This window comes from Brevibacterium sp. NPDC049920 (assembly GCF_040656435.1).
Lineage (GTDB): Bacteria > Actinomycetota > Actinomycetes > Actinomycetales > Brevibacteriaceae > Brevibacterium > Brevibacterium pityocampae.
In genome coordinates this window covers 1-230686 of sequence record NZ_JBFAMF010000002.1, presented here as the reverse complement: position 1 = coordinate 230686, position 230686 = coordinate 1, and the positions used below count along the sequence as shown (strand labels likewise).

The 230686-nt window shown below is 71.6% G+C and carries 202 protein-coding genes, 5 tRNA genes and 2 pseudogenes; 147 read left to right on the top strand and 62 right to left on the bottom strand.

All coding sequences use genetic code 11. From position 1 onward, the window contains the following. Positions 1 to 109 precede the first annotated feature (109 nt). From AB0I45_RS02870 to hemQ, 4 genes are all read left to right on the top strand, one after another. Positions 110 to 607 carry a flavin reductase family protein gene (locus tag AB0I45_RS02870; RefSeq protein ID WP_137319915.1) on the top strand — a complete coding sequence of 166 codons (498 nt, stop codon included), beginning with the start codon at positions 110 to 112 and terminating at the stop codon, positions 605 to 607. A gap of 117 nt (positions 608 to 724) precedes the next feature. Next, positions 725 to 1834 carry a uroporphyrinogen decarboxylase gene (gene hemE, locus AB0I45_RS02865; protein WP_295687341.1) on the top strand — a complete coding sequence of 370 codons (1110 nt, stop codon included), beginning with the start codon at positions 725 to 727 and terminating at the stop codon, positions 1832 to 1834. After that, a complete protein-coding gene (gene hemG, locus AB0I45_RS02860) occupies positions 1831 to 3267 on the top strand; it encodes a protoporphyrinogen oxidase (RefSeq protein ID WP_360316601.1) in 1437 nt (478 codons plus the stop codon). Before hemE ends, hemG begins: the two co-directional genes overlap by 4 nt. A gap of 178 nt (positions 3268 to 3445) precedes the next feature. Next, the gene (gene hemQ, locus AB0I45_RS02855; protein ID WP_295687335.1) at positions 3446 to 4156 is read left to right on the top strand and encodes a hydrogen peroxide-dependent heme synthase; all 711 of its coding nucleotides are present in this window, start codon (positions 3446 to 3448) and stop codon (positions 4154 to 4156) included. A gap of 133 nt (positions 4157 to 4289) precedes the next feature. Here hemQ and AB0I45_RS02850 read toward each other — a convergent pair whose 3' ends face one another. From AB0I45_RS02850 to msrB, 5 genes are all read right to left on the bottom strand, one after another. Next, positions 4290 to 4880 carry a PKD domain-containing protein gene (locus tag AB0I45_RS02850; protein WP_137319911.1) on the bottom strand — a complete coding sequence of 197 codons (591 nt, stop codon included), beginning with the start codon at positions 4878 to 4880 and terminating at the stop codon, positions 4290 to 4292. Positions 4881 to 5155: 275 nt separating this feature from the next. Further along, a complete protein-coding gene (locus AB0I45_RS02845; RefSeq protein ID WP_137319910.1) occupies positions 5156 to 5842 on the bottom strand; it encodes a hypothetical protein in 687 nt (228 codons plus the stop codon). Between the two features lie 185 nt (positions 5843 to 6027). Further along, on the bottom strand, positions 6028 to 7227 hold the full coding sequence (locus AB0I45_RS02840; protein WP_295690531.1) for an FAD-binding oxidoreductase: 1200 nt from the start codon (positions 7225 to 7227) through the stop codon (positions 6028 to 6030). Positions 7228 to 7306: 79 nt separating this feature from the next. Next, positions 7307 to 7873: a GNAT family N-acetyltransferase gene (locus AB0I45_RS02835; RefSeq protein WP_137319908.1), complete on the bottom strand. Its 567-nt coding sequence runs from the start codon at positions 7871 to 7873 to the stop codon at positions 7307 to 7309. Then, positions 7866 to 8345 (bottom strand): peptide-methionine (R)-S-oxide reductase MsrB, encoded by a 480-nt coding sequence (msrB, locus tag AB0I45_RS02830; RefSeq protein WP_137319907.1) that lies wholly within the window; start codon positions 8343 to 8345, stop codon positions 7866 to 7868. Before msrB ends, AB0I45_RS02835 begins: the two co-directional genes overlap by 8 nt. A gap of 100 nt (positions 8346 to 8445) precedes the next feature. Between msrB and AB0I45_RS02825 the strand changes: the two genes are divergently transcribed. Next, a complete protein-coding gene (locus tag AB0I45_RS02825; RefSeq protein ID WP_360316594.1) occupies positions 8446 to 9678 on the top strand; it encodes an alpha/beta fold hydrolase in 1233 nt (410 codons plus the stop codon). Positions 9679 to 9728: 50 nt separating this feature from the next. Here AB0I45_RS02825 and AB0I45_RS02820 read toward each other — a convergent pair whose 3' ends face one another. From AB0I45_RS02820 to AB0I45_RS02810, 3 genes are read right to left on the bottom strand one after another with little or no spacing between them, the layout of a single operon-like run. Beyond that, entirely contained in the window at positions 9729 to 10703 is a 975-nt protein-coding gene (locus AB0I45_RS02820; protein ID WP_137319905.1) for a malate dehydrogenase, read from the bottom strand. After that, a complete protein-coding gene (locus AB0I45_RS02815) occupies positions 10700 to 11590 on the bottom strand; it encodes a dihydrofolate reductase family protein (protein ID WP_295690538.1) in 891 nt (296 codons plus the stop codon). Before AB0I45_RS02815 ends, AB0I45_RS02820 begins: the two co-directional genes overlap by 4 nt. Further along, the gene (locus tag AB0I45_RS02810) at positions 11574 to 12362 is read right to left on the bottom strand and encodes a hypothetical protein (RefSeq protein WP_295690540.1); all 789 of its coding nucleotides are present in this window, start codon (positions 12360 to 12362) and stop codon (positions 11574 to 11576) included. The genes AB0I45_RS02815 and AB0I45_RS02810 overlap by 17 nt, the downstream gene beginning before the upstream one ends. Positions 12363 to 12504: 142 nt before the next feature. Between AB0I45_RS02810 and AB0I45_RS02805 the strand changes: the two genes are divergently transcribed. From AB0I45_RS02805 to AB0I45_RS02790, 4 genes are all read left to right on the top strand, one after another. Beyond that, the gene (locus tag AB0I45_RS02805; protein WP_360316588.1) at positions 12505 to 13563 is read left to right on the top strand and encodes a DUF6636 domain-containing protein; all 1059 of its coding nucleotides are present in this window, start codon (positions 12505 to 12507) and stop codon (positions 13561 to 13563) included. Positions 13564 to 13756: 193 nt separating this feature from the next. Beyond that, positions 13757 to 15523, top strand: coding sequence for a 2-isopropylmalate synthase (leuA, locus tag AB0I45_RS02800; RefSeq protein ID WP_295687693.1), 1767 nt, complete (start codon positions 13757 to 13759; stop codon positions 15521 to 15523). Between the two features lie 156 nt (positions 15524 to 15679). After that, positions 15680 to 16408 carry a DNA repair protein RecO gene (gene recO, locus AB0I45_RS02795; RefSeq protein WP_137319901.1) on the top strand — a complete coding sequence of 243 codons (729 nt, stop codon included), beginning with the start codon at positions 15680 to 15682 and terminating at the stop codon, positions 16406 to 16408. Further along, positions 16405 to 17223 (top strand): isoprenyl transferase, encoded by an 819-nt coding sequence (locus AB0I45_RS02790; RefSeq protein ID WP_247618740.1) that lies wholly within the window; start codon positions 16405 to 16407, stop codon positions 17221 to 17223. The genes recO and AB0I45_RS02790 overlap by 4 nt, the downstream gene beginning before the upstream one ends. Before the next feature lie 63 nt (positions 17224 to 17286). Here the strand turns inward: AB0I45_RS02790 and AB0I45_RS02785 are convergent, their stop codons facing one another. Both AB0I45_RS02785 and AB0I45_RS02780 read right to left on the bottom strand, forming a co-directional pair. Then, positions 17287 to 19269 (bottom strand): 2Fe-2S iron-sulfur cluster-binding protein, encoded by a 1983-nt coding sequence (locus tag AB0I45_RS02785; RefSeq protein ID WP_295687698.1) that lies wholly within the window; start codon positions 19267 to 19269, stop codon positions 17287 to 17289. 109 nt (positions 19270 to 19378) lie between these two features. Then, entirely contained in the window at positions 19379 to 21238 is a 1860-nt protein-coding gene (locus AB0I45_RS02780; protein WP_295687699.1) for a DEAD/DEAH box helicase, read from the bottom strand. Positions 21239 to 21680: 442 nt separating this feature from the next. On the opposite strand from AB0I45_RS02780, the gene AB0I45_RS02775 reads away from it, so the two are divergent. Both AB0I45_RS02775 and AB0I45_RS02770 read left to right on the top strand, forming a co-directional pair. Then, a complete protein-coding gene (locus tag AB0I45_RS02775; protein WP_137319897.1) occupies positions 21681 to 23057 on the top strand; it encodes a glycine--tRNA ligase in 1377 nt (458 codons plus the stop codon). A gap of 67 nt (positions 23058 to 23124) precedes the next feature. Next, on the top strand, positions 23125 to 24348 hold the full coding sequence (locus AB0I45_RS02770; RefSeq protein WP_247618743.1) for a YibE/F family protein: 1224 nt from the start codon (positions 23125 to 23127) through the stop codon (positions 24346 to 24348). Here AB0I45_RS02770 and AB0I45_RS02765 read toward each other — a convergent pair. Continuing rightward, on the bottom strand, positions 24345 to 25808 hold the full coding sequence (locus AB0I45_RS02765) for an L-lactate permease (RefSeq protein WP_295687704.1): 1464 nt from the start codon (positions 25806 to 25808) through the stop codon (positions 24345 to 24347). The two genes, AB0I45_RS02770 and AB0I45_RS02765, sit on opposite strands and share 4 nt — an antisense overlap. A gap of 145 nt (positions 25809 to 25953) precedes the next feature. Here AB0I45_RS02765 and AB0I45_RS02760 point away from each other — a divergent pair, with 145 nt between their 5' ends. The 4 genes from AB0I45_RS02760 (at position 25954) to dnaG (ending at position 31754) form a co-directional block, all read left to right on the top strand. Then, complete coding sequence (locus AB0I45_RS02760; RefSeq protein ID WP_265808781.1) at positions 25954 to 27189, top strand: acyl-CoA dehydrogenase family protein; 1236 nt, start codon at positions 25954 to 25956, stop codon at positions 27187 to 27189. 151 nt (positions 27190 to 27340) lie between these two features. Further along, the gene (gene dusB, locus AB0I45_RS02755; protein ID WP_265808836.1) at positions 27341 to 28474 is read left to right on the top strand and encodes a tRNA dihydrouridine synthase DusB; all 1134 of its coding nucleotides are present in this window, start codon (positions 27341 to 27343) and stop codon (positions 28472 to 28474) included. Between the two features lie 2 nt (positions 28475 to 28476). Beyond that, a complete protein-coding gene (locus tag AB0I45_RS02750) occupies positions 28477 to 29763 on the top strand; it encodes a deoxyguanosinetriphosphate triphosphohydrolase (protein WP_295687707.1) in 1287 nt (428 codons plus the stop codon). Then, positions 29763 to 31754, top strand: a complete 1992-nt coding sequence (gene dnaG / locus AB0I45_RS02745) for a DNA primase (protein ID WP_295687709.1) — start codon at positions 29763 to 29765, stop codon at positions 31752 to 31754. Before AB0I45_RS02750 ends, dnaG begins: the two co-directional genes overlap by 1 nt. Positions 31755 to 31828: 74 nt before the next feature. Here dnaG and AB0I45_RS02740 read toward each other — a convergent pair whose 3' ends face one another. Then, complete coding sequence (locus AB0I45_RS02740) at positions 31829 to 32785, bottom strand: 2-hydroxyacid dehydrogenase (protein WP_295687712.1); 957 nt, start codon at positions 32783 to 32785, stop codon at positions 31829 to 31831. A 176-nt stretch (positions 32786 to 32961) separates the two neighbouring features. Here AB0I45_RS02740 and AB0I45_RS02735 point away from each other — a divergent pair, with 176 nt between their 5' ends. From AB0I45_RS02735 to AB0I45_RS02725, 3 genes are read left to right on the top strand one after another with little or no spacing between them, the layout of a single operon-like run. Then, positions 32962 to 33639 (top strand): TetR/AcrR family transcriptional regulator, encoded by a 678-nt coding sequence (locus AB0I45_RS02735; protein WP_247618749.1) that lies wholly within the window; start codon positions 32962 to 32964, stop codon positions 33637 to 33639. Then, a complete protein-coding gene (locus tag AB0I45_RS02730) occupies positions 33636 to 35423 on the top strand; it encodes an MDR family MFS transporter (protein ID WP_295687717.1) in 1788 nt (595 codons plus the stop codon). The genes AB0I45_RS02735 and AB0I45_RS02730 overlap by 4 nt, the downstream gene beginning before the upstream one ends. After that, positions 35356 to 36318 (top strand): D-2-hydroxyacid dehydrogenase, encoded by a 963-nt coding sequence (locus AB0I45_RS02725; protein WP_295687720.1) that lies wholly within the window; start codon positions 35356 to 35358, stop codon positions 36316 to 36318. Before AB0I45_RS02730 ends, AB0I45_RS02725 begins: the two co-directional genes overlap by 68 nt. A 4-nt stretch (positions 36319 to 36322) precedes the next feature. On the opposite strand, the gene glpK is transcribed toward AB0I45_RS02725, so the two are convergent. The 6 genes from glpK to AB0I45_RS02695 all read right to left on the bottom strand — a co-directional run bounded on the left by glpK (position 36323) and on the right by AB0I45_RS02695 (position 42117). Next, entirely contained in the window at positions 36323 to 37816 is a 1494-nt protein-coding gene (glpK, locus tag AB0I45_RS02720; RefSeq protein ID WP_295687723.1) for a glycerol kinase GlpK, read from the bottom strand. A gap of 3 nt (positions 37817 to 37819) precedes the next feature. Beyond that, positions 37820 to 39262 (bottom strand): glyceraldehyde-3-phosphate dehydrogenase, encoded by a 1443-nt coding sequence (locus AB0I45_RS02715; RefSeq protein ID WP_247618753.1) that lies wholly within the window; start codon positions 39260 to 39262, stop codon positions 37820 to 37822. A 121-nt stretch (positions 39263 to 39383) separates the two neighbouring features. Then, entirely contained in the window at positions 39384 to 39695 is a 312-nt protein-coding gene (locus AB0I45_RS02710; RefSeq protein WP_295687727.1) for an antibiotic biosynthesis monooxygenase, read from the bottom strand. 18 nt (positions 39696 to 39713) lie between these two features. Further along, positions 39714 to 40457, bottom strand: coding sequence for a fructosamine kinase family protein (locus AB0I45_RS02705; RefSeq protein ID WP_295687730.1), 744 nt, complete (start codon positions 40455 to 40457; stop codon positions 39714 to 39716). Then, a complete protein-coding gene (locus AB0I45_RS02700; protein ID WP_295687734.1) occupies positions 40454 to 41077 on the bottom strand; it encodes a DNA-3-methyladenine glycosylase in 624 nt (207 codons plus the stop codon). Before AB0I45_RS02700 ends, AB0I45_RS02705 begins: the two co-directional genes overlap by 4 nt. Beyond that, positions 41074 to 42117: a YhjD/YihY/BrkB family envelope integrity protein gene (locus AB0I45_RS02695; RefSeq protein WP_295687737.1), complete on the bottom strand. Its 1044-nt coding sequence runs from the start codon at positions 42115 to 42117 to the stop codon at positions 41074 to 41076. Before AB0I45_RS02695 ends, AB0I45_RS02700 begins: the two co-directional genes overlap by 4 nt. 149 nt (positions 42118 to 42266) lie before the next feature. Here AB0I45_RS02695 and AB0I45_RS02690 point away from each other — a divergent pair, with 149 nt between their 5' ends. Together AB0I45_RS02690 and AB0I45_RS02685 are read left to right on the top strand one after the other, a co-directional pair. After that, positions 42267 to 42968: a DedA family protein gene (locus AB0I45_RS02690; protein WP_254668796.1), complete on the top strand. Its 702-nt coding sequence runs from the start codon at positions 42267 to 42269 to the stop codon at positions 42966 to 42968. 40 nt (positions 42969 to 43008) lie between these two features. After that, the gene (locus AB0I45_RS02685) at positions 43009 to 43458 is read left to right on the top strand and encodes a hypothetical protein (protein WP_295687740.1); all 450 of its coding nucleotides are present in this window, start codon (positions 43009 to 43011) and stop codon (positions 43456 to 43458) included. Between the two features lie 86 nt (positions 43459 to 43544). Here AB0I45_RS02685 and AB0I45_RS02680 read toward each other — a convergent pair whose 3' ends face one another. Beyond that, positions 43545 to 44675 carry a glutathione S-transferase C-terminal domain-containing protein gene (locus AB0I45_RS02680; protein ID WP_295687742.1) on the bottom strand — a complete coding sequence of 377 codons (1131 nt, stop codon included), beginning with the start codon at positions 44673 to 44675 and terminating at the stop codon, positions 43545 to 43547. A 160-nt stretch (positions 44676 to 44835) separates the two neighbouring features. On the opposite strand from AB0I45_RS02680, the gene AB0I45_RS02675 reads away from it, so the two are divergent. Then, a complete protein-coding gene (locus AB0I45_RS02675; RefSeq protein WP_295687745.1) occupies positions 44836 to 45894 on the top strand; it encodes an FUSC family protein in 1059 nt (352 codons plus the stop codon). Between the two features lie 42 nt (positions 45895 to 45936). On the opposite strand, the gene AB0I45_RS02670 is transcribed toward AB0I45_RS02675, so the two are convergent. Next, the gene (locus AB0I45_RS02670; RefSeq protein WP_295687747.1) at positions 45937 to 47772 is read right to left on the bottom strand and encodes an AMP-dependent synthetase/ligase; all 1836 of its coding nucleotides are present in this window, start codon (positions 47770 to 47772) and stop codon (positions 45937 to 45939) included. A gap of 290 nt (positions 47773 to 48062) precedes the next feature. On the opposite strand from AB0I45_RS02670, the gene leuS reads away from it, so the two are divergent. Both leuS and nadE read left to right on the top strand, forming a co-directional pair. Next, entirely contained in the window at positions 48063 to 50936 is a 2874-nt protein-coding gene (gene leuS / locus AB0I45_RS02665; protein ID WP_295687750.1) for a leucine--tRNA ligase, read from the top strand. Between the two features lie 42 nt (positions 50937 to 50978). Continuing rightward, positions 50979 to 51806 carry an ammonia-dependent NAD(+) synthetase gene (gene nadE, locus AB0I45_RS02660; protein WP_137319875.1) on the top strand — a complete coding sequence of 276 codons (828 nt, stop codon included), beginning with the start codon at positions 50979 to 50981 and terminating at the stop codon, positions 51804 to 51806. A 102-nt stretch (positions 51807 to 51908) separates the two neighbouring features. Here the strand turns inward: nadE and AB0I45_RS02655 are convergent, their stop codons facing one another. From AB0I45_RS02655 to AB0I45_RS02645, 3 genes are read right to left on the bottom strand one after another with little or no spacing between them, the layout of a single operon-like run. Further along, on the bottom strand, positions 51909 to 52256 hold the full coding sequence (locus tag AB0I45_RS02655; protein ID WP_137319874.1) for a CrcB family protein: 348 nt from the start codon (positions 52254 to 52256) through the stop codon (positions 51909 to 51911). After that, the gene (locus AB0I45_RS02650; RefSeq protein ID WP_295687758.1) at positions 52253 to 52636 is read right to left on the bottom strand and encodes a CrcB family protein; all 384 of its coding nucleotides are present in this window, start codon (positions 52634 to 52636) and stop codon (positions 52253 to 52255) included. Before AB0I45_RS02650 ends, AB0I45_RS02655 begins: the two co-directional genes overlap by 4 nt. Next, positions 52633 to 53316: a hypothetical protein gene (locus AB0I45_RS02645; protein ID WP_295687761.1), complete on the bottom strand. Its 684-nt coding sequence runs from the start codon at positions 53314 to 53316 to the stop codon at positions 52633 to 52635. Before AB0I45_RS02645 ends, AB0I45_RS02650 begins: the two co-directional genes overlap by 4 nt. 138 nt (positions 53317 to 53454) lie before the next feature. Between AB0I45_RS02645 and AB0I45_RS02640 the strand changes: the two genes are divergently transcribed. The 5 genes from AB0I45_RS02640 (at position 53455) to holA (ending at position 60008) form a co-directional block, all read left to right on the top strand. Beyond that, positions 53455 to 54780: a UDP-glucose/GDP-mannose dehydrogenase family protein gene (locus tag AB0I45_RS02640; protein ID WP_295687764.1), complete on the top strand. Its 1326-nt coding sequence runs from the start codon at positions 53455 to 53457 to the stop codon at positions 54778 to 54780. Then, positions 54777 to 55679, top strand: a complete 903-nt coding sequence (locus AB0I45_RS02635) for a DegV family protein (RefSeq protein WP_137319870.1) — start codon at positions 54777 to 54779, stop codon at positions 55677 to 55679. The genes AB0I45_RS02640 and AB0I45_RS02635 overlap by 4 nt, the downstream gene beginning before the upstream one ends. Before the next feature lie 139 nt (positions 55680 to 55818). After that, complete coding sequence (locus tag AB0I45_RS02630; protein ID WP_295687768.1) at positions 55819 to 56583, top strand: ComEA family DNA-binding protein; 765 nt, start codon at positions 55819 to 55821, stop codon at positions 56581 to 56583. After that, on the top strand, positions 56580 to 58982 hold the full coding sequence (locus AB0I45_RS02625; RefSeq protein ID WP_295687771.1) for a ComEC/Rec2 family competence protein: 2403 nt from the start codon (positions 56580 to 56582) through the stop codon (positions 58980 to 58982). Before AB0I45_RS02630 ends, AB0I45_RS02625 begins: the two co-directional genes overlap by 4 nt. Positions 58983 to 59021: 39 nt before the next feature. Further along, on the top strand, positions 59022 to 60008 hold the full coding sequence (gene holA, locus AB0I45_RS02620) for a DNA polymerase III subunit delta (RefSeq protein ID WP_137319867.1): 987 nt from the start codon (positions 59022 to 59024) through the stop codon (positions 60006 to 60008). 78 nt (positions 60009 to 60086) lie between these two features. Here the strand turns inward: holA and rpsT are convergent, their stop codons facing one another. From rpsT to AB0I45_RS02605, 3 genes are all read right to left on the bottom strand, one after another. After that, complete coding sequence (gene rpsT, locus AB0I45_RS02615) at positions 60087 to 60347, bottom strand: 30S ribosomal protein S20 (protein ID WP_247618769.1); 261 nt, start codon at positions 60345 to 60347, stop codon at positions 60087 to 60089. A gap of 173 nt (positions 60348 to 60520) precedes the next feature. Then, entirely contained in the window at positions 60521 to 61252 is a 732-nt protein-coding gene (locus AB0I45_RS02610; protein WP_137319865.1) for a type II toxin-antitoxin system PemK/MazF family toxin, read from the bottom strand. Between the two features lie 39 nt (positions 61253 to 61291). Next, positions 61292 to 62086, bottom strand: coding sequence for an endonuclease/exonuclease/phosphatase family protein (locus AB0I45_RS02605; protein WP_295687779.1), 795 nt, complete (start codon positions 62084 to 62086; stop codon positions 61292 to 61294). A 115-nt stretch (positions 62087 to 62201) separates the two neighbouring features. On the opposite strand from AB0I45_RS02605, the gene lepA reads away from it, so the two are divergent. After that, positions 62202 to 64064 (top strand): translation elongation factor 4, encoded by a 1863-nt coding sequence (gene lepA / locus AB0I45_RS02600; protein WP_137319863.1) that lies wholly within the window; start codon positions 62202 to 62204, stop codon positions 64062 to 64064. Positions 64065 to 64085: 21 nt separating this feature from the next. On the opposite strand, the gene AB0I45_RS02595 is transcribed toward lepA, so the two are convergent. Beyond that, a complete protein-coding gene (locus AB0I45_RS02595; RefSeq protein WP_295687783.1) occupies positions 64086 to 64613 on the bottom strand; it encodes a hypothetical protein in 528 nt (175 codons plus the stop codon). A gap of 76 nt (positions 64614 to 64689) precedes the next feature. Between AB0I45_RS02595 and hemW the strand changes: the two genes are divergently transcribed. Next, complete coding sequence (gene hemW, locus AB0I45_RS02590) at positions 64690 to 65922, top strand: radical SAM family heme chaperone HemW (RefSeq protein WP_265808798.1); 1233 nt, start codon at positions 64690 to 64692, stop codon at positions 65920 to 65922. Between the two features lie 13 nt (positions 65923 to 65935). Here the strand turns inward: hemW and AB0I45_RS02585 are convergent, their stop codons facing one another. The 3 genes from AB0I45_RS02585 to AB0I45_RS02575 form a co-directional block, all read right to left on the bottom strand. Then, on the bottom strand, positions 65936 to 66508 hold the full coding sequence (locus AB0I45_RS02585) for a DUF4870 domain-containing protein (RefSeq protein WP_137319860.1): 573 nt from the start codon (positions 66506 to 66508) through the stop codon (positions 65936 to 65938). Between the two features lie 166 nt (positions 66509 to 66674). Beyond that, positions 66675 to 67445 (bottom strand): DUF4870 domain-containing protein, encoded by a 771-nt coding sequence (locus tag AB0I45_RS02580; protein WP_247618773.1) that lies wholly within the window; start codon positions 67443 to 67445, stop codon positions 66675 to 66677. A gap of 148 nt (positions 67446 to 67593) precedes the next feature. Beyond that, entirely contained in the window at positions 67594 to 68463 is an 870-nt protein-coding gene (locus AB0I45_RS02575) for a DUF3097 family protein (RefSeq protein WP_295689988.1), read from the bottom strand. A gap of 144 nt (positions 68464 to 68607) precedes the next feature. Here AB0I45_RS02575 and hrcA point away from each other — a divergent pair, with 144 nt between their 5' ends. Genes hrcA through era form a run of 7 tightly spaced genes read left to right on the top strand, consistent with a single transcriptional unit; the run spans position 68608 to position 75312 of the window. After that, on the top strand, positions 68608 to 69618 hold the full coding sequence (hrcA, locus tag AB0I45_RS02570; protein ID WP_137319858.1) for a heat-inducible transcriptional repressor HrcA: 1011 nt from the start codon (positions 68608 to 68610) through the stop codon (positions 69616 to 69618). Positions 69619 to 69632: 14 nt separating this feature from the next. After that, on the top strand, positions 69633 to 70751 hold the full coding sequence (dnaJ, locus tag AB0I45_RS02565; protein WP_295689991.1) for a molecular chaperone DnaJ: 1119 nt from the start codon (positions 69633 to 69635) through the stop codon (positions 70749 to 70751). Further along, positions 70748 to 71581, top strand: coding sequence for a 16S rRNA (uracil(1498)-N(3))-methyltransferase (locus tag AB0I45_RS02560; protein ID WP_295689993.1), 834 nt, complete (start codon positions 70748 to 70750; stop codon positions 71579 to 71581). Before dnaJ ends, AB0I45_RS02560 begins: the two co-directional genes overlap by 4 nt. 10 nt (positions 71582 to 71591) lie before the next feature. Further along, the gene (locus AB0I45_RS02555; RefSeq protein ID WP_247618777.1) at positions 71592 to 72629 is read left to right on the top strand and encodes a PhoH family protein; all 1038 of its coding nucleotides are present in this window, start codon (positions 71592 to 71594) and stop codon (positions 72627 to 72629) included. Beyond that, positions 72626 to 73108, top strand: coding sequence for an rRNA maturation RNase YbeY (gene ybeY / locus AB0I45_RS02550; protein WP_137319854.1), 483 nt, complete (start codon positions 72626 to 72628; stop codon positions 73106 to 73108). The genes AB0I45_RS02555 and ybeY overlap by 4 nt, the downstream gene beginning before the upstream one ends. A gap of 6 nt (positions 73109 to 73114) precedes the next feature. Continuing rightward, positions 73115 to 74374, top strand: a complete 1260-nt coding sequence (locus AB0I45_RS02545; RefSeq protein WP_345032237.1) for a hemolysin family protein — start codon at positions 73115 to 73117, stop codon at positions 74372 to 74374. Further along, positions 74371 to 75312: a GTPase Era gene (gene era / locus AB0I45_RS02540; protein WP_265808805.1), complete on the top strand. Its 942-nt coding sequence runs from the start codon at positions 74371 to 74373 to the stop codon at positions 75310 to 75312. Before AB0I45_RS02545 ends, era begins: the two co-directional genes overlap by 4 nt. A 34-nt stretch (positions 75313 to 75346) precedes the next feature. Here era and AB0I45_RS02535 read toward each other — a convergent pair whose 3' ends face one another. The 3 genes from AB0I45_RS02535 to AB0I45_RS02525 form a co-directional block, all read right to left on the bottom strand. Then, positions 75347 to 76117: a hypothetical protein gene (locus AB0I45_RS02535; RefSeq protein ID WP_295689997.1), complete on the bottom strand. Its 771-nt coding sequence runs from the start codon at positions 76115 to 76117 to the stop codon at positions 75347 to 75349. Between the two features lie 110 nt (positions 76118 to 76227). Beyond that, positions 76228 to 76998 (bottom strand): glycoside hydrolase family 16 protein, encoded by a 771-nt coding sequence (locus tag AB0I45_RS02530; RefSeq protein WP_360316550.1) that lies wholly within the window; start codon positions 76996 to 76998, stop codon positions 76228 to 76230. Positions 76999 to 77124: 126 nt separating this feature from the next. Next, positions 77125 to 77556: a hypothetical protein gene (locus AB0I45_RS02525; protein ID WP_295690000.1), complete on the bottom strand. Its 432-nt coding sequence runs from the start codon at positions 77554 to 77556 to the stop codon at positions 77125 to 77127. A 248-nt stretch (positions 77557 to 77804) separates the two neighbouring features. Between AB0I45_RS02525 and zapE the strand changes: the two genes are divergently transcribed. Together zapE and AB0I45_RS02515 are read left to right on the top strand one after the other, a co-directional pair. Further along, a complete protein-coding gene (gene zapE / locus AB0I45_RS02520) occupies positions 77805 to 78827 on the top strand; it encodes a cell division protein ZapE (protein ID WP_295690001.1) in 1023 nt (340 codons plus the stop codon). After that, positions 78824 to 79738 carry a PPK2 family polyphosphate kinase gene (locus AB0I45_RS02515; RefSeq protein ID WP_265808807.1) on the top strand — a complete coding sequence of 305 codons (915 nt, stop codon included), beginning with the start codon at positions 78824 to 78826 and terminating at the stop codon, positions 79736 to 79738. Before zapE ends, AB0I45_RS02515 begins: the two co-directional genes overlap by 4 nt. A gap of 36 nt (positions 79739 to 79774) precedes the next feature. On the opposite strand, the gene AB0I45_RS02510 is transcribed toward AB0I45_RS02515, so the two are convergent. Further along, positions 79775 to 80245, bottom strand: a complete 471-nt coding sequence (locus AB0I45_RS02510; RefSeq protein WP_295690003.1) for a TIGR02611 family protein — start codon at positions 80243 to 80245, stop codon at positions 79775 to 79777. Between the two features lie 193 nt (positions 80246 to 80438). Here AB0I45_RS02510 and AB0I45_RS02505 point away from each other — a divergent pair. The 19 genes from AB0I45_RS02505 (at position 80439) to AB0I45_RS02415 (ending at position 99681) form a co-directional block, all read left to right on the top strand. Further along, positions 80439 to 80511: transfer RNA gene (locus AB0I45_RS02505), tRNA-Gly, on the top strand. Positions 80512 to 80535: 24 nt separating this feature from the next. Next, a tRNA-Cys gene (locus AB0I45_RS02500) sits at positions 80536 to 80606 on the top strand. Positions 80607 to 80633: 27 nt separating this feature from the next. Then, positions 80634 to 80705 (top strand) — tRNA-Val (locus AB0I45_RS02495). 59 nt (positions 80706 to 80764) lie between these two features. Beyond that, positions 80765 to 80836: transfer RNA gene (locus tag AB0I45_RS02490), tRNA-Val, on the top strand. 330 nt (positions 80837 to 81166) lie between these two features. Beyond that, positions 81167 to 82642 (top strand): DUF222 domain-containing protein, encoded by a 1476-nt coding sequence (locus AB0I45_RS02485; RefSeq protein WP_360316545.1) that lies wholly within the window; start codon positions 81167 to 81169, stop codon positions 82640 to 82642. Between the two features lie 188 nt (positions 82643 to 82830). Beyond that, complete coding sequence (locus tag AB0I45_RS02480; protein WP_295688945.1) at positions 82831 to 84006, top strand: hypothetical protein; 1176 nt, start codon at positions 82831 to 82833, stop codon at positions 84004 to 84006. 216 nt (positions 84007 to 84222) lie between these two features. Continuing rightward, entirely contained in the window at positions 84223 to 86223 is a 2001-nt protein-coding gene (gene thrS, locus AB0I45_RS02475; protein WP_360316542.1) for a threonine--tRNA ligase, read from the top strand. A gap of 1 nt (position 86224) precedes the next feature. Next, entirely contained in the window at positions 86225 to 86842 is a 618-nt protein-coding gene (locus AB0I45_RS02470) for an HIT domain-containing protein (protein ID WP_360316539.1), read from the top strand. Next, positions 86839 to 88887, top strand: coding sequence for a prolyl oligopeptidase family serine peptidase (locus AB0I45_RS02465; protein WP_295688952.1), 2049 nt, complete (start codon positions 86839 to 86841; stop codon positions 88885 to 88887). Before AB0I45_RS02470 ends, AB0I45_RS02465 begins: the two co-directional genes overlap by 4 nt. A 4-nt stretch (positions 88888 to 88891) precedes the next feature. Further along, complete coding sequence (gene pgsA, locus AB0I45_RS02460; protein ID WP_137319845.1) at positions 88892 to 89512, top strand: phosphatidylinositol phosphate synthase; 621 nt, start codon at positions 88892 to 88894, stop codon at positions 89510 to 89512. Further along, complete coding sequence (locus AB0I45_RS02455) at positions 89509 to 89988, top strand: NUDIX domain-containing protein (protein WP_295688955.1); 480 nt, start codon at positions 89509 to 89511, stop codon at positions 89986 to 89988. The genes pgsA and AB0I45_RS02455 overlap by 4 nt, the downstream gene beginning before the upstream one ends. Positions 89989 to 90164: 176 nt before the next feature. Continuing rightward, positions 90165 to 90920, top strand: coding sequence for a YebC/PmpR family DNA-binding transcriptional regulator (locus tag AB0I45_RS02450; protein ID WP_137319843.1), 756 nt, complete (start codon positions 90165 to 90167; stop codon positions 90918 to 90920). Next, positions 90920 to 91519: a crossover junction endodeoxyribonuclease RuvC gene (gene ruvC, locus AB0I45_RS02445; protein ID WP_265808813.1), complete on the top strand. Its 600-nt coding sequence runs from the start codon at positions 90920 to 90922 to the stop codon at positions 91517 to 91519. Before AB0I45_RS02450 ends, ruvC begins: the two co-directional genes overlap by 1 nt. 124 nt (positions 91520 to 91643) lie before the next feature. Continuing rightward, complete coding sequence (ruvA, locus tag AB0I45_RS02440) at positions 91644 to 92243, top strand: Holliday junction branch migration protein RuvA (protein ID WP_295688958.1); 600 nt, start codon at positions 91644 to 91646, stop codon at positions 92241 to 92243. Then, the gene (gene ruvB, locus AB0I45_RS02435) at positions 92240 to 93307 is read left to right on the top strand and encodes a Holliday junction branch migration DNA helicase RuvB (protein WP_247424962.1); all 1068 of its coding nucleotides are present in this window, start codon (positions 92240 to 92242) and stop codon (positions 93305 to 93307) included. Before ruvA ends, ruvB begins: the two co-directional genes overlap by 4 nt. 156 nt (positions 93308 to 93463) lie before the next feature. After that, a complete protein-coding gene (locus tag AB0I45_RS02430) occupies positions 93464 to 94048 on the top strand; it encodes a preprotein translocase subunit YajC (RefSeq protein ID WP_360316532.1) in 585 nt (194 codons plus the stop codon). Between the two features lie 54 nt (positions 94049 to 94102). Continuing rightward, complete coding sequence (secD, locus tag AB0I45_RS02425) at positions 94103 to 96271, top strand: protein translocase subunit SecD (protein ID WP_247424959.1); 2169 nt, start codon at positions 94103 to 94105, stop codon at positions 96269 to 96271. Then, the gene (gene secF, locus AB0I45_RS02420; RefSeq protein WP_360316528.1) at positions 96268 to 97323 is read left to right on the top strand and encodes a protein translocase subunit SecF; all 1056 of its coding nucleotides are present in this window, start codon (positions 96268 to 96270) and stop codon (positions 97321 to 97323) included. The genes secD and secF overlap by 4 nt, the downstream gene beginning before the upstream one ends. Positions 97324 to 97371: 48 nt before the next feature. Further along, on the top strand, positions 97372 to 99681 hold the full coding sequence (locus AB0I45_RS02415) for a bifunctional (p)ppGpp synthetase/guanosine-3',5'-bis(diphosphate) 3'-pyrophosphohydrolase (RefSeq protein ID WP_360316525.1): 2310 nt from the start codon (positions 97372 to 97374) through the stop codon (positions 99679 to 99681). 4 nt (positions 99682 to 99685) lie between these two features. On the opposite strand, the gene AB0I45_RS02410 is transcribed toward AB0I45_RS02415, so the two are convergent. Then, positions 99686 to 100258 carry a hypothetical protein gene (locus tag AB0I45_RS02410; protein ID WP_137319836.1) on the bottom strand — a complete coding sequence of 191 codons (573 nt, stop codon included), beginning with the start codon at positions 100256 to 100258 and terminating at the stop codon, positions 99686 to 99688. Between the two features lie 133 nt (positions 100259 to 100391). Then, entirely contained in the window at positions 100392 to 101798 is a 1407-nt protein-coding gene (locus tag AB0I45_RS02405; protein ID WP_360316522.1) for a DUF349 domain-containing protein, read from the bottom strand. A gap of 116 nt (positions 101799 to 101914) precedes the next feature. Between AB0I45_RS02405 and AB0I45_RS02400 the strand changes: the two genes are divergently transcribed. Continuing rightward, positions 101915 to 102610 carry an MBL fold metallo-hydrolase gene (locus AB0I45_RS02400; protein WP_360316519.1) on the top strand — a complete coding sequence of 232 codons (696 nt, stop codon included), beginning with the start codon at positions 101915 to 101917 and terminating at the stop codon, positions 102608 to 102610. An 18-nt stretch (positions 102611 to 102628) separates the two neighbouring features. After that, positions 102629 to 103975 (top strand): histidine--tRNA ligase, encoded by a 1347-nt coding sequence (gene hisS / locus AB0I45_RS02395; RefSeq protein ID WP_137319833.1) that lies wholly within the window; start codon positions 102629 to 102631, stop codon positions 103973 to 103975. A 27-nt stretch (positions 103976 to 104002) separates the two neighbouring features. Here the strand turns inward: hisS and AB0I45_RS02390 are convergent, their stop codons facing one another. Continuing rightward, positions 104003 to 104398, bottom strand: a complete 396-nt coding sequence (locus tag AB0I45_RS02390) for a metalloregulator ArsR/SmtB family transcription factor (protein ID WP_137319832.1) — start codon at positions 104396 to 104398, stop codon at positions 104003 to 104005. Between the two features lie 62 nt (positions 104399 to 104460). Between AB0I45_RS02390 and aspS the strand changes: the two genes are divergently transcribed. The 15 genes and pseudogenes from aspS (at position 104461) to nusB (ending at position 120295) form a co-directional block, all read left to right on the top strand. Next, positions 104461 to 106239, top strand: coding sequence for an aspartate--tRNA ligase (gene aspS, locus AB0I45_RS02385; protein WP_247424947.1), 1779 nt, complete (start codon positions 104461 to 104463; stop codon positions 106237 to 106239). Continuing rightward, a complete protein-coding gene (locus AB0I45_RS02380; RefSeq protein ID WP_360316514.1) occupies positions 106236 to 107714 on the top strand; it encodes a replication-associated recombination protein A in 1479 nt (492 codons plus the stop codon). Before aspS ends, AB0I45_RS02380 begins: the two co-directional genes overlap by 4 nt. 69 nt (positions 107715 to 107783) lie before the next feature. After that, positions 107784 to 108107: pseudogene (locus AB0I45_RS02375) on the top strand (FAD-dependent oxidoreductase); the annotation flags it as partial. A 122-nt stretch (positions 108108 to 108229) separates the two neighbouring features. Continuing rightward, a complete protein-coding gene (locus tag AB0I45_RS02370; RefSeq protein ID WP_360316511.1) occupies positions 108230 to 109189 on the top strand; it encodes an NAD(P)/FAD-dependent oxidoreductase in 960 nt (319 codons plus the stop codon). A 232-nt stretch (positions 109190 to 109421) separates the two neighbouring features. Then, a complete protein-coding gene (gene rpsD / locus AB0I45_RS02365; RefSeq protein WP_137319828.1) occupies positions 109422 to 110048 on the top strand; it encodes a 30S ribosomal protein S4 in 627 nt (208 codons plus the stop codon). Between the two features lie 191 nt (positions 110049 to 110239). After that, positions 110240 to 112897: an alanine--tRNA ligase gene (gene alaS, locus AB0I45_RS02360; protein ID WP_137319827.1), complete on the top strand. Its 2658-nt coding sequence runs from the start codon at positions 110240 to 110242 to the stop codon at positions 112895 to 112897. Further along, positions 112897 to 113379 (top strand): Holliday junction resolvase RuvX, encoded by a 483-nt coding sequence (ruvX, locus tag AB0I45_RS02355; protein WP_175406964.1) that lies wholly within the window; start codon positions 112897 to 112899, stop codon positions 113377 to 113379. Before alaS ends, ruvX begins: the two co-directional genes overlap by 1 nt. Next, positions 113376 to 114503 carry an endolytic transglycosylase MltG gene (gene mltG, locus AB0I45_RS02350; protein ID WP_137319826.1) on the top strand — a complete coding sequence of 376 codons (1128 nt, stop codon included), beginning with the start codon at positions 113376 to 113378 and terminating at the stop codon, positions 114501 to 114503. Before ruvX ends, mltG begins: the two co-directional genes overlap by 4 nt. Further along, positions 114493 to 115404 carry a shikimate dehydrogenase gene (locus tag AB0I45_RS02345; RefSeq protein WP_360316506.1) on the top strand — a complete coding sequence of 304 codons (912 nt, stop codon included), beginning with the start codon at positions 114493 to 114495 and terminating at the stop codon, positions 115402 to 115404. The genes mltG and AB0I45_RS02345 overlap by 11 nt, the downstream gene beginning before the upstream one ends. 42 nt (positions 115405 to 115446) lie before the next feature. Further along, positions 115447 to 116217 carry a prepilin peptidase gene (locus tag AB0I45_RS02340; protein WP_360316504.1) on the top strand — a complete coding sequence of 257 codons (771 nt, stop codon included), beginning with the start codon at positions 115447 to 115449 and terminating at the stop codon, positions 116215 to 116217. Between the two features lie 10 nt (positions 116218 to 116227). Continuing rightward, positions 116228 to 117421 (top strand): chorismate synthase, encoded by a 1194-nt coding sequence (aroC, locus tag AB0I45_RS02335; protein WP_345032179.1) that lies wholly within the window; start codon positions 116228 to 116230, stop codon positions 117419 to 117421. Further along, positions 117418 to 118107, top strand: coding sequence for a shikimate kinase (locus AB0I45_RS02330; protein WP_247424924.1), 690 nt, complete (start codon positions 117418 to 117420; stop codon positions 118105 to 118107). The genes aroC and AB0I45_RS02330 overlap by 4 nt, the downstream gene beginning before the upstream one ends. Beyond that, positions 118104 to 119210 (top strand): 3-dehydroquinate synthase, encoded by a 1107-nt coding sequence (aroB, locus tag AB0I45_RS02325; protein ID WP_360316499.1) that lies wholly within the window; start codon positions 118104 to 118106, stop codon positions 119208 to 119210. The genes AB0I45_RS02330 and aroB overlap by 4 nt, the downstream gene beginning before the upstream one ends. Before the next feature lie 117 nt (positions 119211 to 119327). Further along, entirely contained in the window at positions 119328 to 119891 is a 564-nt protein-coding gene (gene efp, locus AB0I45_RS02320; protein ID WP_137319822.1) for an elongation factor P, read from the top strand. Further along, entirely contained in the window at positions 119888 to 120295 is a 408-nt protein-coding gene (nusB, locus tag AB0I45_RS02315) for a transcription antitermination factor NusB (RefSeq protein WP_137319821.1), read from the top strand. The genes efp and nusB overlap by 4 nt, the downstream gene beginning before the upstream one ends. On the opposite strand, the gene AB0I45_RS02310 is transcribed toward nusB, so the two are convergent. Then, the gene (locus tag AB0I45_RS02310) at positions 120276 to 121283 is read right to left on the bottom strand and encodes an alpha/beta hydrolase (protein WP_137319820.1); all 1008 of its coding nucleotides are present in this window, start codon (positions 121281 to 121283) and stop codon (positions 120276 to 120278) included. The two genes, nusB and AB0I45_RS02310, sit on opposite strands and share 20 nt — an antisense overlap. A 155-nt stretch (positions 121284 to 121438) precedes the next feature. On the opposite strand from AB0I45_RS02310, the gene pyrR reads away from it, so the two are divergent. The 36 genes from pyrR (at position 121439) to pyk (ending at position 163965) form a co-directional block, all read left to right on the top strand. Further along, a complete protein-coding gene (gene pyrR / locus AB0I45_RS02305; RefSeq protein WP_137319819.1) occupies positions 121439 to 121990 on the top strand; it encodes a bifunctional pyr operon transcriptional regulator/uracil phosphoribosyltransferase PyrR in 552 nt (183 codons plus the stop codon). Beyond that, positions 121990 to 122970 carry an aspartate carbamoyltransferase catalytic subunit gene (locus AB0I45_RS02300; RefSeq protein ID WP_247424916.1) on the top strand — a complete coding sequence of 327 codons (981 nt, stop codon included), beginning with the start codon at positions 121990 to 121992 and terminating at the stop codon, positions 122968 to 122970. The genes pyrR and AB0I45_RS02300 overlap by 1 nt, the downstream gene beginning before the upstream one ends. Further along, entirely contained in the window at positions 122967 to 124274 is a 1308-nt protein-coding gene (locus tag AB0I45_RS02295; protein WP_360316493.1) for a dihydroorotase, read from the top strand. The genes AB0I45_RS02300 and AB0I45_RS02295 overlap by 4 nt, the downstream gene beginning before the upstream one ends. Then, positions 124262 to 124759, top strand: a complete 498-nt coding sequence (locus tag AB0I45_RS02290) for a hypothetical protein (protein ID WP_137319816.1) — start codon at positions 124262 to 124264, stop codon at positions 124757 to 124759. Before AB0I45_RS02295 ends, AB0I45_RS02290 begins: the two co-directional genes overlap by 13 nt. Further along, positions 124756 to 125910, top strand: coding sequence for a glutamine-hydrolyzing carbamoyl-phosphate synthase small subunit (carA, locus tag AB0I45_RS02285; protein WP_137319815.1), 1155 nt, complete (start codon positions 124756 to 124758; stop codon positions 125908 to 125910). Before AB0I45_RS02290 ends, carA begins: the two co-directional genes overlap by 4 nt. A gap of 12 nt (positions 125911 to 125922) precedes the next feature. After that, positions 125923 to 129195 (top strand): carbamoyl-phosphate synthase large subunit, encoded by a 3273-nt coding sequence (carB, locus tag AB0I45_RS02280; RefSeq protein ID WP_360316489.1) that lies wholly within the window; start codon positions 125923 to 125925, stop codon positions 129193 to 129195. Further along, the gene (gene pyrF / locus AB0I45_RS02275; RefSeq protein ID WP_360316486.1) at positions 129192 to 130085 is read left to right on the top strand and encodes an orotidine-5'-phosphate decarboxylase; all 894 of its coding nucleotides are present in this window, start codon (positions 129192 to 129194) and stop codon (positions 130083 to 130085) included. The genes carB and pyrF overlap by 4 nt, the downstream gene beginning before the upstream one ends. 45 nt (positions 130086 to 130130) lie before the next feature. Continuing rightward, on the top strand, positions 130131 to 130448 hold the full coding sequence (gene mihF / locus AB0I45_RS02270) for an integration host factor, actinobacterial type (RefSeq protein ID WP_137319812.1): 318 nt from the start codon (positions 130131 to 130133) through the stop codon (positions 130446 to 130448). Beyond that, positions 130445 to 131056, top strand: coding sequence for a guanylate kinase (gmk, locus tag AB0I45_RS02265; RefSeq protein WP_295689684.1), 612 nt, complete (start codon positions 130445 to 130447; stop codon positions 131054 to 131056). Before mihF ends, gmk begins: the two co-directional genes overlap by 4 nt. Continuing rightward, positions 131057 to 131374: a DNA-directed RNA polymerase subunit omega gene (gene rpoZ / locus AB0I45_RS02260; protein ID WP_247424901.1), complete on the top strand. Its 318-nt coding sequence runs from the start codon at positions 131057 to 131059 to the stop codon at positions 131372 to 131374. Further along, complete coding sequence (gene coaBC / locus AB0I45_RS02255) at positions 131371 to 132639, top strand: bifunctional phosphopantothenoylcysteine decarboxylase/phosphopantothenate--cysteine ligase CoaBC (protein WP_247424898.1); 1269 nt, start codon at positions 131371 to 131373, stop codon at positions 132637 to 132639. Before rpoZ ends, coaBC begins: the two co-directional genes overlap by 4 nt. Before the next feature lie 9 nt (positions 132640 to 132648). After that, entirely contained in the window at positions 132649 to 133851 is a 1203-nt protein-coding gene (metK, locus tag AB0I45_RS02250) for a methionine adenosyltransferase (RefSeq protein WP_137319808.1), read from the top strand. Between the two features lie 7 nt (positions 133852 to 133858). Next, positions 133859 to 135991 carry a primosomal protein N' gene (locus AB0I45_RS02245; protein WP_295689688.1) on the top strand — a complete coding sequence of 711 codons (2133 nt, stop codon included), beginning with the start codon at positions 133859 to 133861 and terminating at the stop codon, positions 135989 to 135991. An 815-nt stretch (positions 135992 to 136806) separates the two neighbouring features. Next, positions 136807 to 139062, top strand: coding sequence for an HNH endonuclease signature motif containing protein (locus AB0I45_RS02240; protein WP_360316479.1), 2256 nt, complete (start codon positions 136807 to 136809; stop codon positions 139060 to 139062). A 262-nt stretch (positions 139063 to 139324) separates the two neighbouring features. Beyond that, positions 139325 to 140074, top strand: a complete 750-nt coding sequence (locus AB0I45_RS02235; RefSeq protein WP_360316476.1) for a M23 family metallopeptidase — start codon at positions 139325 to 139327, stop codon at positions 140072 to 140074. A gap of 89 nt (positions 140075 to 140163) precedes the next feature. Then, complete coding sequence (locus tag AB0I45_RS02230; RefSeq protein ID WP_137319805.1) at positions 140164 to 141228, top strand: methionyl-tRNA formyltransferase; 1065 nt, start codon at positions 140164 to 140166, stop codon at positions 141226 to 141228. Continuing rightward, entirely contained in the window at positions 141225 to 142826 is a 1602-nt protein-coding gene (locus AB0I45_RS02225) for a transcription antitermination factor NusB (protein ID WP_137319804.1), read from the top strand. Before AB0I45_RS02230 ends, AB0I45_RS02225 begins: the two co-directional genes overlap by 4 nt. A gap of 9 nt (positions 142827 to 142835) precedes the next feature. Next, positions 142836 to 143498 carry a ribulose-phosphate 3-epimerase gene (gene rpe / locus AB0I45_RS02220; protein WP_137319803.1) on the top strand — a complete coding sequence of 221 codons (663 nt, stop codon included), beginning with the start codon at positions 142836 to 142838 and terminating at the stop codon, positions 143496 to 143498. A 16-nt stretch (positions 143499 to 143514) separates the two neighbouring features. Then, entirely contained in the window at positions 143515 to 144177 is a 663-nt protein-coding gene (locus AB0I45_RS02215) for a nicotinamide mononucleotide transporter family protein (RefSeq protein WP_137319802.1), read from the top strand. 73 nt (positions 144178 to 144250) lie between these two features. After that, entirely contained in the window at positions 144251 to 144514 is a 264-nt protein-coding gene (locus tag AB0I45_RS02210) for a phosphoribosyl-ATP diphosphatase (RefSeq protein ID WP_137319801.1), read from the top strand. 24 nt (positions 144515 to 144538) lie between these two features. Beyond that, positions 144539 to 145381, top strand: a complete 843-nt coding sequence (gene hisG, locus AB0I45_RS02205; protein ID WP_137319800.1) for an ATP phosphoribosyltransferase — start codon at positions 144539 to 144541, stop codon at positions 145379 to 145381. After that, a complete protein-coding gene (locus AB0I45_RS02200; RefSeq protein WP_247424874.1) occupies positions 145365 to 145823 on the top strand; it encodes a PH domain-containing protein in 459 nt (152 codons plus the stop codon). Before hisG ends, AB0I45_RS02200 begins: the two co-directional genes overlap by 17 nt. A gap of 34 nt (positions 145824 to 145857) precedes the next feature. Continuing rightward, positions 145858 to 147060 (top strand): CoA transferase, encoded by a 1203-nt coding sequence (locus tag AB0I45_RS02195; RefSeq protein WP_137319798.1) that lies wholly within the window; start codon positions 145858 to 145860, stop codon positions 147058 to 147060. A gap of 5 nt (positions 147061 to 147065) precedes the next feature. Beyond that, the gene (locus AB0I45_RS02190) at positions 147066 to 148571 is read left to right on the top strand and encodes an acetyl-CoA carboxylase carboxyltransferase subunit alpha/beta (protein WP_247424869.1); all 1506 of its coding nucleotides are present in this window, start codon (positions 147066 to 147068) and stop codon (positions 148569 to 148571) included. Positions 148572 to 148579: 8 nt separating this feature from the next. Then, positions 148580 to 149353 carry an imidazole glycerol phosphate synthase subunit HisF gene (hisF, locus tag AB0I45_RS02185; RefSeq protein WP_295688902.1) on the top strand — a complete coding sequence of 258 codons (774 nt, stop codon included), beginning with the start codon at positions 148580 to 148582 and terminating at the stop codon, positions 149351 to 149353. Next, a complete protein-coding gene (gene hisI / locus AB0I45_RS02180) occupies positions 149350 to 149709 on the top strand; it encodes a phosphoribosyl-AMP cyclohydrolase (protein WP_137319795.1) in 360 nt (119 codons plus the stop codon). The genes hisF and hisI overlap by 4 nt, the downstream gene beginning before the upstream one ends. Then, the gene (locus tag AB0I45_RS02175; protein WP_137319794.1) at positions 149687 to 151228 is read left to right on the top strand and encodes an anthranilate synthase component I; all 1542 of its coding nucleotides are present in this window, start codon (positions 149687 to 149689) and stop codon (positions 151226 to 151228) included. Before hisI ends, AB0I45_RS02175 begins: the two co-directional genes overlap by 23 nt. Then, complete coding sequence (locus tag AB0I45_RS02170; protein WP_137319793.1) at positions 151225 to 151722, top strand: Trp biosynthesis-associated membrane protein; 498 nt, start codon at positions 151225 to 151227, stop codon at positions 151720 to 151722. Before AB0I45_RS02175 ends, AB0I45_RS02170 begins: the two co-directional genes overlap by 4 nt. A gap of 84 nt (positions 151723 to 151806) precedes the next feature. Beyond that, complete coding sequence (locus tag AB0I45_RS02165) at positions 151807 to 152085, top strand: HGxxPAAW family protein (protein WP_137319792.1); 279 nt, start codon at positions 151807 to 151809, stop codon at positions 152083 to 152085. Beyond that, complete coding sequence (gene trpC, locus AB0I45_RS02160; protein WP_137319791.1) at positions 152082 to 152882, top strand: indole-3-glycerol phosphate synthase TrpC; 801 nt, start codon at positions 152082 to 152084, stop codon at positions 152880 to 152882. The genes AB0I45_RS02165 and trpC overlap by 4 nt, the downstream gene beginning before the upstream one ends. Positions 152883 to 152950: 68 nt before the next feature. After that, positions 152951 to 154180: a tryptophan synthase subunit beta gene (gene trpB / locus AB0I45_RS02155; protein ID WP_295688898.1), complete on the top strand. Its 1230-nt coding sequence runs from the start codon at positions 152951 to 152953 to the stop codon at positions 154178 to 154180. Next, entirely contained in the window at positions 154180 to 154962 is a 783-nt protein-coding gene (trpA, locus tag AB0I45_RS02150) for a tryptophan synthase subunit alpha (RefSeq protein ID WP_247424860.1), read from the top strand. Before trpB ends, trpA begins: the two co-directional genes overlap by 1 nt. Then, complete coding sequence (lgt, locus tag AB0I45_RS02145) at positions 154955 to 156121, top strand: prolipoprotein diacylglyceryl transferase (protein WP_295688896.1); 1167 nt, start codon at positions 154955 to 154957, stop codon at positions 156119 to 156121. The genes trpA and lgt overlap by 8 nt, the downstream gene beginning before the upstream one ends. Before the next feature lie 135 nt (positions 156122 to 156256). Further along, on the top strand, positions 156257 to 160903 hold the full coding sequence (gltB, locus tag AB0I45_RS02140) for a glutamate synthase large subunit (protein WP_295688894.1): 4647 nt from the start codon (positions 156257 to 156259) through the stop codon (positions 160901 to 160903). Beyond that, a complete protein-coding gene (locus AB0I45_RS02135; RefSeq protein ID WP_295688892.1) occupies positions 160896 to 162344 on the top strand; it encodes a glutamate synthase subunit beta in 1449 nt (482 codons plus the stop codon). Before gltB ends, AB0I45_RS02135 begins: the two co-directional genes overlap by 8 nt. 91 nt (positions 162345 to 162435) lie before the next feature. Then, the gene (gene pyk, locus AB0I45_RS02130) at positions 162436 to 163965 is read left to right on the top strand and encodes a pyruvate kinase (protein WP_265809600.1); all 1530 of its coding nucleotides are present in this window, start codon (positions 162436 to 162438) and stop codon (positions 163963 to 163965) included. A 54-nt stretch (positions 163966 to 164019) separates the two neighbouring features. Here pyk and AB0I45_RS02125 read toward each other — a convergent pair. Further along, positions 164020 to 164101 (bottom strand) — tRNA-Leu (locus AB0I45_RS02125). Positions 164102 to 164195: 94 nt separating this feature from the next. On the opposite strand from AB0I45_RS02125, the gene AB0I45_RS02120 reads away from it, so the two are divergent. After that, the gene (locus AB0I45_RS02120; RefSeq protein ID WP_137319785.1) at positions 164196 to 164813 is read left to right on the top strand and encodes a response regulator; all 618 of its coding nucleotides are present in this window, start codon (positions 164196 to 164198) and stop codon (positions 164811 to 164813) included. A gap of 39 nt (positions 164814 to 164852) precedes the next feature. Here the strand turns inward: AB0I45_RS02120 and AB0I45_RS02115 are convergent, their stop codons facing one another. Further along, complete coding sequence (locus tag AB0I45_RS02115; protein WP_295688889.1) at positions 164853 to 165314, bottom strand: hotdog fold thioesterase; 462 nt, start codon at positions 165312 to 165314, stop codon at positions 164853 to 164855. A gap of 84 nt (positions 165315 to 165398) precedes the next feature. On the opposite strand from AB0I45_RS02115, the gene polA reads away from it, so the two are divergent. Next, entirely contained in the window at positions 165399 to 168080 is a 2682-nt protein-coding gene (gene polA / locus AB0I45_RS02110; RefSeq protein ID WP_295688888.1) for a DNA polymerase I, read from the top strand. A 44-nt stretch (positions 168081 to 168124) separates the two neighbouring features. Here polA and AB0I45_RS02105 read toward each other — a convergent pair whose 3' ends face one another. Then, complete coding sequence (locus tag AB0I45_RS02105) at positions 168125 to 168961, bottom strand: class I SAM-dependent methyltransferase (RefSeq protein WP_295688885.1); 837 nt, start codon at positions 168959 to 168961, stop codon at positions 168125 to 168127. A 351-nt stretch (positions 168962 to 169312) separates the two neighbouring features. On the opposite strand from AB0I45_RS02105, the gene rpsA reads away from it, so the two are divergent. The 3 genes from rpsA to coaE all read left to right on the top strand — a co-directional run bounded on the left by rpsA (position 169313) and on the right by coaE (position 173617). Then, positions 169313 to 170791, top strand: a complete 1479-nt coding sequence (gene rpsA, locus AB0I45_RS02100) for a 30S ribosomal protein S1 (RefSeq protein ID WP_137319782.1) — start codon at positions 169313 to 169315, stop codon at positions 170789 to 170791. A gap of 80 nt (positions 170792 to 170871) precedes the next feature. Next, the gene (locus AB0I45_RS02095) at positions 170872 to 172620 is read left to right on the top strand and encodes a YfhO family protein (RefSeq protein ID WP_295688881.1); all 1749 of its coding nucleotides are present in this window, start codon (positions 170872 to 170874) and stop codon (positions 172618 to 172620) included. 28 nt (positions 172621 to 172648) lie between these two features. Further along, positions 172649 to 173617 (top strand): dephospho-CoA kinase, encoded by a 969-nt coding sequence (gene coaE / locus AB0I45_RS02090; protein WP_295688879.1) that lies wholly within the window; start codon positions 172649 to 172651, stop codon positions 173615 to 173617. Here coaE and AB0I45_RS02085 read toward each other — a convergent pair. Then, positions 173598 to 174041, bottom strand: a complete 444-nt coding sequence (locus AB0I45_RS02085) for an OsmC family peroxiredoxin (protein WP_137319779.1) — start codon at positions 174039 to 174041, stop codon at positions 173598 to 173600. The two genes, coaE and AB0I45_RS02085, sit on opposite strands and share 20 nt — an antisense overlap. Before the next feature lie 220 nt (positions 174042 to 174261). On the opposite strand from AB0I45_RS02085, the gene AB0I45_RS02080 reads away from it, so the two are divergent. Next, the gene (locus AB0I45_RS02080) at positions 174262 to 175533 is read left to right on the top strand and encodes an ABC transporter substrate-binding protein (RefSeq protein ID WP_247424830.1); all 1272 of its coding nucleotides are present in this window, start codon (positions 174262 to 174264) and stop codon (positions 175531 to 175533) included. Between the two features lie 111 nt (positions 175534 to 175644). On the opposite strand, the gene AB0I45_RS02075 is transcribed toward AB0I45_RS02080, so the two are convergent. The 4 genes from AB0I45_RS02075 to AB0I45_RS02060 all read right to left on the bottom strand — a co-directional run bounded on the left by AB0I45_RS02075 (position 175645) and on the right by AB0I45_RS02060 (position 180013). Next, complete coding sequence (locus tag AB0I45_RS02075) at positions 175645 to 176490, bottom strand: ABC transporter ATP-binding protein (RefSeq protein WP_295688877.1); 846 nt, start codon at positions 176488 to 176490, stop codon at positions 175645 to 175647. Continuing rightward, positions 176487 to 177491: an ABC transporter ATP-binding protein gene (locus tag AB0I45_RS02070; protein ID WP_345031174.1), complete on the bottom strand. Its 1005-nt coding sequence runs from the start codon at positions 177489 to 177491 to the stop codon at positions 176487 to 176489. Before AB0I45_RS02070 ends, AB0I45_RS02075 begins: the two co-directional genes overlap by 4 nt. Before the next feature lie 89 nt (positions 177492 to 177580). Further along, complete coding sequence (locus AB0I45_RS02065) at positions 177581 to 178561, bottom strand: branched-chain amino acid ABC transporter permease (RefSeq protein WP_295688698.1); 981 nt, start codon at positions 178559 to 178561, stop codon at positions 177581 to 177583. 21 nt (positions 178562 to 178582) lie between these two features. Beyond that, positions 178583 to 180013, bottom strand: coding sequence for a branched-chain amino acid ABC transporter permease (locus AB0I45_RS02060; RefSeq protein WP_345031128.1), 1431 nt, complete (start codon positions 180011 to 180013; stop codon positions 178583 to 178585). A 243-nt stretch (positions 180014 to 180256) separates the two neighbouring features. On the opposite strand from AB0I45_RS02060, the gene uvrB reads away from it, so the two are divergent. Both uvrB and AB0I45_RS02050 read left to right on the top strand, forming a co-directional pair. Continuing rightward, a complete protein-coding gene (gene uvrB / locus AB0I45_RS02055) occupies positions 180257 to 182434 on the top strand; it encodes an excinuclease ABC subunit UvrB (protein WP_137319774.1) in 2178 nt (725 codons plus the stop codon). A gap of 265 nt (positions 182435 to 182699) precedes the next feature. Then, positions 182700 to 183956, top strand: coding sequence for a TerC family protein (locus AB0I45_RS02050; protein ID WP_137319773.1), 1257 nt, complete (start codon positions 182700 to 182702; stop codon positions 183954 to 183956). Here the strand turns inward: AB0I45_RS02050 and AB0I45_RS02045 are convergent, their stop codons facing one another. Beyond that, entirely contained in the window at positions 183957 to 184250 is a 294-nt protein-coding gene (locus AB0I45_RS02045) for a YciI family protein (RefSeq protein WP_295688704.1), read from the bottom strand. Positions 184251 to 184355: 105 nt separating this feature from the next. Here AB0I45_RS02045 and AB0I45_RS02040 point away from each other — a divergent pair, with 105 nt between their 5' ends. The 10 genes from AB0I45_RS02040 (at position 184356) to secG (ending at position 198270) form a co-directional block, all read left to right on the top strand. Beyond that, positions 184356 to 186872, top strand: coding sequence for a DUF3516 domain-containing protein (locus AB0I45_RS02040; RefSeq protein WP_345031124.1), 2517 nt, complete (start codon positions 184356 to 184358; stop codon positions 186870 to 186872). Positions 186873 to 186970: 98 nt separating this feature from the next. Continuing rightward, complete coding sequence (gene uvrA / locus AB0I45_RS02035; RefSeq protein WP_345031121.1) at positions 186971 to 189874, top strand: excinuclease ABC subunit UvrA; 2904 nt, start codon at positions 186971 to 186973, stop codon at positions 189872 to 189874. Further along, complete coding sequence (gene uvrC, locus AB0I45_RS02030; protein WP_295688711.1) at positions 189861 to 191807, top strand: excinuclease ABC subunit UvrC; 1947 nt, start codon at positions 189861 to 189863, stop codon at positions 191805 to 191807. The genes uvrA and uvrC overlap by 14 nt, the downstream gene beginning before the upstream one ends. Continuing rightward, positions 191800 to 192705: an RNase adapter RapZ gene (gene rapZ / locus AB0I45_RS02025; protein ID WP_265809595.1), complete on the top strand. Its 906-nt coding sequence runs from the start codon at positions 191800 to 191802 to the stop codon at positions 192703 to 192705. The genes uvrC and rapZ overlap by 8 nt, the downstream gene beginning before the upstream one ends. Positions 192706 to 192707: 2 nt before the next feature. Continuing rightward, entirely contained in the window at positions 192708 to 193739 is a 1032-nt protein-coding gene (yvcK, locus tag AB0I45_RS02020) for a uridine diphosphate-N-acetylglucosamine-binding protein YvcK (RefSeq protein ID WP_265809594.1), read from the top strand. Positions 193740 to 193752: 13 nt separating this feature from the next. Beyond that, positions 193753 to 194736, top strand: a complete 984-nt coding sequence (whiA, locus tag AB0I45_RS02015) for a DNA-binding protein WhiA (protein WP_295688715.1) — start codon at positions 193753 to 193755, stop codon at positions 194734 to 194736. 139 nt (positions 194737 to 194875) lie between these two features. Next, positions 194876 to 195883, top strand: coding sequence for a type I glyceraldehyde-3-phosphate dehydrogenase (gap, locus tag AB0I45_RS02010; RefSeq protein ID WP_247424799.1), 1008 nt, complete (start codon positions 194876 to 194878; stop codon positions 195881 to 195883). Between the two features lie 43 nt (positions 195884 to 195926). After that, positions 195927 to 197159, top strand: a complete 1233-nt coding sequence (locus AB0I45_RS02005; RefSeq protein WP_295688720.1) for a phosphoglycerate kinase — start codon at positions 195927 to 195929, stop codon at positions 197157 to 197159. A gap of 1 nt (position 197160) precedes the next feature. After that, the gene (tpiA, locus tag AB0I45_RS02000; protein ID WP_345031114.1) at positions 197161 to 197949 is read left to right on the top strand and encodes a triose-phosphate isomerase; all 789 of its coding nucleotides are present in this window, start codon (positions 197161 to 197163) and stop codon (positions 197947 to 197949) included. Between the two features lie 78 nt (positions 197950 to 198027). After that, on the top strand, positions 198028 to 198270 hold the full coding sequence (gene secG / locus AB0I45_RS01995; RefSeq protein ID WP_137319763.1) for a preprotein translocase subunit SecG: 243 nt from the start codon (positions 198028 to 198030) through the stop codon (positions 198268 to 198270). 93 nt (positions 198271 to 198363) lie between these two features. On the opposite strand, the gene AB0I45_RS01990 is transcribed toward secG, so the two are convergent. The 3 genes from AB0I45_RS01990 to tkt are packed head-to-tail and all read right to left on the bottom strand — an operon-like array spanning position 198364 to position 203170. After that, a complete protein-coding gene (locus tag AB0I45_RS01990) occupies positions 198364 to 199983 on the bottom strand; it encodes a glucose-6-phosphate isomerase (RefSeq protein ID WP_137319762.1) in 1620 nt (539 codons plus the stop codon). Beyond that, the gene (gene tal, locus AB0I45_RS01985) at positions 199980 to 201095 is read right to left on the bottom strand and encodes a transaldolase (protein WP_295688726.1); all 1116 of its coding nucleotides are present in this window, start codon (positions 201093 to 201095) and stop codon (positions 199980 to 199982) included. The genes AB0I45_RS01990 and tal overlap by 4 nt, the downstream gene beginning before the upstream one ends. After that, positions 201092 to 203170, bottom strand: a complete 2079-nt coding sequence (gene tkt, locus AB0I45_RS01980; RefSeq protein WP_247424786.1) for a transketolase — start codon at positions 203168 to 203170, stop codon at positions 201092 to 201094. The genes tal and tkt overlap by 4 nt, the downstream gene beginning before the upstream one ends. Positions 203171 to 203393: 223 nt before the next feature. Between tkt and AB0I45_RS01975 the strand changes: the two genes are divergently transcribed. Together AB0I45_RS01975 and AB0I45_RS01970 are read left to right on the top strand one after the other, a co-directional pair. Then, positions 203394 to 204317: a heme o synthase gene (locus tag AB0I45_RS01975; protein ID WP_295688743.1), complete on the top strand. Its 924-nt coding sequence runs from the start codon at positions 203394 to 203396 to the stop codon at positions 204315 to 204317. A 21-nt stretch (positions 204318 to 204338) separates the two neighbouring features. Continuing rightward, a complete protein-coding gene (locus tag AB0I45_RS01970; RefSeq protein ID WP_295688727.1) occupies positions 204339 to 205130 on the top strand; it encodes a class I SAM-dependent methyltransferase in 792 nt (263 codons plus the stop codon). 1 nt (position 205131) lies between these two features. Here AB0I45_RS01970 and AB0I45_RS01965 read toward each other — a convergent pair whose 3' ends face one another. The 5 genes from AB0I45_RS01965 to AB0I45_RS01945 all read right to left on the bottom strand — a co-directional run bounded on the left by AB0I45_RS01965 (position 205132) and on the right by AB0I45_RS01945 (position 211549). After that, positions 205132 to 207045, bottom strand: a complete 1914-nt coding sequence (locus AB0I45_RS01965; RefSeq protein ID WP_295688728.1) for an ABC transporter ATP-binding protein — start codon at positions 207043 to 207045, stop codon at positions 205132 to 205134. A gap of 1 nt (position 207046) precedes the next feature. Then, positions 207047 to 208780 (bottom strand): ABC transporter ATP-binding protein, encoded by a 1734-nt coding sequence (locus tag AB0I45_RS01960; RefSeq protein ID WP_345031108.1) that lies wholly within the window; start codon positions 208778 to 208780, stop codon positions 207047 to 207049. Positions 208781 to 208876: 96 nt separating this feature from the next. Then, on the bottom strand, positions 208877 to 209848 hold the full coding sequence (locus AB0I45_RS01955; protein ID WP_295688732.1) for a COX15/CtaA family protein: 972 nt from the start codon (positions 209846 to 209848) through the stop codon (positions 208877 to 208879). 10 nt (positions 209849 to 209858) lie between these two features. Then, on the bottom strand, positions 209859 to 210635 hold the full coding sequence (locus AB0I45_RS01950) for an ABC transporter permease (protein ID WP_247424773.1): 777 nt from the start codon (positions 210633 to 210635) through the stop codon (positions 209859 to 209861). After that, positions 210632 to 211549: an ABC transporter ATP-binding protein gene (locus tag AB0I45_RS01945; protein WP_137319753.1), complete on the bottom strand. Its 918-nt coding sequence runs from the start codon at positions 211547 to 211549 to the stop codon at positions 210632 to 210634. The genes AB0I45_RS01950 and AB0I45_RS01945 overlap by 4 nt, the downstream gene beginning before the upstream one ends. Positions 211550 to 211708: 159 nt before the next feature. Here AB0I45_RS01945 and AB0I45_RS01940 point away from each other — a divergent pair, with 159 nt between their 5' ends. From AB0I45_RS01940 to AB0I45_RS01905, 8 genes are read left to right on the top strand one after another with little or no spacing between them, the layout of a single operon-like run. Beyond that, on the top strand, positions 211709 to 212434 hold the full coding sequence (locus AB0I45_RS01940; protein ID WP_265809382.1) for a helix-turn-helix domain-containing protein: 726 nt from the start codon (positions 211709 to 211711) through the stop codon (positions 212432 to 212434). Beyond that, positions 212431 to 213867, top strand: coding sequence for a Fe-S cluster assembly protein SufB (gene sufB, locus AB0I45_RS01935; RefSeq protein WP_295688735.1), 1437 nt, complete (start codon positions 212431 to 212433; stop codon positions 213865 to 213867). Before AB0I45_RS01940 ends, sufB begins: the two co-directional genes overlap by 4 nt. 52 nt (positions 213868 to 213919) lie before the next feature. Further along, a complete protein-coding gene (sufD, locus tag AB0I45_RS01930; protein WP_137319751.1) occupies positions 213920 to 215071 on the top strand; it encodes a Fe-S cluster assembly protein SufD in 1152 nt (383 codons plus the stop codon). Continuing rightward, on the top strand, positions 215068 to 215391 hold the full coding sequence (locus AB0I45_RS01925; protein WP_137319750.1) for a non-heme iron oxygenase ferredoxin subunit: 324 nt from the start codon (positions 215068 to 215070) through the stop codon (positions 215389 to 215391). Before sufD ends, AB0I45_RS01925 begins: the two co-directional genes overlap by 4 nt. An 8-nt stretch (positions 215392 to 215399) precedes the next feature. After that, complete coding sequence (sufC, locus tag AB0I45_RS01920; RefSeq protein WP_247424767.1) at positions 215400 to 216158, top strand: Fe-S cluster assembly ATPase SufC; 759 nt, start codon at positions 215400 to 215402, stop codon at positions 216156 to 216158. Beyond that, entirely contained in the window at positions 216158 to 217429 is a 1272-nt protein-coding gene (locus AB0I45_RS01915; protein ID WP_345031101.1) for a SufS family cysteine desulfurase, read from the top strand. Before sufC ends, AB0I45_RS01915 begins: the two co-directional genes overlap by 1 nt. Beyond that, positions 217426 to 217908: a Fe-S cluster assembly sulfur transfer protein SufU gene (gene sufU, locus AB0I45_RS01910; protein ID WP_137319747.1), complete on the top strand. Its 483-nt coding sequence runs from the start codon at positions 217426 to 217428 to the stop codon at positions 217906 to 217908. Before AB0I45_RS01915 ends, sufU begins: the two co-directional genes overlap by 4 nt. After that, positions 217901 to 218236, top strand: coding sequence for a metal-sulfur cluster assembly factor (locus AB0I45_RS01905; RefSeq protein ID WP_137319746.1), 336 nt, complete (start codon positions 217901 to 217903; stop codon positions 218234 to 218236). Before sufU ends, AB0I45_RS01905 begins: the two co-directional genes overlap by 8 nt. A gap of 28 nt (positions 218237 to 218264) precedes the next feature. On the opposite strand, the gene AB0I45_RS01900 is transcribed toward AB0I45_RS01905, so the two are convergent. Next, a complete protein-coding gene (locus AB0I45_RS01900) occupies positions 218265 to 219269 on the bottom strand; it encodes a DUF1731 domain-containing protein (protein WP_345031095.1) in 1005 nt (334 codons plus the stop codon). Positions 219270 to 219297: 28 nt separating this feature from the next. Then, positions 219298 to 220215, bottom strand: coding sequence for a neutral zinc metallopeptidase (locus tag AB0I45_RS01895; RefSeq protein WP_137319745.1), 918 nt, complete (start codon positions 220213 to 220215; stop codon positions 219298 to 219300). A 58-nt stretch (positions 220216 to 220273) separates the two neighbouring features. Between AB0I45_RS01895 and AB0I45_RS01890 the strand changes: the two genes are divergently transcribed. Continuing rightward, positions 220274 to 220966 (top strand): ribonuclease H, encoded by a 693-nt coding sequence (locus tag AB0I45_RS01890; RefSeq protein ID WP_345031091.1) that lies wholly within the window; start codon positions 220274 to 220276, stop codon positions 220964 to 220966. Then, positions 220963 to 222561 carry an ABC-F family ATP-binding cassette domain-containing protein gene (locus AB0I45_RS01885; protein ID WP_345031088.1) on the top strand — a complete coding sequence of 533 codons (1599 nt, stop codon included), beginning with the start codon at positions 220963 to 220965 and terminating at the stop codon, positions 222559 to 222561. Before AB0I45_RS01890 ends, AB0I45_RS01885 begins: the two co-directional genes overlap by 4 nt. Before the next feature lies 1 nt (position 222562). Here the strand turns inward: AB0I45_RS01885 and AB0I45_RS01880 are convergent, their stop codons facing one another. Genes AB0I45_RS01880 through AB0I45_RS01870 form a run of 3 tightly spaced genes read right to left on the bottom strand, consistent with a single transcriptional unit; the run spans position 222563 to position 224315 of the window. Beyond that, positions 222563 to 223603: an SURF1 family protein gene (locus AB0I45_RS01880; protein ID WP_247424754.1), complete on the bottom strand. Its 1041-nt coding sequence runs from the start codon at positions 223601 to 223603 to the stop codon at positions 222563 to 222565. Further along, positions 223603 to 223803 (bottom strand): hypothetical protein, encoded by a 201-nt coding sequence (locus AB0I45_RS01875; RefSeq protein ID WP_247424751.1) that lies wholly within the window; start codon positions 223801 to 223803, stop codon positions 223603 to 223605. Before AB0I45_RS01875 ends, AB0I45_RS01880 begins: the two co-directional genes overlap by 1 nt. Continuing rightward, a complete protein-coding gene (locus AB0I45_RS01870) occupies positions 223800 to 224315 on the bottom strand; it encodes a DUF3099 domain-containing protein (RefSeq protein ID WP_247424748.1) in 516 nt (171 codons plus the stop codon). Before AB0I45_RS01870 ends, AB0I45_RS01875 begins: the two co-directional genes overlap by 4 nt. A gap of 161 nt (positions 224316 to 224476) precedes the next feature. Here AB0I45_RS01870 and fabG point away from each other — a divergent pair, with 161 nt between their 5' ends. The 3 genes from fabG to AB0I45_RS01855 are packed head-to-tail and all read left to right on the top strand — an operon-like array spanning position 224477 to position 226480. Continuing rightward, complete coding sequence (fabG, locus tag AB0I45_RS01865) at positions 224477 to 225187, top strand: 3-oxoacyl-ACP reductase FabG (protein WP_265809374.1); 711 nt, start codon at positions 224477 to 224479, stop codon at positions 225185 to 225187. A gap of 58 nt (positions 225188 to 225245) precedes the next feature. Continuing rightward, positions 225246 to 226004: an enoyl-ACP reductase FabI gene (gene fabI / locus AB0I45_RS01860; RefSeq protein WP_276087701.1), complete on the top strand. Its 759-nt coding sequence runs from the start codon at positions 225246 to 225248 to the stop codon at positions 226002 to 226004. A 5-nt stretch (positions 226005 to 226009) separates the two neighbouring features. Further along, positions 226010 to 226480, top strand: a complete 471-nt coding sequence (locus AB0I45_RS01855) for a histidine phosphatase family protein (RefSeq protein ID WP_295690711.1) — start codon at positions 226010 to 226012, stop codon at positions 226478 to 226480. 21 nt (positions 226481 to 226501) lie between these two features. On the opposite strand, the gene serB is transcribed toward AB0I45_RS01855, so the two are convergent. Together serB and AB0I45_RS01845 are read right to left on the bottom strand one after the other, a co-directional pair. Next, positions 226502 to 227299: a phosphoserine phosphatase SerB gene (gene serB / locus AB0I45_RS01850; RefSeq protein WP_295690709.1), complete on the bottom strand. Its 798-nt coding sequence runs from the start codon at positions 227297 to 227299 to the stop codon at positions 226502 to 226504. Positions 227300 to 227350: 51 nt separating this feature from the next. Beyond that, positions 227351 to 228106: a hypothetical protein gene (locus AB0I45_RS01845; RefSeq protein ID WP_295690707.1), complete on the bottom strand. Its 756-nt coding sequence runs from the start codon at positions 228104 to 228106 to the stop codon at positions 227351 to 227353. Positions 228107 to 228147: 41 nt separating this feature from the next. Here AB0I45_RS01845 and AB0I45_RS01840 point away from each other — a divergent pair, with 41 nt between their 5' ends. The 3 genes and pseudogenes from AB0I45_RS01840 to AB0I45_RS01830 form a co-directional block, all read left to right on the top strand. Further along, positions 228148 to 228933, top strand: coding sequence for an ABC transporter ATP-binding protein (locus AB0I45_RS01840; RefSeq protein WP_295690704.1), 786 nt, complete (start codon positions 228148 to 228150; stop codon positions 228931 to 228933). A gap of 11 nt (positions 228934 to 228944) precedes the next feature. Continuing rightward, complete coding sequence (locus AB0I45_RS01835) at positions 228945 to 229838, top strand: sulfite exporter TauE/SafE family protein (protein WP_345031085.1); 894 nt, start codon at positions 228945 to 228947, stop codon at positions 229836 to 229838. 7 nt (positions 229839 to 229845) lie between these two features. Next, a pseudogene (locus AB0I45_RS01830) lies at positions 229846 to 230592 on the top strand (TrmH family RNA methyltransferase); the annotation flags it as partial. Positions 230593 to 230686: the final 94 nt, after the last annotated feature.

Below are 230686 nucleotides of genomic sequence, written 5' to 3'. Positions count from 1 at the left end.
CGGCGGGAATTCCGGACCCGGTGCGCGGCGTTGGGGGAGCGAGGGCACCCCTCGAACCGAGGGCACCCCTCGAACCATCCGTCCAGCCGCTGCGAAGGAGACCGCACCCGTGAACCAGCTCGACCCCGAGGCGTTCAAGCACGCGTTCCGTCATCACCCCGCCGGGGTGGCGGTGATCAGCGCGGCCTCACCGGACGGGCCGGTCGGTCTCACGGTGTCGAGCGTGGCCAGCGTGTCCGCGGCGCCGCCGGCGCTGCTGTTCTCCGTGACCTCGCGGCGCGGCTCGGCCTCCCGCGTGCTCGCGGCTCCGTCCTTCGTCGTCAACCTGCTCAGCGCCGACCAGGTCGAGATCGCCCGGTCCTTCGCCGTGCCCGGTGCTCCGCGCTTCACCCCCGAGCAGGGCTGGCGCACCCTGCCGGGCGGCGAGCCGGTGCTGCCCGGGGTGCACGCCGCCCTCCTGTGCGAGCACCTCGAGCACGTCGAGGTGGGGGAGTCGATCGTGGTCGTCGCCGCGGTCCGCGAGATCCTCGCCGACGCGCCGCGTCCTCCGCTCGTCTATGTCGACCGCACCTTCCACGCCCTCACCGCCGACACCCCGTTGCCCTGAGCGGCGCCTCGGCGCCCGATCCCGGAACCGGCGGTGCGGGCGGCCCCGCTCTGAGACGGGCGGTCCTGCGGTACGACACGGTTTCTTCCGGCCGCGCGCAGATGAGACCATGGAGCAATGGCTTCGACTCTCGTACGCGCTGCCCTCTCGCAGCCGGTTGATCACACCCCCGTCTGGTTCATGCGGCAGGCCGGTCGCTCCCTCCCCGAGTACCGGGAGCTCCGGAAGGGCAACGCGATGCTCGAGGCGTGCCGCACCCCGGACCTCGTCACCGAGATCACCCTGCAGCCGGTCCGTCGGCACGGCGTGGACGCCGCGATCTTCTTCTCCGACATCGTCGTCCCGCTCCAGGCCGCCGGTGTCGACGTCGTCATCGAGCCCGGGGTCGGACCCGTCATCAGCACCCCCGTGCGCACCCGCGCCGACCTCGACCGGCTGCCCGAGCTCGACGCCGAGGCGCTGTCCGACATCACCGAATCCGTCACCCGGATCGTCGCGGAGCTCGGCGACACCCCGCTCATCGGGTTCGCCGGCGCGCCGTTCACGGTGGCGAGCTACCTCATCGAGGGCGGGCCGAGCCGCAACCACGAGAAGACCAAGGCGATGATGCTCGGGGATCCGGAGCTGTTCTCCGCGATCCTCGCCAAGCTCGGCCGGATGTCGGCGACCTTCATCGACGTGCAGCTGTCCGCCGGCGCCCGCGCCTTCCAGCTCTTCGATTCCTGGGCCGGTTACCTCGGCCCGCAGGACTACCGCGCCGCTGTGCTCCCGCACTCGCAGGAGGTGTTCGCAGCGCTGAGCCGCCACGACGTCCCGAGCTTCCACTTCGGTGTGCAGACCGGGGAGCTGCTGGCCCCGATGTCCGAGGCCGGCTCCACCGTCATGGGGGTGGACTTCCGCGTCGACCTCGCCGCTGCCTCGGCCCGGGTGCAGCCCGGTCAGGCGCTCCAGGGCAACCTCGACCCGGCGATGCTGTTCGCCCCGTGGGAGGTGCTGCGGCCGCGCGTGGAGCAGATCGTGCGCGCCGGTCTCGACCATCCGGGCGGCCACGTCTTCAACCTCGGCCACGGGGTGCTGCCGGCCACCGACCCCGCCGTCCCCGGCCTCGTCGTCGAGGAGGTCCACCGGGTGTCCCGTGAGGTCCTCGCCGAGCGCCGGGACGCCTCGGGGGCCGGGGACAGCACGGCCCGGGTCGATCCGGCCGCGGAGGCGGGCGACCGCCGGTGAGCACCGCCGCTGTCGTCGGGGGCGGGATCTCCGGCCTCGTCGCCGCCCACCGGCTCATCAGCACCCGGCCCGGCACCGCGGTCACCGTGTACGAGGCCTCGGACCGGCTGGGCGGGTGCCTGCGCGGCTCCGACCTGAACGGCCATGCGCCCGCCGGTGCCGACGTCGGTGCCGAGGCGAGCCTGTACGTCCGCCCGGAGACCGTGGGCCTGTGCCGCGAGCTCGGCCTCGAACTCGAGTTCCCGTCCCGCGCGCACTCCTCCCGCATCCACGCCCACGGCGCCATGCACGCGATCCCGGCCGGCACCCTCATGGGCGTGCCCGCCGACCCGCAGGCACTCGCAGGCCTGCTCACCGAGTCCGAGATCGTCCGGGTGAGCGAGGAGCAGCTCACCGCGCCGGCCGCCGGCGACGTGTCGGTGGGCGGTTTCCTCGCAGCCCGGCTCGGCGACGCGCTCGTCGACACCGTGGTCGACCCGCTGCTCGGCGGCGTGTACGCCGGACGCTGCCGCGACCTCTCCCTCGCCGCGACGATCCCCGCGCTCCTGCCCGCGGCCCGGGCCGGCACCCCGGTCCTCGACGCCGTCGCCGAGGTGCTCCGCGCGCGGGCCGCCGGGCGCGCGGCGACGCCGGGGGCGAACGTCCCCGGCTCCCAGCCCGCCGAGGCGCCGCCCGTGTTCATGTCGCTGCGCGGTGGGATGAACCGCCTCGTCACCGCGCTCGCCGAGCACCTCGCGCAGTCCGGGGTCGAGTTCCGGCTCGGGGCTCCGGTGCGCGCCGTGCGACAGGCCGGCGGCGGCACCTGGGCCGTCGAGAGCGTGAGCGGCGGAGTCGAGGAGTTCGACGCTCTCGTCCTCGCCGTGCCCGCGCACGCCGCGACCGGTCTGCTCGCCGGGGTCGACGCGGAGATCGCGGGGATCATCGGGGGAGTGGACCATGCGAGCTCCGCCGTGGTCACCGTCGTCATCGACGTCGCCGAGGCCCCGCTCGAGGGCTCCGGCTTCCTCGTCCCTCCCACGGAGACCGCGTTCATCAAGGCCTCGACCTACGCCTCGAACAAGTGGCCGTGGCTCGCGGCGCTGCTGCCCGCGGACACCGCCGTGGTGCGGATGAGCGTCGGCCGGTTCGGCGACGACCCGGACGCGTGGGAGCCGCTGCCCGACGAGGAGCTCGCCGCCCGGGCGATCGCGGACTGGCGGCGCATCACCGGCCGGGCCGCGCCCGTCCTCCACTCCGAGGTGCAGCGGTGGACCGCGGCGCTGCCCCAGTACACGCCCGGCCACCTCGAGCGCACCGCACGCATCGACGCGGTGCTCGCCGGCATCCCGGGCCTCGCGCTCGTCGGTTCCGCCTACGACGGGGTCGGGATCCCCGCCTGCATCGCGCGGGCGGAGAAGGAGATCGCCCGGCTCACCGGCGGCCCGCCGCCGTGATCGTGCCGAGCCGGCTGCGCCCGCCGGCACTGCGCTCACCCGCACTGCGCTCACCCGCACGGAGCTCACCGGCACTGAGCGTGTGCACACTGCGCACGTGCCGGCTGAGCACGGAGACACCGCCCCCGCACCATCAGCAGACCTGAGCGACGGACACCACCACGAGGAAGAAGGAACCATGTCGAACTACCGCCAGCCCACCCCGGAAGAGATCGAGAAGTTCAACCAGGAGATCCGCTACGCCGGTTACAGCGTGTTCTCCGTCGCCGGGGAGATCGGTGAGGAGGACCGCGCCGCGCTCGCCGAGGAGGTCAACTCCCGGCTCGCCGCGCTCAGCGACCAGGGCCTCGTGGTGCGCGGCGTCTACGACGTGTCCGCGTTCCGTCCCGATGCCGACGTCATGTTCTGGTGGCACGCCCCCACCACCGAGGCGATCCAGGCCGCCTACGCCGCCGTGCGCCACTCGGTCCTCGGCTCGATCCTCGAGCCCGTGTGGTCGGTCATCGGCATGCACCGCCCGGCTGAGTTCAACACGTCCCACCTGCCGGCGTTCCTCACCGACAGCACGCCCGGCGACTACATCTGCGTGTACCCGTTCGTGCGGTCCTACGAATGGTACGTGCTGCCGGCAGAGGAGCGCTCGCAGATGCTGCGCGAGCACGGCATGGCGGCTGCGGACTACAAGGACATCAAGGCGAACACGATCTCCGCGTTCGCGCTCGGCGACTACGAGTGGTTGCTGTCCTTCGAGGCCTCGCGGGTCGACCGGATCGTCGACCTCATGCGCGAGCTGCGCGCCACCCAGGCGCGCCTCCACGTGCGTGAGGAGCTCCCGTTCTTCACCGGCCCGCGCCGCGAGCTCGCCGACATCATCGCCGCCTGGCGCTGAACCGTCGCCTGGTGCCGAGGCGCGCGCCACCGGGCGGTCGAACCGCCGCCGGACGTCGAACCGGCACCGCGCGGCTCCGGGGGGCACCCCGGAGCCGCGCGGCGTCGGATCGGTGCTGCAGCGACTGCTCCCGTCAGTTCTCCGGAGCCTCGCAGTCGGGGCTCGAAGGGTCGTCGAGGCAGTCCTCGTCGACGAGGAACCGGTGGTAGCGGTACACCTCGAGCTCGAGCGGGTCGCTCGGCACCGCTGCCTGGCCCGGGATCGTCAGCCAGGGGCCGCCGGCCACGGAGTACATTCCCGCGTAGTACGTGGTCAGGGTGACCGAGACGGTGCCGGGCGCCGAGTACGTGTGGTGGATCTGCGCGTTCTGGACGGACCGCGGGCGGCTGCCCGGGGAGGTCGTGCGGTCCGTGGTGCCGTCGCCAAAGTCCCAGACATAGGCCACGGGCGTGGCCCGCACCTGCACCGGGATGTCGAAGAGGACGAGGTCGATATAGCGGACCGCGGAGTCTGCCCAGAACGCCGTCCGCCGATTCGTCACCGCCCAGGCATCGGGCCAGGAGTGGAGCGTCGAGGGCGGGATCTCGAAGGACTGGAAGTCCTCCTCCGTGACCACCGGGGTCGGTGCGGCCTCCCCGCCGCCACCCCCGGCGCCGCCGCCCCCGCCCCCGGGATCGAGCTCCGCACAGACCTCGACGGTCTCACCCGCGGACGGGAGGTTCACCCGCTCGCAGCCGCCGGGCGGACCGGCCGGACCGCCTCCGCCGCCACCGCCGGAACCGCCCGATCCACCTCCGCGCCCACCGCGGTCGGAGCCGCCGCCGCCCGGGTTCGATCCACCGCGATCCGAGCCTCCACCGCCTGGGCGATCGGGGCCCGGTTGTGTCACACGACAATCATTGTTCTTTGCGGATCGAATCTTGCAGTTTGGGTTGAATGCAACTGCGGGATCTGCAGCAGTGAAAGTTATCGCAAATAACGCGATCAAGATTCCGATTGTTATATGTCGCATTCTTCTGCCCAAAGGTATTGTTCTGAGACGAACCATTCCCCATCGTAATCAGCGACTATCACTTCAAAGGTATTGAGTTCGGGGTTGCCTGTTTCAGTTGACATGGGTGATTGGTCGGTATACGAGTACCGATCTACCGGAACGCATGCGTGGAAATTGACCAGCGGGATAGCGGTTGAGTCTGACTTATCTAAATCGACTTCGAAAACTTGGACCTGGTCGAATCCGAATTCGCCGACCATTTGCACTTTGTCGTCTCGCAGGCCTTTTGCTTCTTCTTTTAAGCTAAGTAAGATGCTATCTTTAGCTACTTCGTCAAACTTCTCTGCGCCTGCGCCCCCTGCGGTGAATACCTCGGTAGAAACTTCTGCGTAGCGATTGAGAACTTTCAGTGCTTCCTCAACCGCCTTCTTCTCCTCTTCGCTGAGCTGCAGATCGGTGGTGTATTCCGGGCCGGCACCTTCGGTCTCCGTGGGCGTCGCCGCTGTCGGTGTGGCGAGCGTGTGCTCCTCGGGTTCGGAGGTGCAGCCGGAGAGGACGAGCGCCGCGACTCCCGCGAGGGCGCCGATCCGTGCGGCCGGGCGCACGGAGTGCGGCAGGCGGGAGGAACTCGAGGCCGGGCGGCCGTCGCGCGCTCGGGAACGGTGGGGCGGGGGAGAGAACACGAGGGGCATCGGGTGTCCTTGGGGGAGGAGTGCTGCGGGTGCTGTCTACGGTAATGCAGCCCACCCCGGAGCGCACGGAATTGTTCGAACCTGTGGATAAGTGCTCGGAGCCGCACTGTTCCCGCGCACGGCTGTTCGGCTGCGCAGCTCCCCGGCCGCTCTGGTCTCGGACTGCTCGATCGCCCGGGCCGTGTTCACTGCCGACCGATGAACTCCTCGCGCGTCCCGGCGGTCGCCTCCCCGTCACCGGCCCCATCCGCCTGCGCACGGCGCCGCGCGAACCGGCCGGGCCGGAACAGCTCGAGACCCGGATCCGGGGTGCCGGTGACCTCGGCGGCGGCGACCTCCCCGAGGTGCGGGGCCAGGGTCATTCCGCTGTGCGTGACGAGGGCGTAGACGCGCTGCTGCTCGTCGAGGAAGCCGGCGATGGTGAGCTCGTCGTCGGGCAGGCTGCGCCCGCTCAGCGTCACCGATTCGAGCCGCGCGCGGTCTCCGAAGAACTCCGCGAGCACCGCGTCCATCTCCGCGCGCACCTCGGCGAGCTGCTCTGCGGTGGACTCCTCGGCGGCCCGGTGCTCGACCGAGGGCACCTGCACGAGCAGCCGCCCGTCGTGCTGCGGGCGCACATTCATCCGGTCGGACACGATGACCCGGTGCAGCTCGATGTCGAGTGGGAGAGTGCCGACCGGTTCGGTGATGCCGAGGAAGCTGTGCGTCCGTGCGCTGCGTTCCCGCAGGTCCGCCACGGACACCAGCGCGCCGGACCGTGCGGCGATCTCCCTTGATGCGGCCCCGGCGGCGAGCACCGCACGATCGACCGAGAGCACCTCGCCCCCGGCCAGGTGGAGGTCGACGCCGTCGCCTGCGGCCTGCCAGGACTCGACGGTGATGATGCGCGGTGCGATCCCGCGGTCCGCCAGTGCGGAGAGCAGCGCGTCCCTGAAGAGCTCGGCATCCGCGTAGCCCTCTGCTTCGAAGAGCAGACCGCCGTCCGCGCTGTCCGGCCAGTCGACCGCCGGCTCGAGCGCTTCGAGCTCCGCCCGGTCGACCTGCCGGCACGGGTAGCCGTAGGCCCGCGCCTCGGTGCTGCGCTCCTCATAGGTGCGGATCCGGTCCGGCCCCGTGTCGACGAGGATCCCGCCGCTCGGATGGAACCAGCGGCCGTGCACGGCCAGCCGCTCCTGCAAACGGTGGTGGGCCGCGATACCCGCGGCATTGAGGTCGTAGTAGGCGCGCGGCTCCTTGTGATTCGCATTGATCCACGCGAACGACCGCCCGCTGGCCCCTGCGAAGGGGTGCGCCGCCTCGAGGAGCACGACGTCCTCCCCGCGCTCGGCGAGGTGGAGGGCGGTGCACAGACCGAGCACCCCGGCGCCGATGACTGCGATGTGCACGGGACTCTCCTCCGGGTCGGTCGTCGGAACGGTGCGGGCCGGGATGCGGGACTCGGGAGCGGCCCCGCCGGGGAACGGCTCAGCCGCGGGCCGGGCGGGCCGCCCGGCGCATCGGGATGTGGACGATCCCGTCCTCGAGAAAGTCCTCCCCGCTGCGCTCGAAGCCGAACCCCGCGTAGAAGCGCTCGAGGTAGGACTGGGCGTTGAGGGTGAGCAGGCTACCTGCGAAGTCCTCGACGAGCCGGCCGACGACCGCACGCCCGGCGCCGGTGGAGCGCGCCGCGGGATCGGTGACGACCCGGCCGATGCTCCGGCCGTCCGGGTGCCCGGCCGGTCCGTCGACGAGACCGTGGGGGAGCAGCCGGGCGTAGGCGGCGGGCATGACGGACAGGCCGGTCTGCTCGCCGTGGGAGTCGCGGAACGGGGTGGGTGCACCGGCATGCGGGATGAATGCGTGGAGCGTGTCCGGGTAGAGGTCGACCCCGTCGAGGTCGAGGAACACGCAGTCCTGCTCGACGACGAACACCTCGCTGCGCAGCTGCAGGATCCCGTAGAGCTCCTCGCTCGTCAGCTCGGAGAAGTGCTTGACCACCGCGTCCGCCGGAGCGGCCCGCCGGACCGCGGATTCGGCGACCGGCTCAGGCATCGGTCGACTCCCGGGCGGCTCCGTCCCCGGCGTCGTTCCCCGCGGTGTCCGCACCGTCCTCGGCGAGGACGAGGCTGATCGAGTTGATGCAGTAGCGCTGATCGGTGGGGGTGTCGTAGCCCTCGCCCTCGAACACGTGCCCCAGGTGGGAGTCGCAGGCCGCGCAGCGCACCTCGATGCGCTGCATGCCGAGCGAGTCGTCGCGGATGTAGCGCACCCGGTCCTCGGCGAGCGGGGCGTAGAAGCTCGGCCAGCCGCAGTGGGAGCCGAACTTCGTCTCGCTGCGGAACAGCTCGGCGCCGCAGGCCCGGCACCGGTAGGAGCCGGCGGTCGTGGTGTCGGTGTACTCCCCGGTGAACGGGCGCTCGGTGCCGGCCTGCCGGAGCACCGCGTACTCCTCCGGGCTGAGGATCTCACGCCATTCGGCGTCGGTCCGCTGCACGGTGGGTGCTGCGTTCTGTTCGCTGCTCATGAGCCTTCTCCTCCGCTGTCGGTTCGCTGCGCCCCATGCTACTCCGGTGACCCGGACAGTAGACTGTCCGCATGACACCCCTGGTGATGAGGAGGTTCCCGTGACGTCGTCCCCTGATCCTGTCGCGCACCCCAAGCGGCGCGCCGTGCGCATCGCCGCCGCCGGCCTCGGCGTCGGGGCCGGGATCGGCCTGCTCGCCTCCGTCGCGACCTCCGGTCTCGCGGCCTATTTCGCCCGCCGGGTCGTGATCCCCGAGCAGGCGCCGGAGGAGCTCGAGATCCTCCACGTCGACGGCTTCGACGACGACATGCACGTCCACCTCGCCGCCGACGACGAGACGCTCGTCAACGGCCGGTACGGCCTGCACTTCGATTCGGGGGCCGGGCACGCGCAGATCGGCGACATCGTCGAGTACGACCCGGTGTCGCGCACCGTGTCGCGCGAGGTGCTCGCCGTGACCGCGGGAGACCTCCGCACCGCCCGCCGCGGCCGCTGGACGGGCGTGTTCTACCCCCACCCGGACGCCACCGGCCTGCCGTACGAGGACGTCACCCTCGAATCCGACGTCGGCGACCTGCCGGCCTGGTTCTTCCCGACCACCGCCGACACCCCGCTCGACACCTGGGCGATCCTCGTCCACGGTCGCGGCGGCTCCCGGGCCGAGGGCCTCAAGGCGGCCCCGGTGCTCAACGACCTGCGGATCCCCGCGCTCGCGATCTCCTACCGCAACGACCCCGAGGTGCCGGTCGGCTCGACGGCCCGCTACGGTCTCGGCGACACCGAGTGGATCGACGTCGACGTCGCGATCGACCACGCGCTCGCCCAGGGGGCGAAGAAGGTCGTAGTGTTCGGCTGGTCGATGGGTGCCGCGATCGCCTTCCAGGCCGCCTCCCGCGGCCGCAACCGGGAGCACATCGCCGCTCTCGTCCTCGACGGCCCGGTCGTCGACTGGTACGACGTGCTCGACCATCAGGCGCGCATCAACTTCCTGCCCACCCCGGTCGCCCGGCTCGCGCTCGACATGCTCACCCGCCCGTGGGCGCGGCGCATCACCGGCCTGGAGACCCCGCTCGACCTCAACCGGATGGACTGGGTGCGCCGGGCCGCCGAGCTCGACACGCGCGTCCTCCTCATCCATTCCGACGACGACGACTTCGTGCCCTCGGGTCCCTCGCACGCGCTCGCCAGCGTCCGGCGCGACCTCGTGACGATGCCGCACTACGAGAAGGCGCGCCACACCAAGGAGTGGAACGTCGACCCGGACCGGTGGAACGACGACGTCGCGAACTTCATCGAGATGCACGTCCTCGACCTCGCCGAGATCACCCGCTGAGACCGATCACCCGCTGATCGGAGCGGGCCGGCGCCCGGTGTCAGGCCGGTTCAGAGCAGTCCGAGCGCGCGGGTGGCCTCGCGCTCCTCGGCGAGCTCCCGGACCGAGGCGTCGATCCGCGCACGGGAGAACGCGTCGATCTCGAGTCCCTCGACGATCCGGTGCTCCCCGCCGTCCACCGTGCACGGGAACGAGCTGATGAGGCCCTCGGGCACGCCGTACTCGCCGTTCGAGGGCACCGCCATCGACACCCACTGCCCGCTGGTGCCGTGCACCCAGTCGCGCAGGTGCTCGATCGTCGCGTTCGCCGCCGAGGCCGCCGAGGACGATCCGCGGGCGGCGATGATCGCCGCCCCGCGCTGCGCGACCGTCGGGATGAAGTCCTCGCGCACCCACGCCTCGTCGTCGATGATGTCGAGGACGCGGCGGCCGTCCGCAGTGGCGCGGGTGGCATCCGGGTACTGGCTGGCGGAGTGGTTGCCCCAGATCGCCAGGTGCTCGATGGTGCTCACCGGCACCTGCGCGCGGGCCGCGAGCTGCGCGAGCGCCCGGTTGTGGTCGAGCCGGGTGAGCGCGGTGAACCGCGCGGCGGGGATGTCCGGGGCGTGCGTGGAGGCGATGAGGGCGTTCGTGTTCGCCGGGTTGCCGGTGACGACGACCCGGATGTCGGAGCCTGCGACCTCGCCCAGCGCCTTCCCCTGGGCGGAGAAGATCGCGCCGTTGGCCTCGAGGAGGTCCGCACGCTCCATGCCCTTCGCCCGCGGGCGGGCGCCGACGAGCAGCGCCGCGTCCGCACCGTCGAAGGCGGTACGCGGGTCGTCGGTGATGTCGACTGCGGCGAGCGTGTTGAAGGCGCAGTCGTCGAGCTCCATGACCACACCCTCGAGCGCCGGCAGCGCCGGCGGGATCTCGAGCAGGCGCAGCCGCACGGGCTCGTCACCGTACACCGCGCCGGCGGCGAGCCGGAACAGCAGCGCATAGCCGATCTGTCCGGCGGCTCCGGTGACTGCGATCGTCTTCGTCATGGGGATTCTCCTTCTGCGGCCGCAGCGGCCGCGGGTCCGGCCGGCAGGGCCAGGCGGTGGATGTACGTCGATGAATCGGTGAGCAGGCTGAGCGGGGTCGCGGGCACCGGCGCGGGCAGGCGCACCGTCCCGAGCAGACCGGGATGATCCTCGGTACCGCTGCCGGCGAGCAGCGGGGAGACGGTGAGGCACAGCTCGTCGACGAGCCCGGCCGACACCCAGCTGCCGAGCAGCGTCGGCCCGCCCTCGCACAGCACCCGGCGCACGCCCCGGACGGCGAGGTCGGCGAGCACCGCCTGCGGGGTGATGTCCCCGTGGACGACGACGTTTCCGGCGCCGCAGAACCCACGGAGCCCGGCGAGCGTCTCCGGGTCGTCCGTCGCGGTGTGCACCACGATCGGGGAGGTGCCCTGCTCGGCGAGTCGGGCGGTGTCGATGCTGCCCGTCCCGGACACGATGACGAGGAGCGGGACGGGCTCCTGGCCGCGGGCCGCCCGCTGCGCCCGGTAGGCGGTCTTCTCCGTGAGCCGGGTGTAGCGCTCGATGCGGGTGGTCTGCGCCCCGACGACGACGGCGTCGGCGAGCGAGCGGAGCACGGAGAACACCCGCATGTCCGCAGGGGTCGAGATCGTCGACGAGCGGCCGTCGGCACCGGCGATCGCCCCGTCCACGGTGGTCACCATGTTCGCCTGCACGCGCATCCCGGGGGTGTGCCCGGACAGCGGGCCGGAGTCGTAGAGCTCGACGAGCCGCGGTTCGGGCCCGGCGGGGTCGGCGCTCGATTCCGCGGTGGCCCGCCGCGGCGGCAGCACCTCGGGGGAGGGGAGGAGGACGCGGAGCTCAGCGGGCCCGGCCGCCGCCGCGGACGCGTCAGCGGGCGAGGTCATCGGCGGGTCCCATGATGATGTGCGGATGCGCGGCGGGGTCGAGGGTCCGCAGCAGGTGCACCATGTCCTCGGCGTCGACGGTGATGCAGCCCCGGGTGGGGGAGTCGTGGTCGACGTGGAGCCAGATCTTGCCGCCGGCGTCCCAGCCGAGCGGGCGGGTGTCGTCGTTCGGCGGGGTGCCCGGCTGCCGGTTGTAGTCGATGGCGATGACGCGGTCGAACACCGCCGCGTAGTCCTCGCCGTAGGCGGCCGCCGCACCGGTGCGCAGCGCCGGCTCGTGCGTGTAGGGCAGGAGCGAGCCCGGGTCCGGGAGGGATCCGCCGGCATCGCTGAGCGAGAACACCCCGATCGGCGAGGTGCGGTCGCCCTCGCGCCGGTCGCGCTTCCAGCCCGCGCCCCCGTTGTGGCCGGCGTACTCGCCGGTGCGCTCCCAGCCGTCGCCGGCGCGCTCGAACAGCACCGTCGTCGCGGTCGTGTCCGCGGGCCCCGGGGTCGAGGAGATGAGCACCTGGCGGGTGTCGGCCGGGACCTCGGCGAGCGTCTCCGGCCCGATGCCGGGCAGCGGGGGCAGCGAGGGACCGGCGGGCGCCTCGGCCCCGGCGGGTGTGCGCAGGGCGGGGGCGGGGAGGTCGCGCGGTGCGCTCTGGGCCGGTGCACGGAGACCCGATGCGGCGGCGGCCACGGCGTCGCCACCGGCAGGACGCGCACAGCCGGTGGCGAGCAGCGCCACGAGCAGGAGCGGTGCGGCGGACCGGACGGCGGGATGGACCATGCGTCCATCGTGCCATGGGCGCTCCCCGCCGGGCCCGACGACACGGCCCGGGTCCGGCCGACGCCACGGCCCAGGACCGGCCGGGGCCGCCTGACCGACGGCTGACCGCGCGCTCCGGGGCGGGTGTCTACACTGGATTCCCATGAGCATTCCTCCTCCGCCCGACCGTCGTCCGCCGCGCCGGCGGCCGACCCCCGGGACGCCGCCGGAAGACTCCCTGACCACGCAGCTGTTCGTGGGCCAGGCGAAGCCCGCCGCCCCGACGGACGACACCCAGGCACTCAGCGCCGAGGAGGTCGCGCAGCTCCGTGCCGCGGATGCCGCGCCGGAGGGCGAATCGACCCGCGTGCTCAGTCTCGAGGAGCTCCAGCAGATCGCGGCGGAGACCCATGACGACCGCCTCGACGGCCCGCGTGAACGGCCCGAGGCGCACGACGGCCCCAGGGCGACCGCCGCCCACTCCGCATGGGCCGAGCGCCAGGCCCCGCCGAGCCGCTGGCCCGGCCGCGATCCGGCCCCCGTCGCCGCCCCGACCGTGGGCGGTGCCCCGGTCCCGCCCCCGCCTCCCGTGCCCCCGATGGTCGGAGGCGGCGCGGGTGCGTCGCAGCCGCCGCACGGTGCCCAGCACTACGGTGCCGGGCGGCCGGCGCAGCGGAAGCGGGGCATGCCGGGAGCGGCGATCGCCGTCATCGTCATCGCCGTGCTGCTCGTCCTCGGCATCATCGGCTACATCCTGTTCGACATGTTCAGCGGGCAGGACCGGGGCGACGACGCCGCGATGCCCGCCCCGCCGCCGCCCGCTGGGGCACCGGAATCGCCCGGGGAGGAGGACTCGGAGGCACCGAGCACCCCGGCCTCCGAGGTCCGCTCCTTCGCTGCCCCCTCGGGCAACATCAGCTGCACGATCGACGCCGAGCGCGCCCGCTGCACGATCGCGAGCTTCGACTACGAGCCGCCGGAGAAGCCGGCCGACTGCGAGATCGACAACTGGGGCGGGATCGTCGTCGCCAACGACGACGGCGCCGGGTTCTCCTGCGCCCCGGCCCCGGAGGCCCCGGAGGCCGAGCCGCTCGACTACGGCGAGTCGATCGAGGCGCACGGGATGACGTGCACCTCCGCCCGCGACGGCATGTCGTGCACCTCGGACGCCACCGGCAAGGGCTTCACCGTCGCCCGCGCCGGCGCGGACTTCGTCAACTGAGACCACGGCATCGTCGTCCCACATGGTGGGCGCGCCGGGTGACCTCGACGGCGGTTGCGCATACAGTGAGGAGCATGAATAGGCAGGCGCTCCTTCTTCTTCTTCAGTGCCGCGGCGAGGCCTGACTCAGGCCGCATCCTCGCTGCGGAGTCGATGCTGTCGGTCGAAACCCGTCGAGATCAAGGACCCTGAAGTGACCCACCTGCAGAAGCCCAGCCCCATGCCGTTCGCCAAGTACAAGTCGTTCTTCGACCGCATCCGGATCGACATGCGCGACCGGACCTGGCCCGACCAACGCATCACCCGCGCTCCCCGCTGGCTCAGCACCGACCTGCGCGACGGCAACCAGGCGCTCATCGACCCGATGACCCCGGGTCGCAAGCGCCGCATGTTCGATCTCCTCGTCAAGCTCGGCTTCAAGGAGATCGAGGTCGGCTTCCCGGCGGCCAGCCAGCCCGACTTCGACTTCGTCCGGCAGATCATCGAAGAGGACGCGATCCCCGACGACGTGCGGATCTCCGTCCTCACCCAGGCCCGCGAGGACCTCATCGAGCGCACCGTGGAGAGTCTCGTCGGCGCGAAGATGCCGACCGTCCACCTCTACAACGCGACCGCACCGGTGTTCCGCAAGGTCGTGTTCGGCTTCGACGGCGACGGCTTCGACGAGACCCGCGACATCGCGATGCGCGGCACCCAGGCCGTGATGAAGCACGCCGAGAGCCTGCTCGGCGACGCCGACTTCGGCTACGAGTACTCCCCGGAGATCTTCGTCGACACCGAACCGGAGTTCGCGCTCGACGTCGTCGGCAACGTCCTCGACATGTGGCAGCCGGCCGCCGGCCGGGAGACCGTCGTCAACCTGCCGGCCACGGTGGAGCGCGGCACCCCGAACACCTATGCCGACCAGATCGAGTGGTTCTGCCGCCACATGCCCTACCGCGAGGACGTCGCCGTCTCCCTCCACCCGCACAACGACCGCGGCACCGGCGTGGCCGCCGCGGAGCTGGGCATCATGGCCGGCGCGGACCGCATCGAGGGCTGCCTGTTCGGCAACGGCGAGCGGACCGGCAACCTCGACCTCGTCACCGTCGCCCTCAACCTGTACTCGCAGGGCATCGACCCGGAGCTCGACTTCTCCGACATCGACGAGGTCATCCGCACCGTCACCCACTGCAACCAGATCGGCGTGCACGAGCGCCATCCCTACGGCGGCGACCTCGTCTTCACCTCCTTCTCCGGCTCCCACCAGGACGCGATCAACAAGGCGTTCGTCGACCGGGAGAAGCGGGCGCAGGCCGCCGGCGTACCCATCGAGCAGATGGAATGGGACATGCCCTACCTGCCGGTCGACCCCAAGGACCTGGGCCGCTCCTACGAGGCGGTCATCCGCGTGAACTCGCAGTCCGGCAAGGGCGGAGTGTCCTACCTGCTCAAGACCGAGCACGGACTCGACCTGCCGCGCCGCCTCCAGGTCGAGTTCTCGCAGGTCGTGCAGGGCCGCTCGGAGTCCGGCGGCGAGGTCTCCGCACCGGAGATCTGGCGGATCTTCAACGACGAGTACCTGCCGTCGGACGGCGACGCCGAGGCCTGGGGCCGGTTCAAGATCATGGGCCTGCGCACCGCGTCGGCGAACATCGCCGACGAGCCGACGACGAAGAACTCCGAGACCATCGAGGTCGACCTCCTCGTCGACGGCCAGGAGCGCACCTACGAGAGCCGCGGCAACGGCCCGATCAACGCCCTCGTCAACCTCCTCACCGAGCAGTTCGACCTCGACATCCGGCTGCAGGACTACACCGAGCACGCAGTGGGCACCGGTGCGGACACCGTCGCGGCGTCCTACGTCGAGCTCGCCGTCGGCGACCGGGTGCTGTGGGGTGCGGGTCTCCACCCGAACATCACCAAGTCCTCGCTCAAGGCCGTGATCAGCGCCGTCAACCGCGCCGTGCGCCAGGGCTGAGCCGCCGGCCCGAGCTCCCGCCCCGCCGTCAGGTGGTCGCAGATCCACGATTCCCCCGCCGGGATCATGGTTCTGCGACCACCTGCGGTGCTTCCGGCGGTGCGTCCCCGGCGTGTGCGTCAGCCGCCTCCCAGGCCGGGCGACGATAATGGAGGGATGAAGCAGTACCGGGACGAGGGGATCGTGGTCGGCGGCCACAAGCTCGGCGAGGCCGACCGCATCGTCCTCATCCTCACCCGCAACCACGGGCTCGTCCGGGCGGTGGCCAAGGGGATCCGACGCACGAAGTCCCGGTTCGGCTCCCGGCTCGAGCCGTTCATGCTCGTCGACGTCCAGTGTCACGTGGGACGCAGCCTCGACGTCGTCACCCAGGTCGAGCTCATCGAGCCCTTCGCCCGCGCGATCGGCGCCGACTACAGCACGTACTCCGCGGCGAACGTCATGGCCGAGACCTGCACCCGGCTCACCGAGGCCGAACCCCGCTCCCGCGCCCAGTACCTCCTCCTCGTGTCCGCGATCCGCTCCCTGTGCAGGGGCGAGCACCCACCCAGGCTCGCACTCGATGCCTACCTGCTGCGCGCGATGGCCGTCGCCGGCTGGGCGCCGAGCCTGTGGAACTGCGCCCAGTGCGGCGAACCCGGCCCGCACCGGGCGTTCTCCCCGGCGCTCGGCGGGGCCGTGTGCTCGGCCTGCCGCCAGCACGGCACCGCGCTGCCGACCACGGAGACCGTCCTCCACCTCGCCGCCCTGCTGTCCGGGGACTGGGCCCGGGCCGAGGCGACCGCACCCCACCATGCCGCCGAGGCCTCCCGCCTCGTCACGCTGTACGTCCAGTGGCACCTCGAGCGCCACGTCAAGTCCTTCACGGTCCTGGAGAACGCATGAGCCCCCGTCGCCCCGATCCCGCTCCGACCGCCGGCGGGCACCCCGCAGTGCCGCCGCCGCACCCGTCCGGAGCGCGCCCGCCGGAGATCCCGCGGAAGTTCGTGCCCAGGCACGTCGCGGTCGTCATGGACGGCAACGGGCGCTGGGCGAACGACCGGGGCCTGCCGCGCACCGAGGGGCACAAGGCCGGGGAGTTCGCGCTCCTCGAGGTCATCCACGGGGCGATCGAGGCCGGCGTCGACCACCTCTCCGCCTACGCCTTCTCCACCGAGAACTGGAAGCGCTCCCCGGAGGAGGTCCGGTTCCTCATGGGCTTCAACCGCGATGTCATCCGCCGCCGCCGCGACGAGCTCCACGCCCTCGGGGTGCGGATCGTGTGGGCCGGCCGGCGCGGTAGGCTGTGGCGCTCGGTCATCGCCGAGCTCGAGGCGGCCGAGGAGATGACGCGGCACAACACCGGGCTCGTCCTCCAGTTCTGCGTGAACTACGGGGGGCGCGCGGAGATCCTCGATGCGGTCAACGCGATCACCGAAGCGGTCGCCGCCGGCCGGCTGACCCCGGGGAAGGTGACGGAGAAGGCGCTCGCCTCCCGCTTCTACGCTCCCGGGGTGCCCGATGTCGACCTGTTCCTCCGGTCCTCGGGTGAGCAGCGCACCTCGAACTTCCTCCTCTGGCAGTCGGCCTACGCCGAGCTCGTGTTCCAGGACGTGCTGTGGCCCGACGTCGACCGCCGCACCCTGTGGGCCGCGATCGAGGAGTACGCGCGCCGCGACCGGCGCTTCGGCGGAGCGGTCGACACCGCAGCCGGGCGCTGAGGCGGTCCGGCCCGGCACCGCACCGCGGAACGGAGCCCTCGCCGTGCCCGAGGTGGGCGCGGCTCACTCGTCGAGGGTGAGCTCGACATCCCCGACGGGGACCGCCGAGCACGTGATGACCTCGTCGTCGTCGAAGGCCGCCGCCGGCTCCACCGGATAGGCGACCTGGCCGGACACGAGGCGCAGCGCGCAGGTGCCGCACGAGCCGCCCCGGCACGAGCTCGCCACGTCGAACCCGCGGGCCTCGAGCGCATCGAGGAGGAATCCCGCGGCCGGGGTCCAGGCCGCCTCGGGACCCTCCGAGCCGTCGGCCGCCACCGTGCGCACCCGCGCCGGCTCCCACGCGGTGAGGTCGACCGTGCCGCCGGCGTCGATCGGTGCGGGGGAGGAGAAGATCTCGCGGTGGACCCGCGCGGCCCGGATCCCGGCGCGACGCGCGGCAGCGGCGGCCGCGGCGAGGAAGCCGGGCGGGCCGCAGAGCACGACATCGACCGCAGCACCGGCAGGGTCCGCTGTCCCCGGGACGGCCGGCTCCCCGGGACCCGTGCGCACTGCGTCCGCACACGCATCCTGGTCCCGGCCGAGCATCTCGGTGAGCACTGCGCTGAGCGCATCAGCATCCGGCCGGCCGCGCTCCTGCGTCGACCAGCGCCGCACGCACGCCGCGGGGAGTGCGCCGGCGGTGTCGACGAGTGCGTGGAAGAAGCCGCTCGGGGCCCGCCCGCGTTCGACGTGGAGGACATCGACCGACCGATCGCCCAGGCCGGGCAGCAGCCCGAGCGCCGGGGTGATGCCGATCCCGGCGGTGAGCACGAGGGTGCGCGGGGCACGCAGGGTGCCAGCGGTGACCCGGCCGAACGGGCCGGAGACGAGCACCTGCGCCCCCGGCGGCAGTGCGGTGAGGGTGCGGGAGCCGACGCCGTCGACCCCGACGCCGAGCTCGAACATGCTCCCGGTGGCAGCGGTGACGGTGTACGTGCGCCACAGCGGCCCCGCCTCGGTGAGGAGGTGGACGCGCGCATGCATGCCGGGTCGGTGGAGGGCGGCGAACCAGCCGAGCTCGTCGCGCAGGCGGACCCGGACGCGCCCCGGGTCGATCTCCGCGGAGTCGAGGACCGTGGCCGGGCGCGGGGTGGTGAGCGGGGACTTCACCCGCGGGTCGATAGCCGCGGGCGCTCCGGCGTCGTGGTGGTGCTCCTCGGTGCCGGGCCCGAGCTCAGCGCACGATCCGCCCTCGACGAGGAGCGCATCGCCCACCCCCACCGTGCCGGGTTCGAGCACGATCCCGTAGACGCCCAGATGGAGATGCCCGAACACCCCGGCGAGCAGCCGGGGCACGTTGACGTCGTCCTCCGCGGTCCGGGGATTCACCCGGGTGGCGGGGCAGCGTTCGATCGAGGCGCGGATGAGCAGACGCGTCGAGCCCACGCGCACCACCCGCCCGATGAGTCCGAACTCCTCCCACGGAGCCAGGCCGCTGAGGTGGACGTTGCCGCGGAAGCGGAGCGGATCGAGGTCGACGCCCGCGGCCTCCCCGAGCATCTCGACCGTTGCCGGGTTGATGAGCGACACGCCCGAGGCGCGGGAGTCGAACATCCCCTGGCCTGCGACGACGAGGCGGCGCGGGTGCTCGCCCTGGGGGCGCAGGCGCGCGGCGAGGAACGTCGAGGCGGCCGCGAGGGAGTCGGCGTCATCGGTGCGGAACCCGGTGCGCTCACCGTCCGGGGCGCGTAGCGTGATCGCCCGGGCCGGGGCGCCGGGGGAGCCGCCGACCATCCCGGGGTCGCCGCCCGATGCGGACCCGGCGGGCGCCTCGGCGGCGGTCGAGCTCACCTGCCAGGCCTCGAGGCTCATGTCGGTCTTGAGGACGGCGAAGCCGCGGTAGGGACTCCACGAGTCCGCCGGCACGGGCAGGCGCCCGCTGCTGAAGGCCGCCGCCCGGTCGCCGTCGAAGCCCGTGCCGGCGCGCACTGTGCCGGAGTCGAGCGGCTCGGCCGGGAAGCCTTTGACCGGGTAGCGGAAGAGCGCGGAGACGCGAACGGACATGCCGCCCATCCTATGACGGGCGGCATGTCCGGTACCGGGCGGCGCGGCGGTCGGCCGGGACAGCCCGGCGGGTGTGCTCAGCCGCGACGAGGCGGTGTGCGGGTGGGGCTCAGCGGCCCTTGCCCCCACGGTAGAAGCCCTTCTTGCCGTCGCGCTCCTGGCGGAACTTGCGGCCCTCGCCCGGACCCTTGTCGAAGTTCTTCTTGGGGAACGAGCGGCCCGGGCGGCCGGTGTCCGGGCGCAGATCGATCCGCTTGCCCTGGACACGGGTGCCGGACAGGCGGTCGAACACCGACTGCGGCAGGTCGTCGGGCAGGTCGACGAGCGAGTGGTTCGAGCGGATGTCGATGTGGCCGATCTGACCCGAGGTCAGGCCGCCCTCGTTCGCGAGCGCCCCGACGATGCCGCCGGGCTGGACGCGCTCGTTGCGGCCCACGGCCAGCCGGTAGGTGCGCATGCCCTCACGCGACCGCGGACCGCGCGGCCCGCGCTCGCCGCGCTCGCCCCGGTCCTCGCGCTGCTTGCGCTTGGGCTCGGGGAGCGGCTGCGCGGTGAGCGACTCGCCGTCGAGGAGCAGCACCGCGAGTGCGGCGGCGATCTCCTTGGCGGGCACGTCGTGGACCTGCTCGTACTGGTCGATGACAGGGCGCACCTCGGACAGGTCGAGCCCGGAGAGCGCCTCGGTGATGCGGTTCTGGAAGCGCTCGATGCGGGTCGAGGTCAGCTGCTCGACGGTCGGCAGGGTGAGCTGCTCGACGCGCTGGCGGGTGGCCTTCTCGATCTGGCGCAGCAGGTGGTTCTCGCGCGGGGTGACGAACAGGATCGCCTCGCCGGAGCGGCCGGCACGGCCGGTCCGGCCGATCCGGTGGACGTAGGACTCGGTGTCGTGCGGGATGTCGTAGTTGACGACGAGCGAGATCCGCTCGACGTCGAGGCCGCGGGCGGCGACATCGGTGGCGACGAGGATGTCGATCGCGCCGCTGCGGAGCTGCTCGACCGTCCGCTCGCGCGCCTGCTGCGGGATGTCGCCGTTGATCGCCGCGGCGGACAGCCCGCGGGCGCGCAGCTTGTCGGCGAGCTCCTCGGTGGCCTGCTTGGTGCGGACGAACATGATGATGCCGTCGTACTCCTCGACCTCGAGGATGCGGGTGAGCGCGTCGAGCTTGTGGGAGTGCATGACGGTGAGGAACCGCTGGCGGATGTTCGCGCCCGTCGTGGTCTTCGACTTGACCCGCACCTCGGCCGGGTCGTTGAGGTACTGGCCGGTGATCCGGTGGATCGACTTCGGCATGGTCGCGGAGAACAGCGCCACCTGGCGGGCGGTGCCGGCCTGCGCGAAGATCTCCTCGATGTCCTCCTGGAAGCCCATCTTGAGCATCTCGTCGGCCTCGTCGAGCACGAGGTGGCGGAGGTCGCCGAGCTTGAGGGAGCCGCGCTTGAGATGGTCGATGACGCGCCCGGGGGTGCCGACGACCACCTGCGCGCCGCGGCGCAGGCCGCCGAGCTGCGGGCCGTAGGACTGGCCGCCGTAGATCGGCAGCACGGAGAAGTCCGGGAGGTGGGCGGCGAAGCTCGTGAACGCCTCGGCCACCTGGAGCGCGAGCTCGCGGGTGGGGGTGAGGACGAGGGCGAACGGGCCCTCGGAGGCGCGGCCGGCGTGCGCGAGGTGGCTGAGCACGGGCAGGGCGAACGCGGCGGTCTTGCCGGTGCCGGTCTGCGCCAGGCCGATGACGTCGCGGCCGGAGGTCAGCAGCGGGATCGTCTGCGCCTGGATCTGGGACGGGGTCTCGTAGCCGAGGTCCTTGACCGCGGCGAGCACGGCGGGATCGAGGTCGAAGGCGTCGAACGGCGGCAGCTCGTCGGCGGGCGCTGCCGGAGCGGCGGCGGACCCGGCCTCGGCCGGTGCGGCCTGGGCGGGAGCGGTGCTCTCGGGGGTCTTCTCGGTGGAGACGGGGGCAGGGGTGGTCATATCCTCAGCGGACATCAAAGGCTCTCTTCGCGGATCGGCACACACTTGATCGCAGTGGACGGGTTTGGCGATCGACCCATGCGCAGCCGCACTGCAACGGTGGTGAGCAGATCGGCCGGTGCCGTCGAATCGAGGACGCGTGACGCGCAACGAACGCAATGTGCCGGGCGGCACGCGGTGCGTCGAGCAGTGCTCGCTGCCCGGGGCAGTCGAACTCCTGGCACCATGACGGCGGTGAAAGGTTTGGGTGTCCGGCCAGTCTACATGCCGCGGTGCCCGAGCCGGGCGGTTCGGCGCCGAGGGTGAGGGAAGACACAGCCGCGCCCGGGGCGGCTGCGCGGCCGCGCACCGGGACGCGGGTCCGAACCGGGCGCGCATTCGATACGCTGGATCCGCATGCGGACGACAGCCAGCCGTTCGCCCCCGAACCGAGGAGACATCTGTGGCATCGACATTGGATTCCGTCATCACCCTGGCCAAGCGGCGCGGCTTCGTGTTCCAGGCGGGTGAGATCTACGGCGGATCCCGTTCGGCCTGGGACTACGGGCCGCTGGGCGTCGAGCTCAAGGAGAACATCAAGGCCCTGTGGTGGCAGAACTTCGTGCGCGGCCGCGAGGACATGGTCGGGCTCGACTCCTCGATCATCCTGCCGCGCGCGGTGTGGGAGGCCTCCGGGCACGTCGAGACCTTCGTCGACCCGCTCGTCGAATCCCTCCACACCCACAAGCGCTACCGCGCCGACCACCTCATCGAGGCCTACGTCGCCAAGCACGGGCGCGAGCCGGAGAACGGGCTCGCCGACATCCGCGATCCGGAGACCGGGCAGGAGGGCGCGTGGACCGAGCCCCAGCAGTTCTCCGGCCTCATGAAGACCTACCTCGGCGCCGTCGACAACGAGGAGGGCCTCCACTACCTCCGCCCGGAGACCGCGCAGGGCATCTTCGTCAACTTCGCCAACGTCGTCACCGCCAACCGGAAGAAGCCCCCGTTCGGCATCGGCCAGATCGGCAAGGCGTTCCGCAACGAGATCACCCCCGGCAACTTCATCTTCCGCACCCGCGAGTTCGAGCAGATGGAGATCGAGTACTTCACCCACCCCGACGACGCGGAGAAGTACTACCACGAGTGGGTCGAGGCCTGCTGGGACTGGTTCGTCGACCTCGGCATCGACCCGGACAACATGCGCCGCTTCGACGTGCCCGACGGCGAGCGCGCCCACTACTCGGCGGCGACCGTCGACATCGAGTACAAGTTCGGGTTCCAGGGCAGCACCTGGGGCGAGCTCATGGGCATCGCCAACCGCACCGATTTCGACCTCGGCAATCACACCGAGCACTCCGGACACAAGATGCAGTACTTCGACCAGGCGGCGAACACCCGCTACACGCCCTACGTCATCGAGCCGTCCTTCGGACTCACCCGCTCGATGATGGCGTTCCTCGTCGATGCCTACACCGAGGACGAGGCACCCAACACCAAGGGCGGCGTCGACAAGCGGATCGTGCTCAAGCTCGACCCGCGGCTCGCCCCGGTCAAGGCCGCGGTGCTGCCGCTGAGCCGCAACGAGAAGCTCTCGCCCAAGGCCAAGGAGCTCGCCGCGGACCTGCGGAAGCGCTGGAACGTCGACTTCGACGACGCCGGGGCGATCGGCCGCCGCTACCGCCGCCAGGACGAGATCGGCACCCCGTTCTGCATCACCGTCGACTTCGACACGCTCGACGACGACGCGGTGACCATCCGGCGTCGCGACGACATGTCGCAGGAGCGGATCCCGCTCGACGAGGTCGTCGCGTACCTCGCGACCGACCTCGCCGGCTGACCCGCCGCGCATGCACCTCATCGCCGGGAGCCGGGCTCCGCGGGCGTCGAGGCGCGCCTGGACCGTCATGCTGGGACTCCTCGTCCCGCTGGCGGTCCTCGCCGTCTCCGGGCTCGTGCTCCTGTGGCCGGCCGCGGGCGAGGACGGCGGCTGGGATCCGACGGCGCTCGGGGAGGGGACGACGTACGTGTCCGGGACGGTGACGATGGTCGACCTCCGGGCGTGTCCGGATGCGGAGTCCTCCGGGTGCGCGGCGATCGCGGTCGAGGTCGACGGCGCCGAGGGCTCGCTGTTCGTCCCGCCCGAGGCGATGCGCGCCGGCCTCGCGCCGGGAGACCGGGTCAAGGCGATCGGGATGGACGCCGAGGCGGCCTCCGATCCCGCCGCCGAGGCGATCACCGGCGGGCCAGGCGAGGCCCCGCCCGGCGGGGCGGCCCCGGACCCGGGGGATCCGGGAGCGGCGGACTACGTGTTCGTCGACTTCGACCGGAACGTGTCCCTCACCGTGCTCGCCGCCGTCTACGCGCTGCTCGTCGTCCTCGTCGCGGGGCTGCGCGGGCTGCGTGCGCTCCTCGGGCTCGTGTTCGCCTTCGGCGTCATGCTCGTGTTCATGCTGCCGGCGCTGCTCGCCGGCTCCCCGGCGGTGCTCGTCGGGGTCGTGGCGGCGGCGGTGATCATGCTCGTCGTGCTCTACCTCGCGCACGGGTTCTCCGCCCGCACCACCACAGCCCTGCTCGGCACCCTCGCCGGCATCGCCGTGACCGGGGTGCTCGGCGCGCTGTGGACGCGCTGGGCCAAGCTCGCCGGGATCTACTCCGAGGAGACCTACCTGCTGTCGTGGTCGGCGGAGCTGTCGACCGGGGACCTCGTGGTGTGCGGCATCCTCATCGCCGGCCTCGGCGTCCTCAACGATGTGACGATCACCCAGGCGGCGGCGGTGTGGGAGCTCGCCCTCGCCCGCCCGCACGCCCGGGCCCGGGAGCTGTTCGCCTCGGCGATGCGGATCGGCCGGGACCACATCGCCTCGACCGTCTACACCATCGCCTTCGCGTTCGCCGGCGGCGGTCTCACCGTGCTGCTCCTCGTCGCATCGTCCTCCCGGTCCTTCCTCGAATCGCTCACCCTCGGTGGCCTCGCGATCGAGGTGGTGAGCCTGCTCGTGTGCTCGATCGGACTCGTGCTCGCGATCCCCGCGACCACCGCCATCGCCGCACTCGTCGTCCGCTCGGGTGAGGGCGTGCGCCCGCGGGAGCGGGACCGCGGGGCGGCCGATCCCGGCCGGAACGGCTAGAGCAGCGCAGCGAGGACGGCGAGCGGCACGGTCGCGGCGAGCACGCAGAGGACGGTGGCCCGCTGCACCCGGACGACGGCGCGCTCGAGCTCGGCCCGCTGCGCCGCCGGGTCGGTCCGGCATCCGTCTGCCGTGTCCTCCCCGCCGTCGGCCGGCGCCTCGTCCCCGGCGCCGACCTGCACCGCGAGCGCGACCCGGGGCGGGGTCGCGATGTTCGCGAACGCCGCGGCGGCGTTGCCGACCGCCACAAGTCCGAGCACCGAAGCGCCCGTCGACTCCGCCATCGAGGCCACCGTGCCTGCGAACATCGCGTTCGCCCCCGTGTTCGAACCGGCGACGATGCCGCCGAGCGCGAGCAGCAGCGGACCCGGCGCGTTGCCGAGCACCGCGAGCGCGGCCCCGATCGCCGCGCTCATCCCGGTCGCCGTCATGAGCCAGCCGAGCATCATGAACAGACCCGTCGCCACGCCCACCGGCACCCAGGCGCGCGCCGCCCGGGCCACCACCGCGGGCCCGTCGACGGGCCCCGGAGCGGCGGGCACCGCGACGAGGCACGCGGCGAGCAGCCACACCGGGGGAGACGCGAGGACGTCGAGCCAGACGGCGTCGAGGAGACCGGCGAGCGCCTCGGCGGCGAGCAGGCCGCAGGTGAGGACCAGGTAGGGCACCGCGGCGAGCACGGTGCGCCGGGTGCCGCGCAGCCGGGCACCGCGCAGGCGTGCGCTCAGCAGGAGCACCAGGATGACCGAGAGCGAACCGAGCACACCGGCCGGGGGCGTGCCGACGAGGATGTTCGCACCGAGCACACCCGCCCACAGGACCGCGCCGGCGGCGAATACGGGGACGGCCGCCCGGGGATCCCGGCGCGCCCCGCACAGTACCGCCACGGCGACCACCGCGACCGCGACCGGAAGCGCGTTGACCCACGCGGTGGCGACGCCGAGCTCGTCGAGCCCGAGTCCCGTGAGCGAGGCGGCCACCGCGGTGCCGGGCCCGAGCGCGCCCCAGGGGACCGCGGTGAGCCCGAGCAGCCCGAGCAGCGCGGCCGGTGCCGGACGGTGGCCCAGGCGCCGCAGGATCGGGATGCCGACGGTGATCCCGATCCCGAACCCGGTGACGGACTCCGCGAAGGGCACCACCCCGAACACGACGAGCGCGGTGCCGGCCGGGACGGAGGTCGAGGCGTCCTGCAGCCAGCGGGAGAGCAGCGCCATCGCGCCGGTCGCCTCGAGGAGCCGGGCGAGGATCATCCCGAAGAGGAGGATGAGCAGCACCTCGGCGAGGAGCGGCGCGTAGTCCGCACCGCTCGCGGCCAGCACTCCGGCCGGGGTGCGGAAGGCGAGGAGGGCGGCAGCTGCCGCGGTGACGAGGGCGGCTGCGGCCGCCCAGGTCGCGGGCCTGCCGAGCACGAGCACGAGGACGGCGACGAGGATCGGCGTCGCAGCGAGCAGTGCGATCATGGTCCTCCTCGTGTGCACGGCGGTGCGGGCGATCCCGCATCCCGGTGCCAGGCTACGCCGCGGCGTGACAGACTGGGACGGACGAGATCCACCGCGTGTCGCGCGGCCCCGCGGGACACGGCGATCGCCGACGAAGGAGCACGCCATGGCCCACGGAACCGAGCGCACCATCGCCCAGAGCACCGCTGCAGAGCGCACCCGGGAACTCCGCACCCGGGCCGATCTGCTCGGCCTCGAGTCGCTGTTCAGCGCCGAGGAGCTCGCATTCCGCGACGAGGTGCGCGGCTTCGTCGACGAGGCGATCCGCCCGCATGTCGCCGACTGGTTCGAGCACGCGGAGTTCCCCCGCGAGCTCGTGCGCGAGATGGGGGAGCGCGGCTACCTCGGCATCCACCTCGACTCGCCGGGCTGCCCGGGACGCAGCGCCGTCGAGTACGGGCTCGCCTCCCTCGAGTTCGAGTCCGCCGACGCCGGCATCCGCACCTTCGTGTCCGTGCAGGGCTCGCTCGCGATGGGCGCGATCCACCACTGGGGGTCCGAGGAGCAGAAGGCCGAGCACCTGCCGGCGATGGCGCGCGGCGAGGTCATCGGCTGCTTCGGGCTCACGGAGCCGAACGCCGGCTCCGATCCCTCCTCGATGGAGACCGTGGCCCGCCGCGACGGCGGCGACTGGGTCATCAGCGGGCGCAAGCGGTGGATCGGGCTCGCCTCGATCGCGCAGCTCGCGGTGATCTGGGCCCGGACCGAGGACGGGGTGCGCGGCTTCGTCGTCCCCACCGACACCCCCGGCTTCACGGCGACGGTGATCGAGCCGAAGTTCGCGATGCGCGCCTCGATCCAGTGCGAGATCGAGCTCGCCGAGGTGCGGGTGCCCGACTCCGCCCGGCTGCCGGGCGCGGAGGGCCTGTCCGGTCCGTTCACCTGCCTCAACGACGCCCGCTACGGGATCATGTGGGGTGTGCTCGGCGCGGCCCGCGACTCGTACGAGACCGCGTGCTCCTACGCCCTGGACCGCGAGCAGTTCGGTGCGCCGATCGCGTCCTTCCAGCTCACCCAGCGCAAGCTCGTCGACATGGCGCTCGACATCCAGCGCGGGCTGCTGGTCGCCGAGCGCACCGGGCGCCTCAAGGACGCAGGAGAGCTCGACCCGGTGCAGATCTCCGTGGGCAAGCTGGCGAACACCCGGGACGCGATCGCGATCTGCCGTGAGGCGCGCACGATCCTCGGCGGCAACGGGGTGTCGGCGGAGTACTCGCCGCAGCGCCACGCGAACAACCTCGAGGCCGTCCGCACCTACGAGGGCACCGACGAGGTCCACACGCTCATCCTCGGCGCCCACCTCACCGGGATCCCCGCCTTCAACCCGCCGCGGGAGGGGTGAGTCCGGGCTCGCACCGGCGTGCGCGTCCCCGGTGCCGGGAGCTGTGGACACCGCACCCCGGTTTGACTCGTGGTGGGACAATGGTGCGGTGACTGCTGCATCCCTCCTCCACGCCCCTGCGCCCACCGCGAAGGAAGCCGCCCGGCCCGCCCTGCGGATCGGGCCGATCGAGCTGTCCTCGCCCGTCGTGCTCGCGCCGATGGCCGGGATCACGAACACCGCCTTCCGGCGGCTGTGCCGCGAGTACGGGGCCGGTCTCTACGTCACCGAGATGGTCACCAGCCGCGCTCTCGTCGAGCGCAGCCCCAAGAGCATGCGGATCATCCACCACGAGCCCTACGAGACCCCGCGCTCCGTGCAGCTCTACGGCGTCGACCCGGTGACGATCGGGCAGGCGGTGCGGATGCTCGTCGAGGAGGACCGCGCCGACCACATCGACCTCAACTTCGGCTGCCCGGTCCCCAAGGTCACCCGCAAGGGCGGGGGCTCCGCGCTGCCGTGGAAGACCGACCTGTTCACCGCGATCGTCACCACCGCGGTGCGCGAGGCCTCCCGCGGGGGCATCCCGCTGACCATCAAGATGCGCAAAGGCATCGACGCCGACCACCTCACCTACCTCGAGGCCGGCCGGATCGCCCGCGACGCCGGGGTCGCCGCGATCACCCTGCACGGCCGCACCACCGCGGACCTCTACTCCGGGCAGGCGGACTGGGACGCGATCGCCCGCCTCAAGGACCACCTCGGCGACACCGTCCCGGTGCTCGGCAACGGCGACATCTTCGCCGCCGAGGACGCCCTGGAGATGATGCGCACCACCGGCTGCGACGGGGTCGTGATCGGCCGCGGCTGCCAGGGTCGCCCGTGGCTGTTCGGGGACCTCGCGCACGCCTTCGCCGGCAGCGAGGAGCGGATCCGCCCGGATCTCGGCGCGGTGGCTGATGCCGTCCACACCCACGGGGTGTACCTCGCGGAGTACTACGGCGACGAGTTCTACGGCGTCCGCGACCTCCGCAAGCACATCGCCTGGTACTTCAAGGGCTATCCGGTCGGCGGCGAGGCGCGCCGCGCGCTCGCCATGGTGTCCTCGCTCGCCGAGCTCCGCGAGCACCTCGACGGGCTCGACCGCAGCGCGCCCTACCCCGGCCGCGACGCCGAGGGCTCCCGCGGGCGCACCACCCGGCCCAAGCGGCCCCACCTGCCCGAGGGCTGGCTCGACTCCCGCGTCATGGAGGAATCCCGGCGCGCCGACCTCGCGCTCGCCGAGCTCGACGTCTCGGGGGGCTGAGGATGACGGGGATCCCGGGCGGCCTCGCGGAGTACTCCGCCCACGATCAGGAGCGGTGGGTGCCCGAGGCCGCGAAGAACCCGCGCCGCTCGGCCTTCCAGCGCGACCGCGCCCGCGTGCTCCACTCCTCGGGCCTGCGCCGGCTCGGGGCGAAGACGCAGGTCGTGTCCCCGGGCAGCGACGACTTCGTGCGCACCCGGCTCACCCACTCCCTCGAGGTCGCCCAGGTGGGTCGTGAGCTCGCCCGCTACCTCGGCTGCGACCCCGACATCGTCGACACCGCGTGCCTGAGCCACGACCTCGGCCACCCGCCGTTCGGGCACAACGGGGAGACCGTGCTCGACGAGCTGTGCCGGGACATCGGCGGCTTCGAGGGCAATGCGCAGACACTGCGGATCCTCACCCGGCTCGAGCCCAAGGTCCTCACGGAGGACGGCGCCTCGGCCGGGCTCAACCTCACCCGCGCGACCCTCGACGCGTGCACGAAGTACCCCTGGTCGCGCGACGAGGCGCCGGTGAAGCCCACCACCGGGGCGCCGCTGCGGAAGTTCGGCGCCTACGCCGACGACCTGCCGGTGTTCGCGTTCTTCCGCGATGGGCGCACCGACACGCGTCGCTGCATCGAGGCGCAGCTCATGGACCTCGCCGACGACATCTCCTACTCCGTGCACGACGTCGAGGACGCGGTGTTCGCCGGCCACCTCGACCTCTTCGCCTACCACCACGACCACGCGCTCGGCGGGCTCATCGACATCACCCGCTCCTGGTACCTGCCGGAGGCGCGCGACGAGCAGATCATCTCCGCCCTCGACCGGCTCCAGTCGGCGGCCTACTGGCCGCGCGAGCGCTACGACGGCTCCCGTCGCTCGCAGGCCGGGCTCAAGCACATGACGAGCCAGCTCATCGGCCGCTTCGCCGGGGCCGCGGAGGCCGCGACGCGCGAGGAGTTCGGCTGGGAGCCGCTCGGCCGCTACGACGGCGACCTCGTCGTGCCGGAGGCCACCCGCCACGAGATCGCCGTCCTCAAGGGGCTGGCGACCGTCACCGTCATGGTCGCCGAGGACCGCCTGCGCCTGCAGCGCATCCAGGCCCGGGTGCTCACCACGCTCGGCGAGTACTTCAGCGAACGGCCCGAGGCGATGGACACGATGTTCCTCCTCGACCACCGGGAGGCTGCGTCAGATGCCGAACGGCTGCGCGTCGTCGTCGACCAGGTCGCCTCGCTCACCGACCACTCCGCCTGGGCGGCCTACCACCGGATGCAGGCCGACGAAGCGAGCCTGCTCTAGTGGCCGGCCTGATCCGCCGCGAGGACATCGACGAGGTCCGGTCACGCGCCCGGATCGACGAGGTGGTGGGCGAGCACGTCACCCTCAAGAGCGCCGGCGTCGGCTCGAAGAAGGGCCTGTGCCCCTTCCACGACGAGCGCACCCCGTCCTTCCACGTCCGACCCCAGGTGGGGATGTACCACTGCTTCGGGTGCGGGGAGAGCGGGGACGTGTTCGCGTTCCTCCAGAAGATCGACGGGATGACCTTCGTCGAGGCCGTCGAGCGGCTCGCGGAGAAGACCGGGGTCGCACTCCAGTACGAGGAGGGCCGCGGGCCGGATCGGGAGGCCGCAGGCACCCGGCAGCGCCTCGTCGAGATGCACCAGGTCGCCGCGGACTTCTACCGCGAGCAGCTGCGCTCCCCGGCCGCGGAGATCGGGCGGACCTACCTCGCCGAGCGCGGCTTCGACGAGGACGCGCAGCAGACCTTCGGGGTCGGCTTCGCCCCGCAGTCCTGGGACGCGCTGCTCGGCCACCTGCGCGGCCGCGGCTACGTCACCGAGGACATCATCGCCTCCGGGCTCGTCAGCCAGGGCCGGCGCGGCATCTACGACCGGTTCCGCGGGCGCCTCGTGTGGCCGATCCGCGACGTCACCGGCCGCACCATCGGGTTCGGCGCCCGGCGCCTGTTCGACGACGACCAGGGGCCCAAGTACCTCAACACCCCGGAGACCGTGCTCTACCGGAAGAACCAGGTGCTCTACGGCCTCGACCTCGCCAAGCGCGCGATCGCCCGCACCAAGCGGATCGTCATCGTCGAGGGGTACACCGACGTCATGGCCGCCCACCTCGCCGGGGTCGAGCAGGCGGTCGCGACCTGCGGCACCGCGTTCGGCGCCGAGCACATCAAGATCGCCCGGCGGCTGCTCGGCGACGACCAGACGCACGGCGGCGAGGTCGTCTTCACCTTCGACGGGGACGAGGCCGGTCGCAAGGCCGCGCTCAAGGCCTTCGAGGAGGACCAGCGCTTCGTCGCCCAGACCTACGTCGCCGTCGAGCGCTCCGGCATGGACCCCTGCGACCTGCGGCAGGCCCACGGGGACGCCGCGGTGCGCGAGCTCATCGACTCGCGCCGCCCGCTCTTCGAGTTCGCGCTGACCTCGAGCGTCGACCGCTTCGATCTCAGCACCGTCGAGGGCCGGGTGGGGGCGGTGCGCGCCGCCGCACCGGTCATCGCCCAGATCCGGGACGCCGCGATGCGTCCCGGCTACGAACGGTTCGTCGCCGGACACATCGGCATCGATCCCGCCGAGGTGGCCCAGGCCGTGCGTGCCGCGCAGCGCCGCGGCGACGGACGTCGCAATCCCGCTGCCGGGCGCAATCCGGCGGCCGGGCGCGGCCCGGGCGGTCCCGGACCGGCGGGACCTGGCGGACGGGACCAGCGCGGACGGGACCAGCGCGGCGGACTGCCTGCACCCACCGAATCCCCGGCGGAGACCGCTGCGGCCGTCGACGCCTACGCCCAGGAGCTCGGCGGGGGACCGGTCGACGTCACCGGGCTGCGCGTCGAGCGCGGCGCGCTCCAGGTCGCCCTCCAGCAGCCGACCTTCGTCAACGCGACCCTGTTCGACGGGCTCAACGGCAAGGTGTTCACCGATCCCGCCCACCGCGGGGTCCATGACGCGATGCGCGCCGCCGGTGGCATCCGGGCCGGGCTCGCCGACCCGGAGAGCTGGCCGGAGAAGGTGCTCGAGGCCGCGCCGGAGCAGCTGCGCGGGCTCGTCGGGCGCCTCGCCGTCGAACCGCTCCCGGCCCAGGACGCCGCGGGGGTCGAGCGCTATGCGCGCGGGATCATCGCGCGTCTCTTCGACAAGGACATGGTGCGGATCGCCGACGAGCTCCACTCGCGGCTCCAGCGCGCCGATCCCGCCGACGCGGCGACGAGCGGCCGCCTGCTCGAGCAGCTGCAGATCCTCGAGCGGCAGCGCGCCCGCCTCCGCTCCCTCATGTGAGAGCGCAGGCGGGCGCGGGATCGCAATTCTCGGCGGAATGGCTCACAGATTCCTCCTGAAATTGCCGTTTCGGGTCAGCCGATGACGTGCTGCGGGGTCTCGCCCTCGGCGAGCGTGAGGACGTTCGCGAGCGCCTTGGTGAACACCCGCTTGACGGTGTCGCGCGTCTGCGCACCGGCGTGCGGGGTCGCGACGACGTTGGGCGCGTCGAGGAGCGGGTTGCCGGCGATGTCGGGCTCGCCGGAGAACACGTCGAAGCCGGCGCCGGCGATCGTGCCGCCCCGCAGCGCCTCGGCGAGCGCGGACTCGTCGACGATCCCCGGTCGGGACATGTTGAGCACGATCGCGGTGTCGCTCATGAGCGCGAGCTGCTCGGCCCCGATCATCCCGCGCGTGTCCTCGGTGAGCGGGACGTGGATCGAGAGCACGTCGGCACCGGGCAGGAGCTCGGCGAGCTCCGTGTACTCGATCCCGATCTCGCGCTCGACCTCCTCCGGCTGCCGGAACACGTCGTAGTACGCGAGCGTCATGTCGAAGGCCTTCATCCGCCGGGCGAGCAGCTGCCCGATGTGGCCGAGCCCGATGATCGCGGCTTTCCGGCCGGCGAGCTCGTAGCTCTGGTCGAGCCATTCGTTGGGGGTCCACTCGCCGCGGCGGGTGTTCGCGTCGAGGCCCGGCAGGTGCCGGGCGCAGGCGAGCAGCGAGGCCATCGCGAGCTCGGCGACGGCGACGGAGTTGGCGCCCGGGAGGTTCGCGACGAGGACGTCCCGTTCGGCGGCGGCTGCGAAGTCGATGCCGTCGGTGCCGGCGCCCACGCGCTGGATGATGCGCAGCTTCGGGGCGCGGTCCATGAGCTCGGCGGAGATCGTGCCGGCGCCGTTGAGGATCGCCTCGGCCTCGGCGAGCTCGGTATCGGTGGGGGAGTCCCCGGCCGGGATCACGAGGGTGGCGCGCGGCTCCGCGGCGAACGCCTCCTCGAGGATGTCGAGGACCTGCCGGTCCTTCTCGCCGATCCAGATGACTGTGCTCACTGCGTCCTCCTGGGATGCTCCGCGGGTGCGGCCGCGCGATCGGCGACCCACCTCGATTATGCACTGCGCCACGCAGCCCGGGCGCTGTGGTCCGCTGCGCCACAGGTGGTTCAGATCACTGCACGACGTGCAAAGATGCACTTGAAGAAAACTTGCACACGGTGCAAACTTGTCGGGTGACCATCTCTCATGACACCGCTGCGCCCACCGCGCCGGCGGAGGAATCGCTCCGCGACCGCAAGGCCCGCCTCACCCGGCGGGCCATCCACGTCGCCACCGTCAATCAGGTGAATGCGCACGGACTCGATCAGGCCACGATCGCTCAGATCGCGGCCGAGGCCGGGGTCTCGACGCGCACCTTCTTCAACTACTTCGCCTCGAAGGAGGACGCGATCGTCGGGATCGCCGACCGGCTGCTCGACGACGAGCAGATCGGCGACTTCCTCGTCGGGCCCGTCGACGGCGCAGGCCTCGCCTCCGAGGTCGCCCGGCTCCTCCACACCGCGTTCCTCCTCACCTTCAACGACGACGAGGTGGCGACCGCGCGGCGGCGCATCTTCGCCCAGCATCCCGAGCTGCTCGGGCGCCAGTTCGAGAAGAACCGGCAGCTCGAATCGCAGGTCGCCGAGGTCGTCGCCACCCGCATCCGGCAGCACGACATCGAGTTCGACACCGCCGAGTCCCCGGAGGCGATCGCCGACATGATCGTCCTCGTGTGCAGCGCCCCGCTGCGCGCCGCGGCGCGCAGACTCGCGGAGCGCGACGACTCCGGCGCCGACACCGGCGATGACCCCGAACTCTTCGACCGCTCCGTCCAGCTGTTCCTCGACGTCATGAAGGGCCCGACCGCATGAAGCGCATCACCCGCGCCGGCCGCGCCGGCGCCGCACCCGGATCACCGACCGCATCCCGCCCCGCCGCGCAGCCCGCGGCTGGCGAGCAGATGTCGACCGCCGCGATCCTCCTGCTCTTCATCGGTCTCATGGTCGCGATGTTCATGTTCTCCCTCAACCAGACGATCCTCGCCACCGCGCTGCCGACGATCGTCGGCGAGCTCGACGGCGTCGACCTCATGCTCTGGGTGTCGACGGCGTTCATGCTCGCCTCCACCGTGATGATGCCGATCTACGGCAAGATCGGCGACCTGTTCGGCCGCAAGCCGCTCTTCGTCTTCGCGATCATCATGTTCATGGTCGGCTCGCTGCTCGCGATGATCGCCCAGGACATGACCCTGCTCATCCTCGGCCGCGTGTTCCAGGGGATCGGCGGCGGCGGCATGATGATCCTCGCGCAGTCGATTATCGCCGCCGTGGTCCCTGCCCGCCAGCGCGGCAAGTACATGGGCTTCATGGGCTCGGTGTTCGCCGTGTCCTCCGTGGCCGGCCCGCTCATCGGCGGGTGGCTCACCGAGGGGCCCGGCTGGCGCTGGGCGTTCGCGATGAATTTCCCGCTCGGGATCTTCGCGATCATCTCCGCGCTCGTCTTCCTCCGCATCCCGCGCACCCACAACGCCGTCCGGCCCAAGGTCGACGGCGCAGGCATGGCGCTCGTCGCCCTCTTCACCTCCGCGATCATCCTCGCCTCCGCATGGGGCGGCCACCAGTACGACTGGATCTCCCCGGAGATCATCGGGCTCGTCGGGATCGCCCTCGTCGCCGCGGTCGTGTTCGTGTTCGTCGAGCGCCGGGTGAACGAACCGGTGATCCCGATGTGGCTGTTCAAGGACCGCAACTTCGTGCTCTGCACGGTCGCCGGTCTGACGATCGGCGTCGCAATGTTCGGGGTGCTGAGCTACATGCCCACCTATCTGCAGATGGTCCACGGGATCGACGCCACGGTCGCCGGTTTCATGATGGTGCCGATGATGGCGACGATGCTGGTGTTCGGCACCGCGATCGGGTTCGTCGTCGAGAAGACCGGGCGCTACAAGATCTACCCGATCCTCGGCTTCCTCTGCGTCTTCGCCTCCCTCGTCCTCATGTCCTTCATGAAGGCCGACACACCGGCCTACTGGTCGGTCGTCCACCTCGCGATGCTCGGGCTGGGCCTGGGACTGACCATGCAGCTCCTCGTACTCATCGTGCAGAACTCGTTCCCGGTCACCGTCGTCGGCACCGCCACGGCCTCGAACAACTTCTTCCGCCAGATCGGGGCGACCCTCGGCATGGCCGTCATCGGCTCGATGTTCACCGAACGCCTCATGACCCAGCTCGCCACCTCGCTGCCGAGCACGGGCGCGGGCTCGGGGACCACGGCCAACCGGCTCACCCCGGAGGCCGTCTCCGGGCTGCCGGGACCGGTCCACGAGCTCGTCGTCACCGCCTACAACGACGCCCTCATGCCGCTCTTCCTGTGGGTCAGCCCGCTCGTCTTCATCGGCTTCGTCGCGGTGCTGTTCATCCAGGAGCGGCCGCTGGCGACGAAGATCGAGCGCGGCGACGACCGCAGCGTGGTCCCGCTCACCGAGCAGACCGACGGCGCCGAACAGATCGACGGCACCGAGCAGACCGAGGCCGCGGACCCGGAGCGCGCTACCGTAGAGGGAGCCGACGACCCCCAGGAGGCCGACGATGACCGTGCTGACGATCCTCACCGCAGCCCACAGGCCGCGCCCGCCGGCGCTCGATCGCCTGAATGACACCGCCGAGGTGCGCTGGACCGAGGCGTCCGGCCTCGCCGAGGCGCTGCCGGGCGCCGATGTCCTCCTCATGTGGGACTTCTTCTCCCCGGCACTCGTCGACGCCTTCACCGCCGCCGACCGGCTGCAGTGGATCCACGCCGCCTCCGCCGGGGTCGACTCCCTGATGTTCCCTGCACTGCGGGAATCCGGGGTGCGGGTGACGAACGCGCGCGGCGTGTTCGATCGGCCGATCGCGGAGTTCGTGCTCGCGTTCATGCTCGGCTTCGCCAAGGACGTCCCCGGCTCGCTCGAGCTCCAGGCCGAGCGCACCTGGCAGTGGCGGGAGACGGAGAACCTCGCCGGCTCCCGCGCGCTCGTCGTGGGCACCGGCTCGATCGGCCGGGAGACCGCCCGGCTCCTCACCGCGCTCGGCGTCGAGGTGCGCGGAGCCGGCTCGCACGCCCGGTCCGGGGACCCGGACTTCGGCGACGTGCTCGACTCCGCGGAGCTCCCGCGGCTCGTGGGCGACATCGACTGGCTCATCGACATCGCCCCGCTCACCCCGGCGACCACCGGGCTCATCGACGCCGAGGTGCTCGCCGCCCTGCCGCCGCACGCCCGGCTCATCAACGTGGGCCGGGGCGCGACCGTGGTGACCGACGACCTCGTCGCCGCGCTGCACAGCGGGGAGATCGCCGGGGCCGGGATCGATGTCGTCGACACCGAGCCGCTGCCGCCTGAGCACCCGCTGTGGTCGTGCCCGAACCTCATGATCACCGCGCACATGAGCGGTGACACGCACGGCTGGACCGACCGGCTGGCCGAGCAGTTCATGGCGAACTGGGACCGCTGGCTCGCAGGGGAGCCGCTGCTGAGCCCCGTCGATGTCGAGAAGGGCTACGCAGCCGGCTGAGGAGTCACTCGACCCAGCCGAGCGAGCGCTGCACCGCCTGGTCCCAGCGTGCGAGAACACGGTTGCGCTCGTCCGCGGAGATCTGCGGCGTCCACGACTCGCGGTGCACGGCGAATGCCGCGATCTCCGCGGTGCCCGAGTGCACCCCGGCGCCGATCCCGGCGGCGAAGGCGGCCCCGAGCGCGGTGGACTCGACGAGCTCTGGGCGGACGACCTCGCAGTCGGCGACATCGGCCTGGAACTGCATGAGGGCGTCGTTGACGCTCATCCCGCCGTCGGCGGCGATCCGGCGGATCGCGAACCCGGAGTCCTCCCGCATCGCGGTGAGCACCTCGGCGGTCTGGAAGGCGGTGGACTCGAGCGCAGCCCGGGCGATGTGCGCCTTAGTGGAGAAACGGGTGAGGCCGACGAGCGTGCCGCGGGCATCGGAGCGCCAGCGCGGGGCGAACAGGCCGGAGAACGCCGGCACGAAGTACACGTCCCCGCAGTCCTCGACGCTCGCCGCGAGCTCCTCGACCTCCTGCGAGGTGCGGATGATGCCGAGGGAGTCGCGCAGCCACTGGACGAGCGAGCCGGCGACGGCGATCGACCCCTCGAGCGCATACACGGGATCCTCACCGGCGATCTCGTAGGCGACGGTGCTCACGAGCCCGTGCTCGGAGCGTCGGATGTCCCCGCCGGTGTTCGTCAGCAGGAAGCAGCCGGTGCCGTAGGTGTTCTTCGTGTCGCCGGGGGAGAAGGCGCACTGCCCGAACGCGGCGGCCTGCTGGTCGCCGAGCACCCCGGTGATCGGCACCCCGCCGAGCAGCTGCCGGTCCGCGACCCGCCCGAACTCGCCCACCGAGGGCCGGATCTCCGGGAGCAGCGCCGCCGGGATCCCGGTGAGCTCGAGCATCCGGTCCGACCAGGTGCGGGTGCGCAGGTCCATGAGCATGGTGCGCGAGGCGTTCGTCGGGTCGGTGACGTGGATCCCGCCGTCGGTGCCCCCGGTGAGGTTCCAGATCAGCCAGGTGTCGACGGTGCCGAAGAGGAGCTCCCCGGCCTCGGCGCGCTCGCGGATCCCGGGGTCGGAGTCGAGCAGCCAGAGCAGCTTGATCGCGGAGAAGTACGTGTTCACCGGCAGCCCGGTGATCTGCTGGATCTCCTCGGCGTGCTCGGCGAGTGCGGCGACGTGCTCACCGCCGCGGGTGTCCTGCCAGACGAGCGCCCGGTGGACGGGGCGGCCGGTGCTCCGGTCCCACAGGATCGTCGTCTCGCGCTGGTTGGTGATGCCGAGCGCGGTGATATCGCCCTGCGTGAGCTGGGCGGACCCCATGACGCGGCCGATCACCTCACGGCTCGTGCGCCAGATCTCCGTGGCATCGTGCTCGACGTGCCCGGTGGCCGGGAAGTGCTGGGTGAACTCCTGGGTGTGAGACGCCGCCGTGCGGCCATCCTCGGAGAAGATGACCGCACGGGTGGACGTCGTGCCCTCGTCCAGCGCCAGGACGAAGCCCATGGCTCAGGCGCGCGCGGGGTAGGACGGGGTGTCGACCCCGGCCATGTCGGCGATGCAGCGGACGACCTGGCAGGAGTACCCGAACTCGTTGTCGTACCAGACGTAGACGACGACCCGGTCGCCGTCGACGATCGTCGCCAGCCCGTCGACCACACCGGCGCGCTTGGAGCCGACGAAGTCGCTCGACACGACCTCGGGGGAGGCGATGTAGTCGACCTGGTTGCGCAGCGGGGAGCGGAGCGAGGTCTCGCGCAGGAAGGTGTTGAGCTCCTCGACCGTGGTCTCGCGCGCGAGGTTGAGGTTGAGGATCGCCATCGACACGTTCGGGGTGGGGACGCGGATCGCGTTGCCCGACAGCTTCCCGGCGAGCTCCGGCAGCGCCTTCGCGACGGCCTTCGCCGCGCCGGTCTCGGTGAGCACCATGTTGAGGCCGGCGGCCCGGCCGCGACGCTCGCCCTTGTGGAAGTTGTCGATGAGGTTCTGGTCGTTGGTGAAGGAGTGGACGGTCTCGACGTGGCCGTTGCGCACGCCGAACTCGTCGTTGAGCGCCTTGAGCACCGGGGTGATCGCGTTCGTCGTGCACGAGGCGGCGGACACGACGGTGTCCTCGGGCAGGATGTCGGCGTTGTTGACGCCGTAGACGATGTTCTTCACGTCGCCCTTGCCCGGCGCGGTGAGCAGCACCTTGGAGGCGCCCGGGCACGCGAGGTGCTTGCGGAGGCCGGCCTCGTCGCGCCACTTGCCGGTGTTGTCGACGATGATCGCGTCGGTGATGCCGTACTGCGTGTAGTCGACGGAGGAGGGGTCGTCGGAGTAGATCACCTGGATGAGCACGCCGTTGGCGAGGATGGTGTTCTTCTCCTGGTCGACGACGATGGTGCCGTCGAACTTGCCGTGCACCGAGTCGCGGCGGAGCAGGGAGGCGCGCTTGACGATGTCGTTGTCGCCGCCGCGGCGCACCACCACCGCGCGCAGGCGCATCCCGGTGCCGCCGGCGCGGTCGATGAGGATCCGGGCGAGCAGGCGGCCGATCCGGCCGAAGCCGTAGAGCACGACATCGCGGGGAGCGGGCTCGTCCTCGGCCGCCCCGCCGATCGCATCCCCGAGCTGCTCACGGAGGAACGCGGTGAGGTCGGTGTCGCCGGCCTCGCGGTGGGCGGCGGCGAGCCGGCCGAGGTCGATCCCGCAGGAGCCGAGGTTGAGGCTCTCGAGACCCTCGACGATCGCGAGGGTCTGCTCGACGTCGAGGTCGGTGCCGTCGAAGTGGCGGGCGTAGCGGTGGGCCTTGATGATGCCGTTGACCGACTTGTTGAGCAGGCTGCGGCCGTACACCGTGAGGAGCACATCGTTGTTGCGGTAGAGGCGGCCCACGACGGGGATCATCCTCTCTGCGGCGTCCTGCTTGGTCGCCCACTCCTGCATCTTCGCAGTGGTCTGGTCAGTCACCTGTCGGTCCCTTCAACGTCGAACAGAGGATACGCATCGATTTTACCCGGTGTGTCCAGGAATGCGGACCGCGCGGGTCCGCGGTGTGGTCGGGTGCGCCGAGCGATCGCGCCGGAGCGGATCAGCCGCCGATGCTCAGCGCCGGCACGAACTCGAGGAGCTGGGAGCCGGTGGCGACGGGTGCCGGCCGGTCGCCGTCCGAATCATGGGAGCGGGAGAAGGCGCGCGAGGCCTTCCAGCCCTCGTAGGCCTCCTCGTCGGCCCATTCGGTGAGCACGAACCACTGCTCGGAGCCGTCGGTGGGCTTGAGGAGCTGGAACCGGACGAACCCCTCGAGGTCCGGCAGCCGACCGATCGCCGGCTCGAACCGGGCGACGATCTCGTCGCCGGTCTCCGCGGGGACGGTGAGGGCGTTGATCTTGATGACTGTCATGTCTTCCATCCTTTCATCTCAGGCGTAGCGCTCGGCGAGCCGGGCGGTGGACTCCCGGTAGCCGCCGCCGAACAGCACCGCGTGGGCGGTGAGCCCGAACAGCTGGTGGAGGCCCAGGCGCTCGCGCCAATCGGCGCCGAGCTCCGCCGTGCCGTAGGCGTCCTCCCAGGCGGCGAGGATGTGCTGCAGGTGCGGGGCGCCGAACAGGGAGAGCATGGCGAGGTCGACGAGCGGGTGGCCGGCGATCGCGGCCGGGTCGATGAGGGTGCCGCCGACCCCGGTGAAGAGGAGGTTGCCCGCCCACAGGTCGCCGTGGAGGCGGGCCGGCGGGGCATCGTCGTCGAACTCCCCGGCGGCGAGCCGGTCGATCACCGCACCGAGTGCGGGGATGCCGGGGTCCAGGAGGCGGGCGAGGGAGGCGAGCCGCACGGCGCTCGCCTCGCCCATCGACTCCGAGATCGCGGTGTCGATGGGCAGCGGCTCGGACAGCGGGCCGAAGAAGTACTGCTCGACACCCGGCGGCAGGGTGCCGTGCGGCGGGCACGGCGCACGGTGGAGGGCGGCGAGCCCGGCACCGAAGGTGCGGGCGGCCTGAGGGGTGGGCGGCACCTCGGTGAGCCGTTCGAGGTCGAGCGCGTGGGCGTGGACCGCGCGCACCTCGACGACGGGCACGGTCCGGGTCTCGGCGAGCCAGCGGAGTCCGGCGGCCTCGGTGGCGAAGAACCCGTCGGGGACGTGGGAGGCGGATTTGCGGTACGTCATCGGCGGGCCTTCCTCCGCCCCGGGACGAACGCGGACACCGTGGGGTCGCCGGGGATCCGGAACCGCCAGGGGAACACCGCGGGATCGGCGCCGTCCCCGCTCACCCCCACGCGCGGGCCGGTGACATGCTCCACCGGCGCCGGCGGGGTCGCGAAGGTCCATTCGCCGCCGAACAGGTCCGCGCCATCGGTCTCCGGACCCGCCCCGAAGGCCTGGGCGACGCAGCCGGGCCCGCGCGCCAGGTCGCGGTCGCGCAGCGGGGTGCGGCGCCGCACGGAGCGGCGGGCGCGCACGAGCTCATGGCCGGCGGTGACCTCGCCGGCGCGCAGCAGCAGACCGGTCGGGGCGCCGGCGGCCTCGCACACCATGTTGAGCGAGTGGTGCATGCCGTAGATGAAGTAGCAGTAGAGGTGGCCGGGCGGGCCGAACATCGTGGCGTTGCGGCGGGTCCGACCGCGGTAGGCGTGGGAGGCGGGGTCGATCCGGCCGTCGTACGCCTCGACCTCGGTGATCCTGATCGACACCGGCTCGACACCGGGCTGCCGGCGGGTGAGGACCCCGCCGAGCACCTCCGGCGCGACCTCGAGGACCGGCCGGTCGAAGAAGGCCCGGTCGATCACGCGTCCTCGTCGTCGCTGATCCGCTTGAAGCCGAGGATGGTGAGCGCGATGAGGCCGGCGCCCGCGCCGAGCGCGAGGATCGAAGCACCGAGCTCGGATTCCTGCTTCTCCTCGTACTTCCGGGGCGCGGGCGGGATCTCGCCGAAGATCGGCTGGTCGTCGGCGGTGCCCATCCAGGCGGCGACGACGAGGATGATGCGGGCGAACACGTTCATCGACAGCATGATCGCGATGACGGGCCCGAACAGCGCGGCGGTGGGCGAGCCGGAGAACAGGTCGATGAGCAGGGTGGCGAGGTTGAGGAGAACGGTGAGGGCGACGGCGCCCATGAGGGAGCCGAGCATGCGGGTGCGCTTGGGGATCGGGGTGACCGGGATCATCGTGAACATGAACATGAAGATCAGCCACGACATCGCGAGCGTGATGAGGATCGGGGTGATGGTGAGGACCGGGGTGACCCAGCCGGGCAGGCCGAGCCAGTCGACGATCGTCGTCTGCAGGCCGGTGCCGATCACGGTGAGTCCGATGGTGATCGCGGCGCCGACGAGGATGCCGAGCAGGGTGACGATGTTGTTCACCGTGCGGACGATGAAGTTCTCCTGCGGCTTGGCACCCATCTCGCTGCGCAGCTGGGCGCGGATCGCGTCCTTGAGGTTGCCGATGAATCCCTGCGCGGTGTAGAGCGCCGACAGCACACCGACGAGGCCGACGGCCTGCCAGTTGTCGAGGAAGTTCTGGAGCATCTCGACGAGGGCGTCCTGCCCGGGTGCGGCGTCCTCGAGGAAATCGGTGATCGTGCCCACCCATTCGGGGCGCACGACGTCGAGCACGAAGCCGAGGGCGGCGAACGCGAACATCAGCGTGGGGATGAGGGCGAGGACGAGGAAGTACGTGATCGCCGCGCCGAACTGGTTGCCGAGCCGCAGGTTGAAGCGCTCGACCGTCGCCATGAGGTGGCGCACGGCAGGCTTGCGCATGAAGCCGCCGCCCGCCTTCGCGGCCGACTGCGAATTCGTCAGGAGGCGTTCGCTGGATTCCATGTCCTCAATATTCCTTGCTCGTCACTCGACATTCGGCATGCGGGGCTGCGGATCCGACTGTACTGCACCCACGATCGTACCCGGGGAGCCCCGTCGCCCTGGGCGTGGCCTGGAGGGGGAGCTGTCACCGGGTCGTTAGGCTGTCGTGCATGACTGCAGACGTGACGACGATCGCGGCCGCCGGGTCCGGACAGGCGCTCACCGGCTTCACCGGCTGGGTGGTCTCGGTGATGGAGAGCCTCGGTGCCGTGGGCGTGGGCCTCATGGTGGCGCTCGAGAACATCTTCCCGCCGATCCCCAGCGAGCTCATCCTGCCGCTCGCCGGATTCACCGCCTCCCAGGGGTCGATGAACCTCGTCGCGGCGATCGTGTGGGCGACCATCGGCTCGCTCGTCGGCGCCATCGCGCTGTACTACATCGGCTACGTGTTCGGCCTCGACCGGCTGCGCCGCTGGGCCTCGAAGATCCCGCTCGTCGACATCGACGACATCGACAAGACCGTCGCGTGGTTCGAGCGCCACGGTCAGGCTGCGGTGTTCTTCGGTCGGATGGTGCCGATCTTCCGCTCCTTCATCTCCATCCCCGCCGGTGTGGAGAAGATGAACCTGTGGCTGTTCATGGCGCTGACCACCGCCGGCAGCGCGATCTGGAACACGATCTTCGTCGTCGCCGGCTACCTGCTCGGCGAGAACTGGCACGTGGTGGAGAACTACGCGGGCGTCTTCCAGAAGATCGTCATCGCGGTCATCGTCATCGCCGTCGTGTGGTGGGTGACCCGCCGCATCCGCCGCAACCGGAGGGAGAAGCACCTCACCGAGCAGATCGAGGCCGAGGGCCCCGAGGCGCGCTGAGCGGGATCGGACCACGGTCAGCGAGGATCGGGGACGGACGATGAGCACGCAGAGCTTCACAGCGATCGCAGGGTACGCCGCCCTGCTGGTCTCAGCGGTGGGCTACCTCATGTGTCGCAGTGTCCTGGTCGTGTTCATGGACGGCGGCGTCGATGTCGTGCCGAGCCTGGTGAAAGGGATCGCCCTGGGAGTCCTCGCTGTGGCGGCGGGGGCCGTCGGTGCGTGGCTGCTCGTCCCGGAACGGCGATTGGCGGTCGTTCTCGGTCTGGGGTTCCTCCTTGCAGCGGGCCCCACGCTGGTCGGGGCCATCTTCGATCTCAGTGATTTCCTCGCGGGCGGGTACAACGCGATCGGTACGATCATCCTCATCATGATCGGCAACAGCGTCCTGCCGTTCGGAGCGGTCCTCGCGCTGCTGATCGCAGTGTGGTCCGCAGTCCGGCAGCTGCGTGCGCGACGCGCCCCTCGCACTCCGCCACCACCGAGCTGACGGGACCGGTTCGACGCACGCGGGGCCCGGCACCGGGAGTGCCGGGCCCCGCGCTGAGCGCGCGGGTCAGGTGATGAGCGCGCGGCTCAGGTCCAGGCGGCCGCGGTGTGCGCCGGGTCCACGGTGTCGTGGGGGAGCGGCGCCTCGGGCGGGGTGCCGGCGCCGAACGGCGAGCCGCCGAACCGCTCGTCGCGGCCGTGCGGGCTGAGCCAGCCGGAGAGGTCCGGGCCGACCGGCACGATCTGCGTGGGATTGATGTCGGTGTGGACGATGTAGTAGTGCTCCTTGATCTGCACGAAGTCCACGGTGTCGCCGAATCCCGGCGTCTGGTAGAGGTCCCGGGCGTACCCCCAGAGGTTCTCGAAGTCGCTGAGCCGGTTGCGGTTGCACTTGAAGTGGGAGTAGTAGACCGGGTCGAAGCGCACGAGCGTGGTGAACAGGCGGATGTCGACCTCGGTGATCGCATCCCCCATGAGGAAGCGCCGGTCGGCGAGCCGGGCCTCGAGCGTGTCGAGGGCGGTGAACAGCCGGTCGTAGGCCTTCTCGTAGGCCTCCTGCGAACCGGCGAAGCCGCACCGGTACACCCCGTTGTTGACCTCGGTGAAGATGAGCTTGATGAGCGGGTCCATCTCCGCGCGCAGCGCCTCCGGGTAGAGGTCCGGTGCGCCCTCCCGCTGGAAGCGGCGCCACTGCGAGGAGAAGTCGAGCGTGATCTGGTTGTAGTCGTTCGTCACGACCTGGCCGCTGCGCACATCGACGATCGCCGGCACGGTGATGCCGCGCGGGTAGTCGGGGAACCGGGCGAAGTACGCCTGCTGGAGGCGCTCGATGCCGAGCACCGGGTCGCGCCCGTCCGGGTCGAGGTCGAAGGTCCACGAGCGCTTGTCGTGGGTGGGACCGGGCATGCCGATCGAGATCGCCTCCTCGAGGCCGAGGAGCCGGCGGGCGATCATCGTGCGGTTCGCCCACGGGCAGGCGCGCGCGGCGATGAGCCGGTAGCGGCCCACCTCGACCGGCCACTTGGCCTGCGGGTCGTCGAGGATCCGGTCGGTGATGTAGTTCGTGTCCCGGTTGAACTCCTGGCCCTGGGTGACGTAGCTGCGCTTGGTGTCGTGCTCCGCGTCCACGGTGTCCTCCTGTCGCTGACTGGGGTGATGAGGTGACTCCGGTGCCGCCTCGGGGGTGTCCCGGGCGGCGGCGAGCGGGTCTCCATTCATCCTGTCACATGCACCCGGTGCCGCGGATGTGAGACGATCCGGTGCGGCGGACGCCGGGCCTCAGGACTCGCGCACCGCCGGACGGACGGCCGGGGTGGGACCGGAGAGCGGGAGCGGACAGGGGGCGCGGAGCATGGGGGCGGTGCGGGTGCCGGGCTGGATGTGGCCGAGGTCTCTCGGCCGCCTCGACGTCGAGGCCGGGCTGCGCGCCGGGATCTGCGTGCTCGTGCCGCTGCTCGCGCTGCTGCTGGCCGGCGTCCCGCACTTGTCGGCCTATGTCGCCTTCGCCGCCTTCACCTCCCTCTACGGCCGTTCGGAGGCCTACCGCTCCCGCTGGATCACGGTGAGCACGGCCGGCGCGACGCTCCTCCTCATCATCGCCGCGGCGATGCTCGTCGCGCTGCTCGGCGGCCCGCCGGTCGCGACGGTGATCGGGCTCATCCTCGTCTCCGCGCTCGGCGTCGTGCTGTCCTCCGTCATGGGCTGGGTGCCGTTCGGCTCGGTGTTCTTCGTCTTCGCCTTCGCGGTGATCTCCTCGATCCCGCTCACCGCCGGGGAGTTCTGGCCCCGCTACGCGCTGTCGGTGGGCACCGTGATCTTCTGCGTGCTCGTCGCGCTCCTCGGGTGGCTGCCCCGCAGGGTCCGGGGCGGGCACCGGCGGCACCTCCAGCGGCTGCGGAAGGTCACCCGCACGCCGGCCGCGCTGCGCGATCCCGTCGTCTGGCTCCATGCGGGGGAGACCGCGCTCGGCGTGGTCACCGCGCTGCTGCTCGCCGCGGGCCTCGGGCTCAGCCACTCCTCCTGGGCGGCGGTCGCGGTCGCGGCCTGCATGCCCCGCCCGCACGCGCCCCGGCAGGTCACCCGGATCGCCCACCGGATCCTCGGCACCGCCGTCGGGGTGGTCGTCACCGGCCTCATCCTGCTCACGGAGCCCTCGATCGCGGTGACCATCGTCATCGCCGCGGTGTGCCAGGTGCTCGCGGAGCTCTTCGTCGGGCAGGTGTACTGGTTCGCGCTGCTGTTCATCACCCCGCTCGCGCTGCTCGTCGGGCAGCTCTCCGCCCCGGCGCCGGTGTCGCTCATCCTCACCCACCGCGTGCTCGACACGACGATCGGCGGCACCGTGGCGCTCGTGCTCGTCCTCGCCGGCACCGGTGCCGCGGTGACCTGGCGGGAGCACCGGCGGCGCAACGCGAACGGGGCGGCCGCCCGGACCTGAGTCCGGACGGCCGCCCCGCGTGGGCGCAGACGGCTCCCGGCGTCAGGCGCCGGTGGTGCCGGTGGTGCCGGGTCGCGTGTCGGTGGAGTAGATCGACTCGATGACCTCGCTGAAGTCGCGGTCGATGAGGTGGCGCTTGACCGACTGCTTGGCCGACAGGTAGCCGTTCTGCTCCGACAGCTCGGTCGGCACGATCCGGAACTCCTTGATCCCCTCGGCCTTGGACACCGTCTGGTTGGCCCGCTCGATCGCGCGGGACACCGCCTGCTGCACGCGCTCGTGCCCGGCGGCCTCCTCGAGCGACATCGCCGGCAGGCCCTTGTTCTCGAGCCACGCCGGGAGCATCTCCGGGTCGAGGAAGATCAGCGCGGAGATGAACTTCCGGTTATCGCCGATGACCACCGGCTGGCCGATGATCGGGTGGCGGCGCAGCTGGTCCTCGAGCGGCGCCGGGGCGACGTTCTTGCCGCTCGAGGTGACGATGAGCTCCTTCTTGCGGCCGGTGATCTGGAGGTAGCCGTCGGCGTCGAGCTCACCGATGTCGCCGGTGGCGAACCAGCCGTCGACGAACGACTCCGCGGTGGCCTTCTCGTTCTTCCAGTACTCGCGGAACACGCTCACGCCCTTGGCGAGGACCTCGCCGTCGGGGGCGATCGCGATCGCGCAGCCCGGCAGCGGCACGCCGACGGTGCCGATCTTCGAGTTCGCGGTCACGTTGACGGTGATCGGCGCGGTCGTCTCGGTGAGGCCGTAGCCCTCGAGGACGGTGAGGCCGATGCCGCGGTAGAAGTGGCCGAGGTGCTCGCCGAGGGGCCCGCCGCCGGACACCGCATGGGTGGCCTCGCCGCCCATCACCGCGCGGAGCTTCGAGTACACGAGGCGATCGAAGAGCGCATGCTGGACCCGGATGCCGAGCGGCACGGAGCCGGTGTCGAGGGCGCGGGAGTAGGCGACGGCGACGGATTCGGCGCGACGGAAGATCTTCCCCCGGCCGCCGGCCTCGGCCTTGGCGAGCGCGGAGTTGAAGACCTTCTCGAACACGCGCGGCACGCCGAGGATGAAGTTCGGCTTGAACGTGCCAAGGGAGTCGGTGAGCTTGGTGAGGTCCGCGCTGTGGGCGAGGACCACGCCGTTGCTGATCGACAGCACCTGGATGAAGCGGGCGAACACGTGTGCGAGGGGGATGAACAGCAGGCACCGGTTCCCGGGCCTGACGACCTCGGAGATCTGGTGGGCGGCGGCCTGCGAGGTCTGCACGAAGTTCGCGTGGGTGAGCACGCAGCCCTTCGACTTGCCGGTGGTGCCCGAGGTGTAGATCAGGGTCGCGACGTCCTCGGAGGTGACGGAGGAGCGGCGCTCCTCGAGCTGCTGCTCGGACACTGCCTCCCCGGCCGCCCGGAGCTCGGCGAGGCCGGCGCCGTCGTACACCCAGATCGTCGCCTCGCGGCCCTCGGTGGCCCGCACGATCCGCGCGGCGTGCTCCTGGGACTGGACGAACCCGCAGGTGACCTCGGCGTCCTCGATCATCCACATGAGCTGGTCGTTCGACGAGGTCTCGTAGAACGGCACGGTGACGCCGCCGGCGTACCAGATCGCGTAGTCCGCGAGCGTCCACTCGTAGGCGGTCTGCCCGAACAGGCCCACCCGCTGTCCGCGCTCGACGCCCTTGGCGATGAGCCCGCGGGCCACCGACCGGACGTCGTCGAGGAACTCCTGGGCGGTGACCTCGGTCCAGCCGTCGCCGGCGGGCTTGGCGAGCAGCGGCGCCTGCGGGTCGACGGCGACCCGGGCGAGCAGGGTGTCGGTGGTCGACGAGGTCGTGTCGAGCACGAATCCCTCGACCGGTGTGACCGACTGGACCATGGTGTTCGCTGTCATGTGCAAGTCTCCTTCGATTGCGACCGGTGCGTACGGCCACGGACTCGGGGTGCGGGCGTCCCCTCGATCCTAGTGCGGATCGCGGACCCGGGTGGGAGTCCGGAGGCGAATCGTTGCCGTTTCTCCATACTTCCGCACGCATCCGGCGGGAGGCGCGCGGAATCCGCGGCCGAGCGCCGTGGCTACCGGCCGGTAGCCTACCGGCGATCGCCGCCGTGCCGTCGCCTCGCAGCCACGGGGGCCAGGGCGTACCATGGAGGGGCCCCTGATCCGCCTGTGAAAGGACACCCATGACCTCTGCCGCCGAGCAGCCCGATCCCGTCGATTTCCGCTACGACGCGGAGCTCGCCGGACGGATCGAGACGAAGTGGCAGCAGCGGTGGCAGGAGAACCGGACCTTCGCGGCGCCCAACCCCGTCGGCGATCTCACCGAGGTGCCCCGGGGCGTGCGCGCCGCCGACCTCGAGCCGGTGTACCTCATGGACATGTTCCCCTACCCCTCGGGCAAGGGGCTGCACGTCGGGCATCCGCTCGGCTACCTCGCCGTCGACGTCTATGCGCGATTCAATCGGATGCTCGGCAAGAACGTCATGCACTCGCTGGGCTACGACGCCTTCGGCCTGCCGGCGGAGCAGTACGCGGTGCAGACCGGCCAGCACCCGCGGGTCACCACCGAGGAGAACATCGCGAACATGCGCCGGCAGCTGCGGCGGCTCGGACTCGGGCACGACGACGCCCGCACCTTCGCGACGACCGACCCGGAGTTCGTCAAGTGGACGCAGTGGATCTTCCTGCAGATCTTCGACTCCTGGTACGACCCCGAGGCGCGCGACGGACAGGGCGGCGCGCGCCCGATCAGCGAGCTCGTCGCGCAGTTCGAGGCCGGCCGCGACACCGGCACCGGTTCACCCTGGTCGGAGCTCGACGCAGCGGCCCGTGAGGCCGTGCTCCAGCAGCACCGCCTCGCCTACATCTCCGAAGCCCCGGTCAACTGGTGCCCCGGCCTGGGCACCGTGCTCGCGAACGAGGAGGTCACCGCCGAGGGCCGCTCGGAGCGCGGCAACTTCCCCGTCTACACCCGCAGGCTCAAGCAGTGGAACATGCGGATCACCGCGTACGCCGACCGGCTGGCCGACGACCTCGACACCGTCGAGTGGCCGGCCGCGGTCAAGCACATGCAGCGCCACTGGATCGGCCGCTCGACCGGTGCCGTGCTCGCCTTCGACGGCCCCGGCGGCCTCCCGCTCGAGGTCTACACGACTCGCCCGGACACCCTGTTCGGCGCGACCTCGCTCGTGCTCAGCCCCGAGCACCCGCTCGTCGACGCCGTGACCGCGGAGTCCTACGCCGCGGACGTGCCGGAATCCTGGCGCGGGGGAGCGGCCACCCCGGCCGAGGCGGTCGCCGCCTACCAGCAGCGGGCCGCCCGCCTCACCCCGGTCGAGCGGCAGGAGAGCCGTGAGAAGTCCGGCGTGTTCACCGGCACCTCGGTGACCAACCCCGCGACGGGGGAGTCCATGCCGGTGTTCGTCGCCGACTACGTCCTCATGGGGTACGGCACCGGCGCGGTCATGGGCGTGCCCGCGGAGGACCAGCGCGACTGGGACTTCGCGCGCGCCTTCGGCCTGCCCTACATCCGCACCGTGCAGCCGGCCGAGGGTCACGACGAGGACTCCGCCTACACGGGCGAGGGCGCGAAGATCAACTCGCGGAACGCGGAGATCGACCTCGACGGCTCATCCGTCGACGAGGCCAAGGACCGCATGCTCGCCTGGCTCGAGGGCAAGGGCCTGGCCCGGGCGACCACGCAGTACCGCCTGCGCGACTGGCTGTTCTCCCGCCAGCGCTACTGGGGCGAGCCGTTCCCCATCGTCTACGACGAGGCCGGCACGCCGATCGCGCTGCCCGCCGACCAGCTGCCCGTCGACCTGCCCGAGGTGCCCGACTTCTCCCCGCGCACCTTCGACGCCGACGACCTCGACAGCGAGCCCGAGCCGCCGCTGGGACGCAATGCCGACTGGGTGAACGTCACGCTCGACCTCGGCGACGGCCCCAAGGTGTACCGCCGGGAGACGAACACCATGCCCAACTGGGCCGGCTCATCCTGGTACCAGCTGCGCTACGCGGACCCGCACAACGCGGAGAAGCTCGTCGACCCGGCCAACGAGGCCTACTGGCTGGGACCGGACGCCCCGGGCGAGTCCGGCGGCGTCGACCTTTACGTCGGCGGCGTCGAGCATGCCGTGCTCCACCTGCTCTACGCCCGGTTCTGGCACAAGGTGCTGTTCGACCTCGGCCACGTGAGCTCCTTCGAGCCGTTCCACCGGCTCATCAACCAGGGCTACATCCAGGCCTACGCCTTCACCGACGAGCGCGGCGCCTATGTGCCCGCCGAGGAGGTCGAGGAGCGCGTCGAGGGCTCCGAGTCGACGTTCTGGTACGAGGGCAAGCAGGTCTCCCGCGAGTACGGGAAGATGGGCAAGTCGCTGAAGAACATGGTGACCCCGGACCAGATGTACGCCGAGTACGGCGCGGACACCTTCCGGGTGTACGAGATGTCGATGGGTCCGCTCGAGCAGTCCCGTGCCTGGGAGACCCGCGCGGTGAGCGGCGCGCAGCGCTTCCTGCAGCGCGTGTGGCGCCTCGTCGTCGATGAGGCGACCGGCGCCTCGCGCGTGACCGAGGAGCCGGCCGACGATGCGACCCGGGCGGTCCTCCACCGCACGATCGCCGGGGTCCGCGAGGACATGGAGCACCTGCGGTTCAACACCGCGATCGCCAAGCTCATCGTGCTCACCAACCACCTGACCAAGGTGGGCGTCGCCCCGCGCGAGGTGATCGAGCCCCTCACCGTCATGCTCGCCCCGCTCGCCCCGCACCTCGGCGAGGAGATCTGGGAGCTGCTCGGCCACACCGGGACGATCACCTACGTGCCGTTCCCGGTGCACGACGAGCGCTATCTGGTGCCCGACACCGTGACCTGCGTCGTGCAGGTCAAGGGGAAGGTGCGCGAGCGGCTCGAGGTCGCTCCGGACATCGCCGCCGACGAGCTCGAGGCACTCGCGCTCGCCTCGAAGGGCGCGCAGCGCTCGCTCAACGGCGCGCGAGTCCGCAAGGTCATCGTGCGCGCCCCGAAGCTCGTCAACATCGTGCCCGACGCCTGACGCGGTAACACCGGTGTCACATCGAGTCGGTAGTCTGGGGGTATGAGCGCACTCTCCGACTCCATCCGACAGGCCCTGGGCGTCCAGCCCTCGATCGACCCCGCCGTGGAGGTCGAGCGGCGCGTGCAGTTCCTCGTCGAGTACTGCCTCACCGCCGGCGCCTCCGGGTTCGTGCTCGGGATCTCCGGCGGGCAAGACTCGACGCTCGCCGGGCGGCTCGCCCAGCTCGCCGCCGAGGAGCTGCGCCGCCGCCGGCACGAGGCCCGCTTCTGCGCCGTGCGCCTGCCCTACCGGGAGCAGCACGACGAGGCCGACGCCCGGACCGCGCTCGACTTCATCGGAGCCGACGAGGTGCTCACGGTGAACATCGCCGGCGGCACCGACGGCACGGCGGCGGATCTCGAGCAGGCGCTCGGCCACCCGATCAGCGACTTCAACAAGGGCAACGTCAAGGCCCGGATGCGCATGGTCGTGCAGTACGCGATCGGCGCGGAGAAGTCGCGGCTCGTCATCGGCACCGACCACGCCGCGGAAGCGGTCACCGGCTTCTACACCAAGCACGGGGACGGGGCGGCCGACATCGTGCCGCTGGCCGGTCTGACCAAGCGCCAGGGGAGGGCGCTGCTCGCCCACCTGGAGGCCCCGGAGAGCACCTATCTCAAGGCGCCCACCGCGGATCTCCTCGACGAGGCGCCGGGACAGACCGACGAGTCCTCGCTCGGGCTCACCTACGAGCAGATCGACGACTACCTCGAGGGCCGCGAGGTCGCAGCGGAGGTCGCTCAGCGGATCGAAGACCGCTACCGGTCGAGCGAGCACAAGCGGCAGATGCCGGTGGCCCCGAGCGACAGCTGGTGGATCCGGCACTGAGCTCGACGGCGCTGAGCGGGGTGGATCCGGCGCTGAGCTCGATGCCACCGACCGACCCGGCGTCGGGCCTGCCGGCCGCGGGGCACCTCGGCCACGTGCCCCTCACCACCCGCCGAGCGCGCACCCGGCCGCCGCGGCGGCGACGCTGAGCGCGAGGGTCGCCGCGCCGTAGAGCACCGCCGCGGCCCGGCGCCGCGCCAGGAGCAGACGGAGCACGTCGACGAAAGCGGTGGAGAAGGTCGTGAAGGCGCCGAGGAACCCTGCACCCGCGATGACCGGCACCGGCGCCGGATGCCCGGCGAGGACGCCGAGCAGACCGCTGCCGAGGACGTTGATGAGCAGGATCGACAGGGGCCGCCAGGCCTGCGGCAGGACCCGGGTGAGCACCGCATCGAGTTGCCAGCGGGTGAGCGCGCCCGCCGCCCCGGCGAGCCCCACGAGGACGATCATGGGCGCGGCCTGAGACGCCGGCCGGCCCACCAGCCCAGCCCCGCGCACAGCGTCCCGCCGACGGCGAACCCGGCGCCGGCGAGCAGCGCGGTCGCGGGATCCGTCCGGAGCAGTGCGATCCCGAGCGCGGAGCACGTGGTGAGCGAGCCGCACACGCCGGTCCCGGCGAACAGCCGCCAGCCGCTCGCGCGCGCCGAATCGATGCCGTGCAGGGCGCTGAGCAGGACGGCGAGGGCGAGGGTGCCGGCGCCGTTGACGAGGGCGAGCGCAGTGAGCTCGGAGACGGGGGACCCGGTGAGCGCGAACCGGCCGAGGGTGCCGAGGAGCCCGCCGGCGGCCACCGCGGCCGCGGCCGCACCGGGCGGCAGGCGCCGACTCATCCGAGGACGTCGTTCTCCAGGGCGGTGCGCTCGAAGGCCTGACGGGTGGTGAGGAAGGCATCGATCCGATGCTGCCCGGCCTCGCGCGCCTCGGCGAAGCCGCGCCAGCCGCCCTCACGCACGTCACCGGGCACCATCTCGAGCTTCCCGGCGGTGTCCTGGGTCTGCGAGTCGAGCCACTCGGTGAGCGCGGTGCCGGCCCGGTAGAGGTCCATGAAGGCGAAATGCGAGGCGGGGTTCTCGAAGCTCGCGTGCGAGAACTCGTCGAGGAACTCCCGCAGCGGGGCCACGAGTGCGGTCGGCAGAGGGCTGAAGCCGGACTCCACCCGCAGCTCCTGGACGAGGCCCGAGCCCGTGGGGAAGAGCTCCCGGATGCGCTCGGCGCGCACGGTGTCGGCCGACGGCTCGTCCTCGGCGACCGGGCTCAGGCTGACCCCGCCGATCGCCGCGTGCGCCTTTGCCAGGCGGGCGTTGAGCTGGTCGATCCGGTCCTGGGTGCGCCGCCACTCGAGGAACCACAGCACGAGCACCCCGGCGAGCACGACGACGGCGAGCAGACCGATGATCCAAGCGATCGGATGGAGAGCGGGGATGAGGAAGAGGACGAGCAGCACGACCGTCGTCCCCCCGAGCTGCAGTGCGGCGGGGGAGTTGACGAGGAAATCACCGAATCGCTTCACGCCCCCAGGGTACTCAATGCGCAGCCTGCCCACGCGCATCCGACCCGCCGGCCGGTGAGCGGTGCGGCGGCGGGTCGCTCTATGCTGGGAGGCGGCGGGCCCTGCCGCCGCGACAGCGAACACAAGGACAGGTGGAACATGAGCACGATCTCGGTCATCGGATGCGGGTACCTCGGCGCGGTCCACGCCGCGGCCATGGCGTCGCTCGGACACCGCGTGGTCGGCGTCGACGTCGACGAGGCGAAGATCGAGTCGCTCTCCGCCGCACGTGCGCCGTTCTTCGAGCCCGGCCTCGAGGAGCTGCTCGCCTCCGCGCAGAGCGACGACGCCGACGCCCCGGCCGTCCTCACCTTCACCACCGACATCGCGGCGGTTGCTGAGGCGACCGTCCACTTCGTGTGCGTGGGCACCCCGCAGCGTCGCGGCGAGTTCGCCGCCGATCTCACCTATGTCGACGCCGCCGTCGAATCGCTGCTCCCGGTCCTCAAGGCCGGGGACCTCGTCGTCGGCAAGTCGACCGTGCCGGTCGGCACCGCCGCCCGCCTCGCCGAGCTCATCCGACCCACCGGCGCCGAGCTCGCGTGGAACCCCGAGTTCCTCCGTGAGGGCCATGCGGTGGAGGACACCGTGACCCCGGACCGGCTCGTCTACGGCGTGCCCGAGGGCGCGGCCGGCGAGCAGGCGACCGCCGCGCTGGATGAGGTGTACGCGGCGACGCTCGCCGCCGGCACCCCGCGCCTCGTCGCCGACTACGCGACCGCCGAGCTCGTCAAGACCGCGGCGAACTCCTTCCTCGCCACGAAGATCTCCTTCATCAACGCGATGGCCGAGCTGTGCGAGGCCGCCGGGGCGGACGTCACGCTGCTCGCCGACGCGATCGGGATGGACGACCGGATCGGCCGCAAGTTCCTCAACGCCGGCCTCGGCTTCGGCGGCGGCTGCCTGCCCAAGGACATCCGGGCGTTCATGGCCCGGGCCGGGGAGCTCGGCGCGGACCAGGCGGTCGCGTTCCTCCGCGAGATCGACTCGATCAACATGCGCCGCCGGGTGCGCATGGTCGACCTCGCCCGCGAAGTCGTCCACGGCTCGTTCATCGGCAAGCACATCACCATCCTCGGAGCCGCCTTCAAGCCCGACTCTGACGACGTCCGGGACTCGCCGGCGCTCGCGGTCGCCGGCCTCATCAGCCTCCAGGGCGGCACCGTCACCGTCACCGACCCGCAGGCGATCGACAACGCACGCCGGATGTTCCCCGACCTCGGCTACGAGCCCGACCTCGACACGGCGCTGCGCGATGCCGACGCGGTGCTCCTCCTCACCGAATGGCCGCAGTACCGGCAGCTCGAGCCCGAGCACGCGGCGGACCTGGTGCGCGGCCGGGCGATCGTCGACGGCCGCAACGTCCTCGACCCCGTGCAGTGGCGCGCAGCCGGCTGGACGTATCGGGCGCTGGGTCGGCCATGAGCACCGCCGTCGTCGTCGACTCCACCGCCCAGCTGTCCGCCGCCCGGCGTGCGGAGCTCGAGGCGGCGCTCGGCGGTCTCTTCCGCGTCGTCGACCTCAGCGTGGAGGTGGGTGAGGAGATGCGCGCCGACGGCGGATGGTCGCCCGACGAGCTGTGCGAGCACATGCGCTCCGGCGCCCGTGTGCAGACGTCGATGCCGAGCGCGCAGGCGTTCTCCGCCGCGCTCGGCGAGCTCGCGGAGCGCGGTGCGGTCGAGGTGCTCGTCCTCACCCTGCCCGCGGTGCTCTCCGGCACGCACGGCTCGGCGGTCGCCGCTGCGGCCGAGCACCCCGAGCTCACCGTGCACCTCATCGACTCCCGCACCACCTCGGCCGGACTCGCCGGAGCGGTCGCGGTGGCCGTCGCCGGCATCGCCTCCGATCTGCCGCCGGCGGCCGTCACCGGGGAGGTCGCCGACTGGTGCGAGGCCGAGACCCGCACCTTCTTCGTCCCTGAGGATCTCGAGTACCTGCGGCGCGGCGGCCGGATCGGGCGGGCGGCCTCGCTGCTCGGGCGGGCGCTCGCGATCACCCCGGTGCTCGGGCTGCGCGAGGGCGCGGTGGTGCCGTTGGCCCGGGTGCGGACGATGGCGAAGGCCGAGGACCGGCTCGTCGCGCTCGTCGCGGAATCCTGTGCGGAGTACCGGGAGCGGGCGGCCGACGCCGCGCTCGAGGTCGTCCTCCTCCACCCCGAGTCGACCCCGGAGACCGCCGGGGCCGGGGTGCGGCGGATGCAGGAGAAGCTCGCCGCCGCGGATCTTCCCGCCGGCACCGTGGTGCGCACCGAGGTGCTCTCCACGGTGATCACCGCCCACGTGGGACCCGGCGCGCTCGGCGTCGCCGTGCAGACGCGCCCCTGACACCGGCTGAGGGTCCGGCCCGTCCTCGGGTCACAGCCCCGGCCTCGCCTGCGGTCGGTTGCGGTGGACGGCCGCGCGCTCATCCACAGGTCGTCGAGGGTCGGTGAACCGGGATGCCCGGGCACCTAGCCTCGGGCGCATGGCACCCTCACCGGACGACCGCTTCGCCCTCCTCGTCGGACGGAGCAGCACCCACGGCTGGCTGCCCGAGGACGAGGAGCCCGAGGAGGATCCCGCTCCGCGCTCCCGACCGGTGCCGGCGAAGCTCGCCGTCCTCGCCGTGCTCGGCGTCGTGCTCGCCGGGATCGTCGCCTTCGTGGTGCTGGCCCCCACGGAGGAGCCCGCGGACCTGCCGGCCGGCGAGCCGGTGGCGGCGAGCAGCACTGCCGAGTCCGGCCCGGCTGCCGCGACGAGCGCGCCGGTGGAGATCACCGTCCACGTCGTCGGCGCCGTCGCGCGCCCCGCGGTCGTGCGGCTGCCGCACGGCAGCCGGGTCGCCGACGCCCTGACCGCCGCCGGAGGCCCTACCGACGACGCCGACACGAGTGCGATCAACCTCGCCCGCGTGCTCACCGACGGCGAGCAGATCATCGTGCCCGCCCACGGCGAGAACCCACCGGGAGCCGCACCCGCGGCACCTGCTGCACCGCCTGCGGTCCCACCGGCGCCCGGCGCACCGCCGGCCGGGCCGGGTCCCGGACCGCCCGGGCAGGCGCTCGTCAACATCAACACCGCCGATGCCGCCGGCCTCGATACGCTGCCCGGCGTGGGCCCGGCCACGGCGGAGGCGATCATCACCCACCGCACCGAGAACGGGCCCTTCGCCGCCGTCGACGACCTCATCGACGTGCCGGGGATCGGAGACGCGACCCTCGCACGCCTCCGTGACCTGGTGACGGTATGAGCGCCGTGAGGACCTGGCTCCTCGAACGGGCCGCGACCGCTCGGCTCGTCCTCGCCGCGACGTGCGCCTGGGTGGCTGCCGTGGTCCCCGTGCACGGCTGGGCGCCCGTCGTCGCCGCGCTCCTGTGCACCCTGGCCGCCGCGCTGCTCCTGTTGAGGCGCGCGGTCCGCGCACGCGGCCTGCTGGCCTGGGTGCTGTCGGTGGGACTGCTCGCCGCTGCGGTGAGCGCCGGGGTGTGGACCGCGCGCACCGTCGTGCCCGATGCACCGGGGGAGTACGCCGGCGAGGCGACGGTCCTCACCGATCCCGTCACCGGGCCTTCGGGTGCGCACCGGGCCCAGCTGCGCACCGCCGCCGGTCCGGTCACCGTGATCTCCCGCGAGCCGCTCCCGCCCGCCGGCTCCCGGGTGCACGTGACCGGACGGATCGAGCCCGAGGGGGCCGCCGCGGCCCTGTTCGCGAACGGGCCGCTCACCGTCCTCGAGGAGCCGGGCCCGGCGTGGCGGCTGCGCGCAGAGGTGCGCGGCTTCCTCGCCCGCTGCGCGCTCGGTGAAGGGACGGACGGCGGAGCGGCGGCACTCGGTGGAGCCCGGGACCATGACGGGGCGGGGCTGCTGCCCGGGCTCGTCGTCGGCGACGTCGAAGGGCTCGCGCCCGGCCTCGAGGAGGACATGCGCACGGTGTCGCTCGCCCACCTCACCGCGGTGTCCGGCTCGAACATCTCCATCGTGGCCCTCGGCGTCATGTGGACGGTGCGGCGCACCGGAGCGGGACGCGGCTGGGCGATCGGGGCCGCGGTCGCCGTCACCGCCGGCTACGTGTTCGTCGTCGGACCCGAGCCGAGCGTCATCCGGGCCGCCGGGATGGGCCTCGTCGGTGCGATCGTGCTCCTGCGCGGCACCGGCACGCGGGGCCCGGCCGTCCTCGCGAGCGCCGTGATCGGGGTGATCGTGATGCGGCCCGCTCTCGCCGGGGAACCGGGCTTCCATCTCTCCGTCGCCGCCACCGCGGCCCTCGTGCTCCTCGGCCCCGGGCTCACCGAGCTGCTGCAGGCCCGGCGGGTGCCCTATCCGGTCGCCGCCGCCCTCGCGGTGCCGATCACCGCACAGATCGGGGTGACCCCGGTTCTCCTCGGAATCGGCGGCACCCTGAGCGCCTGGGCGGTCCCGGCGAACGTGCTCGCCGCCCCGCTCGTCGCACCGGCGACCCTGCTCGGGATGCTCGTCCTGGCATTCGGACTGCTCGCCGCAGCGGCCGCCGGACCCGTGCTCGCAGCCATCGAGCTGTGCGGTTCACTGCTCGCACTGCCGGCGACGGGGTGCGCGTGGTGGATCGCCAGGCTCGCCCGGGTGGGCACGGAGCTGCCCGCCGCGGTGTGGCCGTGGCCCGCCGGTGCCCTGGGGATCGTCCTGGCCGCCGGTGCCGCGCTCGGGCTCGCTCTCGCCGTCCTCCTCCGCCTCCGGGCCGGCCCCGCCATCGGCGCCGCGGTGCTCGTCCTCTGCCTGCTCGCCGGCACTCTCCTCCCGGTGGTGCACCGGCGGGTGCCGGCGGACTGGCAGGTCCTCGTCTGCGACGTCGGGCAGGGGAGCGCGACCCTCGTGCGGCTCGGAGCCGAGCAGGCCCTCCTCATCGACACCGGACCGGATTCCGCCGCCGTCGATTCCTGCCTGTCGGCGGCGGGGATCCGTGAGGTGCACCTGCTCGTCTCCCACTTCGATGCCGACCACGTCGCCGGGCACCCCGGCGTGGTGCGCGGCCGCAGCCTCACCGCGATCCAGTTCCCGGCCGGGGCCGGAGGACACCGGCGGGCCCGTGCGCTCCTCGGCGCGCACCCGGGGGTCGCCGTCACCGAGGTCGAGGCGGGTGCGCGATTCTCCGCGGGCCGGGCGAGCTGGGAGATCCTCTGGCCGCCGGCGGGGCCAGCAGGCGCGGTGACGGCAGGAGCGGGGGCAGCCAGCACGGGGGCGGCGCCGGACGGTACAGCGACCGGCGCCGGGACGGTCCGCGGGAACGGGACGGACCGGGAGAACGCAGCGGAGGACACGAATGCCTCCTCCGCGGTCGTCCTCGTCACTGTGCCCGGTCTCACCGTGCTCGTCCCCGGGGACATCGGGGAGGCCGAGCAGCGCCGGCTCGCCCGCGTCGTGCCGCCCGTCGACGTGCTGCTCGCCCCGCACCACGGTTCGAGCGATCTCAGCCCGGAGTTCTACACCGCGGCCGCACCGCGCCTGGGCGTCGTGTCGGTGGGGGAGGACAACGGCTACGGTCACCCGAGTGCCGGCAGCCTCGCGGCGTTCGGCACCGCACCCGTACTGCGCACCGACGAGTGCGGCACGCTCGCGCTCACCCCGGGCCCGCGGGTCGCGGCCGCCGGGGGAGGTGCGCGATGCCCGGTGTGAGGGAGTCCCGTGTCTGCGCCCACCGGTAGGGTGGAGCACGTGGCAGCCAAGAAGACCCTCGTGCCGTGGACCCGCGCCAAGCCGGCGCCCGTCGTCGTGATCTCCGGGGGTGAATCCGTGCTCGTGCGCAAGGCGCAGGACCGCATCGTCGCGGCCTGCCGCAAGCACAAGGACCTCGAGACCACGCACCTCGACGCCGTTCGCTACGAGGCCGGCGACCTCGCGATGGCCGCCGCGCCGTCGCTGTTCGCCACCCGCAAGCTCGTCATCGTCGACTCCGTCGCCCAGTGCGGCGACGACTTCCTCCAGGACGCACTCGCCTACGTCGGCGAGGTCAACGAGGACGCCGTCGTCCTCCTCAAGCACTCCGGCGGCAACCGCGGCTCCAAGCTCCTCACCGCGATCGACAAGGCCGGCTACCCGCGCATCGACGCACAGGTGATGAAGAGCGAATCCGACCGCCAGGACTTCGCACTCGCGGAGTTCAAGCGCGCCGAGCGGACCATCGAGCCCCCGGCCCTCGCCGCGCTCATGAGCGCGCTCGGCGCGGACCTGTCCGAGCTCAACGCCGGGATCGAGCAGCTCCTCCAGGACACTACGGGGCCGATCACCGAGGCGATGGTCGATCGCTACTACGGCGGGCGGGTCGAGGCGACCGGCTTCAAGGTCGCCGACGCCGCGGTCGCCGGCCGCTCCGCGGAGGCCCTCACGCTGCTGCGTCACGCGCTCGCCACCGGCACCGACCCGGTGCCGCTCGTCGCCGCGCTCGCGCTCAAGCTGCGCACCATGGCCCGCGTCCAGGGGGTCTCCGGCAGTCCCGGCCAGCTCGCCTCGGAGCTCAAGATGGCCCCCTGGCAGGTCGACCGCGCCCGCCGCGACCTCCGCTCCTGGAACGACCTCGCACTCGGCCAGGCGCTCCTCGCGGTCGCCCGCGCGGACGAGGAGGTCAAGGGCGCCGGCCGGGACCCGGTCTATGCCGTCGAACGGCTCGTCACCCGGGTGAGCGCGCAGGCCCGCCGGCACTGAGCCCAGTGCCCGCGGGCCCGGACATGACGAGAGCCGGCCCCCGCACTGCGGGAACCGGCTCTGCGCGTGGGATGCGGCTCAGAGACCGTTGACGAGCTTCGCGAGCTTCGACTTGCGGTTGGCTGCCGTGTTCTTGTGCAGCACGCCCTTCGACACGGCCTTGTCGAGCTTGCGCGAGGCCGCCTGGAGAGCGGTCTTCGCCTCATCGGCGTTGCCGGCCTCGACCTGCTCGCGCACGACGCGGGTGACGGACTTGACCTCGGTGCGCACCTGCTTGTTGCGCAGACGGGCCTTCTCGTTCGTCAGGTTCCGCTTGATCTGGGACTTGATGTTTGCCAACTTCGACACTCTTTCGTGTTCGTGTTCATGGATGGTCGTGAGGGCTGCCCGCCCACCGGTGGACGACATCGCGGGGAAACACGAGCGTCACTCAATGCTGAGCAGGTGTACGTCCACCCGACCAAGGTGAGACACACACCGTGGTGAACATACAGCACACCAGACTACACGGTTCAGGTGCCGGCGCGCACCTCGGACACGACGCGGGAGAACAGCTCCATCGGCATGATCGCCCCTTCGCGCCGCACGGCGTGGTCGTCGATCCGGATGACCCGATCGAGTCGCACCTCCGAGGGCCGGCCCTGGGAGTCCCAGTCGCCGCTCCCGATGTTGATCCAGCGCGACCGCCCGTCGGAGCGGACCTCGCCGACCCCGCCGGGCACATTGTCCTTGCTCGTGAGCATGAGGCCGAGCAGCCAGCGGCCCTCGTGGCCGATGATGAGCACCGGTCGGTCCTTGCCCTGCGTGTGGTCCTCCTCGTAGGGGACCCACCCCCACACGACCTCCCCGGGATCGGCGTCGCCGTCGAGGTCGGGGGCGTAGACGGGCCGGATCGGGCCGGTGTGGTCGCCCGGGTAGCCGCCGGCGGGACGCTGCGGGAAGCGCTGCCTGGGCCGGGAGCGGGGTGCCGGCTTGGCGCGGTCGAAGCCGTCGCGCGGTCCGGCGGGTGCGGGCGGGTTCGCTGCGGAGCCGGAGCGCTTCGTTCCGGCGCGGGCGCCGGTGGAGCGCGTGCGCCCGTCCGGTCGGTCGCGGTACTCCTCGAGGACCTGGGCGGGTTCGCGCCCGCCGAGCAGACCGCCGAGTGCATTGCGGGCGGCCGGGTCCCGGAGCTTGCGGGTCGCATAGCGCACGCCGCTGCGCACCCCGGCGTTGACGGCGCGCCGAGCGAGATTCTTGAAGTTCATGCGTTCCACGATACCGGGCGGGCGCAGCTCACTCCCGGCTCAGGCGGGGACGAAGTCGGCTTCGATGGGGAAATGGTCCGAGGGGTACTGCTTCCCCCGGCCGAACAGGTTGACCGCGGTGCGCACCGGACGCAGCTCGCGGGAGTGGAGGATCCAGTCGATCCGATTCCCCTCCCGCTTCGGCCCTCGGTACGCGTGGAAGGTGTTGATGTCCGCGTCCGGCGAGGGCGCCCCGGTCACGGCGTCCGCGAGCCCGCCCTCGTCGAGCAGGCGGGCGTGGATCGCCGAATCCTGTGTCACGTTGAAGTCCCCGGTGAGGATGCACGCCCGTCCGCCGGCGCCGGCGACCGCGGCGAGCAGGGCGTCGGCGGAGTGCTCTCGGGCGCGCTCGGAGCGGTGGTCGAGGTGGGTGTTGAGGAAGCGCAGGTCGGTGCCGGTGAGCAGATCGGTGCAGTCGACGACGGTGAGGGTGCGGGGAGTGCGCGCGCCCCAGGACACCGAGCCGGCGACCCGCGGCCGCTCGGACAGCCACTCGACGGAGACGTGGTCGATGCCGATCCGGCGGGAGTCGTAGATCACCGCGGTGAACTCACCGCGGTCCCCGCCCTCGCGCCCCTCGCCGAGCCATGCGTAGTGCTCCGGCAGGCCGTCGACGAGCTCGGTGAGCTGCCGGTGGACCCCCTCCTGGGAGCCGACGAGGTGCGGCGCGGACTCCCGGAGCATCGCCGCGGCGACCGGCCGGCGGCGGCGCCACGGATTCCGGTCGAGCGCCGGGTAGCGCAGGTTGTACGACATCACGGACAGCGGATCGGGTGCAGGCTCCTCGGTCGGCATGCCGCCAGTCTAGGACGGCGTCCCCGCGGCAGGCGCGGGCCCCGGTGCGAGTCGGCGCGGCGGTGCCGGTGTGGAACAATGAGTGTCCGGTCCAGAAGAAAGGGAACCCACGTCAATGGCACCTCAGGTGAGCGCGTCCGCAGTCCCCCAGATCGCGGTCGCCTCGACGCCGCCGGAGCTGATCCGCAACTTCTGCATCATCGCGCACATCGACCACGGCAAGTCGACGCTGGCCGACCGCATGCTGCAGATCACCGGCGTGGTGGAGCAGCGCGACATGCGCGCCCAGTACCTCGACCGGATGGACATCGAGCGGGAGCGCGGGATCACCATCAAGTCCCAGGCGGTGCGGATGCCCTGGGAGGTCGGCGGCACCCCGTACGCGCTCAACATGATCGACACCCCCGGCCACGTCGACTTCACCTACGAGGTGTCCCGCTCGCTCGCCGCCTGCGAGGGCGCGCTGCTGCTCGTCGACGCCGCGCAGGGGATCGAGGCGCAGACGCTGGCCAACCTCTACCTGGCGATGGAGAACGACCTCACGATCATCCCGGTGCTCAACAAGATCGACCTGCCGGCGGCGCAGCCGGAGAAGTACGCCGCGGAGCTCGCGAACCTCATCGGCTGCGAGCCGGAGGAGGTCCTGCTCGTCTCCGGGAAGACCGGTGAGGGCGTCGAGGAGGTCCTCGACCGCATCATCGAGGAGATCCCGCCGCCGCAGGGCGATGCCGACGCACCTGCCCGCGCGATGATCTTCGACTCCGTCTACGACACCTACCGCGGTGTCGTCACCTACGTCCGCGTCGTCGACGGGCAGCTCTCGCCGCGGGAGAAGATCGTGATGATGTCGACGCAGGCCACCCACGAGCTCCTCGAGATCGGCGCCTCCACCCCCGAGCCCGCCCCGAGCAAGGGCCTGGGCGTCGGCGAGGTGGGCTACCTCATCACCGGCGTCAAGGACGTCCGCCAGTCGCGCGTCGGCGACACCGTGACGGCCGCCCGGAAGCCCGCCGAGGAGGCCCTCGGCGGCTACCGGGACCCCAAGCCCATGGTGTTCTCCGGACTGTTCCCGATCGACGGCTCCGACTACCCCGTGCTGCGCGACGCGCTCGACAAGCTCAAGCTCAACGACGCCGCGCTCGTCTACGAGCCGGAGACGTCGGCCGCGCTCGGCTTCGGCTTCCGCTGCGGGTACCTCGGGCTGCTCCACCTCGAGATCGTCCGCGAGCGGCTCGAGCGCGAGTTCGACCTCGACCTCATCTCCACCGCCCCGAGCGTCGTCTACCACGTCACCATGGAGGACGGCACCGAGCACGAGGTGACCAACCCCTCGGAGTACCCCGACGGCAAGGTCCGCGAGGTGCGCGAGCCGATGGTGCGCGCCACCGTCCTCCTGCCGAGCGACTACGTCGGCGCGGTGATGGAGCTGTGCCAGTCGAAGCGCGGGCAGATGCAGGGCATGGACTACCTGTCCGAGGACCGCGTCGAGCTGCGCTACCGGATGCCGCTGGCGGAGATCGTGTTCGACTTCTTCGACCAGCTCAAGTCCCGCACCAAGGGCTACGCCTCCCTCGACTACGACATGGACGGCGAGCAGGTCGCCGACCTCGTGCGCGTCGACGTGCTCCTCCACGGGGATCCCGTCGACGCCTTCTCCTCGATCGTGCACCGCGACAAGGCGTACTCCTACGGGGTGCTCATGGCCGGCAAGCTCAAGGACCTCATCCCGCGCCAGCAGTTCGAGGTGCCGATCCAGGCCGCCGTGGGTTCGCGCATCATCGCCCGCGAGACGATCCGCGCGATCCGCAAGGACGTGCTCTCCAAGTGCTACGGCGGCGACATCAGCCGCAAGCGCAAGCTGCTCGAGAAGCAGAAGGAGGGCAAGAAGCGGATGAAGATGGTCGGCCGGGTCGAGGTGCCGCAGGAGGCCTTCATCGCCGCGCTCTCCACCGACGACTCGAAGTCCGCCAAGAAGTAGCCGCCGGCCCCGCGGCCGGTCTCAGATGCGCCCGGCGAGCTGCTGGGCGTAGGCCCAGCGGGAGTGGATCTCCGCGCGTGCCCGCGCCGAGGCGATCGGCACCGAGGACGTGTAACTCACCCCGGCGCCGGTCACCGTGACGTCGACATAGCCCGTCGTCCGCTCGTCCTTGGCGAGCAGGAACAGCAGGCTGAAGAACGTCACCACGAAGAATCCGCCGATCGCCAGCGCGATCGCCCAGCCCGGGGTGCTGCGAGTGGTCCACGTCCGGTCGGCGAGGAAGAAGCGCGCCTGGTCGAGGGGGATCGTGCCGGCCGGTGTGTGCACGCCGGTGCTCGTCACCTCGATCCCGGGGAAGTCGACGAACCGGATCTCGCGCTCGGGCGGATGCGTCGGGGAGATCGGCGCGGGGGCCGCCGGCGGGTGCTCGGACAGGCCCGCGGTGCGCCAGGTGCGCGGGGCGGATATCCCGCGGTCGTCGGCCGGCATCGGCTCTCCGGCGGGGGAGCGGTGCGGTTCGGACGACGGCGAGCTGTACGGGGCGGACATGCATTCCCTCCGGGTAGCGACGTACCCCACATCATAGGCGGCTGACCGGCCTGTGCACATGTGCCACGATGGGTGGATGCCCGCACAGCCCGAAGGGGACACCCCGCCGCTCGACGGCGCACTCCCGCCCGCAGCCGCATCCGGTGCCCGGGAGCGCTCCCTGAGCCTCTACGTCCACGTGCCCTACTGTCGGGTCCGGTGCGGCTACTGCGACTTCAACACCTACACCGCCGAGGAGCTCGGTCCCGGCGCCTCGCGCGCGGACTTCCGCGACGGCATCCGCGCCGAGCTCGACCTCTCCCTCTCCGTGCTCGACCGGGCCGAGGTGCCGCGGCGTCCGGTGGAGACGGTGTTCTTCGGCGGGGGCACCCCGACCCTGCTGCCGGCCGCCGTGCTCGCTGGGGTGCTCGCCGACATCCGGGAGCGGTTCGAGCTCGCTCCGGGCGCGGAGATCACCACCGAGGCCAATCCGGACACACTGAGCCCGAAGTACCTCTCCGAGCTCGCCGCCGCCGGCTTCACCCGCGTCTCGCTGGGCATGCAGTCCGCGGTGCCCCACGTGCTCGCCACCCTCGACCGCACCCACGACGCCCGGCGGATCCCCGAGGTCGTCGACTGGGTGCGCGCTGCGGGCCTCGACGTCAGCCTAGACCTCATCTACGGCACGCCGGGAGAATCGCTCGCCGACTGGCGGACCTCGCTCGAGGCCGCGCTCGCCTGCACCCCCGACCACATCTCCGCCTATTCGCTCATCGTCGAACCGGGCACCCGGATGGGCATGCAGGTGCGCCGCGGGGAGCTGCCGATGCCCGACGAGGACGACCTCGCCGACAAATACGAACTCGCCGACTCACTGCTCGCCGCCGCCGGCTACGACTGGTACGAGGTGAGCAACTGGGCCCGCGGCGATGAGCACCGGTGCCGTCACAACCTCGCCTACTGGCACAACGCCGATTGGTGGGGCTACGGGGCCGGGGCGCATTCGCACATCGGCGGCACCCGGTTCTGGAACGCCAAGCATCCCCGGGCCTGGGCCGATCGCCTGCGCGCCGGGCAGTCCCCGGCGATCGGACGCGAGGTGCTCGATGGGCCCACGCGCGAGATCGAGCGGATCATGCTCGCCGCCCGGATCCGCGACGGGCTCCCGCCGGACTCGCTGCCGGCAGGTGCCCGGAGCGCGGTCGCGGAGTTCGAGGCGAGCGGGCTGCTCGAGCCCGGTGCAGCCGCGCGCGGGCAGTGGCGGCCCACCCTGACCGGCCGACTGCTCGCCGATCACCTCGTGCGCGTGCTCACCGACCACCTCGACTGAGGTGAGCCGGTGATCACTTGACGAGGTCGAGGGAGAACGGGATCCGGTAGCCCTCACCCTCGTTGGCCTTGATGCAGGCGATGATCTCGAACGCCAGGAGCGCGATGAGCGGCAGGAAGCCGGCGTACATGAGGAAGAGCCCGAGCCCGAATGTCACGAGCGCGAGGACGAACCCGACGACGCTGAACACCACCAGCGCGGCGACCGTCCAGATGACATAGCTGATCTGGGCGTTGAGGGAGTGGCGCGCCTGGTCGCGGATGAAGGGCGACTCGTCCTTCTTGAGGACGTAGATGATGAGCGGGGTGATGAAGCCGGTGAGCAGCCCGCCGAGGTGGGCGAACATCCCCATCTGCCGCTCGTCGGGATCGGCGTTCCAGTAGCGGGCCGAACCCGGTCCGTACGCGCCGACCGGATGCGGGCCGCGCAGCGGGACCCCGGCGCGGGCGGACCCCGGCGGCGGGCGCATGGGCTGCTGGTACGGGGGCTGCTGGGGATGCTGCTGATACGGGCCCTGCTGAGGCTGACCGTGCTGCGGGAACTGCGGCTGGGGCGGGACGTGTCCGTGCGGGGGCGGGTATGCCATGGGGATTCCTTTCGTCTGCTCCGAGACTACGCCGCCACGGTGGGCCGGTGCCATGGGTGCCGGTTGCAGGTCCGGAACATCGGGTACGGGGCGTTAGCCGGGTCCAGGACGCACGCGCGCCCCGCTCCGGTGATCCGGTGCGGGGCGCGTGCGGGGGCGCGACAGGTCACTTGACCATGTCGGCCTTCATCGGGATCTTGTAGCCCTCGCCCTTGTTCGCGGCGACGGCGGCGATGATCTCGAAGACGATGTAGATGATCGGCGGGATGAACGCGAGCCAGAACGTGATGAAGCCGATGAAAACGAGCATCAGCGGCAGGCTGATGAGCATGATGCCGTAGCACAGGATCGCGTTCATGATCTGTGCGTTGAGCGACTGGCGGGCGTGCTCGCGGACGAACGCGGACTCGTCCTTCTTCATGATGAACATGATGAGCGGCATGAGCCAGCCGATGAGCAGCGTGCCGAGGTGGGTCCACATCGCCGCCGAGCGCTCCGACTCGGTGGGCTGCCAGAAGTTCTGCGACCCGGGGCCGTAGGCCTGCGGGGGCAACGGGTGGCGCAGGCCCGGGCCCGGCGGGCGGCTCTGCTGGAGCCCGCCCATGGCCGGCTGCCCGTAGGACTGCTGCTGGCCGTAGGCCTGCTGCTGACCGTAGGACTGGGGCTGGGAGCCGTAGGCCGCTCCGCCCTGCGGCTGGGAGCCGTAGGACTGCTGCGGCTGGGAGCCATAGGCGCCGCCGCCCTGGGGCTGGGACCCGTAGGCCCCACCCTGCGGCTGGGAGCCGTACGCCGGCTGCTGCGAGCCGTACGGCTGCTGGGGCTGTGATCCGTAGGCCGCTCCGCCCTGCGGCTGCGAGCCGTAGGGCTGCTGCTGGCCGGAGGTGTAGGTGGGGGGCATGGGACGGCCGGGATCCTGGCCGTAGGGCTGCTGCGACATGCTGGGGGACTTCCTTTCCGAAGCGGCGCGCACGGATGCGATACGTCCCTACGCTATGCCACCGGGCCGCCCGGCGCATTCTCCGGGTGTTCCGATTCGGCCACACCGCGGTCCGCGCACGGGTGTGGGAGCAGCCCGCGAGGACCCCTCAGTGCGCTCCGGGCTCGACCGTGACGAAGTCGATGAGCTCCTCGACCCGACCGGAGAGCGCGGGGTCGACGTCGGCGATCGTGCTCACCGAGCGCAGGATCCGCTGCCAGGCGCGCGCGACGTCCCGGTGGTCCGAGGCCGGCCAGCCGATGCGGCGGAGCACCCCGGTCTTCCAGTCCTCCCCGCGCGGCACCTCGGGCCACGCGGCGATCCCGACGACGGCCGGGCGGACGGCCTGCCAGATGTCGACGTAGGGGTGGCCGATGAAGTGCACGACACCGGCGTAGCGCGGATCCCGGGTCACCGCCTCGGCGATCCGCATCTCCTTCGAGCCGGCCACGAGGTGGTCGGCGAGGACGCCGACCCGGTGCGCGGCATCGGGACCGAACTCGACGAGCCGGTCGGCCACGTCGTCGAGCCCGCCGAGCGGTTCGACGACGACCCCCTCGACCCGCAGGTCGTCGCCCCAGATCTTCTCCACGAGCTCCGCGTCGTGCTTGCCCTCGACCCAGATCCGCGAGCCCCGGGCCACCCGGGCGCGCGCCTCGGGCACGGCCACCGAGCCCGAGGCGGTGCGGCCGGGAGCCCGGGTGCGCGGGACGGGGCGGACGAGGCGCACGGGGGAGCCGTCGATGAGGTAGCCCGGGCCGAGCGGGAACGGGCGCGTGCGCCCGCGCCGGTCCTCGAGGTGGACGACGTGGCCGGCGCTCGTCTTCTCGAAGCCGACGATCGCGCCCACCCAGCCGCTCTCTGCATCCTCGACGACGAGGCCCGGGGCGACGGGCACCTCGTTGGACTCCGGACGGCGCCGGGAGCGGGGGGAGGAGGCGGAGAGCACATCACGGCCGTGGGGGTCGGAATAGGTCATCAGGCCACTGTAGGTCGCCCGCACCCGGGTTTTGGGACTCACCCGCCCACAGGCGTAGGATTGGCACTCGAACATGTGGAGTGCCAGACAGTCGAGAGCCGAAGAATCGAGCAGTCGAACGGGAGCCGGACAGGGGGGAGCGCGATGAATGACGGCCGCCGCGCCCGCGTGCTGCGGGCCATCGTCGAGGACTACGTCGCGACGAACGAGCCCGTCGGATCCAAGGCGCTCGTCGAGCGCCACGGCCTCGAGGTGTCCTCGGCGACGATCCGCAACGACATGGTCGCCCTCGAGCAGGAGGGGCTCATCGCGCAGCCGCACACCTCGGCCGGGCGCATCCCCACCGACAAGGGCTATCGGATGTTCGTCGACCGGCTCGACGAGGTCAAGCCGCTGTCCGCGGCGGAGAAGCGGGCGATCGCGCGGATCATCGAGCGCCCCGTCGACATCGACGACATGCTCGACCGCACGGTCCGCCTCCTCGCCTCGCTCACGCACCAGGTCGCCGTCGTCCAGTACCCCATGGCCACGACCTCCCAGGTGCGCCACCTCGAGCTCGTCGACATCGCCCCGCACCGCCTGCTCGTCGTCCTCATCACCGACTCCGGACAGGTCGAGCAGCGGATCGTCGACTCCGGGATGCCGCTCGGCGAGACCGACATCGCCCTGCTGCGCGATGCGTTCAACGAGGTCCTCCACCGCACCCGGCTCGACCGGGTCGCGGCGGCCTGCGACACGGTGAGCGTGCCGCCGGGGCTGCGGGACGTCGCCGCCGCGATCAGCGAGGTCGTCACCGATCTCGCCCGCTCGACCCGGCAGGACCGGCTCGTCATGGCCGGCACCGCGAACCTCGCCCGCTCCGGGCGGGACCTCGGAGCGCACATCGGCCCCCTGCTCGAGGCCTTCGAGGAGCAGGTCGTGCTCCTCAAGCTGCTGACCTCGATGGTCGCGGAGACCGGGCGCGTGAGCGTGCGGATCGGCCGGGAGAACCCGGTCGAGTCCTTCGCGAGCACCTCGGTCGTGGCCACCGGCTACGGCACCGACGACTCCGAGGCGAAGCTCGCCGTCCTCGGCCCCACCCGCATGGACTACCCGACCACGATGGCCGCCGTGCGCGCCGTCGCCAAGTACGTCTCCGTCATCCTCTCGGAATAAGCAAAGGACTCTGAGTGAGCGATCATTACGCAACCCTGGGCGTCGACCGCGACGCCACCCCCGACGAGATCAAGAAGGCCTACCGGAGGCTCGCCCGGAAGCTCCACCCCGACGTCAACCCGGGGCACGAGGCCGAGTTCAAGGAGGTCGCCGTCGCCTACGAGATCCTCTCGGATCCGAACAAGCGGCAGAACTACGACCTCGGCGGCTCCGGCTCCGGGCAGGGATTCGGGGGCGGCGACTTCGGCGGCTTCTCCGACCTGTTCGAGACGTTCTTCGGCGGCGGCATGGGCGGGGCAGGGCGCACGCAGCCGGCCTCCCGGCAGCGGCGCGGCAAGGACGCGCTCATCGAGGTCGAGATCGACCTCGAGACGGCCGTCTTCGGCGACACCGAGACCGTCGAGATCGTCACCGCCGAGGTGTGCGGGACCTGCGACGGCGACGGTGCCCGGCCGGGCACCTCGGCGGAGACCTGCTCGCTGTGCCACGGCACCGGCAGCATTCAGCAGATGACCCGCACCCTGCTCGGCCAGATGGTCACCAATCAGACCTGCAACAACTGCGGCGGCTACGGCACCCACATCACCGACCCGTGCACGAGCTGCGGCGGCGACGGCCGCGTCCGAGCGGAGCGCTCGCTGCCCGTGCGGATCCCCGCCGGCGTGTCCGACGGCGTGCGCATCAAGCTCGCCGGGCAGGGCGAGGTGGGTCCGGGCGGGGGACCGCCCGGTGACCTCTACCTCGAGATCCGGGTGATCGACCACCCGGTCTTCACCCGCGACGGCGACCACCTGCGGTGCATGCTCACCGTCCCGATGACCGCTGCCGCCCTGGGCTCCGCGGTCCAGCTCGAGACCTTCGACGGGGTGCAGACGATCGAGATCGAGCCCGGTCTCCAGTCCGGCACCGTCAAGCGCCTGCCCGGTCTCGGGGCCACCCGCCTGCGGCACTCCTCGCGCGGGGACATGCTCGTCACCGTCGTCGTGCAGACGCCGAACAAGCTCGACGCCCGGCAGCGGGAGCTGCTCGAGCAGCTCGCCGAGGCGCGCGACGAGGTCGAGCCCGAGGCGATCGTCGGCGAGCAGTCGAAGAGCCGCTTCAGCCGGATCCGGGAGAGGTTCGCCGGCCGGTGAGCCTCCCTGTCTACCTCGCCGACGGGCTCGCCCCGGCACCGGTGGGCGAGCGGGTGGCGTGCGGGCCCGACGTGGCCGGCCACGCAGTCCGCGTGCGCCGGATGCGCACCGGCGAACCCCTCCAGCTCGTCGACGGCCGCGGCCTGCGGATCACCGGCACGATCACGGCGGCCGCACCGGATGCGCTCACCGTCGAGGTCACCGCATGCACCCGGGACCCGGAGCCGGCACCCGGCCTTGTGCTCGTCCAGGCGCTCGCCAAGCAGGACCGCGACCTCCAGGCGATCGAGGCCGCGACCGAGGTCGGCGTCGACGCCGTCGTCCCGTGGGCGGCGCAGCGCTCGATCGCCGACTGGCCGGCGAAGAAGCAGGCGAAGATGATCCAGAGATGGGAGAACACGCTGCGCGCGGCGACCCTCCAGGCCCGCCGCAGCCGCATTCCCGAGCTCGCCGGGCTCGCCCGCGGCACCGGGCTGACCACTGCGTTCGCCCCCGGTGACCACGTCCTCGTGCTCCATGAGGAGGCCGCGGTGCATCTGCCCACCGCACTCGCCCGGCGCCCGGCGGACACCGCACGGATCGTCCTCGTCGTCGGACCGGAGGGCGGGATCGCCCCGGAGGAGATCGCGGCGTGCACCGAGGCCGGCGCGGTGCCGGTGCGCCTCGGCGACACCGTGCTGCGGACCTCCTCGGCCGGCCCCGTCGGCCTCGCCCTGTGCCAGATGCTCCTCGGGCGCTGGGCCGATGCTCATGTCGGTTCCGAGCCCGCCGTCGATTCCGAGCCCGGTGCCGGGCCCGCGGCCCCTGCCGGTCCCGGCGCGACCCGATAGACTGTCGCCGGTGGACACCGCCGCAGCGAAAGGACACCCCCTGAACCCCGCATCCCTCCCGTCGAAGGTCCGGCTCTCCGTGCCCGAGGGCATCGATCTCGTCGCGCTCTTCGGCCCCGCCGAGGCGAACCTCCGGGTGCTCGAGGAGCTCGCACCCGACGTCGACATCCACTGCCGGGAGCGCGACCTCACGCTCGAGGGCCCGACCGACGACGTCGACGCGCTCGTCACGACGATCGGCGAGCTCAAGAAGCTCGTGGCCGCCGGCCACCGGATCGACGAGGAGACCGTCGGGCGGGTGCACCGGATGGAGGTGCCCGGCGCCTCGGCGTCCGAGGTGCTCGGCGAGAACATCCTGTCCTCCCGCGGGCGCACCGTGCGGCCCAAGACCTTCGGCCAGCACCAGTACGTCAACGCGATCCGCACCCACACCATCACCTTCGGCGTGGGACCGGCCGGCACCGGCAAGACGTACCTCGCGATGGCGATGGCGGTCAACGCGCTCCAGCACAAGGACGTGTCCCGGATCATCCTCACCCGCCCGGCGGTCGAGGCCGGCGAGAAGCTCGGCTTCCTCCCCGGCACCCTCAACGAGAAGATCGACCCCTACGTGCGGCCGCTCTACGATGCGCTCCACGACATGATCGAGCCCGACCGGATCCGGCTGCTCCTCGACTCCGGGACGATCGAGGTCGCGCCGCTGGCCTACATGCGCGGGCGCACCCTCAACGATGCGTTCGTCATCCTCGACGAGGCGCAGAACACGACGCCGGAGCAGATGAAGATGTTCCTCACCCGGCTCGGCTTCAACTCCCGGATGGTCGTCACCGGCGACGCCACGCAGATCGACCTGCCCGGCGGCACCCGGAGCGGCCTCAAGGTCGTCCGCGACATCCTCTCCGGGGTCGACGACATCGCCTTCTGCGAGCTCACGAGCAAGGACGTCGTGCGCCACAGCCTCGTGTCGGCGATCGTCGACGCCTACGACCTGTGGTCCGCCGCGGAGGAGTCCGCGCCCGGCCGGTCCCGGAAGGGCAGCAGGGGATGAGCGTCGAGATCGGCAACGAGACCGATTACGACATCGCGCTCCGCGAGGTCGAGGAGCTCACCGCGCACGTGCTCGAGCGGATGGGCATCCACCCCGCCGCCGAGGTGTACGTCCGGTTCGCCTCCGAGGAGGCGATGAGCGAGCTCCACGTCGAGTGGATGGACCTGCCCGGCCCCACCGACGTCATGTCCTTCCCGATGGACGAGCTGCGGCCCGGGGACACGGATGCCGAGGGCACGCTCGGCGACATCGTCATCTGCCCCGCCGTCGCCGCCGAGCAGGCGCAGCGCGCCGGGCACACCCTGCACGACGAGGTCCTCCTCCTCACCGTCCACGGCCTGCTCCACCTCATGGGCTACGACCACGGGGAGCCGGCGGAGAAGGAGGAGATGTTCGGTCTGCAGCGCAACCTCCTCCTCACCTGGTTCTCCGAGAGGGAGCCGGGCCGCACCTCGGTGCCCGAGCCGACGGAGGACTGAGCCGCCGTGATCCTGCTGTTCTTCGCCCTCGCGCTCGTCTGCCTCGCCGTGGCCGCGGTGCTTGCCGCCGCGGACGCCGCCCTCTGGGCGGTGTCCCATCACCAGATCGCCGACGCGGTCGAGGACGGTCGCCGCGGCGCCGCCAAGGTCGCCCGGATCCTCGCCGACCTGCCCACCCACATCAACGTCCTCACCTTCTCCCGTCAGGTGTTCGAGGCGATGGCCACGGTGTTCGTCGCGATGGCCTACAACGCGGTGTTCGATGCGAGCTGGCAGATGGTGCTGTGCACCGTGCTCACCGCCTCGATCGCGGTGTTCGTCGTCGCCGGGATCTCGCCGCGCACGATCGGCCGGCGGCGTTCGCTGTCGGTGTCGCTCGCCCTCGGCGGGCTCGTCGCCGGGCTGCGCACCGCGCTCGGCCCGTTCGCCCGCGTGCTCGTGTGGATGGGCAACATGCTCACCCCGGCCCAGGTGTACCGCGACGGCCCGTTCGTGTCCGAGGAGCAGCTGCGCGACCTCGTCGACCGCGCCGATGTCATCGAGGACGACGAGCGCGACATGATCAAGAGCGTGTTCGACCTCGGCGACACCCGCACCTACCGGGTCATGGTGCCGCGCACCGACCTCGTCACCGTGGACGCGGAGATCCCGCTCGCTAAGGCGATGAGCCTGTTCCTCCGCTCGGGCTTCTCCCGCATCCCGGTGATCGACGAGGACGTCGACGACATCATCGGCGTGCTCTACCTCAAGGACGTCGCCCGCCGGCTGCACGCGCACCCGGAGGAGCACGGCACGCCGGTCCGCGCGCTCGCCCGGTCCGTCGCCTTCGTGCCCGACACCAAGGCCGTCGACGACCTGCTGCGGCAGATGCAGCGCGAGAGCAACCACGTCGCCGTCGTCGTCGACGAGTACGGCGGCACCGCGGGGATCATCACCATCGAGGACATCGTCGAGGAGATCGTCGGCGAGATCGATGACGAGCACGACGTCGCCGACGCCGACATCGCCGAGATCACCCCGGGCGTCTTCCACGTGAGCACACGCACCCAGATCGAGGACTTCGCCGACCACTTCGACGTGCGGATCGAGGAGGACGACGTCACCACCGTCGGCGGGCTGCTGACCAAGGAGATCGGCCGCGTGCCGATCGAGGGCTCCGAGGCGGTCATCGCTGGCCTCAGCGTCCGCGCGCTGCCCGGCCAGGGCCGCCGCCACCGCATCACCCACGTCGTCGTCACCGAGACCCAGGAGGCGGTCACGCCATGACATCGCTCATCGATCCCGACGTCCCCGAGGGCCACCGCGCCGGCTTCGCCTGCTTCGTGGGGCGGCCGAACACCGGCAAGTCCACGCTGACGAACGCGCTCGTCGGGGCGAAGATCGCCATCACCTCGGCGAAGCCGCAGACCACCCGGCACACGATCCGCGGCATCGTCCACCGGCCGGACCACCAGCTCGTGCTCGTCGACACCCCCGGCCTGCACCGGCCGCGCACCCTGCTCGGCGCGCGCCTCAACGACCTCGTCGTGTCCACCCTGTCCGAGGTCGACGTCATCGGCTTCTGCCTGCCGGCGAACGAGAAGATCGGGCCGGGCGACCGCTACATCGCCGAGCAGCTCCAGCAGGTCGCACGCCGCACCCCGGTCGTCGCGCTCGTGACGAAGACCGACCTCGTCGACCGGGAGCGGGTGGCGCAGGCGCTCATGGCGGTCGGCGAGCTCGGGGAGTTCGCCGACATCGTGCCGGTGTCCGCGCAGGACGACTTCCAGGTCGACACCGTGGACAGCGTGCTCGCCGGGCATCTCCCGCCCTCGCCCCGGCTGTACCCCGACGGGGAGCTCACCGACGAGCCGGAATCGGTCATGGTCGCCGAGCTCGTCCGCGAGGCGCTGCTCGAGGGTGTGCGCGACGAGCTCCCGCACTCGCTCGCGGTGCAGGTGGAGGAGATGGGGCCGCGCGAAGGCCGCGACGAGGACCACCCGCTGTGGGATGTGCACGTGAACATCTACGTCGAGCGGCCCAGCCAGAAGGCGATCGTCATCGGCAAGCGGGGCTCCCGGCTCAAGGAGATCGGCACCCGGGCGCGGCAGGGGATCCAGGCGCTCCTCGGCACCCCGATCTACCTCGACCTCCACGTCAAGGTCGCGAAGGACTGGCAGCGCGACCCCAAGCAGCTCGGGCGCCTCGGCTTCGACTTCTCCTGAGCCCCCGGCGGGTCCGCCAGGGGCTCAGGGGCTCTCAGTTATCGACGCGGACGCCGCGTCCCGGCTGCCAGACGAGGGTGCCGCCCTCGAAGGTCTGGCGCATCCCTCCGCCTGCGACGGGGGTCTCCTCACTCGTGGGGTATCCGAGCCGGCCGTTCTCCCAGCCCTGGGAGCGCCAGTGGCGTTGGATGGCGCCGCGGGTGGCGTGGGCTCCGGTGTCGCGTGACCAGTGGATCTGACCGCCTTCGAAGCTCTGGGAGGCGCCGCCGTCGCGCAGGCGTCCTTCGTTCCTCAGGGGGGCGCCCAGCCAGCCTTCGTGGCCGCCGTTCTGCTCGTAGCGGCGTCCGATCGCATCGCGGACGGTGACGACCCCGGTGGCGCTGCTCCAGAAGAGCACGCCGCCCTGGAAGGTCTGGCGGGCCCCTCCGCCGGCGACGGGGGTCTCTTCGCTGGTGGGGTAGCCGAGCCGGCCGTTCTCCCAGCCCTGGGATCGCCAGTGGCGTTGGATGGCGCCGCGGGTGGCGTGGGCTCCGGTGTCGCGTGACCAGTGGATCTGACCACCCTCGAAGCTCTGAGACGCACCGCCGTCGCGGAGCGCGCGCTCATCGGAAGTCGGCAGTCCGAGCGACCCCTCGGGCCCGTCGAGATCCTCGTACGTGCGTGCGATGGCGCCGGTGACGGCGTGGGCTCCGGTGTCCGGGGACCAGTAGACGGTGCCGTGCTCGAACTCCTGCTTGCGGGCGCTGGCCGGCCCGGCATCCTGTTCGGGGGAGAGGGGGCGCCGAGTTCGTCGGTGCTCGACCACTCGCGGCCGATCGCGCCACGGGGGTACACGTCGTCGAGCGGCTTCATCCGCAGGTAGTCGACCCGGTCGACACGGGCGGGGAAGGGCTCATCGTGCTTCGGCGGCGGCACTCAGGTGACCGTGTCGGGGAAGACGTGGGAGTTGATGATGATCTGATACGGGTGGTCGTTGAGCGCGCTCCGGAACTCGTCGACCTCCATCCGGAGCGTCTCGGCAGTGGTCTCGGGTGTCTGTCCGCGGTCCGACGGCACGAGCTGATCGTTGAAGTAGTAGCGCACCGCGTAGCCGTCCCAGGTCATCCGGTAGGTGTTCCACGCTCCCGCGATCTGCCCGGGCATGCTGTGCCCGTCCCGTCGGGTGCCGGTGGCGTTCTCGCGCTTCTCGCACGTCACATGGGTGGTGTTCGTCGTCTTGGCGCGCGCCGACAGCACCTCCGTGGTGTCGATCTCCGTCATCTGCGATTTCTCGACCCCGGGTGCCGTGCAGTACGGCTGATCATTGAGCAGCCACGCTGCGAAATACATGCCGTCGATCATGTCATCGGACATCCGTGCCCTGACTTCCATCTCGAACGGGGCGTCGTAGAGGAAATCGGTGTTGATCCGACCCGAGGTGTACATCGTGCGGGTACCCTCCGGGCACACCGCTCCGTCCGGGCTCTCGTTCTCCGCCGAGGCGATCTCGTCGCCGGTCAGGCAGTGCCGGGCAGTGCGGATCTCGAGGTTGCCGTCGCGGACTCGCACGGCATCTTTTGTATGGATCGTGTTGACATCGGAAGGGAGATTCGAGCGGGTCGTGTCGTAGACGGTCCAGCCGGTGCCCGGCAGCGGAGATTCGTCGTCGAACTCGTCGCCCGCGTCCAGTGGACGGTCCAGTCGCACCGGAAACTCGTGCGTCCATTCCGTGGTCCCGCCGATGACGGTCGGTGGGCCTGCCGACACCGCAGTGATGGTGATCGGCACTCCGGTCCGGATGCCATCGGCAGCGGTGTATCGGTCGGGCTTGGCCTAATCGAGGCCGTCCTTGGTGACTGCTGTCCCGTCGACGTCGATGTGATAGCGGACGCCGCGATCGGCCGGGATCCGCACCGAGGGTTCCCAGTCGTCGAAGGTCGGTCCCTGAGGGATGACCGGATCAGGGGTCGTCGAGGGAGCGGGCAGGGTGTGTGTCCATTCGGTGGTGCCGGTGAGCACGGTCGGGGGTCCTGCGGAGACGGCAGTGACGGTGATGGGGACGCCGGCGCGGATCCCGTGCTCCGCGGTGAACGTGCCGGGTCGGGCGTAGGGCAGGCCGTCCTTGGTGACTTCGGTCCCGTCGACGTCGATGTGGAAGCGCACTCCGTGCTGCTCGTTGATGTAGACGGTGCCGTTCGTGTCATTGAACTTCGGGGCGATGGGTGTGACCGCGCCCGCAGCCGCGGCTGCAGGCAGCGTGCTCACCAGCATCACCATGCAGATCACAGCAGCGAGAACCGAACGGAGAAGTGTGCGGAGCGAGATCGTCATCGTCGAGGACCTATCTGGAGTGTGCACGACGGAGAGCCGTGTGCACCCGACCGAAACTTTGGAATCTGCTGAGTGATGCATGTGTCGTCACTGACCAAGTTACCCGAGAGTCGCGACCGGCTGTGGCAATCGCCCCCCGGCGGCGGGTCCGCGGGCGGGCGGCCTGAGTAGACTTGTGCCTTGTGAATGCATCGCAGACCGTCGCGCTGACGGACCGGAACCCGCGGGTCGCCCCCGACGAGCTCATCGCCGGTCTCGTCCCGCCGCCGCACTTCGAGAACGTGTCCTTCGACAGCTACCGGCCGGATCCCGCCCAGCCCTCGCAGGCCGAGGCCCGCGACACGCTGCGTGACTTCGTCACCGCGAAGCCCAAGCAGGGGATGCTCGCCAAACTGTTCGGCGGAGGCGAGAAGAAGGGTGCCACCAAGGGCGTCTACCTCGACGGCGGCTACGGCGTGGGCAAGACCCACCTCCTCGCCTCGGCCTGGCACGCCCACGACAAACCGGCGACGTTCGGCACCTTCGTCGAGTACACGAGCCTGATCGGAGCGCTCGGATTCCAGAAGGCTCGTGAGCAGCTCTCGCAGATGAAGCTCGTGTGCATCGACGAGTTCGAGCTCGACGACCCCGGCGACACGGTGATGATGTCCCGTCTCATGCGCGAGCTCACCGACGCCGGGGTGAAGATCGTCGCCACCTCGAACACCCTGCCCGGCGCGCTCGGCCAGGGACGTTTCGCCGCCCAGGACTTCCTGCGGGAGATCCAGGCGCTGGCCGATCAGTTCTCGGTGCAGCGGATCGACGGCGACGACTACCGCCACCGCGGAGCGCCCACCCCGCCCGAGGCGCTCACCTCAGCGGAGCTCGACGAGCTCGCGGGGAACGTCGAGGGCATCGTCGCCCGGGATCGGTTCGGGGAGCTCCTCGACCACCTCTCGACCGTCCACCCCTCGCGCTACGGCCGGATGCTCGGTGACGTCGACGCGGTTCTCTGGGACGATGTCGAGACGATCGAGAACGAGGGCGTCGCGCTGCGGTTCGTCGCCCTCGTCGACCGGATGTACGACCGCGGCGTCGACATCCACAACTCCGGCGCCCGTCTCGACGCGGTCTTCACCGACGACATGCTCGCCGGCGGCTACAAGAAGAAGTATCTCCGCTGCCTGTCGCGCCTCACCGCGCTGGCCGGCCGGGAGGAGAAGTGAGTGTGAAGATCCGGCCCGCCGAGGTGCCGCCGCTCGCGGCCAACGTCCCGCAGGCCGCACCGAGCGAGGTCGCCGACCTCCTCCGGTTCGCTCCCGGCAACAGCTTCGATGCCGTCGACCCCGAGGCCACACCCGGGTTCTCCGGCGGCAAGGCCGACGGGAAGATCGCGCAGTCGCTCGACAACGCGGTGCTCTCCGACCTCCAGGAGCGCCTGTTCGCCAACGCCGCCGTCAACGGCCTCCAGCACTCGGTGCTGCTCATCATCCAGGGTCGCGACAGCGCAGGGAAGGGCGGGCTCGTCAAACACGTCGTCGGCGCTTTGAGCCCGCACGGCGTCGAGGTCGCGGCGTTCGGCGTGCCCACCGCGGAGGAGGCTGCGCACTACTTCCTGTGGCGCGTCTACCGGCGGCTGCCGCGCTGGGGCAACATCGGCGTGTTCGACCGCTCCCACTACGAGGACATCCTCGCGGTGCGGATGCACGGCCTGGCCCCGCAGAAGGTGTGGGAGGAGCGCTACGACGTCATCAACGAGTTCGAGGAGGGCCTCCACGAGAGCGGCATCCGCGTGGTCAAGGTCATGCTCACGATCTCGCCCGACGAGCAGGAGGAGCGGCTGCGCGACCGTCTCGTCCGGGCCGACAAGCAGTGGAAGCACTCCGCATCCGACATCTCCGATCGTGCCGCATGGGGGGACTACACGACGGCGTTCCAGGACGTCCTCGACCGGACCTCGCGTGTCGGTGCGCCGTGGTTCGTCGTGCCGGCGAACCGGAAGTGGTACTCGCGCTGGGCTGTCACGCGGATCCTCATCAACGAGCTCCAGCAGCTCGGTCTCGAATGGCCGCAGGGCGATTTCGACCCGGCCGCGGAGCTCGCACGGCTCGAGGCGAGCAGGCCGAAGAAGTCCTAGCACTGCGAGGCGGTACAACCTCCCTGGACATCACAGCTAGTCGAGGCCGAGCCAGCCGGGGACGAGCCATTCGGGCACCCAGGACGGCAGGCCGATGAGGCGCAGCATCGTCCACACCACGGCGAGCACGAAGGCGCAGGTGGCGCCGGCGACGAGCAGGCGGACGCTCCAGTGGCGGCGGGTCAGCCACACCGTCCAGCGGTGGAGGAGTGCTCGGCCCCAGTGGAGGAGGTCGCGCGCCCATTCGAACTCGGAGGCGACGATCGCGATGCCGACGAAGACGATGACCCAGCCCGGGCCCGGCAGCGGTACGAGCACGAGCCCGCCGGCGATGATGAGCCCGCCGAGGGTGCCGACGCACCATTTGTAGACGAACGAGGCCTGGGGGTTGCGGTGGATCGTCGCGCGCCAGCGGAAGAAGCCCAGGCGGGCACGGCGCAACCAGGAGGGGCCGTGCTTGTGCGAACGCGACAGCCAGCCCGCCGGTCTCGTGTCCCTCGCTCCCACGCGCTCCAGTGTATTGATCGCGCGTGGGAGATCGCTGAACCGGGTGGACCGGGGGAGGCGTCCTCGCAGGTGAGTGCGCCTCGTCCGGATCGGGTGTGAGGAGCGTCACGCGACCGGATGCCGATGGAGATTTGGCATCGGGGAGGTGAACGTATAGAGTGGTTTTTCGTTGCCGGGGAGATCCCGGAGACATGCGGACGTGGCTCAGCTGGTAGAGCATCACCTTGCCAAGGTGAGGGTCGCGGGTTCGAATCCCGTCGTCCGCTCGGAGACAGGCCTGGCCGTCTCACGGTGGAGTGGCCGAGAGGCGAGGCAGCGGCCTGCAAAGCCGTATACGGGGGTTCGAATCCCCTCTCCACCTCAGGTTCGGCCCGGTCAGACGGGCAGAGCGCGATTGGCGCAGCGGTAGCGCGCTTCCTTCACACGGAAGAGGTCACTGGTTCGATCCCAGTATCGCGCACGGAAGACCCACACGGGTCTCCAGTGCACAGCCCTTCGGCGCCATGCCGGAGCGGATGAGCGCGATTGGCGCAGCGGTAGCGCGCTTCCCTGACACGGAAGAGGTCACTGGTTCGATCCCAGTATCGCGCACAGCAGGACGAGTGCCGGGTGGATGTCCACCCGGCACTTTCCGCATTCACCCCTGAATTTTCGAAGGTTCCTGAGAACGATTCCGCGATTCTTTGCAATGTCGATGAGTGCAGGAGCTGCAGATCGAGTAGTTGTCGAGCAGTTGGGGCGCGGGCCGGCAGTGTCCTGAACCTGCCGCCGAGGTGCCCGCTCGCTCTTGCCATCCCCGTTGCCGAGGTGCCCCTCTCGCATCTGTGCGCCGAGGTCCGCCTCTCATTCCATCACGTCTGTGGCCTGCGCTTTCTTTGGCGTACAGGGCCCGTGTCTGTGGGTGCCGATAGCGTGGGTGGCATGAACGAGGAGCCCCGTTTCCGCACCGGTGACATCACCGGTCTGCGCGGCGCGCTCACGACCATGGTGGCTGTGGAGTCCGAGGCGGATGCGATCGAGCGGGTCCGTGCTCTCGAGGAGCTCAAGGCCGCAGCCGTTGCCGCGCAGGCTCGCGCTGCGGCCACCCTGCACTCGTTGCGCTATGACGCGGAGGCCGAACGCGGGGTGCCGGCGGAGAAGCGGTGCCGGGGCTTGGGTGCGGAGGTCGGGTTGGCGCGGCGGGAGTCCCCGGCGCGCGGCTCCCGGTTCCTCGCCCTGTCCCGCACGCTCATTGCTGACATGCCGTGTGCGCTGGCGGGGCTGGAGTCCGGTGCGGTGTCGGAGGAGAAGGCCCACACCCTGCACCGGGAGACTTCCTGGCTGCCGGCGGACAAGCGCCGCCACGTCGACGAGCTCATGGCCGACCGGCTCGATCGGGTGGGTGTGCGCCGGCTCGCTGCCGAGGCCCGGGCGCATGCTCAGCGTCTCGATCAGGAGGCCGCCGTCGAGCACGTGGAGCGGTGTGAGAAGGAACGCCGGGTGAGTGTCCGGCCGGCACCGGGCGGGATGGCGTATCTGACCGCTCTTCTCCCACTGCGCCAGGCCGTCGCGGCGTACGCGAACCTGCGCAAGACTGCCGCCACCCTGGTGGGCACGGGAGAGGCGGGGGAGCGGACTGCGGGGCAGGTGGCTGCGGATCTGCTCGTGGAGCGGGTCACCGGGCAGGAGACCGCGGATGCGGTGCCGGTCGAGGTGCATCTGGTGATGACGGATTCCACTCTGCTGGCTGATGGTGATGTTCCGGGGTGGGTGACCGGTCATGGTCCGGTGCCTGCCGGTGCTGCTCGGCGGATGCTTGCTGATCCGGATGGTTCGGTGTTCCTCCGCAGGTTGTATACGGCTCCGGGGTCGGGTGGTCTGGTGGGGATGGATTCGCGCAGGCGGGAGTTCGCCGGTCTGCTGCGGCGGATGATCGTGGTGCGGGATGACACGTGCAGGACTCCGTTCTGCGATGCTCCGATCCGCCACATCGACCACGCCAGGCCACATCGCGACGGTGGTGCAACAGATTTCAGGAATGCTTCGGGGGTGTGCGCGGCGTGCAATTACGTGAAGGAGAACCCGGGGTGGAGGCACGAAGCGGACCCGGGCCGGCTCGCCGTCACCACCCCGACCGGAGCCAGGTATGAGGCGCCCACTCCACCGTTGATCGGGGGAGCGCACCGGCAGCCCCGGACCGCGCCTCCCTGCCGAGGAGAACCCCCACCACACGACGACCCGTTGAGTTCCGATCAGGGTGGGCTGCTGCCCGATGGAGTGACCGGCAACTCCCGGGCCCCGGTGGTGCGGCTCATCCGGCCTCGGCCACCCGGCGCCGGGCCGGGATTCGGGCCCCGGCGGGGAAGTGCACAGGAGAAATGGTTCCGCGCGTACCTCAATGCCCGTTGCGCCGGATGAACGGGCCTCGACCTCGAGGCGCCGACGGCCGGCCACCTGTCGGTTCGGAACGGTCGCGTGTCGATACGGAATGCATGTTGTGCTCGAATTGGAACTGCCGATGACGTGGTTTCCGCAGTACTGCCGCTAACCTGGATCTGTCACGACCACGAATCATCCCTGCGAGCGCAGAGAGTGCAGGCGCAACGATGTCATCACCTCAGAACCCCTACGGCTCTGATCCGAACAATCCCTACGGCGGCCAGCCCGATCCCCAGAACGGCGGCGCGTATGGCTCCGATCAGGGTTATCAGGCGCCCCAGTACGGCTCCCAGCCCGGCGGCTACGGCGAACAGCCGGGCTACGGCTCCCAGCCCGGTGGCTACGGGGACCAGTACGGCTCCCAGCCCGAGTACCAGGCCGCCGGCGGCTACGGCGACCAGCAGGGCTACGGACAGCAGGGGTACGACCAGCAGGGCTACGGCAGCGGATTCCAGGGTTACGGCAGCGATCAGTTCAGCCCCGCCTACGACGGCAACGATCCCTACAACTCCGGGTACGGCTACGGCGGCGGCGACCCCAAGGCGCGCAACATCTGGGGCATCCTCGCCCTCGTCGCCGGCATCATCGCCCTGCTGAGCTCCTTCGGCGCGCTCATCCCGATCGTCGGCATCTTCATCGGCATCTTCGCCCTCGTCGTCGGCATCGTCGCCGTGATCTTCGGCTTCGTCGGCCTCAACGCCGCCAAGAAGGGCAAGGCCACGAACAAGGGCCTGAGCATCACCGGTCTCATCCTCGGTGCATTGGCCATCGTGCTCTCCATCGTCCTCGCGATCGCGAGCACCTTCTGGTTCGTCGACCAGGTGGAGCAGTCGAGCACCGGCGCCGCCAGCACTGCGCCGGCCGACCCGAACAGCGACCCCGCGCAGGAGCCCAGCGAACCCGTCGAGGAATCGACCGCAGCGGCTCCCGAGGAGACCGAGGACGCCGCACCCCCGGCATCGGGCGAGGGCGTCACCCTCACCGACGGTGTGACGATGAGTGCTTCCGTCGGCGCGGACAAGGTCGAGGAGTTCTCCGCCCCGGCGACCGGCGGTGAGATCGCCCGCGTCGAGTTCACCATCGACAACACCTCCGGCGAGGAGTTCGACCCCGGCTTCCCGCTGATCGAATGCACCTACTCGGGCGGCACCTGCGAGGACGTCTTCAACGGCGCCGAGTACGACGGCGGGCTGTCCTTCGCCCCCGTGCCGGCCGGCGAGTCGGAGACCTTCGTCATGGGCTTCATGGTGCCGGAGGCCGACATCGACTCGATCGAGCTCTCGGTCGCGATCAGCAACTCCGACCAGGGCATCGGCAACCCGTACATCTTCACCCGCGGCTGACCACCGCTGCGCCCGCCGGGGCCGTCCACTCCCTCCGGGGAGCGGGCGGCCCCGCGCCGTCCGCTCTCCCGCCGCCGATCACCCCGCAGCGGCCCCCCGACCATCGCCGCATCACTCGGAATCCCCTCGGTGAGCCGTCCGATGTCCGGGGCACGATATAGACTGCACTACGCGTTCGCACGAACACCAGAAACCGCCAGACCGAGGAGCTCCGCAGTGTCAGACACCATTCATCTCGACGGATCCGACATCCCGTTCGAGGAGGGGATGACCGGGGCCGCGGTCTACGCGGACCGCCCGGAGGTCATCGCGATCCGGTTGAATGGTGCACCCGCCGACCTCCACCGCGAGCTCACGGCCGGCGATTCGATCGCTCCCATCACGCTCGCCGACCAGGACGGCCTCGACATCCTGCGCCACTCCGCGGCGCACGTCATCGCGCAGTCGGTGCAGGAGCTCTTCCCCGGCACCCGCCTGGGCATCGGCCCCTACATCACCGACGGCTTCTACTACGACTTCCAGGTCGGCGAGCCCTTCACCCCCGAGGATCTCAAGGCCATCGAGAAGCGCGCGCAGCGCATCGTCAAGGAGGGGCAGACCTTCCACCGCGTCGCCGTGAGCGACGAGGAGGCCCGCACCCGCCTCGCCGACGAACCGTTCAAGCTCGAGCTCGTCGCGGACAAGGGCAATGCCGGCCAGGACGCCGAGGCCTCCGTCGAGGTCGGTGCCGGCGAGCTCACGATCTACGAGAACCGCAATCGCAAGGGCGAGGTCGTGTGGGAGGACCTGTGCCGCGGGCCGCACCTGCCGAGCACCAAGCTCATCGGCAACGGCTTCGCCGTGACGAAGTCCTCGGCCGCCTACTGGCGCGGCGACCAGGCCAACGACACCCTGCAGCGCGTCTACGGCACCGCCTGGGCGTCGAAGGACGACCTCAAGGCCTACCAGCACCGCATCGCCGAGGCGGAGAAGCGCGACCACCGCAAGCTCGGCACCGAGCTCGACCTCTATTCCTTCCCCGACGAGATCGGCTCCGGCCTGCCCGTGTTCCACCCCAAGGGCGGCATCGTCAAGCGCGAGATGGAGGACTACGTCCGCCGCCGGCACGTCGAGGCCGGCTTCGAGTACGTCGGCACCCCGCACATCTCCAAGGAAGAGCTCTTCCACACCTCGGGCCACCTCCCGTACTACGCCGACACGATGTTCCCGCCGATGACCGTCGACGAGGTCGTCGACGCCGACGGCACCGTGGTCAAGCCGGGCACGGAGTACTACCTCAAGGCCATGAACTGCCCGATGCACAACCTGATCTTCCGCTCCCGCGGCCGGTCCTACCGCGAGCTGCCGATGCGCCTGTTCGAGTTCGGGCACGTCTACCGCTACGAGAAGTCCGGCGTCATCCACGGCCTCACCCGCGTGCGCGGCTTCGCCCAGGACGACTCCCACTCCTACGTCACCGAGGAGCAGGCACCTGACGAGATCCGTCACCTCCTCGACTTCATCCTCGATCTGCTCCGCGACTTCGGGCTCGACGACTTCTTCCTCGAGCTCTCGACGCGTGATCCGGAGAGCGACAAGTTCATCGGCTCCGACGAGCAGTGGGCGAAGGCCACCGCGGTGCTCGAGGAGGTGTGCTCGGAGACCGGGCTCGAACTCGTCCCGGATCCCGGCGGCGCGGCCTACTACGGCCCCAAGGTGTCCGTGCAGGCGCGCGACGCGATCGGCCGCACCTGGCAGATGTCGACGATCCAGTACGACTTCAACCAGCCCGAGCGGTTCGGCCTCGAGTACCAGGCCTCCGACGGCACCCGCAAGCAGCCGGTGATGATCCACTCCGCGAAGTTCGGCTCCATCGAGCGCTTCATGGGCGTGCTCGTCGAGCACTACGCCGGTGCGTTCCCGGTCTGGCTCGCCCCCGTCCAGGTCGTCTGCGTCCCCGTCGCCGAGCCCTTCGTGCCCTACCTCGAGGACATCGCCGCGCGCCTGCGGGCCGCAGGGGTGCGGGTCGAGGTCGACGACTCCGACGACCGGATGCCGAAGAAGATCCGCACCGCGACCAAGGAGAAGGTCCCCTACATCCTCATCGCCGGCGGTGAGGACCAGGAGGCCGGCGCCGTGTCGTTCCGGTACCGCGACGGCAGCCAGGAGAACGGGGTGCCGGTGGACCGGGCGGTCGAGATGATCACCGAGGCGATCGCGACGAAGGCGCAGGTCTGACATGAGCGGCAGCAGCCCCGAACAGCCTGCCGCGGACCCCGCGGACCGGACTGCCGCATCCCCCGCATCCCCGGGGATCCCCGAGCCCGAGGCGGCCGCCGGCTTCCCCGGTGAGCCGGACGGCCTGCAGCGCCTGTGGACCCCGCACCGCATGGTCTACATCGGGGGGCAGGACAAGCCGGCCGACGCGACCGAACACGCCTGCCCCTTCTGCCTGGCCCCGGAGAAGTCCGACGAGGATGCGCTCATCGTCGCCCGCGGCACCACGGTGTATGCGATCCTCAATCTCTACCCGTACAACCCCGGCCACCTCCTCGTCTGCCCCTACCGCCACGTCGCGGACTACACCGACCTCACCCCGGAGGAGACCATCGAACTCGCAGAATTCACCCAGCAGGCGATGCGCGTCGTGCGCGCGGTGTCCGGCCCGGACGGCTTCAACATCGGGATGAATCAGGGCCAGCTCGCCGGCGCCGGGATCGCCGCGCACCTCCACCAGCACCTCGTGCCGCGCTGGATCGGCGATGCGAACTTCCTGCCGATCGTCGCGCAGACGAAGGCGCTTCCCCAGGTCCACTCCCAGGTGCAGCAGCTGTTCGCGGAGGCGTGGAACCGATGATGAAGCCCTCCGACGTCGCCCACCTCCACACCGTCACCCATCCGGTCCGCTCCCCGCACGACCCCGCGACGGTGCTCGTCGAGATCGCCCGCCCGCACCCGGACTCCGACACCACCCTGTCCCAGCTCTTCGCCGTCGATCTCGACCGGCCCGGGGCCGCCCCGGAGCGGGTCACCCACGGCTGGCACGACAGCGCACTGCGCTTCGCCGGGCGGACCGCGGGACTCCTCCGCGCCGCCCGGGACGCGCGCCCGCAGCTCCACATCGCCACCGGGACCGGGGAGGCCCGTCCCGTCACGGACGCACCTCTGGGCGTCAGCGCGTTCGCGCTGCGCCCCGACGGCGCGGCGGCCGCCTGGGTCGCTCGCGAGCCCGAACCCGGCCGCTACGGCACCGACCCGGACATCGGACCCGAGGCCGAGGCGCCGCGCCGCATCACGCGGGCGAAATACCTCTCGAACGGGGTCGGCTACGTGCTCGACCGCCCGGCCCGGCTGTTCCTCACCCCCCTCACCGCACCTGCCGCCGGCCCGGCGCCTGCCGCAGCGGACGACACCACGGACACCACCGGCCTGCTCGGGGCCGAGGACGTGCCGGAGCCGCAGCGCCTGCCCGCACCCGCCGGCGACGTCCGCGACCCGCAGTACTCGCCGTCCGGCAGCGTGCTCAGCGTCATCGCCGACGTGCCCTCCGGCGACGCGGACGTCGACACCCGCTCGACCGTCTGGCTCGTGGGCGAACAGGAGGCGACCCCGCTCGACCTCGGCGACGTCGCGGTGTCGCATCACCTCTGGCTCGACGACTCCACCCTCCTCTTCACCGCGAGCTCCCGAGCCGGCGGCGCGACCGACTTCGTCGCCCGGACCCTCGGCCTCCATCGCCACGACCGTGCCACCGGGACCACCGTGCGGCTCACCGACGAGGAGAGCGTCGAGCTCGCCGACATCGCCCCCGCCCTGTCCCGGCAGGGCTCCGTCCTCGCGGTCACCGTCTCCGACGGCGCGCAGCGCATCGTGCGCATCCCGATCGCCGGGACCAGCACTCCGTCGACGGCTGCGGACCTCGACCCGCTCACCCCGGCCGACCACGTGGTCGACGGCCTCGTCGAGCTGCCCGACGGCTCCCTCGTCTACACCGCCGGGACCCCGGCGAGCGCCGGGGAGGTCCACCGGCTCGGCAGCCGGGATTCGGCCCCGCAGGCGCTCACCGCGCTCAGCCGGATCGACGACCCGGTGATCCCGACCCCGATCGCCGCCGCCAGCCCGCTCGGCGAGATCCACGGCTGGGTCGCGATGCCGCGCGGCGAGGGACCCTTCCCCGTGATCCTCAACATCCACGGCGGGCCCTTCGCCCAGTACTCGCACGCCCTGTTCGACGAGACGCAGGTGCTCGTCGAGGCCGGGTACGGCGTCGTGTGGAGCAACCCCCGCGGCTCCCACGGCCGCGGGCGCGCCTGGGGTGCGGCGGTCCAGGGCGACCTCGCCGACCCCGCTGCGGCGGACGTCCTCGCCGTGCTCGAGGCCGCTCTCGCGGCCCACCCGCAGCTCGACCCGGAACGCCTGGGGATCCAGGGCGGTTCCTACGGCGGCTACCTCACCGCGATGATCATCGGGTCCGACCAGCGGTTCGCCGGTGCGATCGTCGAGCGCGGCTACCTCGTCCCGCAGAGCTTCATCGGCACCTCCGACATCGGCCGCTTCTTCTCCGAGGGGTACACCGGCACGGACCCCGAGGAGATCGCCCGGCAGTCGCCGCTCGGCCGGGTCCCCGCAGTCCGCACCCCGACCCTCGTCATGCACTCCGAGCTCGACCACCGCTGCCCGCTCGAGCAGGCCCAGCAGTACTTCGCCGCGCTCCAGCGCGCCGGGGTGCCCAGCGAGCTCCTCGTCTTCCCCGGGGAGAACCACGAGCTGTCCCGGTCCGGCCGCCCCCGGCACCGGATCCAGCGCTTCGAGGCCGTGCTCGACTGGTGGTCCCGCGTGTTCGCTCCCGGCTCGAGGGCCCCCGCTGCCGACGGGGCCCCCGGCACCGGAGAACAGGACTGAGCGGATGCTCAACAGCATCGCCCGCCGGGCGTTCACCGCGCTCTTCACCCCGGTGGCCCGGCTGCTCCTGCGGATCGGCCTGACCCCGGATGCGGTGACGGTCATCGGCACCCTCGGCGTGTGCGCCGGGGCGCTGCTCGGCTACCCCTTCGGGCACCTGTTCTGGGGCACCGTCGTCATCACCTTCTTCGTGTTCGGCGACATGCTCGACGGCATCATGGCCCGCCTCGCGGACCGCCGCTCGACCTGGGGCGCGTTCCTCGACTCGACCCTCGACCGGTTCGCCGACTCCGCGGTGTTCGTCGGCATCGCCCTGTGGTACTTCCTCGGTGCCGAGGACCCGCTCACCGCGCTGCTCGCACTCGGCGTGCTCGTCACCGGCTCGATCGTGTCCTACGTCCGAGCCAAGGCCGAAGGCCTGGGCGTGACGGCGGCCGGCGGGATCGCCGAGCGGGCCGACCGCCTCCTCGTCACCCTCGTCGTCACCGGCCTCGTCGGGCTCGGTCTCCCCGACGTCGTGCTCACCGTCGCCCTCGCCGTGCTCATGGTGCTGTGCTCGATCACCATCGGCCAGCGCATCGTCGCCGTCCACCGCCAGCTCGCCCATGAGGAGGACGACCGGTGAAGATCAGGACCGCAGCCCGCGTGGTGCTGCTCAACGCGGCCGGAGAGGTCTTCCTCCTCCACGCCCGCGACCTCCACGACGACTCCCGCCGCTGGTGGCTCACCTGCGGCGGGGGAGCGGAGATGGGGGAGACGCCCCAGCAGACCGCGGCCCGCGAGCTCGCCGAGGAGACCGGTCTCGTGTGCGAGCCCGCCGAGCTGCTCGGGCCGCTCGCCACCCGCCGGGCGGTGATGGAGTTCACCGAGCGCACCCTCCACCAGGACGAGGTGTTCTTCGGCCTCGTGAGCGAGGACGAGTTCGACCTCGCCGACGCCGTGTGGACCGAGGTCGAGAAGCGCTCGATCGTCGGCGGCCGCTGGTGGTCCCAGGACGAGCTGCGCCGGACCACGGCGACCGTCTACCCTTCGCGCCTCACCGAGCTCATGGACCTCGTGCGCTCGGGTACGGCACCGGCTGTGCCGCTCGTGCTCGACTGACCTGGCCGTCCGGCCCAGCGCATCCTGCCCGGCCACATGCGCCCGGCCCAACGCATCCGCCGCGCGTCCGACGGCCGTGTCGCGGTGCCGCGGCGCTACAATGAACCCCGGACCGGAAGCGCAGGCCGCGCACCCTGCGGCTCGCGCACATCGCTAACGATCGCAGGGAGACATCAGTGTCAGGTCACTCCAAATGGGCCACGACCAAGCACAAGAAGGCGGCCATCGATGCCAAGCGCGGGAAGCTGTTCGCCAAGCTCGTGAAGAACATCGAGGTCGCAGCCCGCAACGGCGGCCCGGACACCGACGGCAACCCGACGCTCTACGACGCGATCCAGAAGGCCAAGAAGTCCTCCGTCCCCAACGACAACATCGAGCGCGCGGTCAAGCGCGGCGGCGGGCTCGACGGCGGCGGGGTCGACTACCAGACGATCATGTACGAGGGCTACGGCGCCGGCGGCGTCGCCCTCCTCATCGAGTGCCTCACCGACAACCGCAACCGCGCGGCCTCCGACGTCCGTGTCGCGGTGACCCGCAACGGCGGGTCGATGGCCGACCCCGGCTCCGTGTCCTACAACTTCAACCGCAAGGGCGTCGTCACCGTGCCGACCGCGGGCACCGACGAGGACGCCGTCCTCGAGGCGACCCTCGACGCCGGCGCCGAGGAGGTCAAGGACCACGGCGAGACCTTCGACATCATCAGCGAGGCCACCGACCTCGTCGCGGTGCGCACCGCGCTGCAGGACGCGGGCATCGACTACGACAGCGCCGAGGCCGCATTCGTCGCCAATGTCGAGGTGCCGCTCGACGCTGCGACGGCGCGCAAGGTGTTCTCCCTCATCGACGCCCTCGAGGACCTCGACGACGTGCAGAACGTGTACTCCAATGCGGACGTCTCCGACGAGGTGCTCGCCGAGCTCGACGCCGACTGATGCGCATCCTCGGCGTCGACCCCGGGCTCACCCGGTGCGGCCTCGGGGTCATCGACTCCCGACCCGCCCGCACCGCCGAGCTCGTCGCGGTCGACGTCGTGCGCACCCCGGCCGGCGACTCCGTGGACGTCCGGCTCGGGGCGCTCGCCGAGGCGTTCGACACCTGGCTCGACGAGCACCGGCCCGATGTCGTGAGCATCGAGCGGGTGTTCGCCCGCAACGACGTGTCGACGATCATGGGCACGGCCCAGGTGTCCGGCCTCACCATGGGGCTCGCCGCACGCCGCGGGATCCCCGTGGCGATGCACACGCCCTCCGAGGTCAAGGCCGCGATCACCGGCAGCGGCCGGGCGGACAAGAAACAGATGACCCGCATGGTCACCCGCATCCTCCGCCTCGACGCCCCGCCCACCCCGGCCGACGCCGCCGACGCGCTCGCGCTGGCGATCTGCCACCTGTGGCGCGGAGCGACCGCGGCGACCTCGACCCCGGGCCCCACGAAGGACCTCCTCGCCCGGCAGGCCGCCACCCGGCAGGGCGCCGGCCTCACGCGGGCCCAGGAGCAGTGGGCGGCCGCGCTGCGCAGCTCTCGCCGCTGACGTGACGCGCCTCGGCGGGAGGCCCGCGACCGGCGTGACGCGCCGAACCGAGCCCGGCTGACCGGTGCGGCGGACCCGGTGCGGATACACTCGTATTCGTACATCCGTTCCCACAGGAGTTCGAGTGATCACCTTCATCTCCGGCCGCGTGCACTCCGTCCGCGCCGACAGCCTCACCGTCGTCACCGCCGGCCTCGGACGCCGCGTCCATGTCACCCCGCAGCTCGCCGCCGACACCCGCCACGGCGCCGAGATCGATCTCTACACCGTGCTCGTCGTGCGCGAGGACTCGCTCACCCTCTACGGCTTCGCCGGTGAGGACGAGCGGGACCTGTTCGAGACCCTGCAGACGATCTCCGGGATCGGCCCCCGCCTGGCGCTCGCGGTGCTCAGCGTGCTGTCCCCGGACGAGCTGCGCGCCGCGATCGCGAGCGGCGACCAGGTGCCGCTGACCAAGGTGCCCGGGGTCGGCAAGAAGGTCGCCGCCCGGCTCATGCTCGAGCTCGCCGGGAAGATCGACACGAGCGTCGCCCGGCCCGCACCGCGTCGCGCCCCGGCCGCGTCCCCGGCGGTCGCCGCCCAGGTCGTCGACGCGCTCGTCGGACTCGGCTGGCGTCAGGCCCAGGCGGAGTCCGCGGTCGAGGACACCGCCGCCGGGCTGAATGACCCGACCGTGTCGGAGCTCCTCAAGGCTGCGCTGCGCGCGCTCGGGGCCCGCGCATGAGCGACCGCAGCTACGAGGTCGACTTCGGCGCCGAGGAGCCCACCGGGGCCGAGCTCGAACGGCTCACCCGGGCCGGTGCCGGGGAGGTCGAGCGCGCCGCCGAGGCCGCCCTGCGACCGAAGGGCCTCGGCGACTTCATCGGCCAGCCGCAGGTGCGCGAGCAGCTCTCCCTCGTCCTCGACGCCGCCGCCGCCCGCGGGAAGGCCCCCGACCACGTGCTCCTGTCCGGCCCGCCGGGCCTGGGCAAGACGACGCTGGCGATGATCATCGCCCACGAGATGCGCTCGCAGATCCGCATCACCTCCGGCCCGGCCGTGCAGCATGCCGGCGACCTCGCCGCGATCCTGTCCTCGCTCGAGGAGGGAGAGGTGCTCTTCATCGACGAGATCCACCGCATGGCCCGCGCCGCGGAGGAGATGCTCTACGTCGCGATGGAGGACTTCCGGGTCGACGTCATCGTCGGCAAGGGGCCCGGCGCGACCGCGATCCCGCTCGAGCTCCCGGCCTTCACCCTCGTCGGCGCCACCACCCGCTCCGGCCTGCTGCCCGCCCCGCTGCGCGACCGCTTCGGATTCACCGGCCACCTGGACTTCTACACCGTCGCGGACCTGCAGACCGTGCTCGTGCGCTCGGCCCGGATGCTCGGCATGGAGGCCTCGGAGACCGGCCTGCAGGAGATCGCCTCCCGCTCCCGCGGCACCCCGCGGATCGCCAACCGGCTGCTGCGCCGCGTCCGGGACTGGGCGCAGGTGCGCGGCACCGGGGTCGTCGACCTGCCCGCCGCACGCTCCGCGCTCGAGGTCTACGAGGTCGACGAGCGGGGCCTCGACCGGCTCGACCGCGCCGTGCTCTCCACCCTGTGCACGCGGTTCGCCGGCGGCCCGGTGGGGCTGAGCACGCTGGCCGTGTCCGTCGCGGAGGAGCCGGAGACCGTCGAAGAGGTCGCCGAGCCGTTCCTCGTCCGCGAGGGACTGATCTCGCGGACCCCGCGCGGGCGGATCGCCACTGCGGACGGCTGGGCCCACCTCGGGCTCACCCCGCCCGACGGCACGCTCGGCTTCTGAGCCGTCGGCCGCCGACGCCCCTCGACGACGACCCTGAACAGGCGATTGGGACGGAGACACCCCGGCCACTACACTGGATCACTGGCTCCCAACAGCGGCGGTCGCGCGCGCACCGTGCGCCGGCCCCGCTCTCCTCAGCGAAAGGCTGGCCCTGACGTGGACATTCTCCTTCTGGTCGGACTCGGCGCCCTGCTCATCTTCTTCATGTTCAACTCGCGGAAGAAGCAGCAGGCGCGGATGCGACAGATCTCGGACAACCTCGTCCCGGGCGTCGAGGTCATGACGACCTTCGGCGTCTACGGCACGGTCGTCGCCGTCGACACCGAGAAGATGGAGGTCACCCTGGAGAGCGGGCCGGGCACCGTGCTGCGTGTGCACCGCCAGGCGATCGGTCAGATCCAGACCCCCGTCGAGGCCGCACCGGCCGATCCCGCGCTCGGGGAGGACGCCGCGACCCGCGAGGACGCCGGCCCGGTCGTCGATACCGCGCCTGATGCACCCGCCGGCGCGGACGCCGCCGAGGCTCCCGTCGAGGACACCCCGGCCGAGACCGCCGAGGAGGCCGAGCGCCGCCGCATCACCGACGCCGAGCTCGACGCGATCAACGAGGCCCGCCGCCGCGAGCAGTCGACCCCCGGCTCGGCGGCCTCCCCGGAGACCGCCGTGGACGCCGACGCAGACGCCGACACCCCCCGCACCGACATCGACGGCACGACCGGCGAGCCGCGCGGCGAGCGCTGATCCCGCACCGCTGCCCACCCCTCACGAACGGAAGACCGATCTGTGTCCGCACCTGTGAATAAGCCCCGTCCGGGACTGCGCTTCACCTGGCTGGGAATCCTCACAGCAGGCCTCATCGCACTCATCGCCGGCGGCTCCATCTGGTCCACCGCCGTCTGGAGCCCCAACCTCGCGCTCGACCTCGAGGGCGGCACCTCGATCATCCTCGAGCCGCAGGTCGAGGACGCCTCGATCACCACCGAGCAGCTCGAGCAGGCCGTATCGATCATCCGTCAGCGCGTCGACGCCACCGGCGTGTCCGAGGCGGAGATCACCACCCAGGGCGACCGCAACATCGTCGTCAACCTGCCCGGCAATCCCGACGAGGAGACGCGCGACCTCGTCCGCTCCTCCGCGCAGCTCGCCTTCCGCCGCGTCGCCGTCGTCGCCGCCCCGGAGCCGCAGACCGATGAGGAGCCCGTCGAGGAGGAGGTCCCCGCCGGGCCCGAGCTCTCCGAGGAGGAGCAGCAGCGCCTCGACGAGCTCCTCGGCACCGGTGAGGAGGGTGCCGGAGAGGGTGCGCCCGAGGACGCCGAACAGCCCGAGAGCGGCGGAGCGGTCTCCGGACCGGCCGCTGCCAAGGACCCCGCTGCCGACGTCGACCCCGCTGCCGAAGACCCCGCGCAGGCCGGGGGAGCTGTGCCCGGCCCGGCCGGCTCGAACGAGCAGGCGCCCGCCGACGAGGCACCGGCCGAGGGCGGTGCCGAGGACCAGGCGGCCGAGACCTTCCCGCGCTTCGACCCGATCGGCGACACCTCGTGGATGAATGAGGAGATCCTCGCCCGGTTCGCCGAGCTCGACTGCACCGACCCGGAGAACCGCACCGGCGGCGACAGCGGCCCGGCCGAGGAGCCCATCGTCGCGTGCGCCCAGGACGGCTCCGCGAAGTTCGTGCTCGGCCCCGTCGAGCTCGACGGCTCCCACGTCACCGACGCGAGCTTCGGCTACGAGATGTCCTCGGCCGGCACGCAGACGAACAACCTCGCCGTGACCCTCGAGTTCGACGACTACGGCGCCGATGTGTTCGGTCAGATCACCGGTGCCATCACCGGCCAGCAGCCGCCGTACAACCAGTTCGCGATCGTCCTCGACGGACTCGTGCTGTCCGCCCCGGAGTCCCGCACCCCGGTCACCGACGGCCGCGCCCAGATCACCGGGAACTTCAGCCAGGAGGAGGCGGAGACGCTCGCCAACCAGCTGAAGAACGGCGCGCTACCGATCAGCTTCCAGGTGCAGAGCGAGCAGCAGATCTCCCCGACGCTCGGTTCCGACTACCTCGCCAAGGGCGTGCTCGCCGGTGTGATCGGCCTGCTCCTCGTCGTCGTGTACTCCCTGTTCCAGTACCGCATGCTCGGCCTCGTCACGGTGTCGAGCCTCGCGGTGGCCGGAGTGCTGACCTACCTGCTCCTCCTGCTCGTGTCGTGGCGCTACGGCTACCGCCTGTCGCTCGCCGGCATGGCCGGCATCATCGTCGGCATCGGCATGACCGCGGACTCCTTCATCGTCTACTTCGAGCGCGTCCGCGACGAGATCCGCTCGGGACGCCGCCTCGTTTCCGCAGTCGAGATCGGCTGGGACCGCGCCAAGCGCACGATCTACGCGTCGAAGGCCGTGAACATGCTCGCCGCGGTCATCCTCTACATCCTCGCCGTCGGCAACGTCCGCGGCTTCGCATTCACGCTCGGCCTCACCGTCATCGTCGACGTGCTGCTCGTCGTGCTCTTCACCCACCCGATGCTCCAGGTGCTCGCCCGCACCCGGTTCTTCGGCGAGGGGCACCCGATGTCGGGCATGGACCCGCGGCAGCTCGGCGTCAAGCAGGCCGCCTACCGCGGCGCGATGGGACTCGACATGGAGAAGGCGAAGGAGAAGTCCTCCAAGCGCCGCTCCTTCGGGGAGGCGAAGCGACGGCAGGCGGCCGCCGAGCGCAAGCGGGCCGGCACCGCCGGCCGGTCGCTCGCCGAACGGAAGTCCGGGCGCAGTCTGGCCGACCGCTCGGGTTCGACCGCGCTGCTCGAATCGGATGACGCGGATCCGGACACCGAGGGCACCGCGGAGCTCTCGCTCGCCGAGCGCAAGGCGCGCGCCCGCCGGGCCGCCGCCGAGGATGCCGAGGCGAGCGCGCCGACCGAGGACATCGCCGAGACCGGGACGGACCCGGAGCCCGAGGGGGATGCACGATGAAGAAGTTCTTCGCCTGGGGCAACGACCTCCACAGCGGGCGCAGGTCGATCCCGTTCGTGCCGAAGACGAAGCTGTGGCTGTCGATCGCGGCCGTCGTGCTCGTCGCCTCCGTCATCGTGCCGCTCGTCAACGGCTTCAACTTCGGGATCGCCTTCACCGGCGGCAGCGAGTTCCACGTCGCGAACACCTCCGAGACCGACGAGACGATCGGCACCGAGGCGATCACCTCCGTGGTGCCCGGCGCGGAGCCGAACGTCGTGCCGACCTCGGACACCTCGCTGCGGATCACCACCGACCAGCTCACCGACGACGAGATGCAGCAGGTGCGCGAGTCGCTCGTGGCGGCCTACGAGGTCGACAACGAGGACGTCACCTCGACCTTCGTCGGGCCCACCTGGGGTCAGGACGTCACCGAGAAGATGATCCGCGCGCTCGTGATCTTCGTCGCGATCGCGATGGTCGTCATGGCCCTGTACTTCCGCACGTGGAAGATGTCGCTCGCCGCGATCGTCGGACTGTTCGTCGTCATGATCGTCACGATGGGGATCTACGCGACGCTCGGCTTCGAGGTCACCCCTGAGGCGATGATCGGCTTCCTCACCGTGCTGAGCTTCTCCCTCTACGACACCGTGGTGGTGTTCGACAAGATCAGGGAGAACACCGAGGACTACGAGTCGAACCGGCGGATGAAGTTCTCCGAGCTCGTCAACCTCGGCGTCAACCAGACCACCGTCCGCTCGATCAACACCTCGGTGATCTCGGTGCTGCCGATCGGTGCGATCCTCTTCATCGGCGTCGCGCTGCTCGGTGCCGGCACACTCACCGACATCTCGCTCTCGCTCTTCATCGGCACGATCGTCGCGGCCGCGTCGACCCTGTTCGTCGCCTCGCCGTTCTACGCCTTGCTGCGCAGCCGGGAGGACGCCGTGCAGGAGCAGGAGCAGCTCGTCGACGAGACCCGCGAACGGCTCGGCCTGCCCGATCGTGCGCCGGTGCTGTTCGAGGACGAGGAACTCGCGAAGGCCGAGCGCGCGGAGTCCGCACGCGCCTGAGCCGCCGGAGTACGATGGACCGAGCAGGTTCGAGAGAAGGGGCGAGGCATGGCGCAGTCCGTCGATGACGCCGCCGGCGCGGCGAAGCGCTCCCGCGGGTTCTCGCGCCTGGCGTGGTGGACGGCACGCAGCCAGCAGACTCCGGAGCACCCCAAGGCGCTGGCACCCCTGCTCCAGGCCGTCGCCCACAACCACCCCAAGGCCGACATCGACGTCGTGCTCCGTGCCTACCGGGTGGCGGAGAAGGCGCACGACGGGCAGATGCGCAAGAGCGGCGACCCCTACATCACCCACCCGGTGGCGGTCGCCACGATCCTCGCCGAGATCGGCCTGACCCCGACGACGCTCGCCGCCGCCCTCCTCCACGACACCGTCGAGGACACCGAGTACAGCCTCGATCGGCTGCGCGCGGACTTCGGCGATGAGATCGCCGTGATGGTCGACGGGGTGACCAAGCTCGACAAGATCGAGTACGGCTCCGCCGCGCAGTCGGAGACGGTGCGGAAGATGATCGTCGCGATGTCGCGCGACATCCGCGTGCTCGTCATCAAGCTCGCCGACCGCCTCCACAACGCCCGCACCTGGAAGTACGTGCCCGCCGCCTCGAGCACGAAGAAGGCCACCGAGACCCTCGAGATCTTCGCCCCGCTCGCCCATCGGCTGGGCATGAACACGATCAAATGGGAGCTCGAGGACCTGTCGTTCCAGGTGCTCTACCCCAAGGTCTACTCCGAGATCGTCCGGCTCGTCGCCGAGCGCGCCCCGGAGCGGGAGAAGTACCTCGGCATCGTGTCCCGGGAGCTCGGCGCGGAGCTGAGCGAGTCGAAGATCGACTACACGATCTCCGGGCGGCCCAAGCACTACTACTCGATCTACCAGAAGATGGTGGTCCGCGGCCACGACTTCGCCGAGATCTACGACCTCGTCGGGGTGCGCGTGCTCGTCGAGACGGTGCGCGAGTGCTATGCGGTGCTCGGCCACGTCCACGCCCGCTGGTCGCCGGTGGCCGGGCGCTTCAAGGACTACATCGCGATGCCGAAGTTCAACATGTACCAGAGCCTCCACACCACGGTGATCGGGCCCTACGGCAAGCCGGTGGAGATCCAGATCCGCACCCGCGAGATGCACCGCCGCGCGGAGTTCGGCGTCGCCGCGCACTGGAAGTACAAGGACCGCCGCCGGGTCAACCCCGCCGCGTTCAGCGGCGCCGGGGACCGCACGGCGAAGGTCGGGGACTCCGGCGAGGTCGACCAGATCGCGTGGCTGCGCCAGCTGCTCGACTGGCAGCGCGAGACGAGCGACCCGGACGAGTTCCTCGACAACCTCCGCTTCGAGGTCAACTCGAAGGAGGTGTACGTCTTCACCCCCAAGGGCGACATCGTCTCCCTGCCGGCGGACTCGACCCCGGTCGACTTCGCCTACGCCGTCCACACCGAGGTCGGGCACAAGACCATGGGCGCGCGCGTCAACGGCCGCCTCATCGCCCTCGACACCGCCCTCGCGAACGGCGACGTCGTCGAGGTGTTCACCTCGAAGGACGAGAACGCCGGGCCGAGCCGCGACTGGCTCGCATTCGTCAAGAGCCCGCGGGCGCGGAACAAGATCCGGCAGTGGTTCTCCAAGGAGCGGCGCGAGGAGGCGATCGAATCCGGGCGGGACCAGCTCGCCCGGGCGATGCGCCGCCACCGGCTCAGCGCGGAGAAGCTCATGAGCCAGGAGGCCCTCGTCGTCGTCGCCAATGAGCAGCGGCTCGGCGACGTGTCCGGCCTCTACGCCGCGATCGGCAACGGCACGATGTCCGCCGCCCACGTCGTCGACCTGCTCGCCAAGGAGGTCGCCGGGGACGAGCCCGAGGACTACCCCGCGCCGACGAATCCCACCGGCAAGTCCCGCGGCCACCACTCCTCGACGTCCGGGGTGCGCGTCAAGGGCGCCGACGACATCCTCGTCAAGCTCGCCCGCTGCTGCACCCCGGTGCCTGGCGACGAGATCGTCGGCTTCGTCACCCGCGGGGCCGGGGTGTCGGTGCACCGGGCGGACTGCTCGAACGTCGCTGGTCTGCGCCGCGAGCCCGACCGGATGGTCGACGTCGAGTGGTCCGCGCACAGCTCCGGGGTGTATCTCGTGCAGATCCAGGTCGAGGCCCTCGACCGCGCCGGCCTCCTGTCCGACATCACCAAGGTCCTCACCGAGAACCACGTGAACATCCTCTCCGCCTCCGTCGCGACCTCGAAGGCGCGCGTCGCGCAATCGCGGTTCGTGTTCGAGATGGGCGATGCCAACCACCTCGACACCGTGCTCTCCGCGGCGCGCCGCGTCGACGGGGTGTTCGACGTCTACCGCATCACCGGCGGCTGATCGCTCAAGCCCCGCCGGCCCCGTCCGGGCCGAACACCTGCGCCGCGACCCGGCGCAGCGCGCGCACGTGCGGCCGCCGGTACTGGTCGTCGAGGTAGTCGAGGAACTCGGCCCGCTCCGCCGCCGGCACCTGGGCGGCCGGCCGTCGCAGCCTCGCCGCCGCCTGCTCCTCGTCGCCGGAGTCCTCCCACGCCAGCAGCACGAGGTCGTAGAGCGTGCGCGCCGGAGCGGTGACCTCGATCCCGGCGACCCGGGCGAGGTCGCCCCCCTGCACCCAGCGCTCGTAGGTGATCCACGGATCGTCCGCCCGCCGCGCCCGGCGCCGGCTGCGCGTCGTGTACTCGCGGGTCGTCGGGCCGGTGCCCACGCCCCACCACACCCAGTGCGCCGAGTGGTGGGAGAGCACGAGCCCGCGCGCCGCCGGCCGGCCGAGCGCCCGCGCCCGGAGCTCCGCATCGACGCGCGTGCCGACCGGCACCCAGCAGCTGTCGGTGAGCCGGAACACGAGCCCGTCGAGCGCGAGGTCCATGAGCTCGGTGTAGGTCAGCGGTTCGCCGATCCGCAGCACATCGTCCATGCGCTCCATGCTCCGGCGTCGGGCGGGCCGGGGCAACAGCGACCGCGCAGCTGTGGACAGACCGACGTCGGCCGCGCCTTCCGCTGTGGACGGCGCGGCCGCGGAGCTCACCCGGCGGGGGAGGAGGGCCGGCTCAGCCGAGCTCCTCGGCGGTCTTCGCGACCTGCTCGTACCAGGCGCGGCGCGCCTCGAGAGCGGTGTGCGCCTCCGCGATCCGCTTCTCGTCGCCGCTCGCCTCGGCCGCGGCGAGATCGGACTCGAGACCGGCGATCGCGGATTCGAGCTGCGCGAGCATGCCCGAGGTGCGGCTGCGGGTCTCCGGATCGGTGCGCTTCCACTCGGCCTCCTCGGCCGCGGCGAGCGCCCGCTCGACCTCGCGCAGTCCGCCCTCCATCCGGGACACGTCGGCGCGCGGCACCTTGCCGGCGTCCTCCCACGCCTCCTGGATCCGGCGCAGCTCGTCCTTCGCCTTCGCCGGGTCGGTGATCGGCAGCAGCGCCCGCGCGCGGGCGAGCAGCTCCTCCTTGACCACGAGGTTCTCCCCGTAGGCGGCGTCGATCGCCTCGTTCTCCATCTCCCGGGCGGCGAAGAACACGTCCTGCGCGGCGCGGAAGCGTGCCCACAGAGCGTCGTCGTCCTTGCGTCCGGCCCGCGGGGCGGCCTTCCAGCGGTCCATCAGCGCCCGGTACTCCTGGGCGGTGCCGCGCCAGTCGGTCGACCCGGACAGCGCCTCGGCCTCCGCGACGAGCTTCGTCTTCACCCGCTTGCCCTCGGCGTTGCGCTTGTCGAGGTCGGAGAAGAACTCCCGCCGGTGCCGGTCGAAGGTGTTGCGCGCCTTCGAGAACCGCCCCCACAGCTCCTGGTCCTGGGCGCGGGGGAGGCGCGGGGAGTTCGCCTGGATCGACTTCCACTCCTCGAACAGCTGGGCCATCCGGGCGCCGGAGGTCTTCCACTGCACGCGCGCCGGATCCGTCCCGGCGATCGACTCCGCCTCCTCGACGACCGCGGTGCGCGCGGCGAGGCCCTCGGCGCGGGCCGCCTCGCGCTCCTTCGACTGGGCCGCCGCGGTCTGGGCGGCGGACTCCTGGATCGCGGTGAGCCGGGCGGCGAGCGCGGCGAGGTCGCCGACGACCGCGGCCTCGGCGAGTGCGTCGTGCTGGGTGCGGGCGGAGGCGCGGATCGAGTCCCCGGAGGCCCCGGCGGCGAGCCGCTCCTCGAGCAGGGCGGCCGCGTCGACGAGGTCGAGGTACTTGTGCGCGAAGTACGTCAGCGCCTGCTCCTCGTCGGCATCCGGGTACTGGCCGACCGCGCGCTCCCCGTCGGCGGTCCGGACGTACACGGTCGTGTCCTCATCCATCCGGCCGAACCCGATCGCCTCGGCGAGCGCGGCGCTGCGGTCCTGCCGGGGGGCGGCCGCGGCGGCCCTGCGCTGCCCGGCCGCGGGCGCCCGCGCGGCGAGCGCGGCCGGGCTGGGAGCGCCCGGGCGCGGGCCGGGCTTGGGGGCGGGTGCGGTCGGGCGCGGGGCTGAGTCGTCGGTCATGCTGGACACCTTGTCTTCGCGTCGGTCGAATCACGGATGATCACTCGACGATGGGCAGAACACACCCCAGCATATCCACCGCGGGCCGTGCGGGGCCCCGCGCTAGACTGGCGGGCATGGAGATCACCGCCGTCCGCGCCGAGCTGCTCGATGTCAACTGCTATGCCGTGGCCGCCGAGCCGGGCGCCGAGGCCGGCCCGGGCGACGACACCGCGGTGAGGGAGTGCGTGATCGTCGATGCCGGCTTCGACTGCGCCCCCGACCTCGCGCGGGTCCTCGCCGAGCTCGGCTGGACCCCGGTCGCCGTCCTCCTCACCCACGGCCACCCCGACCACATCCTCGGGCTGCCCCGTCTGCTCGAGGCCTTCCCCGGCCTCGAGGTGCTCATCGGGGAGCCCGACCTCTACCGTCTGCAGGATCCCGCCTCGACGGTGTCGGCGCAGCTCGCCCACATCGTCGCCCCGCTCGTCGGGGAGTGGACCGCGCCGGAGGCCGTCGCGGTGTCCGGCACTGAGCCCTTCACGCGCGCCGGCCTCACCATCGCCCCGGACCCCGCGCCCGGGCACACCGAGGGCTCGACGCTGTGGCGGGTGAGCGATCCGCACGGGGAGGGCGACGCCACCGAGGTGCTCTTCACCGGCGACGTGCTGTTCGCCGGGTCGATCGGTCGCACCGACCTCGCCGGCGGCGACGGGCAGGCGATGGAGCGCACGCTCGCCCGCATCGCGAGCCTGCCCGACACCCCGGTGCTGCCCGGTCACGGGCCGGCCACCCGGCTCGCGCACGAGCTGCGCACCAATCCGTTCCTCTGATCAGGAGACCTGTTACCCATGGCCCAGGCCGCACGACTCTCGGGGTTCCCCGAATGGCTGCCCGCTGACCGCATCGTCGAGGAGCGGGTCATCGACCTGCTCAAGCACACCTTCGAGCTCAACGGCTTCGCCGCCCTCCACACCCGCGCCGTCGAGCCGATCTCCGCGCTCGCCAAGGACGGGGAGATCGACAAGGAGGTGTTCGCGGTGTCCCGGCTCCACGCCGAGCCCGGGGACGCGAAGAACCCGCTCGGTCTCCACTTCGACCTCACGGTGCCCTTCGCCCGCTACGTCGTGGAGAACGCCGGCCGGCTGCCGTTCCCCTTCAAGCGCTACCAGATCCAGCCGGTGTGGCGCGGCGAGCGGCCCCAGGACGGGCGCTACCGCGAGTTCATCCAGGCTGACATCGACATCGTCGCCGAGGACACGCTGGCCGAGCACTTCGAGGTCGAGGTGCCCCTCGTCATGGCCCAGGCGTTCGGCGAGCTCGCCGAGCTCGGAGTGCCCGGGGTGCGGATCCTGGCGAACAACCGCAAGCTCATCGAGGGCTTCACCCGCGGCATCGGCCTCACCGACATCACGGCGGTGCTGCGCTGCATCGACAAGCTCGACAAGATCGGGCCGGCGAAGGTCGGGGAGCTCCTCGCCGCGCAGGCCGGCGCCGACGAGTCCCAGCAGCGCCGGCTCCTCGAGTTCGCCCGGATCGAGAGCACGACGGGGGCGTTCGCCGAGGAGGTGCGTGCGCTCGGCGTGTCCGACTCGCTGCTCGACGAGGGCCTCGAATCGCTGAGCCGGCTGCTCGATGCCGCGAACCGGCAGCAGCCCGGCGTCGTCGTCGCGCAGCTCAAGATCGCCCGCGGCCTCGACTACTACACCGGCTCGGTCTACGAGACGCAGCTCATCGGGCACGAGGCGCTCGGCTCCGTGGCCTCCGGCGGCCGCTACGACTCGCTCGCCTCGACGGGGAAGCGGACCTTCCCCGGCGTCGGCATGTCGCTCGGCGTGTCGCGTCTGATGTCGCGGCTCGTCGGGCGCGACCGGATGGTCGAGGCGAGCCGCGGTGTGCCGACAGCGGTGCTCGTGGCCGTCACCGACGACGCCGCCCGTGACGAGGCCGTCGACGTCGCCTCTCGCCTGCGGGCCCGCGGCATCCCCGTCGACGTCGCCCCGGCGGCGAGCCGGTTCGGCAAGCAGATCAAGTTCGCCGAGCGCCGCGGCATCCCCTTCGTGTGGTTCCTCGACGGGGAGACCGGTCACGAGGTCAAGGACATCCGCTCCGGCGAGCAGGTGAGCGCCGATCCGCTGCTGTGGACCCCGCCGGCCGAGGACCTCTGGCCGACCGTGCGCACCGTCTCCCGGGACTGAGCCCCCGCGGCCGAGCGCTCCGGGCGCTCAGCTGCGCGCGCTGAGCGGTCCGGCGGCGCGCGGCTCCGGATCCGGGGCGAGGGAGCCGTCGGGGGCGATGTGGTCGAAGATCTCGCTCACCATCGTCACGACGTGCGGGTCGTCCACGAGGTAGACGATCCGGCGGCCCTCCCGGCGGGAGGACACGAGCCCGGCGAGGCGGAGCTTCGCGAGGTGCTGGGACACCGCCTGCACGCTCGCCCCGGACGCCTCGGCGAGCCCGGTGACATCGGATTCGCTGTGCACGAGGTGCCACATGATCAGCAGCCGCGTGGACGAGGACAGCATGCGGAAGGTCTCCGCGGCCACCTCGATCTGGGCGCTCGTCGGCGCCTCCCCGATTCCGTCCTCCACGGCTCCTCCTCCACGACCTGCGACTATCATGGGTGCCGGACGCACCACCGTCCCATCCTGCACCATCTCCCAACGCTTAAGGAGCAGACCCAGTGCTGAGAACCCACGAGGCGGGCACGCTGAGTGCCGCTGACGTCGATTCCACCGTCACCCTCGCCGGCTGGGTCGACCGCCGCCGCGACCATGGCGGCGTCGCCTTCATCGACCTCCGCGACGCCTCGGGCATCGTCCAGGTCGTCGTGCGCGAGCAGGACGCCGACCAGCTCCGCAACGAGACCGTGGTGAAGGCGAGGGGCACTGTGGCGGCTCGCCCCGCGGGCAACACCAACCCCGGCCTGCCGACGGGTGAGATCGAGGTCGTCGACACCGAGATCGAGGTGCTCGCGCCCGCCCGTGCGCTGCCCTTCCAGGTGTCCGACCACGCCGAGGACTCCGGCCAGGTCGGCGAGGAGACCCGGCTCAAGTACCGCTACCTCGACCTCCGCCGCTCCGGCCCGGCCGCCGCCATGCGCCTGCGCGCGCAGGCCAACCGGGCGGCCCGCGGCGTCCTCGAGGACCACCGCTTCATCGAGGTCGAGACCCCCACGCTCACCCGTTCGACCCCGGAGGGTGCACGCGACTTCCTCGTCCCGGCGCGCCTGCGCCCGGGCAGCTGGTACGCGCTCCCGCAGTCCCCGCAGCTCTTCAAGCAGCTCCTCCAGGTGGCCGGCCTCGAGCGCTACTACCAGATCGCGCGCTGCTATCGCGACGAGGACTTCCGCGCCGACCGGCAGCCGGAGTTCACGCAGCTCGACATCGAGGCCTCGTTCGTCGAGCAGGAGGACGTCATCGGGCTCGCCGAGGAGATCCTCGCCGCCCTGTGGAAGCTCATCGGCCACGAGATCAGCACCCCGATCCCGCGCATCACCTACCACGAGGCGATGGAGCGCTATGGCACCGACAAGCCCGACCTCCGCTTCGGCCTCGAGCTCACCGACCTCACCGCGTACTTCGCCGACACCCCGTTCCGCGTGTTCCAGGCGCCCTACGTCGGCGCCGTCGTCCACCCCGGCGGCGGCTCCCTGCCGCGCCGCCAGCTCGATGCCTGGCAGGAGTGGGCCAAGCAGCGCGGCGCGAAGGGCCTGGCCTACGTCCTCATCCAGGAGGACGGCTCGCTGACCGGCCCGGTCGCCAAGAACATCTCCGAACAGGAGAAGGCCGGGCTCGCCGCCGCCGTCGGCGCCGAGCCGGGCGACGCGGTGTTCTTCGCCGCCGACGCACCCGGTGCGGCACGTGCCCTGCTCGGCGCGGCGCGCCGCGAGATCGCCGCGCGCACCGGGCTCATCGACGAGGGCGCCTGGTCGTTCGTGTGGGTCGTCGACGCCCCGCTGTTCGAGCCGACCGCCGACGCCGAGGCCTCCGGCGACGTCGCGGTGGGCTCCGGGAGCTGGACCGCGGTGCACCACGCGTTCACCGCGCCCAAGCCGGAGTTCATGGACACCTTCGACACCGACCCGGGCTCGGCGCTCGCCTACGCCTACGACATCGTGTGCAACGGCAACGAGATCGGCGGCGGCTCGATCCGCATCCACCGCCCCGACGTGCAGGAGCGCGTGTTCGCCGTCATGGGCCTCGGCGAGGAGGAGGCGCGGGAGAAGTTCGGCTTCCTCCTCGACGCCTTCGGCTACGGCGCGCCGCCGCACGGCGGCATCGCGTTCGGCTGGGACCGGATCGTCAGCCTGCTCGCCGGTGCGGACTCGATCCGCGAGGTCATCGCGTTCCCCAAGTCCGGGGGCGGCTACGATCCGCTGACCGACGCGCCGGCCCCGATCACCGACGCGCAGCGCGCCGAGGCGGGGGTCGACTTCGACCCCGAGGCCGAGGACGGATGACCGATCTGTTCAGCCAGGCGGGTGTCCCGGATTCCTCCGGGGCGCCCGCCTCGTCCGTCCTCGACCCGCTCGCGGTGCGGATGCGCCCGCGCACGATCGCGGAGATCGTCGGCCAGGACCACCTGACCTTCCCCGGATCGCCGCTCCACCAGCTCGTCACCGCCCAGCCCGGGGACAAGGCCGGGGCGAGCTCTCTGCTGCTGTGGGGCCCTCCCGGCGTGGGGAAGACGACGATCGCCCACGTCGTGTCGCACGCCTCCGATCGCCGCTTCGTCGAGCTCTCCGCGATCATCGCCGGGGTCAAGGACGTGCGCCGGGTGATCGAGCAGGCACGTGCCGACCGGGAGCTCCACGGGCGCACCACCGTCCTCTTCCTCGACGAGATCCACCGCTTCTCCAAGGCTCAGCAGGACGCGCTGCTGCCCGCGGTGGAGAACCGGCTCGTCGTCCTCATCGCAGCGACCACGGAGAACCCGTCGTTCTCCGTCATCGCCCCGCTCGTCTCCCGCTCGCTCGTGCTCACCCTCCGCCCGCTGTCGGACGCGGACATCGGGGAGCTCGTCGACCGCGCACTCGCCCACGAGCGCGGCCTCGCCGGGACCTTCGCACTCGCCGCGGACGCACGGGAGGACATCATCGCGCTCGCCGCCGGCGACGGGCGGCGCTCGCTCACCATCCTCGAAGCCGCCGCCGCGATCGCCCGCGCCCACGCCGGTGCGGGGGAGAGCACCGGTGGGGGGACCGACACCGAGGACGGAACCGACACCGGGACCGACGCCGAGGGGAAGGCCGACGGCGCCGGAAAGACCGACGCCGAGGGGGAGGAGCGCGACCTCCCGCTCATCTCCGCCGCCCATGTCGCAGATGCCGCCGACCGCGCCGTCGTGCGCTACGACCGGGCCGGTGACCAGCACTACGACGTCGTCTCCGCGTTCATCAAATCGATCCGCGGCTCCGACCCCGACGCCGCGCTCCACTACCTCGCGCGGATGATCTCCGCCGGCGAGGACCCCCGTTTCATCTGCCGCCGCATGGTGATCGCCGCCGCCGAGGACATCGGCATGGCCGATCCGCAGGCGCTCGTGATCGCCGTCGCCGCACAGACTGCGGTCGAGCGCATCGGCATGCCCGAAGGGCGGATCCCGCTCGCCGAGGCCGTCGTCTACCTCGCCTGCGCCCCGAAGTCGAACGCGAGCTACCGCGGGATCGACAGGGCGCTCGCCGACATCCGGGAGGGGAGGGCCGGCGAGGTGCCGCTGCACCTCCGCGACGCGCACTATCCCGGGGCGAAGGCACTCGGCCACGGCGAGGGCTACCGGTACTCCCACGACTATCCGCACGGCGTCGTCGCCCAGGAGTACCTGCCGGAGTCGCTGGCCGGGACCCGCTACTACGAGCCGACGGCCAACGGCGCCGAATCCCGGATGGGCGAGCGGCTCGCGGCCCTGCGAAGGATCCTCGGCCGCAACGGATGAGCGCGCCGACGGCTGCCATCACCGCCCCGGCGACGAGCGCCGGCTCTCCGCGGTCGGTAGGGTGGAGGCATGAGCGATTCAGTCGAACCCAGCACAACCGATACCACCGGCCTCGCCGTCGACGTCCTCGTCATCGGCTGGGGCAAGGGCGGCAAGACGCTCGCCCGCACCCTCGGCAGCTCCGGGACCCGGGTCGCGCTCGTCGAGCAGTCGGAGTCGATGATCGGCGGCACGTGCATCAACGTCGCGTGCGTGCCGACGAAGACGCTCATCCACCAGGCGGCGGTCAAGCCCGAGGCGACACCGCCGGCGGAGTGGTTCACCACCTCCGTGGAGGCGCGTGACGCGCTCATCGGCAAGCTCAACACCCGCAACCGGGAGCTCGTCGAGGAGGCCCCGGACGCCGTGATCGTTATGGGGAAGGCGGCATTCCTCGACCCGCACACCGTCGAGGTGACCAGGGCGAGGACCGGCTGCGCATCACCGCGGACACCATCGTCATCAACACCGGCACGGTGCCCGCCGGGCCCCCGATCCCCGGCGCGGACTCTCCCCGCGTCCACGACTCGACGACGATCCAGCACGCCAGCCCCTTCCCCGAGCGCCTCGCGATCGTCGGGGGCGGCTACATCGGGCTCGAGTTCGCCGGCATGTTCGCCGGTTTCGGCTCGGAGGTCACCGTCATCGATCCGGGGGAACGGATCCTGCCCAGGGAGGACGATGACATCGCCGCCGGTGTCACCGAGCACCTCGAAGCCGCCGGCGTGACCTTCCTCATGGGGTCGGCCGTGAGCGCGATCGAGGACACCGGGGATGCGGCCCTCGTCCGCACCGAGGACGGCCACGCAGTCGAGGCCGAGGCGGTGCTGCTCGCCGTCGGGCGCAGCGCCACGACGGCCGGGCTCGGCCTCGGGCGGGCCGGCGTCGAGGTCGACGAGCGCGGATTCGTCCGTGTCGACGACACGCTGCGCACCTCCGCCGAGCACATCTTCGCCGTCGGGGACATCAACGGAGGGCCCCAGTTCACCTACGTCTCCCTCGACGACCACCGGATCGTCGCCGGCCAGCTCACCGGCGACGGGACCCGCCGCCGCAGCGACCGGGCGGCCGTGCCGAACACGATGTTCCTCACCCCGCCCCTGTCCCGGGTCGGCATCAACGAGCAGCAGGCGCGTGCCGAGGGACGCGGCGTCCTCGTCGCCGCGAAACCGGTGGCGCAGATCGCGGCGATGCCGCGGCCCAAGATCCTCGGCAACCCCACCGGCATGATCAAGTTCGTCGCCGACCCCGATACCCGGGAGCTGCTCGGAGCGACCGTGTGGTGCGTCGACTCGCAGGAGGTCATCAATCTCCTCGCGCTCGCGATGCGCGCGCACGTCACCGTCGATGCGCTGCGCGACGGGATCTGGACCCACCCCTCGAGCACCGAGGCGCTCAACGAGGTGCTCGGCGAGCTCCGCCCGCTCACCGTCTGAGTCCTCGGGTGGCCCGGTGACGCCGCCGATTGGACGGCAGCGGCGCCACCGGACTAGTATGATCGATTGCTGTGCCTGCACCCTGAAGGCGGTCGGCTCCGGAGTGCTCGCTCCGGTCGCCCTCTTTCCCAGCCCGGGAAACAGCGGCTCCGGAACCGGTCGAGCCCCCGTGCGCATCGTGTGCGCAGGACCCGCCCGGAGCACACGATGCGAACCGAAAGGTCACCCACACATGTCCGCACCCGCACGCGATCGCCGTCAGGTCCGCCTGTCGCGCGCCCTCGGCCTCCCGCTCACCCCGAAGGCCGAGAAGTACTTCGAGCGCCGCCCTTACCCGCCGGGCGAGCACGGCCGTGCCCGTCGCCGCAACGACAGCGACTACTCGGTCCGCCTCAAGGAGAAGCAGCGCCTCCGCGCGCAGTACAACATCCGCGAGGCGCAGATGCTCAAGACCTACAAGGAGGCGCGCCGCCTCCCGGGTCTGACCGGTGAGAACTTCGTCGAGCTCCTCGAGATGCGACTCGACGCCCTCGTGCTGCGCGCCGGCTTCGCCCGGACCATCGCGCAGGCCCGCCAGTTCGTCGTCCACCGCCACATCTGCGTCGACGGCCAGCGCGTCGATCGTCCGTCCTTCCGTGTCAAGGAGGGCCAGATGATCCACGTCCACGAGAAGTCCGCGCAGATGGATCCGTTCCAGGTCTCCGCCGCCGGCGCGCACCGCGACGTGCTCCCGGCCGTGCCCGGCTACCTCAAGGTCGACCTCGAGGCGCTGCAGGCCACCCTCCTGCGTCGCCCCAAGCGCGACGAGGTTCCCGTGACCTGCGACGTGCAGCTCGTCGTCGAGCACTACTCGCGCTGATCGGCACGCACCAGCACCACCGGTGAGCGCACCCGCGCCCATCATTCGCACTGCCCGGCTCCCACTGCGGAGCCGGGCAGTCGCCATTCATCCGCCCGCCTCATCCACTAGACTTGCCCAGGATGCGCACCGCCCGCCGACACCTCCGGCGGTCACCCGATGAGCCCGCCGCGCGGGACGAAAGGTCAGGAATGAAGACGGCAGAGATCAGACGACGCTGGCTGGCATACTTCGAGGCCCAGGACCACGCCGTGGTGCCCTCGGCCTCCGTCATCAGCTCGGACCCGTCGATCCTGTTCAACATCGCCGGGATGGTGCAGTTCATCCCGTACCTGTCCGGTCGCGAACCCGCTCCCTTCGCGCGCGCCACGAGCGTGCAGAAGTGCGTGCGCACCCAGGACATCGAGGAGGTCGGCCAGACCACCCGGCACGGCACCTTCTTCCAGATGAACGGCAACTTCTCCTTCGGCGACTACTTCAAGGAGGGCGCCATCCGGTTCGCGTGGGAGCTCCTCACCAGGCCGGAGGCCGACGGCGGGCTCGGCTTCGACCCGGACCGCCTGTGGGCGACCGTCCACCGCGACGACACGGAGACCATCGACCTGTGGCTGGCGAACACCTCGATCCCGGCCGAGCGGATCCAGACCCGCGGCAACGAGGACAACTTCTGGCACACCGGACAGCCCGGCCCCGGCGGGTACTGCTCCGAGATCTACTACGACCGCGGGCCCGACTACGGCGTCGAGGGCGGGCCGGTCGCCGACGAGGACCGCTACATCGAGATCTGGAACCTCGTGTTCATGGAGTTCGCGCTGTCCGCGGTGCGCTCGAAGGTCGACTTCGACATCGCCGGCGAGCTGCCGGCGAAGAACATCGACACCGGCATGGGGCTCGAGCGCGTCGCGTTCCTCAAGCAGGGCGTGGAGAACATGTACGAGATCGACGAGGTGTTCCCCGTGATCGCCGCCGCGAGCGCCCTGTCGAACCGGGAGTACGGGGCCGACCACGCCGACGACGTGCGGATGCGCGTCGTCGCCGACCACGTGCGCTCCGCCCTCATCATCATCGGCGACGGCGTGCGCCCGGGCAACGAGGGGCGCGGCTACATCCTGCGCCGCCTGCTGCGCCGCGCCGTGCGCGCCATGCACCTGCTCGGCGTGAGCGAACCCGTGCTCCCGCACCTGCTGCCGGTGTCCAAGGACGCGATGGCGGAGTCGTACCCGGAGCTCGCCACCGACTTCGACCGGATCTCACGCATCGCCTACGCGGAGGAGACCGCGTTCCGCCGCACGCTCGACTCCGGCACCCAGCTGCTCACCACGGCGGTGGAGAAGGTCGGCTCCGGCGGCACGATCGGCGGCGACGTCGCCTTCGCGCTCCACGACACCCACGGCTTCCCCATCGACATGACGCTCGAGATGGCCGCCGAGCAGGGCGTGACCGTCGACGAGGAGGGCTTCACCGCCCTCATGGCCGAGCAGCGCCGCCGCGCCAAGGAGGACGCCAAGGCGAAGAAGGGCGGACTGCAGGCCGATCTCTCCGCCTACTCCGCGCTCCTCGAGTCCGGCCCCACCGAGTTCGTCGGCTACGACACGCTCACCACCGACTCCCGGATCCGCGGCCTCGTGGCCGATGGTGAGGCCGTCGACGTCGTGACTGCGGGGCAGACCGTCGACCTCGTCCTCGATGTCAGCCCGTTCTACGCCGAGTCCGGCGGGCAGAAGGCCGACACCGGGATCATCCGCGGCGACGGCTTCACCGCCCGCGTCCTCGACGTGCAGAACACGCTCAAGGGTCTGCCCGCGCACCGGATCGAGGTGCTCGACGGGGAGATCGCAGTGGGGCGCGACGTCCATGCCGAAGTCGACGGCGGCCACCGCTTCGCCGCCGCCCAGGCGCATTCGGCCACGCACCTCGTGCACGCAGCGCTGCGCGAGATCCTCGGCTCCAACGCCGTGCAGGCCGGATCCCTCAACCAGCCCGGCTACATGCGCTTCGACTACTCGTTCCCCGAGGCGCCGAGCACGGCTGCCCGCGCGGAGATCGAGGACGCGGCGAACATCGCGGTCCGCGACAACCTCGAGGTGAGCTACGAGCACCTGCCCTTCGAGGACGCGAAGGCCTCCGGAGCGCTCGCGCTGTTCGGCGAGAAGTACCCCTCCGTGGTCCGCGTCGTCGACATCGGCGGCCCGTTCTCGCGCGAGCTGTGCGGCGGCACCCACGTGGCCCGGACCACGGAGATCGGCCCGATCTCCGTGATCTCGGAGGCCTCGGTGGGCTCCGGCACCCGCCGGATCGAAGCCTCGGTGGGGCTCTCGGCGTTCCGGGAGCTCGCCAAGGAGCGCACGATCCTCCAGTCGCTGTCCGACCTCCTCAAGGTCCCCGGCGCGGACGTCCCCGAGCGCGTCGCGAACCTGCTCGCGCGGATCAAGGACGCCGAGCGCACGATCGCCGCCCTCAACCAGGAGAAGGTGCTCGGCGCGGCACAGGCCGCGCTCGACTCCGCCCGTCGGGTGGGAGCGGTGACCTTCTCCGGGACCGTGCTCGGCGACGTGTCCGGCGCCGGCGACGTCCGCTCCTTCGTCCTCGACGTCCGCAACCGGATGGGCTCGGAGGCCGGGGTCGTCGCGGCGATCGGCGTGGCGGGCGGGAAGCCCGCCGTCGTCGTCGCCGTCAACGACGCCGCCCAGGCCACCGGGCTGCGGGCCGGCGACCTCGTCAAGGCGGCCTGTGCCGAGCTCGGCGGGGGAGGCGGCGGCAAGCCCGACCTCGCGCAGGGCGGCGGCAGCGACGCGAGCCGCGCCGAGGCGGCGATGAGCGCGGTGGCGCGCGCCCTGGAGACGAGCTGATGGCATTCCGCCGCGGCCGCCGGCTCGGGATCGACGTCGGCAGCGTGCGCGTCGGAATCGCCCAGTGCGACCCCGACGGCATCCTCGCGACCCCGCTCGACACCGTGTACCGGCGCGACGGAGACGCCGCCGCGCTGCGGCGGATCGCCGCGCTCGTCGCCGAGGTCGAGCCGATCGAGCTCGTCGCCGGGCAGCCGCGCTCCCTCGACGGCACCGCACGCGCCTCGGCGGACACCGCCCTGGCCTTCACCGAGCAGATCGCCGGTGTGACCGGACTGCCGGTGCGGCTCGTCGACGAGCGCTTCAGCACCACCGAGGCCCACACCGTGCTGCAGGCGGTGGGGCGGAGCGCCCGGAAGCGGCGCGAGATCGTCGACGCCGTCGCCGCGGTGGTCATCCTGCAGAGCGCAGTGGACCAGGAGAAGAGCACGGGCATGCCGGCCGGCACGCTCCTGCACCCGGCACCGGAGGCCCCCGCATGACCGAGATGGATGAGATCACCAGCGACGACGGCCTGAGCCGGACCGAGCGCCGGGAGAAGGCCAGGCGGCGCATGCTGCGCCGTCGACGGACCACGATCTTCGCGCTCGTCGCCGTCCTCGTCATCGGCATCGGCGGATTCGCGGCCTTCACCACCGCCGGCTCGGTCGTGAGCGAGATCTTCGGAGACTCCGGCGACTACGAGGGCGAGGGCGGCGAGGCCGTCGTCGTCACCGTGCTGCCCGGCTCCTCGGCCACGCAGGTCGCCAACCAGCTCGTGCAGGAGGACGTCATCAAGTCCGCCCGCCCCTTCCTCGATGAGATCGAGCGCCGCGAGGTCACGATCCAGGCCGGCGACCTCAGCCTCCGCAAGCAGATGAGCGCCGCCGCCGCCGTCGAAGCGATCGTCAACCCGGAGGCGCTGCAGACGATCGCGGTCCCCGAGGGCTTCCGGCTCAGCCAGATCGAGGCACGGATGATCGAGTCCGGGATGAGCGAGGACGAGGTCGTCAAGGCGCTGAAGGACAAGACCCCCGGAGACTACGGGCTCGACGTCGACACCCCGAGCCTCGAGGGCTATCTCTATCCCGCCACCTACGACATCCGGCCCGGGATGACCCCGGAGGAGATGGTGCAGGAGATGGTCGATCGCACGAAGACCGAGATCGAGGAGCTCGACATCCCGCTCGAGGACGTCAACGAGGTGTTCACACTCGCCAGCCTCGTCGAGATCGAGGCGCCCGGCGACGAGGAGGTGCGTCGGCAGGTCGCCCGCGTGTTCCTCAACCGGATCAGCGACACCTCGCAGACGAACGGCCTGCTCCAGTCCGACGCCACCGTCCACTACATCTTCGGCACCCGGAACGACGCGAGCACCACCGCCGAGGAGCGGGAGAGCGACGACCCGTACAACACGTACAAGCACCCCGGCCTGCCCCCGGGCCCCATCAACTCGCCCAGCCGCAGTGCCGTCGGCGCCGCCCAGAACCCCGCCGACGGCGACTGGCAGTACTTCGTCGCGACGAACCCCGACACCGGGGAGACGGAGTTCGCCGAGACCTACTCCGAGCACCAGCGCAACGTCGAGAAGTACCGCGAATGGCTGCGCAATCGCGATGACGGCTGACGCGGCGGTCGCGCCGGGCTCGCGGCCGCGGATGCGGGCGGCCGTGCTCGGCTCGCCGATCGACCATTCGCTCTCCCCGGTGCTCCACCGGGCGGGCTACGCCGCGCTCGGCCTCAGCGGCTGCGTCTACGACCGCTGCGAGGTGGACGAGGCCGGCCTCGCCGACTTCCTCGACACCCACCCCGAGCACCGCGGGTTCTCCCTCACCATGCCGCTCAAGCACGCGCTGCTCGAGCTCGCGGCCGCACGCGGCTGGGAGATCGACTCCGTCGCCGCGCGCACCGGGGCCGGCAACACGCTCACCCGGCTCCCCGACGGCTCCGTGCGCGTGACGAACACCGACGTGGCCGGCATCGTGCGCGCACTCCGCGCGGCCGGCGTCGGCACTGCCGGCCCGCGCCCGCTGCGCGCCGCGGTGCTCGGCGGCGGGGCGACCGCCGCCTCGGCGACCGCCGCGCTGGCCGAGCTCGGCGCGGAGTCCATCGAGTTCTCCGTCCGCACCCCGGCCCGTGCCGCCGCCGTGCACGCCCTCGCCGAGGAGCTCGGCATCGAGGCATCCGTGGGCCTGCTCGCCGACTGGCGGCCCGGGGAGGCCGACATCACCGTGTCGACCCTGCCCGCCGGGGCGCTGGCCGGTGTCGGCCTCGCCTGGCCCGAGCGGTTCGCACAGCCCGCGGCGCTCCTCGACGTCGCCTATGCGCGCGCGGAACCCGACCTCCTGGCGGAGTTCACCGCACGCGGCGGGACCGCGGTGCCCGGCACCCGCATGCTCGTCCACCAGGCCGTCGAGCAGTTCCTCGGCTTCACCGCCGCCGCGGGCTGCGACCTCGACACGCCGGAGCACCGGGCACGGCTCGTCGCCGCCATGCTCGATGCCCTGCCCCGTGCCGCCGGTGCCTGAGCGCCCGCCCGCCCGACCGCCCCGAACCGGAATGGAGGAAGCGTGCCCGAGCCGCTCTCACTCGTCGCCAGCCTGAGCCTCACCGTCCTCACCGCGCTCGCGGTGAGCACCTGGATCCGACTGCGCTTCGTGCGCCTCATCGACGACGAGGCCGGCCTGCGGCTGCTCCGCGGGGTGGATCGGGACTCCACGCCGAGCGGACTCGTCACCGCCGTCCTCACCTCGAGCGGCGCCGTCATCGCCTGGCTCGCGGCCTTCATCGCACCGGCCTACCTGTCCCGCACCGTCGCCGACGCCCCGATCCTGCTCGCCCTCGGCCTGTTCGCGGGCGCGACCGGCTGGCTGTTCTGGATCGACTCCTCGATCCGTCGCCTGCCCAACCGGATCGTCCTGCCGATCACCTTCGCCTCCCTGCTCCTCTACCTCGTCTCCATCGTCATCGGCGTCACCCGCGAGCCGACCGGGCTGCCGGGCACCTGGGCCGGCGCGGCGACCCCCGCGGTCGAGGGCCTCATCAGCGGGCTCGTCGTCCTCCTCTTCTTCCTCCTCCTGGCCGTGCTGGCCCTGCGGATGCGGCGGACGGGGATGGGCGGCGGCGACGTCAAGCTCGCCGTCGTCGTCGGCATGCTGCCCGGGGCGCTGAGCCCGGCCGGCCCGCTCGTCGCGCTCGTCGTGATGAACCTCTCCGCACTCGTCCACGTGCTGTGGCTCACCGGCACCCGCCGGAAGCGGTGGGGCGACGCGATCGCCTTCGGGCCGCACATGCTGATCGGCACGTGGACGGCCGTGATCCTCGGCCCGCTGCTTTTGTAGACTTGGGAGAATGTTGAGATGGCTTACTGCAGGCGAGTCCCACGGCGAGGCCCTCGTCGGCATCCTCGAGGGCCTGCCCTCCCACGTCCCCGTCACCCGTGACGACATCGCCGCCGCTCTCGCGCGCCGCCGGCTCGGCTACGGCCGCGGTGCCCGGATGAAGTTCGAGGCCGACGAGGTGCGGCTGCTCGGCGGCGTGCGCCACGGTCAGTCGCTCGGCTCGCCCATCGCGATCGAGGTCGGCAACACCGAATGGCCCAAGTGGGAGACGGTGATGAGCGCGGACCCGGTGCCGCCGGAGGTGCTCGCCGAGCAGGCGCGCAACGCCCCGCTCACCCGCCCCCGGCCCGGCCACGCCGACCTCGTCGGGATGCAGAAGTACGACTGGGACGAGGCGCGGCCGATCCTCGAGCGCGCCTCCGCCCGGGAGACCGCGATGCGTGTCGCGCTCGGCGCCGTCGCCGCGAACTTCCTCCGCGAGCTCGGCATCGGGCTCGTGTCCCACACCGTCGCGATCGGCCCGGTCACCGGCACCGGCGAGGAGCCGCTGCCCACGGCCGCCGACGTCTCCGCGCTCGACGCCGACCCGCTGCGCTGCTTCGACCCGGAGCTGTCGGCCCGGATGGTCGCCGAGGTCGACGACGCGAAGAAGTCCGGGGACACCCTCGGCGGCGTCGTCGAGGTCCTCGTCGAGAACGTGCCGCCGGGCCTCGGCTCCCACGTCCACTGGGACCGTCGGCTCGACGGCCGCCTCGCCGCCGCGCTCATGGGCATCCAGGCGATCAAGGGCGTCGAGGTCGGCGACGGCTTCCGGACCGCGGCCCGCCGGGGCTCCGCGGCCCACGACGAGATCGTCCGCGCCGACGCCGCAGTGACCCGGGCGACGAACCGGGCCGGCGGCACTGAGGGCGGGATGTCCACCGGTGAGCCGCTGCGCGTGCGCGCGGCGATGAAGCCCATCGCCACCGTCCCGCGCGCGCTCGCGACGATCGACGTGAGCACCGGGGAGCCCGCCAAGGCCCACCACCAGCGCTCCGACGTGTGCGCGGTCCCGGCCGCCGGGGTCGTCGCCGAGGCGATGGTCGCGCTCGTCGTCGCTGAGGCCGCGATCGAGAAGTTCGGCGGCGACTCCGTGGCGGAGACGCGGCGCAATCTCCAGTCCTACCTCGAGGCGATCCCGGCGGCGCTGCGCTCCGGCCGATGACCGCCTCCGAGCAGCCGCTGCCGCGACCGGTCCCGCCCCTGCGCCCGGTCCCGGCCGCGGAGTCCCGGATCGCGCTCGTCGGACCCCCGGCGGCGGGGAAGTCGACGATCGGGCGGCTGCTCGGCGACCGCCTCGGGCTGCCGATGACGGACACCGACGCGGAGATCACCTCCCGCCACGGGCCGATCCCGGAGATCTTCGCCGAACGCGGCGAGGCGCGCTTCCGGGAGATCGAGCGCGAAGTCGTCCGCCGCTGCCTGCGCCGCCTCCTCGACCGCCCCGGGGTGGTGTCGCTCGGCGGCGGGGCGATCCTCAACCCCGGCACCCGTGCCCAGCTCCTCCACCCGGCCATCCGGGTGGTGAGCATCGAGATCGACACCGCGACCGCCGCCGCCCGCCTCCACGGCTCCCAGCGTCCGCTGCTCGCCGGCGACGAGGATCCCGTGCGACGCTGGGAGGCCCTGCTCGCCGAGCGCGCCCCGCTCTACCGCGGCGTCGCGACGCTCACCGTGTCGGCGACGAGCGGCCCCCCGTCGACCGTCGTCAACCGGATCGTCGACCTCCTCACCGGGCTCGAGCGCGCCGAGGAGTACGCCCGGTTCGCCGCCGCCCACCCCGAAGCCGACCCCCCGCCCTGTGCCGGGGACGGGCCCGCGCCCCCACCGAACGAAAGCAGGAGACCATGACCCCCACCACCCGCATCGACGTGAGCGCCGGAGGGGACTACCCGGTGCTCGTGGGCTCCGGCCTGCTCGGGCACCTCCCCGAGCTCATCGGCCCGCGCGCCGCGAAAGTGCTCGTCGTCCACCCGCGCGCGCTGCGCACCACCGGTGAGGCCGTGCGCGAGGACCTCGCCGCCGCCGGCTACGAGGCGGTGTCCGCGGAGATCCCCGACGCCGAGGAGGCCAAGCACGTCCAGGTCGCCGCATTCTGCTGGCAGATCCTCGGGCGCAGCGACTTCACCCGCTCCGATGCGATCGTCGGCGTGGGCGGGGGAGCGGTCACCGATCTCGCCGGCTTCGTCGCCGCGACCTGGCTGCGCGGCATCCGCTTCGTCACCATCCCCACCACGGTGCTCGGCATGGTCGATGCCGCGATCGGCGGCAAGACCGGGATCAACACCGCCGAGGGCAAGAACCTCGTCGGCGCCTTCCACGCCCCGGCCGGCGTCCTCGTCGACACCGACACGCTCGCCACGCTGCCGGACAACGAGCTGTTCACCGGCCTCGCGGAAGCCGTCAAATGCGGATTCATCGCCGACGAGCGGATCCTCGAGCTCATCGAGGGAACTGCGCGGGAGGCGCTGGCCGACCACTCCTCCCCGGTGCTGCGGGAGATCATCGGGCGCTCGATCCGCGTCAAGGCCGAGGTGGTGAGCGAGGACTTCGGTGAGTCAGGGCGCCGCGAGATCCTCAACTACGGGCACACCCTCGGACACGCGATCGAGCTCACCGAGCGCTACCAGTGGCGCCACGGCGCGGCCGTCGCCGCGGGCATGATGTTCGCCGCCGAGCTCTCCGCGCTGACGAAGAACCTCCCGGAGGCCGTCGTCGACCGGCACCGCTCCGTGCTCGAGCACCTCGGGCTGCCGGTGGGCTACCGCGGCGACAAGTGGCCGCAGCTGCTCGACGCGATGCGGCGGGACAAGAAGGCGCGCGGCTCGCTCATGCGGTTCATCGTGCTCGAGGCGATCGGCCGCCCCACGGTCCTCGAAGGACCCGACACGAGTCTCCTCCACACCGCCTACCAGGAGATCGGTGTCGAGGCCCCGACCCGCACCCTGCTGTGAGGCACGGGCGCGGGCGCGCGGCCGGGATCCGGCGCACGCCGGCGGCCCGGCTTGCTAGAATCTGTCCCCGGTGCGTCGGACCGGCGCTCGCACACTCCCAACGGTGAAGGAAACCACGTGGCAACGACCAACGACCTCAAGAACGGCATGGTGCTGTCCATCGACAGCCAGCTGTGGCAGGTGCTCGAGTTCCAGCACGTCAAGCCGGGCAAGGGCCCCGCGTTCGTGCGGACGAAGATGAAGAACGTGCTCAGCGGCAAGATCATCGACAAGACCTTCAACGCCGGCACCAAGGTGGAGACCGCGACCGTCGACCGCCGCGACATGGAGTACCTCTACCACGACGGCACGGACTACGTGTTCATGGACGCCAAGGACTACGACCAGGTGTCGATCGGTCCCGAGCTCGTCGGCGACGCCGCGAACTTCATGCTCGAGAACCAGAAGCTGCAGATCGCCTTCCACGAGGGCACCCCGCTCTACGTCGAGCTGCCCGCGAGCGTCGAGCTCACCATCACCCACACCGAGCCCGGACTCCAGGGCGACCGCTCGACCGGCGGCTCGAAGCCCGCGACGCTCGAGACCGGCTACGAGATCCAGGTGCCGCTGTTCCTCGAGGAGGGCGTCAAGGTCAAGGTCGACACCCGGTCCGGCGACTACCTCGGTCGCGTCAAGGAGTGAGCGCCCGCACGCGCGCCCGGCGGCGTGCCCTCGAGCTGCTCTTCGAGGCCGAGCAGCGTGCGCTGCCCGAGGCCGAGGTGGTGCGCCTGCGCTCCGGCGACCCCGAGTACCCGATGAAGCCCTACGCCGTCGAGATCGTCGACGGCGTGGTGGCGCACCGGGAGCAGATCGACGAGCTCGTGCAGACCTATGCGCGCGGCTGGTCGCTCGAGCGGATGCCTGCCGTCGACCGGGCGCTGCTGCGGATCGCGGTGTGGGAGATGCTGTTCAACGACGAGGTCGACGACCCCGTGGCGATCTCCGAGGTCGTCGACCTCGCCCGGAAGTTCTCCACCGACGAGTCGCCGAAGTTCATCAACGGCGTGCTCGACCGGATCCGCTCGGTCAAGCCGACCCTCGACTGAGCCAGCCGCGCAGCGCGGCGACGAGCGCCTCCGGCTGCTCCTGCGCCACCCAGTGCCCGGCGTCGACGATCTCCTCGGTGAGGTCGTCGCACGCCGCGCGCATGGGATCGGCCGCCGTCGTCGTGAGCGTGGCGCACACCGCGTCCCAGCGCGCGTGGACGAAGAGCGCCGGCACGGCGATCCGCCCGCCGGTCACCGCGCGGGCAGCATAGGCGTCGTTCTCCCGGTTGTTGCGGTACCAGGAGTTCGCCGCGGCGAAGCCCGTGCGCTCGAGATCGGCGACGAGGGCCGCGAAGGCCGCGTCGTCGAGCACCCGCGGGTCCGGGTCGTGGCGCGGCGGTCCGTCGGGGAACCAGCCGCCGCGGGCGCGCACGCTCGCATTCGGCGCCGGCCGCTCGAGTGCCCGCGGGCTGCCGGCGCGCATGATCGAGGCGAGCAGCCCGGGGACGTCCGCGTCGAACTCCGCAGCGAGCCGCTCGGGCATCCGGGCGTGGGCCACGAGGTAGTCCCACTGGCCCAGCGGGTAGTCCTCGACCGGGTAGAGGCGGCGGTCGACGTGATCGGCGAGCGAGGTGCCCGGCGGCGTGTGCGGCACGCACACCCCGACCACACCGGCGAGCCGGTCCGGATGGTGGGTGGCGAGGTTCCACGCCACCGGTGCCCCGTAGTCGTGGCCGACGACGGTGGCCGCCCCCGGTGCCGCGCCCAGGTGATCGAGGAGTTCGATCATGTCCGCGACCCCCTCCTCGATCGAGTAGTCGCTCGGATCCGGGTGCACCGTCGAGGCCCCGTAGCCGCGCATGTCCGGGGCGATCACCCGGTAGCCGGCCGCGGCGAGCGGCTCCATCACGCCGGCCCAGCTGCGGGCGTGCTCGGGCCAGCCGTGGACGAGCAGGAGCACCGGGTCGTCCGGGTCGCCGGCGGCGAGGTACGCGCTCGAGTGCCGCTGCGTCGTGTGCCTGCCGGTGCTGATCCCGGGTGCGTCCATCGTGAGCTCCTTCGCCGTCGGATCTGCCCAGCCTACGTCACGTGACCTGCGTCGCACCGGGTCCGCGCGCAGTCGGCGGGGGCGAGCGAGTATGCTGGTGCGAGGACCGTACCGCTCCTTTAACCACCGTCCCGTGAGGCGGAGAAGGGGAACCTGTGAAGAACCGCACCGTCCTCGACGCAGCGGAGATCTCGCGGGCGATATCGCGCATCGCCCACGAGGTCCTCGAGAGCAACAAGGGTGCTGACGACCTCGTCGTCCTCGGCATCCCGTCCCGCGGCGTCCCGCTCGCCGTCCGGCTGGCGGAGAAGATCGCCGCGATCGAACCCGGCACCGATGCCGCCGCGATCACCGGCAGCCTCGACATCACGATGTACCGCGACGATCTGCGCACGCGCCGTCTCCGCTCGCCCGCCCCCACCCGCATCCCGGCCGCCGGGGTCGACGGCCGCACCGTCGTCCTCGTCGACGACGTGCTGTTCTCCGGGCGCACCATCCGGGCGGCGCTCGACGCGCTCGCCGACCTCGGTCGTCCGTCCGCGGTGCGGCTCGCGGTCCTCGTCGATCGCGGCCACCGGAGCCTCCCGATCCGTGCCGACCACGTCGGCAAGAACCTCCCGACCGCCGTCGACGAGCGCGTGTCGGTGAGCGTGGCGGAGATCGACGGCGAGGACGCGGTCACCATCTCCTCGGCAGAGGAGGAGTGATGCGCCACCTGCTGTCCACCGCCGACCTCGCCCACGACGACGCCGTCGACCTCCTCGACGTCGCCGAGGAGATGACGCAGGTCGCCGAGCGCGAGGTCAAGAAGATCCCCGTGCTGCGCGGCCGCACCGTCGTCAACCTCTTCTTCGAGGACTCGACCCGCACCCGGCTGTCCTTCGAGGCCGCCGCCAAGCGCCTGTCCGCCGACGTCATCAACTTCTCCGCCAAGGGTTCGAGCGTGTCGAAGGGCGAGAGCCTGCAGGACACCATCCAGACGCTGTCGGCGATGGGCGCCGATGCCGTCGTCGTGCGCCACGGCGGCTCCGGCACCCCGCAGCGGATGGCGACCTCCGGCTGGATCGACGTGCCGATCCTCAATGCGGGCGACGGCACCCACGAGCACCCCACCCAGGCGCTCCTCGACGCCTTCACCCTGCGCCGCGTGCTCGCCGGGGCCCCGGCCTCCGGGCCCGCCGAGGGCGCCCGCGGACGCGACCTGTCCGGGGCCACCGTCGCGATCGTCGGCGACGTCCTCCACTCCCGCGTCGCCCGCTCGAACGTCCACCTGCTCACCGCGCTCGGCGCCCGCGTCGTGCTCGTCGGCCCGCCCACCCTCATGCCGTGGGGCGTCGACGCGTGGCCGGCCGAGGTGTTCTACGACCTCGACGAGGCGCTCGCCGCCCACAGCTTCGACGCGGTGATGATGCTCCGTGTCCAGCTCGAGCGGATGCACCAGTCCTTCTTCCCCAACCCGCGGGAGTACACGCGCCTGTGGGGGCTCACCGAGCAGCGCTGGCGCGCCCTGCCCGAGCACACCGCGATCATGCACCCGGGACCGATGAACCGGGGGTTCGAGATCAGCGCCGCCGCCGCGGACTCCCCGCGCGCCGTCATCCTCGACCAGGTCGAGAACGGCGTCGCCGTGCGCATGGCGGCCCTCTACAGACTCCTCATCGGCACCGATTCGGAAGGACGACCGTGACCTCGTATCTCATCCAGGGGGCGTCGGTGCTCGGCGTCGGCCCGCGCGACCTCGCGATCTCCGGCGGCCGCTTCGTCGACGCGCTCAGCGACCCCGACGTCGTCATCGACGCCCGCGGCCTCGTCGCGCTGCCCGGCCTCGTCGACCTCCACACCCATCTGCGCGAGCCCGGCCGGGAGGACGCCGAGACCGTGCTCACCGGCTCGCAGTCCGCGGCCCGCGGCGGCTACACCGCCGTGCACGCGATGGCGAACACCGCTCCGGTCGCCGACACCGCCGGCGTCGTCGAACAGGTGTGGAACCTCGGCCGCGAGGCCGGCTGGACGGAGGTCGTGCCGATCGGCGCCGTCACCACCGGCCAGCAGGGCACCCAGCTCGCCGAGCTCGGAGCGATGGCCCGCAGCGCGGCCGGGGTGCGGATCTTCTCCGACGACGGCCTGTGCGTCGCCGACCCGCTGCTCATGCGCCGGGCGCTCGAGTACGTCAAGACCTTCGACGGGATCATCGCCCAGCACTCGCAGGAGCCCCGGCTCACCGAGGGCGCGCAGATGAATGAGGGCACGGTGTCCGCCGAGCTCGGGCTGCCCGGCTGGCCGGCCGTCGCCGAGGAGGCGATCATCGCCCGCGACATCCTGCTGGCCGAGCACGTCGGCTCCCGCCTCCACGTGTGCCACCTGTCGACCGCCGGCAGCGTCGAGCTCGTGCGCTGGGCCAAGTCCCGCGGCGTGCGCGTCACCGCCGAGGTCACCCCGCACCACCTCATGCTCACCGACGAGCTCGTGCGCACCTATGACCCGCTCTACAAGGTCAACCCGCCGCTGCGCACGCAGGCCGACGTCGACGCCGTGCGGGCCGGGCTCGCCGACGGCACCATCGACGTCGTCGGCACCGACCACGCCCCCCATACCTCCGAGCACAAGTGCTGCGAGTGGACGGCGGCCGCGATGGGCATGGTGGGGATGGAGACCGCGCTCGCGATCGTCGTCGAGGCGATGCGCGACTTCGACTTCGACTTCGCCGACGTGGCCCGCGTGATGAGCACCCGCCCGGCGGAGATCTCCGGACTGCCCGAACAGGGCCGGATCGAGACCGGGCGCGGGGCGAACCTCGTGCTCGTCGACCCGGAGGCGGAGGTCCGCATCGACCCCGCCGAGCACGCCACGATGGGCCGCAACAACCCGTTCACCGGCTTCACCGTCTCGACCCGGATCGTCGACACCTTCCTCTACGGGCACCGAGTCGTGGCCGGCTCCGCGCTCGCCGACCCGCACCCGATCGCACGAGGTGGAACATGGATCGCCTGATCCCCGCGCTCATCGTCGTCGCCGTCGTCATCGTCCTGTTCGCCCTCGTGTGGTGGGGCTGGCGCTCCCGGCAGCGCTCCCAGTCGGCACAGTTCCCCGCCCCGTCGCGGCCGGTCGAGGGGATGCCGGTGCGCACCGAACCGGTCGCCGGGATGTACGTCGCGACCACCCTGTCCGAGCAGCCGCTCGAGCGGGTCGCCGCCCACGGCCTCGGCCTGCGCACCTCGGCGTTCCTGTCCGTCGCCGACGACGGGGTCATCATCGACCGCGACGGCGTGGACGACCTCCTCATCCCCGCCGCCGCGATCACCGGCATCACCACCGCGAGCGGGATGATCGGGAAGTTCGTCGAGAAGGACGGGCTCATCGTCATCACCTGGCGCCTCGGCGACACACCGGTGGACACCGGGTTCCGCACCCGCACCGCCGCCGACCGCACCCCCACCATCGACCACATCCGCCAGCTCATCGGGGAGAATTCGTGAACCTGCTGTCCACCACACCCGCCGTCCTCGTGCTCGAGGACGGCCGCACCCTGACCGGCCGGGCCTACGGCGCGGAGGGTGAGACGATCGGCGAGGCGGTGTTCGTCACCGGCATGACCGGGTACCAGGAGACGCTCACGGACCCGTCCTACCACCGGCAGATCGTCGTGCAGACGGCACCGCACATCGGCAACACCGGCGTCAACGATGCCGACGACGAGTCGCTGCGCTGCTGGGTCGCCGGGTACGTCGTGCGCGATGCCTCGCGGATCTCCTCGAACTGGCGTGCCACCGAGGACCTCGAGGCGCGGCTGGCCCGGCTCGGGATCGTCGGCATCTCCGGCGTCGACACCCGTGCGCTCACTCTCCACCTGCGCGAGCGCGGCGCGATGCGGATGGGCATCTTCTCCGGGGAGGCCGCCTCCCGCCCGGTGTCCGAGCTGCTCGCCGCCGTGACCGACGCCCCTCGCATGAGCGGCTCCGAGCTCGCCTCCGAGGTGTCCCGGGACGACGAGCTCGTCGTCCCGGCGGAGGGGGAGAAGCGGTTCACCGTCGTCGCCTACGACCTCGGCATCAAGTCCGAGACCCCTGCGCAGCTCGCCGCCCGCGGCATCGAGGTGCACGTCGTGCCCGCGACCACCCCGTACGAGCGGATCGCGGAGCTCGGCGCCGACGGCGTGTTCTTCTCCAACGGGCCCGGGGACCCGGCGACCGCCGACCACCAGGTCGCGGTGCTGCGCCGGCTGCTCGCCGAGCGCGTCCCGGTGTTCGGGATCTGCTTCGGCAACCAGCTGCTCGGCCGCGCGCTCGGCTTCGACACCTACAAGCTCAAGTTCGGCCACCGCGGCATGAACCAGCCGGTCCTCGACCGCGCCTCCGGCCGGGTGGAGATCACCGCCCAGAACCACGGCTTCGCCGTCGACGCCCCGCTCGACGGCCCCGTCGACGCCCCGGCGGACGCCGCCTTCGGCCGGGTCGAGGTCAGCCACGTGTGCCTCAACGACGACGTCGTCGAGGGCCTGCGCTGCCTCGACGCCCCGGCGTTCTCGGTGCAGTTCCACCCGGAGTCCGCCGCCGGCCCCCACGACTCCCGCGGCCTGTTCGACCGCTTCGTCGACCTCATGACCGAGTCCCGCGCAGCCGCGCTCTAAGGAGAACCCGAAGTGCCCATCAGAGAAGACCTGTCGTCCGTTCTCGTCATCGGCTCCGGCCCCATCGTCATCGGCCAGGCCTGCGAGTTCGACTACTCCGGCACCCAGGCCTGCCGTGTGCTCAAGCAGGAGGGCCTGCGAGTCATCCTCGTCAACTCCAACCCGGCGACGATCATGACCGACCCGGAGATCGCGGACGCCACCTACGTCGAGCCGATCGATCCCGGCGTCATCGAGACGATCATCGCCAAGGAGAAGCCGGACGCGATCCTCCCCACCCTCGGCGGGCAGACCGCGCTCAACGCCGCGATCAATCTCCACGAGGCCGGGATCCTCGAGAAGTACGACGTCGAGCTCATCGGCGCCGACGTCGCCGCGATCCAGCGCGGCGAGGACCGGCAGCAGTTCAAGGAGGTCGTCGAGCGCTGCGGCGCGGAGGTCGCGCGCTCGATCATCGCCCACTCGATGGACGACTGCCTCGCCGCCGCCGAGCAGCTCGGCTACCCGATGGTCGTGCGCCCGTCCTTCACCATGGGCGGGCTCGGCTCCGGCATGGCCTACGACGAGACCGACCTGCGCCGCATCGCCGGCGACGGGCTGAGCGACTCGCTCACCCACGAAGTGCTCCTCGAGGAGAGCATCCTCGGCTGGAAGGAGTACGAGCTCGAGCTCATGCGCGACCGCAACGACAACGTCGTGGTCATCTGCTCGATCGAGAACGTCGACCCCGTCGGCGTGCACACCGGCGACTCGATCACCGTGGCGCCGGCGATGACGCTCACCGACGTCGAGTACCAGAAGATGCGCGACATCGGCATCGACGTCATCCGCGAGGTCGGAGTCGACACCGGCGGCTGCAATATCCAGTACGCCGTCGACCCCGACACCGGACGCATCGTCGTCATCGAGATGAACCCGCGCGTGTCGCGCTCCTCCGCGCTCGCCTCGAAGGCCACCGGCTTCCCGATCGCCAAGATCGCCGCGAAGCTCGCGGTGGGCTACACGCTCGACGAGATCCCCAACGACATCACCGAGGTCACCCCGGCGTGCTTCGAGCCGGCCCTCGACTACGTCGTCGTCAAGATCCCGCGCTTCGCGTTCGAGAAGTTCCCCGCCGCGGACCCCACGCTCACCACGACGATGAAGTCCGTCGGGGAGGCGATGGCGCTCGGCCGGAACTTCACCACCGCGCTGCAGAAGGCGATGCGCTCCCTCGAGCAGAAGGGCTCCGCCTTCGAGTTCGCGGAGCGGTTCGACCTCGCGGATCCGGACGTCCGCACCGAGGTCCGCGCCGCGCTCGGCCACCCCACCGCGGATCGCCTCGCGACGGTGCAGCGGGCGCTCAACTCCGGGATGAGCGTCGCCGAGGTGCACGAGGCGTGCGACATCGACCCGTGGTTCCTCGACCAGATCGCCCTCATCAACGAGGTCGCGGCCGCCGTCGCCGGTGCCCCCGAGCTCACCGCGGAGGTGCTCCGGCTCGCCAAGGACCACGGCTTCTCCGACGTGCAGATCGGCCTCCTGCGCCACCTCGACGAGCAGGTCGTCACCGGGCTGCGGCACGCGCTCGGCCTGCGCCCGGTGTTCAAGACCGTCGACACCTGCGCCGGCGAGTTCGCCGCCCGCACCCCGTACCACTACTCGAGCTACGACCTCGAGACCGAGGTGTCCTCCCGCGAGCGCGAGGCCGTGATCATCCTCGGCTCCGGGCCGAACCGGATCGGGCAGGGCATCGAGTTCGACTACTCGTGCGTCCACGCCACGATGGCGCTGTCCGAGGCCGGCTACGAGACGATCATGGTCAACTGCAACCCGGAGACCGTGTCGACCGACTACGACACCGCCGACCGCCTCTACTTCGAGCCGCTGACCTTCGAGGACGTCATGGAGGTCTACCACGCCGAGCTCGCCGCCGGGCCCGTCGCCGGCGTCGTGTGCACGCTCGGCGGGCAGACCCCGCTCGGCCTCGCCGACCGCCTCAAGGAGGCCGGGGTGCCGGTGCTCGGCACCCAGCCCGAGGCGATCGACCTCGCCGAGGACCGCGGCGAGTTCGGCCGGGTGCTCGCCGCCGCCGGGCTCACCGCGCCCAAGCACGGGACCGCGACGACGAACGAGGAGGCGCAGCGGATCGCCACGGAGATCGGCTACCCCGTGCTCGTCCGCCCGTCCTACGTGCTCGGCGGGCGCGGCATGCAGATCGTCTACGACACCGACCAGCTGTTCGACTACATGGCCACCGCGACCGAGGTGTCCGCCGACCGCCCGGTGCTCGTCGACCGCTTCCTCGAGGACGCCGTGGAGATCGACGTCGACGCGCTGTTCGACGGCAAGGAGGTCTACGTCGGCGGGATCATGGAGCACATCGAGGAGGCCGGGATCCACTCCGGTGATTCCGCCTGTGTGCTGCCCTCGATCACGCTCGGCGAGAACGTCCTCGAGCGGGTCCGTGAGGCGACCGCCGCGATCGCCCGCGGCACCGGGGTGCGCGGACTGCTCAACATCCAGTTCGCGATCGCCGCCGACGTCCTCCACGTCATCGAGGCCAACCCGCGCGCCTCGCGCACGGTGCCCTTCGTGTCGAAGGCGACGGGCCACCCGCTCGCCAAGGCGGCCGCGCTCATCGCGGTCGGCCGGAGCATCGAGAGCCTGCGCGGCGGGGTGCTCGCCGCTGCCGGCGACGGCTCCCGGCTCGACCTCGACCACCCGATCGCGGTCAAGGAGGCGGTGCTCCCGTTCCGCCGCTTCCGTACCGTCGACGGCGCGATCGTCGACTCGATCCTCGGCCCCGAGATGCGCTCGACCGGCGAGGTCATGGGCATCGACCGCACCTTCCCCGTCGCCTTCGCCAAGGCGGAGCTCGCCGCCGACGCCGGCCTGCCCACCTCGGGCACGGTGTTCGTGTCCGTGGCCGACCGGGAGAAGCGCTCGATCGTGCTGCCGGTCAAGCAGCTCGTCGACCTCGGCTTCACCGTCGTGGCGACCGGCGGGACCGCCGCGGTGCTCGCCCGCTACGGCATCTCCGCGACCCGGCTGCCGAAGTTCTTCGAGGCCGCGGACGGGGAGCGGACGATCCTCGACGACATCGCCGACCGGCGGATCGACCTCGTCGTCAACGTCCCCTCCGGCCGGCAGGAGCGCGCCGACGGCTACGAGATCCGCGCCGCGGCCGTATCCGCCTCGATCCCGCTCATCACGACGATCGCGGAGTTCACCGCCGCGGTCTCCGCGATCGAGTCGGTGCAGCAGCAGAAGTTCGACGTCCGCTCCCTGCAGGACTGGGCATGAACGAGCGGAAGCCGGGGGAGCCGGTCACCGCGGAGCCGGGCACGCGGGACTTCGGGCGCGCGTGGCCTGCGGCCGTGCGCACCTCGGCCCTGTGCGTGGGCATCGACCCGCACGCCGGGCTGCTCGCCGACTGGGGTCTGCCGGACACCGCGGACGGCGCCCGCACCTTCTCGCTCGCCGTCATCGAGGCCGCCGCCGGTCGAGTGGGCCTCGTCAAGCCGCAGTCGGCGTTCTACGAGCGCTTCGGCTCCGCCGGTGTGGCCGTCCTCGAGGAGGTGCTCGCCGCCGCGCGCGCCGCGGACCTCCTCAGCGTGCTCGACATCAAGCGCGGGGACATCGGCTCGACGATGGCCGGCTACGCCCAGGCGTACATGGACCCGGCCTCGCCGCTGTGCGCGGACGCCGTGACGCTCTCGCCCTACCTCGGCTTCGGCTCGCTCGCCCCCGCGCTCGACGCGGCCCGGGAGTTCGGGACCGGGGTGTTCGTCCTCGCGCTCACCTCGAACCCCGACGGCCCGCAGGTCCAGCACGCTCTCACCCCGGCCGGCCGGCCGGTCGCTGCGGAGGTCATCGCCGGCGTGGAGGAGTTCAACGCCGAAGTCGGATCCCCGCGGGCCGGCGTGGTCATCGGCGCCACGATCGGGGGCGCGATGCCGGCCCTTGGGATCGACCCCGCACAGCTCACCTGCCCGGTGCTCGCGCCCGGCTTCGGGGCGCAGGGCGGCACGCCGGAGGATCTTGCGGCGGTGTTCGGCGACTCCTTCACCTCCGGCCGGGTGCTCGTCAGCGCCTCGCGCTCGGTGCTCGCCGCCGGACCGGACCGGGCGGGCCTGTCTGGAGCGATGGACGAGATCACCCATGTGCTCCGGCAGCGGATGCGTCTAGACTGAGGAGACCTTCCCCTGCAAGGAACATTCTCTTGACGAGGAGTAGACGTGGCACTCGAACCATTGACGCCGGAGCAGCGGGCGGCCGCCCTGGACAAGGCGTTCAAGGCGCGGCAGGCGCGCGCGGAGGTCAAGACCGAGCTCAAGGCGGGGCGGACGACGCTGTCCGCCGTGCTCGACCGGGCCGGATCCGATGAGGCGCTGAGCAAGATGAAGGTCCACGACCTGCTCCGCTCGCTGCCCGGCGTCGGCGACCGGCGCGCGAGCGCCCTGATGGAGGAGATCGGCATCGCCGCCTCCCGCCGTCTCAAGGGCCTCGGGGTCCACCAGCGCGCCGCGCTGCTCGCGAAGTTCGGAGCTTCGTGAACACTCTCACCGTTCTCGCCGGGCCGACCGCGGTCGGCAAGGGCACCGTCAGCGCGTACATCCGCGAGCACTTCCCACAGGTCTGGTTCTCCGTCTCGGCGACCACCCGGCCCGCCCGTCCGGGCGAGGTCGACGGGGTGCACTACCTCTTCCGGACGGAGGAGGAGTTCGACGCGATGATCGCTGCCGGGAAGCTCCTCGAGTACGCGACCGTGCACGGCCGCTACCGCTACGGCACACCGGCCGGGCCGGTCCGGGAAGCACTCGAGAGCGGGCACGCCCCGCTGCTCGAGATCGACCTGCAGGGGGCCCGCCAGGTCAAGGAGGCGCTGCCCGAGGCGCGGTTCGTGTTCCTCGCCCCGCCGAGCTGGTCGGAGCTCGTGCGCCGGCTCATCGGCCGCGGCACCGAGACCCCGGAGGAGCAGGCGCGTCGGCTCGAGACCGCGAAGGCCGAGCTCGCCGCCGAATCGGAGTTCGACCACACGGTGGTCAACCACGATGTTCGTGCTGCCGCGCAGGACCTAGTAGGATTGATGGGGCTGTCGGTCGACAGCCCCGCCGACGGTTCCGCCGAACCGGTCGGCAGCCCCGAGTCAAATGGAGTCTGAGTGTCCGGAGAACCCGAAGGTATCACCAACCCGCCGATCGACGATCTGCTGGCGGTGACCGATTCGAAGTACGAACTCGTCATCGAGGCCTCGCGCCGCGCCCGGCAGATCAACGCGTACTACGCGCAGCTCCAGGAGGGCCTGCTCGAGAACGTCGGCCCGCTGGTGACCCCCGAGCCCAACGAGAAGCCCCTGTCGATCGCGCTGCGTGAGATCAACGAGGGCAAGATCCTCATCCGCGAGCCCCGCGAGTCCGACTTCGCCCCGCCGGTCGTCGAGGACTTCAGCATGCCGGTCGAGGAGCTCCCCGAGCAGTGAGGATCGTCCTCGGCGTCGCTGGCGGCATCGCGGCCTACAAGGCCTGCCATGTCGTGCGCGAGCTCAGGGAGCGCGGTCATACGGTGCGGGTCGTCCCCACCCGGGCCGCGCTCGAGTTCGTCGGCGCCGCCACCTGGGAGGCCCTGAGCGGGCAGCCCGTGGCGACAGACGTGTTCACCCGCGTCGACGAGGTCGAGCACGTGCGCATCGGCCAGGACGCCGAGCTCGTCGTCATCGCCCCGGCGACCGCGGACCTGCTCGCCCGGCTGCGGGCCGGGATCGCCGACGACCTCCTCACCGCCACCGTCCTCACCACCACCGCGCCCGTCGTCGCGGCCCCGGCGATGCACACCGAGATGTGGCAGAACCCGGCGACCGTCGACAACGTCTCCACCCTGCGTTCCCGCGGGATGCACGTCATCGACCCCGCGAGCGGCCGCCTCACCGGCGCCGACTCCGGCCCCGGGCGCCTGCCCGAGCCCGGCGACATCGTCGCCGCTGCGCTGGCGATCCATGCTGAGAGCACCTCGGTCAAGGAGAGCACCGCGGTAGAGGGCGCCTCGGGCGAGGAGTCCGGCACCGCGCTCGCCGGCCGGAACGTGCTCGTCACCGCCGGTGGCACCCGGGAACCGCTCGACCCCGTCCGCTTCCTCGGCAACCGGTCCTCGGGCAAGCAGGGCGCGGCGCTCGCCGCCGCCGCGGCCCGGTCCGGCGCCCGCGTGCGCCTCATCGCGGCCAACGTCGCCGCCGAGGTGATCGCCGAGCTTCCCGGAACCGTGACCATCGAGCACGTCGAGACCACCGCGGAGCTCCAGGCCGCGGCCGAGGCCGCCCAGCCGGACTCCGATGTCGTCATCATGTGCGCCGCCGTGTCCGACTACCGGCCGGCCGAGGTCGCCGCGCACAAGATGAAGAAGGATGGCGACGCCGGCCTGCGGCTCGAGCTCGTGCAGAACCCCGACATCCTCGCCGGCCTCGTACGGACCCGCACCCCCGGCCAGCTCATCGTCGGCTTCGCCGCGGAGACCGGGTCCCCGGACGCCGGGATCGAGGAGCTCGCCCGCGCCAAGCTGCTCCGCAAGGGCTGCGACCTGCTCGTCCTCAACGATGTGTCCGCCGGGCAGGCCTTCGGCACCGAGTCGAACTCGGTGATCCTCTACGCCCGCACCGGCGACACGGTCACCGAGGTGGCCCGCGCCTCGGGCACCAAGGCCGAGGTGTCGCAGAAGGTCATCTCCGGACTCGTGTCCGTCCTCGATCGCTAGGATGGGGGCGTGACTTCTTCAGCGCTGCGCCAATTCACGTCCGAATCCGTGACCGAGGGCCATCCCGACAAGATCTGCGACCAGATCAGCGATGCCGTCCTCGACTCCCTCCTGTCCCAGGACCCGCACGCCCGGGTGGCCGTCGAGACCCTCGTCACCACGGGCCTCGTTCACGTCGCCGGCGAGGTGACGACGAGCGGCTACGCCGACGTCGCGAACCTCGTGCGCGAGGTCATCACCGGGATCGGCTACGACTCCTCGGACAAGGGCTTCGACGGGCACTCGTGCGGCGTGTCGGTGTCGATCGGCTCGCAGTCGGCCGATATCAGCTCCGGCGTGACGACCTCGCTCGAGCACCGCAGCGGCACCCACGACCTCGAGGACGAGGGCTCGGCGCTCGGTGCGGGCGACCAGGGGCTGATGTTCGGCTATGCCGACAACTCCACCGACGTCCTCATGCCGCTGCCCATCCACCTCGCCCACCGGCTCTCGGAGCGCCTCACCACGGTCCGGAAGTCCGGTGAGCTCGACTACCTGCGCCCCGACGGCAAGACGCAGGTGACGATCGGCTACGACGGCGACACGCCGGTGAGCATCGAGGCGATCGTCGTCTCCACCCAGCACGATGCCGCCGTGGGCGCCCACCAGCTCGAAACCGACATCCGCCGCACGGTCGTCGACCCGGTGCTCGCCGAGCGCGGTCTCGACACCTCCGGCACCGAATACTTCATCAACCCCGCCGGACCCTTCGTCGTGGGCGGGCCGATGGGCGACGCCGGTCTCACCGGACGCAAGATCATCGTCGACACCTACGGCGGCTTCTCCCGCCACGGCGGCGGCGCCTTCTCCGGCAAGGACCCCTCGAAGGTCGACCGCTCGGGCGCCTACGCGATGCGCTGGGTGGCGAAGAACGTCGTCGCGGCCGGACTCGCCGACCGCGCCGAGGTCCAGGTCGCCTACGCGATCGGCTCCTCCCGGCCGGTGGGCCTCTACGTCGAGACTTTCGGCACGGAGACCGTGGACCCGGAGAAGATCGCGGCAGCGATCCGCAGCGTGTTCGACCTCCGTCCCGCGAAGATCATCGAGGCGCTCGACCTGCGGCGCCCGATCTACTCCGCGACCTCGACCTACGGCCACTTCGGCCGGACCGAGGACACCTTCACGTGGGAGAGGACCGACCGCGCCGAGGCGCTGCGCCGCGAGGTGAGCTGATCTCCCGATGAGCGGCGATCCGCGCGACGCGGCCCCGGGACTCTTCGAGGCGCCGACCGGCTCAGCCCTCGCACCGGTGCCCGAGGGCGACGGGCTCGGGGGAGTCCTGCGGGTGCGCGGCGGCATCACCCCGGCCGACGGCCTGCCCGTCGCCGCCGTCCTCGTCGAGACCCAGCTGCCGCACCTCGCCCGGCCCTTCGACTACGCGGTGCCCGCGAAGCTCGACGCGACCGCGCAGCCCGGCGTGCGGGTGCGGGTACGCTTCGCCGGGCGGCTGACCTCGGGCTTCATCCTCGAACGGCGTGAGGTCACCGAGCACGTCGGCGAGCTCGCCGCGCTCGAACGCGTGACCTCCCCGCTGCCCGTCCTCAACCCGTCTCTGCTGACGCTGTGCCGGGCGATCGCGGACCGGTACGCCGGGACGCTGCCCGATGTGCTGCGGCTCGCGATCCCGCCGCGCCACGCCCGTGCAGAGAAGCGCGCGCTCGGCCGGCCCGAGCGCCTGCTCTCGGAGCCCGCGCTCGTCCAGGTGGCCGGGGAGGTCACCCCGCGCGCCGACGAGCCGCCGGCCTTCCACGACTACCTCGCCGCGCTCGAATCCTGGGCCGCGGAGCCGGGCCCGGAGGATGACGCGGGTACGGATGGTGATGCGGGTGCGGTGCGCGGGCCGCGCGCCGCCTGCGCCGTGCTGCCCGGCGATGACCCCGGCACGGGGTGGATCCACCTCGGCCTGCGGGCCGCCGCTCCCGTCCTCGCCGCAGGGCGCAGCGTGCTCTGGCTCGTGCCCGACCACCGGGAGCTCGCCGCACTCGAGGCGCGCCTCGGCGACCTCGCCCCGGTCACGGTCCGGCTCTCGGCGGACCAGGGTCAGGAGGAGCGCTGGGACGCGTGGGTGTCCGCACTCACCGGGCGCGCGCGCCTCGTCATCGGCACCCGGGCCGCGGCCTTCGCGCCGCTGCCGGACCCGGGACTCGTCATCTGCTTCGACGACGCAGACGGCTCCTATCTCGAGCAGCGCGCGCCCTACCCGCACGCCCGTGAAGTGCTGCTCACCCGGGTGCAGCTCGAAGGGTCCGCGCTGCTCCTCCTCGACTACGGGCGGAGCGTGGAGACCCAGCACCTCGCCGACTCCGGCTGGGTGGGGAACATCGTGGCCCCGCGCGAGCTCCGTCGGCAGGCGGCTCCGCTCGTGTTCGTGCCCGACCCCGACGGCGACCCGGGCTCCGCCGGCCGCCTCCCGCCTCGTGCCTTCGAGCTCGTCCGCGATGCGCTCGGCCGCTCGCGCCGGGCGCCGTCGGCGCCGGGTGCGGTGCTCGTCCAGGTGCCGCGTGCGGGCTATCTGCCGGTCATCGCGTGCGCCCGCTGTCGGACGGTGACCCGCTGTCCGCAGTGCGAGTCGAAGCTCACCGCCGCCTCGATCCTGGGCCCCTTCGCGTGCCGGCGATGCGGGTACCGGGCCGATTCGGTGACGTGCCGGGAGTGCTCCGCGACCGCCGTGCGCTCGGTGGTGAGCGGGCTCGACAAAGTGTACGAGGAGCTCGGAAGGGCGTTCCCGGGCGCACTCATCGTCCGGTCCGGCGGTGACCGGGTGCTCGGCGCGGTGGATCCGGAGCCGAGCATCGTCGTCGCGACGACCGGTGCGGAGCCCTATGTCGAAGGCGGGTACGCCTCGGCGCTGCTGCTCGACACGCTGTGGCCGGGGCCGGGGCTCCGTTCGACGGAGCAGGCGATCGCGCGTCGCCTGCGCGGTGCCTCGCTCGTGCGATCGCACTCCGCGGGTGGCCGGGTGCTGCTGCTCGACGAGGACGAGGCGGTGCAGCGTGTGGTGAGCCGGTTCGAGCCCATCCCGTGGGCGGCGGAGCAGTCCGCGGACCGGGCCGCGCTCGGGCTGCCGCCGGCGGCGCGGACGGTGACGATCAGCGGCGGGCGCGAGGCCGTGGGAGAGGTCATCGCGGTGCTGCGGGAGACCGCCGAGGTGCGCGAGCTCATCGCGGAGGACGAGCCGTACTCGGTCGTCGTGGGCTTCACGATCGCCGACGGCCGCGCAGTGACGACGCGCCTCGCCGCAGAGGTCGCATCGCGGTCGATGCGCGGAGCCGACATCGTCGCGGTCCGCGTCGACGACCCCGACGCGCTGTAGGCGCGGGGCGGGCGCGCTGGGTCCGAGGCGCGGCGGCTTGAGGCGCGGCGGCTCGAGTCGCCGGTTCGAGCTGCCAGTTCGAACTGCCACCTTGAGGCGCCCGCTCGAGTCGCCATCTTCGAGCGTCACCGTGAGGCGCTGTCTTGAGTCACCGGGTGGGGAGACTGACTGAATGCGCCTGCCGGTGCCTGTGCCGCTCGGCGGTCTCGGCCGGGTGACGAGTCGGGGAACCGTGAGGCCCGGGAACCATGCACCGGACCGAGGTGTCCTCAGGTCGGGGGAGTTGTCCGGGGCTGTGTTTGGGCCGACCGGAGATATTGCCCGCAGTTGCTCGCGGTTTCGGGAAGCCGGGGAGTCGCGTACGTTCTCTGGATATCTCCAGTCATGGGGCTCGCGCGCTGGGTCGGGCTGTCGTGGTGCCGGGGGCGCCGTGAACCGGGCAGAGCTGTCCTCGTATCGGGGGAGTCGTCCGGGGCTGTGTCATGGAGCCGATCCGTGCGGTCGGATCCGGCAGGATCCATCTGTGGCTGTCGGATTGCTCGCCTCGCAATCTGACCCTTCATTTCTAGCGGCGTCCCTGCGCAGAGTGGAATGGGTTTCCACAATCGATGATGCAGGCGAAAGAATATTCAGATTAATATCGAACACCCTGTGGATAACACGGCTGTTCGACGCTTTCAGCCCATCCTGTGTCCGTGGGTCCCGATAGCCTGGAACCACTCGCACAGCACACCCGACCAAACCCCAGTATCCACTGTCCCGTACCCGTTCCCCGATCGATTCCCGACACCCGTCCCCGAAGGAGGTGACCTCCGATGACCGCACCCACCGTCCACCCCGACAACACCGCTCCCCACGATCCTGACCCCCGCGACCCCGATCCCCGCGACCCCGCCGGTCACCCCTTCGGTGAGCGTCCTGCTCTCATCCGACTGCGGGACTCGGTGGCCGCCCATGATCGGGTGATGCTCGCCCGGATGCAGCTCATCGCCGAGACCATCGTCGAGGAATGCCTCGACCGCACCCCCGACTGCACCACCTGCACCGGAACCGGCTGCCCGGGGTGTGGGCGGGACCGCTACGGGCTGCCTGCCGACGGGTCGCTCGCCCACTGGGTGCTCGAACGCGTCACCGGCGAACACCTGACCTGCCTCGCCGCGGTCCTCGACACCACCATCACACGCGCCTACACCGCCGCCCGCGAAGCACTCATCGCGACGTTCAGCCTGCGGGCCTGCCACGACCGCGCCACCACCGGAATCCTGCGCTACGAGCGCCTGCAGTACGCCGCCCGCCGCGCCCACCGACTCGGGCATGAGAAACTCGCAGCGCTCGATGCGGGGATCACCGCACTGCGTCCCGATCTGTCGTGGGAAGCCTATTGCCGGGCGGTCAACGAGCTCATCCGGATGCTCACCGATGACGAGGAGCAGGAGGAGCAAGTGCGGGAGAACCGGCGGGTCGATTTCTGGCGCAGCGATGCCCGGGAAGGACGTCTACTCCTCACCGGTCCCCTCGAGCCCCTGCACGCCCTGCACCGCCGCCTCGAGGCCACCGCCCGCGCCATCCGCTCCACCCACACCTCGACCTTCGGCGAGCAGCTGCCGGCCGGGGCGCAGATCGCAGACGATCGCACCATCCCGCAGCTGATGTTCGACCTCCTCACCGCCACCGCCCCGAGCACCCACGTCGAGATCACCACCCCGAACGACACCGCCGGTTCCGACGACGCCTGCAGTCAGGACGCAGGCGCGTTCACTGCTGAGGGGAGTACCGCAGATCCGAATCCAGGACTCTTCCCCTCCACCGGTGATACCGATGCAGGTGAAGCAGGCCCGGACGGGCGCGTGCGGCAACATGTCACGGTGACGTGTCCGTCGAATCAGGACTGGCTGCGCAGACAGGCCACCGTCGTCATCACCGTTCCCTTCCTCACCCTCACCGGACACGCCACACTGCCCGGCACCTGGTCCGACGGCACCCCCATCCCCGCCGACCTCGCCCGCAGACTCGCCGCCGGGTCGGAGAAATTCACCCGCATCCTCACCGACCCCACCACCGGCGCCATCTGCCCCGAGATTGCACAGTCCTACACGCTGCCGGCCGGAATGCGCACCACGCTGAACCAGACCTGGGCCTGGTGCACCGCCCCGGGCTGCACGCGGCGAGCCGAGACCAGCGAAGCCGACCACATCACCCCCTTCGACCACGCCGCTCCTGCTCGTGGCGGGCGGACGGACTTCGACAACCTCCACCCCCTGTGCAAGCAGCACCACCAGATGAAGACCGAGCGGACCCTGCGCCTGCACCGCACCACCGACGGACTCATCTGCTGGCAATTCGCCCACGGCATCACCCACACCACCACACCGGCCGACAGGCCCGCCGATCGCGAGGCTGCGCGCCTCACCCGCCGCCTCCTCGGCCTGACCGACTCCGACGACCCCGACCCGCCACGGAGCACATCCCAAGAGAGGCCACCCGACGGCCCGAGCACCGGAACACCGGACGACCCCGATGACGACCCACCGGATCGTCCCGATGGCGGACCCCCGCGTGACCCTGATGACGGCCCGCCGGACCGCGAACCGGACGGCACCGCGTCGCGCAGCTCTCGTGCTTCTGTCGTCATCGATCCCTGGGAGTGCTGGGAGAAGGCGCCCCAGTCTGATATCGATGACACCGAGTCGGCCGACCCCCGGCCGGATTCCACCCGGCCGCAACCCGCCGCGTCCGTCGACAGCACAACTGCGAACAGCAGGAAGAGCGATCGCTTCGCGCACACCGGCGTTGCGACAGACTGCCAGCCCGACCGCAGGAATAGTGGCGCAGCGCACGCGGAGACCGGTTCCGGAGCGACTGTCCTGGGTGTGTCGGTCTCCGGAGGGTCAGTCACCGGACGATCGGCCAGTGCAGATCGGTCCGCTGGGGGATCGGTGATGAGAACGCCGGCGGTCGAGCGACTCGCAAACGATACCGACACCGGGAGTGCGACCGAGGCATCGACCGGTCCTCCCGCCGGTGGCAGCGACCCCTGGTGGCACGCCGACGACGACCCGCCGCCCTTCTGAGACCCGCCGATCTTATGAGAGCCACCGCCCATGTGAGGCCCGCAGCCCATCAGTGACCCGCAGCCCTTGTGAGAGCCACCGCCCCTCCAAAGACAGTGCTCTTCTGGGGACAGCGCCCTCGGATCACCGCCGCTCTTCCGGGATGGACCGGGCGACGACACTTTCCAGTGCCTGATCCCCTGGAACCGGAGTTCCGACGTGAGAGAATCGAGTGAGGGCTTGTCCCAGTGCGACTCCCGAGGCCCCGCAGACGATCGCCGCTGTGGATGCAAGCAGATCAGTCGACGAACGTGGCTCTGTCAACGCGCGTGCGCCGATTGGCTCACGTGGATCTATCGACGCATGTGGAGCGGTCGCGGCGCACGAAAGGGAGTCCTGTATGTCATCCGGCATCGATCTCGACTATCCGTTCTCCGGCCGCTGGCTCGTCCAGAACAGCCCGGCCGACAGGATTCCCAGCCATGGCACCCATCGGTTCGCCACATCGCATGCGATCGATTTCGTGCCGGTCGGGGAGGATTCGCGCACTGCTCCGATCACGTTCAGCGGGCTCGTCCGACCGGAGCCCCCGGAGCGCTTCCCGGGTTTCGGTCGGCCGATCCTCGCCCCTGCCGATGGTGCTGTGGTCGCGGTGCATGATGCGGAGCCCGACCATCGGGCTCACCGCGGCCTGCCGTCGATCGGCTATGCGCTGACCCAGCCACGTCGAGTCGCGGCGGGGTGGACGGCACTTGCGGGGAACCACGTGTTCATCGAACGCGGGGGCATCGTCGTCGCTCTCTGCCATCTGCAGCTGGGGAGTGCTGCTGTCCGGACGGGGCAGCACGTGCGCGCCGGCGAGCTCATCGGCCGGTGCGGGAACTCGGGCAACAGCACTGAACCCCATCTGCACATCCAGGCGATCGACGGCACGCACATCGAGGGCGCGAACGCGGTGCCGATGACCTTCCGGGGATCCCTGCCGCGGAACCGCGAGATCGTCGACGTCCCGCTGGCGCACGGAGTCGGATGACGCAGTCGTGACCGGGCGGACCCACCCCGGTGCACCTCGATCGCACTGCCGTACCGGCGCGCACGCCCCGCGCCGTAGACTGGATCCTCGTGAGACTGATCTTCGCCGGAACCCCCCACGTCGCCGTGCCCTCCCTCGAGGCGCTGCTCGCCTCCGAGCACGAGGTCGTCGCCGTGCTCACTCGGCCCGATGCGCCTGTCGGCCGCAAGCGCGTTCTCACCCCCAGCCCGGTCAAGGTCCGCGCGCAGGCCGCCGGGATCCCGGTCCTCGAGGCCGACCGGCTGCGCGGCGACATCCTCACCGAGATCGAATCCCTCGCCCCGGACGCCGTCGCCGTGGTCGCCTACGGCGCGATCGCCGGCCCACGCGCCCTCGCCGCGGCCGCCCACGGCTGGTTCAACCTCCACTTCTCCCTGCTCCCGGCCTGGCGGGGTGCGGCACCCGTGCAGCGCGCGATCATGGCCCGGCAGACCGGCTCCGGTGTCACCGTGTTCCGGATCGACACCGGCATGGACACCGGAGACGTCGTCGCCCAGGCCGCCTTCGAGCTCCCGGAGGCCGACGCCGGTGCTGTCCTCGACGACTACGCCGAGCGCGGTGCACCCGTGCTCGTCGCCGCGCTCGACGCCGTCGCCGCCGGCACCGCGGACTACCGGCCGCAGGCGGGGGAGTCCTCCCACGCGGACAAGATCACCCCGGACGAGGCGCGCCTCGACTTCCGCGCCTCCGCGCCCGAGGTGTCCGCCCGCGCCCGCGGAGTCACCCCGCAGCCCGGCGCCTGGGCTCTCATCGATGGGAAGCGGACCAAGCTCTTCGGCGTCCGGGTCCACCGCAGCGGCAGCTCCGATCACACCGCCCCCACGGACCCCCGGACTGCGCCTCCGACGGACCCCCAGACGGGCTCTCCGACGGACCCTCAGACCGAACCTCCGACAGATCCCCGGACGGATCCTCGGCCGGGGGCTCCGGCAGGCCCCTCGGCTGACCTCCCGCCCGGCCGGCTGACCCGGCGCGGGGACGCCGTCGTCATCGGCACCGGCGACGGCGCCGTGTCCGTCACCGGGATCCAGCCCTTCGGCAAGCCCCGCATGTCCGCGCTCGACTTCCATCGCGGCCACGGCGACATCGACTTCGACCTCGAGGAGACCCCGTGACATCGGACGAATCCAAGAACCACGACCGGCAGCACCACGACCGTCAGCCCCGCGACCGGCAGCGAGACGACCGGCAGCCCCGTGACAGGCAGGGCGATGATCGGCCGCGCCACGACCGCCGCACCTCCGGCCCTCGTGACTCAGGCCCCCACCACCACGACCGCCGGGGCTCAGGGCCCCGCGACCACGACCGTCGGGGGCCCCGTCAGCCGCGCCCGCCGCGCGCCGACCTCCCGCGGACCCTGGCCTGGGAGGTGCTGCGCGACGTCGAGCTCGAGGATGCCTACGCCAACCTCCTGCTGCCCGGCAAGCTCGCCCGCACCCGCCTCACCGGCCCCGACGCCGCCCTCGCCACCGAGCTGACCTACGGCACGCTGCGCGGCATCGGACTCTACGACGCGATCATCACCGTCGCCGCGGGCCGCCCCGCCGCCGACATCGACCCGCCCGTGCGCGCCGCGATGCGGATGGGCGCCCACCAGCTGCTGAATATGCGCGTCGCCGACCACGCCGCGGTGTCCGAGACCGTCGGCGTCGTCAAGGCCCACCACGACGCCCGGGCCGGCGGATTCGTCAACGCCGTCCTCCGGCGCATCTCCGAGCGCACCCGCGAGGAATGGCTCGACACCGTCACCGCGGACGTCGATCCCACCCGGGAGCTCGAGATCGAGACCTCCCACCCGGCCTGGATCATCCGCGCCCTGCGCCAGGCGCTCGTCGCCCACGGCCGCGACGCCGGTGAGCTGCGCGCGGTGCTCGATGCCGACAACGCCCCGGCCAAGGTCTGCCTGAGCGTCCTGCCCGGCCTCGCCGACCGCGCCGACGTCGCCGACCGGGTCGGCACCCCGACCCCGCTCTCGCCCCTCGGCGTCCACCTCGACCACGGCGCCCCGCTCGACGTGCCCGAGGTGCGCGAGGGCACCGCCCGGGTGCAGGACGAAGGCTCCCAGCTCGTCGCCCTCGCACTCACCCGGCCCGAGGCGCCCGCCGGGGCGTGGCTCGACCTGTGCGCCGGACCCGGCGGCAAGACCGCCGTGCTCGGCGCGGTCGCCGCGGGCACCGGTGATCGTGTCATCGCCGTCGACACCTCCGACCACCGGGCCGACCTCGTCGAGGACTCGACCCGGGCACTGTCCGAGGTCGTCGAGGTGTTCGCCGCCGACGGGCGCGAGTTCGGCACCGACCACGCCGAGCAGTTCACCCGCGTCCTCGTCGACGTGCCCTGCTCCGGCCTCGGTGCGCTGCGCCGCCGGCCCGAGGCCCGCTGGCGCCGCACCCCGAAGGACGTCAACACCCTCGGGCCCATCCAGCGCGAGCTCCTCGCCGCCGCGATCAGCGCCGCGATGCCCGGCGGCGTCATCGCCTACACCACCTGCTCGCCCCACCACGTCGAGACCCTGCTCGTCGTCGAAGAGCTCGCCGCCGCGGAGTCCTCCGCCGTCGAGATGCTCGACGCCGCCCAGGTGCTCGCCGAGGTCACCGGCCGCCCGGCCGAGGAGTTCGCCTCCGCACCGGTGGCCGGGGGCCGCTGCGCGCAGCTGTGGCCCGACGTCCACGGAACCGACGGCATGTTCCTCGCCCTGATGCGGAAGAAGTAGGATTCCCCCGTGACCATCCACATCAATCCGAGCATCCTGTCCTGCGACTTCGCCGACCTGCGCGGCGAGCTCGCCGCGATCGCGAACGCCGACATGGCCCACGTCGACGTCATGGACAACCACTTCGTGCCGAACCTCACCTTCGGCCCGCCGGTGGTCGAGCGGATCCGCGCCGTGTCCCCGATCCCGCTCGACGCGCACCTCATGATCACCGACGCCGACCGCCACGCACCCGTCTACGCGGAGCTCGGCTGCGCCTCGGTGACCTTCCACGCCGAGGCCGCCGCCGCCCCGGTCCGGCTGGCCCGGGAGATCCGGCGCCTCGGCGCGAAGGCGAGCCTCGCCCTCAAGCCGGCGACCCCGATCGAGCCCTACGTCGACCTCCTCGGCGAGTTCGACCAGATCCTCATCATGACCGTCGAGCCCGGGTTCGGCGGCCAGTCCTTCCTCGACGTGTGCCTGCCGAAGATCCGCCGCACCCGCGAGGCGATCAGCGCCTCCGGCCTCGACATCCTCCTCCAGGTCGACGGGGGAGTGTCCGCCGCGACCGTCGACCGCGTCGTCGACGCCGGCGCGAACGTGCTCGTCGCCGGCTCGGCCGTCTACGGCGCGGACAGCCCGGCCGCCGCCATCGACGAGCTCCGCACCCGCGCCGCCGCCCACGCGCACTGACCCGAGGGGGGATTCCATGGAGATCTTCACCTGGCTCAACACGCCGATCTTCGAGCTGCTGGGCAATCCCGTCCCGTGGTCGGACTTCCTCGGCAACATCTGTGCGCTCGCCACGGTGTTCCTCGCGCTGCGCCGGAACATCCTGTCCTGGCCGGTGCAGATCCTCGGCTCGATCCTCCTGTTCTCCGCGAGCGTCTCCGCCGGCCTCGGCGGCAACGCCTCCCGCCAGGTCGTCATCATCGTCGCCGCGATCTGGGGCTGGAGCCAGTGGAAGCGCTCGCGTGAGCAGACCGGTGAGATCCAGGTCCGCTGGGCGACGTGGAAGGAGCGGATCCTCCTCGTCCTCGCGCTGCTCGTCGGCACCGTCGCCTTCGGCGCGGTGCTCTCCGCCGGCGGCTGGTCGTGGAACCCCTACCCGGACGCCTACATCTTCGTCGGCTCGCTCGTCGCGATGTACGCCCAGGGCCGCGCGATCGTCGAGTTCTGGTTCGTCTGGCTCGCCGTCGACCTCGTCGGCATCCCGCTGGCGATCATGGGCGGGCTGGCCTTCTCCGGCATCGTCTACTTCATCTTCCTCATCATGGTGGTCGTCGGGATCATCGACTGGGCCAAGCGCTCCCGGCAGACGATCTCCTCGCCGATCGCCCAGTCCCAGACGGTGACCGGCCGCCCCGATTGAGCGAGCGAGGTCACGTTCCCGAGGTGCGGACGGGCCCCGGCGCGCGCCCGCCCATGCACTAGGCTGGGACACCGTGAAGACCTTCGAAGAGCTGTTCGCCGAACTCACCGCCAAGGCCGCCGCCCGACCGGCCGGATCCGCCACCGTCGCCGAGCTCGACGCCGGGGTCCACGCGATCGGCAAGAAGGTCGTCGAGGAGGCCGCCGAGGTGTGGATGGCCGCCGAGTACCAGACCGACGAGGAGCTCGCCGAGGAGATCTCGCAGGCCCTCTACCACCTCCAGGTCATGATGATCGCCCGCGGCCTCACGCTCGACGACGTCTACCGCAAGCTCTGAATCCCGGATCCTCGAAAGGACATCATGCTCCGTGTCGCAGTGCCCAACAAGGGCGCGCTGTCGGAATCGGCCACGACGATGCTGCGGGAGGCCGGCTACTCCCTGCGGCTCAACTCCAAGCGCCTCGTCCATCGCGACATCGACAACGACATCGAGTTCTTCTACCTGCGGCCCCGTGACATCGCGACCTACATCGGCCGCGGCATCCTCGACATCGGGATCACCGGGCGCGACCTGCTGCTGGAGTCCGAGGCGGAGGCCGACGAGGTCATGCAGCTCGGCTTCGGCCGCTCCGCCTTCCACTACGCGGCGGAGGAGGGCACCTACTCCGACCCCGCCGAGCTCGCCGGGAAGACCATCGCCACGAGCTACCCCGTGCTCGTCGACCAGGACCTCGCCCGCCGCGGCATCGAGGCGACCACCGTCAAGCTCGACGGCGCCGTCGAGGTGTCGATCGAGCTCGGAGTCGCCGATGCGATCGCCGACGTCGTCGAGACCGGCACCACCCTGCGGATGGCCGGCCTCGAGACCTTCGGCGAGCCGATCCTCATGTCCGAGGGCGTGCTCATCGCCCGCGGCGAGGTCACCAAGCCGGGGGCGGACGTCTTCATCCGGCGCATGCAGTCCGTCATGGTCGCCCGCTCCTACGTGCTCATCGACTACGACATCCGCACCGAGCTGCTCGCCGATGCGATCGCGGTGACCCCGGGCTACGAGAGCCCCACGGTCTCCCAGCTCAACGACCCCGCATGGTCGGCCGTGCGTTCGATGGTCGAGAAGAAGGACTCCCACAAGATCATGGACCGGCTGTACTCGGCCGGGGCACGGGCGATCCTCGTGACCGCGATCGATGCCTGCCGGATGTGAGGTCTTCCGCCCCTACGTGCTGCGGCCCCTGACACTGGTGGCCGCGGTCGCGGTCCTCGCCGCCTTCATCGCCCTGTCCTACGGGCTGGGCACGATCGGCTGGGACGCATGGAAGCCGGTCGACCACATCTGGCTCATCGCCCTCGGCGTCCTCTTCGCCGCGATCCTGTGGCGCCTCGGCTCGGTGCGCGCGATCGCGACCCCCGCATCGCTCACCGTCCGCAACATCGTGCGCACCCGGACCTTCACCTGGCCGGAGATCATCGGCGTGAGCTACTCGACGACGAGCGGACAGCCGTGGCCGCTGCTCGACCTCGCCGACGGCACCACGTATGCGGTGATGGCGATCCAGACCGCCGACGGCGCCCGCGGATTCGCCGCCGCGGGCCGATTGCGTAGACTCGTGGACACGTACGGAACCCCCGACGGCCCCGACAACTGAGGCCGCGCGCGGACCCTCCCACCGGAAGGCAGCCATGTCCCGACCCACGCCCAATCCCCGCACCGCCGGCGCCCTGTCCGGGTACACGGTCGTCGACCTGTCCCGCGCGCTCGCCGGCCCCCACGCAGGGCAGCTGTTCGGCGACCTCGGCGCCCGCGTCATCAAGGTCGAGAACCCCGCCTCCGGCGACGACTCCCGCTCCTGGGGGCCGCCCTTCGTGGGGCCCGCCGACGACCCGCAGGCCACCTACTTCTTCTCCTGCAACCGCAACAAGGAGTCGATCGCGCTCGACCTCAAGAGCGAGGACGGGAAGGCCACCCTGCGCGCCCTCATCGCCCGCGCCGACGTCCTCGTCGAGAACTTCCGCGGCGGCGTGCTCGACCGGCTCGGCTTCTCGACCGCGACCTGCCTCGAGATCAACCCGCGCCTCGTCATCCTCTCGATCACGGGCTTCGGCCACGACGGGCCCGAGGCGCAGCGCGCCGGCTACGACCAGATCGCGCAGGGCGAGGCCGGCCTGATGTCGCTCACCGGCTCCGGACCCGACGACATGCAGAAGGTCGGCGTCCCGATCGCGGACCTGCTCGCCGGCATCTACGGCGCCTACGGCGTCCTCGCCGCCCTCCTCGAGCGCGAGCGCACCGGCCGCGGCAAGGTGGTGCGCACCTCGCTCATCGCCGGCATGGTCGGCGTCCACGCCTTCCAGGGCACCCGCGCCACCGTCGCCGGCGAGGACCCGCGCCCCGGCGGCAACCACCACCCCTCGCTCTCGCCCTACGGCCTGTTCCACTGCGACGGGGGTGCTGTGCAGATCTCCGTCGGCAACGAGGGCCTGTGGCAGCGCTTCTGCGCCGCCTTCGACCTCGACCCCGCCGCCCCGGGGATGGCGACGAACTCCGAGCGGGTGACGAACCGGCCGGCCGTCACCGCCGCGATCGAGGACGTGTTCGCCGCCTACGAGTCCGCGGCGCTGCTCGAGAAGCTCGCCGCCGCCGGCATCCCCGCCGGGATCGTCCGCACCCTCCCCGAGGTCTACGACTGGGAGCAGGCGCTGTCCCAGGGCCTCAAGATCACCGTCGACCATCCCGTCGTCGGCCCGATGGACCTGCCCGGGCCCCCGGTCCGGTTCTTCGACGCCGACGCCGCCGGGGAGACGGAGACCACCGTCACCGAGCACCTCGCGCCGCCGCTGCTCGGCGAGCACGACGCCGTCATCCGCTCCTGGCTCGAGGGCTGAGGGCTATGGCACAGCGACTCGACGCCCGCGGGCTCATCGACCTCGTCGTCGACCCCGGGACCTACACGAGCTGGGACACCACCCCTGTCACCCCGGCCGCCGGGATCGACGCGGACTACGCCGCCGAGCTCGGCCGGGCGGCTCGGAAGTCCGGCGTCGACGAGGCGGTCATCACCGGTGAGGGACTCGTGCGCGGCCGCCGCGTCGCCGTCGTCGCCTGCGAGTTCCGGTTCCTCGCCGGCTCGATCGGCGTCGCCGCCGCCGAGCGGCTCGTGTCCGCGATCGAGCGGGCCACCGCCGAGGGGCTGCCGCTGCTCGCCGGGCCCGCCTCCGGCGGCACCCGGATGCAGGAGGGCACGGTCGCCTTCCTCTCCATGGTCAAGATCACCGCGGCCGTCATGGCCCACAAGCAGTCCGGCCTGCCCTTCCTCGTCTACCTCCGCCACCCAACCACCGGCGGCGTGTTCGCCTCCTGGGGCTCGCTCGGCCACTTCACCGTCGCCGAACCCGGCGCGCTCATCGGCTTCCTCGGCCCGCGCGTGTTCGAGCAGCTCTACGGCCGCGAGTTCCCCACCGGCGTGCAGACCGGGGAGAACCTCCACCGGCTCGGCATCATCGACGCCGTGATCGGTCCCGAGCGGATCGCCGACACCGTCGCGAAGGTGCTCGACGTCCTCATGGGCAGCCGCGAGGTGCCCGCCCCCGTGCCGGACCCCGAGACCGCGCCCGACCCCGCTCCGTCCGGCACCCGGGCCTGGGACATCATCACGGCCTCCCGCAACCCCGAGCGCCCCGGCGTGCGCGAGCTGCTGCGCCACGGCGCCACCCACGTGCTGCCGCTCAACGGCACCAGCCAGGGGGAGAAGGACCCCGGCCTGCTGCTCGCGACCGCGAAGTTCGGCAGCGCGCCGTGCATCGTGCTCGGGCAGGACCGCTACCGGCAGCGCTCCCACGAGCCCATGGGCCCGGCCGCCCTGCGTGAGGCGCGCCGCGGCATGGCGCTCGCCCGCGAGCTCGGCGTGCCCCTCGTCACCGTCATCGACACCCCCGGAGCGGCGCTGTCGAAGCAGGCGGAGGAGGGCGGCCTGGCCGGCGAGATCGCCCGCTCGCTCGCCGATCTCATCACCCTCGAGGCGCCCACCGTGTCGCTGATCATGGGCGAGGGCAGCGGCGGAGGAGCGCTCGCGCTCGTCCCGGCCGACCGCGTGCTCACCGCGCAGAACGGCTGGCTGTCCCCGCTCCCGCCCGAGGGCGCCTCGGCGATCGTCCACCGCGACACCGAGCACGCCCCGGAGATGGCCCAGGCGCAGGGCGTGCAGGCCGAACGGCTGCTCGCCGACGGCGTCGCGGACAGGATCATCGCGGAGGAGCCCGACGCCGCGGCGGAGCCGGAGGCGTTCGTCGCCCGCGTGTCGGCTACCCTCGAACACGAGATCATCGCGCTCATGCGCCAGCCGGCGGACCGCCGCTGGCACCGCCGCATCGAGCGCTACCGCAACCTCGGACTGTGAGGAGCTCCATGGCAGTGTCGGTACGGGTCATCCCCTGCCTCGATGTGGACGCCGGACGCGTGGTCAAGGGAGTGAACTTCACCGGGCTGCGCGACGCCGGGGACCCGGTCGAGCTCGCCCACCGCTACGACGCCGAGGGCGCCGACGAGCTCACCTTCCTCGACGTCACCGCCTCGAGCGGCGACCGGGAGACGACCCTCGACGTCGTCGGCCGCTGCGCCGAACAGGTGTTCATCCCGCTCACCGTCGGCGGGGGAGTCCGCTCGACCGCCGACGTCGACCGCCTGCTGCGGGCCGGGGCCGACAAGGTCGGGGTCAACACCGCAGCCGTCGCCCGGCCCGAGCTCCTCGCCGAGATCGCCGACCGGTTCGGCAATCAGGTGCTCGTGCTGTCCCTCGACGCCCGCCGGGTCCCGCCCGGGGCGGATCCCACCCCCTCGGGCTTCGAGGTCACCACCCACGGCGGCCGCCGGGGCACCGGGATCGACGCGATCGAGTGGACGCGGCGCGCCGCGGAGCTCGGCGCCGGGGAGATCCTCCTCAACAGCATGGACGCCGACGGCACGAAGGCCGGTTTCGACCTCGAGCTCATCTCCGCCGCCCGCGCCGTCGTCGACGTGCCGCTCATCGCCTCCGGCGGGGCCGGTGCCGTCGAGCACTTCGCGCCGGCCGTGCGCGCCGGGGCCGACGCGGTGCTCGCCGCGAGCGTGTTCCACTTCGGGCAGTTCACCGTCGTTGAGGTCAAGGACGCTCTGCGCGCCGAGGGGATCGAGGTCCGATGACACCGCCGACCATCGAGGACGCGCTGCCCGGCGTCGTCTTCAGCCCCGACGGCCTGGTGCCCGTCGTCGTGCAGGAGCACACCACCCGGGAGGTCCTCATGCTCGCCTGGATGGATGCCGAGGCGCTGCGCCGCACCGCGACCACCGGGCGGGCCACCTACTGGTCGCGCTCGCGGGGCGAGTACTGGGTCAAGGGGGAGACCTCCGGGCACGTCCAGCACGTGCGCGGGCTCGCCCTCGACTGCGACGCCGACACCGTGCTCCTCACCGTCGACCAGACCGGCCCGGCCTGCCACACGAACACCGCCACCTGCTTCACCGGGAGGGAGATCGATGTCCGTCACCCCGACGCGTGAGGAGTTCCGGGCCCTCGGCGCCGACCACCGCCTCGTGCCCCTGTACACGACCGTGCTCGCCGACTCCGAGACCCCGCTGAGCATCTACCGCCGGCTCGCCGGCGGTCGGCCCGGCGGGTTCCTCCTCGAATCGGCGACGAGCGGAGTGTGGAGCCGCTACTCCTTCATCGGCCGCCACCCGATCGCCACCCTCACCGAGGTCGACGGCGAGGTCGCCTGGCTCGGCACCCCGCCGGCCGGCGCCCCGACGAGCGGCGACCCGCTCACCGCCCTGCGCGCCACCCTCGAGCTGCTCCACATCGACGTCCCGCACCCCGACCTGCCGCCGATGATCTCGTCCCTCGTCGGCTACCTCGGCTGGGACGTCGTGCGCCGCTTCGAGCGGCTCGGCCACGGCCCGCTGCCGGAGGACGCGGTGCCCGAGCTCAGCCTGTCGATCCCCGGCGACGTCGCGATCTTCGACCACTCGACCTCCCGGGTCACCCTCGTGGCGAACGTCGTCAACGTCGACGGCCGCGACTCCGGCATCGATGCCGCCTACGACACCGGGCGCGCCCGGCTCGCGGCGATGATCGACGACCTGCTCGCCCCGGCCCCCTCGACCGTCGCCGTCCACACTCCGCTCGAGCCCGAGGTCAAGCCGCGCACCCCGCGCGAGGAGTACCTCGAGTCCGTGCTCACCGCCAAGCAGGAGATCGTCGACGGGGAGATCTTCCAGGTCGTGCTCGGGCAGCGCTTCGACTCGCCCTGCGATGCCGACCCGCTCGACGTCTACCGGATGCTGCGGACCACGAACCCGAGCCCCTACATGTACCTCCTCGACGTCCCGACCCCCGACGGGCGGCCGCTGAGCATCGTCGGGTCCTCGCCCGAGGCGCTCGTCACCGTCAAGGCCGGACACGTCGTCACCCATCCGATCGCCGGCTCCCGGCCGCGCGGGGCGACGCCGGAGGAGGACCACGAGCTCGCCCGCGACCTGCTCGCGGACGAGAAGGAGCGCGCCGAGCACCTCATGCTCGTCGACCTCGCCCGCAACGACCTCTCGAAGGTCTGCGAACCCGGCAGCGTCGACGTCGTCGAGTTCATGGAGATCGAGCGCTACAGCCACATCATGCACATCGTGTCGACCGTCACCGGCAGCCTCGATCGGCGGTGCAGCGGGGTCGATGTGCTCGCCGCGACCTTCCCCGCCGGCACCCTGTCCGGAGCGCCCAAGCCGCGCGCGCTCGAGATCATCGATCGGCTCGAGCCGACCGCGCGCGGCGTCTACGGCGGGGTCGTCGGCTACCTGTCCTTCACGGGCGACCTCGACGTCGCGATCGCGATCCGCACCGGCATCATGCGCCCCGGGGTGATCAGTGTGTCCGCCGGCGCCGGGATCGTCGCCGACTCCGTGCCCGACACCGAGTACATCGAGACGCAGAACAAGGCCGCCGCGGTGCTCCGCGCCGCCGCCGCGGCCCACACCCTGCGCACCCCCGGGACGGAACCGGAGCGGACCGCGGGGGCACCCCGGTGACGAAGGCGCGCGGCATCCTCGCCCTCCTCGTGTCCGCGGCCGCCCTGTGGATCGTCGCCGGTCGCACGTGGATCACCGCCGCCGCGGACCCCACCACCCCGGTACCCGGTGTCGCCCAGGCGACCGCCGAGGCGCCCGGGAACTCCCCGCTGCTCGTCTCATGCGCCGCGATCATCGCCGTCATCGCGCTCCTCTTCGGCCTCCTCGAACGGGTCGGGCGCTGGGTGGTCGGCGGCGTCGCGGTGCTCGCCGCGCTCGGCTACTCCGGTGTCGCACTCGCCACGATGCTCGCCGACCGGCCCCACACGGCGTGGCCCGGCGTCGGCCTCGTGCTCGGTCTCGCGGTCGCCGCCGTCGCGGCGTGGGTGACGCGCGCGAGCGGCCGCTGGCAGGCCTCGGCCCGCTACGAGCGCAGCAGCGCGGCCGACGACGGGGAGCCCGGCGCGGATCCCACCCGCACCTGGGACGCGCTGTCCCGCGGGGAGGACGTATGAGCGGATCCCGCATCGCGGGTCGGGGCGCGACCCGGCCCGCCCTCGTGAGACAATGACGGCACGCAGCCCCAGAGAAGGAGAACCATGACAGAGATCATCGCGCGCGACGGCACCGGAGACCTCGACCGGTCGTCCATCGACTACACCGCGGTCCAGGATCCCGGACACGGCAACACCGTCGCCGGCTGGACCGGCGTCTTCATCATCTTCGCCGGCGCGATCATCGCCACCTTCGGCAGCGTCGCCGGCAACTGGACCGTCTTCTGGGCCGGCATCATCGTCTGTGCCATCGGCCCCATCGTCGGCCTCGTGCTGCGTGCCGCGGGCAAGGGCGGGAAGCAGAAGTCGGGCCACCACCGGTGACCGTGCTCGACGCCATCGTGGCCGGGGTCCGCGAGGACCTCGGGCCGCGTGAGTCCGCAGTCCCCCTGGCCGAGATCCGCGCCCGGGCGGCGGCCGCCGCCCCGGTGCGGCCGCTGCTCCCGCGGGCGCCCGGCGATTTCGGCATCATCGCCGAGGTCAAGCGGTCCTCGCCCTCGAAGGGCGCCCTGTCCGACATCGCGGACCCGGCCGCCCTCGCCTCCGCGTACGCCGCCGGTGGCGCGGCCGCGATCAGCGTGCTCACCGAGGAGCGCCGCTTCGGCGGCAGCCTCGCCGACCTCGATGCCGTGCGCGCCGCGGTCGACGTGCCGCTCCTGCGCAAGGACTTCGTCGTCACCGAGTACCAGGTCCACGAGGCCCGCGCCCACGGCGCCGACATCGTCCTCCTCATCGTCGCCGCGCTGAGCGAGTCCCAGCTCGCCGAGCTCCACGGTCTCGCCACCGAGCTCGGTATGGCCGTGCTCGTCGAGGCGCACACCCCTGACGAGGTCGCCGCGGCGGCAGCCCTCGAGGCGCCGCTCATCGGCATCAACACGCGCAACCTCAAGGACCTCACCGTCGATCTCGCGCGGTTCGCCCCGCTCGCCGCCGACTGCCCGCCCGCGGCGGTGCTCGTCGGCGAATCCGGCGTCACCGACGCCGGGGACGTCACCGCCTTCGCCGACGCCGGGGCCGACCTCGCGCTCGTCGGCGAGGCGCTCGTCACCGGCGGCCGCCCGCAGGAGGCCGTCGCGGAGTTCACCGCCGCGGGCCGCGCCGCAGTCGCCGCCCACCGCTGAGCCCCACCCGCCGCCTCCGGCACGCCCGCGCGCCGCTCCACTCGCCGCATCCGATCCCGAAGGACCTCATGGACCACGAGCTGTTCTCATCACCGGCCTCCGAACTGCCCCAGGGCCCGTACTTCGGGACGTTCGGCGGCCGCTTCATCCCGGAAGCGCTCATCAGCGCCCTCGACGAGATCACCGACGCCTTCGCCAAGGCGACCGTCGACCCCGGGTTCGTCGCCGAGCTCCACCGCCTCCACCGCGACTACACCGGCCGCCCGAGCCTGCTCACCGAGGCCCCGCGCTTCGCCGAGCACGCCGGTGGTGCCCGGATCCTCCTCAAGCGCGAGGACCTCAACCACACCGGCAGCCACAAGATCAACAACGTCCTCGGGCAGGCGCTGCTCGCACAGCGGATGGGCAAGACCCGTCTCATCGCGGAGACCGGGGCCGGCCAGCACGGCGTCGCGACCGCCACCGCTGCCGCCCTCATGGGACTCGAGTGCCGGATCTACATGGGCGCCCAGGACACCGAGCGGCAGGCCCTCAACGTCGCCCGGATGCGGCTCCTCGGTGCCGAGGTCATCGCCGTCGAGGCCGGATCCCGCACCCTCAAGGACGCGATCAACGCGACCTTCCGCGACTGGGTCGCGAGCGTCGACACCACCCACTACGTGTTCGGCACCGTCGCCGGCCCGCACCCCTTCCCCATGCTCGTGCGCGAGTTCCAGCGGATCATCGGGCTCGAGGCGCGCGCCCAGATCGAGGAGCTCGTCGGCCGCCTGCCCGACGCCGTCACCGCCTGTGTGGGCGGCGGGTCCAACGCGATGGGCATGTTCCACGCCTTCATCCCCGACTCCGGGGTCCGGCTCGTCGGGTGCGAGCCCGGCGGCGACGGGGGAGAGCTCCACGCCGCGTCCCTCACCCGGGGCACCGAGGGCGTGCTCCACGGCGCCCGCTCGATGATGCTCCAGGACGACGACGGACAGACGATCGAGAGCCATTCGATCTCCGCCGGCCTCGACTACCCCGGGGTCGGTCCCGAGCACGCTTGGCTCCACGACTCCGGCCGGGGCGAGTACCGGGCGATCACCGACGCCGAGGCGATGGAGGCCTTCCGGCTGCTCGCCCGCACCGAGGGCATCATCCCCGCGATCGAGAGCGCCCATGCTCTGGCCGGGGCGCTCCAGCTCGGCCGCGAGCTCGGGCCCGATGCCGTCATCGCCGTGTGCCTGTCCGGCCGCGGCGACAAGGACGTCGACACGGCGGGGAAGTACTTCGGCTACTTCGACGCGAACAACGAGGAGGACTGATGAGCACCGCACCCGTGCTCCGCGCCTGCGCGGCGGAGAACCGCGCCGCCTTCATCGGCTACCTGCCGGTCGGCTATCCCGACGTGCCCGGCTCGCTCGACGCGATGCGCGCCCTCGTCGCCGGCGGCGTCGACATCGTCGAGGTCGGCATGCCCTACAGCGACCCCGGGATGGACGGCCCGGTCATCGAGGCCGCGGGCGTCACCGCGCTCGCCGGCGGGGTGCGCACCCGCGACGTCCTCACCGCGATCGAGGCCGTCCGCGAGGCCGGCGCAGCGGCGGTGACGATGACGTACTGGAACATCGTCGAGCGCTACGGGGTCGAGGCGTTCGCCCGCGACCTCGCCGCGGCCGGCGGCAGCGGCATCGTCACCCCCGACCTCGTCCCGGACGAGGCGGGGGAGTGGATCGCGGCCTCCGACGCCCACGGGCTCGATCGGATCTTCCTCGTCGCGCCGTCCTCGAGCCCCGAGCGGCTCGCCTACGTCGCCGGCAGCTCGCGCGGCTTCGTCTATGCCGCCTCGACGATGGGCGTCACCGGCACCCGCGCCGAGGTCGGCTCCGCGGCCGCCCAGCTCGTCGCCGACACCCGCTCGGCCGGCGCCGAGCACGTGTGCGTGGGACTCGGCGTGTCGACGCGCGAGCAGGCCGCCGAGGTCGCGGCCTACGCCGACGGGGTCATCGTCGGCTCCGCGCTCGTCAAGGCGCTCGACTCCGGCGGGACCGCCGCACTCGAGCGGCAGGCCGCGGAGTTCGCCGCCGGGGTGCGCGACCGTGGCTGAGCCGAGCACCGCCGGAACGGCCGTCGACGTGCTCGCAGCGATCCCCTCGCCCTCGTGGAGCGGGTTCTCGCTGGGACCGCTGACCATCCACGCCTACGCGCTGTGCATCCTGCTCGGCATCGTGCTCGCGCTGTGGGTGACGAACCGTCGCTGGCAGGCGCGCGGGGGGTCCGAGGACGACCTGTGGAACATCGCCATGTGGGCGATTCCCGCCGGCATCATCGGCGGCCGGCTCTACCACGTGTTCTCCACCCCCGACCCGTACTTCGGGCCGAACGGGAATCCGGTCGCAGCGCTCTACATCTGGAACGGCGGGCTCGGCATCTGGGGCGCGGTCGCGCTCGGCGTCCTCACCGTCTTCTTCGTCTGCCGGCACTACGGCATCCGCTTCACCGCGTTCCTCGACGCCGCGGCTCCCGGGCTCATCCTCGCCCAGGCCGTCGGCCGCTGGGGCAACTGGTTCAACCAGGAGCTGTTCGGCGCCCCGACCACCCTGCCGTGGGGGCTGGCGATCGACCGCGAGATCGACGGCGCGCCCAACCCCAACTGGCCCGACGCCGCGCTCCCGGTCGACACCCTGTTCCACCCGACCTTCCTCTACGAGTCCCTGTGGAACCTCGTCGGGTTCGTCCTCCTGATCTGGGCCGGGCGCCGGTTCGCGCTCGGCCACGGCCAGGTGTTCTTCCTCTACATCTGTTACTACACCGCCGGCCGCGTGTGGATCGAGGCGCTGCGCATCGACACCGCCGAGCTCATCCTCGGCGTCCGCCTCAACGTCTGGGTGTCGATCCTCGTCTTCGCCCTCGGCGCGGCGCTGTTCGTGCTCTCCCGGATCCGCCATCGGGCACCCGAGGACGGGGTCTACACGGGCCGGCGGGCGCAGCCCGGATCGGAAGACGACACCGACGGCCGTGACCACGACGACCATGGTTCGGCCGGCCATGCCGGCCCCACGGCCGCCGGCACCGCCCCCGGGGACGCCGCTCCCGGGTGGGCGCCCGGCCCTGCTCCGCGTGATCCCGAGGACCCCGAGGCTCCGCGCGGCTCGACGATGTCGAAGCGGAGCTTCGGCTTCTTCGGTGCGGTGACCTCGGCGATCTCGATCGTCCCGCAGGTGGGGTCGCGCACACGATCCGAACGCCCGCCGCGCGCCGACTGACAGTTCGTGTACACTGCAAACCCGCGATCGGTGACCCGCGTCACCTCTCGCAGGTCCTCGGGGTCCGCCCGCTGACCGATGCAGACAGCGCCGTCCGCAGAAACCATGTCCGCAGCAGTTGAGAAGGACGGTGCCATGAGCCCATCCCGCATGTCCGCGCCCGCCCTGCCCCACAGTGCCCTCCCGGCCGCACGGGGACTCTACGATCCCGGGGCCGAGCGCGACTCGTGCGGATTGGCGATGATCGTCCGCTACCGCGGGGACGCCGACCACCTCGTCGTCCAGCAAGCCCTCACCGCGCTGCGGAACATGGAGCACCGCGGTGCCGTCGGCGGCGACGAGGGCACCGGCGACGGGGCCGGCATCACGGTCCAGGTCCCGCACCGGTTCCTGAGCGACGTCCTCGACTTCTCCCTGCCGGAGCCCGGCGACTACGCCGTCGGCACGGCGTTCCTCGACCCCGCCGACCCCGAGCGCGGCCGCGCGATCGTCTCCGGCTTCGCCGCCGAGGAGGGCCTGCGGGTGCTCGGCTGGCGCAAGGTGCCCATCGTCGCCGATATCGTCGGACGCGCCTCGCGGGCCGTCATGCCGCAGTTCAGCCAGGTGTTCCTCGCCCTCGACCCGAAGATCCCGGTGACCACCGACGACCACGGCCATCCGCTCCAGGAGGAGCTCGAGCGGCGGTGCTTCGCGACCCGCAAGCGCAGCGAGCACGAGGGGATCTACTTCCCCTCGCTGTCCTCGAAGACGCTGACCTACAAGGGCATGCTCACGACCGCCCAGGTCGAGGCGTTCTACCCCGACCTGCGCGACGAGCGCTTCGTGTCCCGGATCGCGCTCGTCCACTCCCGGTTCTCGACGAACACCTTCCCGTCCTGGCCGCTCGCGCAGCCCTTCCGGATGATCGCCCACAACGGCGAGATCAACACCGTGCGCGGCAACCGCAACTGGATGCGCGCCCGGGAGAGCGACATGTCGGCCCAGACCCTCGCCTCGCCGTGGTCCGACGGCTCGACCCGCGACCTCAGCCGGTTCTTCCCCGTCGTCACCGAGGGCGCCTCCGACTCCGCGTCGTTCGACGAGGTCCTCGAGCTCCTCGTCATGGGCGGCCGCTCGCTGCCCCACGCGGTGATGATGATGATCCCCGAGGCGTGGCAGAACGACGACTCCATGGACCCGGCGCGTCGGGCCTTCTACGAGTACCACTCGCTCCTCATGGAGCCGTGGGACGGACCCGCCTGCGTGTCCTTCACCGACGGGACTGTGGCCGGCGCCGTCCTCGACCGCAACGGCCTGCGGCCCGCCCGCTACGTCGTCACCGACGACACCGTCGTGCTCGCCAGCGAGGTCGGCGTCATCGACCTGCCCGACGAGCGGATCATCAAGCGCGGCCGCCTCAAGCCCGGCCGCATGTTCCTCGTCGACACCGCCGCCGGCCGGATCGTGCCGGATGCGGAGATCAAGGACGAGCTCGCCGCCGCGCACCCCTACGCGGAGTGGCTCGAGACGGAGAGCTCCGAGCTCGCCGACCTGCCCGACCGGGAGCACATCGTCCACCCGCAGTCCTCCGTGGACCGCCGCCAGCGCACCTTCGGCTACAACGACGAGGACCTCATGTTCCTCATCGGACCGATGGCGGAGACCGGTGCGGAGCCGATCGGCGCGATGGGCTCCGACACCGCGATCGCCGCGTTCGCGCAGCGCCCGCGGATGCTCTTCGACTACTTCGTGCAGAGCTTCGCGCAGGTGACGAACCCGCCGCTCGATGCGATCCGCGAGGAGCTCGTCACCAGCCTCGCGACCGGGCTCGGCCGCGAGCACAACCTGCTCGCCGCCGGCCCCGAGCACGCCCGGCAGGTCCTCCTGCCCTACCCGGTGATCGACAACGACGAGCTCGCGAAGTTCGTCCACCTCACCAAGCCGCGCCGCCGCGGCGGCGCGGAGCGGCCCTCGTCCCACGTGCTCAGCGGGCTCTACGCGCCGGCCGGCGGGGGAGTGAGCATGGCCCGTCGGATCGAGGAGCTGTGCACCGAGGCGAGCGAGGCGATCGCGCGCGGGGTCCACTACCTCATCGTGTCCGACCGCGACTCCACCGCCGAGCTCGCCCCGATCCCCTCGCTGCTGCTGACCTCGGCGATCCACCACCACCTCATCCGTGAGCGCTCCCGCACCCGGGTGTCGCTCCTCGTCGAGGCCGGCGACGTCCGCGAGGTCCACCACGTCGCGACCCTCATGGCCTACGGCGCCTCCGCGGTCAACCCCTATCTCGCGATGGAGACCGCGGAGCTCCTCGTCCGCGAGGGCCGGATCCCCTCGGTGACCGAGGAGCAGGCCGTCGCGAACCTCCTCACCGCCCTCAACAAGGGCCTGCTCAAGATCATGTCGAAGATGGGCATCTCGACGGTGCAGTCCTACCAGGGCGCCCAGACCTTCGAGGCCGTCGGCCTGTCCAAGGCCTTCGTCGACCGCTACTTCACCGGCACGGTGTCCCGGCTCGAGGGCCTGAGCATCGAGGGCGTGGCCGCCGAGGTCGATGCCCGCCACACCATGGCCTACCCCGCCCAGCACCCGCCGCTGCCGCACCGCCGGCTCGAGATCGGCGGGGAGTACCAGTGGCGCCGCGAGGGCCCCACCCACCTCTTCAACCCGGAGACGGTGTTCAAGCTCCAGCACTCGACCCGCACCCGCCGCTACGACATCTTCCGCGAGTACACCCGCCTCGTCGACGACCAGGCCGAGGAGCTCATGACGCTGCGCGGGCTGTTCGACCTGCGGCCGCTCGACTCGGGCCCGATCCCGCTCGAGGAGGTCGAGCCGGTGAGCTCGATCGTGCGCCGGTTCTCGACCGGGGCGATGAGCTACGGCTCGCTGTCGCAGGAGGCGCACGAGACGCTCGCGATCGCGATGAACCGGCTCGGCGGCAAGTCGAACACCGGAGAGGGCGGCGAGGACGTCGACCGGCTCCTCGACCCGGAGCGGCGCTCGGCGATCAAGCAGGTGGCGAGCGGGCGCTTCGGCGTCACCAGCCTCTACCTCACCCACGCCGAGGACATCCAGATCAAGATGGCGCAGGGCGCGAAGCCCGGCGAGGGCGGGCAGCTCCCGCCGTCGAAGGTCTACCCCTGGGTGGCGCGCACCCGCCACGCGACCCCGGGCGTCGGCCTGATCTCCCCGCCGCCGCACCACGACATCTACTCGATCGAGGACCTCGCCCAGCTCATCCACGACCTCAAGCGGGCCAACCCGGCCGCCCGCATCCACGTCAAGCTCGTCGCGGGGATGGGCATCGGCACGGTCGCCTCGGGCGTGGCGAAGGCGAGCGCGGACGTCGTGCTCGTGTCCGGCCACGACGGCGGCACCGGTGCGAGCCCGCTCAACTCTCTCAAGCACGCCGGCGCCCCCTGGGAGCTCGGCCTCGCCGAGGCGCAGCAGACCCTGCTCCTCAACGATCTCCGCGAGCGAATCAGCGTCCAGGTCGACGGCCAGCTCAAGACCGGCCGCGACGTCGTCATCGCCGCGCTGCTCGGCGCCGAGGAGTTCGGCTTCGCGACGGCCCCGCTCGTCGTGTCCGGCTGCGTGATGATGCGCGTGTGCCACAAGGACACCTGCCCCGTCGGCGTCGCGACCCAGAACCCGGTGCTGCGCAGCCGGTTCACCGGGAAGCCGGAGTTCGTCGTCAACTTCTTCGAGTTCATCGCCGAGGAGGTCCGTGAGCTCCTCGCCGAGCTCGGCTTCCGCAGTCTCGGCGAGGCGATCGGGCAGGTCGAGCGGATCGATATGCGCAAGGCGATCGGGCACTGGAAGGCGCAGGGGCTCGACCTCACGCCGATCCTCACCGTGCCGACCCTCGTCGACGGCTCGCCGGCGACGGTGCGCAAGCAGACGACGGTGCAGAACCACCGCATCGAGGAGCACTTCGACCAGCGCCTCATCAGCGCCGCCGCACCCGCCCTGCGGAACCGGGAGGCGGTGGAGATCGACGCCGAGGTGTGCAACATCGACCGCAGCGTCGGCACGCTGCTCGGCCACACCGTGACGCGCACCTTCGGCACCGACGAGCTCCCCGACGACACGATCACCGTGCGCCTCAGCGGCAACGCCGGCCAGTCGCTCGGCGCGTTCCTGCCCGCCGGGGTGAGCATCCACCTCTCCGGCGACGCGAACGACTACGTCGGCAAGGGGCTGTCCGGCGGGCGCATCGCAGTGCGCACCGCACCCGGCGTGTCCGGCCGGCCGGAGGACAACGTCATCGCCGGCAACGTCATCGGCTACGGCGCGACGAGCGGCGAGATGTACATCTCCGGTCAGGTCGGCGAGCGGTTCCTCGTCCGCAACTCCGGGGCCCGCGCGGTCGTCGAGGGGATCGGCGACCACGGCCTGGAGTACATGACCGGCGGCACCGCGGTGGTCCTCGGCGCGGTGGGCCGGAACTTCGGCGCGGGGATGTCCGGCGGCACCGCCTATCTGCTCGACTTCGACGCCGCGCGGATGAATCGGGCGGACGTGCGCGCCGGCCGGTTCCGGCTGGACGGGGTGCAGGCCGAGGACTCCGCCGAGCTCCTCGAGCTCCTCGCCTCGCACGTCCACCACACCGGCTCGTCGCTCGCATCCGAGCTGCTCGCCGCCCACGACCGCGGCGAGGACGTGCTCGCCCGCTTCACCCGCATCGTCCCCGCCGACTACGCGGCGGTCCTCGAGATCCAGGCGCAGTGCGCCGAGTCGGGGCTCGACCCGGAGGGCGACGAGGCCTGGACCACGATTCTGGAGGCAACTCATGGCTGATCCGCGCGGATTCCTCAAGGTCACCGAGCGCGAGCTCCCGCCCAAGCGACCGGTCCCGGTGCGGCTCATGGACTACCGGGAGATCAACACGACGATGGACCGGCAGGCGTTCATCGAGCAGGCCGGACGCTGCATGGACTGCGGCATCCCCTTCTGCCACCAGGGGTGCCCGCTGGGGAACTACATCCCGGAGTGGAACGACGCGATGTGGCGCGACGAGCTCGAGCGCGCCGTCGGCCTCCTCCACAGCACGAACAACTTCCCGGAGTTCACCGGCCGCGCCTGCCCCGCACCGTGCGAGAACGCCTGCGTGCTCGGCATCAACCAGCCGGCGGTGACGATCAAGAACATCGAGGTCACCATCGTCGACCGCGGGTTCGAGGAGGGACTCATCACGCCCTTCGTCGCGGAGCGGATCTCCGGGCGCCGGGTCGCCGTCGTCGGGTCCGGGCCGGCCGGCCTCGCCGCCGCCCAGCAGCTCACCCGGGCAGGCCACACCGTCGTCGTGTACGAGCGCGACGACCGGGTGGGCGGGCTGCTGCGCTACGGCATCCCGGACTTCAAGCTCGAGAAGCACCACATCGACCGCCGGCTCGCGCAGATGCGCGCCGAGGGCACCCGGTTCCGCACCGGGGTCGAGATCGGCGTCGACATCTCCTGGGACGACCTCCACGACCGCTTCGACGCGATCGTCGTGTGCACCGGTGCGCTCGCCCCGCGCGATCTCCCGCTGCCCGGCCGGGACCTGCCCGGCGTCGAGTTCGCGATGGACTACCTCGTGCCCGTCAACCGGCAGCAGGCCGGGGACGAGGTCGAGATCATCGACGCCGCCGGCAAGGACGTCATCATCATCGGCGGCGGCGACACCGGCTCCGACTGCCTCGGCACCGCCCTGCGCCAGCAGGCGAACTCGGTGACGACGCTCGCGATCGGCAAGCGCCCGCCCGTCGAGCGCCCCGCCGACGGCCCCTGGCCCACGACGCCGCGCGTGTTCGAGGTCTCGACCAGCCACGAGGAGGGCGGGGAGCGGACCTTCCTCGCCTCCACGGTGGAGTTCCTCTCCGACGACGCCGGTGCGCTGCGCGCGCTGTCGGTGGCGGAGACCGGGTTCGTCGACGGCCGGCGCGTCCCGCTGCCGGGCACCGAGCAGGAGATCCCCGCCGACCTCGTGCTCATCGCGCTGGGCTTCACCGGCCCGGAGACCGCGCAGCTCGCCGATTGGGGGCTCGCCGTCGAGCGCGGCAGCTTCGCCCGGGCCCGCGACTACTCGACCGATGTCCCCGGCGTCTACGTCGCCGGCGACGCCGGCCGCGGCCAGTCGCTCATCGTGTGGGCGATCGCCGAGGGCCGTGCGGCGGCCGCGGAGGTCGACGCCTACCTCATGGGCTCGACGCTGCTGCCCAAGCCGGTCACGCCCACGGAGGCCGCGCTCAGCGTGTGACCCCTCCGCTCCCGGCGCACCGTGCGGCGGGTGTGAGGATGATGACGGATGCGCGAATTCCTCGTTGCGCACGCGACGCGGGGCACCCCGGATGACTAGGGTGGACGGCATGAGGCATGCAAAGATCGTCGCCACTCTCGGCCCCGCCCAAGCAACCTACGAGGACATCCGCGCGCTGATCGAGGAGGGCGTCGACGTCGCCCGCTTCAACTTCAGCCACGGCACCCGTGCCGAGCACGAGGAGCGCTACCGCTGGGTGCGCCAGGCCGCCCAGGACACCGGGCGCACCGTCGGCGTCCTCATCGATCTCCAGGGTCCGAAGATCCGCGTCGGCACCTTCGCCGACGGCGCGAAGCCGGAGCTCTCCAAGGGGGATGCCTTCACGGTCACCACGCGGGACGTCGCGGGCTCGGCGAGCGAGGTGTCGACGAGCTACGCCGGACTGCCCGGCGACGTCGAGGTCGGCGATCCGCTCCTCGTCGACGACGGCCGGATCCGGCTGCGCGCCGTCGAGGTCACCGACACCGACGTCCGCTGCGAGGTCGAGGTCGGCGGCCGCATCTCCGACCACAAGGGCATCAACCTGCCCGGCGTGGCGGTGTCCGTGCCGGCGATGTCGGACAAGGACATCGAGGACCTCCGCTGGGGCCTGCACCTCGGTGCCGACTGGGTCGCCCTGTCCTTCGTCCGCACTCCCGCGGACGCCGAGCTCGTGCGTGATGTCATGCGCGAGGAGGACATCCTCATCCCGGTCATCGCGAAGCTCGAGAAGCCGCAGGCCGTCGAGGTGCTCCCGGACATCGTGCAGGCCTTCGACGGGATCATGGTCGCCCGCGGCGACCTCGGCGTCGAGCTCCCGCTCGAGCAGGTGCCGATCGTGCAGAAGCGCACCGTCGAGCTGTGCCGGCGGCAGGCCAAGCCCGTCATCGTGGCCACCCAGATGCTCGAGTCGATGATCGAGGAGCCGCGCCCCACCCGCGCGGAGGCCTCCGACTGCGCGAACGCCGTGCTCGACGGCGCGGACGCCCTCATGCTCTCAGGGGAGACCTCGGTCGGGGCGCACTGGCTCGAGGCGGTGCGCACGATGAGCCGGATCATCACCTCGACGGAGGAGCACGGGCTCGAGCGGATCGCGGAGCTCGGCACCGAGCCGCACACCCGCGGCGGCGCGATCACCGCGGCCGCGGTGCGGGTCGCCCAGCAGCTCGACATCGACCTGCTGTGCACCTTCACCCAGTCGGGCGACTCGGTGCGCCGGATGTCGCGCCTGCGCGCCCCGCATCCGATCCTCGCCTTCACCCCGGACGTGCGCGTGCGGCACCAGCTCGCGCTGACCTGGGGCGCCCAGGTGTTCCTCGTCAAGGAGGTGCGCCACACCGACCAGATGGCGCGCCAGGTCGATGCGGTGCTGCTCGGCAACGGTCGTGCCCAGGAGGGGCAGCTGTGCGTCATCGTCGCCGGCTCCCCGCCGGGGATCGCCGGGTCGACGAACGCGCTGCGCGTGCACCGGATCGGGGATGCCTCGAAGGGGCTGGCCGCGGCCTACCGCGACGAGTCGGACAACGGGGAGAACCCGCTCGAGGGGTACGGGGAGATCCGGGAGGACGCCGCGCAGTCCTGAGCGGGGGAGCGGGAGCGCCCCGGGATCCTGCCGGGGTGCCCGCGCGGCTTCGAGTACCGGATGCGGGACTCGAACCCGCACGTCTTGCGACAGCGCATTTTGAGTGCGCCGCGTCTACCAATTCCGCCAATCCGGCATACCCGTCCATGGTAGAGCACGTGCGTGCATGCGCGCGTCGCCGGGCCCGGGGCAGGTGGCTAAGCCCGCGCCCGGGGGTCTAAGATCGGGGCGTGCCTACTTCAGACAGCGCCCCCGCCCCCGATCAGGGTCCGGTCCGCCGGATCGTCGTCGCCGAGGACGAGGCGGTCATCCGCCTCGACATCGTCGAGATGCTCCGTGAGATCGGCTACGACGTCGTCGGCGAGGCCGCCGACGGCGAATCCGCGATCCGCCTCGCCGAGGAGCTCCGCCCCGACCTCGTGGTGATGGACATCAAGATGCCGATCCTCGACGGCATCTCCGCCGCCGAGCGCATCGCCCGCGCCCGCATCGCCCCGGTCGTGCTCCTCACCGCGTTCTCGCAGAAGGAGCTCGTCGAGCGCGCTCGCGACGCCGGCGCGATGGCCTACGTCGTCAAGCCCTTCACCGCCGCCGACCTCGCCCCGGCGCTCGAGATCGCGCTGTCGCGGCACGCCGAGATCGGTGCGCTCGAGACGGAGATCGCCGACCTCACCGACCGCTTCGAGACCCGCAAGCTCGTCGACCGGGCGAAGAGCCTGCTCATGTCGAACATGGGGCTCACCGAGCCCGAGGCGTTCCGCTGGATCCAGAAGACGTCGATGGACCGGCGTCTGACGATGCGCGAGGTCGCCGAGACCGTCCTCAGCCAGATCGGCAACAAGGGCTGATCCGAACTCCGGCGGCCAGGCCCAGCGCTGCGAGCGGGCTCAGCCCTGCGAGCGCTGCGCGAGGACGAAGTTCGTGATCCGCACGATCGACAGCAGCTTCCCGTCCGCGTTCGTCATCTTCACCTCGTGGCTGATGAGCGTGCGCCCGTGGTGGAGGACCTCCGCGCGGCCGTAGACCCAGCCCTCGCGGATGGGCCGCAGATGGGTGGCGTTGAGATCGACTCCGACGACGTCGTGCCCGTTCGCCAGCAGGTACGAGTGCATCGACCCCAGGGTCTCCGCGAGCACGACGTGCGCCCCGCCGTGGAACAGCCCGGCCGGCTGCAGATTGCCCTCCACCGGCATCCGGGCGGAGAACCAGTCGTAGCCCATGTCGAGGAACTCGATGCCGCACCGCTCGACGAGCGTGCCCGACGTGCGGCCGGCGTTGTACTCCATGAGGCGGCGGTAGTCCTCGGGGGCGAGCCCCGGCTCCATGCGCGGTCGATCGTGTGCGGTCATTCCTACTCCTTGCTCCGGGCAGCCGAACGGGTGCGTCGAGGTGGGTGCGGGGCGTGCGGGGACGCGAGGCGCTAGGCTGGCAGGGTGAGTACGGATACCCGCAGACTGCTGCTGATCGACGGCCACTCCCTGGCCTACCGCGCCTTCTACGCCCTGCCGGTGGAGAACTTCTCCACCACCACGGGCCAGTCCACGAACGCCGTCTACGGCTTCGTGTCCATGCTCATCAATGTACTCGCCTCCGAGGAGCCCACCCACATCGCGGTCGCCTTCGACCTCGGCCGCGAGACCTTCCGGCTCGAGGAGTACCCGGAGTACAAGGCCGGCCGGGCGAAGACCCCGCCGGAGTTCCACGGCCAGGTCGAGCTCATCCAGGACCTGCTGCGCGCCCTCGCCGTGCCGGTGGTGACGCAGGAGGGCTTCGAGGCCGACGACGTGCTCGCCACCCTCGCCGTGCAGGGCACCGCCGCGGGGATGGAGACCGGGATCGTCACCGGGGACAAGGACTCCTTCCAGCTGGCCTCGCCGAGCGTGACGATCCTCTACCCCAAGCGCGGGGTGAGCGAGCTCGCCCGGATGACCCCGGAGGCCATCGAGGACAAGTACGGCGTGAGCCCGGAGAACTACCGGGGGCTCGCGGCGCTCGTGGGGGAGAAGGCCGACAATCTGCCCGGTGTGCCCGGCGTCGGCGACAAGACCGCGGCGAAGTGGTTGACGAAGTACGGCGACCTCCCCGCGGTCCTCGCCGCCGCGGACGACATCGGCGGGAAGGCCGGGGAGAACCTGCGCGCCCACCTGTCCGAGGTCGAGCGCAACCATCGCCTCAATCGGCTCGTCACCGACCTCGAGCTCGCCACCTCGGCGGCGGAGGCGGTGCGCGGAGAGGCCGACCGGGAGGCCGTCGAGGCGCTGCTCGACCAGCTCGAGTTCCAGGTCCTCGGGCGCCGCCTCGAACCTCTGCTCGGCGCCGCCGCGGCACCGGCGGCCGACGCGGAGATCCCCGTCCCGCGCCTCGTCGACGCCGCCGGGCTCGTCGAGTTCGTCTCCGGGCTCGACGCCGAGGCGCCGGTCGGGGTCGCCACCGACGCGCGCTTCGAGCTCGGCCTCGGCACCGTCGACGCGATCGGGATCGCGCAGGGCGATGCGGCCGTCACCGCCGACCTCACGACACTCGACCCGGCGGCCGTCGACGCGCTGTCGGAGCTGCTCGGCTCGCATCCCGGACTCGTGCTCCACAGCGCCAAGCCGCAGCTCAAGGCGCTTGCCCAGGCCGGGTACCCGCTGCCGCACCTCGCGCTCGACACCGAGATCGCCGCGTACCTGCTCGTGCCCGACCAGCGGACCTACGAGCTCGCCGATCTCTGCACCCGCCACTGCGGGTTCAGCCCCGCCGTCGCGGAGGACGAGCCCGAGGCCGGCACGCTCGACCTCGGGCCGGCGGACGCCGCGAGCGCGCTCACCGGCATCGGCCGGAGCGCCTGGGCGGTGCTCCCCCTCGCCGCGGTGCTCCGGGAGCGGATCGAGGCCGCCGGGATGACCGGGGTGCTCACCGACATCGAGATCCCGCTCGTGACGATCCTCGCGCGGATGGAGCTCACCGGGATCGCCGTCGACCGCTCCGGGCTCACAGCGCTCGGGGCCGAGTTCGGCGCCCAGGCCCAGGCGAGCGCGGACGCCGCCTACGCCGCGATCGGCCACGAGGTCAACCTCGGCTCGCCCAAGCAGCTCCAGACGGTGCTGTTCGAGGAGCTCGAGATGCCGCGCACCAAGCGCACGAAGACCGGGTGGACCACCGACGCCGACGCGCTCACCGACCTGTTCGTCAAGACCGGGCACCCCTTCCTCGAGCACCTGCTCGGCTACCGCGACACGACGAAGCTCAAGCAGACCGTCGTCGGGCTCGAGCGGATGGTCGCCGACGACGACCGGATCCACACGACCTACCTGCAGACGGTCGCGGCGACCGGCCGCCTGTCCTCGATCGACCCGAACCTCCAGAACATCCCCGTGCGCACCGACGCCGGGCGGCGCATCCGCGAGATGTTCGTGCCCGCGGCCGGGGACGGCTTCGCCGACCTCGTCACCGCCGACTACTCGCAGATCGAGATGCGCATCATGGCCCATCTGTCGGGCGATGCGGGGCTCATCGACGCGTTCCGGGCCGGCGAGGACCTCCACTCCTTCGTCGGTGCGCGCGTGTTCGACGTGAGCACCGACGCCGTCACCCCGGCGATGCGCTCCAAGGTCAAGGCGATGTCCTACGGGCTCGTCTACGGCCTGTCCGCCTACGGTCTGTCCAAGCAGCTGCGGATCGGCGTCGAGGAGGCGCGTGGCCTCATGGACGAGTACTTCGAGCGCTTCGGCGCCGTCCAGGAGTACCTCGCCGGAGCCGTCGAGTCCGCCCGCCGAGTGGGATACACCGAGACGATGTACGGCCGTCGCCGCTACCTCCCGCAGCTGAGCAGCGACCGCCGCCAGGTCCGCGAGATGGCCGAACGCGCCGCGCTCAACGCCCCGATCCAGGGCACTGCGGCCGACATCATGAAGATCGCGATGCTCCGCGTCGACGCGGCGCTCGCCGAGGCCGGGCTGGCCAGCCGGGTGCTCCTCCAGGTGCACGACGAGATCGTGCTCGAGCTCGCCGACGGCGAGTTCGATGCGGTGGCCGAGCTGCTCGCGACCACGATGGGTGCGGCCGCGGAGCTCGAGGTGCCGCTCGAGGTCAACATCGGCCGCGGCGCGACCTGGCAGCAGGCCGCCCACTGAGGCCGGGCGCCCGCTGCGTCACGGGGCGCAACGGGGCCGGCCGCCTACTCCGGCAGGCGGGTGGAGAAGATCGCGGTGCCGGGCATGACCTGGCCGCGCAAAGGCGACCAGCCGCCCCACGCCGTCCGGTTGTGCTCGGGCCATTCCGGCTCGGTGAGCCCGGTGAGGACGAACCCGGAGTCGACGAGCAGCGAGATCCAGTCGCCCATCGTGCGGTGGTGCTCGGCGTACACCGGGTGCCCGTCCCCGTCGAGCTCGACGTAGGGCGTGCGGTCGAAGTACGAGTACTCGACGGTGAGCCCGGCCTCGCCGGGGACGTCGGGGAACATCCAGCGCACCGGGTGCGTGACGGAGAACACCCAGGTGCCTCCGGGGCGCAGCACGCGCGCGACCTCGGAGAGCACCACCTCGGCGTCCTTGACGAACGGCAGCGCGCCGTAGGACGAGAAGGCCATGTCGAAGCTGCCGGAGGGGAACGGCAGGGCGCGGGCATCGGCCTGGAGGAAGGTCGGCGGCACCGTGGACGGATCGAGCGGGTGCTCGCGCTGGAGCCGGGAGGCCTGCTCGAGCATCCCGGAGGAGAGGTCGACGCCGGTCGCGAGCGCCCCCTGCTCGGCGAGCCAGCGGGAGCACTGGCCGGCACCGCAGCCGACCTCGAGGATCTGCCGGCGGGCGACGTCGCCGAGCAGTCCGACATCGGATTCGTGCACACCCTCGGGACACCACACGAACTCGCTCGCGCCGAGGAAGCTGCCGTGCTCGGCGAGATAGTCCGCGGCCGAGCCGTCCCAGTAGGTGCGGTTGGCCCGGACCGAGGCCTCCTCGTCGATCGCGCGGTACCCCCCGCTGATGATCTCGGGGGAGTATTCGCTGTCGGTCATGGCTTCTCCGTTCCTCGCCCGCGCCGTGCGGGCACTGGGCACCGGGGTGCACGCGGGTGCTGTCAGGTGCTACGATTGACACTGTATGCGCTGTGCTCAGCACGCGCGGTCGTCGTGTCCCATGGTGTCACATCCCGTGTCACTTCCGGTTCGCCTCGGGTTCACCTCTCGGTCCACCGGCAGGTCGATCGCCGGGGCCGCCCACCCGGTGCACGCTCCGGCCGACGGCGAGCGCGTGCATCACGGCACCACCGCAGCACCATCGCGCGGCGCAGCACCTGTCCATCCACACGCACCGAGACCGCCGGCCCCGGCCGACGGGCATCAGTCCATTACGGAGTCCCTACCTTTATGACCACCACCACGCCGGACACGGCGAAGAACGAGCAGATCGCAGTCAACGACATCGGATCTGCGGAAGATTTCCTCGCGGCAGTCGACGAGACCATCAAGTACTTCAACGACGGAGACATCGTCGAGGGAACGGTGGTCAAGGTCGACCGCGACGAAGTTCTGGTCGACATCGGCTACAAGACGGAAGGCGTCATCCTTTCGCGCGAGCTGTCGATCAAGCATGATGTCGATCCCGCCGAGGTGGTCGAGGTCGGAGACGACATCGAAGCCCTGGTCCTCACCAAGGAGGACAAGGACGGACGCCTGATGCTGTCGAAGAAGCGCGCGCAGTACGAGCGCGCCTGGGGCGACATCGAGAAGGTCAAGGACGAAGAGGGCGTCGTCACCGGCACCGTCATCGAGGTCGTCAAGGGCGGCCTCATCGTCGACATCGGACTCCGCGGATTCCTCCCGGCCTCGCTCGTCGAGATGCGCCGCGTGCGCGACCTCGCGCCGTACATCGGCCAGCAGGTCGAGGCGAAGATCATCGAGCTCGACAAGAACCGCAACAACGTCGTCCTCTCCCGCCGCGCCTGGCTCGAGGAGACCCAGTCGGCGGTCCGCCACGACTTCCTGCAGACCCTGCAGAAGGGCCAGGTCCGGCCCGGCGTCGTGTCCTCGATCGTCAACTTCGGCGCCTTCGTCGACCTCGGCGGCGTCGACGGGCTCGTCCACGTCTCCGAGCTCTCGTGGAAGCACATCGACCACCCGAGCGAGGTCGTCACCGTGGGCGACGAGGTCACCGTCGAGGTCCTCGACGTCGACATGGACCGCGAGCGCGTGTCCCTGTCGCTCAAGGCCACCCAGGAAGATCCGTGGCAGCACTTCGCCCGCACCCACGTCATCGGACAGATCGTGCCGGGCAAGGTCACCAAGCTCGTCCCGTTCGGTGCGTTCGTGCGCGTCGAGGACGGCATCGAGGGCCTCGTGCACATCTCCGAGCTCGCCGTGCGCCACATCGATCTGCCCGAGCAGGTCGTCAGCGTCGACGAGACCATCTACGTCAAGGTCATCGACATCGACCTCGATCGCCGCCGGATCTCGCTGTCCCTCAAGCAGGCCAACGAGGGCGTCGACCCGGAGGCCGAGGAGTTCCTCGACCCCGCGCTCTACGGCATGACCCAGGAGTACGACGAGGACGGGAACTACAAGTACCCCGAGGGCTTCGATCCGGAGACCCAGGAGTGGTTGGAAGGCTACGAGACCCAGCGCGAGGAGTGGGAGCAGCAGTACGCCGCCGCCCAGGCCCGCTGGGAGGAGCACAAGAAGCAGGTCGCGAAAGCCATCGCGGCCGACGCCGAATCCGGCTCCGAGGCTCCCGCCGAGTCCGGCTCGCAGGCCTCCTCCTCGTACAGCTCGGACGACCGCGCCGACGAGGGCACGCTGGCCAGCGACGAGGCACTCGCGGCTCTCCGCGAGAAGCTCGCGGGCAACTGAGCTCCAGCACAGCACCCCTGAAGGGCTCCCGGACGACCGTCCGGGGGCCCTTCGGCCGTCCCCGGCTCCCGCGCGGGCCGGTGCGCGCGTGGCTCCTCTACGCGCTCGTCCTCGTCCTCGCCTCGCTCACCGTGTTCGGCGAGGTCATCGCGCACCCGGGCACGCGGGTGTTCGCGGACAACGACGACACCTCGCTGTTCATCTGGTGGCTCGCCCACGCCGCCGACGTCGTCGCCGGCTGGTTCGGCCAGGGCTCGGGGGAGCGGCACCTCCTCTACTCGACCTCGATGCACCACCCGGCCGGGGTCAACGGCGGCTGGAACACCACCGTCCTCGGTCTCGCCCTGCCGCTCGTCCCGGTGACCTGGCTCGCCGGCCCCGTCGTCGCCTACAACCTCACGATCATCGCCGCGCCGGTCGCCTCCGCGCTCGCCGCGGCCGCCCTCGTCCACCGCTTCGTGCCGCGTCTCCCGGCGTTCGTCGGCGGGTTCGCCTACGGCTTCTCGACCTACCTCGTGTCGCAGGCCTCGGGCCATCTCAACCTCGCATTCGCGGTCCTGCCGCCGCTCGTCGCGCTCGGCATCGTCGAGCTCCTGCGCACCGGTCCGCGCCGCCGACCGGTGGTCACCGGCGTGTGGCTCGGGTGCGCGATCGGGTGGCAGTTCTACGTCTCGACCGAGCTCCTGGCCGGGACCTTCCTCGCCGCCGTGTGCCTGCTGCTCGCCGTGCTCGTGTGCGCGCCGCGCATCCTCGCCCGCGCCGGCCTGCAGCTCCTCGGCGGGGGCCTGCTCGCCGCGGGCATCGCCGTGCTCATCGGCACGCCGCTGCTGCTCGCGATGTTCACCCTGCCCGGGGCGCCCGGGCAGACGATCCGTCCCCACGGCGTGTGGAACAACGACCTCCTCGACCCGCTGGTCCCCGGCGCCTACACGCTGCTCGGCGGCGGCCCCACCCCGATCCCGCGGCAGCTCGGCCTCGACCCCTCCGAGATCGGCGGCTACACCGGGATCGTGTGGCTCGTCTGCGCCGCCCTCACGGTGCTCGCGCTGCACCGCTCGACGCGGTACGGCACGCTCGTGCGCGTCACCGCCCTCGCCGGCCTCCTGGTCTGGCTGCTGTCCATGGGCGCGCCGTGGTACGTGTGGGGCCGCCCGGTGTGGGAGCACACGCCGTTCCGTCTCGTCGAGCTGCTCCCCGTGCTCGGCAACGTCCTGCCGATGCGGCTCGCCGTCCACTCCACGCTCGCCCTCTCCGTGCTCCTCGCGCTCGGCCTGTGGCGGTGCCTGCGCAGCCCGCGCCCGGCCCTGCGCCGGCTCGGGCCGATCGCCGCGGCGCTGTCGCTGCTCCTCGTCGCCCCCGGGGCGGTGACCGCACGGCCGATCATCATCCCGGACTTCTACACCGGCGCCTACGCCGAGGTCATCCCGGCGGGCTCGGTCGTCAAGACCCTGCCGCGGCCGGTGGCGATGGCGACCCCGCACGCCGACGAGGCGATGGTGTGGCAGGCGCTGACCGGGATGCACTACCGGGAGACCGGCGGCTACTTCATCGGCTCCACCCCGGAGAGCTCGATCATCTTCTCCGCGCCTGCGGACCCGCTCGACGCGGTGCTCGACGAGCACCGCGGCTCCCCGCTGCCCGACGGCGCCCGGCCGCGCGGTCGGGAGGCCGTCGACGCACTGCGCGCGCGCGGCGTCGACTTCGTCGTCATCGCCGTCGACGGCGCCCACCTGCCGCACGAGGCCCTCGCGATCGCGCAGTACACCTCGCGGGCCGCCGGCGCCCCGTACCTCGAGATCGACGGCGTCTACCTCATCGATCTGCGCTGACCCATTGCACGCGGGATACGCTGGGGCCATGCTGCTCATCGGACTCACCGGCGGAATCGGCGCCGGCAAATCGACCGTCGCCCGTGTGCTCGAGCAGGCCGGGGCCGCGATCATCGACGCCGACGCGATCGCCCGCGAGGTCGTCGCCCCCGGCGCACCGGCGCTGCAGGAGCTCGTCACCGCGTTCGGCCCGGACATCCTCACTCCCGAGGGCGCTCTCGACCGCCCGGGGCTCGCGGCCGTCGCCTTCTCCGACCGGGCATCGACGCAGCGTCTCAACGCGATCATGCACCCCGCGATCGGGGAGCGCACCGCCGAGCGCGTCCGCGCGCACGCCGACCGGGAGCTCGTCGTCCACGACGTGCCGCTGCTCGTCGAGAACGGGATGTCCCCGCGCTACCACCTCGCGCTGCTCGTCGACGTGCCCGCCGCGGAGCGGCTCGAGCGGCTCGTCGGCTCCCGCGGGATGGACCGGGCCGACGCCGAGCGACGGATCGCCGCGCAGGCGAGCGACGCGGACCGCTATCGGGCCTGCGATGTCGTCATCGACAACGCGGGGGAGCAGGCTGCGACCGCCGCTGCCGTCGAGCGCCTCGTGGACGAGCGCCTGCTGCCCTTCTCCCGGAACCTCGCCGCCGCCCGCCCCGCGCCCCGGGAGCAGGCAGCGAGGAACGGCGCTCCGGAGGGTCCGCGCGAGCGTGCGTGGGCGGTCGAGCGCCTCACCGCCCGGATCCGTCACGCGTGTGCGGAGGCCGGCGTGGAGATCGAGTCCGTGGAGCGCACCGACGACGCGGCCGCCGGCGCGATCGCCCTCACCGCGGTGCCGGGCGCGGGGGAGTCGGAGGAGCGTTTCGGTGCCGCGCTGGGCGCGGCGGGCTTCCCGCCGGTCCCGGCGGGTGCGGCGGAGACGCCCGGACAGCAGTCCGCCCGGAGCCTGCATCGCAGTGCGGACCCCGGGCGGCCGGCCGATGTGGAGCTCAGCCGAGCGATGCGGTGAGGTGGATGTCGACGCCCTTGAGGGCCTTCGACACCGGGCAGTCCTTCTTCGCCTTCTGCGCGATCGTGTCGAAGTCCGCCGCCGACATCCCCGGCACCCGGCCGACGACGACGAGGTGGATGTCGGTGATGCCCTTCTCCGGGGAGAAGGAGACGTCGGCCCCGGTGGTGATCTCCTCCGGCGGGGTGCCGTTCTGTGCGAGCGCGTTCGACAGCGCCATCGAGTAGCAGGCGGAGTGCGCCGCCCCGATGAGCTCCTCCGGGTTCGTCACCCCGTTGATCGCGGTCTCGGCGCGGCCGGCCCAGGACAGGGTCATCGAGGCCGCGGCCGAGGAGTCGAGGGACACCGTGCCGGTGCCCTCTGCCAGGGTGCCGTGCCAGGTGGTGTGCGCCTTGGAGACGATCGCGTTCGCTGCGGGGGCCATGGGGTTCCTCGTTCCTTCGAGTCGGGATGTGCGGGGTCGGCGACCCTGAATGGAGTCTACTGGGCAGGACTCGTGGAGGCCTCCCGGCGGCCCCGGATGTAACGGGTGTGAAAATTTCCTCCGTGTCGGGCCCCGCGCGGGTCGAATGTGTGGTGATATTCATCACATCCCCTGCGGGGGCTGACATGGGCACGGCGCCCGTGATCGAAGGAGGCTGAACATGGCTGTGACACAGCGGACGAGGCGTGCAGCGCGTCTCTCGGCATCGGTGGCGATGGGCGCAGTGGTCGCTCTCGTCGCCACGGCGTGCGCGACGGGCGGGGGCTCGGAGGGATCCGGCGGCGAATCGGGCGGCGGAGGCGAGGGCGGAGCGCTGAAGATCGGCACCCTGCTGCCGCAGACCGGTGCGCTCGCGTTCCTCGGACCCCCGGAGATCGCCGGGGTCGACCTCGCGATGAAGGAGATCAACGAGGCCGGCGGCATCAACGGCGAGGACGTGGAGATCATCCACCGCGACTCCGGCGACACGACGACGAACCTCGCGACGCAGTCGACGACGGACCTCCTCAACCAGGACGTGTCGGCGGTCGTCGGACCCGCCTCGTCCGGTGTGGCGAAGACGGTGATCAACCAGATCACCGGCGCCGGTGTCATCCAGTTCTCCCCGGCGAACACCTCGCCGGACTTCACCGACTGGGACGACGACGGCTTCTACTGGCGGACCGCGCCCTCGGACGTGCTCCAGGGCCAGGTGCTCGGGAACTTCATGGTGTCCCAGGGCGCCTCGAACATCGGGATGATCGTCCTCAACGATGCCTACGGCACCGGTCTGGCCGCGAACATCCGTGAGACCGTCGAGGCCGCCGGCGGCACCATCGCCGTCGAGTCGATGTTCAACGAGGGAGATTCGCAGTTCACCTCGCAGGTCGACGAGGTCGTCGGGGCGGACCCGGATGCGATCGCGGTGATCACCTTCGACCAGGCGAAGTCGATCGTGCCGCTGCTGACCTCGAAGGGGATCAGCGCGGACCAGCTGTACTTCGTCGACGGCAACATCGCGGACTACAGCGCGGACTTCGATCCCGGCACCCTCGAGGGCGCCTACGGCACGCAGCCCGGCTCGTTCGCGCAGGACGACTTCAAGGAGCGGCTGGCGGAGGTCGACGACGCGCTCACCGTGTGGAACTACGCGGGCGAGTCCTACGACGCCACCGTGCTCCTCGCGCTCGCCGCGGCGCAGGCGGGGTCGACCGACCCGGCCGCGATCCGCGACGAGCTCCAGGCGGTGTCGCGCGACGGCGAGAAGTGCACCGAGGTCGCGCAGTGCCTCGAGCTCATCGAGGCCGGCACCGACATCGACTACGACGGCATCTCCGGACCGGTGACGATGTCGGAGAACGGCGATGTCACCGAGGCGACGATGGGCATCTACAAGTTCGACGGCGAGAACCGCCCGCAGCCGGACATGGAGGAGCAGGGCTCGCTCGAATGAGTCCGCGCCTCCTGCGGGAGCACATCTGAGCACAGCGGGTGTGGCGGCCGTCGATCCGACGGCCGCCCCTCTCGTGTGCGCCGTGCGCGTGTGCGCTCAGTGCTCGTGTGCTCAGTGCGGACCGGGCTGCGTCCCCGGCGCCGCGCCTGCCGCCGTGCCGTGGTCCGGGCCGTGGTCCTTCCCGTCGACCTTCTCGGCGAGGTCGCCGAGGTAGAGCTCGATGACCTTGGGGTCGCCCAGGAGATCCCGGCCGGTCCCGGTGTGCGAATCGCGGCCCTGGTCGAGCACGTAGCCGCGGTCGCAGATCTGCAGGCAGCGCCGCGCGTTCTGCTCGACCATGATGACGCACACCCCGGCCCGGTTGATCTCGTGGACGCGGAGGAACGCCTCGTCCTGCTTGACCGGGGACAGGCCCGCCGAGGGCTCGTCGAGGAGGAGCACGGCGGGATCCATCATGAGCGCGCGCGCCATCGCGACCATCTGCCGCTCGCCGCCGGACAGCGAGCCGGCCCGCTGGGTGCGGCGCCGGCCGAGCTCGGGGAACAGCGTCGTGACGTAGTCGAAGCGCTCGTCGAACTGCTTCGAGCGCAGATAGATCCCCATCTGCAGGTTCTCCTCCACCGTCAGGGTGGTGAAGACGTTCTCCGTCTGCGGGACGAAGCCGAGCCCGCGCTTGACGAGGACGTTGGCCTTGAGCCCGGTGAGGTCCTCCCCGCGCACCCGCACGGTGCCGGAGTGGACCTTGACGAGGCCGAACATCGCCTTGAGCAGCGTCGACTTGCCGGCGCCGTTGGGGCCGATGATGCCGATGAGCTCGCCCGGCCGGGCCTCGATGCTGCACCCGTTGAGGATGTTGACCCCGGGCAGGTAGCCGGCGACGAGGTCGGTGACGGTGACGACCGGCTCCCCGGCAGTGTCCGGGCCCGGTGTCTGGGCGGTGTGCGGTGCGGCGGTCATGGGGTGTCCTTCGGGTCGGTGGGGGAGGCGGGCGGCTCGCCGGCGGGGTCCTCGCCGGCGGGGTCCTCGCCGGCGGGGTCCTCGCCGGCGGGGTCCTCGCCGGCGGTGCCGACGACGGATTCCTCGTCCTGTGCGAGGCTGTGCTCGAGCGCGGCCACCCCGGCGGAGTCGCCGAGGTCGACGTCGTGGTGGGCGCCGAGGTAGGCGTCGATGACGGCCGCGTCCTGCATCACGGTGTCCGGCGGGCCCTCGGCCACGATCCGGCCCTCGGCCATGACGATGACCCAGTCGGCGATGTGCCGGACCATGTGCATGTCGTGCTCGACGAAGAGGACGGTCATGCCCTCGGCCTTGAGGTTGATGATGTGGTCGAGGAGCGACTGCTTGAGCGCCGGGTTGACGCCGGCCATCGGCTCGTCGAGCATGACGAGCACCGGGTCGGTCATGAGCGCGCGCGCCATCTCGAGGAGCTTGCGCTGGCCGCCGGACATGCTCGCGGCGTAGTCCTCGCGCTTCGCGTCGAGCTTGAACCGGCGCAGCAGGTCATCGGCCCGCTCGGTGATCTCGGCCTCGCGCCTGCGCCACAGCCACGGGAGGAGAGCGGTGTGGATCCGCTCCCCGGGCTGCCGCGACCCGCCCAGGCGCATGTTCTCGATCACCGAGAGCTTCCCGAGCACCTTGGTGAGCTGGAAGGTCCGCACCATGCCGAGGCGCGCCACCCGGTGCGGCCGCATCCCGGCGAGCGGGTGCCCGTCGAACGACCAGGTGCCGGACTGCGGGGTGTCGAATCCGGTGAGGAGGTTGAACAGGGTGGTCTTGCCGGCGCCGTTCGGGCCGATGAGCGCGGTGATCTTGTGGCGCGGGATCTCCACGTGGTCGACGTCGACGGCGGTGATCGCCCCGTACCGGCGGGTGATCGAGTCGCCGACGATGATCGGGTCGCGCTTCGCGCAGCCCGGCCCGGAGGCGTCCCCGGCGACGATCGGGCGCTCGTCGAGCATGTACTCGCTCGTCGTCCAGTGCGCGTACTCGTCGGGGTGCGCTCCGGTCCCGGCGTCGGGCCCGGGGCGCGGGGTGTCGGTCTGGGCGTTCACGAGAACACCAGCTCCTTCCGGTTGCCGAGGATGCCCTGCGGCCTGAAGATCATGAGCATCATGAGCGCGACGCCCACGAGGATGTAGCGGAGCTGACCGGCCTGCACGGTGGTGATGAACGTCACCGTGCCGGACTCGACGAGCCCGGTGAGGATGCCCTGGGTGAGCGAGAGCACGACCCAGAAGATCATCGCGCCGAGGATCGGGCCGAGCACGGTCGTCATGCCGCCGAGCAGCAGGCAGGTCCAGAGGAAGAACGTCAGCTCGGTGCCGAAGTTCGCCGGCTGCACCGACCCGGTGTTGAGGACGAAGATCATGCCGGCCAGGCTGCCGAGCACGCCGCCGAGCATGAGCGCCTGCATCTTGTACGAGAAGACGTTCTTGCCGAGCGAGCGGACCGCGTCCTCGTCCTCGCGGATGCCCTTGAGCACGCGGCCCCAGGGGGAGCGCATGAGGAGCCAGATGAGGACCGCGCAGAGGACGACCACGGCCCAGGACACGATGAGCATCCACAGCGTGCGCGAGGAGATCACGGTGAAGCCGAGCGAGTAGCTGCCCGACGGGATCGGGCTGAGGTCGTAGAACCCGCCCTCGAAGGCGGCGAGTCCGTTGGCGGAGCCGGTGACGTCGGTGAGCTCGTTCGTCGTCACGACGTAGCGGATGATCTCCGCCGCCGCGATCGTGACGATCGCGAGGTAGTCGGCGCGCAGCCGCAGCGTCGGGATGCCGAGCAGCGCGGCGAGCGCGAGCGAGCACACGAGGGCGACGAGGAACGCCGCCCACAGCGGGGCGCCGAAGGTGAGGACCGCGATCGCGAAGCCGTAGGCGCCGACGGCCATGAAGCCCGCCTGGCCGAAGTTGAGCAGGCCCGCGTAGCCGAAGTGCACGGCGAGGCCGAGCGCGCCGAGCGCGTAGGCGGCGGTGATGGGGTTGAAGAACTCCCACAGGGCGTTGGTGAGGATGCTGGAGAAATCCATGATGATGACCTCGGACCGGCGTCAGCCGATCCTCTCCTTTCGTCCCAGGATCCCCTGGGGTCGGAACACCAGGACGAGGATCATGATGACCAGCGCGCCCACGTACTTGAGGTCCGCCGACAGCCAGATCGTCGAGATCTCGACGAAGATCCCCACGATGAGCGAGCCGACGAGCGCCCCGAACACCGTGCCGAGACCGCCGAGCGTGACCGCGGCGAACATCATGAGGAGGATCTGCTGGCCCATGTTGAAGGTGACGCCGGGCCGGTAGTACGCGTAGAGGATGCCGCCGAGCGCGGCGAGCGCGGCGCCGGTGATCCAGATGATCCGGATCACCCGGTCGACGTCGATGCCCGAGGCCGAGGCGAGCGCCGGGTTGTCGGCCACCGCGCGGGTCGCCTTGCCGATCTTCGACTTCATGAGGAGCAGGGAGACGATGATGACGACGGCGAGCGCGACGAGCATCGACACGAGGTTGTTCCGCGTGATCGAGAACGGGCCGAGGTCGAACACCGGGCCCTGCGCGTACGGGAGCTGGCGGGTCGAGCCGCCGAAGAAGAACTGGAGGATGTAGCGCACCGTCAGCGCGAAGCCGATCGACACGATCATCATCGGCACGAGTCCGGCGCGCCGGCGGCGCAGCGGCCGCCACAGGAGCGTGTCGTTGAGGTAGCCGTAGAGGCCGCCGCCGGCGACCGCGGCGATGATCGCCAGCCACATCGGCAGGCCGAGCGCGGCGAACGCGAAGGCGAGCACCGCGCCGAGGGTGACCGTCTCGCCGTGGGAGAAGTTGTTGAGCCCGGTGGTGCCGAGGATGAGGTTGAGGCCCACCGAGCACAGCGCGAGGATGAGGCCGAAGGTCAGGCCCGCGAGCGCGCGCTCGCCGAGCACGACGCCGAAGGCGCGGCCGCCGGTGCCGGTGTCCGTGGTGGTGCCCGGCGCCGCGGTCTCCCCGGCGGTCGGCGGGGAGGAGGGCACCGCGGTGGTGTCGTCGGCGCCCGAGGGGGCCGGGGCCGCCGCGGCACCGCCGCCGGCGCCGAACTGGAAGATCACCCCGGCGCGCGTTGTGTTGCCGAAGGACACCTCCCGCGGGTTCTCCTGGCCGTCGGCGAGGCTCACCCCGTCGGGGAGCGTCGACTCGTCGAGCTCGACGGAGTACGTGCCCTTGGCGGGCACCTCGATCTGCCAGCGGCCGTCGTCCTCGGAGGTGGTCTCGACGGTGCCGGCGTCGCCGGTCGCGGTGATCCGGACGCCGGCGAGGGGTTCGCCCTCGTTCCGCAGCGAGCCGGAGATCACCGGGGCGGTGCCGCCGGCGAGGGTGTCGGTGGCGGCGACGGCGGATGCCGCCGCGGGGCCGGCGAGGAACCCGCCGAGGATCGCCAGCAGCCCGAGGGCGAGCGCGACGAGTGCCGTCCGCTTCCACCTGGGCCGACGCACGAGATCGTGTGTCACGGTATGTGCCTTCCTGGTCCACGCGCCCCGGCTCACTTCGGTGTGATGTGAGTCACAGGACAGGTGCTGAACTGGATTATGGCACACGGAACGTTTCGCGCCGTTTTCCGGCGGATCACGACTTGGCATCGGCCCCGCGGCAGGTGCGGCCGGGGTGCGCGCGACCGGTGGGGAGCCTCGTGCGGAGCGTCGTGCCAAGGGCTGTGCCGGGGGAGTGTCCGAGCCCGGCGGTAGGGTGCTCCTATGAGCTCCGCCGACGCCCCCACGCCCCCCGACACCCGCCCGCGGACCGCGCCCGAGCGTCCGGTCCCGCGGATCGGCCACCGGCCCGAGGTCGAGCGCTCGGTGGCGCCCTTCGAGGTCGTCAGCGAGTACTCGCCGGCCGGCGACCAGCCCGCCGCGATCGCGGAGATCGCCCGCCGCCTCGACGCCGGCGAGAAGGACGTCGTGCTCCTCGGCGCCACCGGCACCGGCAAGTCGGCGACCACCGCCTGGCTCATCGAGCAGGTCCAGCGGCCCACCCTGATCATGGCGCCGAACAAGACGCTCGCCGCGCAGCTCGCCAACGAGTTCCGCCAGCTCCTGCCGCACAACGCGGTCGAGTACTTCGTGTCGTACTACGACTACTACCAGCCGGAGGCCTACGTCCCGCAGACGGACACCTTCATCGAGAAGGACTCCTCGGTCAACGACGAGGTCGAGCGGCTCCGCCACTCGGCGACGAACTCGCTGCTCACCCGCCGCGACGTCGTCGTGGTGTCCACGGTGTCCTGCATCTACGGCCTCGGCACCCCGGAGGAGTACGTCGATCGGATGGTCTCGCTGCGGGTGGGACAGGAATGGGACCGCGATGCCCTGCTCAAGCGCTTCGTGTCGATGCAGTACGCGCGCAACGACCTCGCCTTCACCCGCGGCACCTTCCGCGTGCGCGGGGACACGGTGGAGATCATCCCGCAGTACGAGGAGCTCGCGCTGCGGATCGAGTTCTTCGGCGACGAGATCGAGGCGCTCTACACCCTCCACCCGCTCACCGGGGAGATCGTGCGCGAGGAGGAGATCGTCCACATCTTCCCGGCGAGCCACTACGTCGCCGGGGAGAACCGGATGGGCCGGGCGATCTCCGACATCGAGCACGAGCTCCAGGAGCGGCTCGCCGAGCTCGAGGCGCAGAACAAGCTCCTCGAGGCGCAGCGCCTCAAGATGCGCACCTCCTACGATCTCGAGATGATGCAGTCGATGGGCTTCACCTCCGGGATCGAGAACTACTCCCGCCACATCGACGGGCGCGCTCCGGGCACCGCCCCCAACTGCCTCCTCGACTACTTCCCGGAGGACTTCCTCCTCGTCATCGACGAGAGCCACGTCACCGTGCCGCAGATCGGCGGCATGTACGAGGGCGACATGTCGCGCAAGCGCACGCTCGTCGAGCACGGCTTCCGGCTCCCGAGCGCGCTCGACAACCGGCCGCTGAAGTTCGACGAGTTCCTCGACCGGGTGGGCCAGGCGGTGTACCTGTCCGCGACGCCGGGGGACTTCGAGCTCGAGCGCGGCGACGGGGTGGTCGAGCAGATCATCCGGCCCACCGGCCTCGTCGACCCGAAGGTCGTCGTCAAGCCCACGCGCGGCCAGATCGACGACCTCCTCGCGGAGATCCGCGACCGCGTCGAGCGCGACGAGCGGGTGCTCGTCACCACCCTGACGAAGAAGATGGCCGAGGACCTCACCGATTACCTCCTCGAGCACGAGGTCAAGGTCCAGTACCTCCACTCCGACGTCGACACCCTGCGCCGGGTCGAGCTCCTCACCGAGCTCCGGGCCGGCGAGTTCGACGTGCTCGTCGGCATCAACCTCCTGCGCGAGGGCCTCGACCTGCCCGAGGTGTCGCTCGTCGCGATCCTCGACGCGGACAAGGAGGGCTTCCTCCGCTCGGGCAAGTCGCTCATCCAGACGATCGGGCGCGCGGCGCGCAACGTGCGCGGCGAGGTCCACATGTACGCCGACACGATCACCCCGTCGATGCGATTCGCGATCGACGAGACCGACCGCCGGCGCGAGATCCAGATCGCCTACAACACCGAGCACGGGATCGACCCGAAGCCGCTGCTCAAGAAGATCGCCGACATCACCGAGCGGCTCCAGCGCGAGGACGAGGACACCCGTGAGCTCCTCACCGAGTTCGACTACGGCAAGGGCCGGCGCGGCTACAACGCGACCCTGACGGACGAGCAGCGCGGCCGCGCGGCCGACGGGGGCTCGCTGCGCCCGCCCGCGGCGGACCTCGCCGAGCTCATCGCCGGGCTCACCGACCAGATGCACACCGCGGCCGCGGAGCTCCAGTTCGAGCTCGCCGCGCGGCTCCGCGACGAGCTCGCCGATCTCAAGAAGGAGCTGCGCCAGATGCAGCGGGAGGGACACGGCTGAGCCGCCGGCGCGCCGGGGGCTGAACGACGGGCCCGGCCGACTGCGCTACACTGACTCCTGCTGTTGATGAGGGAGTATCCTCAACGCTGCGTCCGTCAGCACGCTCCCGTCCGCACGGGGGCCGGATGCAGAGGCCTGGCGGGTGCGCGCTGCACCGCAGGCGGAGAGACTCGTGGCGGCCGACCTCATGGCGTCCTGCGCACCGCACCCCTCCCTGCGGCCGCGCGCCGGGCGCCTCCCCGCTACGGAAAGGCACGGCTCCGGCATGGAGATCACCTGGGTGACCTGGACGGTGACGATCATCGTCATCGCCGCGCTCCTCGCATTCGACTACATCTTCCACGTGCGCAAGGCGCACACCCCGACGATCCGCGAGGCCGCGGTGTGGTCGGCGATCTACGTCGGCCTCGCGCTCGTCTTCGGACTCGTGTTCTTCGCCCTCGGCGACACCGCGCACGCGGTGGAGTACTACGCCGGCTACCTCACGGAGAAGGCGCTGAGCGTCGACAACCTCTTCGTGTTCCTCGTCATCATGGCGAGCTTCCAGGTGCCGCGCGACTACCAGCAGAAGGTGCTCCTCTTCGGCATCACCTTCGCGCTCATCACCCGCACCGTGTTCATCCTCATCGGCGCGGTCGCGATCGAGATGTGGTCCGACGTCTTCTACCTGTTCGGGCTCTTCCTCATCCTCATCGCCGGCCAGCAGCTCAAGGGCGAGCTCACCGGCGACAAGGAGGACGACGAGGCCGACAACATCATGGTGCGGATGGCGAAGAAGTTCCTTCCCGCCTCCGACACCTACGACGGGGACAAGCTGTTCACCGTGGAGAACGGCAAGAAGGTGCTCACCCCGATGTTCCTCGTCATGGTGGCGATCGGCGCGACGGACATCCTCTTCGCCTTCGACTCGATCCCCGCGATCTACGGCCTCACCCAGGAGCCCTACATCGTGTTCGCGGCGACGGCGTTCTCGCTCATGGGCCTGCGCCAGCTCTACTTCCTCATCGACGGGCTGCTCGACCGCCTCGTCTACCTCGCCTACGGCCTCGCCGCAGTGCTCGGCTTCATCGGCATCAAGCTCATCCTCCACGCGCTCCACGAGAACAACCTGCCGTTCATCAACGACGGCGAGAACGTGCCGGTCGCCGAGGTCCCCACGACGACCTCGCTGCTCGTCATCGTTGCGATCCTCGGGATCACCGTCGTCGCCTCGCTGCTGAGCCCCAAGGGCCGCGCGCTGCGCGCCCTGCAGAACGCCGAGCGCTACTCGCACCGCTACACCGTGCTGCCCGAGAGCGCGAGCGCCGAGGAGCGGTCGCAGGCGGAGCAGCTCATGGACCGCTGGACGCAGGAGGCCGAGGGTGTCGACCAGAAATGGCGCGACAAGCTCCTCGACCACAAGGACAAGTATTCGCGGATCATCCGGACCGCGCACGAGGCGCGCCTCGCCGCCGCCGCACAGCGGGGCGACGACGCCGCGGTGTCGCGCCGGATCGTCGAGCAGGACGGGCCGAGCGTCTGATCAGCCCTGCGGGGCGAAGGGCCCGAACACGGGGTTCCAGGTGCGGATGGTCGTCGCCGCGATGACGTCCTCGGCCGCGTACGGGTCCTGCGTGAGGATGTCGACGATGTTCGCCCGCTCGGCGGCGGACAGGATGAGCAGCCCTCCCGGGGTGTCGTCGTCCTCGAGCGGACCGGAGGCGAGCAGCACCCCCGATTCGAGCAGGTGCGCCTGCCAGGCGCGGTGCGCCGGTCGGGCCGCCATCCGGCGCTCGGTGTCGGGGCCGTACTCGTAGGTGACAGCGAAGATCGCCATGTGCTTCTCCAGTCCGGGAGTGGGGAATAATCGGCAGGTGGGCGCCGGTTGTACCACCCGGTGCCCGCACCGCCAGTCTAGACGCCGCCCACGGAAGGAACCCACGTGCCACGCCTGCCGGAGATCCCCGCGGAGTTCGCGGACCCGGACACCGTCCACGAAGCCTTCCTCGACCACTGCAGCGCGCTCGGCATCACCCTCTACCCGGCCCAGGAGGAGGCGGTGCTCGCCGCGGTCACCGGCGACAACACGATCGTCGCCACCCCGACGGGCTCCGGCAAGAGCATGGTCGCGCTCGCCGCGCTGTTCTCCGGGCTGAGCACCGGGCGGCGCAGCTACTACACGGCTCCCATCAAGGCGCTGGTGAGCGAGAAGTTCTTCGCCCTGACCGAGGCGCTCGGACCGGAGAACGTCGGCATGGTGACCGGCGACTCCGCCGTCAACCCCGATGCGCCGATCATCTGCGCGACCGCGGAGATCCTCGCGAACCAGGCGCTGCGCGAGGGTGCGCTGCTCGACGTCGGGATGGTCGTCATGGACGAGTTCCACTACTTCGCCGACCCGCAGCGCGGCTGGGCCTGGCAGGTCCCGCTGCTCCTCATGCCGCAGGCGCAGTTCGTCCTCATGTCGGCCACCCTCGGCGACGTGTCCCGGATCGCCGGCGACCTCGAGGAGCGCACCGGCCGGCCCACCACCCTCGTGACCTCGGTCGATCGCCCGGTTCCGCTCGAGTTCGAGTACTCCGTCGAACCCCTCCACGAGGCGCTCCACGCCCTCGTGCGGCGCGGTCGCGCCCCCGTCTACGTCGTGTCCTTCGCGCAGGCGCAGGCCGTCGAGCTCGCCGGCTCGATCGTCAGCGCGAACCTCACCACGCGGGAGGAGCGGGCGGCGATCACCGCCGAGATCAGCGGCTTCCGGTTCGGCGCCGGATTCGGCACCGTCCTCAAGCGCCTGCTGGCGCACGGCGTCGGCGTGCACCACGCCGGCATGCTCCCGAAGTACCGCAGGCTCGTCGAGCAGCTCGCCTCCGCCGGGCTCCTCAAGGTCATCTCCGGCACCGACACCCTCGGGGTGGGCATCAACGTGCCGATCCGGACCGTGCTCTTCACCGGTCTGACGAAGTTCGACGGGCGGCGCATGCGCCGCCTCCACGTCCGCGAGTTCCAGCAGATCGCCGGGCGCGCCGGCCGCGCCGGGTACGACACCGTGGGCTACGTCGTCGTGCAGGCCCCCGAGCACGTCATCGAGAACACGAAGGCCCTCGCGAAGGCCGGGGACGACCCGAAGAAGCGCCGGAAGGTGACGAAGAAGCAGCCCCCGGCGGGCTTCGTGTCGTGGTCGGAGAAGACCTTCGAGCACCTGACGACCGGCCGGCCGGAGGAGCTCACCTCGCGGATGCGGATCACGCATGCGACGATCATCAACCTGCTGTCCCGGCCGGGTGCGGGCGTGCGCACGATCGCCGATTTCATCGCCTCGACCCATGACACCCCGGAGGCGCAGCTCGACATGCGCCTGCGCGCCCTCCACATCGGGCGCGCGCTCCTCACCGCCGGCGTCATCTCCCGCACCGTCGACGACGACGGGCGGGTGAGCTTCCGACCGCAGACCGACCTCGGGCCGCACTTCGCGCTCAACCAGCCGCTGTCGCCCTTCGCCCATGCCGCGCTCGAGCTCTTCGACCGCGAGTCCCCGGACTACGCGATGGACGTGCTGAGCATCATCGAGGCGACGACCACGATCCAGTACGCGATCCTGCGCGGCCAGCTCGACCGGATCAAGCGCGACGAGCTCGGTGCGCTCAAGGCCGAGGGCGTCGAGTACGAGGAGCGGATGGCCGTCCTCGACGAGCTGACCTACCCGCAGCCGAACGCCGAGGTGCTCACCGCGGCCTTCGACGCCTACGCCGAGACCGCGCCGTGGGTCCGGGAGATCGGGATCGAGCCGAAGTCGGTCGTCGGCGACATGCTCACGCAGGCGATGAATTTCAGCCAGTTCGTCGCCTACTACGGGCTCGCCCGCGTCGAGGGCGGCCTGCTGCGCTACCTCACGGACGTCTTCCGGGCGCTCGTGCAGAACGTCCCGACCGAGGCGCAGACGCCGGAGCTCGAGCAGATCACGGCGTGGCTCGGGGACCTCATCGGACGCGTCGACTCGAGCCTGCTCGAGGAGTGGGAGGCCCTGCGGAACCCGGAGGACCCGGGCCAGGAGAGCCTGCTGCCGCCGCTCGACACCCGGCTGTCGGCCGACGCCCACCGCTTCACCCGGCTCATCCGCAACACGATGTTCCACCGCGTGCTGCTCGCCGAGCGGGCCGACTACGCCCGGCTCGGCGAACTCGACGGCGCGAGCGGCTGGAACCAGCAGGCCTGGGAGGACGCGATCGAGGACTACTACGCCGAGTACGGTGAGCTCGGCATCGACGGCGACGCCCGCAGCGCCGCGCTCGTCGACATCACCCCGGGTCCGGACCACTGGGAGGTGCGACAGGTGTTCGCCGATCCCCGCGGGGACAGGGACTGGGCGATCACCGCCCGCGTCGACGTCGCGGCGAGCGACGAGGCGGACGAGGTCGTCGTCGAGGTGCTCGACGTGGGGCCGATGGCCCCGGCCGGCACCTGAGCGGTCGCGACCGGCATGACGACGGTACACACGATGACGAGGGGGACGCGGGCGGCGCAGGACCCGTGTCCGAGGAGGGGAATAGAGTGACCGATGTGATGGCAGAGCAGACCAGTGGGCGCGCCCGGAGCGCTCGAGGCGTGTCGCACCTCGACACGCTCCGGGTCGAGGGCGCGCGCGCCCACAACCTCAAGAACGTCGACATCGCGATCCCGCGGGACTCGCTCGTCGTCTTCACCGGGTTGTCCGGCTCGGGCAAGTCCTCGCTCGCCTTCGACACGATCTTCGCCGAGGGCCAGCGCCGCTACGTCGAGTCCCTGTCCTCCTACGCCCGGATGTTCCTCGGGCAGATGGACAAGCCCGACGTCGACCTCATCGAGGGCCTGTCCCCGGCGGTGTCGATCGATCAGAAGTCGACCTCGCGCAACCCGCGCTCGACCGTCGGCACGATCACCGAGGTCTACGACTTCCTCCGCCTCCTGTGGGCCAGGATCGGCGTCCCCCACTGCCCGACCTGCGGGGAGCGGATCACCCGCCAGACCCCGCAGCAGATCGTCGACCAGCTCCTCGAGCTGCCCGAGCGCACCCGATTCATCGTCCGCGCCCCGCTGGTCCGCGGCCGCAAGGGGGAGTTCGTCGACCTGTTCGCCGAGCTCCAGGCGAAGGGCTTCGCGCGCGCCGTCGTCGACGGCGAGCAGGTCCAGCTCAGCGAGCCGCCGGTGCTCGCCAAGCAGATCAAGCACCACATCGCCGCCGTCGTCGACCGCCTCGTCATCAAGGAGGGGATGCGCCAGCGGCTCACCGACTCCGTTGAGACCGCGCTCGCGCTCGCCGACGGCCGGATCGACATCGAGCTCGTCGACGACGGCACCGTGCGCACCTATTCCGAGCACATGTCCTGCCCGAACGAGCACCCGCTGACGATCGACGAGATCGAACCGCGGACCTTCTCCTTCAACTCGCCGTTCGGCGCATGCCCCACCTGCGACGGGATCGGGGTCAAGCTCCAGGTCGACGAGGTGCTCGTCGTCCCCGACGAGGACCTCAGCCTCGCCGAGGGCGCGATCGCGCCCTGGTCGGTGGGCAAGAGCACCGCGAAGTACTTCAACCGGCTCCTCGCCGGGCTCGGGGCGGACCTCGGCTTCGACATGGACACCCCGTGGGCGGAGCTGACGAAGAAGCAGCGCACCGCGATCCTCGAGGGCAAGGACCACAAGGTCCACGTCAAGTACCGCAACCGGTTCGGTCGCGAGCGCACGTACTCGACCGGCTTCGAGGGCGTCTACCAGTACATCCTCCGCAAGCACGGGGAGACCGAATCGGACCACGCGCGGGACCGCTACGAGTCCTACATGCGCGAGGTCCCGTGCTCCGCCTGCCAGGGCACCCGGCTCAAGCCGGAGGCGCTGAGCGTGCGCGTCGCCGGCCGCTCGATCGCCGAGGTCTCCGCGATGGCGCTCGACCAGGCCGGGGAGTTCCTCGGCGGGCTCGAGCTCAGCGGCCGCGACGCGGCGGTCGCCGCGCAGGTGATGAAGGAGATCCGTGCCCGCATCGGATTCCTCCTCGACGTCGGGCTCGAGTACCTCAGCCTCGATCGCACCGCCGGAACCCTGTCCGGCGGCGAGGCGCAGCGGATCCGGCTCGCCACCCAGATCGGCTCCGGGCTCGTCGGCGTCCTCTACGTCCTCGACGAGCCGTCGATCGGCCTCCATCAGCGCGACAACCGCCGCCTCATCGAGACCCTCGTCAAGCTCCGCGATCTCGGCAACACGCTCATCGTCGTCGAGCACGACGAGGAGACCATCGAGTCCTCCGACTGGATCGTCGACATCGGCCCCGGTGCCGGCGAGCACGGCGGCGAGGTCGTGTACTCGGGCCCGGTCGCCGGGCTCACCGACGCCGCCCGCTCGATCACCGGCGACTACCTCGCCGGGCGCCGCCGCATCGAGCTGCCCGGCAGCCGCCGCCCGGTCGACGCGAAGCGCGTCGTCACCGTCGAACGCGCCCGGGAGAACAACCTCCGCGACGTCACCGTGAGCTTCCCGCTCGGGGTCCTCACCGCCGTCACCGGGGTCTCCGGCTCCGGCAAGTCGACCCTCGTCAACGACATCCTCTACACCGAGCTGGCGAACAAGCTCAACAACGCCAAGCGGGTGCCCGGGCGCCACAAGCGGGTGCGCGGGCTCGAGCACCTCGACAAGGTCATCCACGTCGACCAGGGGCCGATCGGGCGCACCCCGCGCTCGAACCCGGCCACCTACACCGGCGTGTTCGACCACGTCCGCCGCCTGTTCTCGGAGACCGAGGTCGCGAAGGTCCGCGGCTACCAGCCGGGCCGGTTCTCCTTCAACGTCAAGGGCGGGCGCTGCGAGGCCTGCCACGGCGACGGCACGATCAAGATCGAGATGAACTTCCTCCCCGACGTCTACGTCCCCTGCGAGGTGTGCGAGGGCGCGCGGTACAACCGGGAGACCCTCGAGGCCCGGTTCAAGGGGAAGAACATCGCCGAGGTGCTCGACATGCCGATCGAGGAGGCCGCGGAGTTCTTCGCCGCGGTGCCCGCGATCGCCCGGCACCTCACCACCCTCGTCGAGGTCGGGCTCGGCTACGTGCGGCTCGGCCAGCCAGCGACCACGCTGTCCGGCGGCGAGGCGCAGCGCGTCAAGCTCGCCGCGGAGCTCCAGAAGCGCACCCGGGGGCGCACGGTCTACGTCCTCGACGAGCCGACCACCGGTCTCCACTTCGAGGACATCCGCAAGCTCCTCGGGGTGCTCCAGGGGCTCGTCGACAAGGGCAACAGCGTCATCGTCATCGAGCACAACCTCGACGTCATCGCCTCGGCCGACCACGTCATCGACATGGGGCCCGAGGGCGGTCGCGGCGGCGGCACGGTGATCGCCGAGGGCACCCCGGAGGAGGTCGCGCAGATCGCCGGCTCCTACACCGGCGAGTACCTGGCCGGGCTCCTCGGTCGACGGGCGGGCGGCAGTGGATCCGACTGAGTACCGGCCGCGGCCCGGCGAGATCCCGACCTCGCCGGGCGTCTACCGGTTCCGCGACCCGGACCGCCGGGTCGTCTACGTCGGGAAGGCGAAGAACCTCCGTGCCCGCCTGAACTCGTACTTCGCCAATCCCTCCGGGCTCCACCCGCGGACCTTCGCGATGGTCCACACCGCGGCCTCCGTCGACTGGACCGTCGTCGACACCGAGGTCGAGGCGCTCCAGCTCGAATGGACGTGGATCAACGAGTTCGAACCGCGGTTCAACGTCATGTTCCGCGACGACAAGTCCTACCCGTACCTCGCGCTCACCCTGCGCGACGAGTTCCCGCGCGCCTTCATCACCCGCGGGAAGCGCAAGCCCGGCGTCAAGTACTTCGGGCCCTTCGCGCAGGTGTGGGCGATCCGCGAGACCCTCGACCTGCTCCTCCGGGCCTTCCCCGTGCGCACGTGCACGCCCGGGGTGTTCCGGCGCGCCCAGCGCACCGGGCGGCCCTGCCTGCTCGGCTACATCGACAAGTGCTCGGCCCCCTGCGTGGGCCGGGTGACGCCGGAGGAGCACCGCGGCCTCGCCCGGAGCATCGCGGAGTTCATGGGCGGGAACACCGGGCGCTTCATCTCCGCGCGCAAGGAGGAGATGGCCGCCGCCGCCTCCGAGCTCGACTACGAGCGCGCCGCCCGCCTGCGCGACGAGATCGCCGCGCTCGAGAAGGTCCTCGACAAGAGCGCCGTGGTGCTGTCGATGAACGCCGACGTCGACGTCTTCGCCCTCGTCGCCGAGGAGCTCGAGGCCTCCGTGCAGGTGTTCCACGTGCGCGGCGGCCGGATCCGCGGGCAGCGCGGCTGGATCATCGAGCGCCTCCAGGAGCTCGGCCCCGCCGAGCTCATCGCCGACTCCCTCCGGCAGGCGTACACCGATGTCGAGCCCGAGGCGATCCCGCGCGAGATCGTCGTCGACACCCTGCCCGCCGATCTCGACACCGTCACCGCGTGGCTGACGGAGATGCGCGGGTCGCAGGTGAGCATCCGGGTGCCGCAGCGCGGCGAGAAGCGCGCCGTGATGGAGACCGTGGCGAAGAACGCCGAGCAGGCTCTCCAGCTCCACAAGACCCGCCGCGCCTCCGACCTCACCACCCGCAGCGCTTCGCTCACCGAGATCCAGCAGGCGCTCGACCTCGCGGAGCCGCCGCTGCGCATCGAATGCATCGACAACTCCCACACCGGCGGCCAGGACGTCGTCGGCTCGCTCGTCGTATTCGAGGACGGGCTGCCGAAGAAGCGCGACTACCGTCACTTCGCCGTCACCGGGGACGCCGCCCGCGACGACACCGCCGCGATGTACGACGTCGTGTCCCGCCGCTTCTCCCGCTACCTCGAGAGCCTCGTGTCCGCCGAGCCCGACGAGCGCTTCGGCTACCGCCCCTCGCTGCTCGTCGTCGACGGCGCGCTGCCCCAGGTGCACGCCGCGGTCGCCGCCCTCGAGGACCTCGGCATCACCGACATCGCCGTCGTCGGCCTGGCGAAGCGGCTCGAGGAGGTGTGGGTGCCCGGCGACGAGTTCCCCGTCGTGCTGCCCCGCAACTCCGAGGGCCTGTTCATGCTCCAGCGGATCCGCGACGAGGCCCACCGCTTCGCGATCTCCTACCACCGCAAGCGCCGGGGGAGGAGCATGCGGGCATCCGCCCTCGACGGCATCCCCGGGCTCGGCCCGGCCAAGCGCAAGGCGCTGCTCGCCCGGTTCGGGTCGGTCCGGCGGATCCGGGCCGCGAGTCCCGAGGAGCTCGCCGGAGCACCCGGGATCGGTCCGGCGCTCGCCGAGCGCATCCACGCCGCCCTCGGCCCGCCGGGGGCCGCAGGCGGGGACACCGGGGAGGACCCGGGATCGGATACCGTAGGAGCGGAAGCCACCGCAGCGGAAGGAAGCCCGGATGACTGAGCCGCCGGAGATCGTCGAGACCACCTCGCCCGCGACCGCACTCGAGGTGCTCGTGCTCACCGGGATGTCCGGGGCCGGACGCTCGACGGCGGCGAACGCGCTCGAGGACATGGACTGGTACGTCGTCGACAACCTCCCGCCGCAGATGATCGCCCCGCTCGTCGAGCTCGTCGCCCGGGCCGACGGCGCGCTGCCCAAGGTCGCCGTCGTCGCCGACGTCCGCGCCCGCTCGATGTTCTCCGAGCTCGAGCAGGTGCTCGTCGACTACGTGGACCAGGGGATCGGGATCCGCGTGCTCTTCCTCGACGCGAGCGACGAGGTGCTCGTGCGCCGCTTCGAATCGGTCCGCCGTCCGCATCCGCTCCAGGGCGACGGCACCCTCATCGACGGGATCGAGGCCGAGCGCCGCGAGCTCGCCCCGCTGCGCAACCGGGCCGACATCACCATCGACACCTCGGACCTCAACGTCCACCAGCTCCGCGCCGAGGTGCGCGCCGCCTTCGGCCAGGACGGCGCCGCTGCGCTCAAGCTCACGGTGATGAGCTTCGGATTCAAGTACGGCATCCCCAAGGACGCCGACCACGTCGTCGACGTCCGCTTCCTCCCCAACCCCTACTGGATCCCGCATCTGCGCGGCCTCAACGGCCAGGATGCCCCGGTGTCGGACTACGTGCTGTCCCAGCCGGGCGCCCTGAGCTTCGTCGACCGCTACCTCGCGCTCCTCGACATCATCGTCGAGGGGTACCTCAGCGAGAATCGCTCCTTCGCCACCATCGCGATCGGCTGCACCGGCGGCAAGCACCGCTCGGTGGCGATCAGCGAGCAGCTCGCCCGGCGCCTCGCCGACCGGACCGAGGCCTCGGTGAGCGTCCGGCACCGCGACCTCGGACGGGAATGAGCATGGACCCGCATCCCGGGCTGATCCGCACCGAGGAGCTGCCCCTCTACCTCAGCCGACCCGCCAAGCAGCCCTCCGGCGGGCCCATGATCGTGTCCTTCGGCGGCGGGCACGGGCTCTACGCCGCGCTGCGGGCCTTCCGGCTGCTGACCGAGAACCTCACCGCGGTCGTCACCGTGGCCGACGACGGCGGCTCCTCGGGCCGGCTCCGCGAGGAGCTCGGTGGGCTGCCCCCGGGCGACCTGCGGATGGCGCTCGCCGCACTCTGCGACGACGGCGAGTGGGGCCGCACCTGGCGCGACGTCATCCAGCACCGCTTCCAGTCCCGCGGTCCGCTCGACGAGCACTCCGTGGGCAACCTCCTCATCTCCGCCCTGTGGCAGCTCCTCGGGGACCACGTCGAGGGACTCGACTGGATGGCGCGGCTGCTGCGCACCCACGGACGGGTGCTGCCGATGTCCTCCGTCCCGCTCGTCATCGAGGCCGACGTCGCGCTCCGCCCCGGTGGGCCGACGAGCGTGATCCGCGGGCAGTCGCAGCTCGCCGCGACCCCGGGCCGGGTCGACCACGTGCGCCTCGACCCGCAGGCGCCGCCCGCCCGCCGGGAGACGATCGAGGCCGTGCGCGCCGCGCAGGTGCTCAACCTCGGACCCGGGTCCTGGTACACCTCCGTCATGCCGCACCTGCTCGTGCCCGAGCTCGCCGAGGCGATCGTCGCCTCGACGGCCTACAAGTGCCTCACCCTCAACCTGCCCGGGGCACAGGCCGAGACCGCGGACCTCACCCTCGTCGACCACCTCGAATCGCTCCACGCGCACGCCCCGGAGCTGCGCTTCGACGCCGTGCTCGTCGACAGCGCGGCGGCCGCCGACGAACCCGCGCTCGCCCGCGCGGCGGAGCGGCGCTTCGGGGCCCGGCTGTGGTCGCGGCCGCTCGAGTCCCGCCGGCCCCGCGCCCACGACAGCCTCAAGCTCGCGGCATGCTACCGTGATTTGCTCATCGACGCCGGAATCACTGTGGACGAGCAGTGGTGAGGAAGGAACTCCCATGGCATTGACCGCACAGGTCAAGGACGAGCTCGCTCGCCTCAGGATCACCCGCACCTCGGCGCGCAAGGCCGAGGTGTCGACCGTGCTGCGGTTCGCCGGGGCGCTCCACATCGTCGCCGGCTCGATCGTCGTCGAGGCCGAGCTCGACACCGGTGCCGTCGCCCGGCGCCTGCGCACCGAGATCAAGGAGCTGTTCGGCCACGTCGCCGAGGTCGTCGTCGTCGGCGCCTCCGGCATCCGCAAGGGCAACCGGTACCTCGTGCGGGTGAGCCAGGACGGTCCGGCGCTCGCCCGTCAGACCGGTCTCATCGACGGCCGGGGGAGGCCCGTGCGCGGGCTGCCCTCCGCGATCGTCAACGGCTCGCTCACCGACTCCCGCGCCGCCTGGCGCGGTGCCTTCGTCGCCCACGGCTCGCTCACCGAGCCCGGCCGCTCGGCGGCCATCGAGATCACCTGCCCCGGGCCGGAGGCCGCGCTCGCGCTCGTCGGCGCCGCCCGGCGCCTCGGGATCGGGGCGAAGGCCCGTGAGGTCCGCGGGGTCGACCGGGTGGTGATCCGCGACGGCGAGGCGATCGGCGACATGCTCACGAACATGGGTGCGGAGAGCACTCGGCTGGTGTGGGAGGAGCGGCGGATGCGCCGCGAGGTGCGCGCCACCGCCAACCGGCTCGCGAACTTCGACGATGCGAACCTGCGCCGCTCCGCTCGCGCGGCGGTGGCGGCCGGGGCGCGTGTCGAGCGCGCGCTCGAGATCCTCGCCGACGACGTGCCCGAGCACCTCCGCTACGCCGGGATGCTTCGGCTCCAGCACAAGCAGGCCTCCCTCGAGGAGCTCGGCCAGCTCGCCGAACCGCCGATGACCAAGGACGCGATCGCCGGCCGCATCCGGCGGCTGCTCGCGACCGCGGACAAGAAGGCCGAGGACCTCGGCATCCCCGGCACCGAGGCGAGCCTGACCCAGGAGATGCTCGAGGACTCGTGAGCCGCCCCGTGCCCGGATCGGTGCGGGGTGCGGGATTCATGTGATCTTCACTCGGATTCGACGCTCGGCTGGGGTTGTGTCCGCGGGTCTGACTAGGATGAAGCAGAACCGCCCCGAACCCCTTCAAGGAGGCACAGGCATGACCATTCGCGTGGGTATCAACGGATTCGGCCGCATCGGCCGCTCGTTCTTCCGTCAGGTCGACGAAGCAGAGAGTACGAACGTCGAGATCGTTGCGATCAACGACCTCACCGACAACGAGCACCTCGCACACCTGCTCAAGTACGACTCCGTGTGGCGGACCTTCCCCGGGGAGATCAGCCACGACGACGAATCGCTCACCGTCAAGGGTGAGCGGATCCGGGCCACCGCGATCAAGGACCCGAAGGACATCGACTGGGCCGGTCTCGGCGTCGACGTCGTCGTCGAGGCGACGGGCAAGTTCAAGACCGGGGAGGCCGCCGGCGCGCACCTCACCGCCGGTGCCAAGAAGGTCATCCTGTCCGCGCCCGGCAAGGACATCGACGGCTCGTTCGTCATGGGCGTCAACGACGACACGTACGATCCGGAGACGCAGCACATCATCTCCAACGCCTCGTGCACGACGAACTGCCTCGCCCCGCTCGCCAAGGTCCTCGACGAGGCCTTCGGGATCGAGTCCGGGCTGATGACCACGGTGCACGCCTACACCGGCGACCAGAACCTCGTCGACGGCCCGCACAAGGACCTGCGCCGGGCGCGCGCCGCCGCGATCAACATCGTGCCGACGACCACCGGCGCGGCGAAGGCCGTCGCGGAGGTCCTACCGAACCTCAAGGGCAAGCTCGATGGCTTCGCGGTGCGCGTCCCCGTGCCCACCGGCTCGCTCGTCGACCTGACCTTCACCCCCTCGCGCAGCGTCACGGTCGACGAGGTCAACGCCGCGGTCAAGGCCGCGACGACCGGTGAGCTCGAGGGCATCCTCGACTACACCGAGGACCCGATCGTGTCCTCCGACATCATCATGAGCGACTACTCCTCGATCTTCGACGCCGGCCTCACCCGGGTGCTCGGCTCCCAGGTCAAGGTTGTGTCGTGGTACGACAACGAGTGGGGATACTCGCAGCGTCTGCTCGACATGGTCGAGCTCGTAGGAAAGTCCCTCTGACCCGACCCGGCACCGGCCGGCAGCGGCACGACGAAAGGCAGCCATGAAGACCCTCGACACTCCCTCGCAGTACGCCGGGAAGCGCGTGCTCGTCCGGAGCGACCTCAACGTCCCGATGGACGGGACGACGATCACCGACACCGGTCGCATCGTCGCCTCCGCCCCGACGCTGAAGGCACTCGCGGAGGCCGGTGCGAAGGTCATCGTCATGGCGCACCTCGGCCGCCCCAAGGGGAAGCCCGAGGGCAAGTACTCGCTCGCCCCGGTCGTGCCGGTGCTGGCCGAGGCCGTCGGCCGTGCGGTCGAGTTCGCGTCCGACACCGTCGGCGAGGACGCGCGCGCCAAGGCCGCCGCCCTCGCCGACGGCGAGATCCTCCTCCTCGAGAACCTCCGGTTCAACCCGGGGGAGACTTCGAAGGACGAGGCGGAGCGGCGCGAGTTCGCCGAGCAGCTCGCCGCTCTCGCCGACGCCTACGTGTCCGACGGCTTCGGCGTCGTCCACCGGAAGCAGGCGAGTGTCTACGACATCGCCACCCTGCTCCCGGCCGCGGCCGGCGGGCTCGTCGCCGCCGAGGTCGAGGTGTGCGACCGCCTCCTCACCGATCCGGCGCGGCCCTACGTCGTCGTGCTCGGCGGCTCCAAGGTGTCCGACAAGCTCGGCGTCATCTCCCACCTCCTCGAGCGCGCCGACACCCTGATCATCGGCGGCGGGATGGTCTATACCTTCCTCGCCGCACAGGGGTATGCGGTGGGCAGGAGCCTCCTCGAGGAGGACCAGCTCGACACCGTGAAGTCCTACCTGTCCGACGCCGCCGAGCGCGGCGTCGAGATCGTGCTCCCCACCGACATCGTCATGGCGGAGTCCTTCGCTGCCGATGCGGAGCACTGGGTGCGCCCCGTCGACTCCCTCGAGGACACCCCGGCCGGTGCGCAGGGCATGGGGCTCGACATCGGCCCCGAATCCGCCGGCGCCTACGCGGAGCGGATCGCCGCGGCGCGCACCGTGTTCTGGAACGGCCCGATGGGCGTGTTCGAGTTCCCGGCCTTCGCGGCCGGCACCCGCGCTGTGGCCGAGGCCCTCACCGACGCCCACGGCGGCGTGGCCGACGGCCGCCTCACCGTGGTCGGCGGCGGCGACTCCGCCTCCGCCATCCGCAACCTCGGCTTCGCCGACGAGCAGTTCGGCCACATCTCCACCGGCGGCGGCGCGAGCCTCGAGTACCTCGAGGGCAAGACGCTGCCCGGCCTGTCCGTGCTGTCCGACGAGGAGCGCTGAGATGAGCACCGACCGGACCCTGCTGCTCGCCGGCAACTGGAAGATGAACCTCGACCACCTCGAGGCGATCTCCACCGTGCAGAAGCTCGCATGGGCGCTGCGCGACGCGAAGGTCGACCTCACGGCCGTCGACGTCGTCGTGCTCCCGCCGTTCACCGACATCCGCTCCGTGCAGACCCTCATCCAGGGCGACTCGCTCGACATGGCCTACGGCGGTCAGGACCTCTCCGCCCACGACGAGGGCGCCTACACCGGAGAGGTGTCCGGCCGCTTCCTGTCCCGCCTCGGCTGCAGCTACGTCATCATCGGGCACAGCGAGCGCCGTGAGCACCACGGCGAGACCGACGCGCAGGTCCGCTCGAAGGTCGAGGCCGCACTGCGCCATGAGCTCACCCCGATCCTCTGCGTCGGGGAGCCGCTCGAGGTCCGCGAGGCCGGCGAGCACGTCGCCCACACGCTCGACCAGCTCGCCGCCGCCCTCGACGACCTGCCGTCGGCAGACCTCGGCGGGCTCGTCGTCGCCTACGAGCCGGTGTGGGCGATCGGCACCGGGAAGACCGCGACCGCCGCAGACGCCGCAGAGATGTGCACCGCGCTGCGCGAGAAGCTGCGCGAGCTGCTCGGCGCGGACACCGCGCAGTCGGTCCGCCTCCTCTACGGCGGCAGCGTCAAGGCCGACAACGTCGCGGAGATCACCGAGCACCCCGAGGTCGACGGCGCTCTCATCGGCGGCGCGAGCCTCGACCCGGACGGCTTCGCCGCGCTGTGCCGGGCCGCGACCGCCCGGTAGGCGCGGTGCTCCACCGCCCGGTGGACGCGCCGCCGCCCCTGTCCGCACTCCCATCCGCTCTCTGTTAGGCTTGCCGTCGTGACTGTTCTGACCTGGTCCCTCACGGGCGTCCTCATCCTCACCAGCCTCTTCCTCATCCTGCTCATCCTGCTCCACAAGGGCAAGGGCGGCGGCATGTCGGACATGTTCGGCGGCGGGATGAGCTCGAACCTCGGCTCCTCCGGGGTCGCCGAGCGCAACCTCAACCGCTTCACCACGCTCGTCGCGATCATCTGGGGGGCCTCGATCGTGCTCCTCGGACTCATCGTCCGCTTCGAGTAGGACGCCCCACCTCGTACACGACGGAACCCCGGACCCTGCGGTCCGGGGTTCCGTGCGTTCGCTTGTCGCGTCCCGTCCGCTGCTGCGGCGGGCTCAGGCCTCGAAGCCGAAGGCGGCGAGGATCTGCTCGATGCCCTGGGCCCGGTCGGTGAGGTGGAGGCGGAGCACCGGACGGCGGCGCTCCCGCAGCACCCGTGCGTCCCCGGCGGCCTGCGCGGCCTGGAGCTGGCCGAAGGTGAAGTCGCGGCCGGGGATGAGGAGGTCGGCTCGCGAGTCCGCGGTGATCTGGAGGAAGACCCCGTTCGGATGACCGCCCTTGTGGTACTGGCCGGTCGAGTGGAGGTAGCGCGGGCCGAAGCCGAAGGTCGTCTGCAGGCCCGTGCGGAGCGCCGCGGCCTGCCGGATGAGTGCGGCGCGGGTGTCGCTCGTCCGGTCGAGGTAGGCCTGGATCGCGACGTATCCGTACTCCTCGGCGCTGTCGGCGAGCGCGCGCAGCGCGTCCTCGAGGGTGTCGGCGCCGTCGAGCAGCTCGGGCGGGCCGAACACCGCGACCGCCCCGTGCGTGAACGCGGGCCGTTCGGCACCGGTGCCGAGGCCCCCGTCGAGCATCTCGCGGGCCCCGGCCTTCGCCGCCTCGACGTCGGGCTGGTCGAAGGGGTTGATCCCGATGCTGTAGCCGGTGATCGCGGTCGCGTACTCCCACAGGAGGAACTGGGCACCGAGCGGCGCGTCGACGGCGCACGCGAAGCCGGACATCGGCTGGTGCTCGCCCTCGGCGCGGCCGATGAACAGGAGCATCGCGTCCGCCCCCGCGTCGACGAAGCCCGGGGCGTCGATCCCCTCGACGACGACGGGCAGGATGCCCTCGCCGTCCTTGCCCGTCGATTCCGCGACGAGCTGCTCGAGCCACGCCCCGAACCCGACGATCGGGCTCGAGGTGGCGGCGACGACGAGCTTCTCCGTGTCGCGGGCGTGGGCGACGCCGAGAAAGGCGCCGAGCTGGATCGCGGGATTCGTCGGCTCGTCGAGCGCGAGCGCCGGTGCGATCTCCTGGGCCTCGGCGAGCAGCGCGCCGATGTCCGCCCCGGCGAGGCCGGACGGGACGAGTCCGAAGGCGCTGAGCGCGCTGTAGCGGCCGCCGACCTCCGGGTCGGCGAGGAACACGCGGCGGTATCCGAGCTCGAGAGCGAGCTCGTGGAGCGGTGAGCCGGGGTCGGTGACGACGACGATCCGGGAGGCCGGGTCGATGCCGGCGGCCTCGAACGCGGAGGAGAAGGCGCGGCGGTGCGAATCGGTCTCCACCGTCGAGCCCGATTTCGAGGACACGACGAGCACGGTGCGGGAGAGGTCGGTGCCGATCGCCTCGGCGATCTGGCCGGAATCGGTGGTGTCGACCACCTCGAGAGGGACTCCTGCGGTGGCGCAGATGACCTCGGGGGCGAGCGAGGAGCCGCCCATGCCCGCGAGTGTGACGATGTCGACGCCCTCGGCAAGGAGCTCGGCGCGCAGCTCCGCGATCTCCGCGAGCAGACCGGTCGAGCTCGTCGGCAGATCGACCCAGCCGAGTCGGCGGGAGGCCTCGGGGGCCGCAGCGTCGCCCCACAGGGTGCCGTCGCCGACGCTGATCCGCGAGGCGACGTGGGCGGTGACGAGGTCGCGGACCTCGTCGTCGAACTCGGCGGGGGAGGGGTAACCGAAGTCGATGGGGCTCATGCGCGGGCTCCTTCCAGCTGGGTGCGGACCGTGTCGAGCAGCTCGGCCCAGCTCGCGTCGAACTTCTGCAGCCCTTCCGCCTCGAGCTGCTCCATCACCTCGGCGTAGTCGATGCCGAGGGCGGCGAGCCGATCGAACAGCGCGTTCGCCTGCCCGTAGCCGGAGCCGATCGTGTCCCCGCGCACCTCGCCGTGGTCGGCGAAGGCCTCGAGCGTCGCCTCGGGCATGGTGTTGACGGTGCCGGGCGCCACGAGCTCGCTGACGTAGAGGGTGTCGGGATAGTCGGGGTTCTTCGTCCCGGTCGACGCCCACAGCGGACGCTGCGGGTGCGCGCCGGCGGCCTCGAGCACTTCGAAGCGCTCGCTCGAGAACAGCTGACCGGCGATCTGGTGGGCCAGCCGGCAGTTCGCCACGCCCGCCTGCCCGCGCAGGCGCAGGGCCTCGTCGGTGCCGAGCGCGGTGAGCCGGCGGTCGACCTCGGTGTCGACGCGCGACACGAAGATCGAGGCGACGGAGTGGATGCCGGCGAGGTCGATGCCCGCCTCGCGCGCCCGCTCGAGGCCGCTGATGTAGGCCTCGACGACCTTCCGGTAGCGGTCGAGCGCGAAGATCAGGGTGACGTTGACGCTGATCCCGCGGGCGACGACCGCGGTGATCGCCGGCAGCCCCTCGAGCGTGGCGGGGATCTTGATCATGACGTTGGGGCGGTTGATCGCCTCCCACAGCCGGGTGGCGTGCGCGATCGTCGCCTCGGTGTCGCGGGCCGCGTCCGGCGGCACCTCGATCGACACCCGGCCGTCGACGCCCCCGGAGGCGCGGTACACCGGCTCGAGGATGTCGGCGGCCTTCGCGACGTCGTCGCAGGTGAGCATCTCCACCGCGGTCTCGAGGTCGACGCCGTCCCGGGCGAGGGGCGTGAGCTGCGCGGCATAGGCCTCGCTGTCAGCGAGCGCGGCGGCGAAGATCGTCGGGTTCGTCGTCACCCCCACCACCTGCTTGTCGGCGACGAGCGCGGCGAGGCTGCCGGAGGTGATCCGGGAGCGGGACAGGTCATCGAGCCAGATCGAGACGCCGGCGCGGGAGAGCTCGGCCAGGGGGGTGGTCATGGTCATCCTTTCGCTGCGGCGAGCGCGTCGTCGGCCGCTGTCACGACCGCCTCCGCGGTGATGCCGAACTCGGTGTAGAGCCGCTGGTAGTCGGCCGAGGCGCCGAAGTGCTCGAGCGACACCGCGCGTCCGTGGGTGCCGAGGTAGCGGTGCCAGCTCAGCGCGGTGCCGGCCTCGATGCTCACGCGGGCGGCGACCGCGGCCGGGAGCACCGACTCGCGGTACTCGGCGGGCTGGGCGTCGAACCACTCGTGGCTCGGCATCGACACGACGCGCACCGCGGTGCCGCGCTCGCGCAGCGTCTGCGCGGCCTCGAGGGCGATCGCGACCTCGGAGCCCGAGGCCATGACGATGACCTCCGGGGTGCCGGGGGAGTCGAGGAGCACATAGCCGCCGCGGGCGGCCCCGGCGGCCGGCGCGTACTCGCCGCGGTCGAGGACCGGGACGTTCTGCCGGGTGAGGATCAGTCCGGTGGGCCCGTCGGTGCGGTCGAGGATCCGTCGCCAGGCGACCGCGGTCTCGTTCGCGTCGGCCGGGCGCACGACGTCGAGACCGGGGATCGCGCGGAGCGCGCTCAGGTGCTCGACGGGCTGATGGGTGGGGCCGTCCTCGCCGAGGCCGATCGAGTCGTGGGTCCACACGAACACCGTCGGGAGCTCCTGCAGGGCGGCGAGCCGCACCGCCGGGCGCTGGTAGTCGCTGAACACGAGGAAGGTGCCGTTGTACGGGCGGGTGGGCCCGTGGAGCGCGATGCCGTTGCACGCGAGGCCCGCGGCGAACTCGCGGATCCCGAAGTGGAGGTTGCGGCCGTAGGGGTCGCCGGCGAACATGTCGGAGCTGCGCTCGGTGGGGAGGAACGAGGCCTCGCCCTTGATGAGCGTGTTGTTCGAGCCGGCGAGGTCGGCCGAGCCGCCCCACAGCTCCGGCAGCAGCGGGGCGATCGCATTGAGCACCTGACCGGACGCGGCGCGGGTGGCGATCCCCTTCGTCGAGGCCTCGAACACCGGCAGCGCCTCGTCGAGGCCGGCGGGGAGCTCGCGGGCGAGGAGCCGGTCGAGGAGCGCGGCGCGCTCCGGCTGGGCCTCGCGCCAGGCGGTGAAGCAGGCGTTCCAGTCGGTGTGCGCGCGGGCCCCGCGCTCCCGGACGGCGCGGGCGTGCTCGAGGACGGCGGGATCGACGGCGAACTGCTCGGCCGGGTCGAATCCGAGCAGGGTCTTCGTCGCCGCGATCTCCTCCTCGCCGAGGGCGGCGCCGTGCGAGGCGCCGGTGCCCTGCGCCGTCGGCGCGGGCCAGGCGATGATCGTCGAGAGCCGGATGAACGAGGGGCGGGGATCGGCCTGGGCGGCGTCGAGGGCGGCGGCGAGGGCGTCGATGTCCTCGCGGTACTCGGTGCCGCCCTGCGTGAAGTCGACGTGCTCGACGTGCCAGCCGTAGGAGGCGTAGCGGGCCGCGGTGTCCTCGGTGAAAGCGATCGAGGTGTCGTCCTCGATGGAGATCCGGTTGTCGTCCCAGATCACGATGAGGTTCCCGAGCTCCTGCGTGCCCGCGAGCGAGGACGCCTCGGAGGACACGCCCTCCTGGAGGTCGCCGTCGGAGGCGAGGACGTAGATGCGGTGGTCGAACACCGATTCGCCGGCCGGGGCGTCGGGGTCGAAGAGCCCGCGCTCCCGCCGGGCGGCCATCGCCATGCCGACGGCCGAGGCGAGCCCGGAGCCGAGCGGCCCGGTCGTGATCTCGACGCCGGCGGTGTGGCCGACCTCGGGGTGGCCGGGGGTCAGCGAGCCCCACTGGCGCAGCGCCTTGAGATCATCGAGCTCGAGGCCGTAGCCGGACAGGTAGAGCTGGACGTACTGGGTCAGGCTCGAGTGGCCGGCCGACAGGACGAAGCGGTCCCGGCCGAGCCACTGCGGGTCGGCCGGATCGTGGACCATCGTGTGCTGATAGAGGCAGTAGGCGACGGGCGCGAGGCTCATCGCGGTCCCCGGGTGACCGTTGCCGGCCTTCTGGACGGCGTCCGCGGCCAGCAGACGTGCGGTGTCGACAGCCGTGGAGTCCTTCGCGGACCAGGTCACAGGGCTCATGAGGGGGCATCTGTCCTTCTGCTCGGGGTTCGTCGACTCCGACTCTACCGGGTGGTCCGCAGTGTGCGGTACCGGTGTCCGGAACCACGGCGCGCGGACTGGCGCGGACGTCTACGAGGGGTAGAATGGTCGGATCCGGTGTCCAGAGGAAAGAGAACCCCTTTACGTGAGCAGCGACCAGCACAGCGCCGCCGAACAGGTGGAGCGTCCGCTCCGGCGGACGATCGACGAATCCCGACTCCTGGCGCGGACCGGCGGGCGCTCCCGCTTCATGGCCTTCGTCGCGCTCACCAAGCCGCGGGTCATCGAGCTCCTCCTCGTCACCACGGCACCCGTGATGTTCCTCGCCGCGCAGGGCCTGCCCAACCTCTGGCTCGTCCTCGCCACGCTCGTCGGCGGCTCCGCCGCGGCCGCCTCGGCCTCGGTGTTCAACTGCATCCTCGACCGCGACATCGACGCGAAGATGCGCCGCACCGAGAACCGCCCGCTCGTCACCGGCGAGGTGTCCCTGCGCGAAGCGATCGTGTTCGCCTTCGCGCTCGGCATCGGCTCGATCTTCTGGATGGGCGGTTTCACCAACTGGGTGGCCGCCGGTCTCACCGCCTCGGCGATCCTCCTCTACGTCGTGTTCTACACGATCATGCTCAAGCGCCACACCGCCCAGAACATCGTGTGGGGCGGCGCGGCCGGGTGCATGCCGGTGCTCATCGGCTGGTCGGCGGTCACCGGCTCGCTGTCGTGGGAGCCGCTCATCCTGTTCCTCGTCGTGTTCTTCTGGACGCCCCCGCACTACTGGCCGCTCGCCATCAAGTACAAGGCCGACTACGACGCCGCCGGCGTGCCGATGCTGCCCTCGAAGGTGCCGCCGACCTCCGTCGGCCGGCAGATCCTCGCCTACGGCTGGCTCATGGTCGCCGCGAGCCTCGCCCTCATCCCCGTCACCCCGATGGGCCCGGTCTACATCGCCACCGCGCTGCTCTCCGGCGCCTGGTTCATGTACCTCTGCTACGGGCTCACCCGCCGTGCGAAGCAGGGCTTCCAGGGCACCCAGCTGCGCGCGATGAAGGTGTTCCACGGCTCGATCACCTATCTGTCGGTGCTCTTCCTCGCGATCGCGATCGACCCCTTCCTCAACCCCTTCATCTGAGTTCACCCGTAGGATCGGGGCATGGAGACGTCGACGAAGGACTTCTGGGAGAACCGCCTCGCCGAGGACTGGACGGAGACGGGCGTGGGCTACCGCGCGCTCGGAGCGGCGTTCAACACCTGGATGTACCGGGTCAGGCGCGCGGTGTTCCTCCGCGAGATGGCCGCCGCTCCGATCGATCTCCCCACCGCCGAGGTGTTCGACATCGGCTCCGGCACCGGCTTCTACGTCGACCTCTGGCGCGAGCTCGGGGTCGCAGGGGTGACCGGCTCCGACATCACCACCGCCGCGGTGAACAATCTGCGCGGCCGCTTCCCGGACTCGGACTTCCATCCCTTCGACGCCGCATCCCCCGAGCTCCCGGTGCCCGCCGGCGCCTACGACATCGTGTCCGCGATGGACATGCTCTTCCACATCACCGACGACGCCGGTCACGCCCAGGCCCTCCGCAACGCCGCGCGCCTGCTGCGTCCCGGCGGGCTGTTCGTGTTCTCGGAGAACTTCCTCTTCGGCCCCGAGCAGCGCGGCCCGCGTCAGGTCAACCGGTCGATGCACACGATCGAGCGGGAGCTCGCCGCCGCCGGCCTCGAGCCGATCCGCCACACCCCGATGTTCGTCCTCATGAACGCCCAGGTCGACGCCCCCTGGCTGCGCCGCCGGGCGTGGGCGCTCGTCATGCGCACGGTCACCGCGGCCGGCCTCGGTGGGCTCGCCGGGCGCCTCCTCTACCCGCTCGAGATGCGCCTGCTCGCCTCCCGGCGCGAGGGACCGAGCACCGAGCTCATGATCTGCCGCAGGATCGAGCAGCAGTAGCTCAGTCCTCGATCCCGTCGAGCGAGCCGCCGGCGGCGAGCTGCGCGGCATGGAGCTCCGCATAGGCGCCGCCGCGCTCGAGCAGCTCCGCATGGCTGCCCTGCTCGACGATGTCGCCGTGGGCCATGACGAGGATCGTGTCCGCGTCCCGGATCGTGGAGAGCCGGTGGGCGATGACGAAGCTCGTCCGGCCCGCGCGCAGGGTCTGCATCGCCTGCTGGAGCAGGAGCTCGGTGCGGGTGTCGACCGAGGAGGTCGCCTCGTCGAGGATGAGCACGGTGGGCCGGGTGAGGAACGCGCGGGCGATCGTGATGAGCTGGCGCTCGCCCTGGGACAGGTTGCCGCCGTCGTCGTCGATGACGGTGTCGTAGCCGTCGGGCAGGGTGCGGACGACGTGGTCGACGTAGCACGCCTCGGCCGCCGCCACGACCTCCTCCCGCGTGGCCCCGGGCTTGCCGTAGGCGATGTTCTCCTCGATCGTCCCGCCGAACAGCCAGGTGTCCTGGAGGACCATGCCCATGTGCGAGCGGAGCTCGGAGCGGCGCAGCTCCGCGATGTCGACGCCGTCGAAGGTGATCCGGCCCGAATCGACCTCGTAGAAGCGCATGAGGAGGTTGACGAGGGTCGTCTTCCCGGCACCGGTGTGGCCGACGATCGCCGTCGTCGTGCCCGGCGCGGCGCGCAGGCCGAGGTCGGTGATGAGCGGAGAGTCCGAGGAGTAGCCGAAGGCGACGTGCTCGAAGGCGATCTCGCCGCGCGGGCGCTCGGGCAGGGTCGCGGTCCCGGTGTCCGGGGTCTCCTCCGGGTAGGACAGGAGCTCGAACACGCGCTCGGCGCACGCCGCCGCTGACTGGAGCTGCGCGGCCATCCCGCCGAGCTGCGCGAGCGGCTGCGAGAACTGGCGGGAGTACTGGATGAACGCCTGCACGGTGCCGAGCCGGAGCTGGCCGGAGGCGACCTGGAGGGCGCCGACGACCGCGATGCCGACGTAGACGAGGTTCCCGATGAACTGCATCGCCGGCATCATCAGCCCGGCGAGCATCTGGGCGGAGAAGGACGCCCGGTAGACGTCGTCGTTCTCCGCGTCGAAGAGCTCCTTCGTCACACGGTCACGGCCGTAGACGGTGATGAGGTCGTGGCCGGTGATCGACTCCTCGACGCGGGTGTTGAGCACGCCGGTGGCCTTCCACTGGGCTTGGAACTGCCGCTGCGAACGGACCCCGAGGAGTCCGATGACGAGCGCGGTGAGCGGCACGGTGATGAGGGTGACGAGGGTGAGCTGCCAGGACAGCGTGAACATCATCGCGAGGACGCCGACGACGGTGAGCAGGCTCATGACGATCTGCCCGAGGGACTCGCTGAGCACCTGGTTGAGGTTGTCGAGGTCGTTCGTCAGCCGGGAGAGCACGTCGCCGCGCTTCATCCGGTCGAAATGCGACAGGGGGAGCGCGTGGATCTTCGACTCGACATCCTCGCGCAGCCGGTACATCACCCGCTGCACGACGGAGTTGAGGATCCGGCTCGCGAGGAACATCACGAGGGATCCGAGCAGGTACACCGCGAGGGTGAGCAGCAGCGTCCGGCCGAGCGCGGCGAAATCGATCCCGGCACCGGGCACGATCTCCATCGCTGCGACCATGTCGGCCATCGTCGTGTCGCCGGCGGCGCGGAGATCGGCGACGACCTCGGCCTGGGACCGACCGCCCTCCATCCGGCCGGACACCCAGCCCTCGTAGACGAGGTTCGTCGCCTGACCGAGGACGAGCGGGCCGAGGACGGTGAAGACGATGCCCACGGCGTTGAGCACCACGGCGCCGACGACGGCGAGGGTGAAGGGACGGAAGCGGCCGAGCAGGCGCTTCATCGTCGGCCCGAAGGCGCGGGCCTTGGAACCCGGGGCGTCCTCCATCGACATCTCAGACCCCCTCTCCGGTCGCGGCGGCGGCCTGCGAATCGATGATCTCCCGGTACACCGGGTTCGACTCCGCGAGCTCATCATGGGTGCCGAGGCCGACGATCCGGCCCTCGTCGAGGACGAGGATGGCGTCGGCGTCGCGGGCGGTCGCGATCCGCTGGGCGACGATGATCATCGTCGCGTCGACGTCCCGGGCGAGCGCGGCGCGCAGCGCCTTGTCGGTCGCGGTGTCGAGGGCGGAGAAGGAATCGTCGAAGACGAGGATCCGAGGTCGCCCGACGAGCGCGCGGGCGATCGCGATCCGCTGGCGCTGGCCGCCGGACAGGTTGGTGCCGCCCTGGGTGAGCTCGTGGTCGAGCCCCTCGGGGAGCTCGCGGACGAAGTCCGCCTGGGCGGTGTCGAGGGCCGCCCACATCTCCTCCTCGCTCGCCCCGGGGGCGGCGAAGCGCAGGGTGTCGGCGATCGTGCCGGAGAACAGGTACGCCTGCTGCGGGACGAAGCCGGTCTGCGCGTGGAGCACAGCGGGAGCGAGTGCGCGGATGTCCGTGCCGCCGATCCGCACCGTGCCGGCGTCGGCGTCGATGAGGCGCACGACGAGGGAGGCGAGGGTGGTCTTGCCCGAACCCGTGGCCCCGACGATCGCGAGGGTCGACCCGGCCGGGACCCGCACGTCGATTCCGCTGAGGACCGTCTCCTCGGCGCTGGGATAGCGGTACTCGACCCCGGACAGCTCGACCTCGCCGGGCGCCGGGGTGTCGGTCCGGGTGCCGGAGAAGTCGATCGTCACCGGGGAGTCGACGACGTCGAGGATGCGGCCGGCGGAGACCGCGGCGCGCGGGATCATCATCGCCATGAACGAGGCGATCATCACGCCCATGAGGATCATGAGGAGGTACTGGATGAAGGCCATGAGGGTGCCGACCCCGAGCATGCCCCCCTGCACCTCGAACGCGCCGAACCACACGACGGCGGCCGAGGCCGCGCCGATGATGAACATCACGAGCGGGAACATCAGCGAGAACAGCCGGCCCACCCGGAGGTTGGCGTCGGTGACCGCGAGGTTGGCCTCCCCGAAGCGCTGCGCCTCGGCCGGCTCGCGGACGAAGGCGCGGATGACCCGGATCCCGGTGAGCTGCTGGCGGGTGACGGAGTTGAGGGCGTCGATGCGCTCCTGCATGACGGCGAAGGACGGGACCATGCGGGAGACGATGAACGCCATGACGACGCCGAGCACGACGACCGTGACGACGACGATCCACGACAGGCGGAAGCTCTCGGCGAGGGCCATGACGATCCCGCCGAGCGCCATGAGCGGTGCCATGACGAGCATCGTCGCGCTGAGCACGATGAACTGCTGGACCTGTCGGATGTCATTGGTGTTGCGGGTGATGAGGCCGGCGGCGGAGAAGCGGGAGACGTCCTGGTGGCCCATGTCGACGACGTGGTGGAAGACGTCGCGGCGGAGGTCGCGGGCAGCGGACATCGCGCACTTCGCGCCGCAGTAGATCGCGATCCCGTTGCACCCGAGCTGGAGGACGGCGACGACGACCATCCAGCCGCCGTAGGCCCACACCGTCGGCACGTCGCCGCGGGCGACGCCCTCGTCGATCATCCGCGCATTGAGCGTGGGGATGAGGAGCAGGCCGAAGGACTGGAGTGCCTGGAACACGACGACGCCGAGGAGGAGCCCGCGGTAGTCGAGGAGGTATCTGTTCAGGAGCGCGAGGAGAGGCACCCGGACATTCAAGCAGACCGCGCCGTCGTGCGCTCACCGGTGGCACCCAGGTAGGGCATGGGATGGCTCACGGCGGCGGTGGCGGGCCGGCTGCGGTCACACCGTCTGGTGGACCGCCTGCGGGGAGTCCGGGACGGCGGTGGCCGGCAGCGGCGCACGGCGGTAGCAGGCGTCGACGACGGCGACGGTCGCGGCGATGACGAGGCAGGCGCCCACGAGGTGGAGGGCGACGGCGGCGATCGGCAGGCCGGTGAAGTACTGGAAGTAGCCGATCGCGCCCTGCGCCGCCTCGACGAGGAGGAGCACGGTGAGCGCACGGGACAGCTCGCTCAGCCCCTGCCGTGCGGACAGGATGCGGGCGAGGACCGTCGCGCCGATGAGCAGCCAGACCGGGATCGCGTGGAGGCGGGAGATCATCACCGTGTCGAGGCCGTTGCGGGCACTGATGACGTCCCCGGCATGCGGGCCGGCCCCGGTGACGAGGACGCCGAGGAGCACGATGACGACCATGAGCCCGCCGATCGCCCAGCACAGGCCGCGCAGCAGCGGGGTGCCGAGCGGCCGGGGGTCCCGGCCGGAGTCCGCGGTGCGGCGCACGAGGTAGGCCGACGCGCCGACGGCGATCGCCGAGGGGATGAAGTGGGCGGCGACGATCCACGGGTTGAGCTGGGTGCGCACGGTGAGGCCGCCGAGGAGCGCCTGGAAGGGCACCACGGCGGTGAGCCAGAACGTCAGCCAGAAGAGGTCGGGGCGGGTCCTGCGGAGGCGCCACAGGAGGACGAGGATCGCGACGCCGAGCAGTCCGAGCGCGACCCCGAGCAGCCGGTTGCCGAACTCGATGTAGCCGTGGATGCCCATCTCCGGGGTGTTGACGAGGGACTCGTCGGTGCACATCGGCCAGGTCGGACAGCCGAGCCCGGAGCCGGTGAGCCGCACGAGCGCACCGGTGACGATGATCGCCGACTGGGCGAACAGCATCGTCCACGCCGCGGCGCTCACGAGCCGGGTGACGGTGGCGGGCTGCCAGCGGGAGCCGGCGGGCGGTGCGGGGGCTGCGGGGGTCGTCATGCGGGCCATTCTACCGTCCGTCGAAGTCGAAGAAGCGGCGGGCCGCGAGCAGCCCGAGGAGCGTCCAGGCGAGCATCACCGCACAGGCGCGCAGGTCGATCGCGCCGTCGAGCACCGCGCTGCGCATGGCATCGCCGAGCGCCCCCGAGGGCGTCCACGACACGAGCCGGCCCCACAGCCCGTCGTGAGCGACGACGAGCCCGCCGACCGAGGCCATGAGCACCCACAGGAGGTTGGCGAGCGCGAGCGTCGCCTCTGCGCGCAGGGTCCCGGCGAGCACGAGCCCCCAGGTGAGCATGACCGCCGTCCCGAGCAGTCCGGCGACGACGACGGCGAGGTGGGCGACCGGGGCGGTGATGCCGAGGACGAGGGCGATGCCGCCGAGCAGCGCGAACTGGACGGCGACGACGAGGAGCACGGCGAGCAGCTTGCCCCAGATCAGGCCCGTGGTGCCGAGCGGGGTGGTGGCGAGCTGGCGGAGCACACCGTAGCGGCGGTCGAACCCCGTGGAGATCGCCTGCCCGGTGAAGGCAGTCGAGGCGATCGCGAGGCCGAGCACCCCGGAGGTCGCGACGGCGACGGGGGAGTGGCCGCCGATGCCGAGGCCGAGCACGTCGAGGATCCCGGTGAGGGACAGCCCGAGGAGCACGATGATCGGGAGCACGAGGGAGAGGAGGAGCTGCTCGCCGTTGCGGAGGATCGAACGCGCCTCGAACCCGGCCTGCGCGAGGATGCGCCGGGAGGCCGGGGAGGCCGGGGAGGAGGGTGTCGTCGCGGGCTCCGTCATCGCAGGCTCCTGCCGGTGAGCTCGAGGAACACGTCGCCGAGGGTGCGCCCGTGCAGGGAGAGGTCGTCGACCCGCACCCCACGGGCGGCGAGCTCCGCGGTGAGGCCGGCGAGCGCGGCCGGGCCGATGTCGCCGGACACGGTGAGCACGGGGCCGTGGACGGTGACGGTGCCGAACGCCTCGAGCGCGGCGGCGAGCCCGGCCGGGGCGTCGCCGGGCAGGCGCATCCGCAGGCTGTGCGCGCCGTCGGCGGCGGCGGTGAGCTCGGCCGGTGTGCCCTGGGCGATGACCCGACCGTGGTCGATGATCGTCACGGTGTCGGCGAGCGCCTGCGCATCGGCCATGTCGTGGGTGGTGAGGACGACGGCCACGCCGTCGGCGCGGAGCTCGCCGATGACCTCGTGCACGACGAGGGACGCCTGCGGGTCGAGGCCGGCGGTGGGCTCGTCGAGGAACACGAGGCGCGGACGGCCGACGAGCGCGGCGGCGAGCCCGACCCGCTGGCGCTGCCCGCCGGACAGCCGGCGGATGGTGCGGTCGGCGAAGCCGGTGATCCCGAGCCGCTCGGCGAGCGCGGTGACATCGAGCGGGTCCGCGTACATCCGGGCGAGGTGGGTGAGGACCGCGAGCGGCCGCGCGGCCATGGGCAGCCCGCCGTCCTGGAGCATGACCCCGGTGAGCCCGGCGGTGCGGGTGTGCTCGGCCACGGGGTCGGCCCCGAAGATCCGGACCGTGCCGCGCGCCGGGCGCAGGAGGCCCACCGCGCAGGCGATCGTCGTCGACTTGCCGGCGCCGTTGGGGCCGAGCACCGCGTGGACGCGCCCGGCGTCGGCGGTGAGCGAGATCGATTCGAGCGCGGGCCGGGCCCGGTAGTCGAAGCCGAGCCCGGTCAGGCTCAGGGGTGCGGTCGTCACGGTCGACCAGTGTACGCGTGGCCCCGCTCCGGGGAGCGCCCGGGCCGCGACGGGTCCGCGACCGGGGCTTAGGCTCGCCTTCGTTTACAGTGGAATAGATTACGCAACAATTGTCTTGTATAACGCAGAGCACCACCCTCGGCACCCGGAAGGAGAACCATGTCATCGCATGCCATCGCCCGGTCCGAGGACGCCCGCACCCGCCAGCGGGTGCTCGGCGCGGTGCTCGATCTCGGTCCGGTGAGCGCCTCCGGCGTGGCGAAGGTCATGGACCTCACCGCCGCGGCGATCCGCCGCCACTTCGACGCCCTCGAGGCCGACGGCCTCATCGAGGTCCGCCGGCTCGCCGGGACCCGGGCCGGCCGGGGGCGGCCCGCCCGGCAGTACGTCGTCACCGCGCAGGGCCACGAGCTGATCAGCCACACCTACGACGACCTCGCCGTCGATGTCCTCGGCTTCGTCGAGCGGCGCTCCGGCCGCGAGGCGGTCGCCGAGTTCGCCGCCGAGCACGTCGCGGAGCTCGGGCAGCGCCTGCGGGCGCGCACCGAGCGCCCCGAGCCGACCGTCGTCGGCCGGGCCCGGCAGCTCGCCGCCGCGCTGTCCGCGGAGGGCTTCGCGGCCTCGGCCTCGCCGGTCGCCGTGGGCACCCCGCTCGAGGCGATCCAGCTGTGCCAGGGCCACTGCCCGATCCAGCACGTCGCGAAGGAGTACCCGGAGTTCTGCGAGGCGGAGCTCCAGCTGTTCGCCGAGCACCTCGACGTCGACGTCCGCCGCCTGTCCACCCTGGCCAACGGCGACCACGTCTGCACCACGCACATCCCGACCTCGGTCCTCAACCGCCCGTTGATCGACCAGACCGACCGCAACCAAGGAGGCTCACGGTGACCGATACCACCGAGACCAACCCGATCCTCGAAGCGAACCCCGAGCTCAAGGACATCGGCAACTACGCCTACGGCTGGCACGACTCGAACGACGCCGGCGCCGCGGCGCAGCGCGGCCTGAGCGAGGACGTGGTGCGCAACATCTCCGCCCTCAAGGAGGAGCCGGAGTGGATGCTCCAGCGCCGCCTCAAGGCCCTCAAGCTGTTCGAGAAGAAGCCGATGCCCAGCTGGGGCGCCGACCTCACCGGGATCGACTTCGACGACATCAAGTACTTCGTGCGCTCGACCGAGGGTCAGGCGCAGTCCTGGGAGGATCTCCCCGAGGACATCAAGAACACCTACGACCGGCTCGGCATCCCGGAGGCGGAGAAGCAGCGGCTCGTCGCCGGCGTGGCCGCGCAGTACGAGTCCGAGGTCGTCTACCACAAGATCAACGAGGAGCTCGAGCGCCAGGGCGTGATCTTCCTCGACACCGACACCGCGCTCAAGGAGCACCCCGAGCTGTTCGAGGAGTACTTCGGCACCGTCATCCCCTCGGGCGACAACAAGTTCTCCGCGCTCAACACCGCGGTGTGGTCCGGCGGCTCCTTCATCTACGTCCCCAAGGGCGTCCACGTGGAGATCCCGCTCCAGGCCTACTTCCGCATCAACACCGAGAACATGGGCCAGTTCGAGCGCACGCTCATCATCGCCGACGAGGGCTCCTACGTGCACTACGTCGAGGGCTGCACCGCGCCGATCTACAAGTCCGACTCGCTCCACTCGGCGGTCGTCGAGATCATCGCGAAGAAGGACGCCCGCGTGCGCTACACGACCATCCAGAACTGGTCGAACAACGTGTACAACCTCGTGACGAAGCGTGCGATCGCGGAGTCCGGCGCGACCATGGAATGGGTCGACGGCAACATCGGCTCGAAGGTCACCATGAAGTACCCGGCGATCTGGATGACCGGCGAGCACGCGCGCGGGGAGACCCTGTCCGTGGCCTTCGCCGGGACCGGCCAGCACCAGGACACCGGGGCCAAGATGGTCCACGCCGCACCGAACACCCACTCCTCGATCGTGTCGAAGTCGGTCGCCCGCAACGGGGGACGGGCCGGCTACCGCGGTCTCGTCCACGTCCACCCGGGGGCCAAGGGCGCGTCGAACACCGTGCTGTGCGACGCCCTGCTCGTCGACAACATCTCCCGCTCCGACACCTACCCCTACATCGACATCCGCGAGGACGACGTATCGCTCGGACACGAGGCGACGGTGTCGAAGGTGAGCGCCGACCAGCTGTTCTACCTCATGAGCCGCGGCCTCGAGGAGACCGAGGCGATGGCGATGATCGTGCGCGGCTTCATCGAGCCGATCGCCCGCGAGCTCCCGATGGAGTACGCCCTCGAGCTCAACCGGCTCATCGAACTGCAGATGGAAGGCGCGGTGGGCTGAGCCGGCCGTCCGCGCCCGGCCCCACCCCGTCCACGAAGGAGACAGAACACACATGACAGACACCGTGCAGAGCGCTGCCGAGGTCCAGGTACCCGTCGCCTCGCGCAGCGAGCGCACCCGGAGCTTCGACGTCGCCGATTTCCCGCAGGTCACGGGCCGCGAGGAGGAATGGCGCTTCACCCCGGTCCGCCGACTCGCGCCGCTGCTCGAGGACGCCGGCACCGGCGCCGAGCTGCGCTTCACCGAGGAGCTCCCCGCCGGTGTGTCGGTGGAGACCATCGACCTCGACACCGCCCGCGCCCAGGGCATCATGGAGCCCGAGGACCGCCCGGCCGCGATCGCCGCGGCCCGCTCCGGCGGGATCCGCCACTACGCGGTCGAGGCCGGCGCCGAGGTGCCCGAGGCCGTCGTCGTCCACGCCGACGGCGCCGGGACCGACCCGGTGCACGGCCACATCCTCCTCACCGTCGGCGACAACGCGCGCGCGACGATTGTCGTCGAGCACGAGGGCACCGCACAGTACTCCGAGCTCGTCTCGATCGTCGTCGGGGCCGGCGCGCAGCTGACCTTCGTGTCGCTCCAGCTGTGGGAGGACGGCTCGGCCCACCTCGGCCAGCACGACGCGATCGTCGGCAAGGACGCGCAGTACAAGCACATCGCGATCTCGCTCGGCGGCGACATCGTGCGGCTCAACTCCAACGTCCGCTACGACGGGCCCGGGGGAGAGGCGCAGCTCCTCGGCCTCTACTTCGCCGACGCCGGCCAGCACCTCGAGCACCGCACGTACATCGACCACAACACGCCGCAGGCGGTGTCCGACGTCATGTACAAGGGTGCACTGCAGGGCACCGATGCGCGCAGCGTGTGGATCGGCGACGTGCTGATCCGCCCCGAGGCGATCGGCATCAACACCTACGAGCTCAACCGCAACCTCGTCCTCACCGAGGGCGCCCGGGCGGACTCCGTGCCGAACCTCGAGATCGAGACCGGCGACATCGAGGGCGCAGGCCACGCGTCCTCGACCGGCCGCTTCGACGAGGAGCACCTGTTCTACCTCATGAGCCGCGGCATCGACGAGGTCGAGGCCCGTCGGCTCGTGGTCCGCGGCTTCTTCCACGAGGTCATCGGACAGATCCGCGTGCCCGCGATCGAAGAGGTCCTGTCCGCAAGGATCGAGGACGAGCTCTCCCGGAGCATGATGTGAGCGAGCTCGCCGCCTGCGCCGCGAGCGCCGTCGACCCCGGTGACGCGATCCGCGTCGTCCTCGAGGGCCGGGAGATCTGCATCGCCCGGACCGACGACGGCGCCGTGCACGCGATCGACGACCTGTGCACCCACGGCGAGGTGTCCCTCGCCGAGGGGGAGGTGTCCGGCTGCTCGATCGAGTGCTGGCTCCACGGCTCCGCCTTCGACCTCACCACCGGCAGGCCGCTCACTCCGCCGGCCTTCGAGCCGGTCGCCGTCTACCCGTGCAGCGAGCGCGACGGCATGATCTACGTCGACCCCACCAGTCCTGAACAGTAAGGAAACCCATGTCCACTCTCTCCATCCGCGACCTCCACGTCAGCGTCGAGACCGACGCCGGTGCCAAGGAGATCCTGCGCGGCGTCAACCTCGACATCAACTCCACCGAGACCCACGCGATCATGGGCCCGAACGGCTCCGGGAAGTCGACGCTGGCCTACGCGTTGGCCGGCCACCCCGGCTACACCGTGACCTCCGGCACCGCCGCGATCGACGGCGAGGACATCCTCGAGATGAGCGTCGACGAGCGCGCCAAGGCCGGCCTGTTCCTCGCCATGCAGTACCCCGTCGAGGTCCCCGGCGTCACCGTGACGAACTTCCTGCGCACCGCGAAGACCGCGATCGACGGCGAGGCGCCGAAGCTCCGCACCTGGACCAAGGACCTCTCCGAGGCGATGAAGAACCTCCGCGTCGACCCCGCGTTCGCCTCGCGCAACGTCAACGAGGGCTTCTCCGGCGGTGAGAAGAAGCGCCACGAGATCCTCCAGATGGAGCTCCTCAAGCCGCGTTTCGCGATCCTCGACGAGACCGACTCCGGCCTCGACGTCGACGCGCTGCGGATCGTGTCCGAGGGGGTCAACCGGGTCAAGGAGAAGACCGACGTCGGCGTCCTCCTCATCACCCACTACACCCGCATCCTGCGCTACATCCAGCCCGACTACGTCCACGTCATGGTCAACGGCCGGATCGCCGAGGAGGGCGGCGCCGAGCTCGCCGAGCGCCTCGAGAACGAGGGCTACGACCGCTTCCTCGGCGTGGGAGCCTGATGCTCTCGGCCGCCGAGGTGCAGCGCATCCGCAACGACTTCCCGATCCTCGCCCGCGAGGTCGGGGGGTCGCCGCTGGTGTACCTGGACTCCGGGGCCACCGCGCAGAAGCCGCAGTGCGTCATCGACGCCGAGCTCGACTTCTATGCGCACCGCAACTCCGCCGTCCACCGCGGGGCGCACAGCCTCGCGGTGGAGGCCACCGATGCGTTCGAGTCCGGGCGCGCGGCGGTCGCGGACTTCGTCGGCGCCGGGATCCGCGAGATCGTGTGGACGAAGAACGCCACCGAGGCGCTCAACGTCGTCGCGCTCGGCCTCGCGCACGCCGCGGCCGGCCTCGGCGGTCCGGAGGCGCAGCGGTACCGGATCGGCCCCGGGGACTCGATCGTCGTCACCGAGATGGAGCACCACGCGAACCTCATCCCGTGGCAGCAGCTCGCCCGCCTCACCGGTGCGCGCCTGCGCCACCTGCCGCTCACCGACGACGGGCACCTCGAGCTGGGCGATCTCGAGGAGATCGTCGACACCACGACGAAGGTCCTCGCCTTCACCCACGCCTCGAACGTCCTCGGCACGATCAATCCCGTCGAGCGGCTCGTCGCCCGGGCCCGCGAGGTCGGGGCGCTCACCGTGCTCGACGCCTGCCAGTCGGTGCCCCACCTGCCCGTCGACCTCGCCGCGCTCGACGTCGACTTCGCGGCCTTCTCCGGGCACAAGATGCTCGGACCCACCGGGATCGGCGTGCTCTACGGGCGCGCCGAGCTCCTCGACACCCTGCCCCCGGTCCTCACCGGCGGCTCGATGATCACCACCGTCGACATGGAGTCCGCGGAGTTCATGCCGGCCCCGCAGCGCTTCGAGGCCGGCACCCAGCCGGTCGCGCAGGTCGCCGGGCTCGGTGCGGCCGTGGGCTACCTCTCCGAGACGGGGATGGCCGATGTCGCCGCGCACGAGGCCGAGATCGCCGGGATCCTCGTCGAGGGGATCGACCGGGTGCCCGGCGTGCGCCGGATCGGCCCGGACGCCTCGGCGGCGCGGATCGCCTCCGTCGCCTTCGACGTCGAGGGCGTCCACGCCCACGATGTCGGCCAGGTGCTCGACGACGCGGGGATCGCGGTGCGGGTGGGCCACCACTGCGCACAGCCGCTCCACCGCCGCTACGGGCTCACCGCCACCACCCGCGCGAGCGCCTCGGTCTACACCACGGCCGAGGACTGCGAGCGGTTCCTCACCGCCCTCGCCGGCGTCCGCCCCTTCTTCGGAGTGTCATGAGCGATCTCCAGCAGCTCTACCAGCAGGTCATCCTCGACCACGCCAAGCAGCGCTACGGCAACCGGCCGCTGCTCGGCGGGACCGGGATCGACCGCTCCCCGCAGTTCGGCTCCTCGCACCAGGTCAACCCGACGTGCGGGGACGAGATCACCGTGGAGGCGGAGATCGACCCCGGCACCGGCGCGCTCACCGTGCGCTGGGACGGCCAGGGCTGCTCGATCTCGATGGCCTCGGCCTCGGTCCTGACCGAGATCGCCGAGGACACCGGACCGGAGGGGTTCGCCGCCGCCGAGGCCGCCTTCCACACTCTCATGCACTCCCGCGGACAGGGGGAGGCCGACGAGGACGTCCTCGGCGATGCCGCCGCCTTCCAGGGGGTCTCGAAGTTCCCCGCCCGAATCAAATGCGCCCTGCTGTCCTGGATGGCACTCAAGGACGCACTCGCCCAGGCCCACGCCGCAGGAGGAGACCATGCCTGAAGTCATCGACCAGCCCACCAACGCCGTGCCCGAGGAGGTCCTTGAGGCACTCATGGACGTCGTCGACCCCGAGCTCGGCGTCAACATCGTCGACCTCGGCCTCGTCTACGGCACCGCCGTCGAGGAGGACGGCACCGCCGTCATCGAGATGACCCTGACGAGTGCCGCCTGCCCGCTCACCGACGTCATCGAGGACCAGGTTGCGCAGGTCCTCGAGGGGATCGTCCCGGCCTACCGCCTCAACTGGGTGTGGATGCCGCCGTGGGGCCCGGAGAAGATCACCGAGGACGGCCGCGAGCAGATGCGGGCCCTCGGCTTCAACATCTGAGCAGCACCACCGCTCTCAGCACCACGGCTCACAGCACCGCTGCGAGCGCGCCGGGCAGCTCGGGGTGCGCGAACCGGAATCCCGCCTCGGCGAGCACCCGGCTGGTCGCATGCCGGCCGGTGAGCCCGAGCGCGGGATCCGTCGCGAGGAGCACCGCTCCGGCCCGGAGCACCGGCGCCGGGGTCGACAGTCCGAACCCGTGCGGGGCGAGCAGCGGCAGCCGTGGGGCGAGCCGCGTCCGCAGCCGGGCCATGAGCTCGGCGTTGCGGACCGGGTGCGGTGCCGCGGCGACGAGGATGCCGCCGGGCAGCTCCGGTCCGCACAGGCCGAGCGCGGCGAGCACGATCCGCAGCCAGTCCTCGAGCTGGATCCACGAGAACCACTGATCACCGCGCCCCACCGTCCCGCCGAGCCCAGCCCGGGCGAGCAGCGCCAGCCGATCGAGCGCGGGGGAGTCGTGCTGGAGGACGATCGAGGTCCGCAGCACGGTGGTGCGCCGGGCATGCGCCCCGGCGGCCGCCTCCTCCCACGGGCGGGCGACCCCGGTCATCTGCGGCAGGGCGGCCGCGCCCGCAGGCAGCGGCGAGCTCTCGTCGAGCCGCGCCTCCCCGGCATCGGACCAGATCGCGGTCGTCGATCCCTGCACCCACGCCTCGACGGGCGCCTGCTCCTGCGAGGCCGCGACGAGCGCTTCGGTGGCACGCACGCGCGAATCGCGGAGGCGCGCGATGCCCGCGGGCGTCGGCCGGGTGTCGACGAGCGCCCCGGCGAGGTTGACGACGCCGATGCGCTCCTCCCCGGTACGGGCGAGCTCCTCTGCCCAGTCCCCGACGCTCCGGCCGTCCCACTGCCGGAACCGCAGTCCGGGCCCGGTGCGGCGGAGCAGCTCGGGGGAGTCGGCGGGGCGCCGGGTGAGGACGACCGCCTCGGCCCCGGCGCGCTGCAGCGCACCGGTGAGAGCAGTGCCGAGCGCCCCGGTGCCGCCGGCGACGACGACGCGCATCGGGCGGGTGTCCGTGTGCAGGGTGCTCATCGTCTCCTCTCCCGGCGCTGTCGGCGGCTCACACCCGGTCGACGGCGAAGGTGTTGCAGGCGCTCGGCCGGCCGTCGCGGTAGCCGCGGAGGAACCACGTCTGCCGCTGCTCGGCGGAGCCGTGGGTGAAGTTCTCCGGGATCACCCGGCCGCCGGAGGTCTCCATGATCGAGTCGTCGCCGATCGCCTCGGCCGCGGACAGCGCAGCGGAGATGTCCTCCGTGGTGAGCGGCTGCAGGTAGGGCTCGCCCGTGCTCGGATCCGGGGTCACTGCGGCGTTCGCGGCCCATACCCCGGCGTAGCAGTCGGCCTGGAGCTCGAGGCGGACCGCGTTCGACTGCGGGCCGGTCTGCCCGTCGCGGGTGCGCTGGATGTCCCCGGTGAGTGTCTGGATGTGGTGGCCCCACTCGTGGGCGACGACGTACTCTTCCGGCAGCGGCCCCTGCTCGGCGCCGAACCGGTCACGGAGCTGGGCGAAGAACGCGACGTCGAAGTACGCGGTCTCGTCGCCCGGGCAGTAGAACGGGCCCATCGCGGAGCTGCCCGTGCCGCACGCCGTCTGCCACTGGCCACTGGTGAGCACCGCACCCGGCGCGCGGTAGGCGACCCCGAGGTCGTGGACCCCCTCCTGCCAGTACTGGTTGAGGCTGTTGACCGTGCCGACGACCCGGCACTCGACGTCCTCGTTGGCGTCCTCGCCGGTGCGGCACTTCGTCGCGAGGTCGTCCCCGGTGGTCTGCCGGTCGACCTGTGAGCTGTCGGTGAAGCCCTGCCCGCCGGTGATGACCTCGGGCCCGAACACGAGTGCCATGATCACCATGATGACGAGCCCGCCGAGCCCGCCGCCGATCTTGATGCCGGGGCCGCCGAGGCCCCCGCCCGAGCGACCGCCGCCGCGCTTGGACACCTGCGAGGTGTCGAGTCTGCTGCCGGGATTGAACGTCATGGCAATAGCATAGGGTGGTCCGGGTGCATTCCATCCGCATCCCACGAAAGGACACTCTGTGACGATCACGGTCGCCGTCGACGGCTCGGCGCTGGGGAACCCCGGACCGGCCGGCTGGGCCTGGTACATCGACGACGAACGGTGGGGGTCCGGGGGATGGCCGGAGGCGACGAACAACCGCGGCGAGCTGCAGGCGCTCATCGAGCTGCTCCGCGCCACCGCCGGCACCTCCGAGCAGCTTCACGTGCTCTGCGACTCGAAGTACGTCATCAACTCGGTGACGAAGTGGATGCCGGTGTGGAAGCTCAAGGGCTGGAAGAAGGCCAACGGCGGCGACGTCCTCAACCGCGACCAGATGGAGGAGCTCGACGCCGCGCTGCGCGACCGCGACATCCGGCTCGAATGGGTCAAGGGCCACAGCAGCCACCGCCTCAACGACGCCGCCGACGCCCGCGCCCGGGCGGCCGCGGAGGCCTACCGGCGGGGCACGCCGGTGGACCCGGGTCCGGGCTTCAGCGGCCCGGGAGCCCCCGCTCGTGACCCGGAGCACTCCGTTCGTGACCCGGAGCCCGAGCGCGCGCCGGTGACGGTGTCGTGCCGGCTCGACGCCGAGCTCGCCGACCGGATCGTCGAGCGCGCGCAGGCCGCCGCCCGCAGACCCCAGGACGAGCTCGCCGAGCTCATCGCACTCGGCATGGAACGCAAGTACGGCATGGAGGACCAGCACGGCATGGAACGGAAGCACGCATGATCGCCGTCTCGGATCTCGAGGTCCTCGTGGGCTCGCGCACTCTCATGACCGATGTCTCCTTCCGCGTCGACACCGGCGACAGGGTGGGTCTCGTGGGCCGCAACGGCGCCGGCAAGACCACTCTGACGAAGGTCCTCATGGACGAGTTCGCCCCGAACGCCGGGACCGTCACCCGGTCCGGAACGGTCGGCTACCTGCCGCAGGACCCGCGCTCGGGCGACCCCACGGCCTCGGGCCGGGAGCGGATCCTGTCCGCCCGGGAGCTCGACGTGCTCGTGCGGCGGCTGCGCAGGGCCGAGGAGCAGATGTCCGACCCGGACCCCGACGTCATGTCGAAGGCGATCGACCGCTACCCGCGGATCGAATCGGAGTTCGTCGCCGCCGGCGGCTACGCGGCCGAGTCCGAGGCCTTCGCGATCGCTGCGAACCTCGGGCTCGACGAGGAACTGCTGTCCCGAGAGCTGCAGACGCTGTCCGGCGGCCAGCGCCGCCGCGTCGAGCTCGCCCGGATCCTGTTCGCGGCCCCGGACACGATGATCCTCGACGAGCCGACCAACCACCTCGACGCGGAGTCGGTGCTGTGGCTGCGCGACTACCTCAAGACCTACGCCGGCGGGCTCGTCATCATCTCCCACGATCTCGATCTCATCGACGAGGTCGTCAACCGCGTGTTCTTCCTCGACGCCAACCGGCAGTGCATCGACATCTACGCGATGAACTACCGCCAGTACCTCAAACAGCGTGAGGCCGATGAGCGGCGCCGCCGGCGCGAGCGCTCGAACGTCGAGAAGAAGGCCGCCGCGCTGAGCGCGCAGGCGGACAAGATGCGCGCCAAGGCGACGAAGACCGTCGCGGCGCAGAACATGGCGAAGCGGGCCGAGCGGATGCTCTCCGGGCTCGAGGCGGAGCGGGCTGCGGACAAGGTCGCCCACCTCCGGTTCCCGGCCCCTGCCGCCTGCGGCCGCGTGCCGCTCACCGCGGAGGGACTGAGCAAGTCCTACGGCTCGACCGAGGTGTTCACCGGCGTCGACCTCGCGATCGACAAGGGCACCCGGGTCGTCGTGCTCGGGTTCAACGGCGCAGGCAAGACCACGCTGCTCAAGATCCTCGCCGGGCTCGAGGCAGCCGATTCCGGGGAGGTCGTGCCCGGCCACGGCCTCAAGCTCGGCTACTACGCGCAGGAGCACGAGACTCTCGACCACGACCGGACGGTGCTCGAGAACATGCAGCGCAGCTCGCCGCACCTCGACGACACCGCCGCGCGCTCCGTGCTCGGCTCGTTCCTGTTCTCCGGCGATGACGTCCACAAGCCGGCCGGAGTGCTGTCCGGCGGAGAGAAGACCCGGCTCGCGCTCGCGACGCTCGTCGTGTCGAGCGCGAACGTGCTGCTCCTCGACGAGCCGACGAACAACCTCGACCCGGCCAGCCGCGAGGAGATCCTGTCGGCGATCCGCCGCTACGAGGGCGCGATCGTCCTCGTCACCCACGACGAGGGCGCGGTCGCCGCGCTCGATCCCGACCGCGTGCTCCTCCTGCCCGACGGCGACGAGGACCTCTGGGGCGAGACCTACCTCGACCTCGTCAGCCTCGCCTGAATCAGTAGCCCTGGGAGTCGAGGAGGGCGTCCTCGAGCTCCTCCTCGGTCCGCTGCCGCTGCGGGCTCCGGGACGACTGCTTGCTCCGGGACGACTGCGGGCTCCGGGGAGCCGCCCGGCCGGGCCGCGTCGTCCTGCCTTCCCCGTAGCGCCCGCCTCCCGTGCTCGCGCCGGCGGAGCGCCGGCCGCCGCGGGTGAGGGCGGCCTTGTCGACGACGACGTACTCGGTCGGTGCGGCGTCCGCGGCCTCCTCGCTGCGTGCGGCGTCGAGTGCGCGCTTCTCCCGGCGGGCGGCGTAGACGACGCCGGCGAGGATCATGATCCCGAACACGATCCACTGGAACGTGTAGGACAGGTGGGAGCCGGGATCGGTGCTCGGCGGTGGCAGGGGAGTGAGGCCGTCGTCGGCGGGGGCCGGGTCCTCGGCACTGAGCTGCCCGTAGGCCTCGGTCACGGGGGAATCCATGCCCGGGATGGCATCGGGGTCGATCGCGCGGATCAGGCCCGGGGGATTGGAGTCGCCGCTCGCGTCCTGGCGCGGGCGCAGCCACATCTCGACGTCGACCTCGCCGGCCGGCGGTGCGGGGAGAGCGGTGGGGTCGGGGGCGGATCCCTCGCTCGTCGTCGGCACCCAGCCGCGGACCACGGCGATCGTGTCCCCGGAGTCGAGCACGAGCGGGACGACGACGTAGAAGCCGGCCTGGTTCTGCAGGCTCCGGTTGCGTGCGAGCACCGTCGCCCCGGGGTCGTAGCTGCCGGTGACGGCGACCTTCGCCCACTCGGCGTCGACGGGCAGAGGGGCGGTGCGGTCGGGGAGGACCTCGGGCAGCGGCCGGGCCGCGCCGTGGTAGTTCGTCTCGATCCGCTCGATCTCCGCATCCCGCGCGGCACGGCGGTGGTCCTGCCAGTTCGCGAGGAATCCGCAGGCGACCGCGGCGACGATCGCGAGCGCGATGTAGCGCAGCCAGCGTGCGGAGAGGACGAAGCGGTAGCCGCCGCGCTCGGCGGGCGGGGGAACGGGCTGGGGCGTGGGCTCGGCCATCAGCCGGCGCCCTCCGGGATCTCGGCGACGGGGACGTCGTCACGGAGCAGGCTGCGGATCTGCAGGTACTCGTGGAGGTGCGTGCGGTGGTCCGGGCAGGCGAGCCAGACCTTGCGCCGCTCCGGGGTGTGGATGCGCGGGTTGTTCCACAGCAGCGCGAACTCCGCGGTCCGGGTGCACGCCTTCGCCGAGCACGTCATCGCCGTCTTCCTCCGTTCCCCTCGTTCGTCCCACCGTATCGCCCGGCGTCGGGGTCCCCGGCATCAGGGGCGCTGTCGGAGTCGCCGGACTGAGCAGTGTCGCCGTCGATGACCTCGCCATCGATGATCTCCCCGTCGTACACCCCGTCCGCGGCGGTCGCCGCGGGCGCGGCGGGCGCCTCGGCCCCGGCTCCGGCATCATCGGTGCCTGACCGGGGACCATCCACCGGCCCCGGTGCCAGCGCCTCGAGCGGAGCGGAGTCGATGACCGCGCCGCCGGATTCGGTGCCGCGGGCGCGCGCCGCATTCGCGATGAGCACCGCGACCCACGGCAGCACGATCGCGCCGGCGGCGAAGAACCACCGCCAGGGGCTCGGGGTGAGGACCGCGAGGAGGAAGCAGAGCATGCGGATCCCCATCGAGATGAGGTATCGCACGGTCCGCGTGTGGATGTCCTGCTCATGGGACACCTCGGCCTCGGTGATCCGTTGGGCGTGCGTCCTGTGGGCCATGGCCTTCCAGCACTCGGGGGTGAGGCACGCGCGCGCGTGCTCCTGGCTACAAAAGCATACTCCCCGATTGTCGGCGGCGTACTCATGGAGCGCGCAGGTGCGTTAGGTTGGAGACCCGCCCTCGGGCGGCCTGCAGCAGTCGGCGAACAAGGAGAGCGACAGTGTCGGATTCGCGCGTAGTACTCGTCACCGGTGGCAACCGGGGGATCGGGCGGAAGATCGCCGAGGCGTTCCTCGCCGCCGGTGAGAAGGTGGCCGTGACCTCGCGGAACGGCGACGCCCCCGACGGCGCGCTGGCGGTGTCCGCCGACGTCACCGACCCGGACTCCCTCGACGCCGCGTTCACGCGGATCGAAGAGGAGCTCGGCCCGGTCGAGGTCGTCGTCGCGAACGCCGGGATCACCCGCGACACCCTCCTCATGCGGATGTCCGACGAGGACTTCGACGCCGTGATCAACACGAACCTCGGCGGCGCCTTCCGCACCGTCAAGCGCGCGATCACCGGGATGATCCGGGCGAAGAAGGGCCGCATCGTGCTCATCTCCTCGGTGTCCGGGCTCTACGGCGTCGCCGGCCAGGCGAACTACTCGTCCTCGAAGGCCGGGCTCGTCGGCCTCGCCCGCTCGATCACCCGCGAGGTCGGCGCCCGCGGCATCACCGCGAACGTCGTCGCCCCCGGGTTCGTCCGCACCGAGATGACCGATGAGCTGCCGGAGAAGCAGCAGAAGGAATACCTCGCGACGATCCCCGCCAAGCGCTTCGCCGAGGCCGAGGAGGTCGCCGCCGTGGTCCGCTGGATCGCCTCGGACGAGGCCTCCTACATCTCCGGCGCCGTCATCCCGGTCGACGGCGGCCTGGGCATGGGACACTGACACCGCACACCGAGTCCACACGCACACCGCGTACTCCACGCGAGAGGAAGACAACATCATGGGAATTCTCGACGGCAAGCGCATCCTCGTCACCGGCGTGCTCACGGAGGCTTCGATCGCCTTCGCGGCCGCCCGCCTGGCCCAGGAGCAGGGGGCTGAGGTCGTCCTCTCCTCGTTCGGCCGGCAGATGAAGATCACCTCGGTCATCGCCGAGCGGCTGCCGCAGCCCGCGCAGGTCATCGAGCTCGACGCGACGAACGAGGACGACCTCGCCGCGCTGCCCGAGCGGCTCGGCGGGAACATCGACGGGATCGTCCACGCGATCGCCTTCGCCCCCAAGGACGCGCTCGGCGGGGTCTTCCTCGACACCCCCTTCGAATCGGTGTCGAACGCCGTCCACGTCTCCGCGTACTCGCTCAAGGCGATCACCGTCGCCGCCCGCCCGGTGCTCAACCGCGGCGCCGGCGTGGTGGGCCTGACGTTCGACGCGACCGTCGCCTGGCCGGCCTACGACTGGATGGGCGTGGCGAAGGCCGCGCTCGAGTCGACCTCGCGCTACCTCGCGAAGTACCTCGGCGGCGACGGCATCCGCGTCAACCTCGTCTCCGCCGGCCCGCTCAAGACGACCGCCGCGAAGTCGATCCCCGGCTTCGACGCGTTCGAGGACGTGTGGGGCACCCGCGCCCCGCTCGGCTGGGAGCAGACGGACACCGAGCCGGCCGGCAAGGCGATCGTCGCCCTGCTCTCCGACTGGTTCCCGGCGACGACGGGCGAGATGGTCCACGTCGACGGCGGACTCCACGCCACCGGGGCCTGACACCCGTGCCCCACCTGGTGCTCGCCCGCCACGCCACCGCCGCGCGCCCGCCGATGGCCGACTTCGATCGGCCGCTCACCGCGGCGGGCTCCGCCGAGGCGGCCGCGGCGGGCGAGCACCTCACCCGGTACCCGCTCACGCACCTCGTCGCCTCCGCCGCGCTGCGCACCGTGCAGACCAGCGAGGCCGTCGCCCGCGCCCTCGCGGACGCGCCGGTGCTCCACGCCGACCGGGCGCTCTACGAGGCCGACATCGACGCCTGGCTCGAGGTCATCGACTCGATCCCCGCGGAGGCGACCGGGGCGTACGTCGTCGGGCACGAGCCGACGGTGAGCGCCGTCATCGGACACCTGTGCCCCGCGCTCGGGGTGCCGCGGCGCTTCCGCCCGAGCTCGATCGCGGTGTTCGACCTCCCGCGCTGGGGACTGGCCCCCGGAGACTATCCGCCGCCGGAGATCCGGAGCTTCAAGGACTGACCGGCGCACCGGCCCCCGCCGTCAGCCGATCGGCTCCCCGGTCAGCGCGGCCCACACGGCATCCATCCGCCGCACGGTGAGCGCGGCGTCGGCGACCTCGGCGAGCGCCGGCTTGGCGCAGAACGCGATCCCGAAGCCGGCGGCCTGGACCATCTCCGCGTCGTTCGCCCCGTCGCCGATCGCCACGGTGCGCGCCGGATCGATGTCGAGCCGCTCGCACAGCACGCGCAGCTGATCGGCCTTCGCCCGCCGGTCGATGATCGGACCGTCGACCTCACCGCTGAGCAGGCCGTCGCGCACCGCGAGTCGATTCGCGAGCACCTCGGCGATCCCGAGCTCCGCGGCGACCGGCACGACGACTTCGGCGAACCCACCGGACACGAGCGCGACCACCCCGCCGGCACCCTGCACCGCGGCGACGAGCTCCGGCACGCCCGCGGTCAGCGTGACCTGCTCGCGCACCTCGGCGAGCACGGACTCCGGGAGCCCGGCGAGCGCGGCGACCCGCGCGCGCAGGCTCGCGGCGAAGTCGAGCTCCCCGCGCATCGCCTCGTCGGTGATCCGGGCGACCTCCTCGCGGACCCCGGCGTGCGCGGCGATGAGCTCGATGACCTCCTCGTTGAGGAAGGTCGAGTCGACGTCCATGAGGACGAGCTGCGGCGGGGCCTCACTCAGCGCCTCGGGCACGACGAACACGTCCGCATCCGGGTGGGCGGCGGACTCGGCGGCGACGATGGTCTCCAGACCACCGGCATCGACGAGGCGCGAGCTCACGGTCCAGTCGGCGCCGGCGGGGTGGATGAGGCTGATCCTGTGCATGACAGCGATTCTACGGAGTCGCCGGCCGAACGGTTCCCCTGCAGTCGCGTGTCACCCGATCCCGTTGTCGCGGCTCACCGCGGTGACCACGGCGGCCGCCGCGCGGTGGAGGCGGGCGAGCATGTCGCCGAACTCCGCGGGCCCCACGGTCGCAGGCGCCAGGACGGGCGACATCGCGTGATGGATGTCGAGTGCGGCATGGAGCAGCGGGGCCTGCTCGGGCCGGGCGAGCAGACCGGTGAGCTCGGCGCGCGGGGCGGCCGCGCTCATGTCCGCCTGCCAGTCCCGCCACTGGAGGTTGCGCATCTCCGCCGGGACGCCGTCGCCGAGCGCCTCGACGAGGGCGAGACCCTCCATCACGGTCTCGCGCAGGGTGCGGGCCGCCTCGGGCACGCTGCGGACGTCGAGCGGGGCGTAGGGCACCCGGGCGCACGCGAGCACCCGGAGGTTGGCCTCCCCGTCGAGGACGAGCACCGCATCGGACATGCCGGACGATTCGGTGACGGCGACCGCGGTGGCGCGGGCGAGGGTGCGGCGCGCGGACTTCTCCACCCGCGGCACCGCGGACGGGAAGGTCGGGTGGAGCAGCGCCAGGCGCAGCCGGTCGATCCCGCGGGCGCGCAGGGCCGGGAGGAGGAGCAGCAGGCCGGTCGGCGGGTCGGAGTCGTAGACGGCGTCCTCGAGTACGAGCGGAACCGGCATCCCGGCGTCGAGCAGCACCTGCGCGCAGTCATCGGGGGAGAGCCGGCCGGCGAGCGCGGCATCGACCGTGAGCGAGGTGAGGAGGGTCGCCAGTGCGGTGTCCATCCGCCACAATCTAGCGCACCGTGTGCGCTAGAGTCTGCACTATGAGCGATGTGCTGGAATTTGCAGACGTCCACGTCCGGCGGGGGACGAACTTCCTGCTCAGCGGACTGTCCCTCGAGGTCTCCGAGGGGCAGCACTGGGTGGTGCTCGGCCCCAACGGCGCCGGCAAGACGACCTTCCTCGAGCTCGCCGCCGGGCGCATGCACCCGACCTCGGGCCGGGTCGACATCCTCGGGGAGCGCCTCGGCCGGGTCGACGTGTTCGAGCTGCGCCCGCGCATCGGCTACACCTCCTCGGCGCTGGCCGCCCGGATCCCCGGCTCGGAGAAGGTCACCGACATCATCCTCACCGCCGCCTACGGCGTGCTCGGCCGGTGGCGCGAGGAGTACGACGAGCTCGATCTCGACCGGGCGCGCGATCTCCTCTCCGCCTTCGCCGTCGAACGCTTCGCCGACCGGCCCTTCGGCAGCCTGTCCGAGGGCGAGCGCAAGCGCGTGCAGATCGCCCGCTCCCTCATGACCGATCCCGAGCTCCTGCTCCTCGACGAACCGGCCTCCGGCCTCGACCTCGGCGGGCGCGAGGAGCTCCTCCAGGCGCTCGGCGAGATCCTCGACGGGAAGTACGCGCCGACGACGGTCATGGTCACCCACCACGTCGAGGAGATCCCCACCGGCGTCACCCACGCGCTCCTCCTCAAGGACGGCGCCGCTGTGGCCGCCGGCGAGATCGACTCGACGCTGACCTCGGAGAACCTCAGCACGACCTTCGGCACCGATGTCACGCTCGGGCACGAGGGCGGCCGCTACCACGCGCGGGCGCGCGGCTGAATGGCTGCTGCATGACCGTCCTCGAAGCGGCCCTCGTGCTGCTCGCCGGGCTCGGTGCGGGCACGATCAACGCGATCGTCGGCTCAGGCACCCTCATCACCTTCCCGGCACTCGTCGCCTTCGGCGTGCCGCCGGTGACGGCGACGATGAGCAACGCCGTGGGCCTCATCCCCGGCAACATCGCCTCCTCGTTCGGCTACCGCGAGGAGCTCCGCGGCCAGGGCAGGCGGCTGCTCCAGCTCCTGCCCGCCTCCCTCGCCGGCGCGCTGCTCGGCGCCTACCTGCTGCTCACCCTGCCCGAGGACGCCTTCATCACCATCGTCCCGGTGCTCCTCGTGTTCGCGCTCCTGCTCGTCGTCGGGCAGCCGGCGCTCCAGCGCTACCTCAAGAAGCGCAAGGCGATGCGCGCCGACGCCCGCGGGGAGGCGGGGGAGACGGTCGGGGAGGCCGGTGGGCCGGCGGCCGGCGCCGAGGTGCCGGCAGGCTCCGATGCGGAGTCCGGTGCGGCGCCGGGCACGGTGCCGGGCCCGCCGGCGCTGTCGACCGGCCGGATGCTCGCCGTCGTCCTCGCGGTGTTCCTCACCGCGATCTACGGCGGCTACTTCGCCGCCGCGCAGGGCATCATCCTCATCGCGCTCCTCGGCCTCCTGCTGCCGGAGCCGCTGCAGCGCCTCAACGGCGCGAAGAACGTCCTCGTCCTCGCGGTGAACACGGTGGCCGCCGCGGTGTACATCATCGTCGGCTTCGACCGGATCGACTGGCTCGCCGTGCTCCTCATCGCGATCGGCTCGCTCATCGGCGGGTACTTCGGGGCGCGCATCGGGCGCCGGTTCAGCCCGGTGCTGCTCCGCGCGATCATCGTCGTGCTCGGCCTCGTCGCGCTGTGGCGCATCCTGCAGATGTGAGCGGCGGATGAACACCCCGCGCAAGCCGGCGCTCACCGACGCGCAGATCCTCGCGCTCGCGGAGTCCGCGGGCATCGCCGCCGCACGGATCCGCTTCTTCACCTCCGCCGACGACCCCGCGGTCGCCGACTACACCCGGCTCACCGACGTGCGGCTGCGCACCCTGCGCGAGCCCGAGCGGGGCCTCTTCATCGCGGAGAGCTCGAAGATCATCGAGCGCGCCATCGCCGCCGGCCACGTGCCGCGCTCCTTCCTCATGACCCGCAAGTGGTTCGCCGCGCTCACCGGGATCATCGCCGGGACCCACGCGCCGGTGTTCATCGGCGAGGACGCCGTCGTCGAGCAGCTCACCGGCTACCACCTCCACCGGGGCGCGCTCGCCGCGGTGCACCGCCCGGTGCTCCCCGCGCTCGCCGAGGTGCTCGCGGATGCCCGGCGGGTCGTCGTGGTCGAGGACATCGTCGACCACACGAACGTGGGTGGTCGTAAACCTCCGCAGCAGCAGGGAGGGGAGTCAGGGCCGAAGCATCGCTCGCGGATCGCGATCTTCGAGAACATCGTCGATCATACGAATCTTGGAGCCGCGTTTAGATCAGCCGCGGCGATTGGCGTGGACGCCGTCCTCGTCACCCCGAGCTGCGCGGACCCGCTGTACCGCCGGTCGATCCGCGTCTCGATGGGTACGGTCTTCCAGGTCCCCTGGGCGCGCATCGAGTCCTGGCCGGCCGACATCGACCTCATCAAGGAGCACGGTGTTTAGCCGCGGGGTTCGGTAGCGTGCGTGGGACGGTCCGGTAGCACTGGCGGGTGGAGTCGGTAGCGCTTGCGGGTGTTGTGTTCCAGGATTG

What these genes read in the sequence shown, in the direction of transcription:
- hemE (WP_295687341.1), top strand. Translation starts at nt 725, where the DNA reads ATGGCTTCGACTCTCGTACGCGCTGCCCTCTCGCAGCCGGTTGATCAC.
- hemQ (WP_295687335.1), top strand. Translation starts at nt 3,446, where the DNA reads ATGTCGAACTACCGCCAGCCCACCCCGGAAGAGATCGAGAAGTTCAAC.
- AB0I45_RS02845 (WP_137319910.1), bottom strand. Translation starts at nt 5,842, where the DNA reads ATGCCCCTCGTGTTCTCTCCCCCGCCCCACCGTTCCCGAGCGCGCGAC.
- AB0I45_RS02835 (WP_137319908.1), bottom strand. Translation starts at nt 7,873, where the DNA reads ATGCCTGAGCCGGTCGCCGAATCCGCGGTCCGGCGGGCCGCTCCGGCG.
- msrB (WP_137319907.1), bottom strand. Translation starts at nt 8,345, where the DNA reads ATGAGCAGCGAACAGAACGCAGCACCCACCGTGCAGCGGACCGACGCC.
- AB0I45_RS02820 (WP_137319905.1), bottom strand. Translation starts at nt 10,703, where the DNA reads ATGACGAAGACGATCGCAGTCACCGGAGCCGCCGGACAGATCGGCTAT.
- AB0I45_RS02815 (WP_295690538.1), bottom strand. Translation starts at nt 11,590, where the DNA reads ATGACCTCGCCCGCTGACGCGTCCGCGGCGGCGGCCGGGCCCGCTGAG.
- AB0I45_RS02810 (WP_295690540.1), bottom strand. Translation starts at nt 12,362, where the DNA reads ATGGTCCATCCCGCCGTCCGGTCCGCCGCACCGCTCCTGCTCGTGGCG.
- AB0I45_RS02805 (WP_360316588.1), top strand. Translation starts at nt 12,505, where the DNA reads ATGAGCATTCCTCCTCCGCCCGACCGTCGTCCGCCGCGCCGGCGGCCG.
- recO (WP_137319901.1), top strand. Translation starts at nt 15,680, where the DNA reads ATGAAGCAGTACCGGGACGAGGGGATCGTGGTCGGCGGCCACAAGCTC.
- AB0I45_RS02790 (WP_247618740.1), top strand. Translation starts at nt 16,405, where the DNA reads ATGAGCCCCCGTCGCCCCGATCCCGCTCCGACCGCCGGCGGGCACCCC.
- AB0I45_RS02785 (WP_295687698.1), bottom strand. Translation starts at nt 19,269, where the DNA reads ATGTCCGTTCGCGTCTCCGCGCTCTTCCGCTACCCGGTCAAAGGCTTC.
- AB0I45_RS02780 (WP_295687699.1), bottom strand. Translation starts at nt 21,238, where the DNA reads ATGACCACCCCTGCCCCCGTCTCCACCGAGAAGACCCCCGAGAGCACC.
- AB0I45_RS02770 (WP_247618743.1), top strand. Translation starts at nt 23,125, where the DNA reads ATGCTGGGACTCCTCGTCCCGCTGGCGGTCCTCGCCGTCTCCGGGCTC.
- AB0I45_RS02765 (WP_295687704.1), bottom strand. Translation starts at nt 25,808, where the DNA reads ATGATCGCACTGCTCGCTGCGACGCCGATCCTCGTCGCCGTCCTCGTG.
- AB0I45_RS02760 (WP_265808781.1), top strand. Translation starts at nt 25,954, where the DNA reads ATGGCCCACGGAACCGAGCGCACCATCGCCCAGAGCACCGCTGCAGAG.
- AB0I45_RS02750 (WP_295687707.1), top strand. Translation starts at nt 28,477, where the DNA reads ATGACGGGGATCCCGGGCGGCCTCGCGGAGTACTCCGCCCACGATCAG.
- AB0I45_RS02730 (WP_295687717.1), top strand. Translation starts at nt 33,636, where the DNA reads ATGAAGCGCATCACCCGCGCCGGCCGCGCCGGCGCCGCACCCGGATCA.
- AB0I45_RS02725 (WP_295687720.1), top strand. Translation starts at nt 35,356, where the DNA reads ATGACCGTGCTGACGATCCTCACCGCAGCCCACAGGCCGCGCCCGCCG.
- glpK (WP_295687723.1), bottom strand. Translation starts at nt 37,816, where the DNA reads ATGGGCTTCGTCCTGGCGCTGGACGAGGGCACGACGTCCACCCGTGCG.
- AB0I45_RS02710 (WP_295687727.1), bottom strand. Translation starts at nt 39,695, where the DNA reads ATGACAGTCATCAAGATCAACGCCCTCACCGTCCCCGCGGAGACCGGC.
- AB0I45_RS02705 (WP_295687730.1), bottom strand. Translation starts at nt 40,457, where the DNA reads ATGACGTACCGCAAATCCGCCTCCCACGTCCCCGACGGGTTCTTCGCC.
- AB0I45_RS02695 (WP_295687737.1), bottom strand. Translation starts at nt 42,117, where the DNA reads ATGGAATCCAGCGAACGCCTCCTGACGAATTCGCAGTCGGCCGCGAAG.
- AB0I45_RS02690 (WP_254668796.1), top strand. Translation starts at nt 42,267, where the DNA reads ATGACTGCAGACGTGACGACGATCGCGGCCGCCGGGTCCGGACAGGCG.
- AB0I45_RS02685 (WP_295687740.1), top strand. Translation starts at nt 43,009, where the DNA reads ATGAGCACGCAGAGCTTCACAGCGATCGCAGGGTACGCCGCCCTGCTG.
- AB0I45_RS02680 (WP_295687742.1), bottom strand. Translation starts at nt 44,675, where the DNA reads ATGAATGGAGACCCGCTCGCCGCCGCCCGGGACACCCCCGAGGCGGCA.
- AB0I45_RS02675 (WP_295687745.1), top strand. Translation starts at nt 44,836, where the DNA reads ATGTGGCCGAGGTCTCTCGGCCGCCTCGACGTCGAGGCCGGGCTGCGC.
- AB0I45_RS02670 (WP_295687747.1), bottom strand. Translation starts at nt 47,772, where the DNA reads ATGACAGCGAACACCATGGTCCAGTCGGTCACACCGGTCGAGGGATTC.
- leuS (WP_295687750.1), top strand. Translation starts at nt 48,063, where the DNA reads ATGACCTCTGCCGCCGAGCAGCCCGATCCCGTCGATTTCCGCTACGAC.
- nadE (WP_137319875.1), top strand. Translation starts at nt 50,979, where the DNA reads ATGAGCGCACTCTCCGACTCCATCCGACAGGCCCTGGGCGTCCAGCCC.
- AB0I45_RS02655 (WP_137319874.1), bottom strand. Translation starts at nt 52,256, where the DNA reads ATGATCGTCCTCGTGGGGCTCGCCGGGGCGGCGGGCGCGCTCACCCGC.
- AB0I45_RS02650 (WP_295687758.1), bottom strand. Translation starts at nt 52,636, where the DNA reads ATGAGTCGGCGCCTGCCGCCCGGTGCGGCCGCGGCCGCGGTGGCCGCC.
- AB0I45_RS02640 (WP_295687764.1), top strand. Translation starts at nt 53,455, where the DNA reads ATGAGCACGATCTCGGTCATCGGATGCGGGTACCTCGGCGCGGTCCAC.
- AB0I45_RS02635 (WP_137319870.1), top strand. Translation starts at nt 54,777, where the DNA reads ATGAGCACCGCCGTCGTCGTCGACTCCACCGCCCAGCTGTCCGCCGCC.
- AB0I45_RS02630 (WP_295687768.1), top strand. Translation starts at nt 55,819, where the DNA reads ATGGCACCCTCACCGGACGACCGCTTCGCCCTCCTCGTCGGACGGAGC.
- AB0I45_RS02625 (WP_295687771.1), top strand. Translation starts at nt 56,580, where the DNA reads ATGAGCGCCGTGAGGACCTGGCTCCTCGAACGGGCCGCGACCGCTCGG.
- AB0I45_RS02610 (WP_137319865.1), bottom strand. Translation starts at nt 61,252, where the DNA reads ATGAACTTCAAGAATCTCGCTCGGCGCGCCGTCAACGCCGGGGTGCGC.
- AB0I45_RS02605 (WP_295687779.1), bottom strand. Translation starts at nt 62,086, where the DNA reads ATGCCGACCGAGGAGCCTGCACCCGATCCGCTGTCCGTGATGTCGTAC.
- lepA (WP_137319863.1), top strand. Translation starts at nt 62,202, where the DNA reads ATGGCACCTCAGGTGAGCGCGTCCGCAGTCCCCCAGATCGCGGTCGCC.
- AB0I45_RS02595 (WP_295687783.1), bottom strand. Translation starts at nt 64,613, where the DNA reads ATGTCCGCCCCGTACAGCTCGCCGTCGTCCGAACCGCACCGCTCCCCC.
- hemW (WP_265808798.1), top strand. Translation starts at nt 64,690, where the DNA reads ATGCCCGCACAGCCCGAAGGGGACACCCCGCCGCTCGACGGCGCACTC.
- AB0I45_RS02585 (WP_137319860.1), bottom strand. Translation starts at nt 66,508, where the DNA reads ATGGCATACCCGCCCCCGCACGGACACGTCCCGCCCCAGCCGCAGTTC.
- AB0I45_RS02580 (WP_247618773.1), bottom strand. Translation starts at nt 67,445, where the DNA reads ATGTCGCAGCAGCCCTACGGCCAGGATCCCGGCCGTCCCATGCCCCCC.
- AB0I45_RS02575 (WP_295689988.1), bottom strand. Translation starts at nt 68,463, where the DNA reads ATGACCTATTCCGACCCCCACGGCCGTGATGTGCTCTCCGCCTCCTCC.
- hrcA (WP_137319858.1), top strand. Translation starts at nt 68,608, where the DNA reads ATGAATGACGGCCGCCGCGCCCGCGTGCTGCGGGCCATCGTCGAGGAC.
- ybeY (WP_137319854.1), top strand. Translation starts at nt 72,626, where the DNA reads ATGAGCGTCGAGATCGGCAACGAGACCGATTACGACATCGCGCTCCGC.
- era (WP_265808805.1), top strand. Translation starts at nt 74,371, where the DNA reads ATGACATCGCTCATCGATCCCGACGTCCCCGAGGGCCACCGCGCCGGC.
- AB0I45_RS02485 (WP_360316545.1), top strand. Translation starts at nt 81,167, where the DNA reads ATGAACGAGGAGCCCCGTTTCCGCACCGGTGACATCACCGGTCTGCGC.
- AB0I45_RS02480 (WP_295688945.1), top strand. Translation starts at nt 82,831, where the DNA reads ATGTCATCACCTCAGAACCCCTACGGCTCTGATCCGAACAATCCCTAC.
- AB0I45_RS02470 (WP_360316539.1), top strand. Translation starts at nt 86,225, where the DNA reads ATGAGCGGCAGCAGCCCCGAACAGCCTGCCGCGGACCCCGCGGACCGG.
- AB0I45_RS02465 (WP_295688952.1), top strand. Translation starts at nt 86,839, where the DNA reads ATGATGAAGCCCTCCGACGTCGCCCACCTCCACACCGTCACCCATCCG.
- pgsA (WP_137319845.1), top strand. Translation starts at nt 88,892, where the DNA reads ATGCTCAACAGCATCGCCCGCCGGGCGTTCACCGCGCTCTTCACCCCG.
- ruvC (WP_265808813.1), top strand. Translation starts at nt 90,920, where the DNA reads ATGCGCATCCTCGGCGTCGACCCCGGGCTCACCCGGTGCGGCCTCGGG.
- ruvB (WP_247424962.1), top strand. Translation starts at nt 92,240, where the DNA reads ATGAGCGACCGCAGCTACGAGGTCGACTTCGGCGCCGAGGAGCCCACC.
- secF (WP_360316528.1), top strand. Translation starts at nt 96,268, where the DNA reads ATGAAGAAGTTCTTCGCCTGGGGCAACGACCTCCACAGCGGGCGCAGG.
- AB0I45_RS02415 (WP_360316525.1), top strand. Translation starts at nt 97,372, where the DNA reads ATGGCGCAGTCCGTCGATGACGCCGCCGGCGCGGCGAAGCGCTCCCGC.
- AB0I45_RS02410 (WP_137319836.1), bottom strand. Translation starts at nt 100,258, where the DNA reads ATGGACGATGTGCTGCGGATCGGCGAACCGCTGACCTACACCGAGCTC.
- AB0I45_RS02405 (WP_360316522.1), bottom strand. Translation starts at nt 101,798, where the DNA reads ATGACCGACGACTCAGCCCCGCGCCCGACCGCACCCGCCCCCAAGCCC.
- AB0I45_RS02400 (WP_360316519.1), top strand. Translation starts at nt 101,915, where the DNA reads ATGGAGATCACCGCCGTCCGCGCCGAGCTGCTCGATGTCAACTGCTAT.
- hisS (WP_137319833.1), top strand. Translation starts at nt 102,629, where the DNA reads ATGGCCCAGGCCGCACGACTCTCGGGGTTCCCCGAATGGCTGCCCGCT.
- AB0I45_RS02390 (WP_137319832.1), bottom strand. Translation starts at nt 104,398, where the DNA reads ATGATAGTCGCAGGTCGTGGAGGAGGAGCCGTGGAGGACGGAATCGGG.
- AB0I45_RS02380 (WP_360316514.1), top strand. Translation starts at nt 106,236, where the DNA reads ATGACCGATCTGTTCAGCCAGGCGGGTGTCCCGGATTCCTCCGGGGCG.
- rpsD (WP_137319828.1), top strand. Translation starts at nt 109,422, where the DNA reads ATGTCCGCACCCGCACGCGATCGCCGTCAGGTCCGCCTGTCGCGCGCC.
- alaS (WP_137319827.1), top strand. Translation starts at nt 110,240, where the DNA reads ATGAAGACGGCAGAGATCAGACGACGCTGGCTGGCATACTTCGAGGCC.
- ruvX (WP_175406964.1), top strand. Translation starts at nt 112,897, where the DNA reads ATGGCATTCCGCCGCGGCCGCCGGCTCGGGATCGACGTCGGCAGCGTG.
- mltG (WP_137319826.1), top strand. Translation starts at nt 113,376, where the DNA reads ATGACCGAGATGGATGAGATCACCAGCGACGACGGCCTGAGCCGGACC.
- AB0I45_RS02345 (WP_360316506.1), top strand. Translation starts at nt 114,493, where the DNA reads ATGACGGCTGACGCGGCGGTCGCGCCGGGCTCGCGGCCGCGGATGCGG.
- aroC (WP_345032179.1), top strand. Translation starts at nt 116,228, where the DNA reads ATGTTGAGATGGCTTACTGCAGGCGAGTCCCACGGCGAGGCCCTCGTC.
- AB0I45_RS02330 (WP_247424924.1), top strand. Translation starts at nt 117,418, where the DNA reads ATGACCGCCTCCGAGCAGCCGCTGCCGCGACCGGTCCCGCCCCTGCGC.
- aroB (WP_360316499.1), top strand. Translation starts at nt 118,104, where the DNA reads ATGACCCCCACCACCCGCATCGACGTGAGCGCCGGAGGGGACTACCCG.
- AB0I45_RS02310 (WP_137319820.1), bottom strand. Translation starts at nt 121,283, where the DNA reads ATGGACGCACCCGGGATCAGCACCGGCAGGCACACGACGCAGCGGCAC.
- AB0I45_RS02300 (WP_247424916.1), top strand. Translation starts at nt 121,990, where the DNA reads ATGCGCCACCTGCTGTCCACCGCCGACCTCGCCCACGACGACGCCGTC.
- AB0I45_RS02290 (WP_137319816.1), top strand. Translation starts at nt 124,262, where the DNA reads ATGGATCGCCTGATCCCCGCGCTCATCGTCGTCGCCGTCGTCATCGTC.
- pyrF (WP_360316486.1), top strand. Translation starts at nt 129,192, where the DNA reads ATGAACGAGCGGAAGCCGGGGGAGCCGGTCACCGCGGAGCCGGGCACG.
- AB0I45_RS02245 (WP_295689688.1), top strand. Translation starts at nt 133,859, where the DNA reads ATGAGCGGCGATCCGCGCGACGCGGCCCCGGGACTCTTCGAGGCGCCG.
- AB0I45_RS02240 (WP_360316479.1), top strand. Translation starts at nt 136,807, where the DNA reads ATGACCGCACCCACCGTCCACCCCGACAACACCGCTCCCCACGATCCT.
- AB0I45_RS02215 (WP_137319802.1), top strand. Translation starts at nt 143,515, where the DNA reads ATGGAGATCTTCACCTGGCTCAACACGCCGATCTTCGAGCTGCTGGGC.
- hisG (WP_137319800.1), top strand. Translation starts at nt 144,539, where the DNA reads ATGCTCCGTGTCGCAGTGCCCAACAAGGGCGCGCTGTCGGAATCGGCC.
- AB0I45_RS02200 (WP_247424874.1), top strand. Translation starts at nt 145,365, where the DNA reads ATGCCTGCCGGATGTGAGGTCTTCCGCCCCTACGTGCTGCGGCCCCTG.
- AB0I45_RS02195 (WP_137319798.1), top strand. Translation starts at nt 145,858, where the DNA reads ATGTCCCGACCCACGCCCAATCCCCGCACCGCCGGCGCCCTGTCCGGG.
- AB0I45_RS02190 (WP_247424869.1), top strand. Translation starts at nt 147,066, where the DNA reads ATGGCACAGCGACTCGACGCCCGCGGGCTCATCGACCTCGTCGTCGAC.
- hisF (WP_295688902.1), top strand. Translation starts at nt 148,580, where the DNA reads ATGGCAGTGTCGGTACGGGTCATCCCCTGCCTCGATGTGGACGCCGGA.
- hisI (WP_137319795.1), top strand. Translation starts at nt 149,350, where the DNA reads ATGACACCGCCGACCATCGAGGACGCGCTGCCCGGCGTCGTCTTCAGC.
- AB0I45_RS02175 (WP_137319794.1), top strand. Translation starts at nt 149,687, where the DNA reads ATGTCCGTCACCCCGACGCGTGAGGAGTTCCGGGCCCTCGGCGCCGAC.
- AB0I45_RS02165 (WP_137319792.1), top strand. Translation starts at nt 151,807, where the DNA reads ATGACAGAGATCATCGCGCGCGACGGCACCGGAGACCTCGACCGGTCG.
- trpB (WP_295688898.1), top strand. Translation starts at nt 152,951, where the DNA reads ATGGACCACGAGCTGTTCTCATCACCGGCCTCCGAACTGCCCCAGGGC.
- trpA (WP_247424860.1), top strand. Translation starts at nt 154,180, where the DNA reads ATGAGCACCGCACCCGTGCTCCGCGCCTGCGCGGCGGAGAACCGCGCC.
- gltB (WP_295688894.1), top strand. Translation starts at nt 156,257, where the DNA reads ATGAGCCCATCCCGCATGTCCGCGCCCGCCCTGCCCCACAGTGCCCTC.
- AB0I45_RS02135 (WP_295688892.1), top strand. Translation starts at nt 160,896, where the DNA reads ATGGCTGATCCGCGCGGATTCCTCAAGGTCACCGAGCGCGAGCTCCCG.
- pyk (WP_265809600.1), top strand. Translation starts at nt 162,436, where the DNA reads ATGACTAGGGTGGACGGCATGAGGCATGCAAAGATCGTCGCCACTCTC.
- AB0I45_RS02115 (WP_295688889.1), bottom strand. Translation starts at nt 165,314, where the DNA reads ATGACCGCACACGATCGACCGCGCATGGAGCCGGGGCTCGCCCCCGAG.
- AB0I45_RS02105 (WP_295688885.1), bottom strand. Translation starts at nt 168,961, where the DNA reads ATGACCGACAGCGAATACTCCCCCGAGATCATCAGCGGGGGGTACCGC.
- rpsA (WP_137319782.1), top strand. Translation starts at nt 169,313, where the DNA reads ATGACCACCACCACGCCGGACACGGCGAAGAACGAGCAGATCGCAGTC.
- coaE (WP_295688879.1), top strand. Translation starts at nt 172,649, where the DNA reads ATGCTGCTCATCGGACTCACCGGCGGAATCGGCGCCGGCAAATCGACC.
- AB0I45_RS02085 (WP_137319779.1), bottom strand. Translation starts at nt 174,041, where the DNA reads ATGGCCCCCGCAGCGAACGCGATCGTCTCCAAGGCGCACACCACCTGG.
- AB0I45_RS02080 (WP_247424830.1), top strand. Translation starts at nt 174,262, where the DNA reads ATGGCTGTGACACAGCGGACGAGGCGTGCAGCGCGTCTCTCGGCATCG.
- AB0I45_RS02075 (WP_295688877.1), bottom strand. Translation starts at nt 176,490, where the DNA reads ATGACCGCCGCACCGCACACCGCCCAGACACCGGGCCCGGACACTGCC.
- AB0I45_RS02070 (WP_345031174.1), bottom strand. Translation starts at nt 177,491, where the DNA reads ATGCTCGACGAGCGCCCGATCGTCGCCGGGGACGCCTCCGGGCCGGGC.
- AB0I45_RS02065 (WP_295688698.1), bottom strand. Translation starts at nt 178,561, where the DNA reads ATGGATTTCTCCAGCATCCTCACCAACGCCCTGTGGGAGTTCTTCAAC.
- uvrB (WP_137319774.1), top strand. Translation starts at nt 180,257, where the DNA reads ATGAGCTCCGCCGACGCCCCCACGCCCCCCGACACCCGCCCGCGGACC.
- AB0I45_RS02050 (WP_137319773.1), top strand. Translation starts at nt 182,700, where the DNA reads ATGGAGATCACCTGGGTGACCTGGACGGTGACGATCATCGTCATCGCC.
- AB0I45_RS02045 (WP_295688704.1), bottom strand. Translation starts at nt 184,250, where the DNA reads ATGGCGATCTTCGCTGTCACCTACGAGTACGGCCCCGACACCGAGCGC.
- uvrA (WP_345031121.1), top strand. Translation starts at nt 186,971, where the DNA reads ATGGCAGAGCAGACCAGTGGGCGCGCCCGGAGCGCTCGAGGCGTGTCG.
- rapZ (WP_265809595.1), top strand. Translation starts at nt 191,800, where the DNA reads ATGACTGAGCCGCCGGAGATCGTCGAGACCACCTCGCCCGCGACCGCA.
- yvcK (WP_265809594.1), top strand. Translation starts at nt 192,708, where the DNA reads ATGGACCCGCATCCCGGGCTGATCCGCACCGAGGAGCTGCCCCTCTAC.
- whiA (WP_295688715.1), top strand. Translation starts at nt 193,753, where the DNA reads ATGGCATTGACCGCACAGGTCAAGGACGAGCTCGCTCGCCTCAGGATC.
- gap (WP_247424799.1), top strand. Translation starts at nt 194,876, where the DNA reads ATGACCATTCGCGTGGGTATCAACGGATTCGGCCGCATCGGCCGCTCG.
- AB0I45_RS02005 (WP_295688720.1), top strand. Translation starts at nt 195,927, where the DNA reads ATGAAGACCCTCGACACTCCCTCGCAGTACGCCGGGAAGCGCGTGCTC.
- tpiA (WP_345031114.1), top strand. Translation starts at nt 197,161, where the DNA reads ATGAGCACCGACCGGACCCTGCTGCTCGCCGGCAACTGGAAGATGAAC.
- AB0I45_RS01990 (WP_137319762.1), bottom strand. Translation starts at nt 199,983, where the DNA reads ATGAGCCCCATCGACTTCGGTTACCCCTCCCCCGCCGAGTTCGACGAC.
- tal (WP_295688726.1), bottom strand. Translation starts at nt 201,095, where the DNA reads ATGACCATGACCACCCCCCTGGCCGAGCTCTCCCGCGCCGGCGTCTCG.
- tkt (WP_247424786.1), bottom strand. Translation starts at nt 203,170, where the DNA reads ATGAGCCCTGTGACCTGGTCCGCGAAGGACTCCACGGCTGTCGACACC.
- AB0I45_RS01970 (WP_295688727.1), top strand. Translation starts at nt 204,339, where the DNA reads ATGGAGACGTCGACGAAGGACTTCTGGGAGAACCGCCTCGCCGAGGAC.
- AB0I45_RS01965 (WP_295688728.1), bottom strand. Translation starts at nt 207,045, where the DNA reads ATGTCGATGGAGGACGCCCCGGGTTCCAAGGCCCGCGCCTTCGGGCCG.
- AB0I45_RS01955 (WP_295688732.1), bottom strand. Translation starts at nt 209,848, where the DNA reads ATGACGACCCCCGCAGCCCCCGCACCGCCCGCCGGCTCCCGCTGGCAG.
- AB0I45_RS01950 (WP_247424773.1), bottom strand. Translation starts at nt 210,635, where the DNA reads ATGACGGAGCCCGCGACGACACCCTCCTCCCCGGCCTCCCCGGCCTCC.
- AB0I45_RS01940 (WP_265809382.1), top strand. Translation starts at nt 211,709, where the DNA reads ATGTCATCGCATGCCATCGCCCGGTCCGAGGACGCCCGCACCCGCCAG.
- sufD (WP_137319751.1), top strand. Translation starts at nt 213,920, where the DNA reads ATGACAGACACCGTGCAGAGCGCTGCCGAGGTCCAGGTACCCGTCGCC.
- sufC (WP_247424767.1), top strand. Translation starts at nt 215,400, where the DNA reads ATGTCCACTCTCTCCATCCGCGACCTCCACGTCAGCGTCGAGACCGAC.
- AB0I45_RS01915 (WP_345031101.1), top strand. Translation starts at nt 216,158, where the DNA reads ATGCTCTCGGCCGCCGAGGTGCAGCGCATCCGCAACGACTTCCCGATC.
- sufU (WP_137319747.1), top strand. Translation starts at nt 217,426, where the DNA reads ATGAGCGATCTCCAGCAGCTCTACCAGCAGGTCATCCTCGACCACGCC.
- AB0I45_RS01905 (WP_137319746.1), top strand. Translation starts at nt 217,901, where the DNA reads ATGCCTGAAGTCATCGACCAGCCCACCAACGCCGTGCCCGAGGAGGTC.
- AB0I45_RS01900 (WP_345031095.1), bottom strand. Translation starts at nt 219,269, where the DNA reads ATGAGCACCCTGCACACGGACACCCGCCCGATGCGCGTCGTCGTCGCC.
- AB0I45_RS01895 (WP_137319745.1), bottom strand. Translation starts at nt 220,215, where the DNA reads ATGACGTTCAATCCCGGCAGCAGACTCGACACCTCGCAGGTGTCCAAG.
- AB0I45_RS01885 (WP_345031088.1), top strand. Translation starts at nt 220,963, where the DNA reads ATGATCGCCGTCTCGGATCTCGAGGTCCTCGTGGGCTCGCGCACTCTC.
- AB0I45_RS01880 (WP_247424754.1), bottom strand. Translation starts at nt 223,603, where the DNA reads ATGGCCGAGCCCACGCCCCAGCCCGTTCCCCCGCCCGCCGAGCGCGGC.
- AB0I45_RS01875 (WP_247424751.1), bottom strand. Translation starts at nt 223,803, where the DNA reads ATGACGTGCTCGGCGAAGGCGTGCACCCGGACCGCGGAGTTCGCGCTG.
- AB0I45_RS01870 (WP_247424748.1), bottom strand. Translation starts at nt 224,315, where the DNA reads ATGGCCCACAGGACGCACGCCCAACGGATCACCGAGGCCGAGGTGTCC.
- fabI (WP_276087701.1), top strand. Translation starts at nt 225,246, where the DNA reads ATGGGAATTCTCGACGGCAAGCGCATCCTCGTCACCGGCGTGCTCACG.
- serB (WP_295690709.1), bottom strand. Translation starts at nt 227,299, where the DNA reads ATGCACAGGATCAGCCTCATCCACCCCGCCGGCGCCGACTGGACCGTG.
- AB0I45_RS01845 (WP_295690707.1), bottom strand. Translation starts at nt 228,106, where the DNA reads ATGGACACCGCACTGGCGACCCTCCTCACCTCGCTCACGGTCGATGCC.
- AB0I45_RS01840 (WP_295690704.1), top strand. Translation starts at nt 228,148, where the DNA reads ATGAGCGATGTGCTGGAATTTGCAGACGTCCACGTCCGGCGGGGGACG.
- AB0I45_RS01835 (WP_345031085.1), top strand. Translation starts at nt 228,945, where the DNA reads ATGACCGTCCTCGAAGCGGCCCTCGTGCTGCTCGCCGGGCTCGGTGCG.